Raw genomic sequence first — 224,151 nt, forward strand, 5'->3', positions numbered from 1 at the left:
GTGCTAGATTGGGTTCCCCCCCGCGAGCCCAGCGTGGACGGAGCGTGCGCGGCACCCTCCGTCACTGTCGCGCGCCCGCGCCTCCGCCCCGCCCCTGCCGGTGAAACCATGCGCTCCGCCGATCCCACAGCCCTCTGGGACACCATCCGACTGGGCCTGTCCAAGCAGCTGCCCGAGGCCAGCTTCAAGGAGTGGATCGCGCCCTGCGAGCCCCTGAAGGTCGCGGATGGCGCGCTGTGGATCCAGGTCCCCAGCGCGGCCGCCAAGCTCTGGATCGAGCAGCAGCTGCCCGAGGAGTTCAACGACGCCTTGGCCCAGGGGGGCCTGGCGGATCTGCGCCTGGAATTCCACATCAATGGCGCCCCGGCGCTGGAGCCGAAGGCGCCCCCGAAGAAGGCCGCCACCACGGCTTCCGCGGGTCCGGTCGAGACGTCGGTCTCCTTCCCCCACCTCTTCAACCGCTACACGCTGGACCGCTTCGTGGTGGGGCCCGGCAGCCAGCTGGCTTTTGCCGCGGCCAGGGCGGTGGTGGACAGCTTCGGCAAGGCCGCCACGCCCCTCAGCATGAACCCGCTGTTCATCTACGGGGGCGCCGGGCTCGGCAAGACGCACCTGATGGTCGGCATCGGCAAGGGCCTGCTGGAGCGCGATCCCAAGCTGCGCGTGGTCTACCTCAAGGTGGACAACTTCTTCAACGAGCTCACCGTGGCCATCCGGGCCAAGAACACCGAGCCCATGCGGAAGAAATACCAGCAGAACGACGTGCTGCTGCTGGACGACGTGCAGACTCTGGGGAAGATGGAGCGCACCCAGGAGGAGATCTTCCACATCCTCGAACACCTGCTGCAGCACGGGAAGCAGATCGTCATCACCTCGGACAAGCCCCCCCAGCGGCTGGAGGGCTGCCACGAGCGCCTGATCACGCGCTTCAAGTGGGGCCTGACGGCGGACATCCAGCCCCCGGACTTCGAAACCAGGATCGCGATCCTGAAGAAGAAGCTGGAGGACGTGGATTTCCGGCACGTCCCCACCATCCCCGAGGACGTCCTCACCTTCATCGCCCACAAGGCGAAGGGCAGCGTGCGCGACCTGGAGGGCTTCCTCACCCGGGTCATCTTCCAGGCCAGCCTCATCGGGGTGCCCCCCTCGCTGGAGGTGGCCCACGCCGCGTTCCAGGGCCAGAGCGGCGAGGAGCCGACCGCGCCCGTCCATCCGGATCGCATCTACCGCATGACGGCCGAGACCTTCAATGTGTCCTTCGTGGACCTCATGAAGAAGCGGTCCCGCCAGCAGGCCATCCTCCTCCCGCGCCAGGTGGCCATGTATCTCGCACGGGAGATCGCCTCCCTGCCCTTCGCGGACATCGGACGGGCCTTCAACATGCACCACTCCACCGTGATGAACGCCATTGATTCCGTCCGGGACCGCATGAAGCGCGATCCCGAATTCCACAAGATGGTCCAGGCACTCCTCAACAGCATCCACTGATTTGATTGGTATTGCGTCCTTATGCACAGACTCGGTCCCGATGGGATCCACAATGCCACCGCCAAGCGGGTTCCGGGGCTCGCCAGACCCGCTGTTCCGCGGGGTTCCAGGGGCTTTCCACAGCCTGTCCCGGGCAGTGAAACTCCGGTAGGATAGGACTTTGACTCGCCTTTCCACAGGTTGCCCAGGTCCTCAGCATCATCAAGGGTGATTCATGAATCTTCAGTTACAGGTTTCCAAGGATCGTCTGGACCGGACACTGGGTCTGCTGAAGCATGCCCTCGACCGCCGGGTAACCCTTCCGATCCTTCAGCACATCCTCGTGGACGTCCGCCCCAAGGAAGTGGTCCTGAAGGCCACGGACATGGAACTGGCCTTCGAGGCCACCGTGCCCGGTGAGGGGCAGGGCGAATGGACCATGGCCGTTCCGGGCAAGAAGTTCATCGAGACCGTGCGGGTCTTCCCCGAAGGCATCCTGAGCCTCGAGTGCCCCGACGCCGGTGGCCGCCTCTGGCTGCGGGCCAAGGGCATGAACTCCGAGCACAACATCCAGCCTGGCGAGGGCTTCCCCGAGCTTCCTGCACCGAGCAAGGAACTTCCGGTGGTGAAGATCCCCGTGCTCCGCTTCAAGCGGGCCATCCAGCTGGGTTCCATCGCGGTCAGCAAGGATGCCACCAAGCCCACCCTGTCGGCCGTGCTGGTACACCTGTCCAAGCACCACGTCCGCGTGGTCTCCACCGATGGCTTCCGCCTCGCGGTGGCCGAGGTGCCCTGCGACACGAAGCTCAAGGATGAGGTCCGCCTCATCGTGCCCAAGAGGGCCCTGGACCTGATCCCCACGCTGCTGGGCGATGAGGGCGAGGTGGAGCTCTGCTGGGACGGCACGACGCTGTTTCTGGATCAGCCCGGCCTGAAGTTCAGCACCCGCCTGGTGACCGGCAACTACCCCGCCTACGAGAAGGTGCTACCCGCCGAGTTGCCCAAGCGCGTGATCATGGACCGCGAGGTCTTCCTGCGAACCCTGCGTTTCGTGGGCCTGAAGAAGGACGACTACAACAAGAACGTGCGGCTGTTCTACGAATTCCCCAACCTCCGCACCGTATTCCAGCACCCCGACGAGGGCGTGAACCAGGCCACGCTGCCGTTCACGGGCGAGGAGCACCCCTTCGAGCTGGCCTTCAACATCGACTACCTCACGGAGCTGCTGGAGCGGCTGCCCGGCGAAGAGGTGGTCTACCAGTTCAAGGACGAGGTGGGGCAGGGCGTCTTCATGTCCCCCAGCCTCGAGGACTTCAGCTTCCGCTACGTCCTCATGCCCGTCCGCTTCGCCAACAGCGCCACCGCCTGAGCCGCGCTGGAACACCGCACTTCACCGTACCCAACCAAGTGAGTCTTGATGTCTGAAGAAGTCCTTAGCGCACGCGTGCACACCCCCCTGGAAACCGACAGCTACACCGCCGACAACATCACGGTTCTGAGAGACCTCGAGGCCGTCCGCAAGCGGCCCGGCATGTACATCGGCGATACCGACGATGGCAGCGGCCTCCACCACATGGTCTACGAGGTCGTGGACAACTCCGTGGACGAGGCCCTGGCGGGCTTCTGCAAGCGCGTGGACGTGATCCTGCACGGCGACGGCAGCTGCACGGTGGAGGACGACGGCCGCGGCATCCCCGTGGACATCCACAAGGAGGAGGGCCGCAGCGCCGCCGAAGTGATCATGACCGTGCTCCACGCCGGCGGGAAGTTCGACAATACGAACACCGACGGGAAGAACGCCTACAAGGTGTCCGGCGGCCTCCACGGCGTGGGCGTGTCCTGTGTGAATGCGCTGTCCTCCAAGCTCTGGCTGACGGTCTGGAAGGACGGCCAGGAATACGCCATGACCTTCTCCCAGGGCAAGGCGGACGCCCCCCTGCGGAAGGTCGGCCCCACGGCCCGGCGCGGCACCCGCGTGAAGTTCCAGCCTGATCCGGAAGTGTTCAACAATGTCCTCGAGTTCAGCTTCGAGACCCTGAGCCAGCGCCTCCGCGAGCTGAGCTACCTGAACCAGGGCGTCCACATCCGCATCACGGACGAGCGCACCGGCGACACCCACGACTTCGTCAATGCCGGCGGCATCGGCGCCTTCGTGGAACACCTGAACCGCAACAAGGTGGTCCTCCACAAGCCCCCGATCTTCATCAAGGACGAGAAGCAGGACACCACCGTCGAGGTGGCGCTCCAGTGGAACGACTCCTACCAGGAGACGCTGTACTGCTTCACGAACAACATCCGCAACCGCGACGGTGGTGCCCACCTGGAGGGCTTCCGGGCCGCCATGACGCGCGTCATCAACGCCTATGCGGAAAAGAACAACCTGCTGAAGAGCGCCAAGGTGAGCCTTTCCGGCGAGGACGTCCGCGAGGGCCTGACGGCAGTCGTCAGCGCCAAGGTCCCTGACCCCAAATTTTCCAGCCAGACCAAGGACCGCCTCGTCTCCAGCGAGGTGAAGGGCATCGTCCAGACCATCGTCTACGAGAAGCTCTCGAGCTTCTTCGAGGAGAACCCCCGGGAGGCCAAGGCCATCCTGGAGAAGGCCATCGAGGCCGCCCGGGCCCGCGAGGCGGCCCGCAAGGCCCGCGAGTTGACCCGCCGCAAGGGGGCCCTGGACGGCGGTGGCCTGCCTGGCAAGCTGGCGGACTGCCAGGAGAAGGATCCCGCCCTCAGCGAGATCTTCCTGGTGGAGGGCGACTCCGCCGGCGGCAGCGCCAAGCAGGGCCGGCATCGCGCCACCCAGGCCATCCTGCCCCTCAAGGGCAAGGTCCTGAACGTGGAGAAGGCCCGGTTCGACAAGATCCTCAGCCACAACGAACTCCGGGTGCTCATCCAGGCCCTGGGCACGGGCATCGGCAAGGAGGAGTTCAAGGTCGAGAACCTCCGCTACCACAAGATCGTGCTCATGACCGACGCCGACGTGGACGGCTCCCACATCCGCACCCTGCTGCTGACCTTCTTCTACCGGCAGATGCCCGAGCTCGTGGAGCGCGGCCACCTCTACATCGCCCAGCCCCCCCTCTACAAGGTGAAGAAGGGCAAGACGGAGAAGTACCTCAAGGACGAGCGGGCCCTGGAGGAGTTCCTGTTCCAGAAGGCCCTGGACGGCTGGAGCCTCACCCTGCCGGACGGCAGCGAGCACAAGGGCGCCACCCTGGTTCGCGAGATGAAGAAGTGGGGTGAGGTCCAGCAGCTCTACGGCAAGCTCAACCGCCGCGGCTATGCCCGTCCCATCGTGGACGCCCTCCTGGCCGAGGGCCTGCTGGATGCGGATCGGTTCGCCAACCGGGAAGCCCTCGAGCAGCTCTCCGCCGCCATCACCCGGCAGAAGCTCGGCACCTGCGAGATCGAGACCACGGAGGCCGTCGAACTGCCGGCCGAGGGCGAGGATCCGGCCATCACCATCCCCGCCAGCTACCGTCTGCGGGTGGTGCGCATGCACCTGAGCCGTCCCATCACGCTCTGGATCGACGACCAGGTGGCCCACTGGGGCGAGTTCCGCCGCCTGGCCGCCCTCCAGGTCGAGCTGGCCGCCTTCCACGGGGGCGAGCTGCGGCTGCGCCGCCTGAAGGACATCAAGGAGCCCGCCAAGGACAAGGAAGAGGAGGCCGAGGAGGGCCCCACCAAGCTCGGCAAGGAGCAGGTCTTCTCGGACCCGGAAGCCATGCTGGCCATGGTTCTGGACGAAGGCAAGCGGGGCCTGGGCATCCAGCGCTACAAGGGCCTGGGCGAGATGAACCCCGAGCAGCTCTGGGAGACCACCATGGATCCCGAGCGCCGCACCCTGCTGCAGGTCCGGGTGGACGACGCCGTGGAAGCGGACGAGATCTTCACCATCCTCATGGGCGATGCCGTGGAACCCCGGCGCCGCTTCATCGAGACCAACGCCCTCCTGGCGGAGAACATCGACATCTAAGCCGTTGTTTTTCAGGCCTGTCGAGCAGCGTTCCACGTAGAACACCGAAGGACACATGAACCAGAACCGAATCGAGCCGCTGGAAATCGAAAAGGAAATGCGGAAGTCCTACCTGGACTACGCCATGAGCGTCATCGTGGGCCGGGCCCTGCCCGACGTCCGCGACGGCCTGAAGCCCGTCCACCGGCGCGTGCTCTTCGCCATGAAGGAGGCCGGGAACGACTGGAACCGGGCCTACAAGAAGTCCGCCCGCACCGTCGGCGACGTGATGGGTAAGTACCATCCGCACGGCGACTCGGCCATCTACGACACCCTGGTGCGCATGGCCCAGCCCTTCTCCATGCGCCACGTGCTGGTGGATGGCCAGGGCAACTTCGGCTCCATCGACGGCGACTCCGCGGCGGCCATGCGCTACACCGAGGCCCGCCTCTCCCGGCTCGCGGCGGAATTGATGGGCGACATCGACCAGGACACGGTGGATTTCGGGCCCAACTACGACGGCAGCATGGAGGAGCCCCTCGTCCTGCCCTCCCGGTTCCCCAACCTGCTGGTGAACGGCTCCCAGGGCATTGCCGTGGGCATGGCCACCAGCATCCCTCCCCACAACCTGCGGGAGTGCTGTGGCGCCCTGGTGGACCTCATCGACAATCCGGCCCTGGGCATGGATGGGTTGATGGCCCACATCAAGGGCCCCGACTTCCCGGGCGGCGGCATGATGCTGGGGACGGAGGGCGTGCTGGATGCCTACCGCACCGGCCGCGGGCGCTGTGTGGTCCGTGCCAAGTCCCACGTGGAGCAGATCCGGCGGGCAGGGGACCGGGAGCAGATCGTCTTCACCGAGCTGCCCTACCAGGTGAACAAGTCCACCCTGATCGAGAAGATCGCCGAGCTGGTCCGCGACAAGAAGATCGACGGCATCAGCGACCTGCGGGACGAGTCCGACCGCGAGGGCATCCGCCTGGTGGTGGAGCTCAAGAAGAACGAGCCCAGCGACATCGTCCTGAACCAGCTCTACCAGCAGACCCAGCTCCAGAACAGCTTCCCCATCACCATGCTGGCCATCGTGAACGGCCAGCCCCGCGTCTGCACGCTTCGCGAGATCCTGCAGGAGTTCATCGGCTTCCGCCGCGAGGTGGTCACCCGCCGCACCCTGTTCCAGCTGCGGAAGGCCGAGGAGCGCCACCACGTCCTCATGGGCCTCAAGATCGCCCTGGATCACCTGGACGCGGTCATCAAGCTCATCCGCGCCGCCAAGAGCCCCGAAGAAGCCAAGGCCGGCCTCATGGCGGGCGCCTTCGCCACCGCCGCGGCGCTCAAGAAGGATCCCAGCCTCTGCCTGTCGGCCGTGCAGGCCCAGGCCATCCTGGACATGCGGCTCCAACGCCTCACCGGTCTGGAGCGGGAGAAGATCCTCGACGAACTGGCCGAGCTCGAAAAGACCATCGCCAAGCTCAAGGCCATCCTGGCCGACGAGAGCCTGCTTCTGAAGGTGATCAAGGAAGAGCTGCAGCAGGTGGCCGACCAGTTCGGCAACGACCGCCGCACGGAAATCACCGGGTATTCCGGGGAGATCCGGATGGAGGACGTGGTTCCGGACGACCCCATGGTCGTCACCATGTCCAAGGCCGGCTACATCAAGCGCACGGACCTCAACGCCTACCGCCGTCAGCGCCGGGGCGGGAAGGGCAAGGTGGGCATGAAGACCAAGGACGAGGATTTCGTCGAGCAGCTCTTCATGACCAAGGCCCACGACACCCTCATGGCCTTCACCGACAAGGGCATTGTCTATGCCCTCAAGGTTTACGACCTGCCCGAGGCGGCCGCCTCCACGCGCGGCAAGCACATCCGCAACCTCATCTCCCTGAAGGACGGGGAGAACGTGGTGACCCTCATGGCCCTGCGGGACTTCCCCGAGGGCGAATACCTGGTCTTCGCCACCAGCGACGGCACGGTGAAGAAGTCCAGCCTGGCGGCCTACGCCAACATCCGGGCCAACGGCCTCATCGCCCTCAACATCGATGACGACAACCGCCTGGTGACGGTGCGGCGGTCCACGGGCACCCAGCAGATCGTCCTGGCCACGGCCCAGGGCAAGGCCATCCGCTTCCCCGAGGAGGACGTTCGGGCCACCGGCCGCGCCACCACCGGCGTCCGGGGCATGAAGCTGGCGTCCAAGGACCACATCGTGGATATGGAAGTTGCCGACCCCCTGCCGGACCTGCCGGAGGGCGTGGAGCCCGACGAGAGCACCGAGGACCACGGCATGCTGCTGACGGTTTGCGAAAAGGGCTACGGCAAGCGCAGCCTCCTCCAGGACTACCGGCTCCAGGGCCGGGGCGGCACGGGCGTCATCAACATCCGGGCCGGGGTCCGCAACGGCCAGGTGGTGGGCTTCAAGCTGGTCAAGCCCGGGGAAGGGTGCCTCCTCATCAGCCAGGAGGGCATGGTCATCCGCTTCCTCATCGACGAGGTCCGCAAGACGGGTCGCAACGCCCAGGGCGTCGGCCTCCTCAAGCTGGCCAGCGCCGAGGACCGCGTGGTGGGTCTGGCCAAGATCGATGCCAGCGCCATGGCCCTGGACGAGGAGGACGAGCTGACCGAGGCCGAGCTGGCCCACCCGGGTCCCGACGAGGGTGGCGAGCAGCCCAAGCTGTTGTAGCCGACGGTCCTTTCGTCTAACGCAAAGCGGTGCGGACCTGTCCGCGCCGCTTTGCGTTAGAGGTAGGGCGCCCAGTCCCCATCCCGGATCTCCACCGCTTCCCGCTCCAGCCGGGGGAGGCGTTCCACATGGAACACATAGGCCCAGGCGTGGTACCTTTGGCCCCCCTCCAGGACCACGGGCAGGATCTCCCGGGTGAAGAGCCCCTCCTCCACGCCCTCCAGGGGGTCGAGGTCCGCCAGGGCGGAATCGAGGTCGGCGAGGTCCTCGTAGCCCACGAAATCGCCCCGCACCCAGCCGGGACCGGAGGGCGGGGCGCCGGGTTCCGTCCCGGGCACCAGGGCAGGGTAGCCCGCCGGGAGGTGGAACAACCGCCCCGCCACCCAGGCCCGGGTGAGGCCTTCCGGGTGCGTGCGCTGCAGCCAGGCGTGGTTCGACCCACCCTCCCGCAGCGTTCCATAGACGAACAGCCCATCGGCCTCGGCCATCATGCCCCCCTAAAAACATACCGCCAAAACGCGAGGCGTCTTGGCGGCGGGAGGAGGTCGAAACGGGTTATTCGGGGATCGGGAACTGGTCGGTCAGGTGGAAGACCTCCTGGCGGACCCGGGCGAAGGTGCTCTCGTCGGCCCGGTGGCGCAGCGTCACGTCGAAGAAGCGGGCGATCTGATCCATCTCCTCCTCCTTCATGCCCCGGGTGGTGAGGGCGGGGCTGCCCAGACGGATGCCGGAAGGCTTGAGGGGAGGGTTGGGGTCGAAGGGGATGCCGTTTTTGTTGGTGGTCATGCCGGCGCGGTGGAGGCAGTCCTCGGCCTCGTGGCCCAGCAGGCCGTGGTCGCGCAGGTCCACCAGGAAGAGGTGGTTGTCCGTGCCGCCGCTGACGATGCGCCAGCCGCGCTCCTGGAGGCCCTTGGCCAGGGCGTGGGCATTGCGGATCACCTGCCCACTGTAGGCCTTGAAATCAGGCTGTTGGATCTCGTGGAGGGCCACTGCCTTGGCGGCGATGACGTGCATGAGGGGGCCGCCCTGGACGCCGGGGAAGACGGCGCGGTCGAGATCCTTGGCGTATTGGGACTTGCAGAGGATCATGCCGCCGCGGGGGCCGCGCAGGGTCTTGTGGGTGGTGGTGGTGACATAATCCGCGTGGGGCACGGGGTTCGGGTGGTGTCCGGTGGCGACCAGGCCGGCGATGTGGGCCATGTCCACCATCAGCAGGGCGCCCACCTCGTCGCAGATCTCGCGGAAGCGCTTGAAGTCCCAGGTGCGGCTGTAGGCGGAGGCGCCCACCACGATCATCTTGGGGCGGTGCTGCAGGGCCAGGGCGCGGACTTCGTCCATGTCCACCCGCTCGTCCTCCTGGCGCACGTGGTAGGGCACGAACTTGTAGAGGATGCCGGAGCTGTTCAGGGGGTGGCCGTGGGTGAGGTGGCCGCCGTGGGCGAGGTCGAGGCCCATGACCGTGTCGCCGGGCTTCAGGGCCGCGAGGTAGACGGCCATGTTGGCCTGGGCGCCACTGTGGGGCTGCACGTTGGCATGCTCGGCGCCGAAGATCTGCTTGGCGCGGTCGCGGGCCAGGTTCTCGATGATGTCCACCTGGCTGCAGCCGCCGTAGTAGCGCTTGCCCGGGTAGCCTTCTGCGTACTTGTTGGTGAAGTGGGAGCCCATGGTTTGCATGACGGCGCGGGAGGCGTAGTTCTCCGAGGCGATGAGTTCCAGGTGGTGCCGCTGGCGCTGGACCTCCAGCTCCAGGGCCTGGAACACAGCGGGGTCGGAGGTTCGGATCACTTCATACATGGCGGGGGCTCCCGGGTGATGCCCCTATCCTAGCGGCTGGGGGCCTTTGCGGGGCGCGCTGTTCGTGAGCGGGATCACAGGTCGGCGGCGTGTGAGACACTGGAGGGCCGGAGTTCTCATGCCCTTCCTGCCGCCCCACGATGGTCCCGAACTGGAGCGATTCGAGCATCCCCTGGCCAGCCGCTATGCCAGCAAGGCCATGGTGCGCCTGCTCTCGCCCCTCTACCGCCAGCGCGTGTGGCGGCGCCTCTGGATCGCCCTGGCCGAATCCGAGTCCGAGCTGGGTCTGCCCGTGACGGCCGCGCAGATCGCCGAGCTGAAGGCCAGCCAGGACGACGTGGATTTCGACGCCATCGCGCGCCACGAAGCCGCCCTGCGCCACGACGTGATGGCCGCCATCCACGCCTGGGGCGAGCAGGCGCCGGGCGCGCGGCCCATCATCCACCTGGGGGCCACCAGCTGCTTCGTCACGGACAACGGCGACCTGCTCATCACCCAGGAGGCGCTGCAGCTGCTGCGCCGCCGCCTGCAGGACGTGCTCGCCGCCCTGGCGGCCTTTGCGGCCCAGTGGCAGGATCAGCCCACCCTGGGCTTCACCCACTTCCAGCCCGCCCAGCCCACCACCGTGGGCAAGCGGGCCTGCCTGTGGCTGCAGGATCTCCTCCTCGATCTGGAGGACCTGGACCACGTCATCGCCACCACCCCGGTCCGCGGCGTGAAGGGCGTGACCGGCACCCAGGCCACCTTCCTGGAATTGTTCGAAGGGGATGGCGCCAAGGTCGAGGAGCTGGAGCGGCGCTTCTGCGCCAAGGTGGGCTTCCCCGCGATCCCCGTCTGTGGCCAGACGGCCACGCGCAAACTGGAAGACCGCGTCGGCCAGGTGCTCTGCGGCATCGCCGCCAGCGCCTCCAAGTTCGCCTGCGACCTGCGCCTGCTCCAGCATTTGAAAGAGGTGGAGGAACCCTTCGAGACCAAGCAGATCGGCTCGTCGGCCATGCCCTACAAGCGCAACCCCATGCGCAGCGAGCGCATCAACAGCCTGGCGCGCTTCGTCCTGGGGCTCATGCCCAGCAGCTACCAGACCACGGCCACCCAGTGGATGGAGCGCACCCTGGATGACTCGGCCCATCGCCGCCTCACCATCAGCCAGGGCCTGCTGGCGGTGGACGCCATCCTGGTGCTGCTCAAGAACGTGGCCTCGGGGCTGGTGGTGAACCCCCGGATGATCGAGGCCCGCCTCATGAGCGAGCTGCCCTTCATGGCCGCCGAGGTGATGCTCATGGAGGGCGTGAAGCGCGGTGGGGATCGGCAGGACCTGCACGAGGCCTTCCGCGTGGCCTCCCTGGAGGCCGGCCGGCGCATCAAGCAGGAGGGGCGTCCCAACGAGCTGCTCTCTCTGCTGGCGGCGGATCCCGCCTGGGCCATGGACGAGGCCGAGCTGACCACCCTCCTGGATGCCGCCCGGTTCACGGGCCGGGCCGGCGAGCAGGTGCGCCAGTTCCTGGCCGGCCCCGTGGCCGGGGCCCTGAAGGGCCATGTCCCGGCGGACGAAGCCGCCGTCCGCGTCTGAGATCGAAAGGTATTCCATGCTGAAACTTGCCGTCATCGGCGCCCAGACGCTCCTGGGGCGCGAACTCGTCAACGCCCTCGAGGCCCGCGAGGCCTCTGTGGTGCCCCTCTCCATCGGCGCCCTCACGGTGGAGGAGGAGGTCGGCGACCTGGTGGTCTTTGCGCCCAGCAGGCTGCTCCTGGAGGGGCTCGATGCCGTCCTCCTGGCGGACACGCCCGACCTCGATCTGCTCGAGGGCTTCCCGGGCCGCATCCTGGACCTGCGGGCCGAGCCCGAGGCGCGCATCGATCCCATGCCCCTGGCCGGGCCCTGGCCCCAGGGCGCCAAGTCCCTGCGGGGGCGCCCCGCCCTGGAACAGGTGCTGGCCCTGCTGCCCAGCCTGCTGGAGGGCCTGGGCGACGTGGGCGGCACCCACCTGCGCTCCGTGGCCTGGATGGGGGACCGGGGCCTGGAGGGCCTGGTCGAGCAGACCCTGGCCGTGCTCAACGGCGAGGACCCCGATCTGAAGAAGCTGGGCTACCGCCAGGCCTTCGAGGTGGTACCCGTGACGCCCACCGTGGGGAAGGGGCGGCTCATGGAGATCCGCGTGCCCTCCTTCCATGGCGACCTGATGATCCTGCAGGTGCGCGCCCTGGACGGGCAATCGCTGGCGACGAAGGAGGCCCCCGCCGGCGTGAAGTGGGTGGACGCCGCGCCCAGCTCCCGCGACGTGGCCGTCAGCCCCGAGCTGCTGGCCCACCTGGACCTCACCAGCGACGGGAAGGCCGCCGTCCTCACCCTGGGCTTCGACCCCGTGCTCTGGGGCGTGCTGCGGCCCACCATGCGGGTCTTGGGTTTGATGTAGGGAGCCCCATGGCCAAGAAGCTCGACGAACCCCAGGAACGCGGCGACTTCTTCAAGTCCCTGGGGACCCTGTTCGCCGGTTTCGTGGCCAACCGGGTCGAGGATGCGGTGACGGGCCTGGGGCCCAAGCTGCTGCGGCCGCCCGGGGCCCTGGACGAGTTCGAGTTCCTGACCAAGTGCACCCGCTGCGACCGCTGCATGCGGGCCTGCCCCGAGAACGCCATCCTGGTGGCGGCGCCCTCGGCGGGACTGGCGCTGAAGACACCCTACATCGATCCCCGCAGCGTCCCCTGCTTCCTCTGCACCACGCTGCCCTGCATCGCCGAGTGCGACGACGGCGCCCTGGTCTGGCCGACCTTCAAGAAGGCCGACGGCACGGTGATCGAGGGCCCGAAGGCCGTCCGCATGGGCACCGCCCGCGTGAAGCCAAGCCAGTGTGTCACCTGGGACACCCTGGAGCGGGAGGCCCGCGCCTGCCGCATCTGCGTGGACCGCTGCCCCTACCCCGAGGAGGCCATCCGCATCGCGCCCTCCGCCGAAGGCGAGACCATCGGCCACCCCATGGTGGAGGCCGATGTCTGCACGGGCTGCGGTCTCTGCGTCTTCGCGTGCCCGGCGGAACCGACCGCCATCGTGGTGGAGCCACGGCGGGACTGATCAGGCGATGCTGATGCCCTCGAATCCCGCCACCTCGTGGGCGTTGAAGCTGGAGCGCACCAGGGGAGCTGGTGGCGGGTGGGGCGCAGGTACCGGCCCCGGGTGAGGATGTCCACCTTGGCTTTAGCCGGGCTTCGAAGGTCTGCATCAGCTTGGCCTCGGCCCCACCAAGTCCGAGCATGAGATCGCTCTTGGTGTCGTAGGCCGGGCGCTTTGACAACCTGATCCCAAGCCCCCGATCTGTGCCACCGGCATTCGTTCAGTGATCGTCTTCGGTCAGAATCTCAACCCGCTTCTGGGGACCCGCCCCGGTCAAGAATCGAAAGGGGGCGCTCGAATCTCTATCCATTGAAAACGGTTGATTTGGGCGCTCGAAACCATCCGCCTGTAACCAAGTCTTCCCGGTGGGAGTCTAATTGACTGGAGGTTCGGCCATGAAAACCCTGTTTGGCACTCTGGCGATAGCAGCAAGCCTGGCGATCCTTCCTCTCAAGTCGGCTTCCCGCGATCAGGACAAGGCTCCGGCAAGGCCCAGCCCCGAAGCGAGTGAGCCATCCACCCAGGCCCCGGCTGAGCCGCCGCCGCCCCCCCCGGCCGTGCTTCCCGCGCCTCCGCCAGGCGCCACGCCAGCTCCGCGGCAGGAAAAGCCCGCGGACGCCGGTCAGTGGGTCCACACCGAGCAGTACGGCTGGGTGTGGATGCCCTACGGGGACCGGTACACCAACCTGCCGCCAGACGGGGGTACCCCGCACATGTACGTGTACTACCCGGAGGCCGGCTGGTGTTGGGTCGTGGCGCCTTGGCTATGGGGCTGGGGGCCCATGCCCTACTTCGGGGTGTGGGGCCCGCGGTACTACGGCTGGTATGGGGTCGGGTTGGGCCACTGGTATGGCTACTCCGGAAGGTACGCCTACTGGGGTGACCGCGCCTATTGGCATGGCGGGCGTTGGAATGGGGTCGACAGGTCCTATGACCACGGGGCCCGGGGGAGCTACGGTCGAGGAGGCGGATTCTGGGGTGGTGGCGGTCATTCGCGGGGATTGACGCCCGGTTGGCGTCGCTGAACCGTGCAGCCAGCACTACCGAGTTCTCGACGCCCTACGCGATGCTGATGCCCTCGAATTCCGCCACCTCGTGGGCGTTGAAGCTGGAGCGCACCAAGGGGCCGGCGTAGACGGTGGTGAAGCCGAAGGCCTTGGCCTTCTGGCCCAGGGCGGCGAATTCGTCCGGGTGCACGTAGCGCTTCACGGGGAGCTGGTGGCGCGTGGGGCGCAGGTACTGGCCCAGGGTGAGGATGTCCACCTGGGCCTTGGCCAGGGCTTCGAAGGTGGAGAGCAGCTCGGACTCGGTCTCGCCAAGCCCGAGCATGAGACCGCTCTTCGTGCGGAAGGAGGTGCCGTACAAGGCCTTCCCCATCTCCTTCGCGTGCGACAGCACGCGAAGCGACCGCTCGAACCTCCCCGCGGGCCGCACCTCAGCGTAGAGGCTCGGCACGGTCTCGGTGTTGTGGTTGAACACGGTGGGCCCGGCGGCCACCACCCGGGCCACGGCCTCCAGGTCGCCCAGGAAGTCGGGCACCAGCACCTCTACGCCCACGCCGGGATTGCGGCGCTTGATGGCCAGCACCGTCTCGGCGAAGTGGGCGGCCCCGCCGTCCGGCAGGTCGTCGCGGTTCACGCTGGTGAGCACCGCGAAGCGCAGCTGCATGGCCGCCACCCGCTCCGCTGTTTCGGAGGGCTCCTGCGGATCCAGTAGCCGCGGCTTGCCGCTCTGGATGCTGCAGAAGCCGCAGGCCCGGGTGCAGACATCGCCCATGAGGAGGAAGGTGGCGGTGCCGTTCGTGAAGCAGTGGGTGCGGTTGGGACAGCGAGCCTCTTCGCAGACCGTGTGCAGGTGGGAGTCCCGCAGGTCGCGCTTCATGCCGTGCAGGTCGGCGAGGTTCACCCGCTCCTTGGTGATCCACTCGGGGAGGCGGGGGTGGCCTGCCAGCACTTCGCGACCGACGCGCTTTGAGAAACGGGCCATTCGGACTCCTGATCTTCCAGTTTCCCGTAGCATTCAGGAATGTCCAAGCCGCTTTCCAGGTTGCTGCGCCGGGAGCAGTGGGCCTTCCTGGCCCGGGACCGCTCCGCCTGGGGCGAGCACCTGGCGCGGGTGCGCGCCTTCCTGGGCGAGGGCCTCCAGGCGGCGGATCCCTCCCGGCCCGTGCTCATCCTGGGGGCCGGCCCGGGGCTGGAGGTGCCCTGGGCCCTGGCGCCACCGGGCACCACGGGCTGGGATGCGGATCCCTGGAGCCGGGTCTGGACGGCCCTGCGCCACCGCCGCTGGGCGCCCTGGGTCTTCGCGGACCTGACGGGCGGTCTGGCGGAGCTGGAGACCACGGCCCGCCGGGCGGCCCGGGAATCCTGGACGGGCCGGCGCCGGGATCCCGAGGTCGCGGCCCTGCGCCTGGCGGGGCTCCTGCCCTCCCTGCAGCCGGACCCAGTGCCCCTGCGGGCCTGGATCGACGCGCACCGCCCGGGCACCATCCTGGTGGCCAATGTCATGGGCCAGTTCGGCGTGGTGGCGGAACGCCTGGTGGAAGCCGCCTTCCCCCAGCCGCCCTGGGAGGCGGATCCAGAGCGTCCCGATCCCCTGGCCACGGCCCTGGAAGCCTGGACGGGCCGGGCCATCCGGGCCTTCCTGGGGACGCTGGCGGCCAGCGGCGCGGACCTGTGGCTGGTGCATGACCGGGCCGTGGTCTTCAGCGGCGGGGACCTGGATCTGGGGCCCTGGGACGGCGATTGGTGCCGCCAGCTGCGCTCGCCGGGAACGCCCATCGAGGCCAGTGACGCGCTGGCGGGCCTCGAGGTGCCCCCGCTGCTGACCGGAAGCAGACTCTGCCTGGCCCACCGGGAGCGGTGGCTCTGGCCCGTGGGCCGGGGGCAGCGGCACCTCGTTGAGGCGCTGGCCTTCCGCCGCCCGGCATGAGCCGCCTGTGGCGTCAGTCAACCCTTGTCCCCACAGGCGGCCGCAACAGCCATAATGGTTTCCCTTGGAGCGTATCGAGTATGGCGTGGTTGGGTTGGGCGTTGGCGGCGATGGGATTCATGGGCCTCGCCAATCTGGGGATGAAGGCGGCGGGCCTGCGCGGGCTGGAACCGGCGTCGGTGCTCCTCTGGGTGGTGCTGGGCGAGATCCCGGTGGCCCTGGCCTACTGGTTCTGGCGCGGCCGGCCCGTGGGTACCGCGGGCGGCGTGGCCTGGGGCCTCGGGGCCGGCCTCCTCACGGCCCTGGCCCTGATCCTCCTGAACGAGAGCTTCTCCCGCGGCGCCAAGGCCGCCCTGGCGGTGGGCATCATGAACGCCAACTTCGTGCTGGTGGCCCTCCTGGCTTTCATCCTCTTCCGCGAGCAGCTCCAGCCCTCCAAGCTGGTGGGTCTCGCGGCCACCCTTTCCGGCCTGTGGCTGATGGCCCGATGAACCAGGAACGCTGAACCATGGCCACCTTCCGAAGATTCCTCCTGGGACAGCGCCTCGCCAGCGGGGATTCGTCCCACACCAAGGTCAGCAACGTCATCGGCCTGTCCGTGTTCAGCTCGGACGCCCTCTCCTCGGTGGCGTATGCCACCCAGGAGATCATGGCCAGCCTGTCCAGCAACCTGCACACGGCGGCGGCGGCCGTGACCGTGGCCGCGGTCCATCCGCTCTTCGGCCTGTCGGTGCCCGTGGCCCTCGGCATCGTGGGCCTCCTCGCCATCCTCGGCGTCAGCTACCGGCAGACCATCCTCGCCTATCCCACCGGCGGCGGTGCCTACATCGTGGCCAAGTCCAACCTGGGCGAGCTGGCGGCCCTGGTGGCCGGCTCCAGCCTGCTGCTGGACTACATCCTGACCGTCTCGGTGTCCGTCTCCTCCGGCGTGGCGGCCATCACGGCGGCCTTTCCCCTGCTGGACGGCCACAACGTCTCGCTGACCCTCTTCGCCATCGTGTTCATCGCCCTCGCCAACCTCCGCGGGGTGAAAGAGAGCGGAGCCCTCTTCGCCATCCCCACCTACGGCTTCGTGGCCCTCATGCTGATCCTGCTGGGGGTGGGGACGGTCCGCACCATGGTCGGCGGCGGTCCCACGCCCGTCCAGGCGCAGCAGGCCCTGGAGCACACCCAGCACTTCGGGGGCCTGGCCCTGGTCTGGATCTTCATGCGGGCCTATTCCGCCGGCTGCACCGCGCTGACCGGAGTGGAAGCCGTCTCCAACGGCGTGCAGGCCTTCAAGGACCCCGCCGAGCACAACGCCTCGAAGACCCTGGTCTACATGGTGCTCCTGCTGGGCGTGATGTTCCTGGGCATCACCCTGCTGTCCCAGCGCTTCGGCATCGCCTACCAGCACAGCACCGACCCCAGCGTCGTGGCGGAAACCCTGCTGTCCAAGCTGGCCAAGGCCATCTACGGCGACGTCAGCCACGGCCTGCCCAAACTGATGTACTACCTGACCCAGACCTTCACCTTTGCCATCCTGGTGGTCGCGGCCAACACCGCCTATGCGGACTTCCCGCGCCTGGCGGCGCTCATGGGCCGGGACAACTACCTGCCCCGCCAGTTCGCCAGCCAGGGCGACCGCCTGGTCTTCTCCAACGGCATCCTGATCCTCACCGCCGTCAGCTGCTTCCTGGTGTGGATCCTCCACGCCAACACGGACCTGCTGCTGCCCCTCTACGCCCTGGGCGTGTTCACGGGATTCACCATCTCCCAGGCGGGCATGGTCGTCCACTGGCTCAGGCTCAAGACCAGCGAGCCCCGCTGGCTGAGCAAGGCCCTCATCAACGGCGTGGGCATGGCCGCCTCGGGCATCGTCATGGTGGACATCGCCATCACCAAGTTCGCCCACGGGGCCTGGCTGGTGGTGGTGCTGATCCCGATGATGGTGTGGCTGTTCCTGCAGATCCACCGGCACTACATCCGGGTGAAGTCCATCCTCGCGGCCAGCCGGGCGGAATTCCTCCCCCACCGCCGGAACCGCGTGGTGGTGCTGGTCTCCGGCATCCACTCGGGGGTCGTCCAGGCCCTGAACTACGCCAAGGTGATCGCCGACCACGGCGAGGTGGAGGCCATCACCGTGGACTTCCCCGACGAGCACGGCCGCGAGAGCGCCGCCCTGGAGCGGCTGCGGTCGGACTGGCCCCGGTACTGCGAGGGCATCCCCCTCCGCGCCATCCGCAGCCCCTACCGCAAGATCGTGGAGCCCATCGTGGATGAGCTCGACCGCATGCGCCGGGTGGAGCCGGAGTACACCATCACCGTGATCCTGCCGGAGTTCGTCACGGGGCACTGGTGGGCCAACCTGCTCCACAACCAGACCGCCTGGCGCATCAAGGGCACCCTGCTGATGAAGCCCAAGACCGTGGTGATCTCCATCCCGTACCACCTGGAGCCCATCATCGAGTGATCAGCGCATCCGTGCGGTGGGCCGGGAGAGCAGCTCCTGGCCGCTGAGCAGTTCGGCCAGGGTCTGGTGGCGGGGGCTCAGGATCATGCAGAGGAAGCTCAACGGGAAGCAGGCCACGGACAGCAGGTGGACCAGGGAGAAGGTCATGCGCCGTTCGGCGGAGTTCTCGGGCAGGGTGACGCCAAAGAGTCCCATCATCGGGGACTGCCCGGCGAGCACCAGCGGGGCCATGAAGAAGACCCACGAGATCGCCAGCAGGTAGGGGAGGACCAGGGGCCAGGCGCCCAGCAGCAGGCGGGCCGGGGGGACGCCCAGGGCCCAGGCGGGCAGGGCCAGGGCCAGGGCCTGCACCAGGAGCAGGAGCAGGGCCTCGGCGGCCTCGACCTTGACCAGGGGCCAGAAGCTGGCGGCGGGTTCCTGATGGCCCAGGGCGGGCTGCGTCGGGGCCGGTGCCTGCGGTGCGAGTTCCCCAGGGCGCTGGAGCTCGTCCAGGCTCACCTCCACAGCCACCGGGGCCACCCGTCCCAGCGCGGGGGCGGTCAGCGAGCGGGGCGGGGGCTCGTACGAGGCCTGGGCCAGGGCGGAGGCCTGGAAGAGCAGGGGGCGGCCCTGGCGGGGCGGAGCCAGGGCCAGGCCGCACTCCGGGCACTCCGCCGCGAGGGGCGACAGGCGGGTCTGGCAGCTGGGACAGAGGCGACGGGTCGGGTTGGCCATCAGAGACCACTATCCGACAAAGCGAGTGGATGGTGAACCGCCGGGGTAAAAGACCCTGTCGTACCTTGCGGCGGCTGTGGGACCATCGGGGGTTCGGGCCAGCTGGCCCACCCCCGATAGCGGCAATGCCCCGGCCCACCAAAGGACCCGCAATGACGACCGGCACTCTGGGTGTCTTTCATCCAAGCACCCGCCTCTACCGTTTCACCATCCTGATCTTCATCAGCCTCCTGGTGCTCGGCAGCTACTTCGCCTACGACAGCATCGGGGCCCTTGAGAATACGCTGATGGCGGAGCTGCACCTGGACCGGAGCACCATCGGGTCGCTTTACACGGCCTATTCCGTGGCCGCCATCGCCATCGTGTTCTTCGGCGGCATGCTCTACGACAAGCTGGGACCCCGCAAGGCCAGCCTGCTTTTCAGCGTGCTGGTGTTCGTGGGGGCGGTCATCGTGGCCGTGGCCAAGGGCAAGTGGATGCTCATTTTTGGGCGCCTGATCTTCGGCGCGGGCTCCGAGTCGCTCATCGTGGTCCAGAGCGCCATCATCAGCCGCTGGTTCAAGGGCAAGGAGATGGCCATGGCCTTCGGCATCGCCCTCACCCTTAGTCGGGTGGGCACGGTGTTCGCCTTCAACACTGAAGAACTCATCGCCGACCATTTCCACAGCTTCCGCGTCGCCCTTTGGGCTGCGGCCCTGCTCTGTCTGTTTTCGGTGCTCTGCAACCTGGTCTTCATTGTCATGGACCGGCACGGGGAGAAGGTGCTCTCCCTCCAGAAGGCCGAGGCCGGCGACAAGATCGTCTTCGCCGACCTCAAGAAATTCACCTCGTCCTACTGGTTCGTGGTGCTGCTCTGCGTGACCTTCTACAGCGCCATCTTCCCCTTCACGGCCCTGTCCTCGGACATGTTCCACGACAAGTGGGGCATTCCCAACGTGACCGTGATGACGGGCAGTTTCCTGTCCAAGGTGTTCTACAACTTCACCCACATGTTCAACACGGCGGGTGGCATCACCAGCATCACCATCGCTGCCTCGATGGTGTTCGCACCCTTTGCCGGTGGCCTTGTGGACCGCATCGGGCGACGGGCCTCCCTGATGGTGGTGGGGGCCCTGATCATGATTCCTGCCCACCTGCTATTGGGGATCACACACTGGAACCCCATTCCCATGATGGCGCTGCTGGGCGTGGCCTTCGTGCTGGTGCCCGCCGCCATGTGGCCCTCGGTGCCCCTGGTGGTGGAGGAGAAGCGCGTCGGCACGGCCTTCGGCCTGATGACCGCCATCCAGAATGGCGGCCTGGCGCTCTTCCCGCTGCTCAATGGTTGGCTGCGGGACAAGACGGGCACCTACACCTCCACCCAGGTCATGTTCGCGGGCCTGGGTGCGGTGGGACTCCTCTTCGCCTTCCTGCTGCTGCGCTCGGATCGGCGCCTGGGGGGCGTTCTCGAGGCGGGCGCCTCAACCAAGGCCTGATGTCGGCCGCAGGGCGCGGCTAGACTGAAACCCGTCCCCTGGAGCAGCCATGACCCGCTGGAGAAGCACCCTCGCATGCCTGGCCGCGGGCCTGGTGTGTCTGGCCGCTCTCCTCCTGCCCGCCGGCTGCGGCCCCCAGGCCTCGGCGCCGCCGCCCGTCCTGGTTCAGGCCGCCGTGCAGGATCCCATCCCGGTCCACGCCCGGGAGACGCTCGCGTACGTCCGGCAGCACGGCTATGCCCCGCCGGGCTATGTGGGCGGGCGGGTCTTCGGGAACTACGAGGGGCAGCTGCCCCGCTACAACGCGAAGCGGAAGCGCATTGAGTACCGCGAGTGGGACGTCCGGCCCCGGGCCGAGGGCAGGAACCGGGGCGCCGAGCGCCTGGTGACGGGGAACGACGGCCGGGCCTGGTACACCGCCGACCACTACCGCAGCTTCCTCGAAGTGAAGTGATGGGCCTGTCCTTTCAGGGGCCGGCCCTGTTCCAACCCTGGCGGGGCACCGCCGGGGACCTGGTGGACGCAGCAGCGGGGCACCCGGCCCTCTGGTGGCTGCGGGGCTCCCGCATGCGCACGCGCCGGGGGCTGATGGACGAGTGGGCCGCGGCCGCGCAGTTTCCGCCCCACTTCGGTGGCACCTGGGACGCCCTGCGGGATGCCCTGGCCGACCTGCCCGAAGGCGGCACCTTCCTGGTCCTGGAGGCGGAACAGCTGCTGCAGGAGGCGCCCCCCGGCGACTTCACGACCCTGGTGGCGGTGCTGGGCGCCGTCCAGGAGGACCTGGCACCCAAGGCCTTCCGGATGGTCCTCCAGGCCGAGGAAGCGGATTTCGACACCCTGGTCTCGGGCCTGCGGGCCATGGGGATCGGCTAGGTCCCGGCGGTCTTCGCCCGGAAGCCGGCCAGGCCACGGAGGGCCTCGGCCCGCACCTTGGTCTGGAACCAGGGCGTCCAGCCCAGCAGGAGTCCCGCGGGGCCGAAGGCCTGGCGGGCCCAGGCCCAGAAGCTGAAGTGGTCCCGGTGGGTACGGATGAGGCCGTCCTCGAGGATGACGGTGGCCTCGATGCGGTTGAGCACGGGCCGCCCGGTACGGGTGAAGGTGTAGCGGGCCTCCCAGCGGGCCCGGACCTCGGAACCGGCTTCTCCTAGCACCTGATGGGTGATCACGAGGTCGGTGGCGCGGGCCAGGAGCATGGCCCACATGGCGCCGGCGGCCTCCCGATCCAGGGGGCCGAAGGCCGGATCCTCGAAGGTGGCGTCGGGGTGGTAGCAGGCGGCCATGGCCGCGGCATCCCGCCGGGCGAAGGCCTCGTAGAAGCGGTCCACCACCAGGGGCTGGGGCATCAGAACTGGGCCTTGAAGGCTTCGAATTCCCTCCGCAGCTCCGCGAGTTCCTCGCGGAGAGAGGAGAGATCGGCCTCCAACTGTTCGATGCGCCCTGCACGGGCGGGCGCGGCATTCGGGGCGGGAGGAACGGCACCACCCGCCTCCACGGGGCCGGACAGCAGGTGTGCCACCCGCGCCTCCCGCGCGCCGGGAACCCGGGCCAGGCGGACCACCAGGGGCGGTTCGGCCTCCATCAGGACCGCCAGGCAGCCCTCCACCTCGTCGAGGTCGGGAAAGGCGTACATGCGGCGGGTGTTGGTGCGCAGCTCGCCCGGGGTCTGGGGGCCGCGCAGGAGCAGCTCCCCGAGGAGGGCCCCCTCCTGCACCGACAGGTTCCAGGTGGGCTTGGCGGTGTGGGCCACCTTCAGCACCCGGCCAGGCCAGTGCTCGGCGAGGCCCCGGGCGATGAGGGCGTCCACGGCTTCCCGGACGTCGGACTCCACCAGGGAAAGCACGGGCTCCCTGTTGCTGGACTGGTTGCAGGCGTTCAGCAAGCCGTTCATGGACAGGGGGTACACATCCGGCGTGCTCAGCTGCTTCTCCAGAAGGCAGCCGAGCACGCGGGATTCCAGGGGGCTCAGGTCGAAGTCGGGCATGGGGCATTATCCACCACCCCAAGCTGTGACTTCGAACCCCTGGTTTTTTATTCGGACCGCCGTATCCTTAACCCATCTCTCGAAAGAGGACACACGCCTCTTAAACGCGGCGGGCCTCTTCTGATGTCGCCCTTCCTTCCCGCCTCCACCTTCGCGGCAGCCACCGCGCCCCACAGGAGCCTTCGATGTCCACCCCATCCGCCCCGCGTCGAGCCCTCTGGGGCGCGGCCGGTTCTCTTAGCCTGCTGCTGGCCCTCGGATTCCAGCCCGCCAAGCCCAAGGCCAGCCCGGTCAAGGCCGCCGGCCTCGGCAAGGAGACCTGCTACCAGTGCCACGACCAGATCCAGACCATGAAGGAGGGCTCGAAGCACGCCAAGCTGGCCTGCACCGTCTGCCATGACGAGCTCGGCAAGCACGTGGACAGCTCGGGCGACGTGAAGCCCGTGACCAAGCTGGATCCCGCCATCTGCGGCAGCTGCCACAAGGACCAGTACCAGAGCTTCTTCAAGGTGAACCTGGAGGGGGGAGCCCGCAAAGAGAAGGGCAATCCCACCGGCCGTTCCCCCATGCAGGACAAGCTGCTGGCGGGCCACGGCTTCACCTTCGAGCACAACGAGCCCCGAGGCCACGCCTTCATGGTGATCGACCAGTTCGTGGTGGACCGCTTCCAGGGCGGGCGCTTCCAGTTCAAGAACGGCTGGAAGGGCATCACCGAAGTCGGCAGGACCTGGGACGTGCTGGTGGACAAGGGACCCCAGTTCAAGCTGCCCGAGACGGCCATGGCCGCCAATCCGACCTGCATGCAGTGCAAGACCTCGGACCACATCCTGGCCTGGAGGTTCATGGGCGACAAGGATGCCAAGGCCCGCTGGGACCGCACCTCCAGCCCCGTGGACGTGGCGAAGGCCACGCACAATCCCGTGGGCTGCATCCAGTGCCACGACCCGCATGGCACCAGGCCCCGCATCGTGCGCGACGCCCTCATCCAGGCCATCGGCCGCGAGGGCGACAAGAACATCTTCGCCAGGAACGGCAAGACCGACCTGAAGGTCGTGGACTTCCGCGACGGCTTCCGCAAGATCGGCCTCATGGAGAAGACCGATTCGCGCATGATGTGCGCCCAGTGCCACGTGGAGTACGCCTGCAACGCGGGCTTCCAGTGGTCCGACAACAAGAAGGTGGGCTACGACGACCAGCGCACCAACCACTTCCCCCTCAAGAACGCCAAGCAGTTGCTGGAGCACTACAAGAAGGTCGACTTCTACGACTTCAGGCACGCCATCACCGGCGCGCGCCTCATCAAGATGCAGCATCCCGAGGCCGAGGCCTTCGCGGGCAGCGTCCATGACAAGGCCGGCATCCAGTGCCACCAGTGCCATATGCCCAAGCAGAAGGGGAAGGACGGGAAGATCTTCTCCACCCATGGTGTGATCCGACCCCTGGCGGATGTGAAGGCCTCCTGCCTGGGCTGCCACCCGAAGGACGGGGTGGACGCGAAGAAGTACGAGATCGAGACCATCCGCAACTACGTGAAGGGCAAGATGCGGAAGTCCGAGTTCTGGATCGGCCGCCTCATCGACACCTATGTCGTCGCCAGACGCGCCGGCGTGGCTGAGGACGTGCTGGCCAAGGCCCGTGAGAAGCACGAGGAGGCCCACGTGCTGTGGGAGTTCTGGACTGCCGAGAACAGCGACGGCTTCCACAACCCCGAGCTGGCCCGCGAGACCCTGACCGGCGCCATCAAGGCCGCGAAGGATGGCGTGGACCTGCTGAACCAGGCCATCGACGCCAAGGGCGCCGCCCCGGCCGTGGCCGCGAAGTAGCACCGCTCCACCCCAGGAAAAGCGGGCCAGCCGGCCCGCTTTTTCGTGCCGGTCGGGAGGCGGGTCCGGCAGGGGCCCGGCCCGGGGGCAGCTCTGCGATCAGGCCCCTCCCGGCGCGCCGGGAATGCGGATCGAGGCCAGAAAAAAACGGCAATAAAATTGCGGTCCAGAGGTTAGACCGGTTGGGATAACCACCATTGAAACCAATGAAAAATTGACGATGGTCACATCAACTATTGAGGCATCGGCCCATAGTGGCTTCCATCCACATGATGCCAACCGCCGATCGTCCCAGCCTGCCGTCCTCTGCCGCAAGGTGAGCTTCACCTTGTGAGATCCGTTTGCCAACTCGCTTTGTGGAAAGGATCAACCGCATGCCCTGGAATCAGAACTACGCCGCGCTGAACGGAAGCCTGCTCTTGACGGCCCTGGTGGTGGCCATCCCCATCTTCTTCCTCTTCTGGGCCCTGGCCGTGAAGCGCATGAAGGGCCACGTGGCCGGGCTCATCACGCTGCTCCTCACCATCATCATCAGCGTCGCCGTGTATCGCATGCCGATCAGCGCCGCGCTCTCGGCGTCGGCCCTGGGCATGGTGACCGGCCTGTTCCCCATCGGCTGGATCATCCTGACGGCGGTCTTCCTCTTCAACCTCACGGTTGAGTCCGGCCAGTTCGAGATCATCAAGAGCTCCATCTCGTCTCTGTCTCCGGATCGCCGCATCCAGGCCCTGCTCATCGCCTTCTCCTTCTCCGCCTTCATGGAAGGCGTGGCGGGGCAGGGCGCGCCCGTGGCGGTGGCCGCAGCCATGCTCATCGGCCTGGGCTTCCCGCCGCTGCCGGCGGCCGTCATCTGCCTGGTGGCCAACACGCCGCCTGTGCCCTTCGGCCCCGTGGGCGTCCCCACGATGATGATGTCCACCGTGACGGGCATCCCCGCCACGACCATGGCCCGCGCCGTGGGCATCGACATGGCCTTCATGGCCCTGATCATCCCCTTCTTCATGCTCGTGGTCATGGTGGGCTTCAAGCGGGCCAAGGAAGTGATTCCGGCGGCGCTGGTGGCGGGCACCAGCTACGGCGCCACCTCGCTCGTGATCTCCACCTACTTCGGGCCCGAGCTGCCCGCCATCACGGCCTCCGTGGTGTCGCTGCTCTGCCTGGTGATCTTCATCCGCTTCTGGCAGCCCAAGACCACCTGGACCTTCGAGGAGGACAAGGCCGCCAGCCAGACCGCCAGCACCACCAGCTACTCCGCGGGGCAGATCTTCAAGGCCTGGTCGCCCTTCCTCATCCTCATGGTGGTCATGGGCATCTGGGGCACCCCCGCCTTCAAGAACTACGCGGAGAAGACCCACCACTGGTTCCTGGCCGTTCCCAAGTGGCCCGGGCTGGATGGCGTCGTCTTCAAGGCCGCGCCCATCGTCGCCAAGCCCGCCGCCTATGCCGCCAGCTACAAGTGGCAGTGGCTCACGGCCCCCGGCACGGCGATGTTCCTGTCGTCCCTGATCTCCATGGTCGTGCTGGGCATCGGCCCCGCCACCGGCGGCCGGGTCTTCCTGAAGACCTTCAAGCAGCTCCGCTTCGCCCTCGTCACGCTGTCCGCGGTGATCGGACTGGGCTTCCTGGCCAACTATTCCGGCATGTCCTTCACCCTGGGCCTGACCTTCGCCGCCCTGACGGGCATGGCCTTCCCCATCTTCTCCCCGGTCATCGGCCTCATCGGCGTCTTCCTCACCGGCTCGGTGACCTCGTCCGCGGCCCTGTTCGGCAAGCTCCAGCAGGTCACCGCCATCCAGCTGGGGATGAACCCCGTGCTCACCACCTCGGCGAACCTCTTCGGCGGCGTCATGGGCAAGCTGATCTCGCCCCAGTCCATCGCCGTGGCCTGCGCCGCCGTGGGCCTGGTGGGCAAGGAGACGGACATCTTCCGGAAGACCCTCAAGTATTCCCTGATCCTCCTGGGGATCGTGATCGTCGTGGTGCTTCTGCAGGCCTTCGTCATTCCCTGGATCCTGCCCGTCGCGCCCGTCGCCAGCTGAACCGGCAACCGCAACCCCGAATCACTTAGGAGAACCCGACATGACCACCTGCGCACCCGAGACCCTGAAGGGCCTCATCGACTCGACTCCGAACGTGGCCGTACTCATCAACCTGATCGACTACTACACCCAGCGGGCGCTGCCCGAGAAGGGCGTGGACAGCGAGGTGGTCTACGAATGCCCACGCACCCAGCTGATGATCCGCACGGCCGTGAAGGGCACCACCATCGGCACCCACTTCCATACCGTCTGCGACGAGTACGTGATCGTGGTGGGTGGCAAGGGTGAGATCCTGGTGAACGGCGAGTGGAAGCCCGTGAAGACGGGCGACGTGCACGTCTGCCCCCGGGGCATCGCGCACGACACCCGGGCCCTGGAGGAGAACCTCCAGTACCTCTCGATCTTCACGCCGCACCTGCCCGCCGGCACCGACATCAATTGGCTCTAAGCACCACTCTGAGGAGGACACCCATGACCGCACTGCTTCCCAACGTCGACCCCGACGGCCTGCTCGAATTCTCCGTGGTCTACACCGACCGCGCCCTGAACCACATGTCCAAGCGCTTCCAGAACGTGATGCGCGAAATGAACCGCATCCTCAAGGATGTCTACCATGCCCAGGAGGCCGTGCTGGTGCCCGGTGGCGGCACCTTCGGCATGGAGGCCGTGGCCCGGCAGTTCGCCACGGGCAAGAAGGCCATGGTGATCCGCGATGGCTTCTTCAGCTACCGCTGGACGCAGATCTTCGACATGGGAGGGATCCCCGCCTCCCACACCGTGCTCAAGGCCCGCCGCACCGGCACGGACCGCCAGTCCCCCTGGATTCCGACGCCCATCGCCGAAGTGGTCGCCGCCATCGCCGCCGAAAAGCCCGACCTGGTGATCGCCCCCCACGTGGAAACCGCGTCCGGCATCATCCTCCCTGACGACTATATGATGGCGGTGGCGCAGGCCACCCACGCGGTAGGCGGTCTCTTCGTCCTGGACTGTGTCGCCTCCGGCTGCATGTGGGTCGACATGAAGGCCATCGGCGTGGATGTGCTCGTGACGGCCCCACAGAAGGGCTGGAGCGGCAGCCCCTGCGCCGCCATGGTCATGCTCTCCGAGCAGGCCAAGGGCGTGATGGAGGGCACCACCAGCAGCAGCTTCGCCTGTGACCTCAAGAAGTGGTCCGCGATCATGGACGCCTTCCTCAAGGGCGGCCACGCCTACCACGCCACCATGCCCACCGATGCCCTGGCCAAGGTCTGCGCGGTGATGCAGGAGATGGAGGCCTACGGCTTCGAGAAGCTGCGGACCGAGCAGGCGGAGCTGGGCGCCAAGGCCCGCCTCCTGCTGGAGAGCTGCGGCCTGCCCAGCGTGGCCGCGGAAGGCTTCAAGGCCCCGGGCGTGGTGGTGAGCTACACCACGGATCCCGAGATCCAGTCCGGGAAGAAGTTCCTGGCCGCGGGCCTGCAGGTGGCCTCCGGCGTGCCGCTGCAGTGTGACGAACCGGCGGATTTCATGACCTTCCGCATCGGCCTCTTCGGGCTCGAGAAGCTGCACAACGTGGACCGCACCGTGGCGCACCTGGCCACCGCCCTGGCCGAGATCGGCCTGCACGAAGCCGTCCAGACCCGCTAACGAAAAGCACCCGAACGGAGAAGCGCCCGGCAACCGCCGGGCGCTTTCTTTTAGCTCTTCCGGGTCCTCAGGGAAAGAGGTTTCACCGCAGATTTCTTCGCACTAGGGCGGGGCACTACATGGGCTAAAAAAATGGAACCGCGAATGGCGCGAATGCAGCGGTGATGGGCCGCCTGGGCCAACGGCCCCCAGCCGCGCCTCGCGTGGCTGGCCGAGCACGGGGCGGCGCTGCCGGCCCTCTGGAGCCGGCGAATCCGCCCCGTGCTCGGAGGCGGGGGACTGCCCGTTCGCCCTTCGCGCGCCCGAAGGGCGATTCGCGTCATTCGCGGTTGGCTTTTCTTGGCCCTGGATTCCCGGATGAACCTTCTTTGGGCCCGGGAGGGATTGCCCTACCTGCCGATGACGCCCGCCAGGGGGCTGCTGGCGCTGGCATAGAGGCGCTTGGGCATGCGCCCGCTCTCGAAGGCGAGGCGGCCCGCCTGCACGGCGAAGTCCATGGCCTGGGCCATCCTGGTGGGCTCGCCGGCTTCGGCCACGGCGGTGTTCAGCAGCACGCCATCGGCGCCCAGCTCCATGGCCAGGGCCGCGTCGGAGGCCGTGCCCACGCCCGCGTCGACGATCATGGGCAGCTTGTAGCCTTCGACCACCTCCTTGATCAGGAGCAGGGTCATGGGGTTCTGCACGCCCAGGCCCGAGCCGATGGCGCTGCCCAGGGGCATGACCGCGGCACAGCCCGCATCGCAGAGCTTCTTGGCGAGGATGGGATCGGCGTTCACGTAGGGCAGCACGACGAAGCCCTCCTTCACGAGGATCTTCGCGGCCTCCAGGGTCTCCTCGTTGTCGGGATAGAGGGACTTCGCGTCGCCGATGACCTCCAGCTTCACCCAGTCCGTGCCCAGGGCCTCCCGGGCCAGCCGCGCCACGCGCAGGGCATCCTCGCGGGTGTAGCAGCCGGCGGTGTTGGGCAGGAGGGCGATGTCCTTGGGGATCCAGTTCAGGATGTTGTCCTCGCCCTTGGCCGCCAGGTCGAAGCGGCGCACGGCCAGGGTGACCATCTGCACCCGGGCGGCCCGGTAGCAGGCCTGCATGGTGGCGAAGTCTTTGTATTTCCCGGTGCCGAGGACCAGGCGGTTGTCGAAGGTCTTGCCGGCGATGACGAGGGACATGGGGCGCTCCGGAGCACCAGTGTACCCCGCTGGGGGCCTCAGATCCGGCGCGCGGCGTCCGGACGCTGGACCGGAAAGCCGGGCACGGTGAGGCACAGGCCGAGCAGGGCCCCCCAGGCGTGGGCCGGAGGGAGCGTCTGCCAGCTGGGATGGTCGGCGAGGAAGCAGACCCCGAGGGCGCTCTCCAGGGACAGCTTCAGGGCCAGTCCACCCAGCATGAGCAGGCCCGGGGCGACGGACTCGCGGCGCATCGCCAGCCGCAGGCCCACCCAGGCCCAGAGGGCGCAGGCCAGGCCCGAGGCGCCACGGTACTGAGCGTCCCCGAGGCCGGGGAGGAGCGCCAGGCTCAGGAGGGGCGCGATCACGAGGGTGGCGAGCAGGAACCGCCCGCGGTCCTGGCGCCGAACGAGGATCGCGGGCACCGCCAGGGCCAGGGTGTTGGCCAGGGCGTGCTCCCAGCCGAAGTGGACCAGGTGTCCAGTCCACAGGCGCCAGGGCTCGCGGAGGGCCTCGGCGGTGAGGGCCAGGGGATCCATCAGGCCCGCCGCAACCGCAGGGCAACCCCGAGGATCAGCAGGGCGCCGAGTACCTCGATCCAGGAGAGGCTGCCGCCGAAGTTGCGGCCGCCGCTCTGGCGCAGGGACACGCCCTGGCGGTCCACCACATCGACATCCTTGCGGTCGCCGCTGGCGATCTCGGCCTTGAAGGAGGCCACCTCGGCGTCCAGGTTCTTGGCCAGGTCCGTCATGGCGGCCTGGAGGCCCTTGGCGGAGTGCTCGCGGAGCTGGACCTCACGGTACGCCCAGGTGGAACTGCCCTTCATCTGGCTCTGGCCGGGGGCCCGGAGCAGGAAGGTGTGGCTGGCGACATCGTAGACCGCCGCGTCGATGAGGGTGCGGGTGTCGTTGGCGTCACCCGGCAGCACGTAGGCGCCCACGACGGAGAGGTAGGTGAAGCTGTACCAGCGAGGATCCGTGTACTGGATCTGGTCCACGCTGACCAGGGCCATCACGTCCACGCCGTACATGCGGGCCACCTGGTCCATGTTCTCGAAGCCGCCGCCCGGGCGCAGGTAGGTGCTAGGGACCAGCTTGATCTCGGAGACCCAGGGCTTGTCCTTGAAGCTCTGCCTCACCACGTCCAGGAGGGGTTTCTCCTGCCCGGGAGCCAGCAGGCTCTGCACGCGCCAGGAGGCGGAACCGCCGGGCACGAAGGCGATGCCGAGCTTCAGGGGCAGCTTGAGCCGCGCCCCGGCCGGGTTTGGCGCGGGAGCGGACTTCTCCTTGGGGTAGAGGTAGTCCATGAGGCTGCTGCGGCGGACGGTGGTCTGCGGGGTGTTGCAGCCAAGGGCAGCCACGAGGGCCAAGATCGCTCCGGCGGATCGGAGCAGGTGGAAGGCGGGGGATCGCATGGGGGGCTCCTGGTTCAATACGGCAGCGTATGGTTTTTCCATACGGTATGGTATGGTAAGCTGATGGAGTCACCTGTCAAGGCCGCCATGTCCGCACCCAAGAAGAAGGCCCGATCCACCGTCCCCCTCTCCCGGGAGGCCTGGGTGAAGGCAGCCACGAACCTCATCGCCCAGGAGGGCGTGCAGGCCGTGGCGGTGGAGCCCCTGGCGCTGGCCCTGGGGGTCACCAAGGGCAGCTTCTATTGGCATTTCCAGAACCGGGACGAGCTCATCCACGCAGCGCTGGAGCTCTGGGAGCAGGATCAGAGCGCCGACGTGGTGACCCGCTATGGCGGCATCGAGGATCCCCGGCGGCGCCTGCGGGTGCTGCTCTTCGCGGCCTTCGAGGACGTGGAGAACGGGCGCTTCTTCGCCGCCCTGGCGGTGTCCAGCGAGGACCCGCGCGTGCAGCCCTACCTGCGCCGGGCCTCCGAGCGGCGGCTCGCCTTCGGGGTGGAGGCCTTCAGGGCCCTGGGGCTGACGGAGGAGGAGGCCAAGGAGCGGGCCCTGCTGGCCTATGCCGCCTACGCGGGTTACTTCCAGCTGCTCCGCACCACGCCCGAGGCCGTGGCGGCCGTGACCGACCTGAGCGGCTACGTGCGGCGGCTGGCGGATGCCCTCGTGCCGGCGAAGGCGGCCCGCAGGTCCTGAGACCCGGGCAGTTGCCACGGGGCCCCCGGCCATGGGAAGGTGGAGCTTCCGATGGAGGAGCGGTTCCCATCAGTACCGGCGGCGAGGGCGATGAACCCGATGACCCGACGGGAAAGGGGCGGATCGCCGAAGGGAACGCGGCTCATCGACGCGCCCCCTGGACGACGAGGGGAAACCCCGCCGGCTGTCGTGCCGGTCACCCGGCGCGGAGGGCCTGAGGCGCAGCGGCGGGACTCCTCCCATCGCGTTCCTGAGGGCACCGTCGGCACGCCGAGGTAGACCATGAACGCAGCCCCCGCAGACCTCCGCAGCTGGCTCAGCGCCAGGCTGATGACCCTCTGCGCCGCGGAGACCACCTCCGGCCGCGAGGATGCGGGCCTGCCCGGCCTGCGGGCCCTCCTGGGGGAGCTGGGCGCCACCGTGGTGGAGCAGCCGGTGGCCGCGGGCCGCACCAACGTGCTGGCCCTGTGGGGTCGGCCGAAGGTGCTCTTCTCCACGCACCTGGACACCGTGCCGCCCTATCTGCCCCCGCGTCTGGAGGGGGACGTGCTATTCGGCCGCGGCACCTGCGACGCCAAGGGCCAGATCGTGGCCCAGCTGGCGGCGGTGAGGACCCTGCTGGCCGCAGGCCGCGAGGGCCTCGCCTGGCTGGGCGTGGTGGGCGAGGAGACCGACAGCGCGGGCGCCGCGGCGGCCCTGGGTCTGGCGGATCGGCTTGGGGATCTGCGCGTGCTCATCAACGGCGAGCCCACGGAGCTGAAGCTGGCCACGGGGCAGCGGGGCGTGCAGCACGTATGCCTCCACTGCCGCGGCAGGGCCGCCCACAGCGGCAGCCCCCAGCTGGGCCACAACGCCACCTGGCCCCTGCTGGACTGGCTGCAGCGCCTGCGGGAGCAGGAGCGGCCCGTGGACGCGCAGCTGGGTCCCGAGCTCTGGAACCTGGGCCTGCTCCAGGCGGGCGAGGCGCTCAACTCGGTGCCCGCCAAGGCCGAGGCGCACCTCATGGCCCGCGTGGTGCCAGGCAGCACCTTCCTCGCCGAGGTGCGGCGTCTGGCCCCCCCCGAGGGTTCCGTGGACCTGCGCCTGGACGAACCCGCCGACCTCTATCCGAGCGTGCCGGGCTTCGACCAGGCGCCCATGCCCTTCGGCTCGGATGCGCCCGCGCTGCGCGCCCTGGTGCCGGATCGCACGGTGGTGCTGGCGGGGCCCGGCAGCATCACGGTGGCGCACACCCTCGACGAGCACCTGACCCTGGCCGACCTTGAGGCCGGGATGGACCTGAACCGGCGCCTGGCCCTGCATTTCCTGGGAGACTGAACCATGACCACGAAAATCCCCGTCACCGTTCTCGGCGCCACCGGTGTCGTCGGCCAGCGCTTCGTGCGCCGCCTGGCCAACCACCCGCTCTTCCGCGTGGAGCACCTCGCCGCCAGCGAGCGCAGCTCCGGCAAGCGCTACCGCGATGCCTGCGCCTGGCGCCTGGATGGCGAGGCCTATGGCGGCCTGGGCGACCAGATGATGGTGGACGGCACACCGGAGTTCGCGCTGTCGCCCGTGGTATTCAGCGCCCTGGACACGGGCCCCGCCAAGGAGCTGGAACCCCAGTTTGCCAAGGCCGGAGCCATGGTCTTCTCCAACGCCGCGGCTTTCCGCATGTCGCCCGACGTGCCCTTGCTGGTGCCTGAGGTGAACGCGCCCCACCTGGGCCTGCTGGACCTCCAGCGCCACCACCACGGCTGGAGCGGTGGCATCGTCACCAACGCCAACTGCACGGCCACCGTGCTGGTCATGGCCCTGGCCCCCCTGCACGAGGCCTTCGGCGTCGAGGCCGTGATGATGACCTCCATGCAGGCGATCAGCGGTGCCGGCTACCCCGGCGTGGCCAGCCTGGACATCCTGGGCAACGTCATCCCCTTCATCCGCAACGAGGAGCCCAAGGTCGAGGAGGAGACCCCCAAGATGCTGGGCCGCTTCACGGGCCAGGGCGTGGAACTGGCGTCCATGACCGTGAGTGCCCTCTGCCACCGCGTCCCTGTCATCGAAGGCCACACCGAGGCCGTGAGCGTGCGGCTGAAGGGCGACCCATCCATCGAAGCCGTGCGCGCGGCCTTCCTGGCCTGGAAACCCGAGCCGCAGCAGCTGGGGCTCTTCTCGGCACCCGCGGTGCCCATCCACGTCCACGACCTGGAGGACCGCCCCCAGGTTCGCCGCGACGTGGAGAAGGACGAGGGGATGAGCGTCCACGTGGGCCGCATCCGCGCCTGCCCCATCCTGGGCATCAAGTTCGCGCTGCTGGGCCACAACACGGAAAGGGGCGCCGCCGGTGGCAGCATCCTCAACGCCGAGTTGGCCCATGCGAAGGGGTACCTCCGATGATCGTCCTCAAGTTCGGTGGCAGCAGCGTGGCGGATGCCGCCTGCATGCGGCAGGTGGCGGGGCTGGTGGCGGCGGCGCTGCCCAAGGCGCCCCTGGTGGTGCTCTCGGCCATGGGCAAGACCACGAACGGCCTCTTTGATGCGGCGAAGGCCGCCGAGGCCGGCGACCTGGCCGGGGCCATGGAGCGCCAGCGGGCCCTCATGGCCGCCCACCGCAAGGCCGCTTCGGAGCTCTTCGGGGGCGCCGTGCCCGAGGCCTTGGATGTGGCCCTGACGGACTTCTTCGGGGAGCTGGAGCTGCTGCTGCGCGGCGTGGCCCTGCTCCGCGAGCTGAGCCCCCGCAGCATGGATGCCATCGCCTCGCTGGGCGAGCGGCTCTCCACGCGGATCTTCGCGGCCTTCGTGGGGGGTGCCTGGGTGGATGCCCGCACCGTGCTGCGCACGGACGAGGTGTTCGGCGAGGCCGTGCCCCAGCAGGACGCCATCCGCGCCCTGGCGGCGGAGCACATGAAGCCCCTGCTGGGCCCGGGCCGGGCCGTGGTCACCCAGGGCTACATCGGCGCCACGGAGGATGGCCTCACCACCACCCTGGGCCGCGGCGGCAGCGACTATTCCGCAGCCCTCTTCGGCGCGGCCCTGGCCGCGGAGGAAGTGCAGATCTGGACCGACGTGGAGGGCGTGCTCACCTGCGATCCCCGCATCGTGCCCGAGGCCCTGCCCATCCCCGACCTCAGCTTCGCCGAGGCCGCCGAGCTGGCGGCCTTCGGCGCCAAGGTGCTGCACCCCGCCACCATCCAGCCCGCCGTGGAAGCCCGCATCCCCGTCACGGTGCGGCACACCCAGAAGCCCGAGGGCCGCTTCACCACCATCTCGGCCGAGGTGCGCACGGGCCGCCCCATCACCGCGTTGGCGAGCCGGGGCCCCGTGACGGTGCTCACGGTGAGCAGCACGCGGATGCTGGCCCAGAGCGGCTTCCTGGCGCGGCTCTTCGAGGTGTTCGGCCGCCGCGGCGTGAGCGTGGACCTGGTGGCCACCGCCGAAGTGAGCGTCTCCCTCACGGTCGAGGCGGACGAGCCCCTCAAGGCCCTGCTGGAGGATCTGGCGGCCTTCGCCACGGTGGAGATCCACGAGCACCGTGCCATCATCGCGGCCGTGGGCGAGCGGCTGAAATCCACGCCGGGCCTGGGTGCGAAGCTGCTCACGGCCCTGGGCGACATCAACGTCGAGATGATCAGCATGGGCGCCAACGAGATCAACCTCAGCCTCGTGGTGAAGCAGGAGAGCACCGCCGAGGCCCTGCGGCGCCTGCACCGCGTGCTGGTGGGGGCGCCATGAGCCTGCGCATCGGCCTCTTCGGACGGGGGCGCCTGGGCTCGGCCATCGCGGCCGAGGTCGGGGACCTCGCCTGGCAGGTGGACCAGGGCGAGTCGCCCACGGGGCCTGTGGACGTGGCCATCGACGCCAGCGTGGCCGAGGCCGTGGAAGCGCACCTGGCCTGGGCCCAGGAAACTGGCACGGACCTGGTGATCGGGGCCACGGGCTGGACGATGCCGGATCTGGAGGCTCGCGTGGCGGGCCGCATCGGCGTGCTCACCTCCTCGAACTTCTCGCTGACGGTGGCCCTCATGACCCGCCTCGCCACGGTCATGGGCCGCTTCGCTGCCCTGGATGCGACCCGGGATCCCTACCTGGTGGAGCACCACCACCGCTTGAAGGCCGACGCGCCCTCGGGCACCGCCAAAACCCTGGCCGCGGCCGTCCTGGCCGGTTGTCCGCGCAAGACCGAGTGGACCCTGGGCACGCCTGCCGCGCACCAGCTGAACATCGGCGTCGTGCGCGCCGGAGCGGAGTTCGGCACCCATACCGTGGGCCTGGATGCCCCGGCCGAGGTACTCGAACTCACCCACACGGCGCGGTCCCGGGCCCCCTTCGCGCAGGGCGCCCTGGCGGCGGCCCACTGGCTGCACGGGCGGAAGGGGCTGTTCACCATGGCTGATCTGGCGGCGGACCTGCTCGATCCCCTATTCGTTTTCGGAGGCAAGCCATGACCCTGGATCTGTCCGGTCTCGCCGTCGCCCTGGCCACGCCCTTCACGCCCGCAGGGACGGTGGACCTGCCCGCCTTCCGGAAGCTGGTGCGTCACGTGGTGGCCGGCTGCGTGGACACGCTGGTGCCCCTGGGCACCACGGGCGAGGCCTCCACCCTGCTCGATGCGGAGCGGGATGCGGTCATCGCCGCCTGCCTGGAGGAGAGCAGCGGCCGCCCTGTGATCGTGGGCACGGGCCACAACGCCACGCAGCAGGCCGCAGCCATGACGAAGCGGGCCCAGGCGCTGGGCGCCGCGGGGGCCCTGGTGGTCACGCCCTACTACAACAAGCCGAACCCCGACGGGCTGGTGGCCCACTACGCCGTCGTCGCCGAGGCCGCACCGGGCTTCCCCCTCATCGCCTACAACGTGCCGGGCCGCACGGGCCTGAACGTGACGCCGACCGTGCTGATGCGGCTGTGGCAGAACCCCCAGGTGGTGGCCGTGAAGGAGAGCAGCGGCAGCCTCGCGCAGATCGCCGAGGTGGCCCGCACCCTGCCCCATGGCAAGACCCTGCTCTCCGGCGATGACAACCTGGCCCTGGCCTCCATGGCCGTGGGGGCCTCGGGGCTGGTCTCGGTGCTGGGCAACGTCCTGCCCGCCGAGACCGCCGCCATGATCGCCGCGGCCCGGCGGGGCAACACCCTCGAGGCTCTGCGCCTGCACCAGCAGCTGTTGCCCCTCATGGATGCGCTGTTCGTGGAAAGCAACCCGGTGCCGCTGAAGGCGGCCCTCAAGCTGCTGGGGATCGGCGAGGACATCGTGCGCCTGCCCCTCATGCCCGCCTCCGCGGCCACCCGCACCCTTCTCGCCGAGGCCCTCTGCCTCGCCACCGACGGCACCCTGCCAGGAGTGAAGTGATGGTCGTCGACCTCGATTCCATCCACGCCTTCTTCAGCCGCCCTCCCGAAGTGCTGGCGGCCGATCCCGAGGCCCCGGCCTGGCATCAGATCCTGCTGGTGGCCCTGGAGACCGGCGCCATCCGCGCCGCCGAGCGGCAGGAGGACGGCACCTGGCAGGCCAACACCTGGGTGAAGCAGGCCATCCTCTGCGGCTTCCGCCGGACGAATCTCGTGGAGATGCCGGGCCCCGGCTTCCCCATGTTCGACAAGACCGCCTACCCGGTGCGCCACTTCGGCCTGGAGGATGGCGTGCGGCTCGTCCCGGGTGGCTCCGCCGTGCGGCGCGGGGCCCACATCGCCCGCAGCGTGGTGCTCATGCCCCCGGCCTACGTGAACGTGGGCGCCTTCGTCGATGAGGGCACCATGGTGGACAGCCACGCCCTGGTGGGCAGCTGCGCCCAGATCGGCAAGCGCGTGCACCTGTCCGCCGCGGCCCAGATCGGCGGCGTGCTGGAGCCCGCGGGCGCACGCCCCGTGATCGTGGAGGACGACGCCTTCGTGGGCGGTCTCGTGGGCCTCTTCGAGGGCATCGTGGTGCGCAAGCGCGCCGTGCTGGCCTCGGGCGTGGTCATCACGGGGAGCAGCATCATCTACGATCTGGTGAACGGGCGCGAGCTGCGCCAGGAGGTGCCGGAAGGCGCCGTGGTGGTGCCGGGTTCCCGCCCCGCCTCGGGCGACTATGCCAAGGCTCACGGACTGCAGCTGGCTGCGCCTTGTATCGTGAAGTACCGCGATGACAAGACCGACGCGGCCACCGCCCTGGAACAGGCCCTGCGCTAGTCCACGCCAGAGGGAAGACAAATGATTACCGCCAAGACACCAAGGCGCCAAGAACTGCAAATGCCCTTTCTGTTTCTTTCCTTGGCGTCTTGGCGTCTTGGCGGTGAGTCTTTTTCAAGCGCTTGTCTCGTATGGAACCTTCCATGATCCCCGCCGACCGCCTATCCCTTCTGAAGCCCTCGCCCATCCGCGCCATCACGGATGGCACGCCGCCCGGGGCCATCCCCCTGGGCCTGGGCGAGCCCACTTGGGACCTGCCGGAGGTGGCCCGCAAGGCCCTGCTCCGCGAGCCCGGCCCCTGCGCCTACGTGCCCCACGTGGGCCTGCTGGAATTGCGCCGTGCCGTGGCCGCCTTCCACGGCGCCCAGGTGGACGAGGTGCTCATCACCACGGGTTCGCAGGGGGCGCTGTTCTCCCTGTTCCAGGCCTGGGTGGAGCCCGGCACCCAGGTGCTGATGCCCGATCCCGGCTTCGTGGCCTACCCGGCCCTGGCCCGCATGGCCGGCGCCGAGCCCGTGACCTACCGGCTCTCCGCCGACCGCTTCCGCCTGGACGCCGACGAGCTCATCCGCGTGCTGGACGCCACGCCCGGCGCCTCCGCCGTGATCCTCAACCTGCCCTCCAATCCCACGGGCGGCGGCGGTGACCTCACGGCCCTGAAGCGCGTGGCCGATGCCTGCACGGCCCGGGGCGTGCTGCTCATCTCCGACGAGGTATACCGCGACCTGCACTTCGGCGTGCGTGCGCCCAGCCTGCGGGACGTCACCGACCGCGGCGTGGTGACCAGCTCCGTGAGCAAGGGCTGGGGCGCGCCGGGCCTGCGGGTGGGCTGGGCCGTGGGCGATCCCGCCTGGCTGCTGCCCGCCCGCGTGGTGCATGGCTACGCGGTCACCGGCACCGCCACCCCGGCCCAGTGGGCCGCGCTGGCCCTCCTCGAACACTCCGACACCGTGCTGGCCGAGGCCCGAGCCGCCGTGCAGCTGCGCTGGCAGGCCCTCGCCGAGGCCCTCCGCGAGGAGCTGGGCCACGCCGTGACCCCGCCCGACGGCACCTTCTACCACTTCATGCCCCTGCCCCCCACGGCCCACGCCGATCCCCTGGCCTTCTGCCTGCGCCTGCGCGACGAGGCCAAGGTGGTGCTCATCCCCGGCCTCGCCTTCGGCGAAGGCGGCCGCGGCCACGCTAGGCTCAGCTTCGCCGCCACGCCGGAGCAGCTGAAGGAGGGTGTGCGGCGCTTGGCGCCGTACTGGACGTCATAACGAGGGTTGCCTGCTGTCTAGGCCCATTCCAAGAACGGAGTCAGAATCTCCTACATGGCCAATCTTCCACCCAAACCATCCGAACAGACCTTTCCTGGCGGATCTAAGTCCCGTGTCAATCGCGCCGGAGAAAAGGTTCGGGTGAATCTCGCAACGAGTGATGACCTTCACGTCATCGACGAGTGGCGGGCGGCGCATCGTGCGGTTCTAAATACATTTAAGGCCATCCTCATCCAACGTGGCCGAGGAAAGGGGATCATCTTTGCTCAAAGACACAAGCGTAAGCGCACGATCTTCGACAAATTAAAACGATTTCCCGGCATGAATCTATCTCGAATGGACGACGTGGCGGGCTGCCGCCTCATATTCAAAAGCATTAAGGAGCTTTATTCGTTCAGGGAGAAATTTCATCAAGCTCGATTCAACCATAAGAGAAGAAATTCGGATGAAAAGGACAAATACGACTACATCAAAAAGCCCAAAGAAACGGGCTATCGCGGTGTCCACGATGTATACGAATACGACGTCAACTCTGTTGTAGGTCGGCCTCTCGCGGGGCTCTATGTTGAAATCCAGTACCGCACCCTTGTACAACACGCATGGGCAACCACGGTCGAGGTGATCGGGTTCATTACTGAAAGCCAACCAAAATTTCAACAAGGCGACACGAGATTTGAGCATGCCATGCAAATGGCAAGTGAGCTTCTGGCTCGTGCTCATGAGCGAATGAAGGGCCCACTGCCTGAAATATCAGATCGTGACCTTGTTGCTCAGTTTCTAGCTGCAGATCAAGAGTTAGGCTTGTTGCAAATGCTGCGTGGGTTGAATGCCGCAGACAAGGTCGTATCGTCAAAGAGAAATGCAATTTTGATTTTTTCAGAAGGGAAACCCCTTGAGGTAAAACAGTACCGCGATGCAACTGATGCGCTTCGTGCGCTGTTTGACCTTGAAAAGCAGATGCCTGATCGAGACATCGTACTTGTTCGCGCAGACACCGGCGAGGAGGTTCGATTGGCATTCAAGAACTACTTCTCAGATGCTCGAGACTTCATTCGTTTAATTGAGGATGCGTGCACTAAGCTCACCAAGGCAAAGAACCTCCTCGACGTATCGTCCTTCAAGGCAGGACAGTCTTAATCACGAGCGTGACTAGGCGAAACACAAGCAATCAACTCTGCACGCCCACCAGGTTGAACTTGAAATGAAACCTCTTTTTCCCCTCGAGGACGCCACCTGCCGCCACCTCGCGGAAGCCCACGGCACGCCCTGCTTCGCCTACTCCGCCGCGGCAGCGGCGGAGCAATTCTCCTCACTACGCAAAGTAATGCCCCCCCGGATGCGTCTGGCCTACGCGGTGAAGGCCAACCCGCACCGGGACCTGCTGGCCTGCTTCGCGGCCCTGGGCGCCAGCTTCGACTGTGCGTCGATCGGTGAATTGGAGCGGGTGGAGGCGCTGGGGCTGCCGCCCGGCCGCACCTTCTTCGCGGGGCCGGGCAAGCGGGAGGCGGAGTTGAAGAAGGCCCTGGCCATGGGCGTGCGGGTCCAGGCCGAGGGCTTCGAGGACCTGGCGCGCCTCGACGTGCTGGTGGACCGCGAGACCGCCGTGAACCTGCGGGTGCACCCCGCCTTCGACATCGACGAGGGCAACCGCATCATCGGCGGCAGCGGGCCCTCGGCCTTCGGCGTGGACGAGGAGGCTGTGCCCGCCCTGCTCCAGAAGGCCGCGAACCTGCGCCACGTGCGCATCCGCGGTCTGCACGTGTTCGCCGCCAGCAACCAGCGCGACGCGGCCAAGCTGCTGGCCATCCACGGCGCGGTGCTGTCCCTGGCGCAGCGCCTGCACGAGGCCCACGGATTGGCCTTCGAGCAGATCGATCTGGGCGGTGGCCTGGGCATCCCCTACGCGTCGGAGCAGGCCCCGCTGGACCTCGCGACCCTGGGGCGCGGCCACGCCGAGCTGCTGGCGCGGCATCCCTGGTTCACGGGTGAGCTGATCCTGGAGCCCGGCCGCTTCCTGGCGGGGCCCTGCGGCATGTACCTGGCCCGGGTGGTGCGGATCAAGGAGAGCCGCGGCACGCGCTTCGCCATCCTGGAGGGCGGCATCAACCACCTGATCCGCCCCCTGCTCACGGGCGAGCCCTTCCCCGTGAAGGCCGTGGGCAAGGGCGAAGGCTCCGTGCAGTACACGCTGGCCGGGCCCCTCTGCACCAGCCTGGATCGCCTGGGGGAGGCGCGCCTGCCGGAGCTGGCCGCGGGCGATCTGCTGGCCTTCGGCAGCACCGGCGCCTATGGCCTGAACGAAGGCATGACCCACTTCCTGAGCCATCCGGTACCGCCAGAAGTATGGGTAGGTTGAGCTAGCTGAGCAGCGGGATCCAGGCGGGCTGCTGGTTCTTGGGCAGGGCCTTCACCTTTTCCAGGAGCTTCAGGCGCACCTGCCAGATCTTGTCGCCGGGGAAGAGGGCGCGGCCCCGCAGCAGGTCCTCCTCGGCCTCGTCCCACTTGGCCTGGCTGGCGTGGGCGAAGCAGAGGGTGAGGTGCAACCGCCCCGCCCGGCTGCGCAGATCCGCGCTGTCGGGCTGGGCGCGCAGCAGCGCGTCCACCACCTTGCGGGCAGCCTCGAGGTCGCCGTTCTGCAGGTGCTTCTGGAACTCGGGCAGGCTGGCGCCGCTGACCCCGCCCGCGAGGCCGGCCCGCGCCTTCTCCAGCAGCTGGGCGCCGGCGGCATCGTTGGGGCTGGCTTTCACCAGGGCCTCGGCCCGCAGGTAGGCGCGCAGGGGATCGGCGCCCATGGCGCTCTCGGCCTCCTGCCGCAGGGCGCCGGGGGATTCGGTCAGGTCGGGGGCCTGGGCCTGCTGGGCCACGGGGGCCACGGCGGCAGCCCGGGCGGCGCGGACCTCCTCCTTCAGGGCCTGGTCCTTGCGGTAGCCGTGGACGAGGGCCAGCACCACGATCACGGCCAGCAGGCCGCCGCCGATGGCCGCGAGGAACTTGGGCTCCCTCAGCCAGGGCATCTGCTCGGTGGCCTCCCGCAGGCGGTCCGGTAGGGAGGGGCCCTCCCGGGGGGCGGTGGAGGTCTGCTGCAGGGCGGCCGGGGGCTCGACGCCCTGGGGCTCGCCGGGAGCCGGGTAGTCGTCCACGGCCATGGCGATGCGGCCCTGGGCATCCAGGGTCATCACGGGGGCCGCGGGGCGGGTTTCGGGCGCGGGGCGGCCGGCGGGCTTCCGGCAGCGCTCCAGGCCGTTCAGGGCCCGGGCGTTGCCCGGATCCAGGCGCAGGGCCTGCTGGAAGGTGAAGGCGGCCTCCTCGTGGCGCTGGAGGCTGAGCAGGTGTTCGGCCTGCCGGAGCTTCAGGTCGAGGCTGTCGGGTTCCACGGGGGCGGTGGGAGCGGACGCCGGAGCCGTCAACGCCGAGGTGGCCTGGCCCACCTCCTTGCGGGCCTCCCGCAGGTAGCCCGCGATCTCGTGCCGCTCAGGTTCCAGGGCGAGGATCCGCTCCCACTTGGTGATGGCCTCTTCGGTCAGGCCCATGTCGTAGAGCTGGACGGCCTCCCGCAGCAGCTTGTCGATGTCCTCATCGGCATGATGGGCCGCCACGGACACGGGGGCCGGAGCGGGCTCGGCGTGGATGGGCCCCAGGCCCAGCTCGCGGCGGGCCCCGTTGGCGTAGCCCCGGGCGAGGGCGTGGGCCGGATCCAGCGTCAGGACCTGGTCCCATTTCTTCAGGGCGTCCTGGAGCTGGCCCATGTCGTAGAGGGTGCAGCCCTCGGCCAGCAGGCGCTCGGGATCCAGCTGGCCCGTGATCACCTTCGGCGGCTCCGCCACGGCGGCCAGGGCCGCCTCCGGCGACGTGGAGCGAGGATCCGCCTGGACTGGGGCCGGAACCGGCGCGGGGACGGGCTCGGGTGCGGGCGGGGGCTCGGGTGCGGCCACAACCGCCGGCTCGGGCTCGGGCTCGGGCTCGGGGGGAGCGGGCGGCGCGGCCTGGGCGGCGGCCTCCCGGAGGGCCAGGAGGTGCTGCTTCACGGCAAGCAGGCGCTCCCTGGCTTCGCCGTGGGTGGGGTTCTGCTTGAGGATGGCCTGCCAGATCTGTCCAGCCTTGACGACCTCCCCCTGGGCGAAGAGATCATCCGCCTGGCGGAGGTAGGGCGCGTAGGGATCGGTGGTCATGGTGTCTTTCGCGGTCAGTGCAGCGGGAACTCTTCCGTGTTGCGCACCAGGAGCATGAAGGTGCTGTTCCCGCAGGTGAATTCCTGCTGGCTGATGAGCTGGACCGGGCCCGTGATGCGCTCGCCGTTCACCAGGGTGCCGTTGGTGGACTGCTGGTCGCTGATCCACACCGTGCCGTCCTTGTGGATCTCCAGCAGGGCGTGCCGGCGCGAGGTCTCCGGATCGCGCGTGACCACGTCGCCCTCCTCCCGGCCGATGACGATCTGGGGCTGCTCGAGGACCTGCACGGTGGAGGCCTGGGGCCCGGTCAGGAAGGCCAGGGTGAACTTCAGGCCCGGGGGCATGCCCGGCACCTGGAGGCCGGCGGCCACCAGCATGGCTTCCCGGTCCCGCTTGGCGGTGGTGCGGGCCGCGGGGATGGGTGTGGGGGGCGTGGGCTCGGCTTCGGGCATGAAGGCCGGCATGGGATGGGCGAGGGTGCCGTCCAGGGGTGCCTGGGCCAGGGCCGGATTGGCCACTTCGAAGACATGGCTGCACTTGGGGCACTTGAACCGCTTGCTCCGGGCGGCACCGAAACGGCCGTCATCGTACTGGAAGCGGGCCTGGCAGGCCGGGCACACCACAATCATCGAGCCCCCGTGAAGCTTTTGAAGTGTACCTACTTCTTGCGCGTGGCGAAGAAGCTGAATTCACTGCGCAGGGGGATGCCCTCCGGCAGCTTGAAGCCGATGACCCCGGAGGGCAGGGCCTGGTTGATCCTCAGGGCGCCCAGCTCCAGGAACCAGGAATCCCCGCTGCGCTCGATCCACTGGATCTGGCGCGGCAGCCAGGTCTCCTTATCCACCCAGAGGTTGAGGGCCTGCATCCGCTTGCGCAGGGACAGGGTGCGGGGGGCGAGGGCCAGGAACCAGGTGTTGGAGCCGTCCTTCGCCTCGCTCAGCGAGATCTGGAAGTAGTCGGAGAGGTAGCTGAGTTTCTGGCCGAGGCCGAGGAACTTGCGGTCGGAGTTCTTGATGAGGCCGATCTTCATGAGCTCGCCTTCGCGGGCCTCGGGGCTGTACGAGATGAGGGCCTTGGGGGTGAGGTGCAGGACCAGGTCTTCCGGGGGCTGGAAGGCGAAGTGGGCGAAGTCGGAGCCCTGGAGGTACATGGTGCCCTTGGTGACCGAGGGCGTCTTCAGCAGGGCCCGGCGCAGGGTGAGGGTGAAGGGGCACTGGAGGGTCTGGACCTGGGCCTGGGCAGCATCGAAGCGCTCCACCACCTCCTTCAGGGGGGGCGGGGCCTGGCCGGCCAGGGGCAAGGCGAGGAGGAGCAGGGCGAGGGTGGATCGGAACATGGAGGCTCTCAGGCGGGTGCGGCGGACAGGCTCAGGGGTTCCCGCTGGTGGGCCACGTGCAGGGCCACGGCGCTGCCCCGCAGAACCTCCTCCGCGGCGAAGCGGGCCAGGTCGGGATGGTTGTTGGACTCGCTGAGGTGGGCGAGGACGAGGGCCTTCAGCCGGGGCGAGCAGACCCGGGCCAGCAGCTCGGCCATGGACGCGTTGCTGAGGTGACCCACCCGGCTGAGGATGCGGGCCTTGAGCTGGGGCGGATAGTCGCCCTCGCGCAGCATGTCCACATCGTGGTTGGCCTCCAGCACCAGGAGGTCCAGGTCCTGCAGGTGGTCAGCCACCAGGGCCGTGGGGTGCCCCAGGTCCGTGACCACGGCGCAGGCGACCCCGCCGGCCTCGACCCGGAAGGCCACGGGATCGGCGGCGTCATGGGGCAGGGCGAAGGGCAGCACGCGCCAGCCCTCCCAGTCCAGGGCCCGGCCCGCTTCCAGCGCGATCCAGCGCTCGGCGGGGATCTGGACGCCCTGGGCCCACTCCGCCGCCCGCCGCGTCTCCGGCGTGGCGAGGATGGCCCAGTCCGTGCGGCGGAGGATGACGCCCAGGGCCCCCACGTGGTCGGAGTGCTCGTGGGTCAGGGCCAGGGCCCGGACCTCGCCGCCCTGCAGGCCCAGTCCGTCGAGGCGCTGGCGGATCTGGCGCAGCGAGATGCCGGCGTCGATGAGCAGCGTCCGTCCGCCCTCGGACAGGGCGTGGCAGTTCCCCTTGGAACCGGAGGCGAGCGCCGCATAGTGCATGGCTCAGCATAACGCTTACACTGTCGGCATGAGCCCGACGCCGACCCCCACCCTGCGCCCCTCCAAGCCCGCCGACCTCGAGACCCACGTGGCCCATCGCGTCGCCATGTTCCGCGACATGGAGATGGGTTCGGAGGAGGGCCTCAAACGCATGGCGGAGGCCTTCCGGAACCAGCTGCGCGGCTGGCTGGTGACGGGCCAGTGCCGGGGCCTGGTGCTGGAGGAGCAGGGCCGCATCGTGGCCAGCGTGCTGATGCTCATGAAGGACACGCTGCCCACGCCGGTGACGCCGCTGTCCGTGCGGGGCTACCTGTTCAACGTCTACACCGAGCCCTCCCACCGGCGCAAAGGCTTGGCCGCCCGCCTCACGGACGCGGCCCTGGACCTGGCCCGGGACCTGGGCATCGAGATCGTGGAGCTGCACGCCAGCCTGGAAGCCGAGGGCATGTATCAGCGCATGGGCTTCGTCCCCACCAGCGAGATGCGCCTGGTGATGGGCGCGGGCATCAAGACGCCGAAGCAGTGGAAGCATCGCCGCTAGGAATCGTTCCCTTCCAGCGCCACAGCAGCAGGATGAAGGCCCCGCACACCAGGGCGCAGGGCAGGCTGGCCTCCAGGCCGAAGGCGCCGCCGGTGAGCCACTCGGGCTTCCCGTGGAAGATGGGCGTCCACAGCCCCGGGGTGTCGGTGGTGCCGCTGACGCCGAAGCCGAGCAGGCTGCCCTGGGCCCAGTTCCAGCCCAGGTGCACGCCGATGGGCAGGGCCAGGCTCCGGGTCCGCAGGTAGCAGAAGCCCAGCAGGATGGCCGCCAGCCCGATGTTCAGGGTGGCCCAGACCCGCGTGGCCCCGTGCATGCCCGGGTTGCCCCAGTGGCCCAGCGCGAAGAGCGCCGCGAAGACCAGCTGGCCCACCCAGGTGCCCGCGCCCTCCACCAGCCGCTGGAAGGGGAAGCCGCGGGACATGATCTCCTCGAAGAAGGCCACGCCGAGGAAGGCCCAGGCCGCCGCGAGCAGCTGCCGGGGGCCGATGCCCGCCGCCCGCTCCCAGTGGAAGCCATCCAGGCCCTTCACGATGAGGGCCGTCACCAGGATGAGGAGGATGCCACCCAGGGTGCCCGCCACCAGCTCGCCGAGCCAGCGGGGCCCCAGGCGAAAGCCCAGGTCGCGAAAGGAGCGCTTCTCGAGCCGCACGCAGACGAAGCTGGCCAGGGCCACGATCGCGGCGTTGATCCAGACGACGACGCCCATGCCCATGCGGGGCACGTGGAGGGCCTTGGCGATCAGGCTGAAGGCCAGGCCCAGGGCGGGGAACAGCACCATGAACCCCAGCGCCTTCCAGCCGCTGCGGACGGAGCCCTGCTCGTTGATGAAGCACGTGGCGAGCCATGCGGGCATGAATTCTCCTGGAGAGCGGGGCTACGGCCTGGGCCCCCGTGGCGTTGAGTCCTACATCACGCTCTGGGTCTCGGCGAAGGTGCGGGAGATCTCGAGGAAGATCTTCTCCTCGTTGGGCTTCAGGGCCACCGCGCGGGCGAACCAGGGGGCCGCCTTCTTGCGCTGGCCGGCCACCAGCAGGGCCCGGCCGAACTGAAGGAAGCGCTGCCAGTCGCCCTTCTCCAGGGCGGCCAGCACGCCCATGTAGCGCTCGGCCTCGTTCACCAGGCCCACTTCCGCGAGATCCACGCCGGCTTGGGTGATGGCGTCCTTGTTCTTGGGATCCCGCTGGACGATCTTCTCGTAGCTCTCCAGGGCCTCGGTCTTGTAGCCGTGCTTCAGCCAGGCCACCGCGATGAGGCGCAGCACCTCGCCGTCCTTGGATTCGCGGGTCTCGGCGTCCTTGAAGGCCGCCTCGGCCCTGGGCTTGTCCAGGGCCGCCAGGTAGGCCCGCCCGCACTCGGCGAGGTACTTCGCGTCCTTGGGCTTGAGGGCCCGGGCCTTGTCGGCGCAGCCCGCGAGGACAGCCCGCCGGTCGCCCGCGAAGAAGGCTTCGTCGAATGTGGGGGGCGCCTGGGCTTGGGCGCAGAGACCAAGGGCCGTGAAGAGCAGAGCAGTGAGGCGCATGGGAACTCCTTATGATCCGGGAGGTGCGACGGGGGGGTGCGTCTCGGGAAAGCTCTCCACGAGCTGCATGTCCCACTCTGTATCAAAGGTGACGATGAAGGCCGGGGGCTTGTTGTCGGGGGCGCTTGCAAGTCGAGCGATGAGGGTGTTCAAACCCTTCCACCGGTGGGGCTGCGTGGGGTCGGGTCGCATGTCCCAGACCTGCATCTGGGTCCCCGCATCTTGGCCACCCTTGGTCTCGCGATATCCCACCATGTAGAGGCGATCGGGGGAAAGGAACCCACTGACCGGCGGCTGAGCGGCACCCTCGATCCAGTGGGCGGCGGCGCCCACCTGGAGCAGCTGGGTCATGGCGTCCGGCTTGTCTGTCCAGGTCCGGGGCCACCCGCTGGCCATGCGGACCAGGTCGCGATGGGAGCCGCCCACCTCCTTCACCCGCACGCGCCACTTGGTGATTCCCCAGCTTGCGACGGCCAGCGGTTTAGCGGGGATCGGGGGCATCTGGCCCCTGATGGCGCTGAGGAGGGACTCGTAGTCGAAGGTGGTGAGGTTGTGCTCGGCGGCCTGATGGAAGCCGGCGAGGTTCGCGCCACGGGACTCCAGTTCCTGGCCGAAGGCTTTGGCGGCGCCCCAGTCCCCCAGGTGCATGGACACCATGAAGCAGTGGGTCAACTCGCGAATATCCATGTGGGAGCGGGTGGAAATGCGCTCATAGGCGAGCCGCATGCGATCCAGATCCAGGAGTCGCCAACCCAGTTCGAGGAGCAGGGCGTCCCGTTCCCGGGCCTTTGCCGCACCCAGCGTTTCGAGCAGGCTCCATGCCTTCAGCAGGTCTGGCTGTTGGCGACTAGCTTGCAGGTATGAACGGTCTGAGCCATAGGAGAATCCACCCAGGAGGTTGGCCTGCCACAGCCAGGAGGCCGCCTCGAACCGCGTCGCCTCGTCGGCAGCCGACCCGGTGGCCATTGCGGCTGCACGGACCGGGCTGCCAGCATGCAGGTCCTTCCGGGCCGAGGCATCGCCGGCCTGGAGCTTGCGCAGCGAAGCCAGGATGGGGGATGTCTCCTGGGCGGATACGCCGAGCGCCGCGGTGACGCAGAGGAAGGCGACAAGGCGCATGAGGGCTCCGGCAGGGATCGGCCCATGATAGGGCATTCCCGAGACCGAACGGATCTGTGGCCTCAGGGCAGCAGCGTTACGGCAGTTGTGCTGGCACGGCGGAGGATGGCATCCGCATGGGCCTGGGCGACGAGGAGCCAGACCTCCCAGTCCTTGGGATCGGCCTGGATGGCCTTCTGGAAGAAGCGGGCGGCATCTTCCCGACGGCCGGCCTCGAGGGCCATGCGGCCGAACTTCGCCAGCTCGTTCTGGTCCTTGGCGTCCGAGAGGAACACCTCTTCCATCAGGGGCATGGCCTTGTCGAAGTGGCCTGCGGCAGCAAGGTCCACCGCGGCGTCGGAAAGGGCCCGCTTCTTGTTGATGCGGGAGAGGTCGACGCTCACCAGGGGCCCCCAGCTGCGGCCGGAGACATCCGTCCCCCGGGAGCCGAAGCCGACCACGCCGCCCTCGCCCCGGGCCGAGGGCAGCACCTCGTAGGCCCGGAAGGCCTCGGCCTGGAAGCCGGCCCGCAGCCAGGCCTGGCCGATGAGCTGGAAGGACTCCGCGTGGACCTCCTTGGATTTCATGATCGCCAGGAAGAGGGCCTCGGCCTCGGCGCGCTGACCGGCCGCCAGGTTTATGCGGGCACGGGCGGCCATGGCCTCGTTGTCCTTGTCGGTGCCATAGAAGCCGATCTCCGTGGCCGCGAGCATCCGGGCCTTCAGCTCGGGGAGGTCGGCCTTGCGGGCGTGGTCCGCGCAGGCCAGGGCGATGTCCCGGTAGGTGCCCACCTTCGCCGGGTTGGCCGCCGTGGCGCGATCGAACCAGATGGCCGCTTCCTTGGGCTGCCCGGCCCGGAGCAGGGCGGCCCCGAAGTCGACGAAGTTCCCGGTTCGCCGCGGGCTCACCTTGAAGGCCTGGTCCATCATGGCCCGCGCCTCGTCGGGAAAGCCCGAATCGAGCAGCACGGTGGCGAAGTCGGCCAGGTCGCCCGCATCCCGGGAGGTCCGGGTCATGGCCTTGTCCACGATGCCCCTGACCTGGTCCCGCCTTCCGGCCCGGATCCAGGCCTGCGCGATGAGGCGGTAGGTCTCGGCGTCCCCGCCCTTCAGCCGTTCGGTCCGCGTGAAGCAGTCCTCGGCCTTCTTGAGTTCGCCCTTGGCCGCCTGGATCTGCCCGAGGCAGGTGAGGACCTCCACGGACTTGGGTTTCAGGGCGAGGGCCTTTTCGGCGCAAGCCTGGGCGACCTGTTCCGGGGTCTCCAGGAAGAAGGAGGGGGCCGGGACCTGGGCCTGGAGGCAGACCAGGGCGGTGAGGGGCAGCAGCTGGAGGCGCATGGGGTCCTTTTAGGGGGCGAGGAGGCCGTCTTGGCGCATGGCTTCGAGGATGGCCTGGGCGAGTTTCTCGGGATCGCCGCCTCCCCAGCTGCCGCTCAGGGAGGTCCGGGCCCTCCAGACGGGCTCCTCCACCCCGGGCTCGGTCAGCAGGAGGTCGAAGGTGGCCGCGGTCTGGGAGCCGTTGGTGTAGGTGGCGGCGACCTGGGAGATCCGGAGGAGGTAGTGGGGCTGGAAGGCGACCAGCTCGGCCTTCAGCTTGTCGGCATCGGCCAGGTCCAGGATGTTGCTCATCCAGGTGCGCGTGGCCACCTGGCGGGCGGCCAGCGTCCGGGCCAGCCGTTCCTGCAGGTCGTTGGCCCGGAAGGCCGAACCCGAGGGGCCGGCCGTGCAGAGCAGGAAGACCCGATCGAGGGGCTTCGACCAGCCCCTGCGGGGCAGGGAGTTCACCTGGACGGTTCCCCCGCAGTGGAACAGAAGCAGGGGGATCACCAGCAGGAGGGGGCGGGTCATTCGCGGCATGGGTACTCCGGACAGGCCAACGGAAGGGCCTCCATGGCGAGCCCTGGAGGAGGCCTCGGCTGGTTGGAATGCTACAAGGGGATGTTCCCGTGCTTCTTGGGCGGCATGGTGTCGCGCTTGGTGTCGAGGAAGGCCAGGGCCTTGATGAGTTTCAGGCGCGTTTCACGGGGCAGGATCACCTCGTCGATAAATCCGAACTCGGCGGCGATGTAGGGATTGGCGAACTTCTCGTTGTACTCGGCCACCAGCTCGGCCTTCTTGGCAACGGGATCGGGCGCGATGGCGATGGACTTGCCGTGCAGCACGTTCATGGCGCCTTCCGCGCCCATGACGGCGATCTCCGCCGTGGGGTAGGCGAAGTTGAAGTCCGTGCGGATGTGCTTGCTGGCCATGACGCAGTAGGCGCCGCCGTAGGCCTTGCGGGTGATGACGGTGATCTTGGGCACCGTGGCCTCGCAGAAGGCGAAGAGCAACTTGGCGCCGTGGCGGATGATGCCGCCGTGCTCCTGGGTCACGCCCGGCAGGAAGCCCGGCACATCCTCGAAGGTGATGAGCGGGATGTTGAAGGCGTCACAGAAGCGCACGAACCGGGCGCCCTTCTCGCTGGAGGCGATGTCCAGCACGCCGGCATAGAAGGCGGGCTGGTTGGCCACGATGCCGATGCTGCGGCCGTCGATGCGGGCGAAGCCCACCACCAGGTTGGGAGCGAAGGCCTCGTGCACCTCGAAGAAGTGCGCGTCGTCCACCACGCCCCGGATGATGTCGCGGATGTCGTAGGGCTTGCTGGCGTCATCGGGCACGACCTTGTCGAGGTCGGGGTTCTCCAGGGGCATCTCACGCTTGGGGGCGCGACGGGGCGCCTCGCCGAGGTTGTTGCTGGGCAGGAAGGAGAGCAGCTCGCGGGTGTGGGCCAGGGCCGCCAGGTCGCTCTGGCACACGAAGTGGGCCACGCCGCTCTTGGCGCTGTGCGTGGAGGCACCGCCCAGCTCCTCCTTGGTGACTTCTTCGTGGGTGACAGCCTTGATGACATCCGGGCCGGTCACGAACATGTAGCTGGTGCCCTTCACCATGGTGATGAAGTCCGTGATGGCGGGGCTGTAGACCGCGCCGCCGGCACAGGGGCCCATGATAAGGCTGATCTGGGGGATGACGCCGCTGGCCAGGGTGTTGCGCAGGAAGATGTCGGCGTAGCCGCCGAGCGAAACGACCCCCTCCTGGATGCGGGCACCGCCGCTGTCGTTGAGGCCAATGACGGGGCAGCCCACCTTCATGGCCAGGTCCATGACCTTGCAGATCTTCTTGGCGTAGGCCTCGGACAGCGAACCCCCGAACACCGTGAAGTCCTGGGCGAAGATGGCCACCGGCCGGCCATCCACCCGCCCGAAGCCGGTGACCACGCCGTCGCCGGGGATCTTCTCCACGCCCCAGTTGCGGTGGACCATGAGGGCATCCATCTCCTCGAAGGAGCCCTCGTCCAGGAAGGCCGCCACCCGCTCTCGGGCCGTGAGCTTGCCGCCCTCGTGCTGTTTCTGCACCCGGGCGTCGCCGCCACCGGCCAGGGCCTGGGCATGCTTGGCTTTCAGCAGCTCGATCTTCTTTTCGAGGGACATGGCATCTCCCGGGCGGGGCGGGGTTGGCTGATCGTGGGGAATCAGCCTCCATGTTAGCGCGGGCCGGGCTCCGGCGCGCTGGGCTCTAGCGGATGGGCCGGGGCTGGGTCATGGCCTCCAGGCTGAAGGCCTCGTCCAGCTCGGCCTGGCTCAGCCAGCCCTTGCGGAGGATGAGTTCTCGCACGGGGACGCCGGTCTCCAGGGCCTCCTTGGCCACCTCGGTGGCGCGCTTGTAGCCGATGGCGGGCATGACGGCGGTGACGATGCCGATGCTGTGCTCCACCAGGTCCAGGCAGCGCTCGCGGTTGGCGGTGATCCCCACGATGCACTTGCTGGTGAGCACGTTCACGGCGGCGGTCAGGGTGCGCATGCTGGTGGCCAGGGCGTAGGCCAGCACGGGCTCCATGACGTTCAGCTGGAGCTGGCCGGCCTCGGCGGCGAGCGTGATGGTGAGGTCGTTGCCGATGACCGAGAAGGCCACCTGGTTCACCACCTCGGGGATCACGGGGTTCACCTTGCCGGGCATGATGCTGCTGCCGGGCTGCATGGCGGGCAGGTTGATCTCGCCGAAGCCGCAGCGGGGGCCGCTGCTGAGCAGGCGCAGGTCGTTGCAGAGCTTGCTCAGCTTCACGGCGGCGCGCTTGACCACGCCGGAGAACATGACGAAGGCGCCGGTATCGGGGGTGGCCTCCACCAGGTTTTCCGCCAGGACGATGTCCAGGCCGGTCACCTTGCGCAGTTCCTCGACCACGATCTCGGGGTACCGGGGATCGGCGCAGATGCCCGTGCCGATGGCCGTGCCACCCATGTTCACTTCCAGGAACAGCCGGGCGGTCTCCCGCAGGCGCTGGATGTCCTCGCCGGTGGTGACGGCGTAGGCCTCGAACTCCTGGCCCAGCGTCATGGGCACGGCGTCCTGCAGCTGAGTGCGGCCCATCTTGATGACATCGGAGAACTCCTTCCCCTTGGCGTGGAGGGCCGCCTTCAGGCGGTCCATGGCCTCCAGCAGGCTCTTCAGCATGAAGATCGTGGTGAGGCGCAGGGCCGTGGGGTAGACGTCGTTGGTGCTCTGGCCCAGGTTCACGTGGTCATTGGGATGGCAGAAGGCGTACTCGCCCCGCTTGTGGCCCAGCAGCTCCAGGGCCCGGTTGGCGATGACCTCGTTGGCGTTCATGTTGGTGGAGGTGCCCGCGCCGCCTTGCACCATGTCCGTGGGGAAGTGGCCGTGCCAGTGGCCATCGATGATCTCCTGGGAGGCCCGGTCGATGGCGTCGGCGATGGCGGGTTCCAGCAGGCCCAGCTTGGCGTTGGCCCGGGCGGCGCCCTGCTTGACCATGGCCAGGGCCCGGATCATGGCGGGGAAGTGGCTGGTGGGCGTGCCCGTGATGGGGAAGTTGTGCACGGCGCGCAGGGTCTGCACGCCGAAGAGGGCGTCCTCGGGCACGTCCATGGGGCCGATGAGGTCCGACTCTTTGCGGATGCGGCCGCTGGCGTAGGCCTGCTCCCGGCCCGTGCGGGGCGTGGCCGAGTAGAGCAGCCGCTGGTGCAGGACGCTGGCGACCTTGCTGAGCACGGCGATGGCGGCGGTGCCGTCCTGGCTCAGGTTGGCGAGGACCATCTCGCGGTCGAGGTCGAGGAGCACCACCGGCGTGAGGGCCACGCCACTGGCGGTGTGGGTGCTGACGGCCAGGAAGGACTGCTCGCCCGCCACGTCCCCGGGGCCCAGGATCACGACGGGTTCCGGGCCATCCCCGTTGTCGCGGAGGATCTCCACGCGGCCCTCGGCGATGACCGTGGCCCCGCGACGGGGTTCGCCCTGGGTGAAGAGGGCCGTTCCGGCCGGCACCTCCCGGCGCCGGGCGGCCCGGGCGATGAGGCTGAGGTCCGCGTCGGAGAGACCGGAGAAGATTTCGCAGCGGCGCAGGACAGACGTGATCGCATCCATGGAAGACACCTCCGGCCCCAGTGCAGGCCATCAGCCATGGTAGTGAGCCTGCCGACGATTCGGTCACGAATGCGCCGCGGGCCCCGCATTTCCGTCAGTTCGTCAAGATTCTCAGGCGGGGCAGCGGAAGACCAGGGCCGTGTTGATGCCCCCGAAGGCGAAGTTGTTGCTCACGAAGCAGGTGGCATCCAGGTGGCGGGGGGTGGTCTGGATGTAGTCCAGCTCGGCGCAGCGGGGATCGGGGTTCACCAGGTTGAGGGTGGGGGCGACGCGCTTGGCCAGGGTCATGTGGATGCCCACCCAGGCCTCGATGGAGCCGCAGGCGCCCAGGGGATGGCCGAAGTAGCTCTTGAACGACACGATGGGGATGGGGCGCTGGAAGACCTCGAAGGTCGCGTGGCTCTCGGCGATGTCGCCATGCTCAGTGGCGGTGCCGTGGGCATTGACCCAGTCCACCTCTTCGGGCCGGAGGTCCGCATCCCGAAGGGCCAGGCGGATGGTCTCGGCCATGGTCTCCTTCTGGGGCTGGGTGATGTGGGCGCCGTCGGAATTGGTGCCGAAGCCCAGCACCTCGGCGTAGATCCGGGCACCGCGGGCCAGGGCGTGGTCGCGGTCCTCGAGGATGAGGGTGCAGCCCCCCTCGCCCACCACGAGGCCGTCGCGGTCCGTGTCGAAGGGGCGCGGAGTGGCTTCGGGGGTGTCGTTCTTCAGGCTGGTGGCATACAGCGTGTCGAAGACGGCGGCCGTGTAGATGGTGAGCTCGTCGCAGCCCCCGGCGATCATCACGGTCTGCCGGCCCTGCTGGATGGTCTCGTAGGCGTAGCCGATGGCCTGGCTGCTGGAGGTGCAGGCGGTGCTGGTGGGGATCACGCGGCCCGTGAGGCCGAAGAAGACGCCGATGTTCACGGCCGCCGTGTGGCTCATGGCCTGGATGTAGCCCGTGGCGCCGATGCCGCTGATGCGGCCCACGGCGAGGCTCTTCCCCAAGGCCACCATGGGCTCCACGCTGCCGAAGGAGGAGCCGTAGGCCACGCCGGTGTGGCCGCTGCGCAGGATGGGATCGCCCAGGAGGCCCGCGTCGGCCAGGGCCAGCTCGGTGGCGCGCACGCCCAGCAGGGCCACGCGGCCCATGGAGCGCACCATCTTGCGGGGGTAGTGCTCCGGCACGTCGAAGTGCTCGATGGGGACGCCGAGGCGGGTCTGGATCTCGGGGTACTGGTCCCAGGCGGTCATGGTCTTCACGCCGCTGCGGCCCGCCTCCATGGCGGGGCCGATGGCCTCCCAGCTGTCTCCGAGGGGCGTGACGCCGCCCATGCCGGTCACGACCACGCGATGCATCAGACCAGTCCTCCGTTGACGCCGAGCACCTGGCGCGTGATGTAGTTCGCCCCGTCCGAACACAGGAAGGCCACGGCGGCGGCCACATCCTCGGGCTGGCCCACCCGGTCCATGGGGATGGCCTGCAGGGCCCGCTCCAGCACGGTCTCGTCCACCATCTCCGACTCGATGAGCCCGGGGGCGACGCAGTTGACGGTGATGCCGCGGCTGGCGACCTCCACCGCCAGGGCCTTGGCGGCCCCGATGAGGCCGGCCTTGGCGGCGCTGTAGTTCACCTGGCCCCGGTTCCCCACCACGCCCGAGACGCTGGAGATGCAGACGATGCGGCCGCCCTTGCGGGTCTTGATCATGGGGAGGATCAGGGGATGCACCACGTTGAAGAAGCCATCCAGCCCGACGCTGAGGACCTGGTCCCAGTCCTCGCCGCTGAGGGCGGGGAAGGCGCCATCCCGGGTGATGCCCGCGTTGCAGACGATGCCGTAGAAGGGGCCCTGGGCGGCCACCCGGGCCTCGAGCTGGCGCTGGGCCGCCTCGCGGTCCGCCACGTCGAAGGCGATCCAGTCCGCGCTGCCGCCCGCGGCCGAGATGGCCGCGCAGACCGCTCGGGCCTCGTCCACCTTGCGGTGGCAGTGGGCCGTGACGTGGAAGCCATCCTGGGCCAGACGGAGGGCGATGGCCCGCCCCAGGCGGCCGCTGGCGCCGGTGACGAGGACCTGTCTGGAGGGGATGGAGGGGGTGGCGGTCATGGGGTTTCGATCGCCTTCAACCTAGCACGGGCAAGGGTTTCGCCTTTGTGGCGAACCTCACATGTGAACGCGCCGGGGCCGGAATCATCCAAGAAGAGGACTTCCGCTTCCACCTCCAGCTCGAGTCCCACCGGAAAGCTTGGGACCAGGGCCTCGTAGGTGCGGGTGCCCAGCAGGAAGCCGATGCGGGGCTCCCGGCCCGCCTCGCGGTGGCGGTGGCCACTGAAGGCCGCGGCGGCCTGGGCCATCCACTCCAGGCCCACCCAGGCGGGGGCGCTGCCGTCCGCCTGCAGGTACCAGGCCCCGGGTTCGAGGCGCACCGAGGCGCGGCAGCGGGTGGCGGACACCTCCAGGATGCGCGCCAAAAGCACCGAGGGGCCCCGGTGGAGGATCAGGTCCGTGACCTGCGGCAGGGAGCTCATGGCGTCGCCCCGATGATCAGGCTGAGGTTGTTGCCGCCGAAGGCGAAGGCGTTGGACATGCAGACCCGGGGGCCGTCCAGGCGGCTGGCCTCGGTGGTGAGCCGCAGCGCCGGCAGGGCCGGATCCGCCTCGCCATCCCAGCGGTGGGGCGGGAGGCGCCGTTCGGGATTCCAGCGCGGGTGGAGCGCGAGCCAGCCGAAGGCCAGCTCCGCCGCCGCCGAAGCGCCCAGGGCATGGCCCGTGAGGGGCTTCGTCCCGCTGCAGGGCACGCCGTCCGGGAAGACCCGGGCCGTGGCGAGGCTCTCCATCTCGTCGTTCTTCAGCGTGGCGGTGGCGTGGAGGTTGAGGTAGCCGATCCCCCCGGGGCGCAGCCCGGCCTCGGCGAGGGCGGCGCGCATGGCGGCCTCCGCGCCGCGACCCGAGGGCTCGGGCGAGGAGATGTGGTGGGCGTCGCTGGAGGCCCCGGCCCCGAGCAGGGCCACCTCGGCGGGCTCCCGGCGGAGGAGGAACAGCACGGCGGCCTCGCCCACGTTGATGCCGCAGCGGTTCCGGCTCAGGGGGTTGCAGAGGGTGGCCGTGGCGGATTCCAGGGAGGCGAAGCCGTTGAGGGTCAGCTTGCAGAGGGAATCGGAACCCCCGGTGATCACGGCGTCGCAGAGGCCGAGCCGCAGCAGGTTGCGGGCGGTGACGAGGGCCTTGCCGCTGGAGGTGCAGGCCGTGGACACGGTCAGGGCGGGGCCCGTGAGGCCCAGATACTCAGCGAGGAAGGGGGCCAGGCGGCCGATCTCCTGCTGCCGGTAGTGGAACTCCGGGGGCAGGGAGCCCTCCGTCAGGGCATGGGCCAGGGCCCGCTCGGAGGCCTCGATGCCCGAGGTGCTGGTGCCCAGCACCACGCCGATCCGATGGCGCCCGTGGCGGCTGATCTCGCGGTCCACCTCGTCCTGGATCTCTCCCAGCGCCGCCAGCAGCAGCCGGGTGTTGCGGGAGTCGTCGTCGGCGAAACGGGCAGGAAGGGCCTCCAGCTGCCCAGGCACCCGGCCCACGCGGGCCGGACCTTCCGGCAGCCAGCCCTCCTCCAGCACCAGTCCCGTCGTGGTGCCGCGGAACAGGCCCGTCGCCACGGCCTCCTTGCCACGGCCCAGCGCGGTCACCAGCCCCAGGGCCGAGAGGTGGCAGCGCTCGGGTCCGGTCATGCCCTGGCCCGCTCGATGGCCTCGACCAGGCCTGCCGGCGTCTCGTAGCGGGTCTCGCCAGTGGTGGCGTCCACGGGGAACTGCACCGTGGTGGCGCGGGTCAGCCGCTCGCCGCTGGCGGGGTCGGAGATGGCGTAGGCGATCTTGAGCCGGCAGTCGTAGTCCTGAAGGGTGGCCTCCACGCGGAAGACCTGGCCATAGCGCAGGGGCCGGAGGTACTTCACGTCGCAGGTGACCACGGGCCAGACGCAGCCCGAGGCGTTCATCTCCGCCAGGTCCATGCCGACGCGCCGCAGGAGGGCCGTCCGGGCGATCTCGAAGTACTTGAGGTAGTGCCCGTGCCAGACGATGCCCATGGAGTCCACGTCATGGAACGGGACTTCCAGGGTCACGACGGCGGTGAGGGGAGGCGTCATGGGGCGGCCGGGGATGCGGGTGGAGGAACGGATGGCGAGGCGGAAAGGGCAGACACCGGGCCCCAGAAATCATAGAAATTAAACCACTGGAAGGGGGCCCGCCGGCAGTGCGCCTCCACCGCCGCCGCATACCGCGTCACCCAGTCCTTCAGCGCCGCCTCCCGGCCGCGGCGGGGCAGGTCGATGCGGTCGGCGAAGGTCTCCATGTGGACCCGGTAGGCGGTTCCCTCCTTGATGCAGAAGAACAGGTACACCGGGCACTGGAGCAGGTGGGCCAGGAAGATGGGGCCCATGGGGAAGGGTGCCTCGCGGCCCAGGAAGGGCACGGGGACCGTGCGACCGTTCTCGGAGGCGGGGGGCCGGTCCCCCACCAGGAACAGGCTCTCGCCCTTGGCGACCTTGTCCTCCAGGGCCATGGCGGTGCCCACGGTCACCTCTGGCAGGTGGATGAGGTTCGATTCGTAGCCGGGGTTGATCTCCTTGAGGAGGTCCTGGAAGCGCACCACGTGCTCGGAATACACCACCGCGTTCAGGCCCTGGATGCCGCGGAGCGCGCCCAGGCCCCGCAGCATGTCCAGGTTGCCCAGGTGGGCGCTGAGAAACAGGGCGCCCCGGCCCGAGGCCAGCTGGGCGTGGAAGGCGGCCTCTTCCGGGAAGTCGACGGTGGCGTCCCCCGCATCCATCCAGGCCAGGAAGCGGTCCACGTAGGACAGGGCGAAGGTGCGCACGTGGCGGTACTGGTCCCGGAGCCGGGGTGGCCGGGGCAGCTCCGGCAGGGGCCCCGAGCTGTCGTGGAGACGCTGCAGGTAGTCCCGAGAGGCCCGCCTCGCCTCGCGCCCCGTGACGAAGAAGTAGGCCGCCACGAACTCGGTGATGAAGCGCAGCCCCCGGCGCCCCAGGAGGCGGTAGGTCCACAGGGCGATGCGCAGGCCCAGGGCGGTGCCCCGCTCCTGGATCCGGGACCAGTGGGCGGGGTTCGAGCCACGGGGGCGGATCTTGCGCGCAAGGAGGCGCGGCAGGCGGAGCAGCATTCCGCAGACCAGGCGGGTGTGCATCCGCGTAATCCGGAGGTTGTCCCGGAGGACATCGAAGTGGGACACGCCGTCGGCCGGGTAGGTGACCCGCACCGGGGCGTTCAGGATGGGCAGACTCGCCCAGTGGAGGCGGACGATGATGGCGGTGTCGAAGTCCATGCGCAGGGGCAGGGCCACGCGCCCGGCGAGCCTCACGGCGGCTTCGAGCGGGTAGAGGCGGAACCCGCAGAGCGAGTCTCCGATGGCGAAGGAGAGGGTCTCCAGCCAGACCCAGGCATGGGTGAACCAGCGCCCGTAGCGGCGGGCCGTGGGCACGGGACCCTCATAGCGGGGCACGCCGGCGATGATGGCGTCCGGGTGGGCCTCGCCCAGGACCAGGAAGGGGCCCACGGCTTCGGGGTCGTGCTGGCCATCGGCGTCCACCTGGAGGCCGTGGGTGAAGCCTGCCGCATGGGCCCGGCGCAGGGCCTCGACCACCGCGGCGCCCTTGCCCTGGTTCCGGTCCCAGCGGCCGAGGCGGATCAGGGGCTGGCTGGCGGCCAGGGCCTCCAGCTCCAGCCGGGTGGCCTCGGTGCTGCCGTCGTCCTGCACGAAGATGGGCAGGCGGTGCAGGAGCAGGGCCCCGAGGGTGCGGCCCAGCGCGGGGCCGGGATTGAACACCGGCACGATGAGGCAGGGCCTGAAGTCGGTCATGGGGTCGGGCGGAAGACCGCGATGCCCTGGGATTTCCGGCCCTCCCGGCCCGAATAGCAGAATTCCAGATGGCCCGCGGCAGCGTCCCAGGTGAGGTCCAGCTCCAGGGGCTCCTCGGGGCGGATGGGAGCCTGGAACTTGAGGTGCTCCAGGCCCTGGAAGGTGCCCGGGCAGGCGAAGACCTCCCGTCCCAGGCGGATGGCCCAGTCCACCTGGATGAGGCCGGACAGGATCGGTTCGTGGGGGAAGTGCCCCTCGAAGGCGGGATGGTTCTCTTCCACCTGGAGGGCGAAGGTCCCCGGGTCTCCGGCCTTGGCCCGCAGCTCCCCGGGGAAGGGCATCACGACTGGAGCATCCTGTGGATGGTGGTCACCACGTCACCCACGGTGCGCACGTCCTTGAACTCCTGGGCCTTCACGCGGCGGCCCGTGAAGTCCTGGAGCTGGATGGCCAGCTCGACGGCGTCGATGCTGTCCAGGTCGAGGTCCTTGAAGAGGTGGGAATCCAGCGTGATCTTCTCCGGATCCAGGCGGAACGAATCCGCGAGGACTTCCTTCAGTTTGTTGAAGATGTCCTGCTCGGTCATGGTCATGGAGGCGGCTCCGGAATCGCTCATGGGGACACCTGGCGGTGGGTTGCGACGAAGGCGGCCAGGGTGGCCGGGGTGCGGAAATGGTGGGCGAAGCCCGAGGTCTTCTCGCCATCCAGCTGGAGGCCATAGGCCTTCTTCAGGGCGATGCCCAGCTCGAAGGCGTCGATGGAATCCAGGCCCAGGCCCCCCGCGAACAGGGGCTGGTCATCGCCGATGTCCTCGGGCGTGGTGTCCTCGAGGTCAAGGGTCCTGACGATGAACCGCTTCATGTCGAGCGGCGTGATGTCCTGCAACATGGATCTCCTGGTTGAACCGGTCCTCGAGCCAAGCCGTCACCTTGCGGGCGGCCTGGGACGGTGGGAGGTCGGTGAGGCCAGGCCAGGGCAGGTCAAGGGGCGCGATGGCGCGGAAGCTATAATCGCATGGATCGTGGGGCATCTCGTACCATCGGTGACCTTTGGCCAGGAGGGGCGGTTCGCAGGCGACCAGGATGGGCAAAATCGGCGCGCGGGACTGCAGGGCCAGGTGGGCGGCCCCCCGGTGGAAGGCGTAGGGCTCTCCAGGCAGGGTGCGGGTTCCCTCCGGGAAGAGGAGGATGGTCTCGCCCCGGGCCAGGGCCCTGGCACCCTCCTCGATGACCATGGTGGGGTCCAGGGCCGGGATGTAGCCCGCGGCCTTGACCACCCAGCCGAAGAGGAGGTTGTTCCAGATGCCGGCCTTCACCACGCAGGTGAGCTGGTCGATGAGCGACAGGAGGATCACCACGTCCAGGTAGCCCGGGTGCGTGGCGAGGATGAGCACGCCGTCAAGGTCCTTCCGGGGTGGCATGGATTCGGTGCGCAGGTCGAAGATCCCGGCCCACTCCAGGAAGGCGGCCAGGGCGCGGAAGTACCGGAACACGAACCAGCGGGTCCGCCGGTGCAACGTCTCCAGGCCCCCCGGGAGGAGGTGCAGGACGGGCAGTCCCAGCAGGGAGAACAGCACGCCGAACACACCCAGGGAGGAGAAGCCGATGCCGCTGGCGATGACCTTGAGGAAGCGCTTCATGCCGGTCTATTCCACGGTCCAGCGCCAGGTCCCGCCCGCCTCGGCCCAGGGTCCCTGGGGGAGGCCCGAATGGAGGGTCTGGAGGGCCTGCAGGGACTGGGGAACTGGGGCCGGGTCCCCAGCGCCGCCGGGCTTCCGCTCAAGCACCAGCTGCCTGGTGGCGGGAAGGCCGATGAGCAGGGCCACCGCGTGCAGGGGCGCCTCGCGGTCGGCGAAGGTCGCGAAGGGGGCGGGCAGGGGCTCATCGGCGTAGACGAACAGCACGGGCTGGGATGGGTCGGCATCGTGGAGGCTGAGGGCCTCCAGCAGGCCCAGGCCGAAGGTTTCGGGCCCGGCCGCCACCGAGATGGAAGGGCTGGGGTCCTGCCGCGCGATGGACCAGACGCCCGCCACGGCATTGTGGACGTTCATGGAGAACTGCGTGGGGGAGGAGGGAAGTCCCCGGGCCAGGTCCTCCAGGATGGGGAGGGAGCGGGCCACCTCGCCATGGCGGGAGGCGAAGACGGAGGGCAGGGGCCCCAGGCCCTCCGCCACACGGCCCGCGCAGTGCAGCATGGCGCGGCCCAGGGGGCTGAGGCGGCGGCGCAGCAGCGGCTCCACGAAACCCAGGCTGGGCACGCCCGTGGCCAGCTCCAGCAGGCCGCCACCCTCCGGCGGGAGCAGGGGCTCCACAGACCATACCGCTGCGCGAAGGAGGGGAACCGAGAAGCGGTGGGGCTGCATGCGATCCGGAATGGGGTGGCGGGAGCCGGGCGGGCCTCCCGGCGTTCAGCGGGCGGCGGGTGCAGCCTGGGCGGGGGCCTGTCCGGCCAGGGCCTCCAGGAAGGTCTTGTCGGAGAGCAGGTGGGACACGGCCTCGACGAGGCTGTCGCTCAGCACCTCGTGGTAGTTCTCAGCCTTGTAGGAGCGGCCGAAGCGCGTGGCCTGGCCCACCGCCAGCCCCTTCCAGAGGACCTTGCCCGCCGATTCGACCTGGAGCAGGGCCCGGAAGTCACCCACGTAGGTGTCCTTCTCGATGACGTAGAACCGCTGGAGCTCACCGCTCAGGGTGATGGCGGCGCCTTCGGTCTTGTCGGTCAGGGGGAGGCCGGGCTGCTGCAGCAGGGCGAGCAGGTGTTTCGTGACGTAGGGGGCCACGTCCTCGGCGGTGCCGATGTAGCGGGTCACCGGCTTCTCCACGTTCTCGCCCAGGCGGGCCTTCTCGGGCCGGTTGTCCGCCAGCGGCCGGATCGCGATCTTGAGCGTGGCGAAGGGCGTGAGGTTCACCGTGCCCGAGGACAGGAGGGCGGAGGTCGGCTTCCAGACGAGCGGGGTCATGACGGTGGGCCCGTCGGCAGCGGTCAGGGCCAGGGTGCCGAGGGCGGCCAGGCCGAGCAGGAAGGGGCGGAGGTGGAGACGTCGCATGGGAAAGCTCCAAAAAAAATCGATCCAGGCCCGGGGGTTCCGGGCTGGACGGTTCAAGGGCCCTTGGGCAGATCCTTCGTGATGGCGTCCTCTCGCAGCTTCTCGCCGCCCACCACATGGAAGTGGAGGTGGAAGACGCTCTGGCTGGCGTCCTTGCCGGCATTGGAGATCACCCGGAAACCATCGTCCAGGATCCCCTGCTCCCGCGCCACGCGGACGCAGGCGCTGAGCAGGGCGGCCCGGGTCTCCACCGGCAGGTCATCCAGCTCCTTGAGGCTGGCCACGTGCTGCTTGGGGATGACCAGCAGGTGCACCTTGGCCCGGGGACGGATGTCCCAGAAGGCCAACACGAACCGGTCCTCGTAGACCTTCCGGGAGGGGGCCTTGCCCGCCACGATCTGGCAGAAGATGCAGTCGGCGGGGACAGCCTTGGAGGAGGGTGTCGTTGGGGCAGCGGATGGCGCCTGGGCCGCCAGGGCCGTGGCCAGGAGGAAGGGGAGCAGGCGGCGCATCAGCGGCCGCTCTTTTTCCAATCCGCCAGGAACCCCTCCACGCCCTTGTCGGTCAAGGGGTGCTTCAGCATCTGATCGAAGACCTTGGTGGGGATGGTGGCCACGTGGGCGCCAGCCAGGGCGGAATCGGTGACGTGGCGGGGGCTGCGGATGCTGGCGGAGAGCACCTGGGTGTCGAAGGCGTAGTTCTCGAAGATGGCGCAGATCTCGCGGATGAGGTCCATGCCCTCGAGGTTGATGTCGTCCAGGCGGCCCACGAAGGGACTCACGTAGGTGGCGCCGGCCTTGGCCGCCATGAGGGCCTGGGTGGAACTGAAGCAAAGCGTCACGTTGGTGTGGATGCCTTCGCCGGACAGCACCTTGCAGGCCTTCAGGCCCTCGGCGATGAGGGGCAGCTTCACCACCACGTTCTTGTGGATCTTCGAGAGGCGGCGCCCCTCCTCGATCATGCCCGGGGCCTCCAGGCCGATGACTTCGGCGCTGATGGGGCCGTCCACGATGCCGCAGATCTCCTCGATGATCGCCTCGAAAGGCTTGCCCGTCTCCTTGGCGATGAGGCTGGGGTTGGTGGTCACCCCGTCCAGCACGCCCAGGGCGTTGATGCGCTTGATCTCGTCGATGTTGGCGGTGTCGATGAAGAATTTCATGATCGTCTCCAGGAACCCTCCAGGATACCAGGGGGTCCGGGCGGCTCGCGAACCCGGATCCAGCCTGGAAACCAGGTACCGAAGAACCCTGATTGGAACCAAGGCTTTATCCGTGTTCATCCGGGTCTATCTGTGGCAAACCAGGCTTTTCCATCGGAGGTATTCCTGCGCGATACGCTAGGAGCCAGGAGTCGTCCCCATGGCCCATCCCGAGATCAAGGTTCTAGACAAAGGCTTTGTCCGCCTCGTCGACCACATGGGCTCGGACCTGTCCGTGGTGAACGCGGCGCGGGTGTCCTTCGGGAAGATGAAGGCGACCTTCGAGGACGGCGACGCCAAGCTGGTGGACTACCTGGCCGAGCACGAGCACACCTCGCCCTTCCGCCACACGGCGCTCACGCTCCACGTGAAGGCGCCCATCTTCGTGTTCCGGCAGTGGATGAAGCACCGCATCGGCTCGGAGTTCAACGAGATTTCAGGCCGCTACGTGGAGTTCCCCGAGGACGAGTTCTTCGTTCCCGCCACCTTCCGCCAGCAGGCCAAGGTGAACAAGCAGGGCAGCGAGGGGGAGATCGCCGAGGCCCATCGTGCCCGCGCCCTGGAGAGCTACCTCGAGAGCTGTCGCGGGGCCGTCACCCACTACAAGGAACTCATCGCCCTGGGCGTCTGCCGCGAGCAGGCCCGTTGCGTGCTGCCGGTGGCCCTCTACTCGGAGGTCTACTGGACCGTCAGCCTCCAGGCCGTGGCGCACTTCATCCGGCTGCGGGCCGATGGCCACGCCCAGTGGGAGATCCAGCAGTACGCCGCCGCGGTGCGCAACCTGGTGGAACCCCTGTTTCCCGTGGGCCTCAAGGCCCTCCTGGCCTCTGGCAAGGGATGAACGCCCCGCCCCTCAACCCCGCCCTCTTCCACCTGGACAAGGACCACCTCTGGGTCATGCACTGTGCCGAAGGGCCGGTGCCCCGGGCGGGGATGCGCGCGGTGCGCGCCTTCATGCAGAAGGAACTCCAGCCCTGGGAGATGGGCTGGGAGGAGGACTTCCAGGGCCTGCCCGCCGCCCTGCGCCGTGAGGCGGCCGCCCTCATCGGCGGCGAGGCCAGGGACGTGTCTCTTACACCCACCACCTCCTCGGGGCTGGTGACTGTGGCCCAGGGCTTTCCCTGGGCTCCGGGCGATGAAGTGCTCGCGCCGCTGGGCGAGTTCCCCTCCAACGCCTGGCCCTGGCTGGCGCTGCGGTCCCGGGGCGTCGGGTTTCGCGAGGTGCCGCTCTGGGCGGGCCACCAGGCTGGAACGGACGCCTGGGCGAGTCTGCCGCCCACCGCCGAATCCGATCCCGAAGCCCGGCTGGTCGGGGCGATCGGGCCGAGGACCCGCATCCTGGCCGTCTCCTGGGTGCGCTTCCAGGATGGGCTCAAGCTCGACCTGCCGCGCCTCGGTGCCGCCTGCCGCGAACGGGGCGTGCACCTGGTGGTGGATGGCATCCAGGGCGTGGGAACCACCCCTCTGGATCTCGAGGGTCTTTCCGCCTTTGCCACCGGCGGCTACAAGGGCCTCCTGGCGCCCGAAGGGCTGGGCTTCCTCTGGACCGAGGCGGGCTTCCGGCAATCCCTGGCGCCCACCGGCACCTGGCTGTCGGTGGTGGATGCCACGGAGTTCGCCCGGCCTTCGACTGACCTCGCCCGCGATTGGCTTCCCGATGGCCGGGCCCTGGAGCCGGGCGGGCCCAGCCTGCTGCTGGGTTCGGCCCTGCTGGAGTCCCTCCGCCTCCTCAACCAGACCGGCGTGGCGGCCATCGAGGCCCACGTGACCCGACTGCAGGAGCGCCTCCTCGATGCCCTGGGTGATTCATCCTGGGCCGGTGAGGCCGGCCGCCTGGGCACCCTGTTGGAGGGCGGCCGCCTGGGGCCTTTCCTGGCCTTTCATCACGCTGGCTCGGGGCCGGATCGGATGGACCGCCTGCTGAAGGCCGGGTACCGCCAGGGAGTCTTCGCCTCGGTGCGGGAGGGCTACCTGCGCGTGGCCTTCCACGGCTTCCACACCGAGGCCGATGTGGACCGGGTGGCCCAGTGGCTCAAGGGTTCTAGCGGAACAGCCAGCTGACCTTGGCCTGGATCACGTCGTCCGAGGGCAGCTTCCGCAGGATGGCCAGGTCGGGCCGGGGGGCGAGGCTGGCCCGGTCGTTGATCAGGGCATCCGTGCTGGTGCCGTGGGTGTAGACGAGGAAGAAGGTGGAGCCGGGCCGGAACTCCCAGCGGGTGATGAGGTTCAGGTTCCACGTGCGGTAGCTGAAGGCGGTCTCGGGCGTGGTGCCGGGGGGCTGGTCCTGGGGCAGACCCGGGGCCAGGGTCTGATCGTTGACGTAGTGCTTCAGGTCGCGGAAGTTCCAGTTCGCCGCGAGCCACTGGCTGAAGAGCTGGATGGTGAAGGCGGGGTTGAAGGCGTAGGCCACCCGCAGGGACTGGTCGAACTGGCTGAGGCGGCGCAGGCCCACGATGGGCGTGGTGGTGGGCGTCTCCAGCCACTTCAATTCGCCCTCGTCGCGAGTCAGGGAAGTGGTCAGCTGAACCTCCACGGCGGAGGTGGGCTTGATGATCTGGAAGAGGGTCGTGTCCGTGGAGGGACCTCCCTCCTGCCAGGAGCGGCTGGCGTTCACCTTCACGTACCAGGGCCGGTTGCCCGGCGTGTCGAAGCCCAGGTTGGCGTAGGGCAGGGAGGGCCGCGCCAGGTACTTCTTGATGGGGTCGGCGTAGGTGCGCAGCTCCCGGTCATCCTCGGCGGCCACGTCCACCCCCCCGCCGCCCCACAGGGAGACGAAGTTGCTGAAGTCGGTCTTGGCCCAGCCGTTGAAGTTCCGGAGGAAGGTATGCCCGGCCTGGTCCCGGGCCGCGGTGTGGTTGAAGCCCACCTCGCGGTGCCGCAGGACGCCCCAGGGGTCCTCCCAGTGCCGGACCAGTTCCGCGTAGACCCTCTGCTCATCGGCCCGGTTCAGATAGCCGGTGTCGTTGGGGTTGTAGGCCCAGCCGGCGTTGATGGCCTGGACCTCGAGGACCCACCCGTCGCGCCAGTCCTGGTGGACGCGCAGGCGCCCGCGCCAGCCCTGGTCCTGGGCCTCCTTCGGGCCCGCCTGGGTGCGGCTGAGCGTGGCCTCGACGAGCCCGCTCCGATCGAAGGATTTGTAGACGCCGTCGATGGCCTCGACCTGGGCGACCCGGCCCGCGGGCCCCGCCTGGTGCATCCCCGAGGCGAAGGCGCCCAGGTAGCTCCCGCGGTCATCCATGAGCTGCTGGACCCGCAGGACCCCGAAGTTGGTGAGCGGGGCGAGCTCGCGGCGGAAGCGGCCACCCGCCGCGTCCTGGATCACCGCGCTGGCCGGCTCCACGCTGGCACCCAGGAGCCCCACGTTCGTGCCGCTCGGGAACTTGGCGGTGTACTTGGCGGCGGCCGTGATGTCGGTGGCACCGGGGCGGTCCTGGAGGGTTTCTCCGGCATTGAGGGTTGGATCCGACAGTCCCTGTCCAATACGACGGCTGTAGAAGAGGTCGGGGCCGGCCACCCGGAAGACGTCCATGCCCTCGAGGAAGAAGGGCCGCTTCTCCGGGAAGAAGGTCTCCACGGTGCCCAGGTTCAGCACGGCCTGGTCGACCTCGACCTGTCCGAAGTCCGGCCGGAGGCTCAGGTCCACCTGGGCGTGGGAGTTGAGGCCCCAGCGGGCATCGAGGCCCGCCCGCTGCTCCCAGCGGCGGTCATCGAAGGGGCGCATCGTCTCGAACTTCCGCATGGAGCTGAGGTACGGCAGGTACTCCTGCCTGGTCTGGGGGCGGAGTCCCTCCAGCCCCACCAGTTCAGGGAAACGGCTCACGAATCCGGTGTCGCCGCGGGGGACCACGCGCCAGCGGCTGGACTCGCGGACGACGCCCTGGTCGGCGCGGCTGAAGTTGATGCCCCAGGTCTGGGGCCCCTCCCCGGGCTTGAAGCGGAGCAGGGACAGGGGGATCTTCAGCTCCGCCGTCCATCCGCCCTCGTCGATGGTCACGGCGCTCTCCCAGACGCCATCCCAGCTGGGATCGTAGGTGCTGTCGTTGTAGATCACCTGATCCTTCTGGACGCCTGCGGCATTCACCTCGAAGACCAGCGCCGTCCGATGGTCGTGGTTGGAGTCGATCGCCACGCCGAACCAATCGCCCTGGCTCTCCTGGTCCCGCCGGTGGAGGCGGCGGACCACTTTCGCGGGACCGCCGTCCAGGGCCGGATCGTGGTGCATGCGCGCGCCGACGTAGAGGAAGTGGTCGTCGAAGAGGACCCGGACCTCGGTCCGCTGCCGGGCCGGCACGCCGCGCACGGGCCACTCCTGCGTGAAGCCGGAGGCCGGGATGGCCAACGCCCACGCGGCCTCGTCGAGGCGTCCATCGATCTGGATGCCAGCGGTGGTACGCACGGCCCGGAGGCCCGAATCCGGGCCCTGCGCGGCCAGAGCCACGGCGGCAAGCAGAGGAAACACGGGCAGGGAGGTGGCGCGCATGACTCTCCTGGCGACGCAACGGCCACCTGCGATCATGGTGCCACAGCTTGCGAGGTATCATCGAGCGGGGATCCTTCACGGTCCCGTGGGCACTTCATCTGATAATGAGGTCCAAGGAGTCGCCATGCGCATGCTGTTCACGGCCCTGCTGTCCCTGCCGCTGCTGGCGGGGGGGGGCGGTACCGTCCACTTCCGGAACCAGGCTTTCATGGCCGAGGTCGCCTCAGAGCCGCGGGAGCAGGAGCTGGGCCTCATGCGCCGCAGCCACCTGGCCAAGGATCGCTGCATGATCTTCCTGTACGGGCGGGACGGCTACCACACGATCTGGATGAGGAACTGCCTGATCAGCCTGGATGTGGCCTGGGTCGATGCCCAGGGCGTGGTGGTGGAGGTCGCCGAGAACGTGCCCCCCTGCTCGAAGGCCCAGTCCAAGCTCGAACCCAGCCCCTGCCCCACCTATGGCGGGACCGTGCCGGCCCGGAACTTCATCGAGTTCCCCGCGGGCACCTTCAAGCGCGTGAAGCTGAAGAAGGGCGATGCCCTGCGCTGGGACCTCACCCTGGATGACGGCACCCGGCTGAAGGGCGGCGCTTGGGCCATGCTGGTCCAGCGCTAGGCGCCTAGTCCTCCGTCTTGCCCGCGTCTTTGCCCTTCCGGGGTGGCCGCGTGAGCGTGCGCAGGTGCTCGGGCGTGGGTGGGAGTTCGCCCAGGCCCAGGGGGCTGAGGCGGTCCGCCAGCAGCTTCCAGGCCCTCGCCTGACGGGGCAGGCGTTCGGGCTGGATGACCTCGAATCCCTGGGCGTAGCTCACGAAGGGCGGCATCACCAGGGCGAAGCCCGTGTAGAGGAAGGCTGGCAAGCGCAGCCAGTCCGGCTCGGCCGCAGGGCCCGGGGCGGGGACGGCGAAGAGGGGGTGGACGCCGCCGTTGATCCAGAAACCATGCGAGGGGTCATGGCGGGGATAGACGAAGATGCGTCGCCGGTGCATCAGGGTGAAGGGGCCCACCCGATGCTGCTCGACGGGTTCGATGCCGGTACCCTCCAGGGCGGGGCCGGAGCTGCGCTCGGGGTGGCCCACCACCTGGACGACCTTCCGACCCCCGGCCTTCAGCTTGCGGAAAATGGTGCGCAGCTCCTCGGCCTCGTCCCCCTCCACGGTGCCCTGGCTGGGCTTCAGATCCCCCAGGAGGGCAATCTGCTCCGGGGCGAAGTCGTCGATGAGGCTGAAGACCCGCTCCCAGATCTCCATCTGCGGGGTGGCCGGCATGGGATCGGGCCGACGCCGGCGGGCGGCGCCCAGGCCGAAAAAGAGGTCCGACAGCACCAGCGTCTTGTGCCGGGGCAGCCACACCGCCCTCCGGCTGTCGAGCACCACGTCCTCGCTGAGCTGCACCTGCACCGGAACCTCCAACCTTCCATTGGACCACACGCGGTCCCAGAATCCTCGGAGGGAGGCCACCAGGCATGACTGCGGACGGAAGCCACCTGCTGGCCGGCATGGGGACGGGCCTCTGCGGGGGCCTGCTCTCGGGCCTCTTCGGCATCGGTGGGGGCATCGTCATGGTCCCCCTGCTGGGCCTGATCCTGGGCCTCGACCAGCACCGGGCCCAGGGAGCCACCCTGGCGGCCATGCTCCTGCCCACGGGCCTCCCGGCGGTGCTGGAATATCGGCGACGGGGGATCACCACCAGCCTTCCCCTGGTGGCCGTGCTGGTCCTGGCCTTCCTCTTCGGGGTCACCGGCGGCTCCTTCCTGGCCAACCTCATTCCTCCGGGACCCCTGCGCTGGGGGTATGCGTCCTTCCTGGTGCTGCTCGCCATCCGCACCTTTCTGCGGCAGGACCCTCCCGTCGTGGACCGGGGCACCTCCCCGGTCGAGCTGGCCGGGCTCTGGAACTGGGGCCTGCCCATCGGCTTCCTGGCGGGGCTTCTGTCCGGGCTTACCGGGCTGGGAGGTGCCGTGGTGGTGATCCCCCTCCTGGCCTCACGGTTCCGGATGACGCAGCACGAGGCCCAGCTCACCAGCCTGATGATGATGCTGCCGCCCATCGGGCTGCCGGGCGTCTACGTCTACGCGCGGGCCCAGGGTGGGCTGCCCTGGCTGGTGATCGGAGGCGTGGCGGTGGGGTTCGCCGTCGGGGCTCTGGGCGGCGCCCGGATGGCGACCCGCCTGCGGGGTCCGCGGCTGAAGCAGGTCTACGCGGCCTTCGTGCTCTTGATGGCGCTGCTGGTGGTGTGCCGGCACCCCTGATGGGATCAGAGAAAGGCCAGCCTGGCGTAGTTGGATCCCAGCAGGGTGTTGGTGGTGGCCGTGGGCTGCCCCAGCCAGCGGTCCAGCACGGTGGCGTAGAAGCTTCTGAAGTCGGTGGTGAACTTCATGTTGCCGTTGCCGTCCAGATTGGAGAGATCGGGGTACCCACCGTACATGCCGCCCTTCACCGCCTTGCCCACACAGAACGAGAGGCCTGCGGTGCCGTGGTCCGTGCCCCCGTTGTTCTCCTGCACCCGCCGGCCGAACTCGCTGTAGGCGAGGATCATCACGCGGTCCTGGGCCACGCCCGTGGCGGTGGTGATGGTGGCCAGATCGTCATAGAAGGCCTTGATGGAGCCACCCAGGGCCCGCTGCAGGTTTGGATGGTCCACGGCCTGGTTGCTGTGGGTATCCCAGCCGCCCAGGCGGGAGAAGTAGATCTGGGCGGGCAGGCCCGCGGCGATCATCTGCGCGATGAGCTTGAACTGGCGGCTGAGGCTGCCGGTCAAGTTGCCGCCGTTGTCGGCACGCTTGATCGGGTAGGCCGCATCGCCGGGATAGGGTACGGTGGGGGTGCGGGCGGCGATGGAACCACCGGCGCCAAACGCCGCGTTGTTCTGTGCGTCGAAGAAGAGCTTGCCGGCCTGGGCGGCCGCCTGATAGCCCGCATCCGGGCTGGCGGCGCCGAGGGCACTGCCCCAGCCGGTTTCCAGGAGGGCCGCATCCGGCAGGGCCGTGCCGCTGAACAGGTAGGCCGGGAACACGTAGCCTCCGGCACTGGGAATGGAGACGAAACTCCGGCTGGCGCCCTTGAGCATCAGGATCAGATCCGAGGTGACCGTGAGCCCCCGGAGCACATCTCCGGCGGGACTGAAGGCCGCATCGGCGAAGCGTCCCAGCCAGCCGGTGCCGGCAGGTGTGGCGGCACCCTGGCCCCAGAGGTCCTGCGCCGTGAAGTGGGACAGGTTCGGATTGGGCATGCCGATGCCGGGGATCCAGGCCACCCGGCCCTGGGCGTTCAGGATGTCCATGCCGGTGAAGTCGTTGTTGAGCGCTGCACCGTTGCCCAAGTCCGTGAGCAGGCTGGTGTCCGTGATGCCGAGGGTGGCGCGTTTCGTCTGGTAGACGCTGAGGTTGGTGCCGGCATTGGGAGGCATCACGTTCAGCCAGTCGTACCCGCCGTCGATGTTCACGATGACCAGAATGGGGGCGCTGGGGATGGGGATGGGGGGCTGGGTGGTGCCGCCACCGCCACTGGATCCCTTGCCGCCCCCCCCACAGGCGCTGAGCCCGGCCAGGGCCGCGCCGGTGGCGCCCACGGTTTGGATGAACTCGCGTCGCGTCGTCATGGTCGCCTCCCTAGTAGAGCTGGCCCGCAGGTGAGCAGAGGATGAGGAAGGCCAGCTCCCGGGCCTTGGCCTGCGAGGCCGCGTCCCAGGTGAACGTGGCGGGCCACAGGGCCGCGAGCCATCCGGCAGGGACCCCCGCGGGCATGGGGCCCGGCTGGAGCAGGGCCGCCAGCCGGTCGTAGACGGCCTGGGCCGTGGCCGGGGCGGCGGGGAACCAGTCCGTCGTGACGAAGGTCGGGAACAGGGGATAGGTGGTGCCGTTGTAGCCGCGCGTTTCGTTCATGGCGAGGGCCGCGGCCACCTTGGTGCGGTAGCGCATGGTGTTGCTGTTGAGCCAGGCCGCATGCTCCTTCCAGCCGTTGGGCCCGCTGGGATCCAGCAGGCTCATGCCCATTTGATCGAAGGTGGTCGCATTGCTGGTGACCAGGCGCCAGGCGGGGTAGCCCTTTGGTGTCTGGGCCGCGCCGGCCGTGAGCGCGGGGCAGAGCATGCGCGCCGCGCGGACCAGCCAGGACACGGGCCCTTCCGCCAGGGCGAAGTGGTTGGCAACGTCGAAGAAATACTGCGATTTGAGCAGGGTCTTCATCACCGCCCGCAGATCGAAGGCCGAGGCCTGGATCATGGCGGCCACGTCGCTCAGGTCCTGGGTGCTGTAGCCAGTGGTGACGAAATGGGTGAGCAGTCGCTTGGCGAGGAACTGGGCGCACTGGGCCCCGCGCACCGAGACGATGGCGCGCAGGGCGTTTTCGCCCTTGGCCCAGCCGTTGGCGGTGGAGGTGATGTCGAAGGTCTGGCCGAAGAGGGCGATGCTGCCCGTGCCGTGCATGGTGTAGCTGGTGGTGCCCGTGCCGCCCCACCACAGGCGGGTATCCGGGCTGATGCTCGACCCGTCGTAGACCTTGAAGTGCGCGTTGGCGACCCTCTTCTGGCTGGGGCTGGCGGGATTGGCGATGTAGTCGGCCTCGGCAAAGGTGAAGCTCCAGCCGCTGAGGGCCCGGGCCAACTGGGTGATGTCGGTCTGGTTGTAGCCGTTGTCCGCGCCCAGGCTGTAGAGCTCCATGGCCTCGCGGGCGTAGTTCTCATTGGGGATGTTCGTGCCGGAGGCGTTGTTGAGCACGGAATCCAGCCAGATGCACATGGCCGGGTCCTTGCTCACCGCCGCGAGCAGGTCGTCGAAGCGGGCCAGCCCCTGGGCGCGGAAGAGCTGGTACTGCTTGAGCATCAAGGCGGCGTTGTCCACCTTGTGCCAGCCGGTGGCGAAGAGGTTGTGCCAGAACAGCGCCATGCGCTCCTGGAACGGGTAGGGGTTGTGCTGCATGCGCCAGGCGCAAAGGGCCTGGGCGGTGTTCAGGCTGTTGCGCCAGGCATCCGTGCCCTCCACCAGAAAGGCGTGGGGTGCCGCCACGGCGGGCACGTCGACGCTGCCGGCATCGCTGGCATTGGCGGTGACCAGGGGTTCGGTGACCACGTCCGCCGTGGCCAGGGCTGCCGTGAAGGCGGTGGCGTCATAGGCGGCGCCAGTGCCATCGATCCAGGCGTCGATGGCGGCGGCAGGGGCCAGGGTCTGAAGCCCCGCGGCGGCCTCGGGCGTCAGGCCGAAACCCGCGCGGCGGGCGAAGTGCTGGACATCCGCAAGGGTCCAGCTGGAGATGGCGGTGAGAACGGCCATGGCGGGCTCCTAGTTGTCGAGCGCCCCGGCGCTGATCCAGGCCGAGAGGGTGGTCACGGTGGGTTGGCAGAGGTTGGGCGCCCCCTGGGGCATGCGGGTGCCGTAGCCGGACCCGCCCGGCTGATCCTGGGTGACTTTTTCCAAGATCCAGGAGTGGGCGGGGTCGCCGGGCTTCACCAGGAACCAGCCGCCTCCAGGGGGGGCACTGGCGGGCACGACGTTGACCAGCCGGGCATGCACCTCGCTGGGTGTGCCGGAGTAGCTCACATGGCCCGTGGGAGCGGCACCACCGTGGCACGAGGTGGCTGCCGAGCCGCAGCTGCTCTGCAGGGCGGGCAGGAGGTCGGCGGCGAAGGTGGGGTTGGCCTTGGCGATCGGAATGGGACAGGTGGTGGGGGCCGGTGGTGGCGTGGCCGTTCCGCCGCCCCCACAGCCGCAGAGCACGGAGAGCAAGGCCAGTGGGACGGTCAGGCGCATGGGGCTCCAGGAGGGGAAACGACCAGCATGGGTGACCCCGCATTCTAGTCAAGGTCATGACAGCTAATACCTTTGGCGTAGTCCCTGGGACACAAACAGGCACCACTGGGTTTACGCTCCGTTGCGTTATTCTTCGGGGTGGAGGTTGCCGTGCCCCTGGATGTCCCGACCCCGCTCTTCGTGGGAGAGCGCCTGCGAGACCTGATCCTGTGCTATGCGGGGCCCTGGGCCTTCCTGCCGTACATGCGGAACCGGGAGGATTCGGAGTTGCTGTGGCACGCCCGGCAGGGGGTGATCCTGGCCTTCGCGGAGTGCGTGATGACCCTGGCCATGGTGATCATCGGGCTCTTCCCCATCTTCGGATCGGTGTCCGTGCGCTTCTTCCTGCCCCTCTGGCTGCTGTGGTGCCTCGGCATGTCCGTGACGAGCATCCTGCAGGCCACCAAGGGCAAGAAGCACCGCATTCCGGTGATCCACCAGTTCGTGGAATATTTGTAGCTTTCAGCGGCGGCCGTTCAAGATGAGCATCGCGTCCCCGTAGCTGAAGAACCGGTACCCCTCCCGCACGGCCTCGGCGTAGGCCGCCTGTGCGACCTCCAGGCCCAGCAGGGCCGAGACCAGCACGAACAGGGTGCTCTCGGGCAGGTGGAAGTTGGTGAGCAGGTGGTCGGCGGTGCGCAGCCGGTAGCCGGGCGTGATGAAGAGGCGCGTGGCGCCTTCGCGGGCCAGGCGATGCCCGTCCCAGGCGCCCTCGAGGGTGCGCAGGGAGGTGGTGCCCACGCAGACGATGGCACGCGATCGATCCTTCAGGACGGGCTCGAGGAGGCCCGCGGTGTCCTCGGGGATCTCGAAGCGCTCTTCATGCATGGCGTGGTCTTCCAGCCGCTCGGCGGTCATGGGCCGGAAGGTGCCCAGCCCCACGTGGAGCCGCACGGGATGCCAGCCGCAGCCCCGGGCTGCCAGGGCCACGATGAGCTCCGGCGTGAAGTGCAGGCCCGCCGTGGGGGCCGCCACGGCCTCGCCCTCCCGCGCCGCGAACACCGTCTGGTAGCGGGTCTCGTCCTCGCCGCCGGCCAGGTGGTCGATGTAGGGGGGCAGGGGCAGCCGGCCGATGCGGTCGATCGCGTCCCAGTCCAGGTCGTGCTCGGCGTGGACCCGTACGGCGCGCAGGCCCTCGGGCAGGGTGTCGAGAATGTCGAGCCTGGCAAGGGGCGCGTCCGAGACGGGATCCACCACGGTGGCGGAGGCCCCGGGTTTCAGGCGCGCGCCGGGTTTCACCATGGCCTCGAAAGTGCCCTGTCCAAGGCTCCTCAGGAGCAGGGCCTCGCCGGCCCCGCCGCCGCTGCGCCGCAGGAAGAGGCGAGCGTGGCGGACCCGCACGTCGTTGGGCACGCAGAGGCTTCCCGGGGGCAGCAGCTCCGGCAGGTCCCGGATGGCGCGGTGGGACCAGATCCCCGTTCGTGCATCCACCACCAGCAGACGGGCGCCATCGCGTTCGGTCGCCGGGTGCTGGGCGATGAGCTCTTGCGGCAGGTCGAAGTGGAAGTCGGAACGCTTCATCGGGACGACGTCACGCCTCGGCGAACTGCAGCTTGTGGAGGCGGGCGTATTCGCCATCCAGGGCCAGCAGCTCGTCGTGGCTGCCCACCTCCACGATGCGGCCCTGCTTCATGGCGCAGATGCGGGTGGCGCGCTGGATGGTGCTGAGGCGGTGGGCGATCACCAGGGTCGTGCGGTTCTGCATGAGGGTCTCGAGGGCCGCCTGCACGGCGCGCTCGCTCTCGGTGTCCAGGGCGCTGGTGGCCTCGTCCAGGATGAGGATGGGCGGGTCCTGCAGCAGGGCGCGGGCGATGGCGAGGCGCTGACGCTGGCCGCCGCTGAGGCTGGAGCCCGTCTCCGCCAGCGGGGTGTCATAGCCCTTGGGCAGGCCCTGGATGAAGTCGTGGGCATGGGCCTTCCGCGCCGCCTCGATGACGGACTCGCGGCTGGCCTGCATGCCGTAGGCGATGTTGTCGTGCACCGTGTCCATGAAGAGCAGCGTCTCCTGGGTGACGATGCCGATGGTCTTGCGGAGCTCCCGCGGATCGAAGTCCCGGAGGTCGATGCCGTCCAGGGTGATCCGGCCGCCCGTGGGATCGAAGAAGCGGGGCACCAGGTTCACCAGGGTCGTCTTGCCGCCGCCGCTGCCCCCCACCAGGGCCACGGTCTCGCCGGCCTTCACCTCGAGGTCCACGCCGCGGAGCACCGGGTGCTTGCCGTCATAGGTGAATTCCACCCCCTCGAAGCGCAGCAGGCTCGGGCGGGCCGGCACGGGCTCGGGGTTCGGATGGATGGGCAGTTCCGGCTGGCGGTCGAGCATGGCGTAGACGCGGTCGAGGCTGGCGGAGGCCACCTGGATCTCGTTGTTGAGCTTGGTCAGGCGGCGCAGGGGATCGTAGAGGGCGTAGATGGCCAGGATGTAGGTGAGGAAGTTCTCCGAGGTCAGGGTCCCGTTCTTGAAGCGGCCCGAGGCGTAGGCCGCGAGGCTCGCCAGCAGGAGCCCTCCCACCAGCTCCATGATCGGGGTGGAGAGCGCCGAGGCCCGGGCGCTCTTCATGCCCAGGCGGTAGAGCTCCTGGTTCTGGAACTGGAAGCGCTGGACCTCGTAGGCCTCGCGGGAGAAGGCCTGCACCACGCGGATGTTGCTGAACACTTCCTTGAGGCGCTGGAGCAGGTGGCTGGAGGCCTCCTGGTTCCGGTGGTTCACCTTGCGGATGCGCTGGCTCAGCTTCTTCACCGGGAGGACGACGAGGGGGCCGGCCAGGAAGAGCGTGAGGCTCAGCTTCCAGTCCATGTAGAGGACCGTGGCCAGCATGGTGAGGGCCACGCAGATCTCGCGGACCATCTCAGCCAGCTGGTTGCTGGCGATGCCCTGGACCGCGCCCACGTCGTTGATGCTGCGGGTGAGCAGCTCGCCCACGGGGTGCTTCTGGAAGAAGGCCGGCTCCTGGAGCAGGAAGTGGGCGAAGAGCCGCTCCCGCAGGGCCTGGGTGGCCCGGATGCCGCTGCGCACCATCAGGAGGGTGCCGGTGTAGGTGAACAGGCCCTTCAGCGCGAAGAGCGAGACCAGCACCAGGGGCACCAGGAGGCCGCCGCTGCGCAGGACGGAGGCCTCGGGCAGGTGCGCCAGCACCCAGGCCCGCAGGTGCTCGAGCTGCCCGAAGAGGCCCGGCTGGCTGGCCTGGAGCGCATGCACCTTGCCGTCGTCGAAGACGAACTTGATGGAGGCGATGAGGGCGCCCTGGCACAGCCCCGCCAGGAGCAGGAAGAGCGAGCCCCCTGCGATGAGGGGGGCGTGGGGACGGAGGTGGTCCTTGAAGAAGCGCAGCAGTCGCGACATGGTCAGGCACCAGCTTAGCCGGTCCGCCCGGATCCGCCGTCACCGCGGATTACTCGACGGTCACCGTGACGTTGCTCTTGCTGTCGTCCAGGCTGAACAGCTCGGTGCCCTTGGGGGCGTTGAGGGCCTGGTCCATGATCCGCTCCATGTCCACGCCCTTGGTCTTGGCCTGGCGCAGCTGCTCGTCGGACAGGTAGCCGCCCACGGCCCGGGCCAGTCCCAGTGCCAGCCGCACCGTGAGGACCTCGGCCTTGCCCCGCTCCTTCACCCGGATCACGAGGAAGCGCCCCTGAGCCGGTCCTGCGGCCTGGGGCTGGATGCCCATGCCCTGCAGGGCCAGGCGGCAGGCCTCGGAGGATGCATCCACCCGGAGACCGGCCTGGAGCACGGGCGCGGCCCGGGCGTCCCGGCGCTTGGCCAGCTGGAGGGCGGCGGCAATGCGGACCTCCTCCCGTTCATCCGACAGGGACTGGGCCAATCCCGCGACGGCCGTGGGGCTGTCCCACTGGCGGATGCCCCAGCAGCGCACCCGGTTGAGTCGGGCCTCCTTGCCGAGCATGCGCTGATCGGGGTGCTTCATCAGAAATTCGGTGTAGGCCTCGGCGGCGTCGTCCCAGCGCTGGTCCTGTTCCAGGCTGGCGGCCAGCCAGTAGCGGGCGTCCGCAGCGCGGGAGGAGGTGGGGAATTCGCGGAGCAGGGTCCGGTAGGCCTGGGAGGCCTCGTACCAGCGCTGGGCGTAGCGGAGGTCGCGGCCCTGCCGGAACAGGCTTTCCACGGGCTGCTCGCCGAGGAGGACCGCGGGCTCCGGAGCCGCGGGTGACGCCAGCGCGGGGATCACCATCAGGAGGCCGAGCTTCATGCACCCTCTCCACGCAGGCGCCGTTCCATCTGCTCCGACTGGGTTTCGAGGTTGTGGGCCGCGGCCCACTGCCGCAGCTCCCTGGCCCGCTCCACGGTCAGGCAGTTCTCCTCGAAGGCGACCTCAGACAGCCAGGAGTGCAGGCTGGCCCGGATGATCTCGGCCTCCTTGAGCGGCGCGCCCTGGGCGGCGAGCTGGTGGCTGGCCTCGAGAAGGGCCATGGCCATCTCTCGTTCCTGCCGGCGATCCTCTTCGCCCTTCTTGCAGAGGGCGGGGTTCTGTTCGAAATCCTGGAGCAGGGCGGTGCTCTGCTGGAAGAACGCGATCCAGGCGCGATCCTGGGTCCGCTTCTGAGCCAGTAGCTCGAGGCGGGCCGTGTCCTGGGCCTGGGCCTTGAGGCTCTGGGTCCGCTGGAGGATGGTGAAGGTGGGAATCAGGGCCACGAGCAGGATGGCGGCCGCGGCCAGGGACCAGCGGGTGGTCCAGCGGGTCCGGGGAGCGGGGGCCAGGCCCTCGGCCAGGGCGGGGCCGTGGCTCCCGAGGGCCAGGTGCAGCTCCAGCAGGGTGGCCAGCTCGGCCTGCGCGGTGGGGTCCTCGGGCCAGAGCTCGGGCTGCTCGAGCAGGTCGAACAGCCGGGCCTCATCGAGCCCGGGCTGGGGGCTCTGGGGATCGAGGCGCTGGGGGTCGAAGGAGGTCATGGCTGGGGTCCGAGGGTCTTGCGGAGTTTCTGGAGGCTCTGGAAGAGGGTGGCTTTCACGGTGCCTTCGGCGCAGCCCAGGTCCTGGGCGATCCGTTTCACCGGATGTTCGTGGACGTAGTAGGCCAGGACCATGGCCCGCTGGCGGGGGGTCAGCCCCTCCAGGGCCCCTTTGAGGGCCTGGATCCGCCGGCTTTGGTCCACGGACTCCCAGGGAGATGGTTGGTGGGGGTCCGGTGCGTCAAAGGTCTCGGGAGGGGGTACCTCCCGCCCTCTTCTACGCAGATGGTCGGTCGCCGCATTAGCCGCCAGCGTAAAAAGCCAGGCGGCCACCGGCCGGCCCTCCTCGAAACGTTGACAATGCTGGAGACACTTGAGGAAAACCTCCTGAGCCAGCTCCTGGACGACCCCGGCCTCCCCCTGGAGGCGGCGGTGGAGGAAGGCGAAGAGGGGTCGTTCGAAGCGGGCCATCAGGTGGGCCAGAGCCTCCTCCCTGCCAGCCTTCAGCTGGGCCATCCAGTATTCGGGGGACGGCTCGTCCGGCGATGGGAAACCGCCATCTGCAGTGAGGGCGACGGCCGGGCTCATGCCTTGCGGTCCCCGCCGGGCAGCTTGAAGGAGAAGCCGGGCAGGCCGAGTTTCTCCATCACCAGCTTGAGCTGTTCCGTGGTCAGGGTGCAACGCAGCCCCACCCGCCGCTTCTCCTGCATGAGCTCCGGGGCCGAGCCCGGCGTGGACTGGATGGCGTTGGCGGCGGCCACCAGGCGCTGGAGCCAGGGCGTGACCTGGTTGATGCCCTCCGGGGTTCCCGCCAGGGCCAGTTCGAATTTGGCGGGCTGGTCCTTCTCCTCCGAGGGCGTGACGCTCCAGAACAGGGCATTCACGCCCTTCGGCAGATCCTTGATGATGCTGCCGTCCAGGGAGTTCCGCAGGCTGCCCAGGAGCGCTTCCGGCTGGAGGAAGCCCTGGAAGGGAGCCTTGGGGCTGATCCATTCGGCCGCCAGCGCCACGTCGGGCTGGGAGCCAAGGCTCGCCACGGAGGCCAGCCGGTTCAGGGCCTCCAGGGAGCCGATCCAGATCTGGCCCTTTTCGTCGCTGGCGGCGCGGATGTGGGCCTTGACCCCCCCGGTCTCGATGTCGAGGATCACGTGGAGGGGCCAGTCGCGGCCCTGGATGCGGAGCATGCCCTCCTGGGGGAAGGACTCGGCCAGGGCCCCGATCAGGGCGGTGGGATCCTTGAACTGGTTGAGCTGGATGAGGACGTACTCGAGGCCCTTCTGCACGGTGTCCTCACCCTTTCCGGGCATGCCGACGACATGGAAGGTCAGGCGGCCGGTCTCGGTGCGGGGATTGATGTGGGCCTTCTGGATGAAGAGGTCGAGGGCCCGCTCCACCATGGGATCCCGGGAGATGAGGGACTGGACTTCCTTGTGGGTGAGCACCCAGCCGGCCTCGCCCGAGAAGGCGGCCAGGCTGTCCCCCGGCGCGACCTGGACCCAGGCGGGAACGCGGGCCTTGGACCGGCAGGATGAGGTGAAGGGGAGGCAGGCCAGGGCCACCGCGGCGGGGATCAGAATGGCGGCGGGGCGTCGCATGGTGGCTCCTGAAAGGGCTACGCGAGGGTGCGGTCCGCGTTTACGCTGAAGGCCACGCCCCGCATCAGCCCAGGCTGCGCAGGGCCGCGGGGAGGTGGGGGCTGCGCAGCAGCTGATGCTGCTCCGCCTCGGACAGCAGGCCCCAGATCCGCATGGAGGCTTCCCGCGGGGTCTTCGGGTTGAGCAGCAGTTCGGACATGATCGCCGCATGGGCCATGAGTACCGGGTGGCCGGCGATCTGCTCGAGCACGGCCCGGGGCGTCAGCTTGTTCCGGGCCAGCCGCAGGAGGATGCCCGGGTCCAGCTGGCGGTCCGCCACCATCCGGCGCAGGGTCTCCTCGTCCTGGAGCACCTCCTGTGGGAGGTGGCGCATGAGCTCCCCGCCAGATGTGCGCAGCGCGGTGATGCGGTTGGGTACATCCATGTCCTGGTAGAGGGCCCGGAGGTGTTCCAGGGCGCGGCGCTTGAGCTCCAGGTGCAGGACCCGCGGATCGCGGAGGATCTCGATGGCCGGCTTCATCCCCTGGAGCCGCGTGAACAGGTGCAGGGCGGAGGCTTCGGACAGGTGGGGGTGGTGGACCAGGGCCTCGGCCACCATGGGGTCCTCGGACCAGCTGGCGTGCGAGGCGATGATCTCCACGCGTTCGTGGTCCAGGGCGGCGATGGAGGAGGCCAGCAGTCGGGGGCTGAGGGCGGGGTTCTCCAGGGCCAGGCGGAAGACCTGGGGATCCGGATCCTTCAGGATCTGGCTGATCTGCTCTTCCTGGGTGGCCTGGGTGGCGAGGAAGACCCGCTCCTCCATGGTCGCCCAGCGGCCCTCCTCGCCTCGCTCGGGCAGGGCCGAGGCCAGTCCGGAGCGTTCGCGCTGCAGGCGGTCGTAGAAGTACTTCACGACCCGGAGGAGCTGGGGCGACTGCCGCTTGGCCCAGAAGGTGATGAACTGGTACTCGCTCTCGTCCAGCTGGGTGAAGAGGCTGACGATGCGCCGCAGGGAGGCGCGATCGGGGCCGCCGTGGGCCAGGGCCGCCACCAGGTGCCGGGACAACCCGACCCGCTTGGAGAGGTCGGAGGGGCAGCCGGGGGAACCCTGCAGGCTGTCCCGCACCGGTTCCCGGAAGTACCACCGGGCCTCTGCGTAGACCTCCTCGAAGAAGGAGGCCACGCCGCACTGAGCCAGGGCCTGGCAGACCAGCTCCTCCGTCACCAGGGGATTCTGCAGGGCCGTCTGCCGCAGGTCCTGGTCGGGGTCCACCAGGAAGGAGAGGAGTTCTTCCGGCTGGGCGGTCTGACGGGCCCTGGCGAGTCTCCCGACCCGGTCCAGGTTCTCGGTCGGAGGCTGGGGCGGCGCCGCCTCCGGGAGGGCGGTGAGGGCCTCCCAGTCGGGATGTTCCGCCGGCAGGGGCGGCAGCTCCTGGGTGGTGCCGGTGGCGGTGACGGTCTTCGCCAGCTGCTTCGCCAGGAGCTTGGCCACGGGCTTCAGGCCGGCGTTCAGCTGCGAATAGAGGGCCTTCACGGATTCCGAGCGCTCTTCCTTCTCCGCGGCAGGGGCCTTGTCCATCTCCCGCATCTGATCGAAGAGCGAAACCACCATCTCGAGGTCGCGGCGGATGGATTCGGGCGTGGCCTCGTTTTCCGCGAGACCCAGCAGGATGGGCCAGTGCGCCAGCCAATGGGGCGTCCTGGCCATGAGGGCGAGCAGGCGGGGGGAGGCGAGGGAGCGGGCCAGCCCCTCGAGCATGTGGATCTGGCCCTCGGAGGGCAGCTGGGGCCGCACCATCGCCAGGTGGCGGAAATGGAGGCGCTCGGGTTCCGTGAGGGTTTCCAGGAACGCGGATTCCCCTAATGTCACGGTCCCTCCCGGATCAGGCGCAGGTGGCCTGGAGGAAGGCCAGAAGGCTGGGGTCCTGCTGGAACAGCAGGGCATCCACCAGAGCGCCCTTGAGCCCATGGTGGGCATGCACGGCTTCCAGGTGGCGCGGCGTGGTCAGGCTGCCGCCCATGACCAGGGGCAGGCCGGTCGCTGCGGCGAGGTCCTGGGCCGTCTGGAAATCGGGGTCCGTTTCCGTGTCCTCGGGGATGTCCACGAAGAGCAGGCGCCGGAAGCCGTAGGCCTTGGCGCGCTGGGCGAGCTCCAGGGCGGTCAGGGTGGTGGTGTCCACCCAGCCGGACCGGTGCACCTTCCCGCCGCGGGCATCGATGGCGGCGGTGAGGTAGGACTGGAACCGGGCCATCAGCTGCTCGGAGACCATGGGGGACTTGTGGAGGATGGTTCCGACCACCAGCCAGGTCGCCCCCAGGTCGATGAAGAACTGGGCCTGGTCGGAGCTGCGGACCCCGCCGGCGACCTGCACGCAGACCTTCCGTTCGCGCGCGTGGCAGCGCTGGAGGATCTGGCCGATCAGCTCGCGGTTGTTCCCCCGTCCCATGGCGGCGTCCACATCCACCAGGGCCAGCCGGGTCGCCCCTTCGTCGATGAGCCGCTCTGCGACCTCCAAGGGGGTCTGCGGGCAGACGCCCCCGAGCCCCGCGGTCGAGACCACAGCGCCGTGCTGGAGGTTCAAGGTGGGGTAGATCTTCAAGCACGCACTCCGGGCGAGACGCAGAAGGGAGTGTAACGCAAGGGTCACGCCTGTGTAGGGTTTCCGAGCCGGGTCAGCAGTTGGCGGGCCGCGTCGCCCTCGGCACCCTTGCGGGTGGGACCCTCCGCCTCTGCCGACACGGTGCCCACCGAGACCCGCATGGTGAACCGGGGGGCGTGCCCGGGACCCGCCAGACCGATCTGGTCATACACCGGGGCCGGCAGGCCGAGTCGGGCCGCGGTCTCCTGGAGGTGGGTCTTGGGGTCGGTCCGGGTCCAGCTTTCGGGCTGGGCCTGGCGGATGCTCTCCATGAACCGGGCCTCCACCAGGGTCCTCACCGGCAAGGTCCCGTCCTCGCCGCCAGCCAGCGCGTCCAGGTAGACCGCCGCGAGCAGGGCCTCGAGGGCATCGGCCAGGGGCTTGGGACCCATGGGCGGGGCCTTGCGGGGATGGGCCGCCCTCAGGGCGGCGTCCAAACCGAGGTCCAGGGCCCAGGCATGCAGGGCGTCCGTGCGCACCAGCACGCCCCGCAGCTTGCTCATGGCGCCCTCCTGCCAGTCGGGGCGCTCGCGGTGGAGCAGGAAGGCGACGGTGAAGTTCAGGAGGGCGTCGCCCAGGAATTCCAGGCGCTGGTTGTCGCGGCGGGACCCGGCTGACGAGTGGGTGAGGGCCTCGCCCAGCAGGTCCGCGTCCCGGAACCGGTAGCCCAGCCGGGCCTGCAGCTCGCCCAGGTCGTTCCTGCCACGCGTCATGATCAGTCCGCCAGATCGGCCGGCAGCTTCCGGCTGAACCGGGCCTGGTTGAGCACGGACTTGAAGCGCAGGTTCCGGGCCGCCATCTGCCCCAGGATGCCCTGGCGTCGGGCCTCGCGGAGCTCCTGGACGAACTCGCTGGTGCGGCCCTGATCGTAGAGCACCACGGCCAGCCAGGCGTGGGCGTTGACATTGGTGGGGTCGGCCTTGATGGCCTGCCGGAAGCCCTGGATGGCCTTCTCGGGTTGGCTGTCTGCCATCTGGATGGCTTCGCTCAGGGAGACATTGCCGAGGTTCATCCGCTCGTGGACCTGCAGCTTGTCCAGCTTTTCGGGCTGGTAGAGCTCGGGCTGGTCGATGGCCCTGGCCTCCCTGGGCTTCGTCTCGGCGGTCTTGGGTGGCGTGGGTCTGGCTGGTTCGGGGCGGATCTCGGCCGGGGTATCCGGCCGAGTCGAGGGCAGCGGAGCGGCGGGTTTCCGGGTGCCCTGGGGCTCGGATATGCCTGGGGACGGGATGGCCGCTTGTGTGGGGGATATCACCCCCGCGGCGGTCTTCACTTCGCCGGGAGCGGGGGCGGATTCCACTTTGGGATCCGTGGTGGTGGCCGCGGGCAGGGAGGCACGGTCCTTCAGGGTCCACCAGGTGGCTCCCGTCACCGCGAGCAGGCCCAGGGCGGCGATTCCGATCCACAGCCCCTTGCCGCTGCCAGCGGGCCGGGGGGCCGGGCGTGGTTCCGCGGTGACCACCGGGGGGGCGGCGGGGACCTGCAGGGTGGTGTTCGCGGGTACGGCCCTGGCAGCGGCCGTGGGGGCGGAGACCTGCATCAGGGTGGTGGCCTCGTCGACCTGACCCATCCAGGAGGGGTCCTTCGCGGCCCGCAGGGCCTTGGCTAGGTCCTCCGCGGTCTGGTACCGCTCCTCGGGATTCTTGCAGAGCGCGCGGTCCAGCACGGTCCTGATGGCGGGGCTGATGCCCTGCAGCTTCTCGGTCTCGATGGGGTCGGGCGGCTCATTCACGATCTTGTAGAGCACCGTCGGCGTGGTATCGCCGGCGAAGGGCTTCCGACCGCTGAGGCTCTCGTAGAGCATCACGCCCACGGCGAACAGGTCGCTGCGGGGATCGGGTTTGCCGAAGCGGATGTACTCGGGCGCCATGTAGCTGACCGTGCCCATGACCATGCCCGTGGCCGTCATGTCCGAATTGCTGATCTTGGCCACGCCGAAATCCATCACCTTGGCGTGGAGCCGCCGCCCGTCCCGCTGGACGCGGACGTTGGTGGGCTTGATGTCGCGGTGGACGATCTGCTGCCGGTGGGCGAAACCCAGCCCGTCGCAGACCTGGGCCAGGATCTCCAGCGACTCGGAGCGGGTCAGTGAATGATCCTGCAGGAGCTCCTCCAGGTCATGCCCCTTCACGTACTCCATGGCAATGTAGAGGACGCCCTGGTCCTCGCCGAATTCGTAGATGGTCACAAGGTTCGGGTGGTTCAGGACGCCGGCGGCCCGGGCTTCGCGGGCGAACCGCTCCTTGGCCTCTCCGCCCTGGGCCGCGGCGGGAAGGATGGTCTTGATGGCCACCTCCCGACCGATGGAGGGATCCACGCCCAGATAGACCTCGCCCATGGCGCCGTTTCCGAGGACGCGCTTGATCTCGAATTTCCCGAGCTTCTCGAACATGGGGGAACCCTTCCGGGCGCGTGGGTGGACGGAAGAACAGCATAGGTCCAGACGGTGCCAGGGCCAAGGGCTAGGAGCCTGTCCAAGTATTCGAGCGCCCCGCGATGACCCCAGGTGGGATGCACCGCCAGGAAGGGCCCGCAGGGCGATGTGGGTGCATCGTTCCAGGGCCCTGACGCCGCGGGGCGCTCGCCTGGGGTCATCCCGGAGGGCGTGTGGCGGCGTGCGTCGCGATGCGGCGTCAGGCTAGGATCGCGTAGTGCCCGCTACGCTCACCTCGCCTTCCTGGCCTCGCTCGCGCGGCGCCACACGCGCGGGGCATTCCAATGACTTGGGCAGGCTCCTGGGGATATTTCGGCATCAATGTGGCGCTTTCGGGGCTGGCGTCTCGGCCTGGAACATGCAAACTAGAATTCACCCCCGGAGCCTTAGTGCCCGAAGTTCGCATCCGCCATTTCCTGCCGGCCCTCATGGGATCCCTCCACCAGCAGAGGGCCGAGGGTGAGCTTGTGCTGGAACAGAACGACGGGACGCGCCGCCTCTACTGGGCCGACGGCGACCTGAAGTACCTGCGCAGCGACGCGGTCGGCGAGCAGTTCGGCAACTTCCTCATCCGCCGGGGCGTGCTGGACATGGCGTCGCTCAAGGAACTGCTCTCCGACGGCGAGGGATCGCGCGTGGGGGACCGCGTCGTGCAGTGGGGCCTGATGACCGTGGAGGAGCGCGACGAGCGCCTGCACGAGCTGCTGGGTTCGGTGCTGCTGCATGCCATGGAGCACCAGATCCTGAAGATGACCTGGATTCCCGGAGGCCTCGACGAGAACCTCAGCGGGGATCTGCAGTTCCGCCTGGATCACCGGTGGCTGGTCTGGGACACCTTCCAGAGCGCCAAGATCGACCGGGAGCTGGTGGAGATGTTCCGCAGTGAACCCGACTGGCGCTGGCGGGCCCTGCCGAACCTGCTCGAGGCCCTCAGCAGCCTTCCCCTGACGCCCACGCTCGCCTATGCGCTCTCCCTGCTGGGCACGGAGCCCCTGGGCTGCGACACCATCGCCTCCCTGACGGGGCTTCCCCAGGAGCAGGCCGCCAAGCTGGTCGCGACGCTCTGGGCCCTGGGCGGGCTGGACCTGGTGCGCGGCGAGCTGCCCCTCCTGCCGAAGGAGGAACCACCCCCGCCGCCGCCCGTCCCGGAGCCCGTGATCGAGCTCGAGCCCGACCCCGAGCCGATCCTGGTGATCCAGGATGACCTGGTGCCGCCACCCGCCCACTTCCTGTCGGACCCTCTGGAACTGGATCTGCCGGAGCCGACGCCGGTGATGCTGCCGCCCATTCCGGTGGAGGAGGCGGAACCCTCGCCCAGCGAGCGGGCCCGGCGTCTGCTCGTCAAGGCCAAGTCCTACATGATGCAGGACCGCACCAGCGAGGCCATCCGATCCCTCGAGCAGGCCATCAAGCTGGACGGGGATTCCCCGGCCGCCTTCGAGTCCTGGATGCTCCTCGGGCGGCTCAGGCTGAGCAACCCGGCCTGGTCCACCCGCGCCATCGAGGCTCTGCAGGTGGCCTCCCGCCTGAACCCCCGTGCCGCTGAGCCCTGGGCCCTCATGGGTGAGCTCTACCACCGCAAGGGCTTCCGGGCGAACGCCCAGGGCTGTTTCCGTCGGGCCCTGGAGCTGGACCCCTCGGTGGCCGTTCCCGCCGGGTGGTCCGCGGAGGACCCGGCCCTGCCCACCAAGGAGGCCCAGGCGAGCCTCATGGGCAAGCTGAGGGGGATGTTCGGCCGGGAGAAGGGCTGACCCGACCCGCACGCGGGCATTGAAGGGCCGACCCGAGGCATTCATAAACGTCCGAATTTGCGGGTTAATTCCGAATGGGCTTGAGTGGCCATGTCGGCCCCGTCCCGGCTGTAGAAATCTCCTCGTGGGATCTGGCCCAGGCTTTGCTAACACGGAAGAGAATGCCTGTGGCACCCTGATGGGCAGCGAGGAAAGGAGGTTTTTTCTGAGTGAAGGAGAAGCTCCGCTTGATCGCTTGAACCAGCTCGCAGCCCTGTTGCAGGCGGGACAGTACGAGGCGGTCGAAGGCCAGGCCCTCGCCCTGGTGAGTGAATACCCCCTTGCAGGTGGAGCCTGGCTGGTGCTTGGCGTTTCTCTGGAATCCCAGGGCAAGCCCTCGCTGGCGGCGCTGAATCGGGCCGCCCGCCTGGAACCGGACAATGCGGTGGCCCTCTGCAACCTCGGAGCGGCCGAGCAGCGGCAGGGGCAGACCGCGAAGGCCCTTGAGAGGTACAGGCGGGCCCTAAAATTTGATCCGAATCTAGCAATAGCCCATTACAACATGGGCCTTGGCCTGCGGATTGTTGGATCCAAAGAGGAGGCCATGGAGGCCTTTCGCTGTGCCATTGCGGTTCAGCCGGATTATTTTGATGCCTATTTCCAGCTGGGGTTGCTGGAACAGGAACTGGGTCACCTCCAGGCGGCGGTCGATACGTACCAGAAGGCCATAGCGTTCAGGGCCGATTCCCACATGATCTTCTACAACCTGGGGCTGGGGTTGCGGTCCCTGGGCCGCCCCGAAGCGGCGATCGAACAGTACGAAAAGGCCCTCAGGCTCAGGCCCGACCTTCCGGATGTCCTGAACAACATGGCCATGGCCTACAGGGACATGGGCCAGGTCGAAGCGGCGATTGGCTGCTGTCGGCGAGCGCTCGAGATCGATCCGATCCACTATCATGCCAATTTGCATCTCAATCTGATCTACATGGATCAAAAACGATTGGTTGAATCGGAACAATTGTGTCGCAAGGTTTTGGAAGCAAAGCCAGACTTCGCTGAAATGCGTCAGAACCTGGCCCGGGCCCTGGCTTATATGTCGGACTTCGGGGATGTGGTTTCCGAAAGCGACCGGGCCTTCCTGGACAAGCCGGACCAGGTCGTCATCTGGGAACAGCGCCTGTACTGCTATTCCTACCACCCCGACCTGAGCGCCGAGACCATCTTCCAGGAGTTCGTGCGCTGGGGGGACCGGTTCCCGGACCCGACGACGGACTTCAGCGCCCATGACCGCAATCCGAACCGCCGTCTCCGCATCGGATACGTATCCCCCGATTTCCGGGCCCACAGTTCCCGCTTCTATTTCTGGCCCCTGTTCTGCCACCACGACAAAGCGGCCTTCGAGTTGTTCGCCTACTCCAACGTCGAGAAGGAGGTGGCCTGGACCCGGCTCTTCCGGGGCCAGTTCGAGCACTGGCGGGACATCCGCGGTGTGGACGATGAGGCCGTCGTAAACCTGGTCCGGGAGGACGGCATCGACATCCTTGTGGATCTCTGCGGGCACATGCAGGACGAGCGGCTGGGGGTGTTCGCCCGGAAGCCGGCGCCCATCCAGGCGACCTGGCTGGGGTCTGCCTGGACCACCGGGCTGAAGACCATCGACTACGCCCTGTTCGATCCCTTCGTCGCCCCCGAGGGCACCCTGACCCGCGAGGCCATCCACCGGCTTCCCCATTCCTTCATGGTGTTCCAGCCCCCGCTGGAAACGGCTGACATTGTCCCGCCGCCCTGTCTGAAGAACGGCCACATCACCTTCGGGTACACCGGGCGCTCGGAGCGCCTGAACCACCGGACCTTCCGGGTGTGGGGGGAGATCCTGAAGCGGCTTCCCGATGCGAGGTTGATCCTCGACTACGCCTCCTTCGCCGACCCGATGACCCAGGGCCGTTTCCGCGACCTCCTGGTGAAGCACGGGGTGGACACAGATCGCGTGACCATGCGCAGGAGCCCCAAGGTGTTCCCCGGCCTGAACGACATCGACATCCTGCTGGACAGCTTCCCGCACGGCGGGGGCACCATGCTGATGGACGCGCTGTGGATGGGCGTGCCCTTCGTGACCCTCGCCAGCCGTCCGCCCGTGGGGCGGCTGGGGCTGGGCATGCTGATGAACCTGGGGCTGCCCGAGTGGGTGGCTGCCACCGAAGCGGAGTACATCGACAAGGCCTGCCATTTCGCGGGCGAGGCCCTGACCCTGAAGGATCTCCGGCTTGGCATGAGGGAGAGGATGAGGAACTCCCCCCTGATGGACGGACCGGGTTTTGCGCGGGCCTTCGAGGCCGCCTACCGGACCATGTTCGAGCGCTGGACGAAGGAGGTCCCCCCTGGACAGCGGACACACCCTGATTGAGGAACTGAACGGGCTGATTGCGCTGTTCAACGAGGGCCGCTTCGAAGAGGTCGAGGCCCCGGCACGCGCCCTGCTCGGGCAGTTTCCGCTCTCGGGGAGCACCTGGCTGATCCTCGGGGCTTCACAACTCGCCCAGGGCAAGCAGGCCCTGGGCGCCCTGAAGCGGGCGGTGAACCTCTTGCCAGAGGATGCAGAAGCCCACTGCAACCTGGGTGTGGCCCTGGAGCAGGGTGGCCGCCTGGCGGAGGCTGAGGCTTCCTACCGGAAGGCCCTGTCGCTGAATGCCCAGTCCGCCAATGCCCACTGCTTTCTCGGCCACACCTTGAGAAGCCAGGGCCGACTCGAGGAAGCCGTGGCCTGCTACCAGGCGGCCCTGGCGATCGATCCTGTCCACTACAAGGCGAACCATGGCCTGAAATCCGCCCTGACCCGGGTGGGCCGGTTGGCGGAAACCGAGGCCCTGTGCCGCAGGACCCTGCTGGCGAAGCCCGACTTCGATGAGATGCGACAGGCCCTTTGCAACACCCTTGCCTACATGTCGACGTATGAAGAGGTGGTGAAGGAGAGCGACCGGGTCCTCGAGAGGCAGCCCGATCAACCGGGGATCTGGGAGCAGCGTCTCTACTGTTTCTCCTACCACCCCGACCTCAGCGCCGAGGAGATCTTCCGGGAATTCAGCCGATGGGGAGCTCGCCACCCCGTCCCGCAGGTCGACTTCAGCGCCCACGATCGCAATCCGAACCGCCGCCTCCGCATCGGCTATGTCTCCCCGGATTTCCGGAAGCACACGTCGCGGTTCTTCTTCTGGCCCCTGTTCCTGAACCACGACCGGGAGGCCTTCGAGCTGTTCGCCTATTCGAATGTCCAGGGCGAAGTGGCCTGGACGAGGCTCTTCAGGGAACAGTTCGAGCACTGGCGGGATATTGGGGGAGTGGACGACGGGACCGTCGCCTCGATGGTCAAGGAGGATCGGATCGACATCCTCGTGGACCTCTGCGGTCACATGGCGGGCGAGCGGCTCGGCGTGTTCGCCCTGAAGCCGGCTCCGATCCAGGCGACCTGGCTGGGGTCCGCGTGGACGACCGGACTGAAGGCCATCGACTACGCGTTGTTCGACCCTTTCGTTGCTCCGGAAGGCACCCTGACCAGCGAGACCATTCACCGGCTTCCCCATTCCTTCATGGTGTTCCAGCCACCGGTGGAGACGGCCGACCTCGTCCCTCCACCCTGCTTCAAGAACGGGTTCATCACCTTCGGGTACTCCGGCCGCACCGAGCGGCTCAACCACCGGACCTTCCGCGTCTGGGGCGAGATCCTGAGGCGCCTTCCGGATGCAAGGCTGATCCTGGACTTCGGTCCCTTCGCCGATCCCGCAACCCAGGCCCATTACCGGGCGTTTCTCGCCAGTCACGGAGTGGATATCCAGCGGGTGGTCATGCGGAAGAGCCCCAGGATCTTCGAGGGCCTGAACGACATCGACATCCTCCTGGACAGCTTTCCCCACAGCGGGGGAACCATGCTGATGGACGCGCTTTGGATGGGAGTGCCCTTCGTGACCCTCGCCAGCCGCCCGCCCGTGGGGCGGCTGGGGCTGGGCATGCTGATGAACCTGGGGCTGCCCGAGTGGGTGGCCGCCACCGAAGCGGAGTACATCGACAAGGCCTGCCATTTCGCGGGCGAGGCCTTGACCCTGAAGGAGCTCAGGCTTGGCATGAGGGAGAGGATGAGAAATTCCCCCCTGATGGACGGGCCGGGTTTCGCCCGGGCCTTCGAGGCCGCCTACCGGAGCATGTTCGAGCGCTGGTCGAAGGGGGCTTCCCGTGGATAGCCAGAGCGCGCCAACCGGGCGGTTGAACGATCTGCGGGCCCTGTTCAATGGCCAGGCATTCGAGGAGGCCGAGCTGCAGGCCAGGAGCCTGATGGCCGACTTCCCGCTCTCCGGCGAGGCGTGGCTGATCCTGGGGGCGGCCCTGCAATCCCAGGGGAAGGCCGCCCTTCCCGCCCTGAAGCGGGCCGTAAGCCTGATGCCAGGGCATGCCGAGGCCCACTTCCGCCTCGGGATCGCCCAGGAGCAGATGGGCCGGCTCGAAGCAGCGGAGGACAGCTACCGCCAGGCCCTGATCCTCAACACCCGGTTTGCCGATGTTCACTGCTTTCTTGGTGAGACCCTGAGGAAGCTGGGATCTCCCGAGGAGGCCATCGAGAGCTTTTCCAGGGCGCTCGCCATCAATCCCGTTCATGAAAAAGCGAACCACTGCCTGAGGTTTCTGTATTCGAGACTGGGCCGGCTCGTGGAGGCGGAGGCGCTCTGCCGGAGGACCCTCGCGCTCAAGCCTGACTTCGACGAGCTGCGGCAGTGCCTTTCCACCGCGCTGGCCCACCTCTCCAATTACGAGGACGTCGCGAGGGAGAGCGACCGGGCCATGGAGCGGTGGCCCGACCACAAGGTGATGTGGGAACAGCGCCTCTACTGCTTCTCCTATCATCCCGACCTGAGCGGGGAGGACATCTTCAAGGAGTTCGTGCGCTGGGGGGACCGCTTCCCGGACGCCAGCCCGGACTTCAGCGACCATGATCGGAACCCGGAGCGCCGCCTCCGCATCGGGTATGTCTCTCCCGACTTCCGTTCCCACAGCTCCCGATTCTATTTCTGGCCCCTGTTCAGCAACCATGATCGGGCCTCCTTCGAGTTGTTCGCGTACTCCAACGTCGAGCATGAAGCCCGCTGGACCCGCTGCTTCCGGGAGCAGTTCGAGCACTGGCGGGACATCCGGGGCGTCGATGATGAGGAGGTCGCCAGGCTGGTCCGGGAGGATCGGATCGACATCCTCGTGGACCTTTGCGGCCACATGGAGGACGAGCGGCTCGGCGTGTTCACCCTCAAGCCGGCCCCCGTCCAGGCGACCTGGCTGGGATCCGCCTGGACCACCGGACTGAAGGCGATCGACTACGCGATGTTCGACCCCTTCGTCGCCCCCGAAGGGACGCTGGCCCGGGAGACCATCTACCGCCTTCCCCATTCGTTCCTGGTGTTCCAGCCGGACCCGAAGACGGCGGACCTGGCGCACGCCCCCTGCACCAAGAACGGCCACGTCACGTTCGGCTATTCGGGACGGACGGAACGCCTGAACCACCGGATCTTCAAGGCCTGGGGAGACATCCTGAAGCGCCTCCCGGATGCCAAGCTGATCCTCGACTACCCCCCCTTTGCCGACCCCGCCACCCAGGCCTACTACCGCGACTTCCTCTCCCGGCAGGGTGTGGACACGGATCGCGTGATCATGCGGAGGAGCCCCGATATATTCGAAGGGCTGAACGACATCGACATTCTCTTGGATAGTTTTCCTCATGGCGGGGGAACCATGCTGATGGACGCGCTTTGGATGGGAGTGCCGTTTGTAACCCTGGCCAGCCGCCCGCCCGTGGGCCGGCTGGGGACGGGCATGCTGATGAACCTGGGGCTGCCCGAGTGGGTGGCCACCAGCGAGGCGGAATACGTCGAGAAGGCCTGTCGTTTCGCGGGAGATCCGCAGGGGCTGGATGAGCTCAGGCTCGGGATGCGGAAGCGCATGCAGGCCTCCCCGCTGATGGACGGACCCAGCTTCGCCCGGGGCGTCGAGGACGCCTACCGGTACATGTTCGATACCTGGCTTCAAAAACACCCCTTGTCCAACCCCTCGAACGCCATGCGGGGCGATTGCCCAGGCGGAGGTACCGCATGAAAGTCGTCATCCTCGCCGGTGGTCTGGGCACACGACTCAGCGAAGAAACCCACTTGAAGCCCAAGCCCATGATCGAGATCGGAGGCCGTCCCATCCTCTGGCACATCATGAAGATGTATTCGCGGTACGGCCTGAACGAGTTCGTCGTCTGCCTCGGGTTCAAGGGGTACATGATCAAGGAGTACTTCTCCAACTACTTCCTGCACATGAGTGACGTCACCTTCGACATCCAGAACAACCGCATGGAGGTCCACGAAGAGCACGCCGAACCCTGGCGGGTCACCCTCGTGGACACGGGTGCGGACACGCTGACCGGTGGGCGCCTGAAGCGGATCGCCTCCTACGTCGAACGGGAGAAGGACTTCTGCCTGACCTACGGGGATGGCGTGTCGGACATCAACATCCGGGACCTGGTGGATTTCCACCGCTCCCACGGCAGGAAGGCCACCGTCACCGCCGTCCAGCCCCCCGGCCGGTACGGCTCATTGGTATTGGAAGACCGGGCGGTTCAAGGGTTCATCGAGAAACCCCTCGGCGATGGAGGATGGATCAACGGCGGCTTCTTTGTCCTCTCCCCGGAATGCCTGGATTTCATCGAGGACGACGCCACCGCCTGGGAGGGGACTCCCCTCACCCAGCTGGCCGCCGAAGGCGAGCTCATGGCCTTCAAGCACCACGGGTTCTGGCAGCCCATGGACACCCTCCGGGACAAGACCCAACTGGAAACCCTTTGGCAGCAGGGAGTGGCCCCGTGGAAAACCTGGGACTGACTGGCGCCTTCTGGCGGGACCGCCGGGTCTTCCTGACCGGCCACACGGGCTTCAAGGGAGGCTGGCTGACTCTCTGGCTCGAGGCGCTCGGCGCCAAGGTCCACGGGTTCGCGCTGCCTCCCCCAACCCGGCCGAACCTGTTCGACGCCGCCGGAATCGAGGCGCATGTCAGCGGCAGCACCCTCGGCGACCTGGCCGACCGGGCCCTGCTGGCCAACGCCCTGCAGCAGGCCCAGCCCGAGGTGGTCTTCCACCTGGCGGCCCAGCCGCTCGTGCGCCACTCCTATGCCTTTCCGGTGGAGACCTTCGCGACCAATGTGCTGGGGACGGTCCACCTCCTCGAGGCCGTGCGCGGGTGCCCTTCGGTGCGGGCGGTGGTCAATGTCACCACCGACAAGTGCTACGAGAACCAGGAATGGCCATGGGGGTACCGGGAGAACGATCCCCTGGGAGGGGCCGATCCCTATGCCAGCAGCAAGGCCTGCTCCGAACTCGTCACCGCGGCCTATCGCCGCTCCTTCCTCGGGACCGCCGGCGTGGGCGTCGCCACGGCTCGGGCCGGCAACGTCATCGGGGGCGGCGACTGGGCGGCGGATCGCCTGCTTCCCGATGCCTTCCGGGCCCTGGACGGGGGGAAACCCCTGATCATCCGCGCCCCCGGGGCGATCCGCCCCTGGCAGCATGTACTGGAGTCCCTGTCCGGCTATCTGGCGCTGGCGGAGCGGCTGCACGAGGATGGGCAGGCCTTTGCGGGCGCCTGGAACTTCGGCCCATCTGAGCAGGGGGCCAGGTCGGTGGCGGACCTGCTGGGACGGCTGGCGGAGCTGGAGCCGACCTTCCGGTGGGAGCACGACGCTTCGCCCCAGCCCCATGAGACGTCGGTCCTCATGCTCGACAGCACGCGCACTCGGCTGAAGCTGGGCTGGCAGCCCCGCTGGCAGGTCGAGACCGCCCTGGCCCGGTCGTTGGCCTGGCATCAGGCCTGGCGGCAGGGGCGCGACATGGCCGAGTTCACCCTGGAGCAGATCCGGGACTACTCACAGTCGGTAGGGGAGAGGACCTCTCCGTCATGAGTGGCGCCCGCTTCGAGTTCCAGGAGGGGGACCTGCCGGGCCTCAAGCTCGTCCGGCGCAAGCCCATCGAGGACGCCCGCGGTTCCCTCGTCCGCATGTTCTGCGCCGATGCCTTCCGCACCAGCGGCTTCGCCCCCGCCATCAGCCAGATCAACCACACGCTCACGAAGCGGAGCGGCACCGTGCGGGGGTTCCATTTCCAGCGGCCGCCCCATGCCGAGGTCAAGCTGGTCAGCTGCCTCAGGGGGAGCATCTTCGACGTGGCCGTGGATCTCCGGGAGGGTTCGCCCACCTTTCTCCGCTGGCAGGGCGTCGTGTTGTCCGAAGCCAACCAGACCGGCCTCCTGATTCCCGAAGGGTTCGCCCACGGCTTCCAGGCCCTGGAAGCGGACTGCGAGCTGCTGTACCTGCACTCTGCGCCCCACCATCCCGAAGCCGAGGGCGGCCTGCATCCCCTGGATCCAGCCCTGGCCATCGCCTGGCCCCTGGAGATCGCGGACCTCTCGGACCGGGACCGCTCCCATCCGATGCTGCTTCCCGCCTTCAAGGGGCTCTCGCTATGAAATGCCGTCATTGCCATGCCGAGCTGGAGCTCCCCTTCATGGACCTGGGTTCGGCCCCGCACTCCAACGCCTATCTGACCGAACAGGCCCTGCATGCCCCCGAGCCCTGGTTCCCCTTGAAGGTGCTGGTCTGCCGCGCCTGCTGGCTCGTCCAGACCGAGGACGTGGTCGCGGCCGATGCCCTGTTCAACGAGGATTACGCCTACTTCAGCTCCTACTCCGAAACCTGGCTCAGGCATGCGGAAGCCTACGTGGCGAAGATGGTGGATCGCCTGGGCCTCGACCGGCATTCGCTGGTGGTGGAGCTCGCGGCGAATGATGGCTACCTGCTGCAGTACGTGCAGGCCCGGGGGATCCCCTGCCTGGGCATCGAGCCCACGGCGGGCACCGCCCGGGTGGCCCGGCAGAAGGGCCTCGAGATCATCGAAGCCTTTTTCGGAGCAGGCCTCGGTTCGGAGCTCGCCGCCTCGGGCCGGCAGGCGGATCTGGTCACGGCGAACAACGTGCTGGCCCACGTTCCCGACATCAACGACTTCCTGTCGGGCATCGCCAGGCTGCTGAAACCCGGCGGCACGGCGACCTTCGAGTTCCCCCACCTCCTCAGCCTGGTGACGCAGGCCCAGTTCGACACCATCTACCACGAGCATTTCTCCTACCTGTCCATGACGGCGCTGGACGGCATCCTGGGAATGAACCAGCTGAGGGCCTTTGATCTCGAAAGCCTGAGCACCCATGGCGGCAGCCTCCGCGTGTTCGCGCAGAGGGCGGATGCCCCCCCGCGGGAACCGAGTCCGGCCCTGCTCGGTTGCCTCGAGGCCGAGGCCGCAGCGGGCATCCGGTCGGATGCCTTCTACGCCGCCTTCCAGTCCCGAGCGGATGACATCAAGAACCACTTCCTGGAATTCCTGCTGCAGGCGAAGCGGGACCACAAGACGGTGGTGGGCTATGGCGCCGCGGCCAAGGGCAACACGCTCCTGAACCATGCCGGCGTCGGGCCCGACCTCATCTCCCATGTCATCGACCGCAATCCGGCGAAGCAGGGCAAGTACCTTCCGGGCAGCCGCATTCCCATCTGCGAGGAGGCCCTGCTCAAGCAGCTCCGGCCCGACTTTGTCATCATCCTCCCCTGGAACCTGCGCGAGGAGGTCGTGCAGCAGCTGGCCTACATCCGCGAGTGGGGAGGGCGCTTCGTCACGGCGGTGCCCGCCCTCCGGGTCAGCTAGGAGGGCGCATGAAGGTCCTCCTCACCGGCGCAAGCGGATTCCTGGGACGCCATGTCCTGGAAGCCCTGCGTTGCCGGGGCATCGAGACCGTTCTCGTCGGCCGGCATCGTCCCGCCGACTGTCCCTTGGAGGAGTACATCGAGACCGACCTGCTGGCCGAGCCTGATGGCGGAACCCTGTTCAGGGCGTCCGGGGCGACCCACCTGCTGCACCTGGCCTGGTATGTCAAGCATGGCCAATACTGGACCTCGGAGCTCAACCCGCGCTGGGCCGAGGCGACGGTCCGGCTGGTGGATGGCTGCTGCCGGGCGGGCTGCCAGGGCATGGTGCTGGCAGGCACCTGCGCCGAGTACGACTGGTCGGGCGGCATCTGCCTCGAGGACAGCACGCCGCTCCGGCCAGCCACCCCGTACGGCGCCTCCAAGGACGCCGCCCGAAGGCAGGCGATGGCCCTGGGCGTCCAGCATCAGGTCCCCTGCGCCTGGGGCCGGGTGTTCCTTCCCTACGGTTCTGGAGAGGACCCCCGGCGCCTGGTCCCCTCCCTGATCGAGGTCTGCAGGGGGCGCCGCGCTCCCTTCGCGGTGGACGCCGCCGCCCATCGCGACTTCCTCCACGCTTCCGATGTGGCGGAGGGCTTCGTGACGCTGCTGAATCGGCAGGCCAGCGGGGAGTTCAACATCAGTTCGGGGCAGCCAGTGGAGATCGGAACGCTCGTGCGGGAACTGGCCAGGATCATGGGTGCCGATCTGCAGGCCGTGCTCGATCTGTCGGTTAGGCGCCCTGGGGAACCGCCCCTGTTGGCGGGCGATAACCGGAAACTCCGTGCCCTGGGTTGGCACCCGCAGCTCTCTCTCACCCAGGGGTTGGAGCGGACGATCCGTGAGGCGCTGGCATGACCGCGCATCCCTGCCCCATCTGTGCCGGAGACCGGACCACGGTCTTCCTCCGGCGCGATGGCGTGCCTGTGCACCAGAACCTGGTGATGGCCACTCCGGAGGCCGCGCGTTCACTGGCCCGGGGTGACCTGACTTTTGCGGTGTGCCCGGACTGCGGCTTCGTGTTCAACCAGGCCTTCGACCTCGCCCGGCTGGCCTATGGCGAAGACTACGATAACACCCAGTCCTGCTCCGCGACCTTCAACACCTACCTGGATGGGCTGGTGGAGGACCTCGTCGACCGCCACGGGGTGCGGAACTGCGCCATCGTGGAAGTGGGCTGCGGCAAGGGTGGGTTCCTCCGCAAGCTGGTGGAATTCGCAGACGCCAACAACACGGGGACTGGTTTCGATCCAAGCTACGTGGGGGAGGCCACGAGCTCGGATGGGCGGCTGACCTTCCGCCAGTGCTACTACGATGACGCCTGCACGGAGATCCCCGCCGACGTGGTGGTCTGCCGTCACGTCATCGAGCATGTGCCGGACCCGATGAGCCTGCTGCGGTCGGTCCGGGCGGCGCTGTCCCGGTCGCCGAGGGCGCGGGTGTTCTTCGAGACGCCCTGCGTGGACTGGATCCTGCGCAACCAGGTGGTCTGGGATTTCTTCTACGAGCACTGCTCCCTGTTCACGGCCAGTTCCCTCGGAGTGGCCTTCGAGCGAGCCGGCTTTGCGGTGGACCGGGTCAAGCACATCTTCGGGGGGCAGTACCTCTGGCTGGAGGCGCGAGTGGCCGGGGCCACCCGGCCGACCCTCGAACCCGGCGAGACCGTGCAGCTTGCCCAGGCCTATGGGGCCAGGGAGGGCCAGCTGCGGCAGCGCTGGCAGGCGAGGCTGCTCGAGCTGGGAGCCCTGGGCCCCGTGGCGTTGTGGGGCGCGGGCGCCAAGGGAGCCACCCTCGCGAACCTCGCGGATCCGGACGGCACGCACATCGACTGCGTGGTGGACCTGAATCCGAACAAGCAGGGCGGCTTCATTCCGGGCACGGGACACCCCATCGTGGCACCGGCCGACCTCCCCGGTCGCGGCGTGAAGCGGGCCATCCTCATGAACCCGAACTACCGCCAGGAGAACCTGCGTCTCCTGGCGGAACATGGAATCAACCTTGATCTGCTGGACTGGAGCGAGCCATGAGACTGTCCCTGGACACCGACGCCAAGACACTCACCCTGGATGAAGGTGGAATCGGCAAGGTCGTGGACCTGTACTCCAAGGAGGCCTTCGAGGCCCTGTCCCGCCAGTGGGTGCGGCTGGGCTGGAACCAGAAATACCAGTACACCTTCAGCTGGATGGGCCGCCCGGTCATCCAGCTGCCGGAGGACATGATCCGCATGCAGGAGGTCATCTTCCAGGTGCAGCCGGACGTGATCATCGAGACCGGCGTGGCGCATGGCGGCTCCCTGATCTTCTATAGCAGTCTCTGCCGGGCCATGGGGAAGGGACGGGTCATCGGCATCGACATCGAGATCCGGCCCCACAACCGCAGGGCCATCGAGGCGCACCCGCTGAATGACCGCATCGAGCTGGTCGAAGGCAGCTCGACGGACCCCGGCATCGTGGCGCAGGTGAAATCGCTCGTGAAGCCCGGCGAGGCCGTGCTGGTCATCCTCGATTCGAATCACACCTACGCGCACGTGCACGACGAGCTGGAAGCCTACGCGGACCTGGTGACGGCGGGCTCCTACATCGTCGCCACCGACGGCATCATGCTCGACCTGGCGGACGTGCCGCGCGGCGTGCCTGCTTGGGCCACGGACAATCCCACCTTCGCGGCCCGGGATTTCGCGGCGGAACATCCTGAGTTCGTGATCGAACAACCCACCTGGCCCTTCAACGAGAGCGGGCTGGACCAGAACATCACGCACTGGCCCGGAGCTTGGCTGAGGCGCCGCTAGGGGCCCGATTGACAGGTCGTCACCGCTGTTGTCCAGATTGTATTGATGGGCAGAATCCGGCATTAATGCGCGTAAACCCATCTATCAAGAAAAAATAAATTCCAGTTTTGCCGCCGGCTGTCCGAAGAGACTTCGGTTGGGGGATCCCCCCGGCACAACCCGGCAGCACGGATGCTGCCTCCTAACATCATGGAGGATGTTATGGTTACCATTCTGAGTAACGTGAATGCCCTGGCCGCAAGCCGCCAGCTCGGCGTCACCAAGATCGACCTGAACCGGACGATCACCCGTCTCACCACCGGCCGACGCGTCAACACCGCCTCGGACGACGCGGCCAGCCTCGACGCCGGCAACACGGCCATGGCCACTTCCCGTTCCGCGGCCGCCTCGGTTTACAAGAGCCAGGCCGCCTACTTCGTCGCCCTCAACACCGATGGCGCCAACCAGCAGTTGACTGAACTGGCTTACAAGCAGGCCGAACTGGAAGGCGGCGGCAACAGCGGCCTCCAGGAATACACTGACCTCGCCGCCGTCGCCGGCATGGGCAGCAACTCGTCCGCTTCACTGGCCGCCATTGCCGCCAGCCAGAAGACCAACGCCGCCGCCATGTCCAAGGCGCTGAGCGATGCCCAGCTCTCCGGCATCTCCGCGGAAACGCAGCTCGGCATCGCCGACTCCTATCTGGGTGCCGACATGGGCGCCGAGATGGCGAACCTCACCAAGTACCAGATCATGATGCAGGCTGGCACCAGTGCCCTGAGCAATGCCAACCAGTCCGCACAGACGATCCTGGGCCTCTTCCGGTAGTAGGCATTCTCTGACTTCTGGAGGGGGCGGAATCCTTCTGTCCCCTCCAGGCGTTTGAAGTCCGGAGAGGAGGTTTGTCATGGCCAATGCAATCAGTCCGTTGGGAAGTCTCCCCGTCGTGGCGACTGGTGCCGCCTCGCCCAAGCCCGTCAGCGCACGGCCAGCCCCGGCTGCGGCCAGGGGTTCCGTGGGCAGTCCCGCGGCGGCTGCGGCCCAGATCAACCAGCACCTCCAGCAGGCCGAGCCGGAGCTCAAGCTCCAGGTGGACGCGGGCTCAGGCCGTACCGTCTACCAGGTCATCCAGCAGGGTACCGGCGAGGTGGTGCTGCAGATTCCTTCCGAGGAAGTGCTGGGGATGTCCCGGCGCCTGCGGGAAATGGAGGGCCAGGGTCAGCCATCCGGTGCCCTGGTGGACAAGGAGGGCTAGGCTTTCCTGCTCTTGTGCCAATCGAAGTGCGTGTAAGTGAATGCATCCAGCAGTCTCACCGTCGGGGCCCTTCTCCTGGAGGGCCCATCCTGTTTTATGACGAGAATCCCGCCAACCCGAATTGAGGCGCCGTCATCACACGAGAGAAAAAAGATTAAAGTTTGCACCCACCCCGTCCGAAGAGACTCGGGTCGGGGGATTCCCCCACACAACCTGGCGGCACGGATGCTGCCTTAAAACATCACGGAGGATGTCATGGTCACCATTCTGAGCAACGTCAATGCTCTCGCCGCCAGCCGCCAGCTCGGCGTCACCAAGATCGACCTGAACCGGACGATCACCCGCCTCACCACCGGCCGACGCGTCAACACCGCCTCGGACGACGCGGCCAGCCTCGACGCCGGCAACACGGCCATGGCCGCCTCCCGCTCCGCGGCCGCCTCGGTTTACAAGAGCCAGGCTGGCTACTTCGTCGCCCTCAACACCGATGGCGCCAACCAGCAGCTGACCGAACTGGCCTACAAGCAGGCCGAACTGGAAGGCGGAGGCAACAGCGGCCTCCAGGAATACACCGACCTCGCCGCCGTCGCCGGCATGGGCAGCAACTCGTCCGCCTCGCTGGCCCTCATTGCCACCAGCCAGAAGACCAACGCCGCCGCCATGTCCAAGGCGTTGAGCGATGCCCAGCTCTCCGGCATCTCCGCGGAAACGCAGCTCGGCATCGCCGACTCCTATCTGGGTGCCGACATGGGCGCCGAGATGGCGAACCTCACCAAGTACCAGATCATGATGCAGGCTGGCACCAGTGCCCTGAGCAATGCCAACCAGTCCGCACAGACGATCCTGGGCCTCTTCCGGTAGTAGGCATTCTCTGACTTCTGGGGGGGGCGGATCCAATCTGCCCCCTCCAGGCATTTGAAGTCCGGAGAGGAGGTTTGTCATGGCCAATCCAATCAGCCCGCTGGGAAATCTCCCCGTCGTGGTGACTGGTGCCGCCTCGCCCAAGCCCGTCAGCGCACGGCCAGCCCCGGCTGCGGCCAGGGGTTCCGTGGGCAGTCCCGCGGCGGCTGCAGCCCAGATCAACCAGCACCTCCAGCAGGCCGAGCCGGAGCTCAAGCTCCAGGTGGACGCGGGCTCAGGCCGTACCGTCTACCAGGTCATCCAGCAGGGTACCGGCGAGGTGGTGCTGCAGATTCCTTCCGAGGAAGTGCTGGGGATGTCCCGGCGCCTGCGGGAAATGGAAGGCCAGGGCCACTCTTCCGGTGCCCTGGTGGACAGGGAGGGCTAGACTTTCCTGCTCGCATGACTATCGAGGTGTGTGATGGCGACTTCATCCTTGACTTCAATCAGCGGCATCACCACTGGCATCGACACCAAGGCCCTCGTCGATGCCATCGTGGCCCAGAAGGCCACTGGCATGAACCGGCTGCAGGCCAAGAAGGATCTCAACGACAAGAAGACGGCGGCGCTCACCGCCATGCGGACCGCCCTGACCACCCTGTCCCTCAGCATGGCCAGCCTTCAGGACAAGCTGAACAGCCGCACGGTGACGAGCACCGACACCAACAACACCAATGTGACGGCGACCGCGACAGGCATCGCCTCCGGCAATTACGACATCAGCGTCAAAACGGTCGCCACCAAGGGTCGCCTGTCGGCGGCCCTCGACCCCGTGACGGGCTACACCCTGTCGGTGGCCAACCCCGGCGATTCCACGCTCTCCCCGATCTTCACGTCTGGAACCTCGGCCACCTTCGCCGTCCAGGGCACCGATGGCGTCGTCAAGGAGATCACCCTCGATGCCTCGTCCAATTCCCTGAATGGCCTGCGGGACAAGATCAATGCCTCGGGGGCCGGCGTCACCGCCACGGTGGTGAACGTGGGCAAGGGCAGCAGTCCCTATCAGCTCGTGCTGACCGCCAAGGACACGGGTACCGGGAAGACTGGCGGCGTCGTGACCCTCGCCACCCTGTCGGGCACAGTGGCCGCCTCCCTGGGGATCGCGAGCGGAAGCTACGGCGCGCCCCTGGCGGATGGCACGCAGACCATCGTGGGCGGCGTGACCTCCGCCACGTCTGGCGCGAATGCCACGGATGCGGACTTCACCCTCAACGGCATCGAGCTCACGCGCACGACCAACGTGGTGAAGGATGCGGTCGATGGCATGACCTTCACCCTGAAGCAGGGGAACCAGGCCGGAACGACCACCCTGTCGGTGGCTCCCGACAAGGCCGGGGCCACGGCCGCAGTGCAGGACTTCATCACGAAATACAACCAGCTGATGAAGGACTACCACGACGCCTCGACCTCCACCAAGAACGCGGACGGCAGCATCAACCAGGCGCCGCTGGCGTCGGATTCGGCCACCCGCGCCATGATGGGCAACCTCAAGGCCACCCTGTTCGGCCAAACGGCCGGGCTGCCCGGCGGAGCCACCTACAAGACGCTTCCCAACATCGGGATCAGCACCCAGGCAGACGGCACCGTCTACCTGAACACCATCACCTTCCAGACGGCCATGACCAACGACTTGGCCTCCGTCCAGCGTCTGTTCACCTTTGCCGGGGATTCCACCAGCCCGGCCGTGACCGTCAGGGCGGGTGGCAGCAAGACTGTGACGGGTCCTATTGATTTTGCCATCACGAAGGATGCGGGAACGGGCGTGCTCTGGGGGACGCTGACCCGCAATGGCGTGACCAGCGACCCGATCCAGGTGACGGATGGCGTCCTGTCTGGGACGGGCGATTTTGCCGGTCTGAGCCTCGCCGTCGGTGGCGCGGGCAGTGGAACCATCACCCTGAGCCGGGGCGTGGGCCAGGCGGCGAAGGACCTCATCACCAATTTCACCACCCCCGGCAGCGCGGGCGGGATCTCGTCCATCCTGGATTCCATCCAGGCCCAGAACAAGAGCTTGGGCTCCCAGATTCAAGATGCCCAGACGCGGTTGAACCATGAAAGGGACAACCTGACCAAGAAGTTCGCCCAGATGGAATCTGTGGTGGCCCAGATGAGGGCCGGTGCCAGCTCCCTTGGTTCGGCCTGAGACTTGCCTCGACTCATGATTCGGCAGAAATCGCCGAAACACAGCTGGGGGACCCATCGTGAACGCCTATGCCAAATCCGCAGATGCCTACCTGACCCAGCGCATCATGAGTGCCAGTCCCGAACAGCAGGCGGCCCTGATCATGGAGGCCGGCCAGCGGCACCTGGGCAGGTCCATCCAGGCCTTGAACCGCAATGACATTTCGGGGGCGGCCACCAGTCTCACCCGGGTCCTGGATGCCATCACCGAGGCGACCCTCCGCCTCAACTACGAAGACGGCGGAGAGCTGGTCGAGAACCTTGAGAAACTCTACGACTGGTGGACGCGAGAGCTCGTGGCCGCCGGTCACCTCAAGGATGCGAAGCGCCTGGCGGTGGTGGCCGAGCAGATGGGTGACATCCGGCAGGCCTGGGAGCAGTTCCACGAGAAGAAGACCGGCGCCGTCCAGGGGGCCGAGCCTTCCTTCGGGAACCAGGTCATATGAGCGATGCCAGGGTCCGCGCGGCCATCGAGGAGATGGAGGCGTGGCTGGCCGACCCCGCCTGGGAGCCGGAGGCCGAGGCCCTTGCCCGCTGGGATGCGGAGTTCAGGGCGGCGATGGCGCAGGCGGAGCGGGCGGAAGGGTGGCCAGCCCTGGCCGGCCGGGCCCACGCGGCCGGGAAGCTGCTGGAAGCCCGCATCCCGGTGGCTGTCGAGGCGCTGAACCGGGTCCGGGCGGAACTGGAAACCCAGGCCCAGGGGAACCGGGCGCTGAAGGGTTACGGCGCTGGGGTCCGCTGAGACGGTTCCAGGCCCATGAGGCCTGCCGCAGGGAATTCATCCTCTGAGGTTCGCTACAGCCAGGCGTCACTGGCGGTCGTGATCGGCTTGAGCCCCGTGATTGGCCTCATGTCGCGGTGGATGGCCAGCATGCTGATCGAGCAGGCCCTGGGGGAAGGGGATCCGACAGCCGACTGTGGGGGGGCGTGCCACCAGAGTCGATAGTCCATCTCGAAAAGCCGCTGGATCAAATCAGCGGATTTCTCCGCATGGTCGTTCTTGATGTACATGATCGGCCGACAGCGCTTGATGGTCTCGGCGGCTCCTTCCAGGACGGCGGCTTCGTCCCCCCCCACGTCGAGCCTGATGAAATCCACCCGGTCCAGCTGGAAATCGTCCAGTCTGCCCAGGGGGACCACCTCGCCCTCCTCGGCGTCATCCCCGGTTCTCCCGTCCAGATCGCCGGATTGGGAGTCACCCAAGGCGCGGAGCTGGCATTCGCCAGTGCAGGGACCCAGAGCCATGGCATAGGTGACGGCGTTGGGAATGCTGTTGAGCACGAGGTTCGCACAGAGGTTTTTGTACAGAACCGGCTGAGGCTCGAACGCGACCACGACCCCGCCGGAACCCGCGAGCTGGGCCAGGGGCACCGTGCGGGTACCGACACTTGCCCCCACATCGAGGACGATGCTCCCGATGCCGACGAATTGGCTGAACAGCTGAAATTCCTCCTGGCTCAATTCCCCCGTTCCGGCCATGGAAGGCGCCCCGGGTTGGCCCCCCACCGGAACGAGCATCCGGCCGTATCGGGTCTCCCGAAGGTCGACGGAGGGCGGGAATGGCCGGATGGGGGAGGTTTTCGCAGGGGGTTCGGATGGGCTCCCCGGCAGGCCGAAACGCTGCTGGACGAGCGACAATCTCCGCCCCATCTCGGCACTTCCAAAGCCCAAAGCCCGGATCTTCTCCAGGCGCGGCAGAGCCGTGGTTCCGGTGTAGTAGGACGAATAGGACCCGAGGCGTTCGATTTCCTCCAGAATGGCCGCCAGCATCCAATTGTCGACGGAGGGCCCGGTGGCGAGGAGGTCAAACCGTCCTCCTGGAGCCAGGAAGGGTTCGTCCAGTTCCAGGCGATTGCGATGGACGATGCGGTCGAGCAGCTGCTGGAGTGCCTGCACGGCACAGGCCCTGTACCCGAAATCCCGGGCGACGCGCGCGAGGCTGGCGAGCCGCATGTTGGAGGGGTCGCGCTCGCACAGGGCGCGCAACGCGCGAAAGCTCTTTTCCAGCGACGACACGCGCTCGGTCAAAGGAAGAGACGGATCTTGGCACACAGCATACTGAGCGAGGGCCGCCTCCACCTCGACGCTATTTCCAGCTGCCGCCGTCGCTTTCCAAGATTCAAGCAGTTGGGCTCCATAGGGGAGGACAGCAAGGCTGGACCGCCAATCATGGGTCCTCCCGGAGGCCGTCCTTCCGACAGCTTCTTCTGAACCAGCGCCGGAGGGGGCCGGGCCTCCAAAGGCGGCTGCGGGTACGAGGAACCCCTGCCCAGCGAGGGATCGCGCACGATCCTGCTTGCAGCAGTACAGATTCAAAAGGTACCCATCCTCCATGGATTCGGCATCGATGGGGACAAGCACATTGAGCCCGGGGACCAGGCGATATGAGTCATATCCGAGCGCGGTGAAGTGATGGATCAACTCCATGTGTACTGTGTCACCAGCTCGTATTTCATACTGAATCAAGGGTGAGAGCCGATCGAAGAAATGCTTGCCACCCTCCAAAATATTGGACTCTTCACCCTCTGCATCAATCTTAATGAACTCAATGTTTAACCAATCATTTTCGTTCATGCAATCATCAAGCGTGACAAGCTTCACGACCTCAGTGGCCCCGGCATGTTGGGGATCCTGCGTAAGGGCATTGAGCTCCGAATTGGCATTCAGGCTTAAGCAGGCGGTCCCACGAGCTTTGGAGAGAGCGCTGCGCTCGAGGACGACATTTGAAACGTGGTTGACGGCCATCGATTCGGCAAGAAACCCCGCGGTGGTCGAGGCGGGTTCGAAGGCCCATACGCAACCGGTTGGACCGACGGTCTTGGCCATGGACAGGGTGTAGGTCCCGTAGTTTGCGCCAATGTCAATCACCCTCTGGCCTGGTTGCAGCAACCTGCGGAGGAATTTGATGTCGTCCTCGAACCAGTCCTGCTGCTCTGAGAGCACATAGGTCGTGATTAAATCCAGCGAATCTGGCACCACGATTTTCACGCCATCAACCATGGTGTGGATGACCTTGGGCGGCCCTTGCACGGCTTCCCCATGCAGTGCCGGCCGAGTCAGCGCCTGGAGGTAAGGCTCACCGAGTTTGGTACCGGTGCGCCTGTCGTGCTCATTCAAGAGGAAGAGCGCCACATCGGGGCTTCCGTACAGGGCGAGGAAGATTGCCATTTTCTGCAACTGATCGGAAGTTAGGGCGTCGAGATGGAAAAGATCGCGGATGAAAATGGCGTCCGCCCACATCTGCTGGTTCAAATGGTTGGTGTCGTTATTGAACACCAATGGCTTGACCGTGCGCCCGGCCCCGCCGATGAACTTGTGGAAGGTGAAGCCCCGGCTGCGGAGGAATGCATCTACGTCGCCGAAGAGGGGCTGTCCCAGGTACAGCGGAACAAATTCGACTTCGCAAACAATGAACAGGACATCCTGCAGAACCGCGGCCGCGCCCTGCAGGGCCTCCAACTCGGCTCCTTGGATGTCCATCTTGATGAAGTCCACGCAGCCGATGGCCTGCTCTTCCACAAATTCATCGAGCGGCACCGTATCGATCGAGCTGGTCTTCTTCAGCCGCATGACGTCAAGGTTATGAAACAGATCGGCATATCGCTCATCGGGGGGGAACAACGAGCCGCACATCGAGTGGACGGTTTCGTAGAAAGGGCGCGTTTCCCTGCGTTTTGCCACGGCGGTGGGATAGTAGCGGACGCCTCGAGGCGCCTTGCGGTTCAGTTCGCTGCAGAGTTCAGCATCGGGTTCAAAGGCGACCACCTTCGACTTCGCCCACTGATCGAGCAGAGCGTGAAACGGCTCGCTCTTGGAGTCGATCGGTAAAGCCCCAAGTTCCAGCATGGTGAGCTCAAGGTCCCCTCCTGCCTTCTTGAGTAGATCGGAGAGCATGGTCATTCCTTTCCCTGGGCGTTGCGGCTTTGGTCACCGTGTATAGCACAACCAAAACAAGACTGGTCCCAACCCGCGGTCCTCAAGAATCCACCATCTTCCGATAGGCGTCCTCCAACCCCTTCGTGAACCGAGCTCGATCGCACAGAGGCGAGTTTGCGACAACCATCCTGAGATGTCCGCGCAGCTCGGCGAGTTGCCCCCGGTCCTCTGAAAAGGCCGCCGCGAGCGAGACGAATTCGTCGGCGGAGGTGGTTGCCAGACCCGCAAGCCCCACGGCCGTCAAGATGGTGTATCCGACCCGGGCGGCGTGAAGGCCCCCGACCAGGGAAATGACCGGAACCCCCATCCACAGGGCCTCGCACGTGGTCGTGGTGCCGTTGTAGGGGAAGGTGTCGAGGGCGATGTCGACCTTGCCGTAGGCGGCAAGGTGCTCCCGGGGGTTTGCCAGAAGACCCGAAAACGAGATGCGCGAGGCATCGATGCCCCGCTCGGCAAATCGCCCGCGGAAGCGGTCACAGACTTGTGTGTCGGAAAACGCGCGGGCCTTGATGAACATCCGGGAATCAGGCACAGCGGCGAGGACGCCGGACCAGAGGTCAAGGGTTTCATCCGAGATCTTTGCAGACTGGTTGAACGAGCCAAATGTGATGAACCCGTTTGCCAAAGCCGGCAACGGAGCGATGTCGGGAGAGGCGGCGTTGGGTGTGTAGCAGAGGAAGGGGGCGGGAAGCCGGATGAGCTCCTCGGTTGCGAAAGCTTCGCTGCCTTCCGGGTCGGTGTGGGCATCGACCATTCGAAAATCGATGAAGGGACAACCCGTGGTGGCCGGATATCCCAGATAAGTGGCTTGGATGGGGGCCGGACGGAAGGCGAAGATGCCGATGCGACTTCCGGAGGTATGTCCTCCGAGGTCGACCAGGATGTCGATCTGGTCCGCCTCGATGCGCCCGGCGGCCTCGGCATCAGAGCAGGTCGAGAGATCCACGAAGTGCTCCGCCAATCGGACGAAGTTCTCGGTCATCCGATCAGGGGCATGTGTCAAGGAATAGCAGAACACTTCGAATGCCCCGCGGTCGTGCGTGCCAAGGATCCCCAGCAGGAAGAAGGCCACCGAATGCCCTCTGAAATCGTTCGAAACGTAGCCGATGCAGATCCGCCGCCCGGCAGTGTCCTGCAGGGGCTTCCGGGCAGCCGAGGCGATGGGGGCGCACAGCATTTGATGGACTTCGGCAAGGCCCAGGCCATCGGTGCAGGCGTAGTTCAGGTGGAGCAGCAGGTTGTTCCTGGCTGCCGAGTCATCGGGCGCGAGGTCGAAACCTCGTTGCAAGGCCTCGATCCCCTCGCTGATCAGTCCTTGATCCGCAAGGGCCACGCCAAGATTGACCCATGCCGTGTGGAAATCAGGCTGCCTGGTGACGATGCGGCGGAAGGTATCCGCCGCGGCGCAGGTATTGCCCAGATTGACCTGCGCCCCTGCGAGGTTGGTGAGGGCCGCGATGGAATCCGGACGGTATCGCAGGGCCGATGAGAACTGGTCTCGCCCCTTTTCAAACCGGGAACAGTGCATGAGGGCCGTCCCGAAATTGAAGTGGATCTGGAAATCTGACTCCCCGGCAGCCACCACCTCCGCATAGGCTTCGACCGCCTCGCTCCATCGCCCGGATTCCACCAGTGACTCCGCCTTCGCGGCTCGTCCATTGTGCTGATCCATCGGGTCCTCTTCGGCAGTTTAGCCAAACCAAGAATGGGTGGGGGAAAGGGCCATGTCCTGGTGGCGGTCGGGACTGGGGATGGATGGGACGTCCCTGCGAAGGCCGATCGATCATGGCCCTCGGGGATCGCATTCAAGAAGCAGGCCACTGCATGGCCGCGGAATTTGGGTGAAACTTGACCAGCGATGGTCACGAGGATGGGGTTGCGGGCCCCCGCGATTGCCCGGCCCGGGCCAGTTTGGCCACTCTGCGGGCTCAGATCATCAGCCGGTGGGACTGGTTTTGGGAAGGGGGTCCGAGTCCGCGTTTGGGTAGCATTTGCCGCCCAGGTGGATTCCAGATACTCCCAAACCGACCCGAGCCCAGAGGGCCGTCCTGAAGTCAGGGACGGACGGCTGGCGGCCGATAGGAACAGTGGATGTCCATGCCATGACCCTCATTCCCAATTCCCCAGGCGCCCCAGTTCAGTGCGAGCCGCCGGCCGTCCCAGAGCACATGGTGGTGTTGCTCCTGGAGGGAGGACAGCGCGTCCTGGTGAAACTCGAGGAGGCCATCGCTTCCGACGATCCGAGGCTGAAGGCCCACTTCACCAAGAAGATGCTCGCGATCCTCGACGAACTCCGCCGGCGGCTGAATCATGACCAGGGCGGGGACCTGGTGGACAACCTCGACCGCCTCTACGACTGGTGGCACCGGGAGATCCTCTTGGCCCGGAGCAATGGGGATGTCGAACGGCTGAAGCGCGTCCATGCCCAGATGGGTGACATGCGCCAAGCCTGGGAATACGTGCTGTTCCAAGGTGAGGGGATGTCCGAGAGCCCCGAGCTCTAGCCCCCCGGAACGGCCCACTCCCTGGGCCCGCCGACCCCCAGAAGAAATGTCTCCCGGCTCGGTCAAGTGCTGACTCCGGGTAGCCGATAGGAGGGGATCTGCGCGCAGAGCTCGTCGGGCTGTAAAGCGGATCGCTCACTACCCCCATCAGCACTTCCCGGAGGCCGTCATGACCGGTCCATGCGCCCGCACTGTCGCATCCTGCCTTGGCCTGTTTGCGGCTTCCCTGGTCGCCTCCCCCTCGGGCACCCGCGTCGAGGAGGCCGCCTCCAATGCCCGCCGGATGGCCGAGGTGCGGGCCCACCAGGAATTCGGTCAAGGCCTGGATGACCGGCACACCCTGAAGGCGTACCGAACGGAGGCCCTGGCTGACGGGGCTGGCTCCATCCGGTTCCAGCAGTACTATCAGGGGGTCCGCGTGCTGGGGGGGGAGCTGATCCTCCATCAGGTTCCCGGGCGGAGCCATGAGGCGGCGGCCGATGCCCTTGTCCGTGACCTTCAGATCGCCTCGGACCCGAGCCTCGAAGTGCACGAGGCCCTGGCCATCGCCCATGCTGCGGTAGCCCCCAGGAGCACCTACCGGGTCGCGCCTACGGCGGAGCTTGTGGTCTTCCCTGTCACGCGGCTGGTGCCGAGGCCCGGGATCAAGGATCCGAAGAACGCCGAGGATTTCAAGGAAGTCGTCCTCCGGCACGAGCTGGCGTATCTCATCCACGTGGAGCTTGAGCAGGGGGAGGACACCCGCCACGAGGATCTGCTCGTCCAGGCCCACTCAGGGGGCATCCTCCGGCACTGGTCCACCCTGCACACCGCGGCCCACGAAGGCGTGGGGAAGTCCGAATACAGCGGCAGCGTGAAGCTGAACACGAACACGGTCGACGGGGGGTTCGAACTGCGGGACCTGGGCCGCGCCGGCAACTACACCACCAATATGAATGGTGGCACCTCGGGTAACGGGTCGGTCTACACCGCGTCGGTGGACGCGTGGGGCGATGGCCTCAACTACAGCGCCGGCAACGGCAGCACCTCCGCCAACGGGCAGACCGCCGCCGTGGATGCCCACTATGGGATGCAGGTCACCTGGGACTTCCTGACCAAGGTGATGGGGCGGAATGGCATCGACGGGACCGGCCGCACCGTGTTCAGCCGCGTCCACTACAGCGCGAGCTATGACAACGCCTTCTGGTCGGACGCCTGTTTCTGCATGACCTTCGGGGATGGCAGCATGTTCAAGACCCTGACGGCCATGGACGTGGCCGCCCACGAGATGGGCCATGGGGTCTGCGCCACCACCGCCAACCTGGCCTATGTCGGCGAGAGCGGCGGACTCAACGAGGCCAACTCCGACATCATCGGGACCATGGTCGAGTTCTACGCACTGGGTGCGCAGGGCCAGGGAACGGTCATTCCCGACACGGGCGGGAACTGGACCATCGGCGAACTGCTGGAGACTGCGAGCTTCCCGACCCCGCTGCGCTACATGCAGAAACCGAGCCTCGATGGCCGCAGCCCCGATGCCTGGAGCTCGAACCTGGCCAGCCTGGACGTCCACTTCAGCTCCGGCCCCATGAACCGCGCTTTCTATTTCCTGAGCCAGGGCAGTTCCTCCAGCGCTTCAAGCTCCGCCTACAGCAGCTACCTGCCGGCCGGCATGAGTGGCCTCGGCAACGACCGGGCCATGCGCATCTGGTGGCGCACGCTGACCACCCGTCTCACGTCCTCCAGCAACTACCTGGCCGCCCGCAACGGCGCCATCGCCGCCGCCAAAGAGCTTTACGGGGCTGGCAGCACCGAGGAAAAGGCCGTCTGGAACGCGTTTGCGGGCATCAATGTCGGCTCGGCCTGGAAGGATACCGATGCATCGGCGCCGAGCGTGACCCCCAAGGTCAGCGGTACCTCGGGCGTCCTGACCTTCAGCGCGACGGCCACGGACAACGTGGGCGTGACCAAGGTGGAGTACTACGTCAACAACGCCCTCAAGGGCAGCGCGACGGCCGCCCCCTACAGCTTCGGCTTCGTATCGACGGCCCTGGCCAATGGCAGCTACAGCCTGGTGGCCAAGGCCTACGACGCCGCCGGCAACGTCGGCACCTCCGCCGCGGTCCCCTTCACGATCAGCAATGCCGATACGACGGCCCCGACGGTCACGGCCACCGTCACGGGGACGGGCACCTCCAGGACCTTCACGGCGACGGCCACGGACAACGTCGGGGTCAGCCGGGTGGAGTACTACGTGGATGGCGCCCTCAAAGGCAGCGCTACGGCTTCCCCCTACACGGTCTCCTTCGACGGCACGACCGTGGCCAATGGCAGCCACAGCCTGGTGGCCAAGGCCTATGACGCCGCCGGCAACGTCGGCACCTCGGCGGTCGTCGCCTTCGTGGTGGACACCGTGGCGCCGAGCGTGACCCCCAAGGTCAGCGGCACCTCGGGCACCCTGGCCTTCAGCGCGACGGCCACGGACAACGTGGGCGTGACCAAGGTGGAGTACTACGTCAACAACGCCCTCAAGGGCAGCGCGACGGCCGCCCCCTACAGCTTCGGCTTCGCGTCGACGGCCCTGGCCAATGGCAGCTACAGCCTGGTGGCCAAGGCCTACGACGCCGCCGGCAACGTCGGCACCTCAGCCACCGTCACCTTCACCATCGACAATGACAAGACGGCGCCGAGCGTGACCCCCAAGGTCAGCGGTACCTCGGGCGTCCTGACCTTCAGCGCGACGGCCACGGACAACGTGGGCGTGACCAAGGTGGAGTACTACGTCAACAACGCCCTCAAGGGCAGCGCGACGGCCGCCCCCTACAGCTTCGGCTTCGTATCGACGGCCCTGGCCAATGGCAGCTACAGCCTGGTGGCCAAGGCCTACGACGCCGCCGGCAACGTCGGCACCTCCGCCGCGGTCCCCTTCACGATCAGCAATGCCGATACGACGGCCCCGACGGTCACGGCCACCGTCACGGGGACGGGCACCTCCAGGACCTTCACGGCGACGGCCACGGATAACGTGGGCGTGACCAAGGTGGAGTACTACGTGGATGGCGCCCTCAAGGGCAGCGCCACGGCTTCCCCCTACACGGTCTCCTTCGACGGCACGACCGTGGCCAATGGCAGCCACAGCCTGGTGGCCAAGGCCTATGACGCCGCCGGCAACGTCGGCACCTCGGCGGTCGTCGCCTTCGTGGTGGACACCGTGGCCCCGAGCGTGACCCCGAAGGTCAGCGGCACCTCGGGCACCCTGGCCTTCAGCGCGACGGCCACGGACAACGTGGGCGTGACCAAGGTGGAGTACTACGTCAACGGCACCCTCAAGGGCAGCGCGACGGCCGCCCCCTACAGCTTCGGCTTCGCGTCGACGGCCCTGGCCAATGGCAGCTACAGCCTGGTGGCCAAGGCCTACGACGCCGCCGGCAACGTCGGCACCTCAGCCACCGTCACCTTCACCATCGACAATGACAAGACGGCGCCGAGCGTGACCCCCAAGGTCAGCGGTACCTCGGGCGTCCTGACCTTCAGCGCGACGGCCACGGACAACGTGGGCGTGACCAAGGTGGAGTACTACGTCAACAACGCCCTCAAGGGCAGCGCGACGGCCGCCCCCTACAGCTTCGGCTTCGTATCGACGGCCCTGGCCAATGGCAGCTACAGCCTGGTGGCCAAGGCCTACGACGCCGCCGGCAACGTCGGCACCTCCGCCGCGGTCCCCTTCACGATCAGCAATGCCGATACGACGGCCCCGACGGTCACGGCCACCGTCACGGGGACGGGCACCTCCAGGACCTTCACGGCGACGGCCACGGACAACGTCGGGGTCAGCCGGGTGGAGTACTACGTGGATGGCGCCCTCAAAGGCAGCGCCACGGCTTCCCCCTACACGGTCTCCTTCGACGGCACGACCGTGGCCAATGGCAGCCACAGCCTGGTGGCCAAGGCCTATGACGCCGCCGGCAACGTCGGCACCTCGGCTGCCGTCGCCTTCACCGTGTCGAACCCTGCGGCCACCACGTTCCAGGAGACCGAGTCGAACGACACCACGGCCACGGCCAATGTGGTCGCTTCCACGGTCACCAAGGTCACCGGGGCCATCTCCACGAGCCAGGATGTGGACACCTTCGCGATCACGCTGGTGGCGGGTCAGAGCGTCCTGCTGACCCTGACCCCGCCCCCGGGCCTGATCTACGGCATGAACGTCTTCCAGGGGGTTGCGGCCCAGGGGATCCAGGCCGGGAAGCAGCTGACCTCCTCGGGCTCGACGGTCGTCCGCATTCCGCCGCCGCCGCCATCCGCGACCGAGGTCAAGGTCTACATCCAGATCTACAGCCCCAACGGTCAGTGGAGCGCTTCGCCCTACAGCCTCACCATCCAGCGATGAGGCCCGGACCTCGCCGGGTCCAGGCCTAGGCGGTCCCGAAAAGCCTGTCCCCGGCATCGCCCAGCCCGGGGAGGATGTAGCCCTTCTCGTTGAGCTGGCGGTCCACTGCCCCGACCACGATGGTGAGGTCGGGGTGGTCGCCCTGGAGCCGCTCCAGGCCTTCGGGCGCAGCCAGGACGGATACGAGCGCGAGATTGACGGCACCGGCGGCCTTCAGCTGCCGCACGGCTTCGGAGGCGCTGCCCCCGGTGGCGAGCATGGGGTCCAGCACGAAGACAGGGCGCGCTTCCAGGAGTGGCGGGAAGTTGCGGTAGTAGGGGACGGGCACGAGGGAGTCGTGGTCGCGATAGAGGCCGAGGTGTCCGACCTTGGCGGTGGGCAGCAGCCTGAGGAAGGACGGGAGCAGCCCCAGACCGGCCCGGAGGACCGGCACCAGCACTGGATCGAGAGCCCTGAGGCGGAGCGTGCCGGTGCGCTCGAGCGGCGTCTCCACGACGACGGACTCGGTGGGAAGGGCCCGAGTGGATTCGATGGCCAGGATGAGGCCGACCTCTTCGATGAGCGCCCGGAAGAGGCTTCCGGGGGTCTTGCGGTCCCGGATGAGGGAGAGCTTGTGGTGGACGAGTGGATGATCGACGACATGGATGGTCATGGTCTTGGCCTCCCGGTGCTTCCGGCTGGATCCCGGGCGGCCCAACGCCGCGCCAGGACTGGAATGCGCGAGTAGAAGGTTAACAGGCTGGAGACCTGCCGAAGGGCACGAAGCGAGCCGGCCGGAAGCCGGACTTCGCCGGGTCGATTGGACCCTCCCATCTCTACGACCGGAGCTCGACCAGATTCCGCGAAGGTCGCTGAAAACGGCTGCTGGTGCGGGTTTCGGCGGATGTCACGCATGGAAACCCTGCGACTTTTCCCCCGCGGCCGCGTCAACCTTTGGGTGCTGGCGGTGCAGAATTCAGGTTCGGGCACTCGGGGACGAAGGGGATCTGGATGGGGAGGTAGCGACAAAAAAAATGAAGATTTTTCATTTTTCTCTGTTGACCTCATCCAGATCGCTGGTTTCATGTTGAATCAGAGGAAAAACAGACCATCATCTTCCCCATAGGGCCAGCAGCGAGGTATCTGAGATTTGGAGAGTGGGAAATGCTAAAGAAAGTCGCCATCTTCAAGGCCCTGGATGTGGAAATCAAGAAGCAGAGGGGCCCCGTGGCGGTTAAGGATGCTTACAAGGGGCACCACTCCCTGAAAGAAGAGCTCAGCCAGCCTGGAATCACCATCTTGGGTGAAGTGGCCGGGGGCGATCCGGGCCGTGGCCAGGTGCGGGAATCCTACAAGGCCTCCACCCACGCCAAGAGCTTGGCCGAAAACGGCGCCCGGGCCCTCTCGGTCGCCACGGACAAGTTCCTCTATTTCGGCGAGGACAAGCACCTCTCCGAAGTGCGCAGTCAGGTGAAGCTGCCCCTGATCCGGCGGGAGTTCATCTTCGAGGAGTACCAGGTCGAGGAGAGCAAGATCCTGGGGGCGGATGCGATCTTCCTGATGCCCGCGCTGCTGGGCCAGGAGCGCCTGCAGACCCTTCTCAAGTTCGCCACCAGCAAGGGTCTGGACGTGGTGGTCGAAGTGACCTCCGAGGCGGAATTGCGGCGGGCGGTCGATGCCGGCGCCGACATCATCTGCGCCGTGGGCCGGAACCTGGATACCTGGGAAGCCTCCTGGGACCAGGCCGTCGCACTGGTCAAGAAGGTCCCCAAAAGCTGTCTCAAACTCGTCGAGGGCGGCGTGCACCGTCTGGAGCAGATCAAGCAGGTGGAGGCCCTGGGCGTCCACGGCCTGCTGATCGGCGATGCCCTCCTTGATGACTACTATCCCGGCAAGCGCCTGGCCCAGATCCTGGCCGGCGTGGAGCCCCCGAAAAAAGCCGCGAAGCCCAAGGGCAAGACCGGCTCTGCCGCTGACGCGGCGCTAGCCCCCACGGCCGCACCGGCGGCCAAGGAACGCGTGTCCACCCCGCGGAAAGACACGGCCCAACCAGGCACGAAAGATGCTAAGGGCAAGCCATCTTCCCGCACGACCCCTTCCAACCCCGCCCAAAAGGGCGTAAAGGAGCCACCCATGGCCGAAATGACCAACCCGGTCGCCACCACCGAACCCGTCGCCGCCAAGAAGCCGGCGAAGAAGGCCGCCCCCAAGAAGAAGGCTGCCGCCAAGAAGCCCGCCGCCAAGAAGGCCGCGCCGAAGAAGGCCGCCGCCAAGAAGCCGGCCGCCAAGAAGGTCGTGAAGAAGGCCGCGCCGAAGAAGGCCGCCGCCAAGAAGCCGGCCGCCAAGAAGGTCGTGAAGAAGGCCGCGCCGAAGAAGGCCGCCGCCAAGAAGCCGGCCGCCAAGAAGGCCGTGAAGAAGGTCGTGAAGAAGGCCGCGCCGAAGAAGGCCGCTGCCAAGAAGCCGGCCGCCAAGAAGGTCGTGAAGAAGGTCGTGAAGAAGGCCGCGCCGAAGAAGGCCGCCGCCAAGAAGCCGGCCGCCAAGAAGGTCGTGAAGAAGGCCGCGCCGAAGAAGGCCGCCAAGAAGTAGGCCCAAACGGCACACATAACCTGGCTAAGATCAGAGGGGCGCGATGGCGCGCCTCTCTGAGCCGGGTGCCCACATGCTTACCATCGACCGTGTTTCAGCCCTCGAAGTGCTCGACAGCCGTGGGAATCCCACCGTGCTGGCCAGGGTGCAACTTTCCGATGGGACCACCGGTCAGGCCATCGTCCCCTCCGGGGCTTCGACGGGAAGCCGCGAGGCGCTTGAGCGTCGCGACGGGGACAAGAAGCGTTACCTCGGCAAGGGTGTCCTCGGGGCCGTCGACGCCATCAATGTAGAACTGGCCCAGGCGCTGCAGGGGATGGATCCCTTCCAGCAGGCCGAGCTCGACGACTTGATGTGCGATCTGGATGGGACCGAGAACAAGGGCCGTCTGGGCGCCAATGCCATCCTGGGGGCCTCCATGGCCCTGGCGGATGCCGCGGCCAGGGCCTCCCGCCTGCCGCTCTACCGCTACCTGGGGGGGGCCACCGCCCGCCTGCTCCCCGTGCCCATGATGAACATCATGAACGGCGGGGCCCACGCGGATAACAACGTGGACATCCAGGAGTTCATGGTGCTGCCCGTGGGGGCGCCGGACTTCCGGGAGGCCCTCCGATGGGGTGCCGAGGTCTACCATGCCCTGAAGGGCGTCCTGAAGGCCCGGAAGCTGGCAACGGGCGTGGGGGACGAAGGCGGATTCGCCCCGAACCTGGGTTCCAACGAGGAGGCCCTCGAGTTGATCGGCGAGGCCGTCAAGAAGGCCGGGTTCAAGCTGGGCAAGGACGTCTTCCTGGGCCTGGACTGCGCCGCCAGCGAATTCCACACGGGCAAGACCTACGCCCTGGACGGGGCCCACAAGACCCCGGCCCAGCTCGTGGAGTACTACCAGGGCCTGGTGTCCCGGCACCCCATCATCTCCATCGAGGATGGGTTCGCCGAGGGCGACTGGAAGGGCTGGAAGGCCCAGACGGACGCCATGGGGGCCAAGACCCAGCTGGTGGGCGACGATCTCTTCGTGACCAACCCCGCCATCCTGGCCCGGGGCATCAAGGAGGGCGTCTCCAACGCCATCCTGATCAAGCTCAATCAGATCGGAACCGTCACCGAGACCCTGCGGGCCGTGGACATGGCCCACAAGGCGGGCTACCGGGCCATCATCAGCCACCGCAGCGGCGAGACGGAAGACACCTTCATCGCCGACCTGGCCGTGGCCACCGGGGCCGGCCAGATCAAGACCGGCGCCCCCTGCCGCACGGACCGGGTGGCCAAGTACAACCGCCTGCTCCAGATCGAATGGGAACTGGGCGCTTCGGCCCGCTACGCCGGCCGGGAGGCCTTCGGATCCCGCCTGAACTAGGAGGTCCTCTGGCATGAACGCCAACTGGCTCTTGAAGTCCTCCACCCTGTGGAGCGTGCTGGGGGCCTCGGGGTTCCTGTCCCTGATGGCCATGCTCTTCTCCCAGGGGGGGCTTCCCGAGTTGCGCCGCCGCGAGGCCGAGCTGCAGGCCGCCCGGGCCCGGCTGGTGGAGCTGAACCACCGCAACCGCGAGTTGATGGAGGAGGTCCAGCGGCTCGCGGCGAAGGACCCTGAGCTCATGGAGGCCCTGGCCCGTCGCCAGGGCTATGCGCGCAAGGGTGAGACCGTCTACACCTTCCGGAACCGGGAACGGTAGCTTGGAACTCCGTCTCGCCTCCGCCTCGGGCAATGTCTTCGGCTACCTCTGGGCTGACGAGGCTAAAGACTGTTCAGGCGAGGATTATGCAAAAATCCTCTGCCCCAGGGGTCATGGCTTCGGTTTAGATGGCCTTTTTTTGATGCAAAGGCCGGGAGCGGGGCCTTGGGTGCTGGAGCACTGGGATCCGGATGGATCCAAGTCCTTTTGTTCCAATGGAAGCAGGGCGTCGCTGGCCATTCTGGGAGCCCCCTCCGAAGCCCGGGTCGAGGTGATCTCCAGCGGCGAGTGGATCCTGCTCCGCCGCGCAGGTGAAGAGGTCGGCATCCGCATGCCGCAGGGGGACGGCTTCGGCATGCGTGCGCTTCCACTGCCGACGGAACTGCCTGCGGGCTTCGGATGGATCGGCAATCCGCAGCTCGTGCTGCGCGTGCCGTCGGTCGCGTCGGTGGACCTGAAGGCCTTCGCGCCGCCGCTTCGCCACCACGCGGCGATCCCCGGCGGCACCAACGTGAACGTGGTCGAGGTCATCGCTCCCGGCGAGGCCAGGATCCGCTCCTGGGAACGGGGCGTGGAAGGAGAGACCCTCTGCTGCGGAACCGGCAGTGCCGTCGCCGCCGCCTGGCTCGCGAGCACCGAGGGCATTTCCTCCTGGCGTCTCCACACCGCCAGCGGCGAGGTGGTGAACGTCGAGCTCGATCTGGCCGCAGAAGGATCGTGGCGGGAATTGTGGCTTTCAGGTCCGGTGCGCAGGTTGGGCACTGTGCATCCAGATCCCTCGCTCTTGCTGCGCTTGGGACGCTGATCACACCAGCGCTTCGCCGTGGAACCCGACCTGCTAGACTGGCGTGTTCCACACCCGAGGGGATGCCGAGATGCGTGGTTTGGCCAGCGCCTGGATGACGATGGGGATCGCCTGATGCGCGCCCGGGTGGTGGCCTTGGCGAACCAGAAGGGCGGCGTGGGGAAGACCACCACGGCCATCAACCTCGCGGCGTCCCTCGCGATGATGGAGAAGATGGTGCTCCTGGTGGACTTCGACCCCCAGGGCCACAGCACGACTGGGCTCGGCTTCCCGAAGCCCGACCACCGCGCGGGTTCGTACGCCCTGATGAAGGGCGCCCCGGCCGAGGCCCTGCTGCTCAGTACCGAAGTGCCCATGATGCAGGTGATTCCCGCGGGCAAGGACCTCGCCCAGCTGGAATTCGAACTCTTCGAGCTGCCTCAGCTCCAGGTGCTCAAGCAGGGGCTCGCGCCTTTGATGGACAAGTTCGACTACATCCTCATCGATCCTCCGCCCAGCCTCGGCATGATCACCTTGAACGCCCTCACCGCTGCGGACGAGGTCATCGTGCCCATGCCCTGCGAGTTCTTCGCGCTGGATGGCCTGGCGGAACTGACCGAGACCCTCCGGCGCATCCAGTCCGGTCCGAATCCGCGGCTCCAGCTCGGCGGCATCCTGCTCACCATGGCCGAGGAGCGCACCAACCTCGGCGCGGCCGTCGCCAACGAAGTGCGCCACGCCTTCCCCGGGAAGGTCTTCCAGACCATGATCCCCCGGAACATCCGGCTCGCCGAGGCGCCCAGCCACGGCAAGCCCGTGGCCTTCTACGATCTGCGCTCCAAGGGCGCCCAAGCCTACCTCAGCCTGGCGAAGGAATGGCTGGGCCTGGAGATCCTCGCGAGGAGGGAAGCCTGATGACCCTGTTGAAGCGACCGGCCCTCGGCCGTGGACTCACCTCGCTCATGAGCCAGATGGCTCCCGAGGACGGCGGCCAGCGGGAGCTGCCCCTGGGCAGCATGGTGCCCAACCGGGCCCAGCCCCGCACGCACTTCGACGAGGCTGCCCTGGTCGAACTGGCCGAGAGCCTGAAGCAGCACGGGATGGTCCAGCCCATCGTGGTGCGCAAGGTGGGCGACCAGTACGAGATCATCGCCGGCGAGCGCCGCTGGCGCGCCGCCCGGAAGGCCGGCCTCGCCATGGTCCCCGTGGTGATCAAGGAGGTTCCCGACGACCGCCTGCTGGAGATCGCCCTGGTCGAGAACATCCAGCGGCAGGAGCTGAACCCCATCGAGGAGGCCACGGCCTACTGGCAGCTGGGTGAGCACCTGAGGCTGACGCAGGAGCAGGTGGCGGACCGGGTCGGCAAGTCCCGGCCCCAGGTCGCCAACACCCTTCGATTGCTTCGGCTGCCCGCCGAACTCAAGGCCGAAGTGGCCGAAGGACGCCTGAGCACGGGGCACGCCAAGGTGCTGCTCGGCGTGCCGGACCCCCGCCTGCAGGAACAGCTGGCCCACGAGGTGGTGCAGTCGCAGCTCAGCGTGCGCGCCCTGGAGGCGCGGATCCAGCAGCTTCAGAAACAGACCAAGGCCAAGGGCCGGAAGAAGCACCCCCAGGAGCTCTTCATCAAGGCCGCCGCCGAGGAGCTGACCCAGTCCTGGGGCACCCGCATCGAGATCAAGGCCAAGGGCAAGACCGGCACCCTGGTCATGCACTACGGCAGCGAGGGCGAGCTGGACCGTCTGTTCGAGGCCCTCAAGCATGGCCCGGCGAAGCGCCGCTAGACAAGTTAGGAGTCCCCATGTCGTCCTGGTTCGTCAAGAAGCGTCAGCAGAAGACCGCCGTCGAAGAGAAGACCGTCCGGGTCCCCGAGGGTCTCTGGATCAAGTGCGAAGCCTGCAAGGAGTTGATCTACCGCAAGGAGCTGGTCAACACCCACAACGTCTGTCCCAAGTGCGGCTACCACTTCCGCATCGGCGTGGACGAGCGGCTCGAGAACCTCATGGATGATGGCTGGACCCCCCTGTTCGGCAACCTCCGCAGCGCCGACCCCCTGGGTTTCGTGGCCATGAAGAGCTACAAGGACCAGCTGAAGAAACTCGATGAGGCCGGCCAGACCGAGGATGCGGTCGTGGTGGTGGAGGGCACCCTCTCGGGGCACCCGGTGGTGAGCGCCATCATGAACTTCGACTTCCTCGCCGCCAGCATGGGCAGCGTGGTGGGCGAGAAGCTCCGTCTGGGCGCCGAGCGGGCCCTGGAGAAGCAGTGCGCCTACCTCATCGTCAGCTGCAGCGGCGGCGCCCGCATGCAGGAGGGCACCCTGTCGCTCATGCAGATGGCCAAGGTGAGCGCGGCCCTCGCCAAGCTCGACAAGGCGGGCCTGCCCTACCTCAGCATCCTGACCGATCCCACCACCGGCGGCGTGAGCGCCAGCTACGCCATGCTGGGCGACCTGAACATCGCCGAGCCCAAGGCCCTCATCGGCTTCGCCGGGCCCCGGGTCATCGAGCAGACCATCAAGCAGAGTCTGCCCGAGGGCTTCCAGCGTTCGGAATTCCTGCAGGCCCACGGCATGGTGGACAAGGTCGTCAACCGCGACCACCTCAAGGACTTCATCGCCGCCTGCCTGGCGTGGATGATGCCTACGCCCAGGGACTGATGAGCGGGGCTTTCGAACCCGTCCACATCCCGCGCCTCCAGGAGCGGGGTCATCTCGGCATCAAGTGCGGCCTCGAGAACATCCAGGCCCTGCTCAATGGACTGGGCCGACCCGACGCGGGCTTTCCCGTGGTGCTCATCGCGGGCACCAACGGCAAGGGCAGCACGGGGGCCTTCCTGGCCCACATGCTCAGGGCCGCCGGCTTCGTGGTGGGCTGGACCACCTCACCCCACCTGATGGACGTCACCGAGCGCATCTGGGTGGATGGCGAGCCCATCGGGGAAGGGGCCCTGGACCTGCTCCTGGGCGAGGCCTTCGAGGCCGAGGTCCAGGCGGGCCTTCAGGCCACCTACTTCGAGTTGATGATCACGGCCGCCCTCTCGGCGTTCCGCATGACCGGCGTGGAGGTGGCCCTGGTGGAGGTGGGCATGGGCGGCCGCTGGGACGCCACCAATGCTACGGAGCCCATCCTGACCGTGCTGACCACCGTGGGGCTGGACCATCAGCAGTACCTCGGCGACACCCGCGAGGCCATCGCTCGGGAGAAGCTCTGCACCGCCCGCGACGGCCGACCCCTCGTGCTGGGACCGGGCCTGGACCCCGAGTGGATCCGCCCGCTGCTGCCCTGCGCCCCGACCCTGCATCCGGCTCCCCGCCTGGGACCCGTGGACATCCGCTGGGACCACTCACGGGTAGAGGGGAGGCGGGTGGGGCTGGCCGGCCTGCACCAGCTGGACAACCTGGCCACGGCCTTCGAGGCGATCCGCCAGCTCCAGGCCCTGGGGTTTCCCGTCCCGGACGAGCGGCTCTGGACGGGCGTGGCCGAGACCCGGTGGCCCGGTCGGCTCTGGAAGGTTCCGGAGCTGGAGGCCGTCTGGATGGACGGCGCCCACAACCCCGATGGCGCCCGCGCCCTGGCGGATCACGCCCTGGCCTGCGGGGTGCGCCCCCACCTCTACGTGGGCTCCATGGGCGACAAGGACCTCGCCGGAGTGGCCCGCGAACTGAAGCGGATGCGACCCCTCTCCGTGACCTTCGTGCAGGGGGACGCCCCGCGTTACGCCACCCATGCCGAACTCGGGGAGGCCTGGGGCCTCGAGGCCCCTCTGCTGACGGTGCGGGAGGCCGCGGTCCACCTGCGGGCCATGGCCGAGGCGCCCCGCCTGGTGACGGGCTCGCTCTACCTCCTGGGGGACCTGCTCCGGGAGCTGGACATCCGGCCCTTCTGAGAGTGCCTAACTAAGGGTCCACCCCGCCTCCTGCCGATGAGCACCCCATGCGGCGTCTGCTCCTCAGCCTCGGATTCGCCGGTGCCCTCGGCGCCCAGGTCCCCCTCCACATCGTGGCCGTGGAGCGGAGGGGGCTCCCGCCCTTTGAAGCAGCGGACCGGATCTACCGGCTGGATGGCGGGCAGAACCAGGGCCTCCGCGTGGGTGACCGTCTGCTCGTGAAGCGGAGCGGCGAGCCCCAGGCCATCGGCCACCTCCGGGTGGTCGAGGTGCGCGGAGACCAATGCGAATCGCACTTCGAGCCGAAGGGATCCACCTACCCCATGAAGGGGGATCTCGCACTCCGCGAAGAGCTGAAGTGGTTGCCTGTGCCAGGGCCATTGAATGTCGACCCGCTGCCCAGGGCCCTCCATCCCGCCGTCTCGCACGAGGCGCCGCCAAGGGAGGGGCTGCTCTTCTTCCTGCCCCAGCAGGCAGAGCTGAGCCCGGCGGGACTGAAGAAGCTGGAGGCATGGGTCAGTGACTGGGGCGCCGAGGGGCGATGGGCCGTGCAGGTGCCTTCGGCCAAGGCTCTGCCCGCGGCCCTCCAGAAGCGGAGGGCGGAGGCCCTCCTGGCAGCCCTCCGTTCGCTGGGCGTGGCCGAGGCCAAGCTCGAGACCCTGCCGAGAACGGCCGAAGGCAGGTACGACCCGGCCTGGATCCGCCACTGGGACTAGGCGCTAACCTGAATCCATGTCCACTGGTTCAGCCCGCGCCGTCGCCCTCGCCTTGGCCGCCAACGGCGGCATCGCCCTGTCCAAGTTCGCGGTGTTCCTCCTCACGGGCAGCTCCAGCCTGCTGACCGAGGCCATCCACTCCACCGCGGATTGCGCCAACCAGGTGCTGCTCTTCATCGGCATGAAGCAGGGCGCCAGGCCCCCGAGTCCCAGGCACCCCCTGGGCCATGGCCAGGCGGCCTTCGTGGCCAGCTTCCTGGTGGCGCTGCTCCTCTTCACCGTGGGCGGCCTCTACTCCCTGGTGGAAGGCGTGCACAAGATCCGCCACCCCGAGCAGCCGCATCACCTGGGCTGGGCCATCGGGCTCCTGCTCCTGGCCATCGGACTGGAGGGCTGGTCACTGCGGGGCGCCCTGCGGGCGGCGGAGCCTGAACGCCGGGGCCGCTCCCTCCTGCGCTACTTGCAGCGCTCCAGCAGCACGGAGCTGGTGGTGGTGCTGGCCGAGGACATCGCCGCACTGCTGGGCCTCGTGTTCGCCCTGGCCGCCGTGCTGCTCACGCTGCTGACGGGCAACCCGGTGTGGGATGGCGTCGGCAGCGTGGCCATCGGCCTCCTGCTCATTGGCGTGGCGGCCTTCGTGGGGGTGGAGGTGACGAGCCTGCTGATGAACGAGGCACCGCCCCTCGCCCTGCGGGCGGCCATCCGGACCGCGGTGGACGAGGACCCCGCCGTGGAGCACGTGCTGAACCTGGTGGCCGTGATCGTGGGCAGCGAACGCCTGATGGTGGCCCTTCAGGTGAAGTTCCGGGAGCAACCCAGCGGCACGGCCCTGGTGGAGGCCATCAACGCCCTGGAGCGCCGGCTCCACGAGTGCTTTCCGCAGATCCAGCATCTCTTCGTCGAACCCGATCTGGACTGATCAGGGCAGCTCGGAGGCCCCCAGGCGGAAGGTCTGTCCGAGCGCGCCGTAGTTGGGCCCGGCCACCGAGGCCAGTCGCGAGATCGGCGTCCAGCAACTGGCGTCGGCGCAGTCATGCTCGGTGCTCCAGATGCGCTCGGCGGCATGGGTGACCAGGACATCCAGGAGGACGAGGGTGCTGGCGGGGCCCAGTTCCAGCTCGCGGTTGAGGCGGCACTCCAGGGCCACGGGGGCGTCCTTGAGGCGGGGAGGCACCACCAGGTCCGCTGCCTCGGTGGTGAGCCCGAGGCGCTCCACTTCGCTGATGTCCGGGTCCACCTCGGCGGCGCTGGCGTGGAGGGCCTCCAGCAGGGGCAGGTCCGCCAGATGCACCACGGCCTCTCCGGAGGTCCGCAGGTTGTGGTGGGTGTCCTTCAGGGAGCCGTCCTTCCGGCGGCCCAAAGTGATGGCCAGCATGGGTGGCCCGAAGATGCCCATGAAGCTGCTGAAGGGGGCGAGGTTCACCCGGCCCGATCCGTCCATGGTCGTGATCCAGGCGATGGGCCGCGGGATCACCAGGCTGGAGAGGATGCGGTAGACGTCACGCTTGGGAAGGGCGGACAGGTCGCGACTGATCATGGTCATTCCCCGATCACCTTAATAAGGATGCGCTTGTCCCGGCGGCCGTCGAACTCGCCATAGAAGATCTGCTCCCAGGTCCCGAAATCCAGGCGTCCCGCAGTAATGGCCACGACCACCTCTCTGCCCATGAGTTGGCGCTTGTGGTGGGCATCGCCGTTGTCCTCTCCAGTCCGGTTGTGCAGATAGCCGCCCTGGATTGGATCGGTCCCTGCATTGAAAGGGGCCAACTTCTCCAGCCAGCGCAGGTAGTCCTGCTTGAGGCCCGATTCCTCGTCGTTGATGAAGACGCTGGAGGTGATGTGCATGGAGTTCACCAGGCAGAGCCCCTCCTGAATGCCGCTCTCCCGGACAGCAGCAACCACCTCCTCCGTGATGTTCACGAAGCCCGAGCGGCTGGGGAGGTGGACGGTGAGGACTTTCCGGTGGCTCTTCATGGGCGAAGCATAACCAAAAACCCGGGCCGGAGCCCGGGTTCGCAGCATGGGTGGCGTGGGCTCAGTAGCCGGCGATCTTGAAGTCGTCGAAGTTGACCCGGTTGGCGCTGCCGTCGGTCTTGCGCAGCTCGAAGCGGATGGCTCCGGGGACATTCACGGTGAAGGTGGCCGTGGCCAGGGTGGTGGACGAGGTGGTCACGGACGTTCCGGCCTGGGTCCAGGTGGTGCCGCCGTTCACGGAGTACCAGAGGCCCCAGGTGGCGTTGCCATCGGTTCCGTACTTCCCATGCTTGACGGTCACGGTCTTGGCCCCAGTGGCGAAGCTGAAGCCCATGGTGACCTTGCCGCTGTTGCGCACCCGGACGCTCTGGGTGCCGACCTTGGGGTCTGCGGTGGTGTTGCCCAGCAGGGCGTCGTCCAGGGTCCAGGAGCCGGTGGCGAGGGAGACGGCGCCCGTGGCATAGGCGCTCTTGGTGCCGGTGTCGAAGGTCTCCGAGAGGCTGGAGCCGGCGCTGGCCGTGAAGCTGGCGGCAATGGTGTGGTTCGCCGTGACGGCGGTGAACGTGTAGGTCCCGATGGCACCCTGGCTCACGCCGTCCACGGTGACGGCGCCGATCACGTAGCCTGCGGACGGGGCGATGGAGAAGGTCTGGCTGCCACCGTTCGCCACGCTCACGGCTCCGGCCGGGGTGATGGTGCCACCCGTCCCCGCGCTGGCGGTGACGGTGAAGGCCGCGGCGTTCACGGTGATGGTGCGGGTGGCCGAAGCCGACTTGCCCTGGTTGCTGGTGGCGGTGAAGGTGGCGACGTAGGTGCCGGCGGTGGCATAGGTGTGGGCGACGGGGCCCAGGACCGCGGCGCTGGTGCCATCCCCGAAGGACCAGCTGTAGGTCATGGTGCTGCCGTCGGCGATGCTGGCGCTGCCCTGGAAGCTGATGGAGCCCCCCGCGGTGATGGTGGTGTTCGAGGCCGGGGAGGCGATGCCCACCACGGGCGTCGGGGCCACGGGCCCCGCATCGCCCGCGAGGTAGGCCACGGCGTTCATGAAGAAGGCCCGGTTGCTGTTGATGGTGTAGCTGTTGTGGAGGGACTTGCCGGAAGTGGTGGTGGTGCCGTCGTCACTGGGAGAGCTGTCGCTGAGGGCGACCACGCGACCCGCTCCGACCGTCGACGTGACGATGAAGCTGCCGGTGTCGCCCGCGATCCCCGTGTGGAGGATCTCCCGGACATTGGGGTTCTGGGCGGTGTTGGGGGACAGGTAGGCGAAGCTGTGGAAGTCCATCAGGCTGAGCGTGCCGTAGGCGCCGTGGATGATGGCCTGCTCGGCGGGGCTGGTGCCCGTGGCGAAGGCCGTACTGGTGGTGTTGGCGAGGGCGTCGCCGGGCCCGTGCCCGACGATGAAGGTGAAGCCGTAGGGGTTGCCGCCGTTGACGCTGACGAGGTCGTTGAAGACGGTGAAGGCGTCGGTGCTGCCGGGCACGGAGCTGGTCACGCGGCTGGCGCCCTGGTGGTTGCCGATGATGAAGAGGCCGCCGCCGCTCTGGACATAAGAATAGATGGCCTGCTTCTCGGCGGCCGTGAAGTAGACGTAGCACTCGGGGAGCACGTGGGCGGCGTACTTCGAGAGGTCCTGGGCGTTGGTGGTATCGCCATAGGTGATGCGCCCCCCCGGCGGGAGGGTCTCCACGGCGTAGCCGGCCTTGTTGAGGTCGAAGCCGAAGGCGCTGAGGCCGCCGTTCCAGGCGGTCTCGGTGGTGGGGTTGGCGGGGGAGGGGATGGGCTCGCTGGCGGAGCAGATCACCCACTCGGCGCTGGTGCCGCCATCCTCGTGCTTGGTGTGGTTGAAGAGGATCTTCTTCCCTGCGGCCTGGGCGAGCACGGAAGCGGCCGCCAGGAGGGCGCAGAGCGCGAATCTGAGGAAGGACATGGTCACCTCGTGAAGGGGATTGGGGGAACCCCATTCCACCCCAGGCACGGATGAATGCGAGGTGAATTCTCCGTTCTTCACATCAATTAACAAGGAGGCTGGGCGGCCTTCTCGCGGCACACTGGTATCCCACCAGGACTTCCCATGTTCTTGCTTCCCGCCCTCCTGTTCCTGCAGGCCCAGGCCCCGGCGACCGGGCCCCAGCCGACGCCTCCGGATCCGGTTCCGCCGGCCCGCATCGAGATGACCACGCCCTTCCCGGTGCACCTGGGCAGCGTGGGTCCCCGGGAGCTCCGGGAGGCGGTCTATGGCATCAAGAGCACGCACGACCGTCCCTTCCGCTTCCGTCTGCTGGACCTGTCCCTGGGGTTGACCCTCGACGAGGGCCAGTTCACCGGGCCCCTGCAACCCGGCGAGGTCCGCATGGTCAAGGTGCGGGTGGACCCGACGGGCATGGAGGGCTTCGTCCGGGGCGCGGTGCGGCTGGGGACGGATGATCCGACGCAGCCCAACTACATCCTCCGCTACGACATGACCGTGCGGCCCGAAGTGGCCGTGGACGCCGAACGCAAGAGCCTGGGGGAGGTGGCCCCCCACGAGAGCCCCGAGCTCCGGTTCCGGTTCACGCGGGAAGGCGGCGATCCGCTCAAGCTCGTCCTGGCCGGCGAACTGCCCGCGCACCTGGAGGCTGAGCTGATCCACGAAGGCCCCGTGGCGGACCTGCGGGTCACCCTGCGCCCGGCGCGTCTCAAGCCCGGCGCCATGGCCGGCCTGGACGTGCTCAAGGTGGCGACCAACGGGCCCCGGCAGCCGCTCTTCACCCTGTACCTCGACTGGCGTCTCGCGGTCCCCGTGATCGCCCAGCCCTCCCGGCTCGTGTTCAGCGACCTGAAGACTACCCTGCTGGGGTTGGAGCTCACGGCCCGGGACGGCCGGCCCTTCCGCATCCGCAAGGCGGAGATCCAGGGCCGGGGCTTCGAGCTCCTCGACCGGCCCACGGCGGAATCCAGCCGGCACACGATCCGGGTCCGCCGGACGGGCTCGACGCCGGAGGCGATGCTGGTGCTCGAGTGTTCCAACCAGGAGGATCCCCTCAAGGTGCCCCTGCGCTTCCTCGATCCGAAGGCGCGACCTCCCAGGAACGGCCGCCCCGCGCCGCCCCCCGCGGACGAAGGGCACCACCATCACTAGTGCACCTCGCCTGAAACACCTGGATCAATGGGCTGGTGGCGAGGTGCACTTCCCCCGGCCAACGCGTGCGTTGGCCGGGATCTAGGGTCATCGGGGCATGGCCCCACTGGCGCCCTTGCGCGCAGACGCGCCAGGGCTGTCACCCCGCTGGGGGCACTGGCGTGCCCCCAGACCCCCGCCACGTGGTGCCCACCTGCGCGGCGTCGGGTCCACCCATTTCGCGCGGGCACCTCCAGCTGCTCCGCGAGGCCGTCACAGCCCGGCCTCGCCGGCCTGCTAAGCTGACTCGCCCCTGGAGGTGATTGATGGTCCTCGTTGCCGTTCTGCTCATCGTGATTGGCGTGCTGGCGTGGAGGTGGAAGACGAAGGTCGGCTTCCCCCTGTCCTCGCGCCTGGTCATCGTGCAGTGGCTGGGGCTGGGGCTGGGTGTGGTGGTCCTCCTGGCCTCCATGGCCGTGGTGGTGCCTCCGGGCCAGGCGGGCATCCAGATCCTGTTCGGCAAGGTGAACGACGCGCCCCTGCCTTCGGGGCTGCACTTCATCAACCCCTTCGCCCAGGTGGTGGAGATGGAGGTGCGCACCAAGAACTACACCATGTCGAACGTGGCCGACGAGGGGCAGCGCAAGGGCGACGATTCCATCGCCGTGATCAGCAGCGACGGCCTCACGGTCAAGCTGGATGCCACCGTCTTCTACTCTCTCCAGCAGGCCCGCCTGCCGGAGATCTATCGCACCATCGGGCCCGACGTGGAGGAGCGCATCGTGCGCAGCGAGATCCGCGCGAGCCTGCGTGATGCGGCTGCCGCCCTGACCGCGACCGAGCTCTACACGTCCAAGCGGCAGGCCTTCATCGAGCAGGTGAGCAAGGCCCTCAAGGCGGCCTTCGAGAAGCGGGGCATCACGCTGGAGCAGATGCTGCTTCGCAACGTCATCCTGCCGGACCAGATCACCAAGGCCATCAACGACAAGATCGCCGCGGACCAGGATGCCCAGAAGATGGCCTTCGTGCTGCAGAAGGAGAAGCAGGAGGCGGAGCGCAAGCGCATCGAGGCCGAGGGCCAGGCCCGCGCCCAGCAGATCGTGAGCCAGAGCCTGACGCCCCAGATCATCGAGAACAACCGCATCCAGGCCCTGCGCGAGATCGGCGCCAAGGGCAACCTGATCATCACCCCCATGGGCGGTGCGACGCCCATGATCCAGGTGCCCGCCAGAAAGTAGCGACCCCCGCCCGCGTTGACGACTCAGAGGCTGTCGGGCGGCGGCTTCACGGGGCGGCCAGCGACCGGTTTCCGCAGGTCCAGCACCACCTTGATGACCTGCCCCTCACGCAGGACGTCAAAGACGACCTCCTCCGGGGGCGGCTCAGCCTCGACCATGGCCAGGTATTCCAGGAAGGCCTTGAACTGGCCCGCGCTGGTGAGGGGCTCACCCTGGAATGCCAGCAGGATGTCCCCCATGGCGATGAGCTGGCCGTCCTTGTCGAGCTTGAGGGGCCTGAGACCCGCCCTGGCTGCGGAGGTGTCCGCGTCCACCCCCGATACCACCAGACCCCGCTTGATGCCAAAGACCTGATCGGCATCGAAGGGCGTCAAGGTGGTGAAGCCCATGTGAACGGTCTCAATCTGCCCCTTGGCGATGAGCCTTGGAACGATGTTGTTCAGGGTGTCGACGGGGAGGGCGAAGCCGACACCCACGGAGCCCTCGGACCGGGTGGCGACGATGGCGGTGTTCATGCCGATGAGCCGCCCACTTGTGTCCAGGAGGGGGCCGCCGGAATTGCCCGGATTGATGGCGGCGTCGGTCTGGATGGAGTTGGTGGTCCGGGTGTTGTAGCCCGTCGAGATCTCCCGGCCCAGGGCGGAGATGACCCCCTTGGTCAGGGAGTGGTCGAGGCCGAAGGGATTGCCGATGGCCAGGACGGTCTGGCCCACCTGCAGGTTGGACCGCTGGCCGAGGGGGATGGGGCGCATGGCTTCAAGGGGCGCGAAGGCCTGGATGACCGCGATGTCATAGGCAAAGCTCTTGCCGATGACCCGCCCCTTGTAGGCCTTGCCATTGGCCAAGGTGATCTCGACTTCCGTCACGTCCGCGAAGAGCTTCCCGTCGACTTCGGCGCTGATCACGTGGCGGTTGGTGACAATGTGTCCCCATTCATCCCAGATGAAGCCCGTGCCGCTGCCCGTGGGGATCTTGGGTGGTCCTTTGGGATCGGGGTTGGGGAGAAAGGCCGAGATGTAGACCACGCTCGGTTTGGCCTCCTTGAATCGCCGGATGGTGTTCCTTTCCTCTGAGTTCAAGGGCGCGCGGGGAGCGACCGGGCGGGGCTTGGCGTGGGCCCGGAACCGCTGGATGGTGGTGTCCTCCGTCGGGGGCGCGACCCTGGGCCGGGTCTGGGCGGTCAGGATCGGGACCAGCAGGGTGAGCAGAGCGACGCGGATCATGGGGGCTCCCGGGACGATTATGGGGTCTCGGGACGGCGGCGCCTCCTCCACGCTCCCCCGGATCTGAGGTACCTTGGAGAATCCCCTTTCCGGAACCCTCCATGGCCGGCCCTCCCGATCCGTCCCCGCCGCGCCGACCCTCCCTGGCCGTCCTCCTTCCGTTGGCGGTCCTGCTGCTGTCGGGGATCGGTACCGCCTGGATGCTGCATCGCAGGGGCTTCGGCCGGTCGGTGCAGGTCCTGCTCATCCGCTCTGAAGGCGCCGACCAGGACGGCCTCGACCCCGACTTCCGCTCCGCCTTCCGGGATCTGGTGGAATACGACCTGGAGACGCTGGCGCCAGTGTCCCTCACGCATCTGTCCTACGCGCCCGGGCCGGAGCACCTGAAGCGTCTTCCGGATGCGGCCCTGGTGCTGGAATTGAGGCCGCGACGCGAAGGCCTCCAACTGGCCCTGACCCTCCGGGCGGCCCGGGTGGATGCCCTGCGGTCCCGCGGCGGCTCAGCCTGGCGGGTCCTGGAGATCTCCGCCCGGTCGCCCCGTGAGGCCTTCGCGGCGCTGCGGGAGGAACTCCCCTTCCGCTTGGCACGGGAAGCCGGCGGGGGGGGCCTGATCCCCGGTGAGCCGGAGACCTTCTGGTCCCTTCTGCAGGCCATGGCCTGGCACCGGCAGAACGCCCGCCTGGGGGCGGCCATGGAACTGGCGAAGCGGGTCACGGATTCGGAGCCCCACTGCGCCACGGCCTGGATGACCCGGGGGGACCTGCTCTACCGCCAGCTTCTGATCGATCCCCAGGGCCACCCGCAGGGGCAGGCCGAGGCTGAGCGCTACTTCCGCACGGCCCTCGACCTGTCCCCCAGCCATCCCCACTGCGGGTACCTGCTTGCCCAGCTGAAGATCGACGCGGGGGACCAGCGCGAGGCCCTCTACGTGCTCCAGCAGAGCCTCCGGTCCCATCCCCTGGATCCCACCCTCTACACGGGGCTGGCCTATGCGGCGCGCTGCGCGGGCCTGCTGGGCCTGGCCGAGAAGGCCCTGGCCCGGCGGGACCAGCTGGTCTTCGCGGATCTCGAACCAAACGCCACCGAGAACGCCTACCTCTACAGCGGTGACCTGGAGCGCTTCGAGGGTGGACTCAACGAACACCCGGGGGATCCGCGCAACGCCGTGGTCCGCTTCTACCGGGGCTACGTGGCTCTGATGCGGGGCGACCGGACGCTGGCCCGGTACTGGTTCGCCCAGGCCCAGGCCCTGCCGGAAGGGTTCGCCCAGTTCCACCAGCTGGCCAGCATCTATGAAGCCGTGGCCGAAGGGCGGGCGAGCCTGGCCGCCGAGCGGCTGCGCCGCCTCGAGGAGGCCCGGGTGGGGCTCCGGGTGCCGGATGGGGAATTCACCTTCAAGATGGCCGAGGCCTGTGCCCTGACGGGGGACCTGCACGGAGCCATGGTGCATGCCGACCGGGCCTTCAGCCAGGGCTTCGGCTGCACCCGTTGGTACCAGGAGAGTCCCTTCCTGGCCCCCATCCGGGGCACGGCCCGGTGGAACGCGCTGATCCAGCACCTGGAGGAACGGCAGCGGCTCCTGCAAGCGCACTTCTCTCCGGCCCAGTTTGGGATCTAAGCTGGGGATGATGGCAAAGCTGACCTCCCGATCCCCTCGCTCCAACCTCCTGCTGGGCATCGCCTTCGCGCTGCTTCTGGTGGCTGGGAGCGGGCTGGCCTGGCTGTTGGCCCTGCAGGGGGTCCGCTCCCCCCTGAGGGTCGTGCTCATCACCCCCGCAGCCTCGGAGAGCTCCGGCCTGGAGGCCGCGCAGAGCCGGGCCGTGGCGGCGCTGATCCAGGATCACCTGGAGCACCATGGCCGCTTTGCGATCACCAGCGTGACGGAGCTCCCGGCGGACCTCGGTCCCTTCTGCGGACAATCCCAGACCCTGCTGATCCAGTCAGAGACCCGCCGCGTGGGGGAGGACCTGGACCTCTCCTACCGCTATGTCTGGGGCAGGCAGCTGGTCCGGGGCCAGGCGGTGGCCTGGGCGTCCCGCAAGGCGGAGCCCAGGCCGCCGGCCCAGGCCTTCGAGGCCTTCCTCAAGACCTTTCCGCGGAAGGTTCACCCCGCCGCCGTGGATCTCATCCCCAAGAAGGTCCCGGTGTTCTGGGATCTGGTGAAGTCCGGAGCCTGGCGCCTGCAGAACCAGCACCTGGAGGAGGCGATGAAGCTCGCGGAGCGGGCCACCCGCCAGGAGCCCACCTGCGCCAGCGCATGGATCCTACTCGGAAACCTGCGCTACCGCGCGCTGCTCAACAGCCCCGCGGCCTTCCGGCAGGAGCAGGCCGATACGGAAGCTTATCTCCAGCGGGGACTGGCCCTGGCACCGGACCATCCCCGTGGGACCTTCCTGCTCTCCCTGCTGAAGGCGGACAGCGGCAACCAGCAGGAGGCCCTGGACCTGCTGCTGCGGGCCCGGCGGAAGCAGCCGCACAATCCGACCCTCCTGACCGGAATCACCTATGCAGCGCGCGGGGCGGGACTGCTGCCCCTGGCGCGGAGGGCCATGGATCTGCGCGACAGCCTGGCCTTCGCCCAGCTGCAGCCACAGGCCGTGGACATCACCTGCCTCTACACGGGAGAGATCCCGCGCTTCGAGGCCAGCCTCCAGGAGCAGCCGGGGCACCTTCGGAGCACCTCGGGCGTACTGCCCTTCTACCGGGGCTACCTGGCCCTGACCCGGGGGGACCACGCCCTGGCCCAGCGTGAGTTCCGCTCCGCCGCCGAGCTGGCCAACGGGTATCCGAACATCATGCGCCTAAGCGAGATCTACGGGCTGATCCTCGAGGGGCGGAAGGACGAGGCGTGGAAGAAGCTCCGCGAGTACGACCAGGAGCGCATCGGCATGCGGGAGCCGGACGGGGAGTTCACCATCCGGTTGGCCGAGGCCTATGCCCTCATGGGCGACCGCGCCAGCGCCATGGAGATGGCTGGCCGGGCCTTCGCCCGCGGGTTCGGGTGCACCACCTGGTACGAGCGGAGCCCGATGCTGGAACCCCTCCGTGGCCTGCCGAAATGGAAGGCCCTCATGCAGCACCTTCAGGAGCGGCAGGCGCTCATGGACGAGCGGTTCCCCATCGGCCTACTGGAGGAGAACTGACCCCGGGTAAACCACCCCTTCGGATGCATGGGAAGCCCCGGTAGACTGGCCCTTCATGGGGGTTCCATGTCCACGCTCACCGCCACCGAGACCGCCACCCACGCGCCCGAGGGGTACAGCCCCGTGCACAAGGTGCGGTTCATCACCGCCGCCAGCCTCTTCGATGGCCACGATGCCAGCATCAACATCATGCGGCGGATCCTCCAGGCCACGGGCTGCGAGGTCATCCACCTGGGCCACAACCGCTCCGTCCAGGACATCGTGGATACCGCCATCCAGGAGGACGCCCAGGGCATCGCCGTCTCCAGCTACCAGGGGGGGCACGTCGAGTTCTTCAAGTACATGGTGGAGCTGCTGCGGGAGCGCGGGGCCGGCCACATCCAGGTCTTCGGCGGCGGGGGCGGGGTCATCGTCCCCGACGAGATCCGCGAGCTGGAGGCCTACGGCGTCGCCCGGATCTACAGCCCCGAGGACGGCCGCCAGATGGGCCTGCAGGGCATGATCGACGACATGGTCGAACGCTGCGATTTCGATCCTCGCGAAAAGCCCGCGGCGCTGCCCTTGGCCCGGAAGATCACCGAGATTGAGCTCGGCGCCGTTGGCACGGCCGAAAAGCAGGCCAGGAAGATCCCCGTCCTCGGCATCACCGGTACGGGAGGTGCCGGGAAATCATCCCTGGTCGACGAGCTGCTGCGCCGCTTCCTGGTCGATTTCCCCGAAAACCGCGTCGCGGTTCTGAGCGTCGATCCCACCAAGCGAAAAACGGGCGGCGCCTTGCTGGGCGACCGCATTCGCATGAATGCGCTCTACCATCCGGAACTCCGCGACCGCGTCTTCATGCGTAGCCTGGCCACCCGCAGCGCCGCCCACCGGGCCACCAGCGAGGCCCTGCTGGCCAGCATCGCCGCCGCCAAGGCCGAGGGCTTCGACCTGGTGATCGTGGAGACCGCGGGCATCGGCCAGAGCGACAGCGAGATCGCGGACATGGCAGACCTGGCCATGTACGTGATGACGCCGGAATACGGCGCCGCCAGTCAGCTCGAGAAGATCGACATGCTGGATTTCGCCGACATCGTCGTGCTGAACAAGGCCGACAAGCGGGGCGCCGAGGATGCCCTGCGGGACGTGCGCAAGCAGTACCAGCGGGCCCACAAGCGCTTCAGCCAGGCGCCCGAGGAGATGCCGGTCTATGCCACCTGCGCCTCCCAGTTCAACGACCCCGCCACCAACTGGCTCTACGTGAACCTGGTCCGGGCCCTGGCCCTCAAGACCGGTGTCGGCTGGGAACCCCGGCTGCAGGCCGAGGCCGGCAGCCCCCGGCGGGCCGCCATCATCCCGCCCGAGCGGGTGCGCTACCTGGCGGAGATCGCCGATGCCGTGCAGGCCTACAAGGCCTGGGCCCGGCGCCAGGCGGAGACCGCCGAAGTGGCCCACTCCCTGTGGGTGAGCCTGCGGACCCTGGGGGATCGGGTGCCCCCCGCCGCCGCCTTCTACGACGCCGCCCACCTCGTGGAGGCCGTCGAAGGCGAGCAGGGCGCCGCCGTCCTCCTGCTCCGCCAGCGCTACCAGGAGCACCTGGGCGAGTTGCACGGCGAGAGCCGCCGCCTGCTGCACGACTGGGCCGGCCTGCGGAAGAACTACACCGATCCCGAGAACGTCTATGTCGTGCGGGGGCGCGAGATCCGCACCGCCAACTACACGCAGTCCCTCAGCGGCACGCTGGTGCCCAAGGTGGCGCTGCCCGCCTACTCGGGCTGGGGCGACATCCTCCGCTGGCAGCTGCTGGAGAACCTGCCGGGCCGCTTCCCCTTCACAGCCGGCTCCTTCGAGTACAAGCGGGCCGGCGAGGACCCCACCCGCATGTTCGCGGGTGAGGGCACGCCGGAGCGGACCAACAAGCGCTTCCACTATGTGAGCAAGGGCCAGCCCGCCGTGCGCCTGAGCACGGCCTTCGACAGCGTGACCCTCTATGGCGAGGACCCCCACGTGCGCCCCGACATCTACGGCAAGGTGGGCAACAGCGGCGTCTCGATCTGCACCGTGGACGACGCGAAGAAGCTCTACTCCGGCTTCGACCTGCTCTGCCCCACCACCAGCGTGAGCATGACCATCAACGGCCCCGCGCCCACGATGCTGGCCTTCTTCCTCAATGCTGCCATCGACCAGCGGGCCGAGCAGTGGCTGAAGGAGCATGGCCAGATGGAAGCCGCCCAGGCGAAGGTCGATACCCTGTACGCGTCGAAGGGCATGGCCCGCCCCCGGTACGAGGGCGGGCTCCCCGAGGGCAACGATGGGCTAGGGCTCGCCCTGCTGGGCGTGACTTCGGACGAGCTCCTGCCGCCAGAGGTCTACGCCAGGCTGCGGGCCGAGGCCCTGCAGTCCGTGCGGGGCACGGTGCAGGCCGACATCCTCAAGGAGGACCAGGCCCAGAACACCTGCATCTTCAGCGCGGAGTTCAGCCTCAAGGTGATGGGCGACATCCAGGAGCGTTTCATCGAGGAGAAGGTGCGCAACTTCTACTCCGTGAGCATCAGCGGGTACCACATCGCCGAGGCCGGCGCGAACCCCATCTCCCAGCTGGCCTTCACCCTGGCCAACGGCTTCACCTTCGTGGAGTACTACCTCTCGCGGGGCATGGACATCGACGACTTCGCGCCGAACCTGTCCTTCTTCTTCAGCAACGGCCTGGACGCCGAGTACAGCGTCATCGGCCGCGTGGCCCGGCGCATCTGGTCCCTGGCCATGCGGGAGAAGTACGGGGCCAATGACCGCAGCCAGAAGCTGAAGTACCACATCCAGACTTCGGGCCGGTCGCTGCACGCCCAGGAGATCGATTTCAATGACATACGTACGACGCTGCAAGCGTTGTACGCCATCTACGACAACTGCAATAGCCTCCACACGAATGCCTATGACGAGGCCATCACCACGCCCACGGAGGAGAGCGTCCGCCGGGCCATCGCCATCCAGCTCATCATCAACCGCGAGCTGGGCGGCGCGAAGAACGAGAACCCCCTGCAGGGCGCCTTCATCATCGAGCAGCTCACGGAGCTGGTGGAGGAGGCGGTCCTCGCCGAGTTCCGGCGCATCGCCGACCGCGGGGGCGTGCTGGGCGCCATGGAGACCATGTACCAGCGGGGCAAGATCCAGGAAGAGTCCATGCAGTACGAGCACCTCAAGCACAGCGGGGAGCTGCCCATCGTGGGCGTGAACACCTTCCTGAATCCGGCGCCGGCCGAGATGGGCGCCATCGAGCTCATCCGCAGCAGCGAGGATGAGAAGGCCCAGCAGATCCGCAACCTGGAGGCCTTCCACCGCCGCAACGCTGGGCGGGCCCCGGCGGCCCTGGCCGCCCTCAAAGAGGTCGCCCGCAGCGGCGGCAACCTCTTCGAGGCCCTGCTGGACACCGCCAAGATCTGCAGCCTCGGCCAGATCAGCCAGGCCCTCTACGAAGTGGGCGGGCAGTACCGACGGAACATGTAAGGTGGCCCTTGCCTGATCAGCTCCCATCCCTCGAAGGCACCACCCTCTCGGGCCGCGCCCTCTGCTTTCCGAGGGATCTGCCGGCGGCGGGCGTCGTCCTGGTGATCGGCTTCACTCATGGCGCTCGGCATGATGTGGGCGCCTGGAAGGCTGCGCTTGCGGGGCGCGGCATCGCCTTCCTCAGCCTTCCGACCGCTGAGAGGGACACGGCACCCGAATCGATGGCTGGTGTGGCAGAGGCCATGCGGGCGCATGTCCCGAGCGGTGCCTGGGATCAGGTGGTGCAGGTCCATCGGGGCGGGGAGGCCTTAAAGAAGGTATTCGGTTGGCAGGTCGATGTTTTTGCCAAGCTGCTTCGAGTGACACGCGAGGGCGACGTGCTGGCGCGTCACGACGAAGGCTCCTTCAGCGAGGATGCCCTGGCGGCCTTCCTGGGGTGATCGGTCCTCAGGCCTTATCATGGAAGCTCCATGCTTCGCTCCGTCCTGGTCCTTCCCCTCTTCGCCCTGACCCTCGCTGCCGGGACGCCACGGGTGCCGGTGAAGCCTGGCGTCACCTACCTCTACACCTACTACGACCCGCAGGGCCGCCTGGTGATCAACAACCTGCCACCCGCCTACATGAAGGGACAGGGGCTGGTGCTGAAGCACGTGGGCGTGGGCAAGGTGCGCCTCGCGGTGACGCCCGCGGAGATGGCCAGGGCCCTCAAGAGCCCCGAGCTCATCGCCCTGGTGGACGAGATCGCCCAGCGCGAGGGCGTGGACACGCACCTGGCCCGGGCCATCATCCAGGCGGAGAGCGCCTTCAACTACAAGGCCCGCTCCCGGGTCGGGGCCCTGGGCCTCATGCAGCTGATGCCCTCCACGGCCGAGCGCTTCGGGGTGCTGGATCCCTTCGATCCCCGCCAGAACATCCAGGGCGGCGTGAAATACCTGAAGTGGCTCCACGACTACTATTCCGGCGACCTCATCCGGGTGGTGGCTGCCTACAACGCCGGCGAGGGTGCCGTGAACAAGCACAAGGGCATCCCCCCCTTCCGCGAGACCCGGGCCTACGTGCCCAAGGTGCTGGACCTCTACCACCGCAAGGCCGTACAGCCGGATCCCAAGCTGGCGGGGAGCATGACCCTGCTGCAGAAGGGCCGGGGCGGCTTCAAGGTGGAGGAGGAGAAGACCGTCCCCGAGCCCACGGCGCAGCAGCGCGCCGCCACCCGCATCTACCAGTGGACGGACGCCAACGGCCGCATCCAGATCAGCGACCAGCCGCCGCCCAAGGGCACGGCGGGCGTGAAGCCCTTCGGCGCGCCCTGACGCTACTTCTTCTTCAGGCCCTCGACAATGGCCTCCAGGGCCGCAAGGGAAGCCAGGAAAGTGCCCTCCAGCCGTCCAGGCAGGTCCGGGCCCGCGCTGCTGGAGCCCTCCCGGCCCAGGGCCTCCAGCTCGGCCGCCAGGGTGCGCAGGGCGTTGGCGCCCAGGGCGCCGGAGCCGCCCTTCAGGGCATGGCCCGCACGGGACAGTTCCTCGGCATTCCCCTCGGCGATGGCCGTGAGGATGTCCTGGATGCGGCGGGGCGTGTCCTCCCGGAAGATGGCGACCATTTCGGAGAGCAGGCCATGGCCGCCGTCGTCCAGTTCCACCAGGTTCTGGATGGTGGTCATGTCCAGCAGGTCCGACGCGCTCATGGAGAACTCCCAGGTCCCATGCTGAGGCAGGTGGCCCCGTTCGTCCAAGGGGGATGGCGGTAGGCTGGAGGGATGGATGACCTGACTGCCATGACCCCGGCCGAAACGGCCCTCTCCCTGCTGTTCCGCAAGCTGCACCCCCACCTGGAGGACGCGGCCCATGCCCTGGCCCGGGGAGCCGCCCGCCGGGAGCTGGAGCGCCTGCACCTCAAGCTGATCACGGCCCGGCTGAAGACCGTCGAGCTGCTGGAGGCCGAGGCTGAGGCCCTGCCGGAAGACTCGCCCTTGGCCGAGCTCCTGGAGACCCTGTCCGCCAACCTGACACCCGTGGGGGAGAGCTACCGCCAGGCCTTGACCCTCACGCAGCTCTGTCTGGAGGAGGCCCCGGCGGACCTGCTGCCCCACGCCCCAGAGGGCTGCGTGGCGACCTCCTCCTGGGGCCCGCGCATGACGGACTTCCTCGCACACCTGAAGGATCCCGCCTTCCAGGCTCATCACCGCTGGGAAGCCGTCGAGGAAGACATCGGCGAAACCGAGGAAGGTTAATTTTCGATATTGAAATTGAATCCGCCTGGTAAATAAAATTCAAAATATGCCGATACCCATTAAACTGGGAGGCGTTCGTCATTGGCCTGGCCCCAGGGACCTGCCCGGCCCCGGAGTGTGTCTCGCGAATCATCAGGAGATCCCATGCGCTCTTTCCTTTTCGCCTTGGTGGCCGGTTCCCTGCTGTTCAGCCAGGGGGTACCCCAATCCGCGCCGAAGGTGGATCCGGGCCTGGCACCCTATGTGCCCACCCAGGCCATCACGACCACGGTGGAGAGCATCGGTGCCGATTCCCTTACGGATGTCTGGGAAGAGTGGAGGGCCGGGTTCAAGGCCCTGCAGCCCGGGGCCCAGTTCAAGGTCAACCACGGCCTCTCCACGGCGGCCGTAAAGGCCTTCATGGAGAATGCCTCTCCCATGATCCACATGGCCCGGGAACTCACCCTGGACGAGCACAAGGCCTTCGAGAAGAAGTTCGGCTACGCCCCCACCAAGGTGGTGGCCTGCTACGACGCGTTCATCGTCTTCGTCAACGCGGGCAATCCCATAAAGGACATCGGCATGGACCAGCTGGATGCGGCCTATTCCACCACCCGCAACGGCGGCTACAAGTCCGATTCCACCGTGGAAACCTGGGGCGACCTGGGCGTCCGGGGATCGGACTACGCCAGGCGGCCCATCCACGCCTACATGCGCGCCGAGGGCACGGCCTCGCGGACGACCATCCAGGATCTCGTGCTCTTGAAGGGCAAGTACAAGCCCACGGTCAAGGACGCGGTGGACTGGCCCAGCATCGCGGAAGCGGTGATGACGGACGCCTCGGGCCTCGGCATCGGCACCCTGTCCAACTGGCTGTCCCGCAACAAGACCCTGGCGGTGGCGCCCCTCCAGGTCAAGGAACCCGTGCCGCCCACCCAGGAGAATGTGGTGTCCGGCAAGTACCCCCTGTCCCGCACGTACTACTTCTACGTGAACCGCGCCCCGGGCGCCCAGCTCTCCCCGGCCGTGGCGGAGTTCCTGTCCTTCGTACTCTCGCGGCAGGGGCAGAACGCCGTGGCCCTGGCCTCCCTCTTCCCCTTGCCACCCGACATCGCGCAGTTGAACCGGAAGCGCCTGCGCGCCAACTGAGGTCCCAGGCCGTCGAACGGAAAGGGCGCGGGTTTCCCGCACCCTTTTTGGGCCTGTCCCGGAAAAGATCCGGCCCCGTTCGACCCCCGATCCCTGTCATTCGAGCCCCCGGAACTGCCACCGGGGGAAGGGGCCCCACCAGGGAGGCCTGGATCGCATCTCCTGGTGTGGACGGATGATCCGCCCCAGCCACCAGGAGATCCCCATGACCATCCACCCCCTCCGATTCGCCGCCCTCGCCTTGGCCCTGCTCGCCATCGGCACGGCGCTCTCCGCCCAGGGCTTCGGCCCCGGCCATGGCCGTGGACTGCGGGGCCTGAACCTCAGCGAAACCCAGCAGACCCAGGTGAAGGCCATCCACGACAAGCACCAGGCCGCCTTCAAGGCCAAGGGAGAGACGGCCCGGGCCGCCCACAAGGCTCTGTTCGAGGCCATGCAGAACGCGGCCATGGACGCGGCGGCGCTGAAGACCCTCCATGACAAGGCCTCCGCCGCCCAGTTCGACCTGCTGCTGGAGCATCGGGCCGCGCGGCAGGAGATCCTGCCCCTGCTCACGGCCGAGCAGAAGGCCAAGTTCGAGAAGACCCCCATGGGCATGGGCCCCCGGGGCGGACGCGGGCGTGGCCCAGGGTTCAGCGGCCCGAGGCATGGGGGACCGGCTCCCGAAGGCCCCGATGCGCCTCCCGTGAAGCCGTCCTGATGTCGCTATCCTGAGGCAGCATGCGCGCTTCTGCGGTATTCCAGGCCACCTGGCAGCGGACGCGGCGCCCCCGGACCTGGGGCGCCGCGCTCCTGTTCGGGCTGGTGTGGAATGGGACTCGGCTCCTGATGGGCCTGCCCGAACCCGGGCTCATCGAGGCGCTCACGCCCCCGCTCTGGGTGGCGCTCTTTCTCGTGCTGGCGCCACTGCCCTGGCAGTGGACCGGCGACGAGGCCCCCATGGCCAGCGCCCCGCGTGGCGCGGCCCAGGCCCTGCCCTGGATGGCGGCCCTCACCCTGGGCGTCCTGCTGCTCCTGGGCGCCGCGGGGAGCCCGCCGCCGGGCCGTGGCCCGGGTCCCGGTGCCATGGAGCGGGGCGCCTCCCGCCGAAACCTGGACCGCCCGGAAGCCCCGAGGCGGATGCACCTCCATCCGCGCCTCTGGATCCTGGGCGTGGCGCACCTCTCCTTCGGTCTGCTGCTGGGTTGGATCCTGGCGGATCGCGAGCGGGCCGAACACCAGGAGGCCGCGGCGCGCCGGGCCGCCGACGAGGCCCAGGCCCGCGTGCTCCAGGGCCAGATGAACCCGCACGTGCTGTTCAACGCCATCAGTGGATTGACCGAGCTGGTGCGGGAGGATCCCGTCGCGGCGGAGGCCGCCCTGGTGAACCTCTCCGACCTGCTGCGGGCCCTGCTGGAGCACGGATCCCGCCTGCGGGCGCCCTTGCGCGACGAGCGCCGGCTGGTCGAGCTGCACCTGTCCCTGGAGCGCCTCCGTCTGGGCCACCGCCTGCGCGAAAGCTGGGACTGGCCCGAGGCCCTGGATTCGCTCGAGATCCCGCCCCTCATGATCCAGCCCCTGGTGGAGAACGCCCTGAAGCATGGCGTGGCCCTGGCCGTGGGCGGCGGCGAGCTGAAGGTGCAGGTGCGCCGCGAGGAGGATCAGCTCTTCATCTGCGTGGCGAACACGGGGCCGGCCCCGGCAGAGATGGAAGGGCGGGGCCTGGGACTGCGCAACCTGCGGGAACGCCTGGACCTGCTGGGGGCCCCCGCCGATGCGCTCCAGCTCCGGCGCGACGGCGACTGGACCGTGGCCGAGCTGCGCCTGGTGGTGAAGGCATGAGCCTGCGCGTGCTCGTGGCGGAGGACGAGCCCTTCAACCGGAAGCGCCTCACGCGATTGCTGCGCGAAGCGGGCTGCGAGGTGGTGGCCGAGCTGGAGGACGGCCCCGCCGTGCTGGACTGGCTGGCCCGCGGCGAGGCCGTGGACGCCCTCTTCCTGGACATCCAGATGCCCGGGCTCACCGGCCTCGACGTGGTCGCGGACCTGCCGCGCCCCTTCCCGGTGGTCTTCGTCACGGCCTATGCCGAACATGCCGTGCGGGCCTTCGAGCAGGCCGTCACGGACTACCTGCTGAAGCCGGTGACGGCGGAGCGCCTGGCCACCACCCTGCAGCGCCTGCGCGCGCGCCTCGAGGCGGCCACCGGGCGCGAAGCCGCCGCACGACCAGCCGGGCCCTTCCGTTTCCCCGTGAAGGCGGGCGAGGGTGTGGTGCTGGTGGACCTGGCCAGGACCACCCACTTCGTCTTCGAGGACGAGGCCGTGTGGGCCTTCGCCGGTGAGCGCCTGCGCACCACCTGGAAGACCCTGGCGGAAGCGGAAGCTGCCCTGGGCACCCGCGTGGTCCGCGGCCACCGGCACCTGCTTCTCCGCCCCGAGGCCATCGTGGGCGTGCGCGCGGGGGATTCAGGCCGCCTGCGCGTCAGGCTGGCGGGCGGGGCTGAGCTGGAAGTGAGCCGCGGAGCGGCACCAGGACTCAAGGCCAGGCTGGGGCTGGGCTGATCGGGATGGGAGGCCGAGTCAATCGGGCAGGCGGGAACGGGTGGCCAGGAATTCCCCTTTTCCGACGGGGACCAGGCACGTGGTGTAGGCCGGGTCGGCCTGGACGGCGGTGATGAAGGGCACCAGCTCCTCGGAATGGGAAGTGGCGTTGTCCACGACCAGCAGCCCGCCCGGGCGGAGCGCCCGGTTGAGATCCGGCCACCACCCCGGGTATTCGGTCCGTTCGGAATCGAGGAAGATGAGATCGAAGGACGCCTCGCCCATGCCGGCAAGCATCACCCCGGCATCCTGCCGGACCTGCGTGATGTGAGGACCAAGACCTGCCCGGAGGAAGTTGCGGGCCGCCAGATCCGCCTTCGCATCGGAATGCTCAACGGTCCAGACATGGCCCCCGGTTGCCAGAGCCGCCTCGGCGAGCCAGAGCGTCGAATAGCCATTGGAGGTCCCGATTTCCAGGATCCGTCGGGCCTGGGTGGATCGGACGAGGATGGAGAGAAAGGCGCCCGTGTCCGGAGTGATGTTCAGCATGCGATCGGCGCGCGCGATCGCCGAGCGGTCGTTCTCCTCGCCGAACTGCGCCAGCTCTGCCAGCAGGGCCTGCAAGGGCGAAGTCATCCCTACCCCCTGGCGCGCGACTACACTTCCGCGATCAGCTCGATCTCGACCTTGGCGCCCTTGGGCAACGCGGCCACCTGGACGGTGCTGCGGGCGGGCTTGGCGGCGCCCAGGGCCTTTTCGTAGACGGCGTTGAAGGCGGCGAAGTCGGCCATGTCCGTGAGGAAGACGGTGGTCTTCACCACGCGGTCCCAGCCGGTGCCGGCGGCGGCCAGCACGGCGGCGAGGTTCTTCAGCACCTGCTCGGCCTGGGCCTCGATGGGGCCGGTGACCATCTCCATGGTCCCGGGCACCAAGGGGATCTGGCCCGAGGTGAAGAGGTGGTTGCCCGAGATCTGGGCCTGGCTGTAGGGGCCGATGGCGGCGGGGGCGTTCGGGGTGGCGATGGTGCGCATGGGGAACTCCAGAGACTCGATTGTGTCAGCCCTTCTTGCCCCAGCGTCGCTTCTTGTGGCGCCAGTTGCGGCTGGTCTTGGGGGGGGGCTGCGGGGGGGCGTCGAAGGGCGAGGCCGGCTGTTCCAGGTCGCCTTCTCCTTCGCCATCCTCCAGGCGGTGCGGGCCGTCCTCGATCTGCTGCTGCACCCACTGGGCGGTGCGGTGCATGAGGGCCGCCAGGCAGAGGCTGGTCTCGATGCGGGCATGGGGCAGAGGGCCCAGCTGGGTGAACACCGAGGGATCCGGCGGGATCACGCGGGGGATGGCGATCTCCGGCAGGGGCATGGGGATGGCGTCGTAGGCCTCCTCCGGGAGGCGTCGCCAGGGCTCGGGCTCGGGCTGCTCGCGGCGCAGGAGGTCCGCCACGGTCTGCTTCTTCTTGGGGGGGCGGCCCCGCTTCTTGGGCGCAGCCACGGCGGCGGCATCCAGGGCCGACTGCAGGGCCTGCAGCACCTCGTCGCGGCTCTTGCCGCGCAGGTCGAAGAGCAGCCAGGGGTCGCGGTCCAGGGCCTCGGCCATGACATAGCAGACGGCCGCCACGTGCTTGCAGGGGTTGGCCCAGTCCGGGCAGTCGCAGTGGGTCTGCAGCTCCTTGGGCACGCGCGGATAGAGGCTGGCGCCCGCCTCGCGGAAGGTCTCGTCCAGGCCCTGGGGCATCTCGCCCGCCAGCAGCGAGGCCACGAAGCGGCTCTCCAGGGCGATGCGGTCGAGGGCCTTCTCCCACTGGGCCGCGGTGAGGGCCGGCAGGCCCAGGGTCACGTTGTAGGTCTTGCGGCCGTGGACCCGGGCCTGGATCTCGCCGGGCTGCACGCCGAAGTGCGACACGTGGCCGTCCTCCGCGTACTTCTTGCCGCGGGGCAGGCGGTTCTCGTAGTCGTCCCCCAGCTTCTCGAGGCCGTTGATCCAGAGGCGGCCCCACCAGGTGGCGCCGAAGCGGTCGGCGTGGCTGATCATTCGGCCACCTCCTTCACTTTGCGGCGGCCCAGCTTGGCGCCGGGCTTCGGCGCGGCGGGCTCATCCCCATTGCCCTCGTCCGGATCCAGCAGCTCGGCATCAGGATCCAGGGCCACCAGGCGGCGCAGGGCGTCGTCGTCGAGTTCCGTGAGCCAGCCTTCGCCGCTGCCCACCACGCGATCCGCCAGATCCCGCTTGGATTCCAGCAGGGCGTCGATCTTCTCCTCCAGCGTGCCGATGGTGACCAGCTTGTGCACCTGCACGTTCTTGGTCTGGCCGATGCGATAGGTGCGGTCCGTGGCCTGGTCCTCCACGGCGGGGTTCCACCAGCGGTCGAAGTGGAAGACATGGGTGGCGGCCGTGAGGTTGAGGCCCACGCCACCGGCCTTGAGGCTCAGCAGCAGCACCGGCGGAGAGTCCGGATCCTCCTGGAAGCTGCGCACCAGCTCGTCGCGGCCTTCGCGGCTGGTGCCGCCATGGAGGAAGGGCGGCTCAAAGCCGAGGGCGTCGTTCAGGTGGATCTGCAGGCGGTCGCCCATCTCCTTGAACTGCGTGAAGACCAGGGCGCGTTCGCCGGCCTCGACCACTTCCTCCAGCATCTCCGTGAGGCGGTCCAGCTTGCCGCTCCGGCCCCGATAAGGTCCTTGCGCCTTGAGGAACTGGCTGGGGTGGTTGCAGATCTGCTTGAGGTGCGTGAGCAGGGCCAGGATGCGGCCCCGGCGCTCGATGCCCGAAGACGCGGCATCCAGTTCCTCGTCCATCTTCTCCACGCGGTACTGGTAGAGCTCGGCCTGTTCGCGGCTCAGGGTGGTGAAGACCTTCATCTCGTGCTTCTCGGGCAGGTCCTGGATGATGGCCTTGTCGCTCTTGAGGCGGCGCAGGATGAAGGGCCCGATGCGCTGGCGCAGCTCGTTGGCGGCGTCGGGATCGCGGTACTTCTCGATGGGCGTGGCGAAGCGCTCCTTGAAGTGGGACTCGCTGCCCAGGTAGCCCGGCAGCCCCGCGCTCATGATGGCCCACAGCTCCGTGAGGCGGTTCTCGATGGGCGTGCCCGTCAGCGCCAGGCGGAAGGCGCCGTGCAGCTTGCGGATGGCCTTGGCCTGGGCCGAGCCCGCGTTCTTGATGGCCTGGGCCTCGTCCACCACCACCATGCCCCAGGGGCGGCTGGCGAAAGTGTCCTCCTCGCGGCGCACCACGCCGTAGGTGGTGAGCACGAGGGTATGGGCCTTGAAGGTGTTGGGCAGGCGGTCGCGGTTGTTGCCGTGGTGCACGAAGACCGGCAGGCTGGGCGCGAACTTGGCCAGCTCCCGCTCCCAGTTGCCCAGCAGTGAGGTGGGGCAGACCAGCAGGGTGGCCGGTCCGAACTCCGGGCTGTGGGTCTGGCGGTGCAGCAGCAGGGCCAGCACCTGGATGGTCTTGCCCAGGCCCATGTCGTCGGCGAGGATGCCGCCCAGGCCCAGGCGCGACAGGCCCTCCAGCCAGGCGAGGCCGCGCAGCTGGTAGGGGCGCAGCTGGCCCTGGAAGCTGGCGGGCTGGACGATGGGCTTGTCGGGCAGGACCTTCAGGTCCTCCAGGGCCGCACCGAAGTCGCCGGCCACCTCCACCTCGATGGCCTCGCTGACGCCGGGGATGCGCGCCGTACCGGTGAGGGCCGCGGCCAGGGCCTCGCCCTTGGTCATGCTTTCGAAGCCGGCGCCGCGGCTGGCCTGGATGACCGTGGAGATCTGCTTGAGGGTCTCGGGATCCAGGGCCACCCACTTGCCCTTCCAGGCCACCAGGGGGTGCTTGAGGCTCGCCATCTGGGCGAAGTCCTCCACGCTCAGGGCGTCGTCGCCCAGCATGAGGGACCAGTCGGCGCTGACGCTGCCCTCCAGCCCCGCCTGAGCCAGGGGCGCGGAGTCCAGCACGTTGCGGGCGCCCAGACGCACCTTGGCGCGCAGGCGCTTGGCACCGCCGAAATCGGCGAGGCCCTCGGGGATGTGGACGAGGAAACCGGCTTCTTTGAGCTGGGCGGCGCCGCGGGTGAGGAAGCCCCAGGCTTCTGTGGGCCGCAGTACCAGGTCCTCGGGCTTCTGGCCCGAGAGAGCCCGCTCCAGGGCCGGGAAGAACGGCACGGCGCGGGCCAGGCCGCGCAGCAGTACCTGGCGGGCCTGCAGCACCTCGGGCTCCGTGGAGGGTTCCCAGAGCTTGGCCACGCCGATGTCGGCGCCGGCCTCGGTCTCCAGGCCCACCTTGAGGATCCAGCCCTCCTCGGCCATCCGGTCCGCGTCCTGCACGGCCTGGAGGGCCGTGGGCACCTCCGGGGTCTCCAGGCGGAGGCTGGGCCGCAGCCACTGGGGCCGGGCGCCCTCGCTCCACTGGGCCAGCTGCTCGCCCAGGGTGCGTTCCGTGATGCCCGTGGTGGGGAACTCCGGCAGCTGGTGGGAGAGGGCCACCATGATGCGCTCGTCCCAGGGCAGGCGGTCCCGCTTGTGGCCCCGCAGCCGGTGGATGAGGCCCAGGCGCGGGTCATCCCCGGCCCGCAGGCCGCCGGACACGAAGCGCATGATGAAGTCGGCGCCATCCTCCAGGAAGGCCGTCAGCACGGCGTCCGCGGCGGGGGGCATGGCCAGGTCGTCCTCGATGTCGAAGGCGTCCAGCTCGCCCAGGGCCACGGTCTTGGTGAAGGCCCAGGTGTCGTTCTCGGGGAAGGCCACGGCCGCCGGGGGCATGGCCTCGGCCAGCTGGCGCAGGGCGGCGCGGTCCGAGGGGCTGGTGAGGCTGATGCCCCAGCGGGCCTTCCAGGGGTTCCCGCGGGTGTCGAGCTGGGGCAGCATGGCGCCGCGCACCACCAGCGACTGCAGCAGGCGCAGGGCCATGGCCCAGTAGCGCAGGGTAGGCCCGGCATTCCCCGGACGCAGGGCCAGGGAGGAGAGCCAGGGGTAGGCCCGCTGCCAGCGCAGGGGCACGGCATGCATCTCCACCAGGGAGCCGTCCGGCAGGAAGATCTGCGCCTTGGCGGGGGTCAGGCGTTCCCGGCCCTGCAGCTCGCCCGGCAGGGTGCGGAGCGCACGCACCCACTCCGCCGCGTCCACGGCCTCGGGCATGCAGAGCAGGAAGCCCCGGTCCTGGGGACGGTACTGGAGGAAGGGATTCAGCATGGGAAGCCGGCCGCCGCTTGGCGGTAGGATGCAAGGCGGGGGGATGGACGATGAAGCTCGGATTCGCAAGCGATCATGCGGGGTTCGACCTGAAGGAGCGGCTCAAGGCCTGGGCCATTGGGCAGGGGCACGACGTGGTGGATTTCGGCACGGATGGGATGGCCTCGGTGGATTACCCGGATTTCGCGCACCGGGCGGCGGAAGGTAGGGATCAGTGGGAGCGCCTGGTGCTGGTCTGCGGATCCGGCATCGGCATCAGCATCGCGGCCAACCGCCATGCCGGCATCCGCTGCGCGCTGGTGACCTCCCCCGAGCACGCAGCACTGGCTCGACAGCACAATGACGCAAACGCCATCGCTTTCGGCCAGCGGCTGACGGATCCGCTCAAGGCAGAATCCTACCTCAAAACCTTCCTGGAAACACCTTTTGAGGGGGGCCGCCACCAGGGACGGGTGGACAAGATCGAGTGGAAGGGCACCTGCTGATGCGTCAAACCGAGGAACTGCGAGCCCTTGGCCTGGAGAAAGGCGTGCAGCTGCACGCCTCCGGCTCCTGCCTGGTGAAGCTCGGCCGCACCCACGTGCTCTGCGCCGCCAGCCTGGAGGAGCGGGTGCCGGGCTGGATGAAGGGCAGGGGCTCGGGCTGGCTCACGGCCGAATACGGCATGCTCCCGGCAGCGACCAACACGCGGTCTGATCGCGAGGCCGCCCGCGGCAAGCAGCAGGGCCGCACCGTGGAGATCCAGCGGCTCATCGGCCGCAGCCTCCGCCAGGCCGTGGATCTCGCCGCCCTGGGCGAGCGCACCCTCACCGTGGACTGCGACGTGCTCAACGCCGACGGGGGCACCCGCTGCGCGGCCATCACGGGCGCCTGGGTGGCCGTGGCGCTGGCGCTGCGCGCCCAGGGGCTGGACTCAGCCCTGGTCCGCCAGGTGGCTGCCGTGAGCGTGGGCATCGTGGAATCGGGGGAAGGGCGCCGAGGTCTGGTGCTCGACCTGGAATACGAGGAGGATCACCTGGCCGCCGTGGACTGCAACCTGGTGGCGGCCCGCCCCACCCTGGGCGGGGAGCTGGAATTGGTGGAGTTCCAGGGCACTGGCGAGGGCCGTGCCTTCAGCCGGGCCGAAGCGGCCGGGCTGCTGGACCTGGGCTTGGCGGGCTGTGCGGCGCTCATGGACGCCCAGGGGGCGGCCCTCAGATGAAACCCGTGCTGCTGGCGCTCGGGCTTTCCGTCCTGCTGGCGGGCCAGACCCCGCCGCCCGGTGTCCCCCCGCCGGGGGCGCCCCGCCGCATCGACGTGGAGGTGCAGCCCGCGGACATGGTGTTCCGCTTCACCCCCCGGGTGACCATCCCCGGCATGCCCCGCGTGGCGGTGGCCCTCAGCGGCGGCGGGGCCCGCGGCCTGGCGCACATCGGCGTCCTCCAGCGCTTCGAGGAGGTGGGCTTCCCCCTGGACAGCGTCACCGGCACCAGCGCCGGCGCCCTGGTGGGCGCGCTCTACGCCAGCGGGTTCTCGGCCAAGGAGATCGAGGACCTGTTCAACCGGCTGGACCTGACCCGCGCCTTCCTGGAGCCGCTGTGGCGCAACCCGGGGGAGACCCTGGGCGAGCAGGAGGAGCGGAGCGACACCTTCCTCTCCATCGAGCGGCACCAGGGTCGCCTTTCGCTGGCCCAGGGTCTCCGCAGCGGGGTCGAGGTCCAGCACACGCTCCAGGGCCTGCTGGCCCGGGGCGCGTATTTCTCGGGAGGCGACTTCGACCGGCTCCAGCGCCCGCTCCGCATCCTGGCCACCAACCTGGAGACGGGGCAGGGGCGGGTCTTTGGGCGGGGCGACCTGGTGGAGGCCGTGCGGGCCTCCATGTCCATCCCCGGCGGCTTCCGCCCCGTCATCATCGAGGGCCAGCAGTACGTGGACGGGGCCCTGGTGGAGAACATCCCCGTCAGCACGGCCAAGGAGGCCTTCCATCCCGACCTGGTCATCGCCGTGGACACCAGCTCGCCCCTGGAGCAGCGGCCGGCCCTGAGCATCCTGTCCGTGGCGGCCCGCAGCCTGGATCTGGTGGTGGAACGGCGCCAGTGGGAAAGCCGCGCCGCCGCGGATTTCGTGATCCGTCCGGACATCCGGGGCGTGAACTTCCTGGAGTACGGCACCGACGGGGCCAAGCTGGTGCGCCAGGGCCGCGAAGGGTTTGACGCCCGCCGGGAGGCCCTGCGGGAGCTGATGCGCAGCCGCCTGAGCCAGGAGCGCCTGGACGCGAGCCAAGTCGCCTTCGAATGCCCCGGCGGGCTGAGCCCGGCCATGGCCGGACTGTTGGCGGAGGGTGTGAAGCCCGGGCCGGATGGCATCCTGCTCCAGGACGCCCAGATCCTGCTCCAGCAGGTGCTCGTCCACGGGCTGGCCCAGGAGGCCTGGGCCACGGTGGATCCGGGGCGCGTCCTCACCATCCACCTGCGGCCCTTCCCGGCGATCCGATCCGTGGAGGTGCAGGCGCCCGATGGCTGGCGGGCCGCCATCCAGAGCGCCGTGGCCGATGCGGTGAAGGTGGGCGAGCCCTTCAATCCCCAGCTGTTCGGCCGGATGATGGGGCACCTGGTCTACCGCTTCCTCATGGAGGGCGGGCCCCTGGTGGATGTGCGGGGTTCGATGTTCGAACCCCAGACCGGGCACCTCCTCATCAGCGTCGACGAGCCCTTCATCACCAAGGTCGAGGCCCGCTCGGCCGCCGGCGCGCCGGTGGCGGAACCCCACCTCCTGCGCCTGCTCGGAGAGTTGAAGGGACGCCCCTTCCGCCCAGCGGACCTGCAGAATCGCGTGGCCTTGGCGGAGCATCGGCTCCACCTGGCAGAACTGCGCTACCAGCTGCGGCCGGATGGCGAGGGGGGCACGGCCATCACCCTCGTCCCCGTCCCGCTGCAGCGCGAGCGGCTCGATCTTTCGCTGGGTTACGAGACCACCCTGGGCAGCCAGGTGGGTCTGGCCTACCGGGCGGTGGACCTGGGCTTCAGGGGCACGGAGCTGCAGCTGAGCGCGGCCCGAAACCGGCTGCAGGAGCGGGCCACGCTCTCCGTCGGGAGCCCCTTCGGCTTCTCGCCCGGCACGGGGGTCGAGCTGGTGGCGGATTACTGGCAGCAGCGGCTGGAGCTGCCCCTGCTGTGGGTGGCGCCCGAGCTGCCGGGCGATGGCCTGGGTGCGCGGATCAGCGCCTCCGACCTGATGCTGCGGACCTTCTTCCGCTTCAGCAACCTGGGCACGGGGAAGGTGAGCCTCGACCTCGGGCGCCGGAACGCCGCCTTCCGGGAGGATGGCCAGCGGCGGACCCAGAACCAGGATGCGGCCTTCCTCTCCGGGGAGTGGGACAACTTCGACCGGCACACCATGCCGCGGGATGGCCTCCTGCTGCGGGCGCGGTTCGGCGCGGGGCATGCCCTCGCGGGTGAGCTGCCCGGAGCCACCTTCCAGCAGAGCTACTTCCGGGCCCGGGGACTGACTTCCATCGGGGAGCACCTGGGCTTCGACCTCGACACGGAGTGGGGCCAGGGGCGGCGCCTGCCCCTGGATCGCTGGTGGGTGCTGGGGGGCCCCTCCTTCGTCATCGGCTCCCGATCCCTGGGCTTCATGGCGCCCAACTTCGCGGCGGTGCGCTTCGGCGTCCCCCTGCGCCTCTACATGGGCCTGGGCCTCACGGTGGAGCTGACCCCCCGCTTCGACCTGGCCTGGGTGGCCCAGGACCCCGCTGACCTGCTCAAGCCCGAGGTGGATTTCCGGGCCCAGGGCACGGGGCTGATGCTGCGCACGACCCTGTCCAATTTCTACGTGGAGCTGGCCTACGGCTTCCTGAAGGTCCGCACCCCCCAGGATGGCGGCCGGGCCGTGGGCAGCTTCAATGTCCTCATCGGCACCCAGCCCTTCGACCTCTGGAAGCGGCATTAGCATCATCCGGGGGTTCCTCGCTCCGCTGCGCTGCGCGAACACCCCCGGGCCCCCACGCTCTGCCCGGCGGAGCCGGGCTTCGCTTTGATGCTCTCCGGGAAGGCCCGCGCTTGGCCAGGCGCCTCCGCCTTCAGGTGGTGAGCGGTCTGTGGTGGTAGGGTCTGTGACCCGATCCACAAGGGTTCCTTCCGGGGCCGCCTGATACCCTGGAGCGTTGGTTTTCAACGCTCTTTGCCGAGGCCGCCATGCGCTACCTGCCCTCTTCCCCTGTCGAGGATCGTGCCCTCCTGGACACCATCGGCGTCCCGGACGCCGAGGCGCTGCTGGTGGGCATCCCGGAGCCGCTGCGCCTGGGGCGGGAGCTGGACCTCCCCACCCAGGGTTCCGAGCAGGAAGTGGCCTGGCAGATGATGGGCCTGGCCAACAAGAACATGCGCTTCTGCGCGCAGTTCCTGGGCGCCGGGGCCTACGACCACTTCGTGCCCTCGGCCATCGACGCCATGATCAGCCGCCAGGAGTGGTTCACGGCCTACACGCCCTACCAGCCCGAGATCAGTCAGGGCACCCTGCAGCACATCTTCGAGTACCAGACCCTCATCTGCGACCTGACGGGCCTGGAAGTGACCAACGCCAGCCTCTACGACGGCGGCACGGCCTGTGTCGAGGCCGCACTGATGGCCGTGCGCGTGGCGAAGAAGCGCAACACGGTGCTCATCAGCCGTGGCCTGCACCCCATGTACCGCGATGTGCTCAAGACCAACTTCGATCCGCACGAGGACCTGCACCTGGTGGAGGTCGGCCTGAAGGATGGCGTCACGGACCTGGCCGACCTGCAGGCCAAGCTCAACGGCGACGTGGCCGCGGTGATGGTGGGCTATCCCAACTTCCTGGGCGTGGTGGAGGACCTCACGGCCCTGGCCGGCCCCGTCCACGCGGCCGGTGCCCTGTTGATCAGCGTCACGCAGGAGGCCTTCGCCTTCGGCTGGTTCGAGGCCCCCGGCAAGGTCGGCGCGGACATGGCCTGCGGGGAGGCGATGTCGCTGGGCAACAAGCCCAACTTCGGCGGCCCCTTCCTGGGCTTCCTGGCCGTGAAGGATGCCCACAAGCGCGAGATCCCCGGCCGCGTGGTGGGCCAGACCAAGGATCTGGAGGGCCGCACGGGCTACGTGCTGACCCTCACCGCCCGCGAGCAGCACATCCGCCGCGACAAGGCCACTTCCAACATCTGCTCGAATCAAGGTCTCGTGGCGTTGCGCGCCAACATCTTCATGCAGCTGGCCGGCCCCGAGGGGCTCAAGGGCCTCGCCGAGCAGAACGCCGCCAAGGCCCAGTACCTGCGCCAGCGCCTGCTGGAGCTGCCGGACATGGAGCCGGTGGGTGACCAGCCCTTCTTCAACGAGTTCGTGCTGCGCTACACCGGCGACTACGCCGCGCTGCAGGAGGCCTGCCTGAAGGAGAGCCTGCTGCCGGGCCTGGACCTGGGCCGCTTCTATCCCGAGTACGCGGGCTGCATCCTCTGGTGCGCCACGGAACTCCACACCCGCCAGATGATCGAGAGCCTCGTCGAGATCCTGGCCCGCGTCCCCGCCACGGTTTGAGGAGAGAGCCATGTTCCTTCGTCAGCGCGAACCCCTCTCCTTTGAACGCTCCGTCCCCGGCAAGCGGGGCATGGACCTGCCGAAACTCGACGTGCCCGCCGCCCAGGACACCCGTCCCGCCCACCTGAAGCGCCGCGGTTTCGACGCCTTGCCCGAGCTGAGCGAAGTGGAGGTCATCCGCCACTTCACCCGCCTCTCCAAGTGGAACTACGGCGTGGACGACGGCATGTATCCGCTGGGCAGCTGCACCATGAAGCACAACCCGCGGCTGAATGAAAAGGTTGCCGGCATGCCGGGCTTCACGGACAGCCACCCCATGGCGCCGGACGCCCTCGTCCAGGGCAACCTGGAGATGCTCTACACCCTACAGGAGTGGCTGAAGGAGATCACGGGCCTGCCCGGTGTCACCCTGCAGCCCAGCGCCGGCGCCGCCGGCGAGCTCACCGGCGTCATGCTCATCCGCGCCTACCACCTGAGCCACGGCCGCAAGCGTCGCGTCATCCTCATCCCGGACAGTGGCCATGGCACCAACCCCGCCACCGCCGCCATGGCGGGCTACGAGGTGGTGGAGCTGCCCTCCGGCCCCGATGGCACCATCAGCTTCGACGACGTCACCGATCCCGTGAACGGCAAGGTGCGCAAGGGCCTCAAGACGCTGGTGAGCGAGCTGGGCAGCGAGATCGCCGGCGCCATGATCACCAACCCCAACACCATCGGCGTCTTCGAGTACCGCTTCAAGGAGATCAGCGACCTGCTGCACAGCGTGGACGCCCTGGTCTACATGGACGGCGCCAACATGAACGCGCTCGTCGGCGTGGCGCGGCCCGGTGACTTCGGCGTGGACGTCATGCACCTGAACCTGCACAAGACCATGTCCACGCCCCACGGCGGCGGCGGTCCCGGCGCCGGTCCCGTGTGCTGCGGCGCAAACCTCATGCCCTTCCTGCCCGTGCCCGTGGTCGTGCGCGACACCGTGAAGGTAGGCGAAGGGGAAGTGCCGAAGCACAGCTACCGCATGGACTGGGACCAGCCCCAGAGCATCGGCAAGGTGCACACCTTCTACGGCAACTTCGGGATCCTGGTGCGGGCCCTCACCTACTGCCTGAGCCACGGCTCCGACGGCCTGAAGGAGGCGACCCTGCGCGCCATCGTCAACGCCAACTACATCCGCACCCGCCTGAAGGGCGCCTACGCCCTGCACATCGACTCGCCCACCCTGCACGAGGTGGTCTTCAGCGACACCCACCAGGCCAAGCACGACGTGCACACCCTGGACATCGCCAAGCGCCTCATCGACCACGGCTACCACCCGCCCACGATCTACTTCCCCCTGATCGTGCCCGGCGCGCTGATGATCGAGCCCACGGAGAGCGAGGGCAAGGATGAGTTGGACGCCTTCTGCGACACCATGCTCGCCATCGCCAGGGAAGCCGAGGAGAACCCCGACGCCCTGCACCAGGCCCCGACCCTCGCGCCCCTGCGGCGCATGGACGAGACCACGGCCGCCCGCAAGCCCGTGCTGCGGTGGACGAAGGGTTGATCCTTCCCCATGCGAAAAACGCGGGCCATCCGGCCCGCGTTTTTCGTTGGCCTCCGCCTGCGGCGGAGTCGGAATCAATCGTGCGGGATGAGGTGCACGGCCGCGGCCTTGAGGATGGCGCAGACGCCGTCCCCTTCTGAAAGCCCGAGGTCGGTGCAGGCCTGGCGCGTGACGAGGCTCTCCAGGGGGAAGCCGCAGTCGAGGCTGATGCGGACCAGGGACCCTTCCGGGTTCAGGGCGGTGATGCGGGCGGGGAGTCGGTTGCGGGCCGTGGATCCGGAGCCGGCTCCGCTGCCGCGCTCCACGGCCACGTCCTCGCCGCGGATGCAGATGAAGACCTCCCAGCCCAGTCCACCCGGGTCGGCGGCGAAGATGCGGGCCGAGCCCACGGCGATGGTGGCCATGCCCCCCACGATGGATTCGATCTGGCCGCGCACTACGGTCTCCACGCCCAGGATCCGCGCCACGGCGGGATCCGTGGGGCGGTCGAAGACCTGCTGGATGTCGCCGCACTGGCAGACGCGGCCCTGGTCCATCACCACCAGGCGGTCCCCGAGCTGGAGGGCCTCGGCACGGTCATGGGTCACCAGCACGGTGGGGATGTCGAGGGTGCGGAGCAGGTCGCGCAGCTCCTTGCGCAGCCGCACCTGGGAGGGCCGGTCCAGGGCCGTCAGAGGCTCGTCCAGGAGGAGCAGGGCCGGCTTCCGGGCCAGGGCCCGGCCCAGGGCCACCCGCTGCTGCTGGCCACCGGAGAGCTCGCCGGGGTGGCGGCCCTCCAGGTCCCGGAGATCCAGCAGGGTGAGGAGCTCGTCCACCCGGGCGCGCCGCTCGCGGGTGCCGAGCGAGGCCAGCCCGTAGCCGAGGTTCGCGGCCACGCTGAGGTGCGGGAAGAGGGCGTAGGCCTGGGGCAGGAAGCCCAGGTCGCGGGCCTGGGGCGGACGGTGGATGCCCCCGGCGGCATCGGACCAGGTGGCGGCGCCGAAGCGGATGCTGCCGCGATCCGCCCGCTCCAGCCCGGCCAGGAGGCGCAGGGCCGTGGTCTTGCCCGAGCCCGAGGGCCCGAACAGCACGGTCACGGAAAAGCCCGGCTGCGGGATCTCGAAGCGGGCCTCCACGGCGGGGCCGCCCCGGTAGTGGCGCTCGGCGTCCGCCAGCAGATGGGGGCCGCGGTTCAGATGAGCGTCCACGGCTTCCTCTGGTGGCGCCGCAGGGCGTAGGTGAAGGTGAGCACCAGGAAGGACACGCCCAGCAGCAGCGCGGCGGTGCGGGCCGCGGGGGCGTAGTCCATGGCCTGCACCTGGTCGTAGATGGCGATGCTCACGGTGCGGGTGCGGCCCGGCAGGTTGCCGCCCACCATGAGCACCACGCCGAACTCGCCCAGGGTGTGGGCGAAGCTGAGCACCACGCCCGTGAGGATGCCCGCCCAGCTGAGCGGTGCGATGACGCGCAGGAAGGTGCGGACCCGCGATTCGCCGAGACACCAGGAGGCCTCGATGAGCCCGCGGTCCACGGCGGCGAAGGCGGCGGCCAGGGGCTGGATCATGAAGGGCAGGCTGTAGAGCACGGAGGCCAGGAGCAGGCCCTCGAAGGAGAAGGGCAGGGTGCGGCCGAAGAGGTTCTCCCAGGCGCGGCCGAAGGGGCTGCGGGGCCCCATGGCCATGAGCAGGTAGAAGCCCAGCACCGTGGGGGGCAGCACCAGGGGCATGGCCACCACGGCCTCCACCAGGAACTTCCAGCGCCGCCGGGAGTAGGCCAGCCAGTAGGCCAGGGGGAGGCCCAGGATGAGCAACGAGGCCGTGGTCAGGGCGGCGAGCCCGAGGCTCAGGCGGATGGCCTGCCAGTCCATCAGCGGGCCGCCACCACGAAGCCGTACCGGCGGAGGATCTCCACCGCGGGCGGGGACTGCATGAAGGCGCGGAAGGCCAGGGCGTCGGCGCGGTTCCGGGCGTGGTTCAGGATCACGCCGCCCTGGTCCAGGGGCGGATGGGCGTCCTCGGGCAGCTCCCAGAAGCGGCCGGAGGCGGCCATGACGGGGGCCTTGGCCAGGGACAGGGCCAGGATGCCGATGTCGGCGGCGCCGGTCTGCACGAACTGGGCAGTCTGGCCGATGTTCTCGCCGAAGACCAGGCGCGGCTGCACGGCCGCCAGCATTCCGAACTTGGCGAGGGCCGCCTCGGCCGCCCGGCCATAGGGCGCCACCCGCGGGTTGGCGATGGCCACCCGCTTCGCCGCGGGGTGCAGCAGGGCCTTCATGCCCAGCTGCTCCACGGGGATGGGGGAGGCCTTCGGCACCCACAGCACCAGGTGGCCCCGGCTGTAGAGGAACTCCGTGGTGCCGTCGGCCACGCCCGCTTCCACCAGCTTCTTCGGATAGCTGAGGTCCGCTGAAAGGAAGAGGTCGAAAGGGGCCTTGTTCATCAGCTGGGCATGGAAGTTTCCGGAGGAGCCGTAGGTGATGGCCACCTCCACGCCGGGATGGGCCTTCATGAAGGCCGCCTTCACCTCCACCAGGGCGAACTGCAGGTCGGCGGCCGCGGCGATGGCCAGCTGCGGCGATTCCGAACGGCCGACCAGGGCCATCAGGCAGAGCAGCAGGATCCTGAGCTGGAACATGCGGTGGTCCTTGAACGCCCTGTTCGGGGTCCCTCCCATCATGCCCCTTGGGGCGGGTCCGCTCCAGCCTGCGCTTGCGGCGGGAAGCGGCCCCGCCCGGATTGCAGGTGCGCCCGGGGGTGGGCTCGGTTCTAATCGAGGGCAGGTCCCAAGAAGGAGCTCGCGTGTCCTTCATCCACCAGCGGTCCATCGCGGCCCAGGTCCGGGTGGCACTGGGCCTGCTCGCGCTCCTGATGATGATGGGTTCCCTGGGGATGCTGGTGCTGGCCCGCCGGGCGGCCCGCCAGGCGAGCGACGTGTACCGGGACCACCTGCAGCCGATGCTGTGGCTCATGGAGGTGTCGGAGGCCTACTCCGTGGACATCACCATCTCGTTCCGGATGGTGCGCGCCGGGCGGATGTCCTCCGAGGAGGGGCTGCGCCGGCTCCGGGAGGGGGAAGCCAAGGCCCGGCGGAACTGGGCGGCGTTCCGGGCGAAGCGGACGACGACGCCGGCGATCCAGGAGACGGAGGCGGAGCTGGCGCGGCTGGAGACGGTGGGCAATCAACTGGCCGCCATGCTCCCGGACGGCATGAGCAAGGAACTGGGGGTCTTTGGAGACCACCAGTGGCTGCCGGAGGTGCTGAACTGCTCGCGGATCCTCGAGCAGCTGCGGAACGAGGAGGATCGCCGGGCCGAGACCACCATCCAGGCCCTGGAGCTCAGCTCCCAGCGGACCACCCTGGGGGGCCTGTCCCTGATGCTGGTGTCGCTGGTGCTCGCCCTCGGGCTGGGGCAGGCCTTCGCCTCGCACCTGCGGAAGGGCGTGAACTCCCTGGTGGCGCGGCTACAGAGCGTGGCCGACGGGAACCTCGAGCCACCTCCGGTGGCCCCCGGGGGCAGCGAACTGGCCAGCGCGGAGCGGCAGCTCAACCGCACCGTCGCCCACCTGCGGCAGCTGATCACGGAGAACCAGGCCCAGAAGGCCCTGGAACAGGCGATCCTGGACGGGGCCCACGCCATGATCATCGGCCTCGACCTCGAAGGGCGGGTCAGCCGCTGGAACCACTCGGCGGAGCTGCTCCTGGGCCATCGCGCCGAGGAGGTCATCGGCCGGGCCACGCCCGCGCTCTGGCGGCTTCCCGAGGAGATGGCCGCCCTGGCCGTGGAGATCGGCGAGCGGGTGGGGCGGACCCTGGCCCCGGGCCTCGAAACCCTGCAGGTGGCCGCGACCATTCCGGGCTTCGCCACCGAGTGCCACTTCCGCGCCAAGGACGGGTCCCTCATTCCCGTGCTGCTGACCATCTCCCAGGTGCGCGGCCCCGAGGGGGCCCTGCTCGGCACCATGGGCGTGGCCCTGGACCTGAGGGACCTGGATCGCCTTCGGAAGGAGCTGCGTGCCAGTGAGGACCGCTACCGCCTGCTGGCGGAACGGCTGCCGGACGTGGTCTACCAGTCGCAGATCTGGCCCGACGGGCGACGGACCTGGCCCTTCATCAGTCCGCAGTTCCAGACCTTCTATGGCGTGGAACCCGGCGCGCTGGAGCGCGATCCGGGCTATTCCTTCAACAAGCTCCATCCCGAGGACCAGGCCGGATTCCTCGCCTGCCTGGAGGAGGCCACCTCCCGCATGGGGCCCATGACCTGGGAGGGGAGGTCCTTCACGGAGCGGCCGGGTGAGCTGAAGTGGATCCGGGTCCGGAGGAGCCCCACCCCGCAGCCCGATGGCAGCATCCTCTGGGATGGCGTGCTGGAGGACATCACGCGGCTCAAGCAGTCCGAGGAGGCCCTGCGCCTCAGCGAGACCCGGGCCCAGGATGCCTCCCGGGCCAAGAGCGCCTTCCTGGCCAGCATGAGCCACGAGCTGCGGACCCCCCTCTCGGCCATCCTCGGCTACTCCCGACTCATGGCCCGGGACCTGGGCCGCAGCGAGGAGGACCGCATCCAGCTCGAGCAGGTGCTCCGGGCGGGGGAGCACCTGCTCGCCCTCATCAACGACGTGCTCTCCCTCTCGAAGATCGAGGCGGGGAGGATGGAGTTGCGCTCCGCCGCCTTCTCCCCGGCGGAGCTGGTGCGGGAGCTGGAGGCCCTCTTCCGCCTCTCGGCCCTGAGCAAGGGGCTGGCCTTCGAGATCGAGGCCCGCGGCCTGCCCACCCTGGTCGAGGGGGACCAGCCGAAGCTGCGCCAGGTGCTGGTGAACCTGCTGGGCAATGCGCTGAAGTTCACCGCCCACGGCACGGTGAGGCTGTCCGTGGCCTGGCGCGGCGGCATCGGCGCCTTCCGCGTGGAGGACACGGGCCCGGGCATCCCGGCCGAGGAGCAGGTCCAGATCTTCGCCGCCTTCCACCAGACGGCCCTGGGGCACACCAGCGGCGGCACGGGTCTCGGGCTCCACATCAGCCAGGCCCTGGTCTCCCTCCTGGGCGGCCAGGTCCGCATCGACAGCCGCCCCGGCGAGGGCTCGCGCTTCGACTTCGAGATCCCGCTGCCTGAGCCGGAGGGCCCCGTCGTCCTGCCTTCGCGGGGGCGGGTGGTGCGCCTGGCCGGAGGGGAGGCGCCCCGGAAGCTGCTGATCGTGGACGACCGCGTCGAGAACCGGGACATGCTGGACCGGCTGCTCAGGCTGGTGGGCTTCCACTGCAGCCTGGCCGAACACGGGGCGGCGGGCTTGGAGCAGTGGCGCGAGGGGCACCCGGACCTGATCCTCATGGACCTCCGGATGCCGGTCCTGGATGGCTTCGGGGCCGTGGAGCAGCTGCGGCGCCTGGAAGTGGAGCTGGGGCGCGCCCGGACGCCGGTGCTGGCCATCAGCGCCAGCGTCTACGACGTCAGCACGGAGGACCTGATCCGCCGGGGCTTCGATGCCTTCCTCACCAAGCCCATCGACGAGGACCAGCTGTTCGCCAGCCTGGAGGACCTTCTCGGCGTCCGCTTCGAGCGGCGGTCCCTGCCCGGGGAGCCCGGACCCGTTCCGCTGGATGGCCTGGCCCATCAGCACTCGGACTGGCGTGCCCGCTTCCTCGACCAGGTGGCCAGCGGCGACCTGGAGGCCGCCGAGGCCCTGCTGAGGGAACTTACGGATTCCGGCCTCGCCGAAGCCACCCGGGCTGCCCTCCGCGCCTATAATTTCGAAGACATCCTGAAACAACTCCGCTGAGGTCGACATGCTCGTCCCGCCCGCCGATGTCCTCCTGGTGGATGACAACCCCACCAACCTCGATGTGCTCGCGCGGGTGCTGCGGTCCCAGAACCACCGGGTCAGGACCGTCACCAGCGGAGCCCTGGCCCTGGAGGCCATGCGGCGCCAGCCGCCGGAGGTGGTCCTGCTGGACGTGGCCATGCCGGACATGGACGGCTACCAGACCTGCGCCCTGATCCGGGACGATCCCAAGCTGGCCAGCATCCCCGTGCTGTTCATCAGCGCCATGGACGGCCCCCTGGACAAGGTGAAGGCCTTCGAGAGCGGCGGCCGGGACTACGTCACCAAGCCCTTCGCCGCCGAGGAGGTCCTGGCCCGCGTCGAGCACCACGTGAACCTGGGCCGCCTGCAGAAGAACCTCGAACAGCAGAACCAGTCGCTGCAGGACGCGAACCTCAAGCTGAAGGAGATCCACGTCCTCAAGGCGAACTTCACCGCCATGCTCGTCCACGACCTCCGCTCGCCCCTCACCAGCGTGGGCCTCACCCTGGAGCTGCTGCGCTCCGGGCAGACCCCGAGGCCGGGCATGATCGACCAGGCCGTGGACAGCTTCCAGCGGGTGCAGGGCCTCCTGGACGAGATGCTGGACCTGCATCGCAGCGAGCACGGCCAGATGCCGCTTCGCAGCGACACCATCGACCCGGTGGCCTGGCTGCAGGGCTTCGCCGACCAGTTCTCCGTGCGGGCCCAGGCGGAGGAGGTCCTGTTCCAGACCTACTGGCCGGAGACCCTGGCCCCCATCAAGGGCGACCGGAGCAAGCTGGATCGCGTGCTCCACAACCTGCTCAGCAACGCCATCAAGTTCACGCCGCGGGGTGGAGCCGTGAAGCTGGAGGCCTCCGTGGAGTTCGGGGCGGGGGTGGAGGCGGGGCTGCGCTTCCTCCGGATCGCCGTGATCGACACGGGCCGGGGCATTCCCGCCGAGCAGCTGCCCTTCATCTTCGATCCCTTCCGCCAGTCGGAGCCGGGCGACGCCCACAGGGGCTTCGGCCTGGGGCTGGCCATCGTCCAGCGCCTCGTGGCCGCCCACCATGGCCAGATCCGGGCCCAGAGCCAGCTGGGCTTCGGCAGCAACTTCACGGTCCTGCTGCCCTGCTGAGGCTGCCCCGGATGGGAATTCCCCTCCACGGATCGGCCCGCCGGCTCCAGAATGAAGGGTTCCTAGGAGCCTCCATGCGCCTGCTTCCAGCCCTGATCCTCGGTGTGCCCCTGATGGCCCAGATGGCCGCCCCCCTGCAGGACCGGGCCGACCGCTTCCTGAAGCTGGTGAACGCGGGCTACCAGTCGCTCACCTACGTGGCCGCGCAGGCCAGCTGGAACGCGGCCTCCGACGTGAAGCCCGAGAACGATGCCGCGGCGGAGTGGGCGGGGAAGGCCTATGCCGCCTTCAACGGCAACCCGGCCCTCATCACCGAGGCCCGGGAGCTGCTCCAGCACCGCAAGGAGCTGAAGGGGATCACCGTCCGCCAGCTGGAGCGCGTCCTGCTCAACGCCGCCGAAGGACCCATGACGAACCCCAAGCTGGTCTCGGACCGCATCGTGGCGGAGACGGCCCAGACCAGTACCATGAACGGGTTCACCTGGACCCTGGACGGCCAGCCCATCAGCGCCAACCGCATTGACGAGATCCTGGGCAAGAGCGCCGACCTGGCGGAGCGCCGCAAGGTATGGGAACTGTCCAAGGAGAATGGGCCGGCCCTGCGGGCGGGGCTGGTGAAGCTGCGCGACCTGCGCAACGGCTGCGCCCAGGCTCTGGGCTACCCCGACTACTTCGCCCTGCAGGTGGCCAAGTACGACCTGAGCACGGACGAGATGATGGCCTTCAACCGGAAGTTCCTCGCAGAGCTGAAGCCCCTCTACCTGCAGCTGCACACCTGGGTGAAGTACGAGATGGCCAAGAAGTACGGCCAGCCCGTGCCCAGGGCCATCCCCGCGCACTGGATCAACAACCGCTGGAGCCAGAACTGGACCGGCTTCGTGACGGCCGTGGACTTCGACCCCTACTTCAAGGGCTGGCAGCCCGAGCGCATCGTGAAGACCGCCGAGGCCTTCTACACGGGGCTGGGCTTCGATCCGCTGCCCGCCTCGTTCTGGGTGAAGTCCGACCTCTACCCGGTGAAGCCCGGCGAGACGCGGAAGAAGAACAGCCACGCCTTCTGCAACCACCTGGACCTGGAGAACGACATCCGCAGCCTCATGAGCGTGGAGGCCAACAGCCAGTGGTTCGAGACGGCCCACCATGAGCTGGGGCACGGCTACTACTTCATGAGCTACACCAACCCCAACGTGCCGCCGCTCCTGCGGGACGGGGCGAACCCCAGCTTCCACGAGGGCATCGGCGAGCTCGTCGGCCTGGCCACCCGCCAGATCCCCTACCTGAAGGCCACGGGCGTCCTGCCCGCCGACTACAAGGTGGACGAGATGCAGGTGCTGCTGAACGACGCGCTGGAGACGGCCATCCCCTTCATGTTTTGGGCCTGCGGCACCATGCCCGAATGGGAGGCCGACTTCTACGCCAAGGGCATGCCCGCCGGCGAGATGAACGCACGCTGGTGGAAGCGGGTCCGCGAGCTGCAGGGCGTGGAGCCCCCCAGCCCGCGCGGCGAGCAGTTCTGCGATGCCGCCACCAAGACCCACATCAACGACAATCCCGCCTACTACTACAGCTACGGCTGGGCCACGGTCTTCAAGTTCCAGGTGCACGACCACATCGCGCGCAAGATCCTCCACCAGGACCCCCGCGCCACCAACTACGCCGGCCACAAGGAGGTGGGCGCCTTCCTCAAGACCATCCTCTCCAAGGGGGCCACCGAGGACTGGCGCAAGGTGCTGAAGGACGCCACGGGCGAGGACCTCTCCACGCGGGCCATGATGGACTACTTCAAACCCCTGATGGCCTGGCTGGAGCAGCAGAACAAGGGCCGCCAGATCGGCTGGGACTGAGGATGACGGAACCACAGCACCGGGCCCGGGTCATCAAGGCCGTCACGAAGGACCGGCACATCCGCCTGTCCTCGCTGGATGCCAGCCCGCTCTGGGATGGCGTCCGCCGGGGGCATCCGCACCTGGACCCGGAGGCCTGTGCCTGCCTCACCGAGCTGCTGTCGGCCACGGCCCTGCTCCAGGGCCGCACGGTCTTCGAGGAGCGCCTCCAGCTGCTGGTCAAGGGCTCCGGCCGCGCCAAGGCCGTGGTGGCGGACTGCTGGCCCGATGGCACCATCCGCGGCGTGCTGGACCTGGGCGAGGCCAAGGCCGAGCGCTGGATCCAGGCCCCGGGCGTGCTGCAGGTGATGCGCTCCAATCCCGCGGGCTCCCCCTACATCGGCAACCTCGAGCTGGTGGAGGGCGGCATCCAGGTGCAGGTGGAGCACTACCTCCAGAACTCCGAGCAGATCCAGGCGAGCCTCACGCTCTGGTGCGATCCGGGCACGGGGGAGGCCGGCGGCCTGCTGGTGGAGCTGCTGCCGGACTGCCCCCCGGCCCGCGTCGCCCGGCTGGTGCAGGCCATCGAGGGCCTGGAGGTGGTGCCCCACTGGGAGCGCACGCCGGAGTTCCTGGCCGCCTGGGTCTCCCAGGGCGAGGGCACGGAGGAGCTGGCGGCCATGGACCTCTTCTACCGCTGCCGCTGCACCCGTGAGGCCCTGCTGGAGACGCTGCGGCGCTTTCCGGAGGCGCAGAAGGCCGATCTCTTCAAGGAAGACGAGCCCCTGGAAGTCCGCTGCGACTACTGCGGCACGCTGTACCCCATCACCCGCGGGGACCTGTTGCCGGGGCAGGCCTGATGGCCGCGCGGCTCGTCATCGCGGAGCGCGGGCGGCCCCTGGGCTCGCCCTTCTCGGTGTGGCTGAACTTCCGTGCCGTGCCCTTCCTCGTGGCCGGGCTCACCAAGCTCTGGTCCTACACCCTGCGGGTTCGGCGCGAGGGCTTCGAGGCGGTGGAGGACCTCCTGGCGCGGGACGAGCGCTTCATCCTCAGCTTCTGGCACCGGCGCCTCTTCATGATGCCCCTCGCCTACCCCTTCCAGCGGAAGGGGCGGGGCGTGGCCATCCTGTCCAGCGACAGCAAGGACGGCGAGCGCAGTGCCGCCACCTGGCGCTGGTTCGACATCCATGCCGTGCGCGGCACCGCCAGCGACGACGGGGCCAAGGCCCTGGTGCGCATGATCCAGGCCGTGAAGCAGGGCTGGGATTTCGGCATCACGCCGGACGGCCCCCGCGGACCGCTCATGGAGCTGAAGCCCGGCACCATCGCCCTGGCCCGCAAGACCGGGGCCTGGATCGTCCCCGTGACCCTGGCCTTCGACCAGTGCTTCGAACTGAAGACCTGGGACCGCATGGTGATCCCCCTCCCGTTTGCGAGTTGTGTGATCAGGTACGGCGAGCCGTTCCGGGTTCCGCCCAAGGCGGAGGATGGCGCAGAAGGCCTGCGTCTTCAGCGGGAGATGGATGCGCTGGAAGCGTGGGCGGAAGGACTGCGACATGGCTGAGCTCGCCGTCGTCTCCCTCTCCGGCGGCATGGATTCCTGTGTCACGGCCGCCATCGCCAAGGCCCAGGGCTACGAGCTGGCGCTGCTCCACGCGGACTACGGCCAGCGCACCCAGGCGCGCGAAAGGCAGGCCTTTCGCGATATCGCGGACTTCTACGAAGTCCGCGCCTCCCGCCGCCTCATCATCGCTTTCGACACCCTGAAGGCCATCGGCGGCTCGGCCCTCACGGACGCCAGCATTGCCTTGCCCGAGGGCGATCCCGAGCGGGCCGGCGTGCCCGTGAGCTACGTGCCCTTCCGCAACGCGCACCTGCTGGCCACTTGCGTGAGCTGGGCCGAGGTGCTGGGGGCCCGCGCCATCTTCGTGGGGTTCGTGGAGGAGGACAGCAGCGGCTATCCCGACTGCCGCGAGGCCTTCCTCAGGAGCTTCGAGCAGACCGCGAACCTGGGCACCAGGCCCGAGACGCAGCTGGCCTTCCACGCCCCCCTCCTCCACCTGCGCAAGTCCGAGATCGTGCGGAAGGGCCGCGACCTGGGCGCGCCCCTGCACCTCAGCTGGTCCTGCTACCAGGGCGAGGCCGAGGCCTGCGGCCACTGCGACTCCTGCCACCTGAGGCTCCGTGGCTTCAAGGAGGCGGGCTTCGCCGACCCCATCCCCTACGCCTACCTTCCGCCCGGCCTCGCACCGCGCTAGCGTGGCATGACCCCATGACCGAGCCGCCCATGTCCACCTCCGCCGAATCCTCTCCTGCCAAGCCCCTGGCCTTCGTGCCGGAGACGCGCTTCGGCGTGTGGTTCCTGGCCACGGAGGTGTGGCGGGTCCACGTGCTGGGCGTGGCCCTGGACAGCCTCCAGGCCCTGGCGCCGGACCTGCCCACCGGTGGCACCATCCTGGACATCGGCACGGGCCTCGGCCACTCCCTGGGTGCCCTGGCGGCGCGCTTCCAGCCGGAGCGCATCCACGCCCTGGATCCCGACCCGGCCTTTCCCGCCAAGGCCGGGGCCAGCCTCACGACCTGCCCCGTTCCGGTGACGGTGCACCGCACCCACGCCGAGGCCATGGACCTGCCGGACGCCTCCGTGGACCTGGTCTTCTGCCACCAGTCCCTGCACCACATCGTGGGCCAGGAGCGGGCCCTCGCGGAGATGTTCCGGGTCCTGAAGCCCGGTGGCCACCTGCTGCTGGCGGAATCCACCCGGCGCTACATCCACAGCTGGATCATCCGCCTCTTCTTCCGCCATCCCATGCACGTGCAGCGCACGGCGCCCCAGTATCTGGACATGCTCCGGGCGGCGGGCTTCGAGGTGCGACCCGATCGCGTCCACACGCCGTACCTCTGGTGGAGCCGCTGGGACCTCGGCGCCCTCGAGTGGTTCGGCATGAAGGTGCCCACGGAGCGGGAGGAGACCCTGCTCAACACGGTGGTGCGCAAGCCCTGAGGAGGTACCCTGGATGAGGACCACCTCATTCCGGCCCCTTTCCAGGATCCACCATGCCCACCAAGAAGACCCCGAAGGCCTCCCTGCCCAGCCCCCTGCCGCAGTTCGTTGTGACGCGGCCCACGGGCCAGCTCGACACCTTCGTGAGCCCCCGCCCGGGCCGCCCCTTCACCATCACCTTCGAGACCGAGGAGTTCACCTGCCTCTGCCCCCTCACGGGCCAGCCGGACTTCGCCAAGCTGCGCATCGTGTACCAGCCCGACCAGCTCTGCGTGGAGTCGAAGTCGCTCAAGCTCTACCTCTGGAGCTTCCGGGACCAGGGCGCCTTCCACGAGGCCGTCACCAACCAGATCCTCGACGACCTGGTGAAGGCCACGAAGCCCCAGTGGATGCGCATCGAGGGCGACTTCCTCATCCGCGGCGGCATCCGGACCCTGGTGGTGGCGGAACACGGGAAGAAGCATTGAAACAATGAAAGCCGCCCTTGCCACAGGTTCGAGCCCTCGGCGCCAGCTCCGCAATGCCTGGCTGGGCCTGGCCGTGCTGTCGGCCATGGTGCTCCACACCTACCTGAAGTGGCGTTGGGGAACGCTTCCTGAACTGCTCTGGGGCTGCAACGTGGCCAGCTTCGTCATCGTCATGGGCCTGTTCCTCGATCATCCGGCGATGGTGGGCACGGGGTTCCTCTGGCATGTCGGTGTCGGTGAACCTGGATACGTCTTCGGCGTGATCCAGACCGGGCACACCACCTGGGTTTCGGTCCTGGTGCATAGCTTGCCAACCGTGGCCGCCTTCCTCTCGCTGCGTCGCACGGGCCTGCCCAGGCCTTCACCCTGGCTGGCCTTCCTCCTCTTTGTGGCGCTGGTGCCCATCAGCCACTACCTCACGCCTGCGCGGTTCAACGTGAACCTGGCCCATGAGCGGCTGTGGGTGCTCCAACGCCACTTCCCCGGCAACTGGGATTACCGGTTTGCCTTCAGCGCGATCATGCTGGCCATCCTCCTGCTGGCCGACTGGGGGTTCGGGGCCTGGTTTGGCCGGCCCGGCGGGAAGCCTGATTCCCTGAAACCGGTAGGTTCAGCATGAAGGCCGTCGTCGCCCTGGGCTCGAACCTCGGCGATCGCCGGGCGCACCTGGAGGCGGGGCTGGCCGCCTTGCGCACGTTGGGCGCGGTGCTGCCTTCGCCCCTGGTGATGGAGACGCCGGACGAGTCGGGTCGCGGTCCCGCCTACCTCAACACGGTGGCGATGCTCGTGGCTGATGAAACGGATCCGCGCCGGCTGCTGGAAGCCCTGTTGCGCCTCGAACTGACGGCGGGCCGGGATCGGAACGCCGGGAGGAACGCGCCCCGCACCCTGGACCTGGACCTGATCACCACGGACGGCCCGCCGGGGATCTGGACCTGGGACACGCCGGAGGACCTGCGCGCCCTGGGCCCCACGCTGAGCCTGGAACTCCCCCATCCCCGCGCCTTCAGCCGGCCCTTCGTGCTGGAGCCCTGGCGGGCCCTGTCCGATCCGGGAGAGTGTGGGGGCATCATCCCAAAAGAGAAAGAGCATTAACCGCAGATGTCGCAGATTCACGCAGATGAAAAGCACTCTTTATCTGCGGCCATCTGCGACATCTGCGGTTAGAAAATCAGTCCTGCTTTTGCTTCGTCCAGCGCTCGCACCAGCCCAGCACGGTCTCATACCAGAGCTTGCTGTTCTGGGGCTTGGCGACGAAGTGGGCCTCGTCGGGGAAGTAGAGCAGCTGGCTGGGGATGCCGCGCACCTGCAAGGTGTTGTAGAGCTGGAAGGCCTCGGTGACGGGCACGCGGTAGTCCAGCTCGCCGTGGATGACCAGCATGGGCTTGGTCATGTGGGCGATGGCGCCGCTGGGGCTCTGGGCCTGCCAGCGGGCCTTGGTCTCGGCGCTCTCCCAGGGCCAGCCCTTGAACTCCCAGTGGGGGAACCACAGCTCCTCGGTGCCCAGCTGCATGGACTCGGTGTTGAAGATGCTGGCGTGGGTCACGAAGGCGGCGAAGCGCTCCGGGTAGTGCCCAGCGATCCAGTTCACGGCATAGCCGCCATAGCTGCCACCGGCGGCGACGACACGCTTGGGATCGGCGTTGGGGTACTGCTTGAGCACCGCGTCCAGGGTCTTCATGAGGTCGGTCATGACGGCGCCGTTCCAGTCGCCGCTGATGGCATCGCAGTAGGCCTGCCCGAAGCCCGTGGAGCCGCGGGGGTTGGGCAGCACCGTGATGAAGCCGCGGCTGGCCCAGGCCTGGGCGTTCCACCGGGGGTGCCAAGCATCGGCCCAGGCGCCCTGGGGGCCGCCGTGGATGACGAAGGCCACGGGGTAGGTCTTCTTGGGGTCGTAGCCCGGAGGCTCCACGATGAAGGCGTGGGTCATGGTCCGCTTGCCTTCGACGGGCAGGGTGTCCAGCCAGAGGTCGCTGGTCTGGGCGAGGCCCAGCTCCGCCGCCAGGGCCTCGTTGTGCCGGGAGGCGCGGACCGCCTTGTGGTCGTTCATGGTCACCGTGTAGAGATCCGGCGGGGTCGTGAGGCTGGAGGACACGACGATGGCGTGATCCTTGGCCAGGGCGAAGCCTTCGACGTGCAGGCGATCACTGAGCGGCTGGATGGAGGCGCCGTCCCAGCGGTACAGGTCCGTGTGGCCGTGCCGCTCGCTGGTGCCCACCAGGTCCGCGCCCTGCCACTGGTAGTCGCCGAAGCTCTGGTCGAAGGCCTGCGTGGTGCGAACGACCTTGCCCGTGGCGCGGTCCATGACCCACAGCTCCCACTTGTCGGCCTCGAAGCCCTCGCGCCGCTGGGCGCGCCAGGCCAGGTGCTTGCCATCCGGCGAGTAGCGCGGGGAGTTGTCCATGGCCTTGTTGTCGGAGAGCAGCTTCGCGGGGCCACCAGCCAAGGCCACCTCGTAGATTTCGCCGTTGGTGGTGGTGGCCTTGGCCTGGTCAGGGTGGGATTCGAAGGCCAGAGCCCGGCTGTCCGGTGCCCAGGCGTAGCCGTCGCCGGCGGACACGCCGGCATAGTTGGGCACGTCCGTGGTGAAGCCCGCCGTGAGGTCGCGGGGCGCGGCGCTGCCATCGGCGGGCACCACGAAGAGGTGGCTCAGCTGCTTGGCGTCCTTCCACTCGTTCCAGTGGCGGTAGGTCAGCGCGGTGTAGAGGCGGCCCGAGACCTTGGAGGCCTCCTTGGCCTTCAGGTAGGCGGCGTTCTCGGCCTCGTTGCCACTGGGCACCGTGGTGCTGAGGAAGGCGATCCACTTGCCGTCGGGGCTCCAGGTCTGGCCCTCGGCGCCGCCGCTCAGCTTGGTGAGCTGATGCTTCTCCTTCGTGCCCAGGTCCACGATCCACACCTGGCCACCGGACTGGTAGGCGAGCTTCTTCCCGTCGGGGCTGAAGCGGGGCCGGGTCTGGCTGCCGCCGCCGAGGTCCAGCTCCTTCGCCTCTGCGCCTCCAGACTTGAACCAGATCCGGTTCACGGTCTTGTTGGCGGCGAAGTCCACGGTGCCCACCTGGTAGGCCAGGGCGCCGGCGGTGCTGAGCTGCGGATCGGCGACCTTCTTGACCTTGAAGAGGTCGTCCACCTGCAGCGGACGCGAGGCGAGCAGGGCCATGGAGGCCGTGAGGAGGAGGGCGGTGCGCATGGAATCTCCCATCAGTATTCCGACTGCAGGTACCGCGCGATCACGGTGCGCTGGATCTCGCTGGTGCCTTCGCCGATGGTGCAGAGCTTCACGTCCCGGTAGTACTTCTCCACCGGGTAGTCCTTGATGTAGCCGTAGCCCCCGAGGATCTGCACGGCCTGGTCCGCCACGCGGCAGGCCACCTCAGAGCTGTAGAGCTTGGCCATGCTGGCGGCCTTGGCGTAGGGCAGGCCCGCGTCCTTCAGGCCCGCAGCGCGGTAGATGAGCAGGCGGGCCGCCTCGATCTCGGTGCCCATGTCCGCCAGCTTGAACTGGATGCCCTGGTGGTCGGCCAGGGGCCTGCCGAAGGTGTGGCGGATCTTGCTGTAGCGCACGGCCTCTTCGAAGGCGCCCTGGGCCATGCCGAGGCCCAGGGCGCCGATGCTGATGCGGCCACCGTCGAGGGTACGCATGGCCTGCTTGAAGCCCACGCCGTCCTCGCCCAGCAGGTTGGCCTCGGGCACCTTCACGTCCTCCATGATCAGCTCAGAGGTGTCGCTGGCGCGCAGCCCCAGCTTGTTCTCCTGCTTGCCGGCCCGGAAGCCGTTCATGCCCTTTTCCAGCACGAAGGCGCTGATGCCGTCAGCGCTGCTGTGGCCAGGCTGGGGTGGCCGCGTGCGGGCCATCACCACGAAGATGTCGCCGTAGGTGCCGTGGGTGATGAAGGTCTTCGTGCCGTTGAGAATATAGTGCGAGCCTTCCTTCTTGGCCGAGGTGCGCAGCGATCCCGCGTCACTGCCAGAACCCGGCTCCGTGAGCCCCCAGGCGCCCAGGGCCTTGCCGCTGGCCAGGGGCTTGAGGTAGGCCTGCTTCTGCCGCTCGTCGCCCATGCTGTAGATGTGGTTGCTGCAGAGGCTGTTGTGGGCGGCCACGGTGATGCCCACGGAGCCGTCCACGCGGGAGAGCTCCTCGACCACCACGGCGTATTCCAGGTAGCCCATGCCCGCGCCGCCGTATTCCTCGGGGAAGATGACGCCCATCATCCCCATCTCGCCCAGCTGCTTCACCACGCCGAAGGGAAAGGTCTTGGCCTCGTCCCAGGTCATGACGTGGGGGCGGATCTCCTTCTCGGCGAACTTCCGCACCTCCTGGCGCAGGGCTTCGACGTGCTCAGGCAGCGTGACGTCCATGGGGACCTCGGATCAGCGGAGGGTGGCGACCGTGGCGGGGGCGCTGCGCTGGAGGAGCTGCTTCTTCTGCAGCAGGGCGTCCGCCTCGGGCAGGATCTCCAGGGCCTTGAGGATGACGGGATCCTTCTCGCACTGGATCTTGAAGCCGGCCTCGATGCCGTAGGCCACGTTCTGCATCTCGATGGAGATCTGTTCCTGCATGGAGGCCAGGTTGGCGTCCCAGTCCTTGTCGCCGACGGTCAGCTTCTGCTCCAGGGCCCAGGCACGGAACCGCGCCATGATCACCTCGTCGGCATGCTGGCCGGGCTTGATGCCGAAGTGCTCCTTCTCGTGGACCGCGAAGCGGAAGAAGGCCTGGTGTCGGAACCGCAGATCCACCATGAACTCGTTGAAGCGGAGGGTGGGCATGGGGTAGTCGGGGTTGATGCCGCCGCCGCCGTAGACCGTGCGGCCCAGGTCGGTCTTGAAGGCCGGGCCCTGGGGCTTGGCGTCCTTCTCGTCCTCGGGGTTGTAGTAGTCGTCCAGGCCGTGGGTGTAGTCCCGCTGGATGCTTCGCCCCGAGGGCGTGTAGTAGCGGGCGGTGGTGAGGGCCAGGCCGCGGGAGCGGCTGATGGTGAGCACGCTCTGGACCAGCCCCTTGCCCCAGCTGGTCTGGCCCACGACCAGCCCCCGGTCGTGGTCCTGCACGGCGCCGGTGACGATCTCGCTGGCACTGGCAGAGCCCCGGTTGATGAGGATGGCGAGGGGGAAGGGATCCAGCTGGGCGCCCTTGCTGGTGCGGGTCTGGTTCTCCTCGCGGCCGTCCCGGCCCTTCTGGCTGACGATGAGCTGGTCGGGGCCCAGCAGCTGTCGGCAGATGCCGATGGCCGCGTCCAGCACGCCGCCGCCGTTGCTGCGCAGGTCCAGGATGAGCTGCTTCATGCCCTGCTTCTTCAGGGTGGCCACGGCCCGCTCGAATTCGTCGGCGGTGGTCTCGCCGAAGTCCTTGATGAGGATGAAGCCCGTGGTGGGGTTCAGCATGAAGCTGTAGTAGACGCTGTTGGTGGGCACCTCGGCCCGGGGGATGGAGAAGCGCAGGAATTCGGCGATGCCCGCCCGCTGGACGGCGATCTCCACCAGGGTGCCCTTCTCGCCCCGGAGCTTCTGGAGCGCGGCGTTGGAGGTCATGCCCTCGGTGCTGGTGCCGTCGATCTCCTTGATGATGTCGCCGGAGCGCACGCCCAGGCGCTCGGCCGGCCCGCCCTTCATGGGGCTGATGATGGCGATGCCCTGGTCGTGCTGCTGGATGATGGCGCCGATGCCGAAGAAAGAGCCCTTCTGCTCCTCGCGAAGCAGCCGGAACTCACTCTCGTCCATGTAGTTGGAGTGGGGGTCCAGGGTGTGGAGCATGCCCTGGATGGTGGCGTGGGTCAGCTGCCGGGGGGGCGGGGGTTCGGGGCTCTGCTTCTGGACCAGGTCCATGATCTCGGTCAGGGTGTCCAGGCTGCGCTGGCGGGCGGTCTCGCCGCTGGAGCGGGCCAGCAGGGGTCCTGCCACGGCGATGGTGGCGGTCAGGACCAGCCACATCCAATTGCGCTTGATGAAACGGGCCATGAGGCTCCCGGGGAATCGACCTCCAGGATACGCCCGGGCCGGGCCAGGGGCGAATGGTGGTTCCAGACGGGCAGTGAGGTACCACCAAGAAAAGGACTTGAAACCGCGAATGGCGCGAATGAACGCGAATAGGGCAAGCAGGGCAGATGCGTTTCGCTTGGGTCTCTGCCTTATATCTTTCATTTGCGCGCCCGGAGGGCGATTCGCGTCATTCGCGGTTCCTAGAAGCCTTCCAGGATGCGCTGAGCGGCCGGGGCCATGCGTTCCCGGCCGGCCCGGGTGGCCAGGATGATGCTCTCGAAGTGGCGGTAGCCGAGCTCAAGGTCGTCATTCAACACCAGGTAGTCGTAGGCCGGGTACTGCTCCAGTTCGTGGCGGGCGTGCTTGAGCCGGATGGCGATCTGCTCGTCCGAGTCCTTGCCGCGGCTGCGCAGGCGCTGCTCCAGGCTGGCGGCCGAGGGGGGCAGGATGAAGATCATCCGAGCATCAGGAATGGCTTCGCGCAGGTTCCTGGCGCCGGTGGTCTCGATGTCCAGCAGCACGTCCCGGCCCGTGGCCAGCGTCTGCTGGAGCCAGTCCCGGCCCGTGCCGTAGCGGTGGCCGTAGACCTGCACCCACTCCACGAAGCCGCCCTCGCGGACCATGGCGTCGAAGCGGGCCTCGTCGATGAAGAAGTAGTCGCGGCCGTCCACCTCGCCGGGGCGGGGCTTCCGCGTCGTGAAGGAGATGGAGAAGACGAGGTCCGGCACGGTCGCCACTAGGCGCTGGGCGAGGGTGGACTTGCCCGCGCCCGAGGGCGCGGAGACCACGAACACGTTTCCCGGATGCTGGATCAAGGGCCCCTCCTGGTTCCACTTTAACGGAACGGGCCCAGGAAGCCGCCCCCGGTGCGCTTACAGGAACGCCTCCGCCTCCGGTTCCGGCGCCGGGGGTGTCCGCTTGAAGATCGCCGAGGCGCTGCGCCGCCCGTCCATGACGATGTGGACGGGTTCGTCGAGCCGCGTGTGGACCAGGCAGCCCGAGCGCCAGGTCTCCGGCTGCTGGCGCAGCCAGTCCCAGTCGAGGACGCTGGAGCCCCGGGGGTAGGGCACGGTGAAGTAGCCGATGTTCAGGGAAGTCACGTTGTGGAAGAAGTGGGAGCCCAGGGAGGCATCCGCCTGGAAGTTCTCCATGGCGTACTCCACGATCACCTGGGCGCAGGAGATCATGGACCACTGGATGGGGATGCCCAGGTGCTGGTCGTTGCTGCCCCAGCGCCCGGGGCCCAGCAGCACGTACTTCCCGCCACCGGCGCGGAAGCGATCGTTGAGGTGCTCGATCTCGGTGGCCAGGGCAGGCGTCTCGAACTTGTCGAAGCCCTCGGGATCCACCCAGACGATGTCGTGCAGGCCCTCGACCACGCCGTTGCCCACGCACTTCTCGGAGAACAGGAACAGCCCTGAGCAGTCCAGCGTCTCGGGATCCAGGTTCACCTCCGCGGAATCCATGAGCTGGTGCTTGATCTGCAAGAGGGTGAAGGTGGGCTTGCCGTTGAGGGGGTCCTTGTCGAGGTTCACGGCGAACTCGAGCTCGACGGGCGTCTCCATGGCGTCGCGGATCAGCTCCAGCAGGTGCTGGAGGATCTTCGGGAGGGGGAACTGGTCGTACTTGAGGATGTTCCGGAAGTTCACGACGCGGGGCCCGGGGTGGTCCAGGCCATCCCGGATGCGGTCGTCGTTCCAGTCCCAGACCGAGGCGCAGTGCTGGAGTGCGCCGTCCTTCTCGGCCTCGGCGATGTCCAGGCTGAGCAGGGTGGCGTCCTCGCCGCCGTACAGATCGATGGCCGTGCGGCTCATGTCCAGGGCGTAGAAGTGCTTCTGGGTGGTGCGGAACTGCTCCTTGGGGGACAGCATGTCCATCTCGGGGTAGGGGGGCGAGAAGCGATAGGCCTTGTCCCCTTCCACCACGTATTTCCCCAGGCCCACGGCCAGGTTGGCGATGCCGTCCTGGGGCTGGGTGTAGGCCACGGGGTAGTAGTTGAAGGACTGGGCCACGCCCGAGATGTGGGGATAGAAGCGGTCGCCGAAGCGGCGTCCGGAGACCTCCTGGACGAGGATGGCCATCTGCTCCTCCTCGATCTTGTAGTCGATGGCCTGGAAGTAGGAGCGCGCGGCCTTGGTGTAGACCGAGGCGTAGACCAGCTTGATGGCCTCCGCGAGCTGGGCCTCGCGCACGCCGGGATCCGGGTCGGTGTTGGGCAGGAAGAAGGTGTTGTAGAGGCCCGCGAAGGGATGGGACAGGCTGTCCTCCAGCAGGCCCGAGGAGCGCACGGCCAGGGGGCCGCGGGCGTGGTTCGCCAGGAAGAGGCGCAGCTTGGCCATCAGCTCCGGCGAGAGGGAGCCCGTGAGGAAGCGCCGCTTGATGAGGTCGTCGTCCACGTCGTTCTGCAGCATCTGGCGCAGCCCGTGCCGGCTGATGAACGAGGTGAACTCCTCGGTGCCGATGATGGCCGAGCGGGGGATGCGGATGTTGGCCTCGGGCACGAGGCTGTCCAGGTCCATGCGGGCCAGCAGGGAGTGGATGAAGGCCACGCCCCGGCCCTTGCCGCCCATGGAGCCCGGGGCCAGGCGCAGGATGTTGGGCTCGTCCTTCGGCGTGGACTCGGTGAGGGGGACCACCTTGCCGAGGGTCTTCATTCGCTGGACGTAGTCGCCCACGTTGATGAGGAAGGTGCGCATCTCCTCCGGGTCGCGGTAGTCGGTGATGCGGAACTTCCCCAGCACCTTGGCCACCTGCACCTCGCCGCGCGCCATGATCCAGGCGGAGAAGTGGTTCCGGGAGGCGTGGTAGACCAGGGACTCCACGGGCACCGTGCGCAGCTTGGCCTGCAGGTCTTCCATGTTCACGGCCCGGGCGATCTCCTGGCCCTGCTCGTTGCGGAAGATGAAGTCGCCAAAGCCCAGGCTCTCGTGGAAGAAGGCCGAGAGCTCGGCGCCCAGGGTGTACGAGTTCTTGTTCAGGAAGCCGCTCTGGATGGCCGTGGCCCAGGACTCCTTGAAGGGGTCCGACGACTGCAGCAGGGTGGGCAGGTAGGGGTTCCGGTGCTTCACGGCCTTGATGAGCTTGATGCCGGCCTCCCGGTCCAGGGCCCCGTCCTTGGGGTACTTCCGGTCCGTGATCACGCAGAGCAGGAAGTCCTGGTAGCGGTCGGCGAAGGCGATGGCCTCCTCGTATGTGGTGGCCAGGAGCACCTTGGGGCGGACCCGCATGGCGAGGGTGCGGCTCATGCCGTCGGCGCTGTGGTCCTTGGCCAGGCGGGTGGTCTGCTTGAGCAGTTCGCTGTACAGGATGGGCAGGTACCGCGAGTAGTAGCGGATGCTGTCCTCCACCAGGAGGATCACGCGGGTGAGGCCCACGGAGGTGTCGTTCTCGACGTTGGACCGGTCCTCCATGAACTTCACCATGGCCATGAAGACCTCGGGATTGCCGTTCCACACGAAGACCTGGTCGTAGTTCCGCTGCAGCTCCTGGCGGCGCCGGTCGAGGGCCCCCACCTCCACGTTGTCGTTGAGCAGCAGGTAGATGGGGGTGCGGGGCGCGGCCTTCTTCAGGGCCTTGGACAGCTCCACGTGGCCGCCCTGGCCCAGGCGGCTCATGACGATGATCATGTCGAAGTGGCGGCTGGCGCACTTCTCCAGGGCCTCCTCGGCGGTGGAGACGTTGGTCACCCGGGGCGGGTTGCTCATGTTGAGCTGGTAGTAGCCCTCGAAGAGGATTTCCGTGAGCAGGCCGTCCTGCTCCAGCGTGAAGGCGTCGAAGGCCGGGGCCACCAGCAGGATCTCCCGGGCCCGGAGCGGCATCAGGTCGTGGAAGATCTCCTTGTCCGAGGCGTACTTGCGGAAGATCTCATTGAACTCGCTGCTGATCATCGGTGCCCCAGGTTCCAGGAAGTGTACCGGTCTGCACAGAAAAGGGGGCCGCATGCGGCCCCCTTTTCTGTGACTGCGAAAGGCTGGTGGTTACACGAGCCCCTGGTCGATCATCGAATCGGCCACCTTGAGGAAGCCGGCGATGTTCGCGCCGTTCACGTAGTTGCCGGGGGTGCCGAAGCGGGCGGCGGCGTCCACGCAGGACTTGTGGATGTTGATCATGATCTGGTGCAGGCGGGCGTCCACTTCCTCGGCGGTCCAGCCCAGGCGCATGGAGTTCTGGGACATCTCGAGGCCCGAGGTGGCCACGCCGCCGGCGTTGGAGGCCTTGCCGGGGGAGAAGATGATCTTGTCGGTGTTGGCCTGGAAGAACTCCACGGCATCCAGGGTGCTGGGCATGTTGGCGCCCTCCACCACGGCGAGGCAGCCGTTGGCCAGCAGGCCCTTGGCCTCGTCCAGGTTCAGCTCGTTCTGGATGGCGCAGGGCAGGGCCACGTCCACCTTCTGCTCCCAGGGGCGCTTGCCGGCGTGGAACTGGGCGGTCTTGAACTTGGCCGCGTAGGGGGCCACGGACATGCGGTCGATGCGGAGCATCTCCTCCATGTACGCGATCTTCTCGCCGCTGATGCCGTCGGCGTCATGGATGTAGCCGTCGGGGCCGGAGATGGTGACCACCTTGGCGCCCAGCTGGGTGGCCTTGGTGACGGCGCCCCAGGCGACGTTGCCGAAGCCGGACACGGCGACCTTCTTGCCGGCGATGGTGTTGCCCTTGGTCTTCAGCGCCTCTTCGGCGAAGTAGACCACGCCGTAGCCCGTGGCCTCGGGACGGATGAGGCTGCCGCCCCAGTACTGGCCCTTGCCGGTGAGCACGCCCGTGAATTCGTTGGCGAGCTTCTTGTACATCCCGAACATGTAGCCGACCTCGCGGCCGCCCACGCCGATGTCACCGGCCGGCACGTCGGTGTCGGGGCCGATGTGGCGGAACAGCTCCATCATGAAGGACTGGCAGAAGCGCATGATCTCGGCGTCGCTCTTGCCGTTGGGATCGAAGTTGGAGCCGCCCTTGCCGCCGCCCATGGGCAGGCCGGTGAGGCTGTTCTTGAAGATCTGCTCGAAGCCCAGGAACTTCAGGGTGTCGAGGGTGACGTTGGGGTGGAAGCGGATGCCGCCCTTGTAGGGCCCGATGGCGCTGCTGAACTGCACGCGCCAGCCCGGATTGATGCGGATGATGCCCTTGTCGTCCACCCAGGGCACGCGGAAGCCGATGGCGCGCTCGGGCTCGACGATCCGCTCGAGGATGGCGTTCTTCTTGTACTTCGGTTCCTTCTCGAGGACCGGATCCAGGGAGTGCAGGATTTCCGTGGCGGCCTGGATGAACAGGCTCTCCCAGGGAGCCTTCTTCTTGAGGCCCTCAAGGACTTCGGTGACGTACTGGCTCATGGTTCCTCCAGGAAGGAAGGTGTTGAGAAAGAGGGGCACATGCCCGGGGTGTTGATCAGAAGGGGTTCACCAAGGGGCCCGTCCCGGGGCTGCGATGGCGCGTTTCAAGGTCGGAAACGGGACGACATGACTCTAGCCGGAGGAACCAGATGTCGGGAGGGCCGAGGGATGAAGAGGTGATGAGAAGCACTAAATGGGGCATGTTTTTAAGGGTTACCTCTCGGGTGGTTGACGAACCGTCAAATCAAGGCGAACCCGGAAGTCTGGCACTCCCTTCCCCCTGTCGGTCGCCTCCGGGGAGGGAATGCTGCGTCCATGGGCCCCCGATCAAGGTGTCCGGAATTTCGGGTTCGGCGCCGGGGGCTGCATGGGCGGAGCCTGGATCACCCTGCCTCAGGGTGCCTCGGCGCGCCCGACTCGCCCGCTCGGCGGGATGCGTTCCAGGCGCTTCATGAGCTCCCGGATCTTGACCGGCTTGGGGAGGTAGTCGTCCATTCCAGCCTGAATACAGGCATTCCGGTCCTCGTCCATGACGCAGGCGGTCACGGCCACGATCGGGATGTGGCGGCCACTGCCAACCTCCATCTGGCGGATGCGGCGAGTGGCTTCCAGGCCATCCATGACGGGCATCAGCAGGTCCATGAGGATGACGTCGAAATCGGGGGGCCTCACTTGCAGGTCGCCCAGGACCTCCAGCGCTTCCGCGCCGTTAGAAACCACCAGAACCTGATGCCCCCATTTCTCGAGGGTCTGGCATAGAAGCTGTTGATTGATCGGGTGATCCTCCACGATCAGGATGGCCAGGGGCGCGACCTTGGGCGGGTTGATGGGAGGCGGATCCTCCGGCGCCCTTGCGGCCACCGCCGGGGCTGGAGGTCCATCTTGGGATGCCGTCCGGGCATCGACGAGTTCCACCCAGAAGGTGCTGCCCTGTCCCTGGAGGCTGTCGAAGCCCAGATTGCCCGACATCATCCTGATGAGGCGCGCGCTGATCGAGAGCCCCAGCCCGGTTCCCTCGATCTTCGTTCCCTCGGCGCCCAGTCGGTTGAAGGGCTGGAACATCCCCTCCTGCAAGTGTTCGGGGATCCCCTGCCCCGTATCGCGGATCTCGATGCGAACCATGCCCGGCTGCACCCGACGGGCGTTGATGAAGACCTGGCCCAGGGGCGCGTTGTACTTCACGGCGTTGGACAGGATGTTGATCAGCACCGACCTCAATTGCACTGGGTCGGCCAGAACGCGCAGGTTGGAAAGCTGCTCAAGATCAAAGTGGATCTGGATCTGGCGGAGATTGGCCAGGGGCAGGACCAGGCTGAGGGAGTTGGAGAAGGGTTCAGAGAGCGGGATCTCCTCGATTGAAATGGTCACCTTTCCCGCTTCGATGCTGCTGAGCTGCAGGACCTGGTTGACGAGCCCCAGCAGCAGCTCTCCGCCCTGATGGAGCTGGTCCACCAGGTGGGACTGTCGGGGGCTCAGGGGTGGATTCTGATCCTCCTTGAGCAGGTCTGCGGAGAGCAGCACGGCGTTCAGAGGTGTTCGCAGCTCATGGCTCATGGAGGCGAGAAAGACGGACTTGGCGTGGTTGGCCGCTTCCGCGGCATTCTTGGCTTCATAGAGGAGACGCTTGGACTTCTCGCGCTCCGAGGTCACGGCGACGGCTGCCACCACCACCACCGCCACGCTGGAAAGGATGGAGAGAAAGGTGAATTCCGGGGTCAGGGAGGCCGGGGCCTGATTCACGGGGAGCCTGCCTCGAAGGGTTGCTTCAAAAAGCAGGACGAGCACCGCCAGGAGGACGCCAGCCGTCGAGATCAGCATCCGTTTGCTGCCGAAGGTGCTCAGCAGGAACAGATTCGGAAGAAACCAGGGCAGAGCCACCGAGGTGATGCCCCCGGTGATGGCGCACCAGAACGCGACGATGCCGATGCCAGCCATGTTGGTGAGGAACAACCCCAGCTCCAGGCGGCCCGTGACGCGTACGAACAGGGCGCCCAGGATCGGGGAGAGGATGGCCGTGGCGAAGAGCAGGCCCTCCTGTCGGGTGAGATCCGACCGCACCAGGATGTAGGCCAGAAAAAGGATGGCGACCACGCCGGAAATGGAAAGGAGGGACTTGGCGATCCCGCGGTGGCGAAGCCGGCGCCGCTGATCCTCGCGGGCCTTTGGCGGGACCAGAAGGTCGAGAACGTCGCCCTTAGTCCTCATGAGGCCTGGCCATTGATCACCAAAAGTCACTTATACGCCTCTGGCGATCGGGGCCACAGGGCATTGTTGGCCCATCAGGGGCGAATTTTCGAATCTTCCTGGTCCGCCCCACCCACGAGCTGCCGCCGCCAGACCGTGGGCGAGAACCCCGTCTCCTTGCGGAAGCGGCGGGCGAAATAGGCCTGGGAGCTGAAGCCCAGCCGCTCGGCGATGGCGCCCACGGACAGGCTGGTGTCGCCCAGCAGCTGGCAGGCCCGCTCCACCTGCTGAAGCAGGCGGTAGCGCTGCGGCGTGAGGCCCGTGTGGGTGCGGAAGCTCCGCCGGAACCAGGAGTAGCTCACGCCCAGATCCTCGGAGACGGTCTCCAGGCCCAGGCGGCTGCGCTCGGGATCTCCCAGCAGGCGGCAGGCGTCCTGGACGAGTCCGCGCTGCCGACCCACGCCGCTGCCCGCACGGGTGGTGCATTCGAGCCGCGCGAGCAGGTGGCCCAGGGCTCCGGCCATGAGGCGGCCGGAATCCGGCACCGGGTCCTTGGCCAGCTCCACCAGCTTCACCATGAGTCCCAGCAGGGCCTCGTCGAAGCCCGCCCGGATCACCCGTGGCAGGGGGCCGAAGAAGCCCGCCTCCTCCCAGCGCTCCATCCAGGCCCCGCCGAAATCCACCTGGTGGCTGCGGCAGGGCCGACCCGGATCGGGCAGCAGGGCGCCGCCGCTGGCGGCGGAGGACAGCACCACGTCCCCGGCCTCCACCCGCTGGCGGCGGCGGCCGGGGGCCGTCAGGGTGCCGGCGCCCCGCACCACGCAGGCCAGGCGCCAGCGCCCGGGGGGAAGGCCCACCTGTTCCTCCCCCGAGGCGATGGTGCTCACGTACAGCCCCCAGGCCTCGTCCAGGGGGGTCGAGGGGATTCGCCAGACGGTGGCATGGGATTCGGACATGGGGCGTCTCCAGCTTCTTGATGATGGTGCCAAAAAGTGCAAATGAAGGGACAGAACTCCCCCTTTTGGTGGACCCATCCCGGCGACTACGCTGTCAGCGAGTCCTCAGGAGCCGACATGCACGCGAGCCTTCAGCGTCTGAAGACCTACCTCCTCTGCGGCGTCTCCCACGTGATCCCCTTCGTGGCCTGTGGCGGCATCCTCATCGCCGTGGCCATCGCCTTCGCCCCCATGCGGCCCGGCACCGGCCCGGACTTCAGCCAGGCCCCGGTGCTGAAGCTGATCATGGACATCGGCGTGGCCGCGTTCTCCCTCGTGGTGCCCGTGCTCGCGGGCTACATCGCCTTCGGCATGGCCGACCGCCCGGGCCTGGTGCCCGGCTTCGTGGGGGGCTTCATCTCCAACGCCGTGGGGGCGGGCTTCCTGGGTGGGCTGGCGGCGGGCCTCCTGGCGGGTGGCGTGGTCGTGCTGCTGAAGAAGCTCCCGGTGCACCGGCTGCTGCGGCCCATCATGCCCATCCTGGTGATTCCCGTGCTGTCCTCCCTGGTGGTGGGTCTGGCCATGTACGGCCTCCTGGGCGCACCCATCAAGGGGCTCATGGCCTGGCTGGCCCTGGCGCTGCAGAACCTGGGCAGCGGCAACCAGATCCTGCTCGGGCTCGTGCTGGGCGCCATGATCGCCTTCGACATGGGGGGGCCCGTGAACAAGGCGGCCTTCTTCTTCGGCGTGGCCATGATCAAGGAGGGCCACGTGGGCGTGATGGGCGCCTGCGCCGCCGCCATCTGCATCCCGCCCCTGGGCTTGGGCCTGGCGACGCTCCTGGCCCCCAAGCGCTGGTCGGACAGCGAGCGCGAATCGGGCCTGGCGGCCCTGGCCATGGGCACCATCGGCATCACGGAAGGGGCCATCCCCTTCGCCGCCGCCGATCCCCTCCGCGTGATCCCCACCATCATGGGCGGCTCGGCCCTGGGCGCGGTCATTGCGATGCTGGGCAGCGTGGGCGACCACGCGCCCCACGGCGGGCTGATCGTGCTGCCCGTGGTGGACCACCGCGGGTGGTACCTCGCCGCCATCGCCATCGGCACCCTCGCGGTGGCCGTGACCATCAACCTCCTGCGCGCCCACGCCCGGCCCGCCCAGCCCTCTGCAGAGGCCCCATGAAGATCCTCGCCATCACGGCCTGCCCCACCGGCATCGCCCACACCTACATGGCTGCCGAGCAGCTGGAGCGCACGGGCAAGCAGCTGGGCCACAGCATCAAGGTGGAGACCCAGGGCGCCATGGGCATCGAGAACCGGCTGACGGAGGCCGACGTGGCGGGCGCCGATGCCGTGATCTTCGCGTCGGATCTGCCCGTGCAGGGGCGGGAGCGCTTTGCCGGCGTCCCCCGGATCCTGGAAGTGCCCGTGCAGCTGGCCATCAAGAACCCGGCCGAGATCTTCGCGCGCCTCTGAATGGACTACGCCTTCGACTTCCCCCTGGCGGGCGGCCTCCACGCCTGGCCCGCCGCCGCCCTCCGCGAGCGGAGCGCGGCCCACTCCGCCCGCTTCGAATTCCTGAACGAGCGCACGGGCCGGACCGCATCCCTGGACAGCGTGCTGGGCCTGCTGGCCACGGACACCCGGAAGGGCGACCCTTGCCGGATCCGTGTGGAAGCCGGCGACGAGGCCGAGGCCCACCGCGACCTGGTCACCTTCCTGCAGGGCCCCTTCCTGGACTGCGACCGCAGCGTGGCGTCCGGGACGCGGGCCTCCACCGTGGTCCCGCGCCTGGTGGAGCGCTCCGGCGGACGCTGGTGGGCGGGCGAGGGTGTCTCTGAAGGCGTGGGTACCGGCCTGGCCGTGGGGCTGAGCGCCACTGCGCCGCGGTCCCGGGAGCCGCAGGGCGAACCGCAGGCCGAGGCCGAGCTGCAGGCGCTCCAGGGGGCCATCGCGGCCCTGGGGGCGCGGCTGCAGGCTGAGATTCGCCAGGCCACCCATGCCGCCCCGCGCAGCGTGCTGGAGGTGCACCGCGCCCTGCTGGAGGATCCGGGCTGGCGCCGCGGCATCGAGGCCGCCATCCGGGAGGATCACCTGGGCGCCGCGGCCGCCGTCGAGGCCGCCACGCGGTCGGCGGAAGCTTTGCTGGGCCGCTCGGAGCATGCGGCCATCCGCGAGCGGGCCCTGGACCTGCAGGACGTGGCCGACCGGCTGCTCCGCGAGCTCGGCGGTGAGGCGCCCGAGGCCTCCCGCCTGTGCCTGGTCCAGCCCTCGGTGCTGGTGGCCGAGCGGCTGGCGCCCTCGACCCTCCTCGCCCTGGATCACGGACTCCTGCGGGGCCTCGTGCTGGCCGAAGGCGGCGGCACCTCCCACACGGCCATCCTGGCCCGCTCCTTCGGGATCCCCTGTGTGACCGGACTGGTGCCCGAGGCTGTCGAAGGGAAGCGCCTGCTCGTGGATGGGCTCAGGGGCCTCGTCATTGCGGAACCCACCCCTGAAGTCGAGGCCTACTACCGCCTGGAGAGCGAGGGACTGCGGCGGTGGACGGCCCGCCTGGCCACACTGCCCGAGGCCCGAACGCAGGATGGGCATCCCGTGCAGGTGCTCGCCAACATCTCCGCCGCCGAAGAGACCGCCCGTGCCCTGGAGGCCGGGGCCGAGGGCATCGGGCTGTTCCGCACCGAGATGCTCTTCCTCCACCGGCCGACTCCGCCCGGCGAGGAGGAGCAGGTCCAGGCCTATGCCCGGGTGCTCCGGGAAGCGGCGGGGCGGCCCGTCACCCTGCGGCTGCTGGACGTGGGCGGCGACAAGCCCCTGGCCTACCTGCCCCTGCTGCCGGAGGCAAATCCCTTCCTCGGCCGTCGCGGCGTCCGCTGGTACGCCGATCAGGTGGACCTGGTGCGCACCCAGGTCCGGGCGGCCCTGCGCGCGGCGGCCCACGGCCACCTGCGCCTGATGATCCCCATGGTCGCCGAGGTGGAGGAGCTGCGCTGGGTGCGCGCCCTCGTGCGGGAGGTGCGGGAGGACCTCGCCGCCGAAGGCGCCACGGCGCCGGAGGTGCCCCTCGGCATCATGGTGGAGGTCCCCGCGGCCGCGCTGAACCTCGAGGCGCTGGCCCGCGAGGCGGACTTCCTCTGCGTGGGCACCAACGACCTGGTGCAGTACCTGTTCGCCGCGGACCGCGGCGACGCCGGCCTGGCGAAGGCCAGCCACGAGTGGCATCCGGCCACCCTGCGCCTCCTGGCGCACATCGCCCAGGGCGCGAAGGCCGCCGGGAAGCCCCTGAGCCTCTGCGGGGAGATGGCCAGCCGGACGAGGCTGCTGCCACTCCTGCTGGGCCTCGGTTTCGACGAGCTCAGCGTGGCGCCCTCCGCCGTGAGGGGCATCCGGGCCGCCCTCGCCTCCCTGGATTTGCCAGCCTGCCTGGACCTCACCCGGAAGGCGCTGCGGGCCGCCACCGCCCTCGAGGTCGAAGGGCTCCTGGATGGGGCCCTGGGCTCCGGCGCCGCGCCGCCCCTGCTGGATCCAGACCTGGTGGTGCTCGGGGCCGATTGCGCCACCAAGGAGGAGGCCCTCAAGCTCCTGGTGGAGCGGCTCGTCAGCGCCGGACGCACCCGGGATCCCCTGGGCCTGGAGGAAGCCATCTGGGCCCGGGAGGCCGCCTACGCCACGGGAATCGGCTTCGGCTTCGCGGTGCCCCACTGCAAGAGCCCCGCCGTGGCCGCCAACGCCATCGCCGTCCTGCGGCTGGCCGCGCCGGTGGTCTGGAGCGACGAGGCCGAGGCCAGGCTGGTCCTCCTCTTCATCACGCGGCCCGATGGCGCCGACGAGCACCTCCGGGTCTTCGCCCGGCTGGCCCGCCGCCTCATGGATGCCGACTTCCGCCAGGGGCTCCTCGACGCCCCCGGCGCCGACGCCCTGCTCGACCTGCTCCGCCCGGTCCTCTCCGACTAGGACCCTCCACGCCACGCTGCTTCAGGAGCCTTCATGCGCTTTCTCCGCACCACCGCCCTCTCCGCCCTCGGCCTCGCCCTCGCGGCCGCGCCCCCGACTCCGCCTCAGGACCTGGCGAAGGAGCGGACCCTCTACGTGATGAACTACTCCCACCTGGATACCCAGTGGCGCTGGTCCTATCCCCTGGTGGTCCGGGAGATGCTGCGGAACACGCTGTACGACAACTTCGCGCTGATGGAACAGCACCCGGACTACGTCTTCAACTGGAGCGGCGCGGGCCGCTACCAGATGTTCCAGGAGTACTACCCCGGGGAGTACGCGCGGCTGAAGGGCTACGTGGCCAAGGGCCAGTGGTTCCCCGCCGGCTCTGCCTGGGAGGAATCGGACGTGAACGTGCCGTCCTCGGAATCCCTCCTCCGCCAGCTGCTGCTGGGGCACACCTTCTTCAAGCGGGAGTTCGGCACCGAAAGCTCCGAGTACATGCTGCCGGACTGCTTCGGCTTCCCGGCTTCGCTGCCCTCGATCCTGGCCCACTGCGGGCTGAAGGGCTTCTCCACCCAGAAGCTCACCTGGGGTTCCGCCAACGGCGTGCCCTTCAACGTGGGCCGCTGGGAGGGCCCCGATGGCCGCTCGATCATCGCCGCCCTGAACCCGGGGAGCTACGACGCGCACATCACCACGCCCCTCACGGGGGAGGCCTGGGTGAAGCGCCTGGATGCCAACGGCCTGGCCAGCGGTTTGAAGGTGGACTACCTCTACAACGGCACCGGGGATGAGGGCGGCGCGCCCTGGAACGACTCGCTGCAGACCCTGTGGCAGGGCCTCGCGGCCAAGGGCCCGGTGAAGGTCATCGCCGGGCGGGCCGACCTGATGTTCGAGGCCATCACCGAGGCCCAGAAGGCCAAGCTGCCGGGCTACAAGGGCGACCTGCTGCTCACCCAGCACTCCGCGGGTTCCCTCACCTCGGCCGCCTTCATGAAGCGGATGAACCGGCAGGACGAGCTGCTGGCGGACGCGGCGGAAAAGGCCTCCGTGGCCGCCGACCTGCTGCAGGCCAGCCCCTATCCGGCCGCCACCCTCGAGAAGGCCTGGGGCCTCATGCTGCGCAACCAGTTCCACGACATCCTGCCGGGCACCAGCCTGCCCAAGGCCTACGAGTACGCCTGGAACGACGGCCTCCTCGCCGCCAAGGCCTTCGAAGGCACGCTGGAAGATGCCGTGGGCGCCGTGGCCCGGGGCCTGGATACCCGCGTGGACGGTGTGCCCCTGGTGGTCTACAACGCCCTGGGCATCGCCCGGAAGGACCTGGTGGAGGCCCTGCTGCCCGCCGAGCTCGAAGGCGAAGCCCAGGTCACGGCCGTGGATGCCAACGGAGCCGCCCTTCCCACCCAGATGACCGTGGGGGCAGACGGCCGCCGCCGCGTGCTGTTCCAGGCCAACGTGCCCAGCCTGGGCTTCGCGGTGTTCGGGCTGCGGCCCGGCAAGGCGCCTTCGGCCGGCGAGCTGAAAGTGCAGGGCCGCACGGCCGAGAACGCCCGCTACCGCGTGAAGCTCAATGAGGCCGGGGACATCGACAGCGTGTTCGACAAGCAGCTCAAGCGCGAGCTCCTGTCCGCGCCCGCGCGGCTGGCCTTCCAGCATGAGAAGCCCCAGCACTGGCCGGCCTGGAACATGGACTGGAACGACCGCCAGAAGGCGCCCCGCGCCTTCGTCTCGGGCCCCGCCGCCATCCGCGTCAGCGAGGACGGCCCGGTGCGCGTGGCCCTCGAGGTGATCCGCGAAAGCGAAGGCTCGCGCTTCGTCCAGACCATCCGCCTCGCCGCCGGCGCCGCGGGGGATCGCGTGGAGGTCGCCAACCTCGTGGACTGGAAGACCTCCGAGGCCAGCCTGAAGGCCACCTTCCCCCTGGCCGCCGCCCACGCCAAGGCCACCTACAACCTGGACCTGGGCACCATCGAGCGGGGCAACAACGATCCCAAGAAGTACGAAGTGCCCACCCACGGCTGGATGGACCTCACGGACGTCCAGGCCGGGTACGGCGTGACCCTGCTCACCGGCGCCAAGTACGGCACCGACAAGCCCGATGACCACACGCTGCGGCTCACGCTGCTCTACACGCCGGGCGTCGGCAAGGACTACCGCGAGCAGCGCTGGCAGGACTGGGGCCGCCACAGCTTCACCTACGGCCTGGCGGGCCATGCCGCCGGCTGGCAGGGCGCGCCCTGGCTGGCCCTGCGCCAGGACCAGCCCCTCGTTGCCTTCGCCGTGCCCAAGCATGAAGGCCCCCTCGGTCGCAGCTTCAGCCTGCTGCGCACCTCGTCTGCGGACGTGGCCATCCAGGCCGTCAAGCGCTCAGAGGACGGCCGTGCCATCGTGGTGCGCCTTCAGGAGCTGCGCGGCGCCGCCGCCCGCATCGACCTCCAGGCCGCCGGGGCCATCCGCAGTGCCAAGGCGTTGGATGGCTTCGAGCGGCCCCTGGCGGACCTCCAGCCCCAGAAGGGGCGGCTGGCCCTGGACTTCACGCCCTACCAGCTGCGGACCCTCGGGCTCGACCTGGAGGCTCCGGCGCGCGTGTCGGCCCCTGCCGCCCAGCCCGTGGCCATCCCCTTCGACGCGGCGGTCTTCAGCACCAACGCCGACCGCATGGATGGCGGGGCCATGGAGCCCTACGCCAGCTATCCCTCGGAGATGATCGGGGCGACGGTGGAAGCCGGCGGCCTGCGCTTCTCCATGGGGCCCCGTGGCGATGGCCAGAAGAACGCCCTCACCTGCGCCGGGCAGACCCTCGCCCTTCCCGCGGGGACCACCCGCGTCCACCTGCTGGTGGCCGCCACCACCGAGGCCGTGAAGGCCGACTTCCGCGCCGGGGAAAAGGTCACGACGCTGGAGATCCCGCGCTGGACGGGCTTCGTGGGCTCCTGGGACAACCGCGTCTTCAAGGACGAGGTGGACGAGAAGACCTACTCGATCAACAACGACCTGGAGCGCCTCGCGCCCGCCTTCCTGAACGCCGGTCGGCCCGCCTGGTGGGCCTCGCACCGCCATGCCAAGGGCCAGGATGACGTCTACGCCTACAGCTACCTCTTCACGGTGGCCGTGGAGGTCCCCAGCGGCGCGACGAGCCTGAGGCTGCCCAGGGATCCGCGCGTGAAGGTGTTCGCGGTCACCGCCGCCACGCTGGACAACGCCGGCGTCCGGCCGCTGCAGCCCCTGTTCCCCGACCTGGTCCGGGATGCCTCTTTTGGAGCGAGGTTCGGGAAGTTCTAGGAGAACGCTAGGTCTTGGGCAGCCCGGGGACCTTCGCCGTGCCCGCCAGCCGATAGAGGCGGGGCAGGTGGGTGAGGGTCCTGGGCTCCCGGGCCAGCCCCTTCCAGGGCGTGGATCGGGCATCCCGGGCGAGGACCACGGCGATGGTCTTCTTCACCTCGACCACGAGGATCTGGTGCTGCTCGAAGCGGGGATCCCGCATGGCCCAGACCTGGCCCGGCTCGACCTTGCGCGCCTCGGCGGGCAGCCCCTTCCAGGTGAGGAGGTCCCGGGCCTCGCGCTCCCGCGCCAGCTCCGCCTCCCGCGCCTGCTGGGCGGCCCGCTTGGCCTTGCGTCCCTCCAGCGCCTGCTGGGCCTCGTCCTGGAGCTTCTGCCGGGCCTGCCGGTGCTGCTCGCGGAAGGGCTCCTCGGCCCATTTCTGGGCGGCGCCCGGCGTGCGGAAGGGCCCCTTGATGCCCTCCACATCCTGGCGGGAGGCCCACCAGCCCTTCTTGCCCTTCCAGTAGGCGGCCTTGCGCCCCCACTGGAAGATGTCGGCCCCGGCCTGGACCCACTGCGCGACAAAGGGTGCTTTCGCCATGGCCTGCTCCTCCGTGACCGGACCGCAGGCCATTGTCCGTCCTTTCAGGGGGATAGGTCGAGGCCATCCGGTCGATGGGCTGGGAGGGCTCTTCGGGCCCCTGGAGGTTCGGGCTAGAAGTTCGGAGCAATGGGCAAACCCGGAGAACGGCCCGTCCCTAGACTTGCCTCTGTCGCCATGCAGGACATCAAAGGAGCCTGCTAGCGCTTGCTCAAGGGTGACGTGAGGTACCGCTTCGTCATCGACATGGCCTCGCTGAAAACCATTTGAAGCATCCAACCCACCGTCCCACCAACAGGAGAACGTCATGCAGAAGCGCACCCTTGGAACGAACGGCCTCGAAGTCTCCGCCCTCGGCCTGGGCTGCATGGGCCTGAGCTTCGGGCTCGGCCCCGCCGTCGACAAGCAGGAGGGCATCGCCCTGATCCGCGCCGCCGTCGAGCAGGGCATCACCTTCTTCGACACGGCCGAGGTCTACGGGCCCTGGGTCAACGAGGAGCTGGTGGGCGAGGCCCTGGCGCCCTTCAAGGGCCGGGTGGCCATCGCCACGAAGTTCGGCTTCGCCATCGACCAGGTGAGCGGCCAGAATCCGGGCGGGCTGAACAGCCGGCCCGAGCGCATCAAGGCCGTGGCCGAGGCCTCCCTCAAGCGCCTGCGCGTGGAGGCCCTCGACCTCTTCTACCAGCACCGGGTGGATCCGGAGGTGCCCATCGAGGACGTGGCGGGCGCCGTGAAGGACCTCATCCAGCAGGGCAAGGTCAGGCACTTCGGCCTCTCGGAAGCCGGCGTGCAGACCATCCGCCGCGCCCATGCCGTGCAGCCGGTGGCGGCCCTCCAGAGCGAGTACTCCCTGTTCTGGCGCGAACCTGAGCTGGAGACCATCCCTGTCCTCGAAGAGCTCGGCATCGGCTTCGTGCCCTTCAGCCCCCTGGGCAAGGGCTTCCTCACGGGCAAGATCGACGAGACCACGACCTTCGATGCCTCCGACTTCCGCAACGTCGTGCCGCGCTTCACGCCGGAAGCCCGCAAGGCGAACCTGGCCCTGGTCGAGGTGCTCAAGAGCCTCGCGGCAGCCAAGGGCTCGACGCCCGCCCAGCTGGCGCTGGCCTGGCTGCTGGCCCAGAAGCCCTGGATCGTCCCCATCCCGGGCACCACCAAGCTGCACCGGCTCGAGGAGAACCTGGGGGGCGCCGCCCTGGAACTCAGCGCCGGCGATCTGAAGGCCATCGATGCCGCCGCGTCGGGAATCGAGCTGCAGGGTGAGCGGTACCCGGCGCACCTGCAGAAGCTGGTGGGCCGCTGATCGGCATGAAGCCCGGAAACGACGGAGACAGATCCATGAACGTTCTCATCATCAATGCCCACCTTGCCTATCCCGGATGGTCCGAGGGCAAGCTGAACCTCGCCTTCATGGACCACGCGAAGGCCTTCTTCACGGCGCGGGGACATCAGGTCGCCGAGACCTATGTCGAGCGCGGCTATGACCCGGAAGAGGAAGTGAACAAGCATGTCTCGGCCGACCTGGTCATCCTCCAGACGCCGGTGAACTGGTTCTCGGCGCCGTGGATCTACAAGAAGTACGTGGACGAGGTCTTCAACGCAGGGCTGACCACGAAGGCCCTGCTGGAAGGCGATGGCCGCACGCGCCAGGATCCGAGCCGCCAGTACGGGAGCGGCGGTCTCATGCAGGGAAGGAGATTCATGATCTCCGCCACCTGGAATGCCCCAAGAGAGGCCTTCGACAACCCCAACGGCGTGTTGTACGGCGGGAAGGGAACGGGGGACTTATTCCTCCACATCACCTCGAACTACAAGTTCATGGGGTTCGACATCTTCAAGAGCCCCGACATTCCGAGCTCGCTTGAAGACTACAGTCGGCATCTGGAGGAACACTGCCTCGGAGAAGGTGCATGATGGGGCTGCGATCCCTCCCCAAGGCCGTCGACTGGTTGGGAAAGGGCCGCAAAGCGGTCTTCGCGGTGGAAGATGTCAGGCCGACCTAGGGCCCAGGCTCGCTGTGGGTGTGGTAAGGTCTCAGCCCTTCAGCCAGCCCCACCCTCCAGGTGCCACCGCCGTGTTCTCCTCCACCCAGGACCCTGCGGGAACGAAAATCCCATCACCTCCGATGTCGTTCTACGGACCCTTCCCATGACCAGAATGCATGCCCCTTCCCGCACCCCGGATCCGGAAGACGACCTGACGGATCTGGCCAAGCTGACGCGCCTGTTGCTGGCCCATGCCCCCTACGACGGGACCTTCGACCTCCGGTTGCCCGGCGTCCATGTATCCAAGGCTTCCCGCACCGACAAGGAGATGCACCACGCCGTGATGCAGCCGGCCCTGTGCATGGTGGCCCAGGGCGCCAAGCGGGTCATCCTCGGGAAGGAGATCTATGAGTACGACGCCTCGCGCATGCTGGTCTATTCCGTGGATGTCCCCATCACCGCCCAAGTCACCCAGGGCAGCCTGGATGCGCCCTACCTTGGCCTTCGGCTGGACCTCGACCCTGCCCGCATCGCCGACCTGACCGCCAAGGTCTACCCCTTGGGCCTGCCGAAGCGGGAAGACGGCCACGCGATCTGCGTGGATCAGGTGGATGACCACGTGATCAACGCGGTAGTGAGGCTCATGGGGCTGGCGTCCCAGCCTGGGGAAGCCGACCTGCTGGCGCCGCTGGTCATGGACGAGATCCTGATCCGGCTGTTGAAAAGTTCGCTGGGCCTGCGGCTCGCGATGATCGGCCAGGAGGAGAGCCGGATCCAGCAGGTCTCCAAGGCGGTCTCCTGGGTGCGCTCCCACTTCGACCAGCCCCTGGACGTGGAGCGGCTCGCCACCCTGGTCCACATGAGCCCGTCGTCCTTCCACCAGCACTTCAAGGCCATCACCTCCATGAGCCCCCTGCAGTACCAGAAGGCCCTGCGCCTGCAGGAGGCGAGGCGCCTCATGCTGCTGACCATGCTGGATGCGGGCACCGCCAGCCGCCGCGTGGGCTACCAGAGCCCCTCGCAGTTCGCCCGGGAGTACGGGCGGTACTTCGGCGACGCCCCCACCCGGGACATCGCGCGGCTGCGCGAGCAGGGCGGGGTGCCGGGGCCGGTGGCGGTGGACTGAGGGGCGGGTTAGGGCAGCGAGGGCAGCTCGATGCCGGCCATCTTCTGCACCATGCGCACCACCTGGCAGCTGTAGCCGAACTCGTTGTCGTACCAGACGTACAGCACGACGCGGCTGCCCTCGGCGATGGTGGCCAGGGAATCCACCACGCCCGCGTGGCGCGAGCCCACGAAGTCGCTGGAGACCACTTCGGGCGAGTTGGTGTAGTCGATCTGGTTCTGCAGCGGCGATTCCAGGGACATGCCCCGCAGGTAGCCGTTGAGCTCGGCGGCGGTCACGGACCGGCCCAGCTCCAGGTTGAGGATGGCCAGGGACACGTTGGGGGTGGGCACGCGGATGGCGTTGCCGGTGAGCTTGCCGCCCAGCTCGGGGATGACCTTGGCCACAGCCTTGGCGGCGCCGGTCTCGGTGATGACCATGTTCAGCGGCGCGCTGCGGCCCCGGCGCGAGGCCTTGTGGTAGTTGTCGATGAGGTTCTGGTCGTTGGTGTAGGAGTGGCAGGTCTCGATGTGGCCGTGCAGGATGCCGTAGCGGTCCTGCAGGGCCTTCAGCACCGGCACGATGGCGTTGGTGGTGCAGCTGGCCGCCGAGAAGATCTGCTCGTCGGCGGTGATCAGGTCGTGGTTCACCCCGGCCACCACGTTGGGGATGTCCCCCTTGCCCGGCGCGGTCAGGATGACCTTGGCGATGCCCGGGGCCTGCAGGTGGCGGCTCAGGCCGGCGCGGTCCCGCCACTTGCCGGTGTTGTCGATGAGGATGGCGTTGCGGATGCCGTACTGGGTGTAGTCCACGCCCTCGGGGCTGTCCGCGTAGATGATGCGGATCAGGTTGCCGTTGGCGATGATGGCGTTTTCTTCCTCGTCGATGGTGATGATGCCGTTGAAGGGGCCGTGCACCGAGTCGCGGCGCAGCAGGCTGGCCCGCTTGAGCAGGTCGTCGGCGGCGCCCTTGCGCACCACGGCGGCCTTGAGGCGGAACTTCTCGCCGCTGCCGGCCTTCTCGATGAGGATGCGGGCCAGCAGGCGGCCGATGCGGCCGAAGCCGTAGAGCACGATGTCCTGGGGCTCGTCCAGGATGGGGCTGCTGCCCGTGTGGACGCTGGCCAGCTCCCGGCGGACATACTCGTCCGCCGACAGGCCGCCGCCCTCGGTGGTGAAGTGGAAGGTCAGCTTGCCCAGGTCGATGCGCGCCGGCGCCAGGTCCAGCTTGCAGATCGCCTTGAGGAGGGGAAAGGAATCCAGCACGGACAATTCGTCATCCAGGATCTGCCGGGCGAAGCGGTGGGCCTTGAGGATGTCGATGGCCGTGCTGTTGACCAGGGAGCGCCCATAGACGCTCACCACGATGTTCTTGTCCCGGTAGAGGCTGCCGAGGATGGGCAGCATGCGCTCCGCCGTGGCCTCCTGGGCCTGCCAGTCCTTGAGGTAACTATCCTGCTTGGAGGTATTCATGATGGGCGATCTCCGGGTGGCCATTCAGCTGTCTGAACCGCGATTCAAGCCAAACATCCATTTTGCCCTGGCATGGAAAGGGCCACAAGGAATGGTCTCCAAGTGGACCTCCGTCAACACCAGGGGTCCGGGGAGGACCGGCGCAATGGGAACCCTGGTGCCGGTCACAGGGCCACGGCCTCGTCATCTGTTGCCAGAGGCGGTCAGAGCGATGGGGTCAGGCCCGCGGATGAGCGTTGACGTTCGAATCGAAGATGACAAGTCCATGCGGTATGATTTTCGCGGACATTCCATTGAAAAGCAGCCATCCGTCTACCATCTACATTTGTGGAATACGCTCCTCGAATGAGAAATCGTTCGATGGTTGTAGAACGGGTGTTGTCGTTACTCCCTTCCACACAATTTTGCCAACCTCCTTTTTGCAGAAGCTCTAGTTAGGCCTCGAGGAGTCACTCAATGGCTAACCAGTCAATTGCGGCAACCGCAACAGTGATAGCGGCCCTATTTGCAGCGGGCGTTTCATTTCTCCACCTGACGCTAACAAAGGAGCAAAAAATTTCTGATTTCAGACAGGCTTGGATCGACGCACTACGTGAAGATCTTGCCACTTTTTTTTCGGTCTCTCGAGCAATGGCCCGGGCCACAGAAGAGCAACGCCTTCCTGAAGCGCAGAAGGCAGGAATGAAATTCGCCTTCAGCGAGGATCAGGTTCGCGAGTACCGTCTCACTGTCGCCCAGACCTATTACAGAATCAAACTCCGTTTGAATTCTGGTGAGGCGGAACACATCCAACTCCTCTCTCTAATGGACCAAGCGATTGCTGCCCAGATCGCTGCAGCGAAGGGAGAATCAGATGGGAGGAATACCCTTCCTGCTATTGAATCTGCTGTGGCCTACTCAAGACCACTGCTGAAATCTGAATGGGATCGGGTTAAACGCGGTGAACCTAATTTTCGGGTAGCGAGAAACTGGATACCTCCAATTCTAGTAATACTGGCTATCGCATTCTGTTTAATTTTGCAAAATGTTTAACGACTTTCACTCTGATTTGTCGACACCGCTTAGCTCCATGGTGCATGCGGGGTCCGGTTAGATTCACCCGTTAGGTGGCCCGATGCCTCATTCCAAGATTTTAAAAGCAATTCGAACCTACGCTCATGCGTACGCTGAACTTCAACACCTGCAGGACACTCACCCAAGCATTCCTGGTGGAGATCAAAAAACAGGTTGTATCGGCGAATACTACGCCTACCTCTACTTAGCCAAAATTCATGGCGTGGACAAACTGCGCTACGGCAGTCACAGCGAGAAGGGGTGGGACATTGAAATTGCAGTCGATCCCCCGGTTCGAATCCAAGTTAAAACCGTTTCGGGGTTCTCAAAAACGAGAACTATCTCGCCCATCCACAGGGGGTGGGATCAGCTTTTCATCGTGTATCTGAGTAGGGAATTGAACCCTGAAGGGTTCTGGATCATCGAAAACGCCAATATTTTTGGCAAGTCCGACCAGCTTACTGGTTTGAAGTGCTGTCACCCATCGAAGCCCTCAACGGGGTCTGCATCACTTCCATTTGGTGAGAATCGAGTTAACAAACTACAAGAAGCAATTGAACATGCCCTAGGTGCCTGACCTTCGTTTCAACGCAGACCCACCTGCATTGCCTTCCGCTTAAGGTTGATCCCATGATGAGCCCCAAGGACTGTGGAATCATATTGGTAATCCCCTTTGCCGTAGCCCTGCTCTACTTCCTTATCCTTTTGGTGCTCGCTTTGATTAAGCCCGAATGGGCGCAAATGGAATTAGCTCGGCCAAGACCGAAATCGCGTCCGGGGCATGGAGTAACTCGAATGATCGCTTATACGCTTGGGCTATGGGCCATTCATCGATTCGTGTCTTTGGGTAAGAAAAAGTAATTTGACCAACCTTGCAGCACCTAACCCTCCACTCAATTCGGGCCCGGCCTGCATCGTCTTCCACTCTCGATCAGCTTCCGACAACCTCGAGCCCGCTCACCGCCCTGTTGCAGACGTGACCACTTCGCCTTGTTCGCGCGGAATCCAATTTGTTCTGAATCCTCACCGGGCCAAGCCTAGGTGAGATCCATCGGATCGAAGAGCCCTGGGGGTGGAACCTCCACTGGCCTGGTGGCTCCGGAATTCGCGTGGTCGGCCTGGACCAGCGCTCCCGCCCGTACCCCCAGCAGGCGCAGCTTGCGGGTCAGGTCCACGCGCTTGAGGCAGGTGCGGGCGGCCTCGCGCAGGCGCTCGGCGTCGGCGATGGGGGCGGGCAGGGTCTGGTCCCGCGTGACGGTCTGGAAGTCCTCGAAGCGCAGCTTGATCCCGACGCTGCCGGCCAGGACGCCCTTGCGGGCCAGGTCCTGGGCCAGCCGCTCGCAGAGGTCCAGGAGGATGCGGGACAGCGCCTCGCGGTCCTGCTTGGCGTGGAGGTCCCGCTCGAAGGTGGTCTCACGGCTGATGGACTTGGGCTCCCGCGACAGCGTGAGGGGCCGGTCGTCGCGGCCGTGGGCGGCCTCGTGCAGCCAGGCGCCGTAGCTCCGCCCGAAGTGTTCCACCAGCCCGGCGGGATCGGCCCTGGCCAGCTCCCCGATGGTGCGCAGGTGGAGGCCTTCGAGCTTGGCGGCGGCCTTGGGCCCGATGCCGTTGATGGCGCGGCAGGGCAGGGGCCAGATGCGGGCGGGCAGGTCCTCCAGGCCCAGGATCGTGAGGCCGTCGGGCTTCTCCAGCTCCGAGGCCAGCTTGGAGAGCAGCTTGTTGGGCGTGATGCCGATGGAACAGCTCAGCCCCGTGGCCTGGCGGACCGCCGCCTTGAGGCGCAGGCCCAGCTCCCGCGAGGTTCCCGGAACATCTGTCAGGTCGAGGTAGATCTCGTCGATGCCGCGGTCCTCGATGAGCGGCGCCACCTCGGCCACGGCGGCCTTGAAGGCCCGCGACACTCGCGCGTAGGCCTCGAAGTGGGCGGGCAGCAGGATGGCCTCCGGCGCCAGGGCCGCGGCCTTCATGAGGCCCATGCCGCTGTGCACGCCGAAGGCGCGGGCCTCGTAGGTGGCCGTGGTGGCCACGCCCCGGCCCGCGTAGTCCTTCAGCCTCGGGTAGGGCTGCCCCGGCACGGTTGCCACGGGCCGCCGCCCGCCCACCACCACCGGCAGCCCCTTCAGCTCGGGATGCTCCAGCAGCTCCACCGACGCGAAGAAGGCATCCATGTCCAGGTGCGCAATGCGCCGCGGCTCACCGGACACCCGGGCTCCCCGGCATAACGCGAGGCCCCGCCCGTTCAGGGCGGTGGCCGGCGTGGGTGGCGTGGGCGCGGTGCACGGGTTCCCGCCTTCAGGTCGAGGAAGCCGGACCGCGCCCGGTCCCCGCGGTCTTTTCGCAGAGCAGGAGCTGATTCCCGGCCATGGTCCCGGTCGCTCCCGGAGCCGAAAGCAGGCTGAAACCAGCGCCCGCCAGGTCGATCCGGAGGTCGGCCAGGGGCCGCCAATGGACCGAGGGCGCCAGGTTCCACCGGCATCCCACGGCCACCCATTCGGCAAGGCGAGTCAGGATCGCCATCCCCCGGGTCTGGGAGTCCATGGCCCGGAGCAGAAGCCTGCCGCCCTCCGGGAGGTGCGCGCCGATCCTGAACAGCAGGTCGCGCTGGCGCGCCGCGGGCAGGTAGTGGAGCACGTCCAGGACCGCCACCACCGTGCAAGGGGGCCAGGGCACCTGGAACAGGTCCCCGCAGAGGATTCGCGCCCTCACGCTCCCGTTGGCCAGCCGCTGGCCAAACCGGGCCTTGGCCGGATCCCACTCGATGCCGAACGTGTCGTTGTGGAGCCCTCTGGCCTCCAGCAGCAGCCCCAGCAGGCCGATCCCACAGCCCAGGTCCAGCACCGTCTCGCCCGGTGGGATCAGCGGCAGGGCCGCAGGGTAGAGCTGGTCGGTCCGCACCTTGCTCTTCCCGTAGCCCCGGAGCCAGCGGTCCCCCGCCACGGGGATTGCCTCCAGCCTGGCCACGACCTCGTGGATCGGGTCCGGTGCGGGCAGGGCGTGGGGAGGGCCGGGTTCGGCGGCTTGGGGTGGGGGCATCCAGAGTCTCTCCCCATGGTAGACGACCCGGATGCGGGCAGCTCGGCGCCTTCGCCGGGTCTCGCTTCCCTGCTTCATGCTCAGGCCGAAAGGGGGGGTGGGCTTTGGGCCAGGTTTAGGAAAGGACGCCGCACGGAGCCCCCTATAATGAAGGCGATCGAAGGACGGCATGCAGAGGTCTCTGAAACGGATTTGGCTGACCCTGGCCCTTGCGGCCAGTGGGCTCTTGTCCGTTCATGCCCTCCAGGCCGCCACCGCCGGAATGTCCTGCGAGGGCTACGTCTCGCTGGCCGCCTGCGCGCCCCTGCCGCCCCCCGACGCGCGGCTGGCCGACCGGGATCGCTCGGGGCGCGAAGCCTCGCCGGTGCCCCGGCAGGGCGCCGAAGGCACCCAGAACCAGGCCAAGACCCGCCGCGATGGCGATGGCGGCGCGCCACCCCGGGATCGCTTCGGGTACTCCACGGCCTCCCTGCCCCGTACGACCGCCCAGGTCCGGGTCCAGGCTCCGGGGCTCGCCGCGTGGTTCTGCCCGGATGCCTTCGCCCCGCAGGGATTGATGCCTGAGCAGGGGGGCCAGACGGGCCCGCCCGAGGACTGCCTCCACCGCTGAGGAAGTCTTCCGCGCAGGCCAGAGCCTGCGACCCGTCTGTGTTCCATCTGCGGAGTCATCCGTGAGTCGAAGTACGTTCTCCCGCCTGGCGTGGGTGCTGGGCATCTGCCTGGCCTGCGCTGCCTTTTTCATCCCCCTCGACAAGGTCCGCCTCGGGCTGGACCTGAAGGGGGGCATCCACTACGAACTCGAGGTCCAGGGTCAGGAGGCCCTGCAGCGCGACCTCGAGGAAACCCGGGACCGGATCCTGGATCAGCTCAAAGCGAAGGGCCTGCCCCCAGTGCAGGCGGAGCTGAAGGGCCCGGAGCTGATGATCCTGGGCGCCGGCCCGTCGACCCTCGAGCCCATCCTGGCGAAGATCCCCGGCTACCGCTTCGTCCACCGGGACGGCCTGGCCATCGTCTCCCAGAAGCCCGACCACCAGCAGGCCATCAAGGCCAGCGCCAACAAGCGGGCCCTCCAGATCATCGAAACGCGGGTCAACCAGTTCGGCGTCGTGGAACCGGAGATCACCTCGGGCGGCCCCGAGGGCAACCGCATCATCGTCGAGCTGCCCGGCGTCACCGAGTCGGAACGGGACCGCATCAAGAGCCTGCTGTCCACGCCGGGGCGCCTGGAGCTGCGGCTCCTGGCCAAGGTGGACACGCCGTACTTCGACTCCGAAGCCGGCGCTCTGGCCCGGTATGGGGGAACCCTGCCTGCAGGCACGGAGCTGTTCCCGGAGCCGCTGACGACGCGGTCCGCGGCGGGCGGCCCGAAGGAGGCCCTGAAGGATCCGAACCACCTGCCCGTGCGGCGCTGGGTGCTGCTGGAGAGCAAGGTCCAGCTGGACGGCTCCGCCATCACCGACGCCCAGCGGGCCCAGTCGGAGCTGGGGAATCATGAGGTCAACTTCACCCTGAACACCCAGGGCGCCGAGGCCAATGCCCACGTCACGGGCGTGGCCTCGTCCGAAGGGCGCCTCTTCGCCTTCGTGCTGGATCGCAAGGTCATCAGCGTGCTCTCGGCCAAGGAGAAGATCATCGGCGGGGCCGTGCGCATCGCCGGCCAGTTCTCGGCGGAGGAAGCGGATGACCTGGCCCTGAAGCTCCGTTCCGGGGCCCTGAAGGCCAGCATGAAGATCCTGGAGGAGCGGGTCGTGGGGCCGAGCCTGGGCCAGGATTCCATCCGTCAGGGCGTGGGCGCCTCCATGGTGGGCTTCGGCGTCATCGTGGCCTTCATGGTGGTCTGGTACCGCTGGTCCGGCGTGAACGCCGTGGTGGCCCTGGTGGTGAACGTCGTCGTGATGCTGGGCCTCCTGGGCAGCTTCCGGGCCACCATCACGCTGCCGGGCATTGCCGGCTTCGCCCTCACCGTGGGCATGGCCGTGGACGCGAACATCCTCATCTTCGAGCGCATCAAGGAGGAGCTGGCCCTGGGCCAGTCCCCGGCCAGGGCCATCAGCGCGGGCTTCAACCGGGTCTTCTGGACCATCGTGGACAGCCACGTGACCCAGCTCTTCGCGGCGCTCCTGCTCTTCATCTTCGGCACAGGCCCGGTGAAGGGCTTCGCCGTCTCCCTCACCGTCGGCGTGGCGGCCTCCCTCTTCACCAGCATCTACATCAGCCGCTTCATCTACGACTGGGTGCTGGAGCGCCGACCCCGCGCCGCGAGCATCAGCATCGGCACCTTCAACCTGTTCCGGAAGACCGCCTTCGACTTCATGAAGTACAAGAAGCAGGCCCTCGCCCTGTCCTGGGGCCTCATCCTGGTTTGCATGGCGTTCATCCGCCCCTGGAACCTCGAGGGGAATCCACGGATCAAGCTGGGCATGCAGTTCGTGGGCGGCACGGACATGACGGTGCGGTTCCTGCGGGACATCGAGGCGGGCGACATCCGCACGGCGCTTCAGCGGGGCGGCTTCCCCGATGCCTCGGTGGTCTCCTACCAGCACGCCGATCCCGGCATCCGCGAGTTCTCCATCAAGGTCCGGGCGCCCAAGGGCGGCGACCCGCGCGAGACGGTGCAGCAGTCCAGGCAGATCCGCACCCTCCTGGCCGGCCTGGACACGACCGGGGGCCCCCAGAGGTCCCTGAATCTGGAGGGCGCGGAGCCCCTGGCCAACCGCCTCCTGGCGGCGGATCCCTTGGGCCTCGCCGGGGACGAGGCGGCGCGACGGGCCAGCTACGAGGCCTTCGCCACGAAGATCGTCGGCGCCCGGGACCGCCTGCCGGCGGGCCTGTACCGCAGCCTCGCGGAGCTGCCCAATGACCTGCCCACGGCCGTGAAGCGGCAGATCGAGAAGGACTATGTCCCCGGGCAGGTGGGCCTCCTGAAGGACGAGACCTTCTCGCCCTCCATTTCGGGCGAGTGGACCCGGAAGACTCTGGCGGCCGTGGCCTGGGCCATGGGGGCCATCCTCGTCTACGTGATCTTCCGGTTCACGACGGCCTTCGCGGTGGGTGGCATCGTGGCCCTGGTCCACGACATGCTCATGGCCCTGGCCCTCTTCGCGCTCATGGGCTACGAGTTCAACGTCCCCGTGGTCGCCAGCTTCCTGACCCTCATGGGCTATTCCATGGCCGATACCATCGTGGTCTTCGACCGCATCCGGGAGAACAGCCACAAGCCGGAATACAAGCGGGCGAGCCTGGACCGGATCATCAACGATTCGATCAACCAGACCCTCAGCCGGACGATCCTCACCTCCATGTCCGTCCTCTTCGTCAGCGTCTGCCTGTGGATCTGGGGCGGACCGGCGCTGCGGGACCTCGCGTTCCCGCTGGTGGTGGGCGTCCTGACCGGGACCTTCAGCTCCATCTACATCGCCAGTCCCGTCGTCGAGTGGTGGCAGCGCGTCTCCGGCCACCGGGAGGCACTGGCCCGGAGCTGAGCCGTGGCCGGGCGGGGAGGGTTCGCCTCCTCGCCCGGCGCTTTTCCCATTCCGGCGAAGGGAGGGCTTCCATGGGCCTACTGCAAGGTCACCGTCCCCGCCGTGATCGTGATGGGGACCGGATCGGCGCCCAGGGTGGCGGGGAGCATCACGGCGGAGCCGCTGGTGGATCGGAGGGTGGCCGCTCCGGGGGCAGTCTCCGGCACGAGGTCCAGGGCGACCGTGGCCAGCGACACGGTGCGATCAAAGGTCACGCTGGGCGTGAAGGCCCAGGTCAGGAAAGCACCCACCTGGAGGTCGCCCGAGGTTGCCTTGGCCTTGAGGACGGACCCGGCCACGACCCCGAAGGTGGGGCTCTGGGTGAGCTCGGCGTCCTTGCTGTCCACCTTCGCCCAGGTCATCTGGCCCGGTGGCGCCACGAGGTGGAAGGCCACGCCCCGCCCCGCGGTGCCTGTGGGCCCCATGAGGTCGAGCACCAGGTGGGTGGCGGTGGATTTCTCCGTGTTCAGGAGGAGCTGGTAGGTCCCGCTGGTCGGGGGTGTGTAGACGATGCGGGCCGCCCGGGGCGGCGGGGAGGGATGGGAGCCCCCGCCGCAGGCCAGGAGGAGGGCCAGGGGCAGGGCCAGGAGGAGCCGGCCGGGCATGGTGCATCCGTGTCGCAGGGGACGTTCCTTCATCAGAAATCCCTCAGGAAAAGGGCCAGGTCTTCCAGGTCGACCTGGTTGTCGAAGTTGAGATCGGCGGCCTGGTACTTGGTGATCCAATCGGGATCGTCGCTGGTCCGGCCCAGGGCCCGGATCAGCATGGCCAGGTCGAGCACGTCGCCCTGCACCCCGTCCGGCCAGAGGTCGCGGCTGGCGGGACCGACCTTGAGTTCCGCGGGCAGGCTCGTCGTGGTTCCGGAAGGGTCGCTCACCTGGACCCGCACCTGGGCTCGGCGGCTGGCAGCCAGGGAGGAGGGCACCCTGCAGGTCTCTCCGGTGCCGGCCGGGAGGTCCGTCCAGGAGGTGGCGTCGGTGCGGGACTGCCACTGGTACCGCAGGGCCCCCACGCTGCTGGCGGCCTTGACCCTGAAGGTCGCGTCCGTGCCGGTGTTGACCACCAGGGACCGGGGCTCCTCCAGGAGGGTGGGACCGGGCGCGGCCACCACGCCCGTGACGGTCAGGGCGGTGTCATCCACGTAGAACTGGCAGCCCCACTCGGTGGGGCGCTGGGCCTCGAACCCCACCAGGAGGGTCTGGCCGCGGTAGGCCGAGAGGTCGCAGGTGAAGGGCGTCCAGCCCGCGTAGGCGTCTGCCTCCAGATTGGTGATGGTGCGCAGGGTCGCCAGGGTGGTTCCACTCAGATCCCAGAGCTTGACGGACAAGGTCGCCGCCTCCTGGGCGATGGGGCGGTCGTTGACGATCAGCAGCTGGCCCGATACCTGGATGCGATCCCCTTCGGCGGGAAGGGTGACCCGCTGGGAGATGCGCTGGCCGGCGCTGGACGCGCCCCAGCCGAGGAAGCGGGCCAGGCCGACGCCGCCATGGGCCGCGGGGATGCCGTCCGCGCCACCGAAAAGCCCGATCAGGTTGTTGTTCTCGACCCAGATGGCGGCTCCGGCCTCGAAGCCCGGGTTCAGGAGGAGCTGCTGGCTGGCGTTGTCCAGCGTGACATCGACCCGATTGGAGCGGGTCATGTTGCCACTGTCGTCGAAGGCCTCCGCCACGATGCTGTGGGGGCCGTTGGCGTACTGGGTGGAATCGAGCGTGGCCGTGTAGGGAGGCGACTGCAGGCTGGCGAAGCGGGCGCCATCGATGCGGAAGGCGACGGCCGTGATGGCGCCTCCGTCGGAAGCCGTCGCGGCAAAGGTCAGGTCCCCCGCATTCCCGCCACCGGTGAGGGTCACGGCTGGCCCGGTGAGCTCATCGCCGGTGCCCGCGGCATCGCCGACGTTGATGGCGGCGAAGGCATCCCGGATCGCCTGGAGGGTGGCCGGTTCCGAGGGGTAGAGGTCGAGGGCCGCGCGGAGGACGGATCGCCGTGCATTGGCATAGTCGCTGGCCGGGTACAGGTAGGAGGTCAGCGCCTGGTACCAGATCCGGGTGGTCTTGTCGTTGCCGAGGGCGGCGACGGCGGGGGTGCTCGACCAGTCTCCGGAGCCGCTCCCGTTGCAGAGGAGGGCGAAGGCCCGGTTCATGGGGCCGCTGCTGTAGTGGACGTTCAGGCCCGCCAGGGTTGGCGACCAGGCATCCTGGCTCCGGCCGTCCAGGCTGGGCCGGTACATCCAGCGGAGTGGGAACCCGCGGGTATCCACCTGCTCACCCACGGTCCAATTGCCCCCCGTCGAGGGAATGCTGCTCGACTTGGCGGCGTAGCCGCCGCCCCTCGCGTAGAACTTGGTCATGGTGCCGAAAATGTCGGAATTGGATTCGTTCAGGCCCCCGCTCTCGCCCTGGTAGATGAGGCCGGCGGTGGCGGAGCACAGGCCATGGCTGATCTCGTGGCCCGTGATGTCGAGGGCGGTGAAGGCGGTGGAGAAGGAGGTCTTGCCGTCGTTGAACCCATCCATGTAGGTCATGCAGAAGCAGCCATCGTCCCAGAAGGCGTTGGCCAGGTTCGGGCTGGGTCCGGGGACGCCGGATCCGTTGTAGTGCACCAGGGCGTAGATGGACGTGCCGAGGCCGTCGATGCCTTCCCGGCCCAGGACGTGGCGGTACATGTCCCAGGTGACCTGGGACCCGTGGGCCGCATCCACCGCGGCGGTCTGCCCGTTGGGAGACAAGGGGGACCCGGCCCAGACGAAGTTGGCGCCATCGCCCCAATCGTTGTCCGAGTCCTGGTAGATCCAGACCTCCCACGTTCCGGGCAGGCCCTTGCCCTTGTTTCCCGAGTAGACGGCATTGCCCACCTCGCCCGTGAACGGATGCGGCAGGGTTCCCCGGGAAGGATCCCGGAGCTCAAAGGATCCCGTCAGCGCCGTGACGTCCAGCGAAACGGCCCCGCTGTACTGGGAGTGGCCCGCCCCCGAAGGCGCGGTGGCCACCAGGGAATCCCACTCCCGGAGCAGGGCACCATCATGGGCGTCCACGAGGTAGTCCCGCTGGACCAGGCCGTCCTGGGCATTGTCCAGGCGGATTCGCACATGGTAGGCGAGGCGCGTCCGCAGCCATCGCTCCTGGAGGTCGTAGGCATTCAGGGGCTCCCCCGGCTGCGTGATGATGCGGCTCGTCACGGCCTCGTGTTCCGGGTAGACGACCAGTTCCACGCGGGGAGGCCTGGCGAAGGTCCCCTTCGGGCGGAGGCGCTCCTGGACCCGGGCGAGCGCTTCGGCCACGGGCAGCGTGGGCGTGGTGCTCAGGTGCAGGCCCTGGCTCAGGTGGCTGGAAGGCTTCAACCGCTGGCCATCCGGCCCGGTGTGGGTGAGCACCTGGGCACCCCAGACCCGGACGTCCCGGTAGTACTGATCGAAGCGGCCATGGGTCTGGCCCAGGGCATCCACGTGGCTGCCGCTGAGACGGAAATCATGGTCCTCGTCCAATCCCATCTGCGGCCGCTGGTCGCGGAGCTGCACCAAGGCCGTCGCGAGGGTGTCGGACCGGCGCATCTGGATCGCGGCCATGCGGCCTGTGGAGGGAAGGCTGGGCGGCTCCTGCGCCGACAGGGACGCCACCTGGAAGGCCAGGACGGGGAGCAGGAGGGGCAGCCCCAGGGACGGCAGACGCATCGCGCGGCGCTCGTGGTGGAATCGCATGGTCACCCAGCCTTCCTGGTCGGTCACGGATCGATCTGCGGACGATGGTGATTCCGGATGTGACCTTCTTCTAAACCTAGCCCGATCATTCCGCGGAATCCACCTCAATCAGGGAGAAGTGGAACCATGAAGGGAAACCGAACCGTCGAGGAGCAGATCATCCACGCGGGCGCGGCCGACGTGCCGCAACTGGCGATTTCCCTGGTTCTCATTGAAGCCCCCACCAGGGATCGCGACCCACTCGGGCGAGGTGGTGGGAGGCCGCCGGACTGGCTGCGCACGGCGCCGATCCGAATTCGACTCCCGCTGTTTTATCTCCATTCGATAGGCCGCGCATGAGCCCCGTTCTCGGAGTGCTTCTCTGACGCCCTCCCCGAACGCCATACCAGCCGCGATGTCAGCCTCGTAGGCTGGGTCATGTCCTTGCATCAGTTGCTTCGGTTTCAAGAATAGAATGGGACACTCCCGCGCATGCCCTCTCCCCCGGAGGTTCCCGATGAACGCCACGGTCTCGTTCACGCTCAACGGCAAGCCGGTCACTGTCGCGAGTCCCCGTGATCGCATGCTGGTTTGGGTCCTGCGGGACGAATTGGGCCTCACGGGTACTAAGGTGGGCTGCGAGGCCGGACTCTGCGGGGCCTGCACCGTGCTGGTGGACTTCGAGGCTGTGCTCTCCTGCTCCACGCCACTGGGAGACGTGGCCGGGAAGTCGGTGCTCACCATCGAAGGCCTGGCCCTGGACGGGAAGCTGAACGCGGTTCAGGAAGCCTTCCAGGAGCACCACGCCTTCCAGTGCGGCTACTGCACCTCCGGGATGATCATGGCCGCCTGGGCCTTCCTGAAGAAGAAGCCCAAAGCCACCAGGTCCGAGATCGTCGAGGCCATGGAGGGGAACCTCTGCCGCTGCGGGGCCCACGTGAGGATCCTGGACGCGGTCGAATCGGCAGGGAAGGCCATGGGAGGTGCGCGATGAGGCGCCGGGACTTCCTCCAGGGCGTGGCTGCGGGCACGCTCACCTTCTTCTTCGCAACCCCCGCCGGAGCGGCGCCCATCGTGCCGACCCGACCCAGCACCTACCCCGAGGACTTCAACGCCTACCTGAAGATCTCCGCCGACGGCCGTGTGAGCTGCCTGGTGGGGAAGGTGGAACTGGGGCAGGGCGCCATGACCGTACTGGCCATGCTCGTGGCCGAGGAGCTGGAGCTGGACCCGGCCCAGGTGGACATGGTCCTGGGCGATACGGACCTGTGCCCCTGGGACATGCCCACCGGCGGCTCCCTCACCATGTGGCATACGGCCCCGGTCCTGCGGGGCGCTGCGGCGGAGGCGCGGGCCGTGCTCCTGCGCATGGCCTCCAAAGCCCTGGGCGCCCCGGTCTCGGGCCTGACCCTGAAGGACGGCGCCATCTGGGTGAAGGAAGCCCCCGCGCCCCGCATCACCTTTGGCGAGCTGGTGAAGGGCCGGAAGATGGAGCGGCACCTGGGCAAGGTCAAGCCCAAGCCCCTCTCTGACTGCACCCTGATCGGGCGGCGCGTCCCCCGGAAGGATGCCCTCGCCAAGGTCACCGGCGCCGCCAAGTACGCGGGCGACCTGCGCCTGCCCGGAACGCTCCATGCCTGCATTTTGCGTCCCCCCGCCCAGGGCCAAACTCTGGTCGCTGCGGACACGGCGGCGGCTGAGCGGGTGCCTGGCGTCCGCATCGTGCGGGACGGCACGCTCCTGGCCGTGCTCCATCCCGAGCCCGACACCGCCCGCAAGGCCCTCGCCCTCGTGAAGGGCACCTTCGAGGGGACCGAACCCGACGTGGACGATGTGCGCATCTACCAGTACCTCGTGGACAAGGCGGCGCCCGGCCAGCGCGTGGTGATCTCCCGCGGCGACATTGCTGCGGGTGAGAAACGGGCGGCCACCGTGGTGGAGGGGGAATACCGCAACGCCTACGAAAGCCACGCCACCCTCGAACCCCATACCTCCGTCGCCAAATGGGAGGCGGGCCGCATGACGGTTTGGGCCTCCACCCAGTCGCCCTTCGTCTTCCGCGATTCCGTGGCCGAGGCCCTCAAGCTGGCCCCGGACAAGGTCCATGTCATCGCCCAGTTCGTGGGGGGCGGGTTCGGCGGCAAGCTCGTGGGTCCCGATGCCGTCGAGGCCGCGCGTATCGCCCGCCAGGTCCCCGGCGTGCCCATCCAGGTGGCCTGGAACCGGGAGGAGGATCTCTTCCTGGACGGCTACCGGCCGGCCGCCGTGGTGAAGCTCCGCTCCGGCCTGGATGCCGGGCGCGGCGCGATCACCTTCTGGGACAGCACCGTGGCCGGCGTCTCCCAGGGTGAGGCCGAGCTCTCCTACGAGATGCAGACGAACCGGTACCAGGCTCCCACGGTCCCCGGCCTCCATCCCCTCAAGGTCGGCGCCTGGCGCGCCCCCAACGCCCACACCAATGCCTTCGCCCGGGAAAGTCAGCTGGATGCGCTGGCGGCCAAGGCTGGCCTGGATCCCGTGACCCTGCGCCGTCGCCTCATCACCGATGCCCGTCTCCTTCGCCTCCTGGACCTGGCGGTGGAGACCTTCGGCTGGGAACCTGCCCCCGGGCCCACGGGCCGAGGCATCGGACTGGCCTGCGGGGCCTGGCGCCAAGGGCTCGTGGTGGCCATTGCGCAGGTGTCCGTGGACAAGGCCACCGGGAAGGTCATGACGGAGCGGTTCCTCGAGGCCGTGGACGTGGGGCTCGTCGTGAACCCCGACGGGGCGCGCCAGCAGGTGGAGGGCGCCATCACCCAGTGCATCGGACAAGCCCTCAGCGAGGAGATCCGCTTCAAGGGTGGGCGCATCCTCGACAAGAACTTCGACACCTACCTGCTGCCCCGTTTTTCCGCCATCCCCCGCATCGAAGTCGTTTTCGCGGACAACGCCACCACGGTCACTCAGGGCATCGGCGAGCCCCCCGTGGTGCCGGTGGCCGCCGCCTTGGCCAACGCTCTGTTCGACGCCACCGGTGCGCGGGTCACCCACGTGCCGTTCACGCCCGAACGGGTTCTCGCGGCCCTGAAGCTCGTTCCTGCGAGCTAGCTTCATCTGGTCAAGAAACTCCGTCGGCGCTCATGGCGTGTCGCTGCTGGCCACGGCGCTGATCCTCCGGGCAGGACATCAAGTCCTGCCCGGAGGGCGCCTACCTGGCCGCAGCGGCAATTCCACCAAAAAGGCCCCGCGAGGGGCCCTTTTTGGTGGAGGTGGCGGGAGTTGAACCCGCGTCCAAGACATGCCGCATGGCGGTTCATCCACAGGCTTGGTCCGTTCTTGAAACCTCCTGGCGGGGAACGGACGAGCCGCTCAGGACGTTTGCTCCCTGATCTCGGCCGTCGTCAGGGTGCGTCGCGGCGGCCTATCTGGTGCCCTGTCCGGCAGGCCGAAGCCACCCTTTCAGGGGTTTAACGAGCTTGGTACCCAGAGATCCCAAGGACTCGCTCGGAGCCTAGGTTGCCCTAGGCAGCGAGAGCCAGTTCGAAGTTATCGTTGGCAGTTTGATGTGGGCGGATTGATAAGGGGGCCATCCGTCCAACCCCCGCCTGCACCGTGCACCCGGATCACGACCTGTCGAAACCGGTCACCCCCTTGGCTTGGTGTGCTTCCCGAGTCCCCGCGAGGCCCCGCTTGAAGCGGAGGTTGAGTATGCAGGGCCGCAGCCGGATGCACAAGCCGCCGCTACTTTCCCTGCTGCCGCCGCGCCGTGACGGTCTCGCCTCCGATGCCCCAGTTGTCGGTGTCCACTTCGTCGATGACGACGACCGTGGTCTGGGGGTTCTTGTTCAGGATGTCCACCAGCAGCTGGGTGGCGCCCTGGATGAGCTGCGCCTTCTGCTCGGCGGTGGCGCCGTCGCGGGTGATCTTGATGTTCACGAAGGGCATGGGCGCTCCTCTTCAACCCTCCCAGGGTGCCAGCTCCCGCTTCTTCAGGACGGCGGAACTGCCGCCATCGGCGAAGCGCCAGGGGCGGGCCTGATCCTCCGGGGTCGCGAAGCCGATGCCCAGGCGCGGGCCCGCGAGGATCGAGGCGGGGGCAGCTCCGGGACGCAGCTCCAGTCCGCCCAGGGTCCGCAGGTCGTGGCCGTCGAAGGTCTTGTCCAGGCCCAGGGCCTGGGCCACCTTGCCGGGTCCGGCGCAGAGCAGGGGCGTGGCCTTGGCCGCATTCCGGCGAGCCAGCACGGTGTCCATGCCCGTCACCACCTCGGCGCCCCGGATGAGTACGGCGGAGGCGTCCCCCTCGGGTCCCGTCACCACGTTCAGCATCCAGTGCATGCCGTAGCAGAAGTAGAGGTAGGCCCGGCCCGGTGGACCCCACATGGGCGCGTTGCGGGCCGTGCGACCGTGGCGGGCGTGGCTGGCGCTGTCCCCGGACCCGCCGTAGGCCTCGACTTCGGTAATGCGCAGAGTAACTTCGCCCCGCACCAACAGCTGGCCCAGAAGGGCGCGGGCCGCGACGGGAGCGGGGCCCTGGAGCTTCATCCCCGGAACAGCTTCCGCTCACGGAGGAAGGCCGCCAGCTCGGTCACGGCGGCCTCGTCCAGGGCCCGCTCCGGCACGAGCACGGCCTGGGAGCGGCTGATGCGGAAGATCCAGAAGCCGCTGTGGCGCTGGATCTCCGCGAAGGAGGCCCAGGGCAGGCCGCCCTCGCTGGTCTCGGTGCGCAGGGTGAGGCCCTCGTCGTCCAGGGTCACTTGCATGGGGGGATAGGCCTGGGCGCCGCGGCGCAGGCGGGCCCAGCGCAGGACCGCCTCGGGCAGCACGAGGAAGAGCAGGCCGTTGACGAGCATGATCAGGGGCAGGCCGCGGTGGTCCTGCGTGGCCTGGAGGGTGGTGTACCCCATGAGCACCATCAGGGCGCCCGAACCCACGGAGAGGCCGTACCAGAGGCGCTTGAAGGCCCGGGTGCCCCGCAGGGCCTCGTCGGGGGTCAGGGAGTAGTGGGCGGTGATGTGCATGGAGGATCCGGCTGAGCTCGGGCCGCGTGCGCGGCCCGAGTGAAGGAAAAGCATTTCACGAAAAGGGCCCGCGTCGCGGGCCCTTTTCCACTCGGAGCGCGCAGCGGTCCGGGCCGTCTGCGGATCAGTCCTGCTTCAGGCTCTTGGGGTTGATCTCGTAGCGCATGAGGGTGACGCCGAAGGTGCCATCGGGCTTCTTGAGGCAGCTGACCGTCATGACCTTCTTGCCATCGAAGCCCAGCGCCATGTCCTTCACGACGGTCTGGGAGCCGAACTGGCGGGCGGCGGTGTTGTCGGTGATGCCCATGTGGCGCATCTTGCCCCAGGACTTGGCGGTGAGGCCCTTGGTGAGGCGGTAGATGCCGGCGTTGAAAGCCAGGCGGGCGTCCTTCACGGCGTAGTCATCCACCTGGCTGCCCGGCAGCGCGTCGAGCTTGGCGGCGAGGTGCTCGATGCCGAGGCCCTTGAGCTCTTCGGGGGTCAGCGTGAGGCCCAGGGCCTTGGCGTCCACGTGCAGCTGGCGGGCCGAGGGGAACACCACGTCGGGGGTGATGGGGGCGATGAGGGCCACGTGCTTGTAGTCCTTGCGCACGGCCACGTACTGCAGGTGGTAGAGGATGTCCGCGGGTTCCTTGGCGGCCTCGGGCGCCGCAGTGGGGATCTCGTCGCCGCCGCAGCTGATGAAGGCGGGCACGAGGAGCAGGCTGGCGAGGGAGAGCATCAGGGATCGGCGCATGGGGAAACCTCCGGAAGGGGCTGGATGTAAGGATGTTGGAGCCTTCCCGCTGCGCTGCCAAGGGAAATTCATCACAATAGGATCATGTATCCAATTTCAGTCCTCGCCTTCGGCCGTCTCCGCCTCGAACCCTGCCAGAAGCTCCAGGAGCATTACCTCGGCATGCTCAGGACCTATGCCCGGATGGAGGTGGTGGAGCTGCCCGAGGGCAAGGGGGATCCGGTCCGGCAGCTGAAGGAGGAGGCCGAGCGGCTGCGTCCGAAGCTGGCGGCGGTGAAGTGCCCCGTTCTGCTGACGCCGGAGGGGAAGCTGCGGGACAGCGAGGGCCTTGCCCACTGGCTGGTGGAGCGCATGAACCGCGGCGAGAGCCTGGCCTTCGCCCTGGGGAGCAGCCATGGCTTCGACCCGGCCCTGAAAAAGGAGGTCCCGGAGCAGATGAGCCTGTCGCCCATGACCTTCCCCCACGAGCTCAGCCGCGTGATGTTCCTGGAGCAGCTGTACCGGGCCTTCACCATCCTGCGGGGCAAGGAGTACCACAAATAATTCCAACCGCGAATGGCGCGAATCGCCCTTCGGGCGCGCGAAAAATGCCAAGAATACGAAAAGTGGGAGTTTCTATCCGCGCCCATTCGCGCCATTCGCCGTTCCTGTTTTTTGGGAATTCGCCCTTTTTCCGCCTTTGCTCCACACTGGTCGGATGGCGCACCCCATGGATCGCTACTTCGCCCCACCGGAGGGACGGATCTTCGCCTGCTTCCCGGGGGCGGAGGACCGGCCCGGGCAGCGGCGCATGGCGGAGCTGGTGCACAACGCCGTCCTGGAGGGCGCAGCCCAGTTCCAGCACTGGCGGGACCGGGGCAGCGAACCGGAAGCGAAGCCCGAGGCCGTGATCCAGGCCGTGGAGGCGGGTACGGGCACGGGCAAGAGCCTGGGCTACCTGGTGCCGGCCCTGGCGGCGGGGCGGCATCCCATCCTGGTGGCCACCCGCACCAAGCAGCTCCAGCGGCAGCTACTGGAGGAGGACGTGCCCCGGGCCGCGGGCATCCTGGGCCAGCCCATCAAGGCCGTGCTGGCCAAGGGCCGGGCCAACTACCTCTGCCGCACGGCCTGGGAGGCCGTGTCCCAGGATCCGCACCTGGAGTTCACCCGCGCCGACCAACAGCTCTGGCTGGCCCTCCAGCGCTGGACCCTGGAGACCCAGGACGGCGACCGCGAAGGCCTGGGCCGCTTCGGCGAGGGCGAGTCGCCGCTCTGGGACAAGGTCAATGCCCGGGCCGAGCGCTGCACGGGGCGCCAGTGCCCCCGCTTCGAGGACTGCTACCTGACGAAGCTGCGGGCCGAGGTGGCCGAGGCCGACCTCATCATCGTGAACCACGCCCTGCTGCTGGCGGACCGCGTGCTGCGCGAATCCGCCTTCGGTCAGGTGCTGCCGGACGCGCCGGTGCTCATCCTCGACGAGGCCCACGACCTGGAGGAGCAGCTCACCGAGAGCTGTGCCGAAGCCTGGTCCAGCCGCGCCATGAACCTGCTCTTCACCGATCTGCGGGACGCGGCCCGGAACCAGGGCGCCGGTCTGGCCGGCCTGCTGGAGGCCTGGGACCGGGCCTGGACCGACGTGCTGTCCTGGGTGCCCATCGAAGGCGGCGTGCTGCCCCTGCTGTCACCCGGTCCCGAGATGCGGGCCCTGGCCGACGCCGTGGGCGCCTGGGTGGAGGCGGGCCATCCCCTGTGGGTGGAGGCGCGTCGCCTTGGCGCGGCCGATCCCGAGAATCCCCTGTGGATGCGGCTCGCCGAGCGGGTGGGCACGGCCTTCTCGCGCATGGAGCAGATCTTCGCCCAGCCCGACGGCTGGGTCTCCACGGTGAACCGCGAGGGTGCCCACCTCGTCCACTTCAAGTCGAACCCGGTGGACGTGCGGCCCTTCTTCCACCAGCACGTGCGGCGCGGCTTCGAGACCGTGGTGCTCACCAGTGCCACCCTGCGCGATGGTCGTGGCTTCAACGGCCTGGGCCTGCGCCTGGGCTTCACGAAGCCCGAGGTCGAGGCGGCGGAGAACGTGGAGAGTCCCTTCGACTTCGAGGCCCAGGGCCTGCTCTTCGTGCCGCCGGACCTGCCGGAGCGCCGCCCCGGCGCGGGCGGCGGCGTGGGGGATCCGGCCTGGGTGGAAGCCTCGCTCGAGGCCATGGAGCGCATGCTGCGGGCCAGCCGGGGCCGGGCCCTGGTGCTCTTCACCAGCCGCAAGATGCTGGCGGCCTTCCGCCCGCGCCTGGAAGCCGCGCTGCCCGAGCTCACCTTCTTCGTGCAGGGCGATGGCCTCTCGCGCACCCAGCTGCTGGACCGCTTCCGTGCCACGCCCGCCGCGGCCCTGCTGGGCCTGGCCAGCTTCTGGCAGGGCGTGGACCTGCCCGGTGATGCGCTGAGCCTGGTCATCGTCTCCGCGCTGCCCTTCGCGCCGCCGGACGACCCCGTGCTGCAGGCCCGCATCCGCGAGGCGGACGCCCAGCGCGAAGGCCTGGGCTTCATCGGCATCCAGGTGCCGCAGATGACGCTGAAGCTCAAGCAGGGCATCGGCCGCCTCATCCGCACCCGCTCGGATCGCGGCGTGGTGGCCGTGCTGGACCCCCGCCTCATGCTGCCCAGCGAGGACCGCCTGGGGAAGCGCTACGCCGCCCAGGTGCGCGCGGCCCTGCCGCCCTTCCCGGTGACCCGGGACTGGGAGCGGGTGGAGGCCTTCCTGCAGAGCCTCTGACGACACGAAGGGCCCGCATGGCGGGCCCTTCGGTATCACGGAATCAGCGGGCGGGTGGCGCTGGCGGTGCCGGTGGGGCTGGCGCAGGTGGTGCGGGCGGAGCCGGAGGCGCGGCCGGTGGTGGCGGTGGGGCATCCGGAGCCGGCGGCGGCGGGGGTGGCGGTACCGGGGGCAGGGCCGATCGGGGCGTGGCTGAAGGCCGTGGGGTCCTGGGGGGCCTGGGGGCTTTCGGCGTGGCCGTCACCTGCCTCTGCAACTGGTCGAGGCGCGTCTGCAGGGACTTCATGGCCGACTGGAGGGCCTGGATCTCCGCCTGGGCATCCAGCTCGCCCTTCGCGACGCGGGTCTGGAAGCGGAACTCGGGGATGTGGATGGGCGGAATGTGGATGTCCTGCTCGATGAAATCCTCACCCTCCGGTCCGGTGAAGGTCCAGGCCTGGGCCTCCTTGGGACCGCCCTTGCGGAACACCTTCAGGTGCTTCTCGATCTCCTCGCCATCGGGCCCGGCGATCACGATGGTCTCGCCGTCGCCGCCCTTGCGGACGACCTTCCGGCGCGTCTCGACCACGTCCTTGCCATCCACCTTCTTGCGGATCACCACGGTGCCGGGGCCCGCGTCCTCGGTGAGCACCTCGATGCGGGGCTCGTGGTCCCCGCCCTCGCCCTTGCGGCGGCGGACCTCGACCCGGATCTCCTTCTTCATCTCCTCCCTGGCCTTGTCCAGTTCGGCCCGGGCGCGGTCCATCTCGGCCTGGACGCGGGCCCGCTCCTCGGGGCCCATGGTCTTGGCGTGCTCCGCCAGCTCCTTGGCGTGCAGCTCCATGTCCCGCTGGTGCCGCTCCATCTCGTTCTGGTGCTGCTCCAGGTCCTTCATGTGCCTGGTCTGGATCTCGATCACGCGCTCGCGGTGGCCTTCGGCGAGGGCCCGTGCCTTCTCACCCTCGGCGCGGTCCAGCTCGACCTGCACCTTCATGCGCCGGGCCTGGCTGCGGCCGGCCTGGGCCTTCTGGGCCTCCGTGGCGATGCCCCGCAGCCACTCGCGGCCCTCCTTGTCGAGGGCGACCTCCTTGCCGTCCACAGTGTAGGTGGCCTTGTCCTTGGTGGCGGCATAGCTGCGGGTCTTCCCGTCTTTCTTCTCCTCGGCGCGGAAGCTGCCGTCGCCCGCCACGGTGACGGGCTCGGGGGCCTCGCCGTTGAGCTTGACGTCGCCCTTCATGCGCACGTCCAGCTGCCGCTGGTCGTCCACGGTCTTGATGCGCGTGGTCTTGTCAGCCTTGGGGGTGCCTTCCGGGGCCTTGTCCTGGAGGGCGACGCCCGCGGCGCCGAGGAGGGAGGCGGCCAGCACGGCCAGCGCCGTGGCCCGGGCGCCGGTGGTGATGGGCAGGGCGGGGTAGAGCAGGTGGCGGACGCGTTGCATGAGGGAGCCTCCGTTGGCGGCCAGGGCCAGGTGGGTGGGGGAGGGCGGGGCGGTCGCGCGCAGGGCCTCGAGGTCGGTGAGGGCGCGGGCCAGGATCAGGGGATCGCCGCAGAGCTCGGCGGCCACGTCGTCGCAGCAGAGCTCGCGCTCGGCGCGGATGCGGGCGGACAGCCACCAGACGGCGGGATGGTAGAAGAGCAGCACTTCCACCAGGGACTGGAGCAGGTTCACCAGGAAGTCGCCCCGGCGGATGTGGGCCAGCTCATGGGCGAGGATGGCCTCCAGCTGGATCGGCGACAGGCCGGCCAGGGCGCAGGCGGGCAGCAGGATCACGGGGCGCAGCCAGCCCAGGGCCGTGGGCACCTCCACCGCCGCCGACTGCAGGAGGCGCACGGTGCGGGAGAGCTTCAGCTCGCGGCAGAGCCTTGAGAGCACCAGGTGCCACTCGGAGGGCACCGGGCTGGCGCTGCGGCGGCGCAGGCGCTGCACGCGGACCCAGCTGCCGAGGAAGCGGGCGGACAGCAGCAGCACGCCCGCGGCCCAGCCGGCCAGCAGCCAGGGGAGGGCGGGATCCAGCGCGGCCTTCATCCGCTGGGCGAGGGGGACCGCCGCCGGGAGGGAGGACGGCGCGGCGGCTTCCACCGCCACGCTCAGCTGGGCGAGGGGCGCGGCTGACGCCTGGCGCTGGAGCAGCAGGGCCGTGGCCGTGGGAGCGGCCACCATGAGCAGCAGGAAGGCGCAGGCCAGGCCGTAGCGGGCCCTGGCGCTGGCGCCGCGCAGCAGCACGAGACCCAGCCAGGCCGCCAGGCCCAGGGCCGCGCCCTGCCAGAGGAAGTGGATCAGGGTCCAGCCCAGGATCTGGGCCCAGGGCTGGCCCACGAGCGACAGGAGCGTGGTCATCGCTTCCCTCCTTCCGCCAGGTCGAGCATCTTCCGGATCGCGGCGAGTTCCTCGTGGCTGGCCTTCCGGGTGGCCAGGGCCTGCATGACCAGGCTGGTGGAGGAGCCGCCGAAGGCCTTGTCCAGCAGGTCGTCCAGCAGGGTCTGCTGGGTCTGCGTCTGGGTCTGGGTGGTCGAGAAGGTATGCACCCGGTCCGTGATGTCCCGCTGCACCAGGCCTTTCTCGTTCATGATCTGGAGCATCTTCAGGACCGTGGTGTAGCCCAGGTCCTTTTCCGCCGAAAGCACCTCGAAGACCTGCCGCACGGTGCTGGGGCCCCGCTCCCAGAGCACCCGCAGGATGGCGAGCTCGGCGTCGGTGGGACGGGTGGCAGGCTGCATGGGATGGGTCTCCAACAGGGGAATGCCGAAAAGATACGACAGGTTTCGTAGTCGTCAACGAAAATCTTCGTAATCGGTTTAGCCCGGCCGTGACGATTCATCCCAAGTGCTTTTTATTCAATCCAAACAGGTGGGTGCCCGGGGGCAACCGGTCCACCGCCAGGGGGCGGAGGCCCGGGGTGTTCCCACTCAGATGAATGGAGCCGGGCCTCAACCCACCAGCCGCGAGAGCAGCTCGTCCAGGGACACGCTGACGATGGTGGAGGCGTGGTCGCTCATGGCGTAGGGCAGGATCAGCTCGCGGCCATGGATCATGGATCCGCAGGTGTAGACCACGTTGGGAACGTAGCCTTCCCGGCCATCGCCTTCCGGTGCCACCAGGGGCTCGGAGAGCCGCCCCAGCACCTTCGTCGGGTCGTCGAGATCCAGCAGGGCGGCGCCGATGCAGTACTTGCGCATGGGGCCGACGCCGTGGGTGAGCACCAGCCAGCCGGCCTCGGTCTCGATGGGCGAGCCGCAATTGCCGATCTTCACGGACTCCCAGATCTCCGCCGGGTGCAGGATGACCTTCGGGTCGCTCCAGTAGTGGGGATTGTCCGAGAACATCAGGAAGAGGTTCTCGTCGTCCTGGCGGGAGAGCATGGCGTAGTTGCCGTGGATGCGCCGGGGGAAGAAGGCCATGCCCTTGTTCTGGACGGCGGAGCCGTTGAGGGTGAGGACCCGGAAGTGGAGGAAGTCCCGGGTCTCGATGAGCTGCGGCAGGATGGCGTGCCCGTTGTAGGCCGTGTAGGTGGCGTAGTAGGTCACGGTGCCATCGTCATCGGTGAAGCGGACGAAGCGGGCGTCCTCGATGCCGTTGCTCTCGTTGGGCGACACCGGGAAGATGACGCGCTCGCTCATGGCCAGCTCGGGGGGGAAGTGCATCTCGTAGTTGGAGTCGGCGAGCCACTGGATGCAGCTGAGGGTGTTGGTGAGGCCCTGGGTGACCGGCTGGGTCTCCCGCCGGATGCGCAGGACGCTCCGGAACAGCTCGCTGCGCGTGAAGCCGTCGCCCAGCGGCTCCATCACGGCCGCGGAGGCCCCGTTGTCGAAGCCCATCTCGTGCAGCTTCACCACGAAGGGAACCTTCATGTAGCTGGGGTCGGGGTCGAGCACGGGCATGCTGACGAAGCGGGAGATGGGATCCAGGCAGATGTCGCCTTCGGGGCTGATGAGACCCGTGCGGAACTCCACGGAGGAGATGTGCCCCTCCCCGGTGGCGCGGAGGCTCATGATGAACCGCAGGGCACCGTCGGCCACGCCCTCCTGATCCGGGTGCGGGACGATGGAGGGATTGAAGAGGGCCGCGGATTCCAGGGCGTACTCGCCCGAGAAGAGGGCCCCGATGAGGAGCGTGCGTTCCCTCGACAGGGGCCGGTGCGTGAAGAGGTGGGGGACCACCTTGTCGAAGCTGGCCAGCAGGGCGGTCTCGATGTCCAGGTGCCGGGCCTCGAAGTCCTTCAGTACCGCGGCCAGGTCCCGCCGGGTCTCCGCTTCGCTCAGGGCCAGGGCGCGGCCGATGATGGTGGTGATGCGCTGGATGCCGCCGGGGATGAAGGGACGCAGGATGACCCGGGCGCTTTTCGGAACCAGGCTGATGTCATGGTGGCGGAGACGGATGGGGCGCATCAGGAGAACCGCAGAGGGGGTGCGATGGGGTGCTCCGCGAAGGTCATCTCGGCAAGGGAGAGGTGGAAGGCCAGGGTGGATTCCGCGCCCTGGTTCTCGCTGACCCGGTCCTCGTGGAGGCCGTCGCTGCAGCCGCCGCTGCTGGAGTCGTAGAGGGGCACGCCCAGGTCGTTGCGGCCCAGGAACCACTCGAAGGCCCGCTTGGCTTCGTGGGACCAGGCGTCATCCCGGGTCGCCCGGAAGGCCTCGAGGCAGGCGGAGACCATGGCCTGCGCCTCCACCGGCTGCTGGTCGAAGTCGGCCCGGGCGCCGTCCCGCGCGTAGAAACCGTTGCTGCCGATGGGCCGGAAGTGGCCGGCCTGGGTCCGCTGCAGGGAGGCGAGCCAGCGGAGGGACTGCAGGCCGATGTCGAGGGCCTCGGGGTGGGGCATCCGCTGGCCGCCCAGCAGGAGGGCCTGGCAGAGCCGGGCGTTGTCGTACGAGGCGATGGGTTCGAACCAGGGCCAGTCCGGGGTGGCGCAGGCCTTCCAGAGGGTCACGAGCCGCTCGGTCAGGCTGCTGCAGGCCGCCAGCACCTGCGGGTGGCCGGGATGGCGCCCCAGGAACTCGTGGATGCCCAGCAAGGTGAAGGCCCAGGCCCGGGGGGACGAGAATCCTTCCACCGCCGGGAGGCCGCGCTCGAACAGCTGGGCGGCGAGGCGCCGGTGCCCCTCGTTGCGGGAGCGCCCCGCGCAGGTGCCCAGCGCCCAGAGTGCGCGGGCGTGGCTGTCCTCGCTGCCGGCCTCCTCGAGCCACTGCCGCCCGTGGCTCATGAAGTTGCGGAAGCGGTGGCTCTCCTGGTTCAGCGCCGCGGAGAGGAAGGCCAGGTAGCTGGTGGCCTGGCGGTCCAGCAGCTCTTCCGGAGGCCGGCCGCCCAGCTCCTCCAGGAGGATGCAGAGGATCAGGGCGCGGGCGTTGTCGTCAGTGCAGTAGCCTTCGTGGAAGTTCGGGACGTTGAAGATGGCGTGCTGGAAGATGCCGGTGCCGTCGCTCATGCGCACGAGGTGATCCAGCCGGAGGGGCGGCAGGTCGTAGGGGCGGCTGGCCAGGGTCCACTGGGCGAAGGCCTTGCGGGGAGCGGCCTTGCGGTCCGCCCCGGCTCGCTGGAAGGACTCGAGGTAGCGCTGCGCCACCGCCGGCCAGATCATCCCGCGGCCCATCTGGTAGGCCGTTTCGCGTGTGCGTTCCAGGAGCTTCGGGTCGTCGAGGTAGGCGCAGACGCCCTCCGCGATGGCCTGTGGATCCCGGAAGGGCACCAGGATGCCGCGCCCGTCGGCCAGCAATTCCTGCGCGTGCCAGTAGGGCGTGGACACCACGGCCTTGCCGGCGCCGAAGACGTAGGCCAACGTGCCCGAGGTGATCTGGGCCTCGTTGAGGTAGGGCGTGAGGTAGATGTCCGTGGCGCCGATGAATTCCTTGAGATCCTCCAGCGAGACGAAGCGGTTGTAGAAGATCACGTGCTCCTTGACCCCGCGGGCCTCGGCCAGCCGCTCCAGGCCCAGGCGGTAGCTTTCGCCGTCGCGGGCGACGAGGTGGGGGTGCGTGGCGCCCAGGACGAGGTAGACCACGTTCGGGTGGCGCTTGACGATGGCGGGCAGGGCCTCGATGACGGTTTCGATGCCCTTGCCGGGGCCCAGCAGGCCGAAGGTGAGCAGGACCATGCGGCCCTCCACACCCAGCTCGGCCTTGTAGAAGCTGGAGTCGATGAAGGGCAGGTCGGGGATGCCGTGGGGGATGAGATCCACCTTGGCGTCCGGGATCCCGTACGCATCGCGCAGGATCTCCGCGCCCTTCTGGGCCATCACCACCAGGCGGTCGCTGCGGCGCGCCAGCTCCTCCATGACCTTCAGCTGGGCCGGGTTCGGATCCCGCAGCACCGTGTGCAGCGTGGTCACCACCGGCATCCGGACTTCCTTCAGCAGGGCCAGCAGGTGGCTGCCGGCCGGCCCGCCGTAGATGCCGAACTCATGCTGCACGCAGAGAACGTCCACCTTGTTGAAGTTCAGGAAATCCGCAGCCCGGCGATAGGAGTCCACATCCTTCTCGTCCAGTTCGAAGCGCACGCGCTCCGGGTACTCATAGGCATCCAGGCGATCGTTCACGGCCCCGGCGAAGCACTGGGAGGCGGGGGCCGCTTCGGCCACGGCTTCGCACAGATCATGGGTGAAGGTGGCGATGCCGCAGAGGCGGGGAAGGAACCCGCCGAGAAAGGCGATGCGCCCCAGTGCCGTGCTGTCGGACATGTCCACTCCCGGGTGGTTACCAGGCTGGAAGCGCCATGACCTGGACTGGAACGGCTCGCCTGATCGCCCAGGCCACCCACCAGGCTGATCCTGCGCCCGAAGGCGCAGGACGCCAAATGAATTCGGAGGCCAGGAGACAACCGGATCCTCGAGGTCCCCCACGGGATCCTGCCGAGGAAGGAACGATGCGTGTCCATGTGGATTGCGTTCCATGTGCTCACCCCTCTCACGGGCCTGGCACCCACACCGCTCACGGGGTGATCCCGGGGTGCAGGTCCTGGTTCCTCCGATCCACGGAGATCTCGACGGCGATGGCCGCCGCCTGTTCCGCCGCCACCCCCTCGGTCCGGCGCTCGTACTCCTCCTCCTGGAGGTCGTCCCGGGCGCGCAGGAGCGTGTCGGCGGCCTGTTCCTGCTCCCCGGGCAGGTCCACCCGGAGCTCCTCGATGAGCATCATGACCGTCGCGGCCACCGGGAGCGCGAGGAGCGCCCCGAGCAGTCCCATCAGCGTCCCGCCGGCCATGAGGGCGAAGAACACCACCGAGGACGGGAGGCGCAGCGCGTGGCCGTAGATTGTCGGAATGAGGATGCGGCTTTCGAATTCCTGGTAGGCCAGCATCGCCACGAGGACGATGGCTCCGGCGGTGGGGCTGTGGCTGAGGGCGGCCAGGCCCGCGGGTGCGATCGAGAGAACGGCGCCGACGTAGGGCAGGATGTCGGCGGCGGCGGCGAAGACCGCCAGCGCCATGGCGTTCTCGACGCCGCAGGCGGTGAGCAGGATGAAGGTGAAGGCGCCGATGAGAAGGCAGGTGATCAGCTGCCCCCGGATGTAGGCGCCGACGATGGTCTCCAGGTTCAGGATGACCCGCGTGAGCCGGATGTGGTGGCTGCGGGGAACGAGGGCGAAGAGCCCGCCGCGCAGCCGGTCCCGGTCGATCATCATGTAGAGCGCGAGGAAGAGGGCGCTCAGCCCGTAGGCGGCGACCTGGAAGATGCGGAGGGAGTAGGCGAAGGCCGTGGGCCCGACGGTGTTCCCCGGAGCGCCGTAGCTGAGGTTCCGCAGCCATTCGGCGAAGGGCGCGCTCAGGTGGTAGTGGGCCAGGCGGTCGGCCAGGGCCGCCCGGAAGGCGGGTTCCCGTTCGAAGAGGGCGGCCCCCTGCGCCACCATGGACGGGACGGTGAGTGCCACGGCGAGTGTGGCCAGGGTGATGACGCCCGTGAAGACGATCGCGATGCCGAAGCCACGCCGGATCCTCCGTTCCTCCAGCCAGAGGACCGTGGGGCTCAGCGTCCCCAGGATGAACAGGGCCACCACCAGCACGAGGATGACGGGCCAGAGGCGGATCAGCAGCCACAGGGAGAGCAGGATGAGGGCCAGGCTGATGAAGGTGGATGGCGCCACCACGAACCGCACGGTCCTGGGGCCCGGGTCCGCGGGCCGCGGGCCATCCGCAGGGAGACCGGGGGGAGCGGCGGGAGACCCGAAGAGATTCATGGCGGCTCCAGGGAGGACGGCGGATGGTTCAGTGAGTCAGCGGCACGCCTGGCACGGCTTCGCCGCGCCCATCAAGCCAAGAGCAGCATCCGTTCCAGGAACCCGGGTGGTGCTAAGGGCCCACGGGTCACCGCTTCCATGAGGGGGAGCGCCCTCATCCGGGTGGTCGCCCCCCGGGCATCCATCAAAATGGCGTGGGAGTCCCCTCAATTCGAAGGAACTGCCCCACCCAGGCCATGAGCTTCGGGGCCCTCCCCACCACCGGGCCTCGCCCAGCTGGAAAGTTCCCAGGGTCTCCCTCCGTATTGAAGGCATCGACCCATCATCCTGATGGGGGCTCCGCGGAAGGCAGGGCGATTGATTGAATCCAAGATGTTGATTCAAAAGCCATTGGAGATCTGGCGCGGGACATGCTGATGCCAGTCCAAGGTTCACTTCCAAGGTGAGGCGGAGCCCGGGGGAAGCGAGCGCCTTCCCACCTCCGGGCGTGTCCCCCCTCCTGCCTCG

The 224,151-nt window shown here is 68.2% G+C and carries 192 protein-coding genes, 1 other RNA gene and 1 riboswitch; of the genes, 105 read left to right on the forward strand and 88 right to left on the reverse strand.

All coding sequences use genetic code 11. From position 1 onward, the window contains the following. Positions 1–108 precede the first annotated feature (108 nt). From dnaA to gyrA, 4 genes are all read left to right on the forward strand, one after another. Positions 109–1,488 carry a chromosomal replication initiator protein DnaA gene (gene dnaA / locus QOZ81_RS00005; protein WP_291203524.1) on the forward strand — a complete coding sequence of 460 codons (1,380 nt, stop codon included), beginning with the start codon at positions 109–111 and terminating at the stop codon, positions 1,486–1,488. A gap of 214 nt (positions 1,489–1,702) precedes the next feature. Beyond that, positions 1,703–2,836, forward strand: a complete 1,134-nt coding sequence (dnaN, locus tag QOZ81_RS00010) for a DNA polymerase III subunit beta (RefSeq protein WP_291203522.1) — start codon at positions 1,703–1,705, stop codon at positions 2,834–2,836. A 48-nt stretch (positions 2,837–2,884) separates the two neighbouring features. Continuing rightward, positions 2,885–5,440: a DNA topoisomerase (ATP-hydrolyzing) subunit B gene (gene gyrB / locus QOZ81_RS00015; RefSeq protein ID WP_291203519.1), complete on the forward strand. Its 2,556-nt coding sequence runs from the start codon at positions 2,885–2,887 to the stop codon at positions 5,438–5,440. A 55-nt stretch (positions 5,441–5,495) separates the two neighbouring features. Beyond that, on the forward strand, positions 5,496–8,099 hold the full coding sequence (gene gyrA / locus QOZ81_RS00020; RefSeq protein ID WP_291203516.1) for a DNA gyrase subunit A: 2,604 nt from the start codon (positions 5,496–5,498) through the stop codon (positions 8,097–8,099). A 56-nt stretch (positions 8,100–8,155) separates the two neighbouring features. On the opposite strand, the gene QOZ81_RS00025 is transcribed toward gyrA, so the two are convergent. Together QOZ81_RS00025 and glyA are read right to left on the reverse strand one after the other, a co-directional pair. After that, on the reverse strand, positions 8,156–8,587 hold the full coding sequence (locus tag QOZ81_RS00025) for a gamma-glutamylcyclotransferase family protein (protein ID WP_291203513.1): 432 nt from the start codon (positions 8,585–8,587) through the stop codon (positions 8,156–8,158). A 67-nt stretch (positions 8,588–8,654) separates the two neighbouring features. Then, positions 8,655–9,893, reverse strand: a complete 1,239-nt coding sequence (glyA, locus tag QOZ81_RS00030) for a serine hydroxymethyltransferase (protein ID WP_291203511.1) — start codon at positions 9,891–9,893, stop codon at positions 8,655–8,657. A gap of 118 nt (positions 9,894–10,011) precedes the next feature. Between glyA and purB the strand changes: the two genes are divergently transcribed. Genes purB through QOZ81_RS00045 form a run of 3 tightly spaced genes read left to right on the forward strand, consistent with a single transcriptional unit; the run spans position 10,012 to position 12,963 of the window. Beyond that, positions 10,012–11,463, forward strand: a complete 1,452-nt coding sequence (gene purB / locus QOZ81_RS00035) for an adenylosuccinate lyase (protein ID WP_291203508.1) — start codon at positions 10,012–10,014, stop codon at positions 11,461–11,463. A gap of 16 nt (positions 11,464–11,479) precedes the next feature. Beyond that, positions 11,480–12,307, forward strand: a complete 828-nt coding sequence (locus QOZ81_RS00040) for a hypothetical protein (protein WP_291203505.1) — start codon at positions 11,480–11,482, stop codon at positions 12,305–12,307. 8 nt (positions 12,308–12,315) lie between these two features. Next, positions 12,316–12,963: a 4Fe-4S dicluster domain-containing protein gene (locus QOZ81_RS00045; RefSeq protein ID WP_291203502.1), complete on the forward strand. Its 648-nt coding sequence runs from the start codon at positions 12,316–12,318 to the stop codon at positions 12,961–12,963. A gap of 1,098 nt (positions 12,964–14,061) precedes the next feature. Here QOZ81_RS00045 and lipA read toward each other — a convergent pair. Beyond that, positions 14,062–14,988, reverse strand: coding sequence for a lipoyl synthase (lipA, locus tag QOZ81_RS00050; RefSeq protein ID WP_291203500.1), 927 nt, complete (start codon positions 14,986–14,988; stop codon positions 14,062–14,064). Between the two features lie 39 nt (positions 14,989–15,027). Between lipA and QOZ81_RS00055 the strand changes: the two genes are divergently transcribed. The 3 genes from QOZ81_RS00055 (at position 15,028) to QOZ81_RS00065 (ending at position 18,385) form a co-directional block, all read left to right on the forward strand. After that, positions 15,028–15,933, forward strand: coding sequence for a hypothetical protein (locus QOZ81_RS00055; protein ID WP_291203498.1), 906 nt, complete (start codon positions 15,028–15,030; stop codon positions 15,931–15,933). 80 nt (positions 15,934–16,013) lie between these two features. Next, the gene (locus QOZ81_RS00060) at positions 16,014–16,424 is read left to right on the forward strand and encodes an EamA family transporter (RefSeq protein ID WP_291203495.1); all 411 of its coding nucleotides are present in this window, start codon (positions 16,014–16,016) and stop codon (positions 16,422–16,424) included. A 17-nt stretch (positions 16,425–16,441) separates the two neighbouring features. Further along, positions 16,442–18,385 carry an APC family permease gene (locus tag QOZ81_RS00065; protein WP_291203492.1) on the forward strand — a complete coding sequence of 648 codons (1,944 nt, stop codon included), beginning with the start codon at positions 16,442–16,444 and terminating at the stop codon, positions 18,383–18,385. On the opposite strand, the gene QOZ81_RS00070 is transcribed toward QOZ81_RS00065, so the two are convergent. After that, positions 18,386–19,099: a hypothetical protein gene (locus QOZ81_RS00070; protein WP_291203489.1), complete on the reverse strand. Its 714-nt coding sequence runs from the start codon at positions 19,097–19,099 to the stop codon at positions 18,386–18,388. Between the two features lie 152 nt (positions 19,100–19,251). On the opposite strand from QOZ81_RS00070, the gene QOZ81_RS00075 reads away from it, so the two are divergent. Genes QOZ81_RS00075 through QOZ81_RS00085 form a run of 3 tightly spaced genes read left to right on the forward strand, consistent with a single transcriptional unit; the run spans position 19,252 to position 21,447 of the window. Further along, a complete protein-coding gene (locus QOZ81_RS00075) occupies positions 19,252–20,574 on the forward strand; it encodes an MFS transporter (protein ID WP_291203487.1) in 1,323 nt (440 codons plus the stop codon). A 49-nt stretch (positions 20,575–20,623) separates the two neighbouring features. Continuing rightward, positions 20,624–21,028, forward strand: a complete 405-nt coding sequence (locus QOZ81_RS00080; RefSeq protein WP_291203484.1) for a ribonuclease domain-containing protein — start codon at positions 20,624–20,626, stop codon at positions 21,026–21,028. Continuing rightward, positions 21,028–21,447: a barstar family protein gene (locus QOZ81_RS00085; RefSeq protein ID WP_291203482.1), complete on the forward strand. Its 420-nt coding sequence runs from the start codon at positions 21,028–21,030 to the stop codon at positions 21,445–21,447. Before QOZ81_RS00080 ends, QOZ81_RS00085 begins: the two co-directional genes overlap by 1 nt. Here the strand turns inward: QOZ81_RS00085 and QOZ81_RS00090 are convergent. Then, positions 21,444–21,917: a nuclear transport factor 2 family protein gene (locus QOZ81_RS00090; protein ID WP_291203480.1), complete on the reverse strand. Its 474-nt coding sequence runs from the start codon at positions 21,915–21,917 to the stop codon at positions 21,444–21,446. The two genes, QOZ81_RS00085 and QOZ81_RS00090, sit on opposite strands and share 4 nt — an antisense overlap. Then, entirely contained in the window at positions 21,917–22,555 is a 639-nt protein-coding gene (locus QOZ81_RS00095; RefSeq protein ID WP_291203478.1) for a YceH family protein, read from the reverse strand. Before QOZ81_RS00095 ends, QOZ81_RS00090 begins: the two co-directional genes overlap by 1 nt. A gap of 185 nt (positions 22,556–22,740) precedes the next feature. Between QOZ81_RS00095 and QOZ81_RS00100 the strand changes: the two genes are divergently transcribed. The 4 genes from QOZ81_RS00100 (at position 22,741) to QOZ81_RS00115 (ending at position 28,040) form a co-directional block, all read left to right on the forward strand. After that, positions 22,741–24,378, forward strand: a complete 1,638-nt coding sequence (locus tag QOZ81_RS00100) for an ammonia-forming cytochrome c nitrite reductase subunit c552 (RefSeq protein ID WP_291203476.1) — start codon at positions 22,741–22,743, stop codon at positions 24,376–24,378. A 374-nt stretch (positions 24,379–24,752) separates the two neighbouring features. Then, positions 24,753–26,417, forward strand: coding sequence for an L-lactate permease (locus tag QOZ81_RS00105; protein WP_291203473.1), 1,665 nt, complete (start codon positions 24,753–24,755; stop codon positions 26,415–26,417). 40 nt (positions 26,418–26,457) lie between these two features. Further along, positions 26,458–26,865, forward strand: a complete 408-nt coding sequence (locus QOZ81_RS00110; protein WP_291203471.1) for a cupin domain-containing protein — start codon at positions 26,458–26,460, stop codon at positions 26,863–26,865. Between the two features lie 23 nt (positions 26,866–26,888). After that, on the forward strand, positions 26,889–28,040 hold the full coding sequence (locus tag QOZ81_RS00115; protein WP_291203468.1) for an aminotransferase class V-fold PLP-dependent enzyme: 1,152 nt from the start codon (positions 26,889–26,891) through the stop codon (positions 28,038–28,040). A 389-nt stretch (positions 28,041–28,429) separates the two neighbouring features. Here the strand turns inward: QOZ81_RS00115 and QOZ81_RS00120 are convergent, their stop codons facing one another. The 3 genes from QOZ81_RS00120 to rhlP are packed head-to-tail and all read right to left on the reverse strand — an operon-like array spanning position 28,430 to position 30,617. Further along, positions 28,430–29,206: a thiazole synthase gene (locus tag QOZ81_RS00120; protein WP_291203465.1), complete on the reverse strand. Its 777-nt coding sequence runs from the start codon at positions 29,204–29,206 to the stop codon at positions 28,430–28,432. Positions 29,207–29,244: 38 nt separating this feature from the next. After that, positions 29,245–29,742: a rhomboid family intramembrane serine protease gene (locus QOZ81_RS00125; protein WP_291203462.1), complete on the reverse strand. Its 498-nt coding sequence runs from the start codon at positions 29,740–29,742 to the stop codon at positions 29,245–29,247. Beyond that, the gene (rhlP, locus tag QOZ81_RS00130; RefSeq protein WP_291203459.1) at positions 29,742–30,617 is read right to left on the reverse strand and encodes a rhombotarget lipoprotein; all 876 of its coding nucleotides are present in this window, start codon (positions 30,615–30,617) and stop codon (positions 29,742–29,744) included. Before rhlP ends, QOZ81_RS00125 begins: the two co-directional genes overlap by 1 nt. Positions 30,618–30,704: 87 nt before the next feature. Here rhlP and QOZ81_RS00135 point away from each other — a divergent pair, with 87 nt between their 5' ends. The 10 genes from QOZ81_RS00135 (at position 30,705) to QOZ81_RS00180 (ending at position 41,065) form a co-directional block, all read left to right on the forward strand. Next, on the forward strand, positions 30,705–31,307 hold the full coding sequence (locus QOZ81_RS00135; protein WP_291203457.1) for a TetR/AcrR family transcriptional regulator: 603 nt from the start codon (positions 30,705–30,707) through the stop codon (positions 31,305–31,307). Between the two features lie 44 nt (positions 31,308–31,351). Next, a riboswitch (Lysine riboswitch) is annotated at positions 31,352–31,531 on the forward strand. 58 nt (positions 31,532–31,589) lie between these two features. Further along, entirely contained in the window at positions 31,590–32,624 is a 1,035-nt protein-coding gene (locus QOZ81_RS00140; protein WP_291203454.1) for a M20/M25/M40 family metallo-hydrolase, read from the forward strand. Positions 32,625–32,627: 3 nt separating this feature from the next. Further along, the gene (gene asd, locus QOZ81_RS00145; protein ID WP_291203452.1) at positions 32,628–33,683 is read left to right on the forward strand and encodes an aspartate-semialdehyde dehydrogenase; all 1,056 of its coding nucleotides are present in this window, start codon (positions 32,628–32,630) and stop codon (positions 33,681–33,683) included. Next, positions 33,680–35,017, forward strand: coding sequence for a lysine-sensitive aspartokinase 3 (gene lysC, locus QOZ81_RS00150; RefSeq protein ID WP_291203450.1), 1,338 nt, complete (start codon positions 33,680–33,682; stop codon positions 35,015–35,017). Before asd ends, lysC begins: the two co-directional genes overlap by 4 nt. Further along, positions 35,014–35,730 (forward strand): 4-hydroxy-tetrahydrodipicolinate reductase, encoded by a 717-nt coding sequence (locus QOZ81_RS00155; RefSeq protein ID WP_291203447.1) that lies wholly within the window; start codon positions 35,014–35,016, stop codon positions 35,728–35,730. The genes lysC and QOZ81_RS00155 overlap by 4 nt, the downstream gene beginning before the upstream one ends. Next, positions 35,727–36,629: a 4-hydroxy-tetrahydrodipicolinate synthase gene (gene dapA, locus QOZ81_RS00160; protein WP_291203444.1), complete on the forward strand. Its 903-nt coding sequence runs from the start codon at positions 35,727–35,729 to the stop codon at positions 36,627–36,629. Before QOZ81_RS00155 ends, dapA begins: the two co-directional genes overlap by 4 nt. After that, the gene (locus QOZ81_RS00165; protein ID WP_291203440.1) at positions 36,629–37,450 is read left to right on the forward strand and encodes a 2,3,4,5-tetrahydropyridine-2,6-dicarboxylate N-succinyltransferase; all 822 of its coding nucleotides are present in this window, start codon (positions 36,629–36,631) and stop codon (positions 37,448–37,450) included. Before dapA ends, QOZ81_RS00165 begins: the two co-directional genes overlap by 1 nt. A 143-nt stretch (positions 37,451–37,593) precedes the next feature. Next, positions 37,594–38,709, forward strand: a complete 1,116-nt coding sequence (locus QOZ81_RS00170) for a pyridoxal phosphate-dependent aminotransferase (protein WP_291203437.1) — start codon at positions 37,594–37,596, stop codon at positions 38,707–38,709. Between the two features lie 54 nt (positions 38,710–38,763). After that, a complete protein-coding gene (locus tag QOZ81_RS00175) occupies positions 38,764–39,846 on the forward strand; it encodes a RelA/SpoT domain-containing protein (RefSeq protein WP_291203433.1) in 1,083 nt (360 codons plus the stop codon). Positions 39,847–39,910: 64 nt separating this feature from the next. Continuing rightward, on the forward strand, positions 39,911–41,065 hold the full coding sequence (locus QOZ81_RS00180; RefSeq protein WP_291203430.1) for an alanine racemase: 1,155 nt from the start codon (positions 39,911–39,913) through the stop codon (positions 41,063–41,065). Position 41,066: 1 nt separating this feature from the next. Here the strand turns inward: QOZ81_RS00180 and QOZ81_RS00185 are convergent, their stop codons facing one another. From QOZ81_RS00185 to QOZ81_RS00200, 4 genes are read right to left on the reverse strand one after another with little or no spacing between them, the layout of a single operon-like run. After that, complete coding sequence (locus tag QOZ81_RS00185) at positions 41,067–42,878, reverse strand: tetratricopeptide repeat protein (protein WP_291203427.1); 1,812 nt, start codon at positions 42,876–42,878, stop codon at positions 41,067–41,069. Between the two features lie 14 nt (positions 42,879–42,892). Then, positions 42,893–43,507 (reverse strand): FHA domain-containing protein, encoded by a 615-nt coding sequence (locus QOZ81_RS00190; protein WP_291203424.1) that lies wholly within the window; start codon positions 43,505–43,507, stop codon positions 42,893–42,895. A 29-nt stretch (positions 43,508–43,536) separates the two neighbouring features. After that, positions 43,537–44,214: a LolA family protein gene (locus tag QOZ81_RS00195; RefSeq protein WP_291203420.1), complete on the reverse strand. Its 678-nt coding sequence runs from the start codon at positions 44,212–44,214 to the stop codon at positions 43,537–43,539. Positions 44,215–44,222: 8 nt separating this feature from the next. Beyond that, positions 44,223–45,002: an MBL fold metallo-hydrolase gene (locus tag QOZ81_RS00200; RefSeq protein ID WP_291203417.1), complete on the reverse strand. Its 780-nt coding sequence runs from the start codon at positions 45,000–45,002 to the stop codon at positions 44,223–44,225. On the opposite strand from QOZ81_RS00200, the gene QOZ81_RS00205 reads away from it, so the two are divergent. After that, positions 45,001–45,543, forward strand: a complete 543-nt coding sequence (locus tag QOZ81_RS00205) for a GNAT family N-acetyltransferase (protein WP_291203414.1) — start codon at positions 45,001–45,003, stop codon at positions 45,541–45,543. The two genes, QOZ81_RS00200 and QOZ81_RS00205, sit on opposite strands and share 2 nt — an antisense overlap. Here QOZ81_RS00205 and QOZ81_RS00210 read toward each other — a convergent pair. The 21 genes from QOZ81_RS00210 to fsa form a co-directional block, all read right to left on the reverse strand. Then, complete coding sequence (locus tag QOZ81_RS00210) at positions 45,509–46,396, reverse strand: CPBP family intramembrane glutamic endopeptidase (RefSeq protein ID WP_291203411.1); 888 nt, start codon at positions 46,394–46,396, stop codon at positions 45,509–45,511. The genes QOZ81_RS00205 and QOZ81_RS00210 overlap by 35 nt on opposite strands. A 51-nt stretch (positions 46,397–46,447) precedes the next feature. Beyond that, on the reverse strand, positions 46,448–47,062 hold the full coding sequence (locus QOZ81_RS00215; RefSeq protein ID WP_291203408.1) for a tetratricopeptide repeat protein: 615 nt from the start codon (positions 47,060–47,062) through the stop codon (positions 46,448–46,450). Between the two features lie 9 nt (positions 47,063–47,071). Beyond that, positions 47,072–48,181 (reverse strand): hypothetical protein, encoded by a 1,110-nt coding sequence (locus QOZ81_RS00220; RefSeq protein ID WP_291203405.1) that lies wholly within the window; start codon positions 48,179–48,181, stop codon positions 47,072–47,074. A gap of 62 nt (positions 48,182–48,243) precedes the next feature. Further along, complete coding sequence (locus QOZ81_RS00225; RefSeq protein WP_291203402.1) at positions 48,244–49,497, reverse strand: tetratricopeptide repeat protein; 1,254 nt, start codon at positions 49,495–49,497, stop codon at positions 48,244–48,246. A gap of 9 nt (positions 49,498–49,506) precedes the next feature. Further along, positions 49,507–50,016: a hypothetical protein gene (locus tag QOZ81_RS00230; RefSeq protein ID WP_291203398.1), complete on the reverse strand. Its 510-nt coding sequence runs from the start codon at positions 50,014–50,016 to the stop codon at positions 49,507–49,509. 71 nt (positions 50,017–50,087) lie between these two features. Beyond that, on the reverse strand, positions 50,088–51,626 hold the full coding sequence (locus QOZ81_RS00235) for an acyl-CoA carboxylase subunit beta (RefSeq protein ID WP_291203395.1): 1,539 nt from the start codon (positions 51,624–51,626) through the stop codon (positions 50,088–50,090). Between the two features lie 85 nt (positions 51,627–51,711). Beyond that, positions 51,712–53,571 (reverse strand): aspartate ammonia-lyase, encoded by a 1,860-nt coding sequence (locus QOZ81_RS00240; protein ID WP_291203392.1) that lies wholly within the window; start codon positions 53,569–53,571, stop codon positions 51,712–51,714. Between the two features lie 111 nt (positions 53,572–53,682). Then, entirely contained in the window at positions 53,683–54,909 is a 1,227-nt protein-coding gene (locus tag QOZ81_RS00245) for a beta-ketoacyl-ACP synthase (RefSeq protein ID WP_291203390.1), read from the reverse strand. Then, a complete protein-coding gene (fabG, locus tag QOZ81_RS00250) occupies positions 54,909–55,655 on the reverse strand; it encodes a 3-oxoacyl-ACP reductase FabG (protein WP_291203387.1) in 747 nt (248 codons plus the stop codon). The genes QOZ81_RS00245 and fabG overlap by 1 nt, the downstream gene beginning before the upstream one ends. Continuing rightward, positions 55,652–56,077: an ApeP family dehydratase gene (locus QOZ81_RS00255; RefSeq protein WP_291203384.1), complete on the reverse strand. Its 426-nt coding sequence runs from the start codon at positions 56,075–56,077 to the stop codon at positions 55,652–55,654. The genes fabG and QOZ81_RS00255 overlap by 4 nt, the downstream gene beginning before the upstream one ends. Next, positions 56,074–57,270, reverse strand: coding sequence for a beta-ketoacyl-[acyl-carrier-protein] synthase family protein (locus tag QOZ81_RS00260; RefSeq protein WP_291203381.1), 1,197 nt, complete (start codon positions 57,268–57,270; stop codon positions 56,074–56,076). Before QOZ81_RS00260 ends, QOZ81_RS00255 begins: the two co-directional genes overlap by 4 nt. Next, on the reverse strand, positions 57,267–57,686 hold the full coding sequence (locus QOZ81_RS00265; RefSeq protein WP_291203377.1) for an acyl-CoA thioesterase: 420 nt from the start codon (positions 57,684–57,686) through the stop codon (positions 57,267–57,269). Before QOZ81_RS00265 ends, QOZ81_RS00260 begins: the two co-directional genes overlap by 4 nt. Continuing rightward, positions 57,683–59,413, reverse strand: coding sequence for a glycosyltransferase family 2 protein (locus QOZ81_RS00270; RefSeq protein WP_291203374.1), 1,731 nt, complete (start codon positions 59,411–59,413; stop codon positions 57,683–57,685). The genes QOZ81_RS00265 and QOZ81_RS00270 overlap by 4 nt, the downstream gene beginning before the upstream one ends. Further along, positions 59,410–59,754, reverse strand: a complete 345-nt coding sequence (locus tag QOZ81_RS00275; RefSeq protein ID WP_291203371.1) for an ApeI family dehydratase — start codon at positions 59,752–59,754, stop codon at positions 59,410–59,412. The genes QOZ81_RS00270 and QOZ81_RS00275 overlap by 4 nt, the downstream gene beginning before the upstream one ends. Further along, a complete protein-coding gene (locus QOZ81_RS00280) occupies positions 59,754–59,999 on the reverse strand; it encodes an acyl carrier protein (RefSeq protein ID WP_441316717.1) in 246 nt (81 codons plus the stop codon). The genes QOZ81_RS00275 and QOZ81_RS00280 overlap by 1 nt, the downstream gene beginning before the upstream one ends. 26 nt (positions 60,000–60,025) lie before the next feature. After that, positions 60,026–60,301 (reverse strand): phosphopantetheine-binding protein, encoded by a 276-nt coding sequence (locus QOZ81_RS00285; protein WP_291203365.1) that lies wholly within the window; start codon positions 60,299–60,301, stop codon positions 60,026–60,028. Then, complete coding sequence (locus QOZ81_RS00290) at positions 60,246–61,052, reverse strand: lysophospholipid acyltransferase family protein (RefSeq protein ID WP_291203362.1); 807 nt, start codon at positions 61,050–61,052, stop codon at positions 60,246–60,248. The genes QOZ81_RS00285 and QOZ81_RS00290 overlap by 56 nt, the downstream gene beginning before the upstream one ends. A gap of 6 nt (positions 61,053–61,058) precedes the next feature. Beyond that, positions 61,059–61,724, reverse strand: coding sequence for a beta-ketoacyl synthase chain length factor (locus QOZ81_RS00295; protein WP_291203359.1), 666 nt, complete (start codon positions 61,722–61,724; stop codon positions 61,059–61,061). A 96-nt stretch (positions 61,725–61,820) separates the two neighbouring features. Then, positions 61,821–62,456: a hypothetical protein gene (locus QOZ81_RS00300; RefSeq protein WP_291203356.1), complete on the reverse strand. Its 636-nt coding sequence runs from the start codon at positions 62,454–62,456 to the stop codon at positions 61,821–61,823. Between the two features lie 53 nt (positions 62,457–62,509). Continuing rightward, positions 62,510–62,932, reverse strand: a complete 423-nt coding sequence (locus QOZ81_RS00305; RefSeq protein WP_366083012.1) for a histidine triad nucleotide-binding protein — start codon at positions 62,930–62,932, stop codon at positions 62,510–62,512. Between the two features lie 35 nt (positions 62,933–62,967). Further along, complete coding sequence (gene fsa / locus QOZ81_RS00310; RefSeq protein ID WP_291203350.1) at positions 62,968–63,615, reverse strand: fructose-6-phosphate aldolase; 648 nt, start codon at positions 63,613–63,615, stop codon at positions 62,968–62,970. Positions 63,616–63,814: 199 nt separating this feature from the next. On the opposite strand from fsa, the gene thyX reads away from it, so the two are divergent. Both thyX and QOZ81_RS00320 read left to right on the forward strand, forming a co-directional pair. Continuing rightward, positions 63,815–64,495 carry an FAD-dependent thymidylate synthase gene (gene thyX, locus QOZ81_RS00315; protein ID WP_291203347.1) on the forward strand — a complete coding sequence of 227 codons (681 nt, stop codon included), beginning with the start codon at positions 63,815–63,817 and terminating at the stop codon, positions 64,493–64,495. Then, positions 64,492–65,715, forward strand: a complete 1,224-nt coding sequence (locus QOZ81_RS00320) for an aminotransferase class V-fold PLP-dependent enzyme (RefSeq protein WP_291203344.1) — start codon at positions 64,492–64,494, stop codon at positions 65,713–65,715. Before thyX ends, QOZ81_RS00320 begins: the two co-directional genes overlap by 4 nt. Here QOZ81_RS00320 and QOZ81_RS00325 read toward each other — a convergent pair. Next, a complete protein-coding gene (locus QOZ81_RS00325) occupies positions 65,696–68,134 on the reverse strand; it encodes a DUF5916 domain-containing protein (protein WP_291203341.1) in 2,439 nt (812 codons plus the stop codon). The two genes, QOZ81_RS00320 and QOZ81_RS00325, sit on opposite strands and share 20 nt — an antisense overlap. Before the next feature lie 124 nt (positions 68,135–68,258). Between QOZ81_RS00325 and QOZ81_RS00330 the strand changes: the two genes are divergently transcribed. Continuing rightward, on the forward strand, positions 68,259–68,750 hold the full coding sequence (locus QOZ81_RS00330) for a DUF192 domain-containing protein (RefSeq protein ID WP_291203338.1): 492 nt from the start codon (positions 68,259–68,261) through the stop codon (positions 68,748–68,750). Between the two features lie 4 nt (positions 68,751–68,754). On the opposite strand, the gene QOZ81_RS00335 is transcribed toward QOZ81_RS00330, so the two are convergent. Further along, entirely contained in the window at positions 68,755–69,531 is a 777-nt protein-coding gene (locus tag QOZ81_RS00335) for a hypothetical protein (protein WP_291203335.1), read from the reverse strand. Between the two features lie 65 nt (positions 69,532–69,596). Between QOZ81_RS00335 and QOZ81_RS00340 the strand changes: the two genes are divergently transcribed. After that, the gene (locus tag QOZ81_RS00340) at positions 69,597–70,382 is read left to right on the forward strand and encodes a sulfite exporter TauE/SafE family protein (protein WP_291203332.1); all 786 of its coding nucleotides are present in this window, start codon (positions 69,597–69,599) and stop codon (positions 70,380–70,382) included. 5 nt (positions 70,383–70,387) lie between these two features. Here QOZ81_RS00340 and QOZ81_RS00345 read toward each other — a convergent pair whose 3' ends face one another. From QOZ81_RS00345 to QOZ81_RS00355, 3 genes are read right to left on the reverse strand one after another with little or no spacing between them, the layout of a single operon-like run. Beyond that, positions 70,388–71,731 carry a DUF1501 domain-containing protein gene (locus QOZ81_RS00345; protein ID WP_291203329.1) on the reverse strand — a complete coding sequence of 448 codons (1,344 nt, stop codon included), beginning with the start codon at positions 71,729–71,731 and terminating at the stop codon, positions 70,388–70,390. Positions 71,732–71,741: 10 nt separating this feature from the next. Continuing rightward, positions 71,742–73,400 carry a DUF1800 family protein gene (locus QOZ81_RS00350; RefSeq protein ID WP_291203326.1) on the reverse strand — a complete coding sequence of 553 codons (1,659 nt, stop codon included), beginning with the start codon at positions 73,398–73,400 and terminating at the stop codon, positions 71,742–71,744. A gap of 9 nt (positions 73,401–73,409) precedes the next feature. Beyond that, complete coding sequence (locus QOZ81_RS00355; protein ID WP_291203323.1) at positions 73,410–73,877, reverse strand: hypothetical protein; 468 nt, start codon at positions 73,875–73,877, stop codon at positions 73,410–73,412. Between the two features lie 150 nt (positions 73,878–74,027). Here QOZ81_RS00355 and QOZ81_RS00360 point away from each other — a divergent pair, with 150 nt between their 5' ends. Beyond that, a complete protein-coding gene (locus QOZ81_RS00360) occupies positions 74,028–74,375 on the forward strand; it encodes a hypothetical protein (RefSeq protein WP_291203320.1) in 348 nt (115 codons plus the stop codon). A 3-nt stretch (positions 74,376–74,378) separates the two neighbouring features. Here the strand turns inward: QOZ81_RS00360 and queA are convergent, their stop codons facing one another. The 10 genes from queA to QOZ81_RS00410 all read right to left on the reverse strand — a co-directional run bounded on the left by queA (position 74,379) and on the right by QOZ81_RS00410 (position 85,414). After that, on the reverse strand, positions 74,379–75,437 hold the full coding sequence (gene queA, locus QOZ81_RS00365; protein WP_291203317.1) for a tRNA preQ1(34) S-adenosylmethionine ribosyltransferase-isomerase QueA: 1,059 nt from the start codon (positions 75,435–75,437) through the stop codon (positions 74,379–74,381). Between the two features lie 10 nt (positions 75,438–75,447). Continuing rightward, a complete protein-coding gene (locus tag QOZ81_RS00370) occupies positions 75,448–77,256 on the reverse strand; it encodes an ABC transporter ATP-binding protein (protein ID WP_291203314.1) in 1,809 nt (602 codons plus the stop codon). Positions 77,257–77,305: 49 nt separating this feature from the next. Further along, complete coding sequence (locus QOZ81_RS00375; protein ID WP_291203311.1) at positions 77,306–78,115, reverse strand: tetratricopeptide repeat protein; 810 nt, start codon at positions 78,113–78,115, stop codon at positions 77,306–77,308. After that, complete coding sequence (locus QOZ81_RS00380; RefSeq protein WP_291203309.1) at positions 78,112–78,813, reverse strand: hypothetical protein; 702 nt, start codon at positions 78,811–78,813, stop codon at positions 78,112–78,114. Before QOZ81_RS00380 ends, QOZ81_RS00375 begins: the two co-directional genes overlap by 4 nt. Next, a complete protein-coding gene (locus QOZ81_RS00385) occupies positions 78,810–79,400 on the reverse strand; it encodes an RNA polymerase sigma factor (protein ID WP_341849990.1) in 591 nt (196 codons plus the stop codon). The genes QOZ81_RS00380 and QOZ81_RS00385 overlap by 4 nt, the downstream gene beginning before the upstream one ends. Then, entirely contained in the window at positions 79,397–80,407 is a 1,011-nt protein-coding gene (locus QOZ81_RS00390; protein ID WP_291203303.1) for a hypothetical protein, read from the reverse strand. Before QOZ81_RS00390 ends, QOZ81_RS00385 begins: the two co-directional genes overlap by 4 nt. Positions 80,408–80,471: 64 nt before the next feature. Then, positions 80,472–82,256: a hypothetical protein gene (locus QOZ81_RS00395; RefSeq protein ID WP_291203301.1), complete on the reverse strand. Its 1,785-nt coding sequence runs from the start codon at positions 82,254–82,256 to the stop codon at positions 80,472–80,474. Positions 82,257–82,269: 13 nt separating this feature from the next. Then, positions 82,270–82,986, reverse strand: coding sequence for a HisA/HisF-related TIM barrel protein (locus QOZ81_RS00400; RefSeq protein WP_291203297.1), 717 nt, complete (start codon positions 82,984–82,986; stop codon positions 82,270–82,272). 44 nt (positions 82,987–83,030) lie between these two features. Continuing rightward, the gene (locus tag QOZ81_RS00405) at positions 83,031–83,738 is read right to left on the reverse strand and encodes a ribonuclease III family protein (RefSeq protein ID WP_291203294.1); all 708 of its coding nucleotides are present in this window, start codon (positions 83,736–83,738) and stop codon (positions 83,031–83,033) included. Positions 83,739–83,740: 2 nt separating this feature from the next. Then, a complete protein-coding gene (locus tag QOZ81_RS00410; RefSeq protein ID WP_291203291.1) occupies positions 83,741–85,414 on the reverse strand; it encodes a serine/threonine protein kinase in 1,674 nt (557 codons plus the stop codon). A 431-nt stretch (positions 85,415–85,845) separates the two neighbouring features. On the opposite strand from QOZ81_RS00410, the gene QOZ81_RS00415 reads away from it, so the two are divergent. The 18 genes from QOZ81_RS00415 to QOZ81_RS00500 all read left to right on the forward strand — a co-directional run bounded on the left by QOZ81_RS00415 (position 85,846) and on the right by QOZ81_RS00500 (position 104,824). Then, positions 85,846–87,207, forward strand: a complete 1,362-nt coding sequence (locus QOZ81_RS00415) for a tetratricopeptide repeat protein (RefSeq protein WP_291203287.1) — start codon at positions 85,846–85,848, stop codon at positions 87,205–87,207. 178 nt (positions 87,208–87,385) lie between these two features. Beyond that, a complete protein-coding gene (locus QOZ81_RS00420) occupies positions 87,386–89,590 on the forward strand; it encodes an O-linked N-acetylglucosamine transferase, SPINDLY family protein (RefSeq protein WP_300715200.1) in 2,205 nt (734 codons plus the stop codon). Next, complete coding sequence (locus QOZ81_RS00425) at positions 89,502–91,418, forward strand: O-linked N-acetylglucosamine transferase, SPINDLY family protein (protein ID WP_291203278.1); 1,917 nt, start codon at positions 89,502–89,504, stop codon at positions 91,416–91,418. Before QOZ81_RS00420 ends, QOZ81_RS00425 begins: the two co-directional genes overlap by 89 nt. Continuing rightward, positions 91,411–93,312 (forward strand): O-linked N-acetylglucosamine transferase, SPINDLY family protein, encoded by a 1,902-nt coding sequence (locus QOZ81_RS00430; RefSeq protein ID WP_291203273.1) that lies wholly within the window; start codon positions 91,411–91,413, stop codon positions 93,310–93,312. Before QOZ81_RS00425 ends, QOZ81_RS00430 begins: the two co-directional genes overlap by 8 nt. Then, positions 93,309–94,082, forward strand: coding sequence for a glucose-1-phosphate cytidylyltransferase (gene rfbF / locus QOZ81_RS00435; RefSeq protein WP_291203270.1), 774 nt, complete (start codon positions 93,309–93,311; stop codon positions 94,080–94,082). The genes QOZ81_RS00430 and rfbF overlap by 4 nt, the downstream gene beginning before the upstream one ends. Further along, complete coding sequence (gene rfbG, locus QOZ81_RS00440) at positions 94,064–95,155, forward strand: CDP-glucose 4,6-dehydratase (protein ID WP_291203267.1); 1,092 nt, start codon at positions 94,064–94,066, stop codon at positions 95,153–95,155. The genes rfbF and rfbG overlap by 19 nt, the downstream gene beginning before the upstream one ends. After that, a complete protein-coding gene (locus QOZ81_RS00445; protein ID WP_291203264.1) occupies positions 95,152–95,718 on the forward strand; it encodes a dTDP-4-dehydrorhamnose 3,5-epimerase family protein in 567 nt (188 codons plus the stop codon). The genes rfbG and QOZ81_RS00445 overlap by 4 nt, the downstream gene beginning before the upstream one ends. Then, positions 95,715–96,941 carry a class I SAM-dependent methyltransferase gene (locus QOZ81_RS00450; protein ID WP_291203261.1) on the forward strand — a complete coding sequence of 409 codons (1,227 nt, stop codon included), beginning with the start codon at positions 95,715–95,717 and terminating at the stop codon, positions 96,939–96,941. Before QOZ81_RS00445 ends, QOZ81_RS00450 begins: the two co-directional genes overlap by 4 nt. Before the next feature lie 8 nt (positions 96,942–96,949). Continuing rightward, on the forward strand, positions 96,950–97,837 hold the full coding sequence (locus QOZ81_RS00455) for an NAD-dependent epimerase/dehydratase family protein (protein WP_291203258.1): 888 nt from the start codon (positions 96,950–96,952) through the stop codon (positions 97,835–97,837). Further along, positions 97,834–99,006 carry a class I SAM-dependent methyltransferase gene (locus QOZ81_RS00460; RefSeq protein WP_291203256.1) on the forward strand — a complete coding sequence of 391 codons (1,173 nt, stop codon included), beginning with the start codon at positions 97,834–97,836 and terminating at the stop codon, positions 99,004–99,006. Before QOZ81_RS00455 ends, QOZ81_RS00460 begins: the two co-directional genes overlap by 4 nt. Continuing rightward, entirely contained in the window at positions 99,003–99,767 is a 765-nt protein-coding gene (locus tag QOZ81_RS00465) for a cephalosporin hydroxylase family protein (RefSeq protein ID WP_291203254.1), read from the forward strand. The genes QOZ81_RS00460 and QOZ81_RS00465 overlap by 4 nt, the downstream gene beginning before the upstream one ends. A gap of 201 nt (positions 99,768–99,968) precedes the next feature. Then, positions 99,969–100,574, forward strand: coding sequence for a flagellin (locus QOZ81_RS00470; protein ID WP_291203251.1), 606 nt, complete (start codon positions 99,969–99,971; stop codon positions 100,572–100,574). A gap of 79 nt (positions 100,575–100,653) precedes the next feature. Next, positions 100,654–101,001 (forward strand): flagellar protein FlaG, encoded by a 348-nt coding sequence (locus QOZ81_RS00475; RefSeq protein WP_300715206.1) that lies wholly within the window; start codon positions 100,654–100,656, stop codon positions 100,999–101,001. Between the two features lie 255 nt (positions 101,002–101,256). Further along, positions 101,257–101,862 carry a flagellin gene (locus QOZ81_RS00480; RefSeq protein ID WP_300715207.1) on the forward strand — a complete coding sequence of 202 codons (606 nt, stop codon included), beginning with the start codon at positions 101,257–101,259 and terminating at the stop codon, positions 101,860–101,862. 79 nt (positions 101,863–101,941) lie between these two features. Next, positions 101,942–102,289 carry a flagellar protein FlaG gene (locus QOZ81_RS00485; RefSeq protein WP_291203248.1) on the forward strand — a complete coding sequence of 116 codons (348 nt, stop codon included), beginning with the start codon at positions 101,942–101,944 and terminating at the stop codon, positions 102,287–102,289. Between the two features lie 33 nt (positions 102,290–102,322). After that, positions 102,323–104,044 (forward strand): flagellar filament capping protein FliD, encoded by a 1,722-nt coding sequence (gene fliD / locus QOZ81_RS00490; RefSeq protein WP_291203244.1) that lies wholly within the window; start codon positions 102,323–102,325, stop codon positions 104,042–104,044. A gap of 58 nt (positions 104,045–104,102) precedes the next feature. Beyond that, the gene (gene fliS, locus QOZ81_RS00495) at positions 104,103–104,528 is read left to right on the forward strand and encodes a flagellar export chaperone FliS (RefSeq protein ID WP_291203242.1); all 426 of its coding nucleotides are present in this window, start codon (positions 104,103–104,105) and stop codon (positions 104,526–104,528) included. After that, positions 104,525–104,824: a hypothetical protein gene (locus QOZ81_RS00500; RefSeq protein WP_291203239.1), complete on the forward strand. Its 300-nt coding sequence runs from the start codon at positions 104,525–104,527 to the stop codon at positions 104,822–104,824. The genes fliS and QOZ81_RS00500 overlap by 4 nt, the downstream gene beginning before the upstream one ends. 53 nt (positions 104,825–104,877) lie before the next feature. Here QOZ81_RS00500 and QOZ81_RS00505 read toward each other — a convergent pair whose 3' ends face one another. Both QOZ81_RS00505 and QOZ81_RS00510 read right to left on the reverse strand, forming a co-directional pair. Then, positions 104,878–107,976, reverse strand: coding sequence for an FkbM family methyltransferase (locus QOZ81_RS00505; protein ID WP_291203236.1), 3,099 nt, complete (start codon positions 107,974–107,976; stop codon positions 104,878–104,880). 82 nt (positions 107,977–108,058) lie between these two features. Further along, positions 108,059–109,690 (reverse strand): O-linked N-acetylglucosamine transferase, SPINDLY family protein, encoded by a 1,632-nt coding sequence (locus QOZ81_RS00510; protein WP_291203233.1) that lies wholly within the window; start codon positions 109,688–109,690, stop codon positions 108,059–108,061. A 430-nt stretch (positions 109,691–110,120) separates the two neighbouring features. On the opposite strand from QOZ81_RS00510, the gene QOZ81_RS00515 reads away from it, so the two are divergent. Together QOZ81_RS00515 and QOZ81_RS00520 are read left to right on the forward strand one after the other, a co-directional pair. Further along, positions 110,121–110,522 (forward strand): flagellar export chaperone FliS, encoded by a 402-nt coding sequence (locus QOZ81_RS00515; protein WP_300715210.1) that lies wholly within the window; start codon positions 110,121–110,123, stop codon positions 110,520–110,522. A gap of 169 nt (positions 110,523–110,691) precedes the next feature. Beyond that, a complete protein-coding gene (locus tag QOZ81_RS00520; RefSeq protein WP_300715212.1) occupies positions 110,692–114,891 on the forward strand; it encodes an Ig-like domain-containing protein in 4,200 nt (1,399 codons plus the stop codon). 25 nt (positions 114,892–114,916) lie between these two features. Here the strand turns inward: QOZ81_RS00520 and upp are convergent, their stop codons facing one another. Beyond that, positions 114,917–115,543: a uracil phosphoribosyltransferase gene (gene upp / locus QOZ81_RS00525; protein WP_291203225.1), complete on the reverse strand. Its 627-nt coding sequence runs from the start codon at positions 115,541–115,543 to the stop codon at positions 114,917–114,919. A gap of 491 nt (positions 115,544–116,034) precedes the next feature. On the opposite strand from upp, the gene QOZ81_RS00530 reads away from it, so the two are divergent. From QOZ81_RS00530 to QOZ81_RS00575, 10 genes are all read left to right on the forward strand, one after another. Then, positions 116,035–117,456, forward strand: coding sequence for an indole-3-glycerol phosphate synthase TrpC (locus tag QOZ81_RS00530; RefSeq protein ID WP_300715215.1), 1,422 nt, complete (start codon positions 116,035–116,037; stop codon positions 117,454–117,456). A 73-nt stretch (positions 117,457–117,529) separates the two neighbouring features. Next, positions 117,530–118,810, forward strand: coding sequence for a phosphopyruvate hydratase (eno, locus tag QOZ81_RS00535; RefSeq protein ID WP_291203219.1), 1,281 nt, complete (start codon positions 117,530–117,532; stop codon positions 118,808–118,810). Between the two features lie 13 nt (positions 118,811–118,823). After that, the gene (locus QOZ81_RS00540) at positions 118,824–119,126 is read left to right on the forward strand and encodes an FtsB family cell division protein (RefSeq protein WP_291203215.1); all 303 of its coding nucleotides are present in this window, start codon (positions 118,824–118,826) and stop codon (positions 119,124–119,126) included. Position 119,127: 1 nt separating this feature from the next. Next, positions 119,128–119,931 (forward strand): hypothetical protein, encoded by an 804-nt coding sequence (locus QOZ81_RS00545; RefSeq protein ID WP_291203212.1) that lies wholly within the window; start codon positions 119,128–119,130, stop codon positions 119,929–119,931. Between the two features lie 114 nt (positions 119,932–120,045). Next, the gene (locus QOZ81_RS00550) at positions 120,046–120,825 is read left to right on the forward strand and encodes a ParA family protein (protein ID WP_291203209.1); all 780 of its coding nucleotides are present in this window, start codon (positions 120,046–120,048) and stop codon (positions 120,823–120,825) included. Next, positions 120,825–121,691, forward strand: a complete 867-nt coding sequence (locus QOZ81_RS00555) for a ParB/RepB/Spo0J family partition protein (protein WP_291203206.1) — start codon at positions 120,825–120,827, stop codon at positions 121,689–121,691. The genes QOZ81_RS00550 and QOZ81_RS00555 overlap by 1 nt, the downstream gene beginning before the upstream one ends. 17 nt (positions 121,692–121,708) lie before the next feature. Next, complete coding sequence (gene accD, locus QOZ81_RS00560) at positions 121,709–122,566, forward strand: acetyl-CoA carboxylase, carboxyltransferase subunit beta (RefSeq protein ID WP_291203204.1); 858 nt, start codon at positions 121,709–121,711, stop codon at positions 122,564–122,566. Next, entirely contained in the window at positions 122,566–123,795 is a 1,230-nt protein-coding gene (locus QOZ81_RS00565; protein ID WP_291203201.1) for a bifunctional folylpolyglutamate synthase/dihydrofolate synthase, read from the forward strand. Before accD ends, QOZ81_RS00565 begins: the two co-directional genes overlap by 1 nt. Before the next feature lie 47 nt (positions 123,796–123,842). Continuing rightward, the gene (locus QOZ81_RS00570) at positions 123,843–124,511 is read left to right on the forward strand and encodes a hypothetical protein (protein WP_291203198.1); all 669 of its coding nucleotides are present in this window, start codon (positions 123,843–123,845) and stop codon (positions 124,509–124,511) included. Positions 124,512–124,527: 16 nt separating this feature from the next. Further along, complete coding sequence (locus QOZ81_RS00575) at positions 124,528–125,430, forward strand: cation diffusion facilitator family transporter (RefSeq protein ID WP_291203195.1); 903 nt, start codon at positions 124,528–124,530, stop codon at positions 125,428–125,430. Here QOZ81_RS00575 and QOZ81_RS00580 read toward each other — a convergent pair whose 3' ends face one another. The 3 genes from QOZ81_RS00580 to QOZ81_RS00590 all read right to left on the reverse strand — a co-directional run bounded on the left by QOZ81_RS00580 (position 125,431) and on the right by QOZ81_RS00590 (position 128,412). Then, positions 125,431–126,048, reverse strand: a complete 618-nt coding sequence (locus tag QOZ81_RS00580; RefSeq protein WP_291203192.1) for a flavin reductase family protein — start codon at positions 126,046–126,048, stop codon at positions 125,431–125,433. It abuts the gene before it with no gap. A gap of 2 nt (positions 126,049–126,050) precedes the next feature. Next, positions 126,051–126,485, reverse strand: coding sequence for a secondary thiamine-phosphate synthase enzyme YjbQ (locus tag QOZ81_RS00585; protein ID WP_366083010.1), 435 nt, complete (start codon positions 126,483–126,485; stop codon positions 126,051–126,053). Positions 126,486–126,546: 61 nt separating this feature from the next. Next, complete coding sequence (locus QOZ81_RS00590) at positions 126,547–128,412, reverse strand: PKD domain-containing protein (RefSeq protein WP_291203186.1); 1,866 nt, start codon at positions 128,410–128,412, stop codon at positions 126,547–126,549. A 144-nt stretch (positions 128,413–128,556) separates the two neighbouring features. On the opposite strand from QOZ81_RS00590, the gene QOZ81_RS00595 reads away from it, so the two are divergent. Together QOZ81_RS00595 and QOZ81_RS00600 are read left to right on the forward strand one after the other, a co-directional pair. Beyond that, complete coding sequence (locus tag QOZ81_RS00595; protein WP_291203184.1) at positions 128,557–129,603, forward strand: hypothetical protein; 1,047 nt, start codon at positions 128,557–128,559, stop codon at positions 129,601–129,603. A 305-nt stretch (positions 129,604–129,908) separates the two neighbouring features. Beyond that, on the forward strand, positions 129,909–130,820 hold the full coding sequence (locus tag QOZ81_RS00600; protein ID WP_291203181.1) for a prohibitin family protein: 912 nt from the start codon (positions 129,909–129,911) through the stop codon (positions 130,818–130,820). Between the two features lie 23 nt (positions 130,821–130,843). Here QOZ81_RS00600 and QOZ81_RS00605 read toward each other — a convergent pair whose 3' ends face one another. Next, positions 130,844–132,043, reverse strand: a complete 1,200-nt coding sequence (locus QOZ81_RS00605) for a S1C family serine protease (protein ID WP_291203178.1) — start codon at positions 132,041–132,043, stop codon at positions 130,844–130,846. A 101-nt stretch (positions 132,044–132,144) separates the two neighbouring features. Here QOZ81_RS00605 and QOZ81_RS00610 point away from each other — a divergent pair, with 101 nt between their 5' ends. The 5 genes from QOZ81_RS00610 (at position 132,145) to QOZ81_RS00630 (ending at position 139,980) form a co-directional block, all read left to right on the forward strand. Further along, a complete protein-coding gene (locus QOZ81_RS00610) occupies positions 132,145–133,662 on the forward strand; it encodes a tetratricopeptide repeat protein (RefSeq protein WP_291203175.1) in 1,518 nt (505 codons plus the stop codon). Between the two features lie 10 nt (positions 133,663–133,672). Further along, the gene (locus QOZ81_RS00615) at positions 133,673–135,187 is read left to right on the forward strand and encodes a hypothetical protein (RefSeq protein WP_291203172.1); all 1,515 of its coding nucleotides are present in this window, start codon (positions 133,673–133,675) and stop codon (positions 135,185–135,187) included. A 66-nt stretch (positions 135,188–135,253) separates the two neighbouring features. After that, positions 135,254–138,670, forward strand: a complete 3,417-nt coding sequence (locus QOZ81_RS00620; protein WP_291203169.1) for a methylmalonyl-CoA mutase family protein — start codon at positions 135,254–135,256, stop codon at positions 138,668–138,670. Positions 138,671–138,678: 8 nt separating this feature from the next. After that, the gene (locus QOZ81_RS00625) at positions 138,679–139,110 is read left to right on the forward strand and encodes a hypothetical protein (protein WP_291203166.1); all 432 of its coding nucleotides are present in this window, start codon (positions 138,679–138,681) and stop codon (positions 139,108–139,110) included. Between the two features lie 30 nt (positions 139,111–139,140). Then, on the forward strand, positions 139,141–139,980 hold the full coding sequence (locus tag QOZ81_RS00630) for a transglycosylase SLT domain-containing protein (RefSeq protein ID WP_291203162.1): 840 nt from the start codon (positions 139,141–139,143) through the stop codon (positions 139,978–139,980). A 2-nt stretch (positions 139,981–139,982) separates the two neighbouring features. Here QOZ81_RS00630 and QOZ81_RS00635 read toward each other — a convergent pair whose 3' ends face one another. Then, positions 139,983–140,351, reverse strand: a complete 369-nt coding sequence (locus QOZ81_RS00635; RefSeq protein WP_291203159.1) for an Hpt domain-containing protein — start codon at positions 140,349–140,351, stop codon at positions 139,983–139,985. Positions 140,352–140,423: 72 nt separating this feature from the next. Between QOZ81_RS00635 and QOZ81_RS00640 the strand changes: the two genes are divergently transcribed. The 5 genes from QOZ81_RS00640 to QOZ81_RS00660 all read left to right on the forward strand — a co-directional run bounded on the left by QOZ81_RS00640 (position 140,424) and on the right by QOZ81_RS00660 (position 144,565). Next, positions 140,424–140,897, forward strand: a complete 474-nt coding sequence (locus tag QOZ81_RS00640) for a hypothetical protein (RefSeq protein ID WP_291203156.1) — start codon at positions 140,424–140,426, stop codon at positions 140,895–140,897. A 144-nt stretch (positions 140,898–141,041) separates the two neighbouring features. Then, entirely contained in the window at positions 141,042–142,025 is a 984-nt protein-coding gene (locus QOZ81_RS00645) for a PstS family phosphate ABC transporter substrate-binding protein (RefSeq protein WP_291203153.1), read from the forward strand. Between the two features lie 205 nt (positions 142,026–142,230). Beyond that, on the forward strand, positions 142,231–142,725 hold the full coding sequence (locus QOZ81_RS00650; RefSeq protein ID WP_291203151.1) for a Spy/CpxP family protein refolding chaperone: 495 nt from the start codon (positions 142,231–142,233) through the stop codon (positions 142,723–142,725). Positions 142,726–142,745: 20 nt separating this feature from the next. Beyond that, positions 142,746–143,846 carry a sensor histidine kinase gene (locus tag QOZ81_RS00655; protein ID WP_291203148.1) on the forward strand — a complete coding sequence of 367 codons (1,101 nt, stop codon included), beginning with the start codon at positions 142,746–142,748 and terminating at the stop codon, positions 143,844–143,846. Then, the gene (locus QOZ81_RS00660) at positions 143,843–144,565 is read left to right on the forward strand and encodes a LytR/AlgR family response regulator transcription factor (protein ID WP_291203145.1); all 723 of its coding nucleotides are present in this window, start codon (positions 143,843–143,845) and stop codon (positions 144,563–144,565) included. The genes QOZ81_RS00655 and QOZ81_RS00660 overlap by 4 nt, the downstream gene beginning before the upstream one ends. A gap of 18 nt (positions 144,566–144,583) precedes the next feature. On the opposite strand, the gene QOZ81_RS00665 is transcribed toward QOZ81_RS00660, so the two are convergent. From QOZ81_RS00665 to QOZ81_RS00680, 4 genes are read right to left on the reverse strand one after another with little or no spacing between them, the layout of a single operon-like run. Continuing rightward, the gene (locus QOZ81_RS00665; protein ID WP_366082460.1) at positions 144,584–145,180 is read right to left on the reverse strand and encodes an O-methyltransferase; all 597 of its coding nucleotides are present in this window, start codon (positions 145,178–145,180) and stop codon (positions 144,584–144,586) included. Between the two features lie 20 nt (positions 145,181–145,200). Then, positions 145,201–145,575, reverse strand: coding sequence for a RidA family protein (locus QOZ81_RS00670; RefSeq protein WP_291203139.1), 375 nt, complete (start codon positions 145,573–145,575; stop codon positions 145,201–145,203). Between the two features lie 25 nt (positions 145,576–145,600). Continuing rightward, positions 145,601–146,569: an SWIM zinc finger family protein gene (locus QOZ81_RS00675; protein ID WP_291203136.1), complete on the reverse strand. Its 969-nt coding sequence runs from the start codon at positions 146,567–146,569 to the stop codon at positions 145,601–145,603. Continuing rightward, positions 146,566–149,709: a DEAD/DEAH box helicase gene (locus QOZ81_RS00680; protein ID WP_291203133.1), complete on the reverse strand. Its 3,144-nt coding sequence runs from the start codon at positions 149,707–149,709 to the stop codon at positions 146,566–146,568. The genes QOZ81_RS00675 and QOZ81_RS00680 overlap by 4 nt, the downstream gene beginning before the upstream one ends. A 50-nt stretch (positions 149,710–149,759) precedes the next feature. Here QOZ81_RS00680 and QOZ81_RS00685 point away from each other — a divergent pair, with 50 nt between their 5' ends. The 5 genes from QOZ81_RS00685 to gcvPB all read left to right on the forward strand — a co-directional run bounded on the left by QOZ81_RS00685 (position 149,760) and on the right by gcvPB (position 156,777). Then, positions 149,760–150,194, forward strand: coding sequence for an RpiB/LacA/LacB family sugar-phosphate isomerase (locus tag QOZ81_RS00685; RefSeq protein WP_291203130.1), 435 nt, complete (start codon positions 149,760–149,762; stop codon positions 150,192–150,194). After that, complete coding sequence (gene rph / locus QOZ81_RS00690; RefSeq protein ID WP_291203127.1) at positions 150,194–150,910, forward strand: ribonuclease PH; 717 nt, start codon at positions 150,194–150,196, stop codon at positions 150,908–150,910. Before QOZ81_RS00685 ends, rph begins: the two co-directional genes overlap by 1 nt. Further along, positions 150,907–153,639, forward strand: a complete 2,733-nt coding sequence (locus QOZ81_RS00695; protein WP_291203124.1) for a patatin-like phospholipase family protein — start codon at positions 150,907–150,909, stop codon at positions 153,637–153,639. Before rph ends, QOZ81_RS00695 begins: the two co-directional genes overlap by 4 nt. A 245-nt stretch (positions 153,640–153,884) precedes the next feature. After that, positions 153,885–155,237 carry an aminomethyl-transferring glycine dehydrogenase subunit GcvPA gene (gene gcvPA / locus QOZ81_RS00700; protein WP_291203121.1) on the forward strand — a complete coding sequence of 451 codons (1,353 nt, stop codon included), beginning with the start codon at positions 153,885–153,887 and terminating at the stop codon, positions 155,235–155,237. 10 nt (positions 155,238–155,247) lie between these two features. Then, on the forward strand, positions 155,248–156,777 hold the full coding sequence (gene gcvPB / locus QOZ81_RS00705) for an aminomethyl-transferring glycine dehydrogenase subunit GcvPB (RefSeq protein ID WP_291203118.1): 1,530 nt from the start codon (positions 155,248–155,250) through the stop codon (positions 156,775–156,777). A gap of 74 nt (positions 156,778–156,851) precedes the next feature. On the opposite strand, the gene QOZ81_RS00710 is transcribed toward gcvPB, so the two are convergent. The 3 genes from QOZ81_RS00710 to modA are packed head-to-tail and all read right to left on the reverse strand — an operon-like array spanning position 156,852 to position 159,390. After that, entirely contained in the window at positions 156,852–157,964 is a 1,113-nt protein-coding gene (locus QOZ81_RS00710; RefSeq protein WP_291203114.1) for an ABC transporter ATP-binding protein, read from the reverse strand. Beyond that, positions 157,949–158,623 (reverse strand): molybdate ABC transporter permease subunit, encoded by a 675-nt coding sequence (gene modB / locus QOZ81_RS00715; protein ID WP_291203111.1) that lies wholly within the window; start codon positions 158,621–158,623, stop codon positions 157,949–157,951. The genes QOZ81_RS00710 and modB overlap by 16 nt, the downstream gene beginning before the upstream one ends. Continuing rightward, entirely contained in the window at positions 158,623–159,390 is a 768-nt protein-coding gene (gene modA / locus QOZ81_RS00720; protein WP_291203108.1) for a molybdate ABC transporter substrate-binding protein, read from the reverse strand. Before modA ends, modB begins: the two co-directional genes overlap by 1 nt. 164 nt (positions 159,391–159,554) lie before the next feature. On the opposite strand from modA, the gene QOZ81_RS00725 reads away from it, so the two are divergent. The 10 genes from QOZ81_RS00725 to folK all read left to right on the forward strand — a co-directional run bounded on the left by QOZ81_RS00725 (position 159,555) and on the right by folK (position 170,057). Further along, complete coding sequence (locus QOZ81_RS00725; RefSeq protein ID WP_291203105.1) at positions 159,555–162,527, forward strand: ATP-binding protein; 2,973 nt, start codon at positions 159,555–159,557, stop codon at positions 162,525–162,527. A gap of 7 nt (positions 162,528–162,534) precedes the next feature. Then, complete coding sequence (locus tag QOZ81_RS00730) at positions 162,535–163,668, forward strand: hybrid sensor histidine kinase/response regulator (protein WP_291203102.1); 1,134 nt, start codon at positions 162,535–162,537, stop codon at positions 163,666–163,668. Positions 163,669–163,742: 74 nt separating this feature from the next. After that, the gene (locus QOZ81_RS00735) at positions 163,743–165,512 is read left to right on the forward strand and encodes a M2 family metallopeptidase (RefSeq protein ID WP_291203099.1); all 1,770 of its coding nucleotides are present in this window, start codon (positions 163,743–163,745) and stop codon (positions 165,510–165,512) included. A gap of 2 nt (positions 165,513–165,514) precedes the next feature. After that, complete coding sequence (locus tag QOZ81_RS00740; protein ID WP_291203096.1) at positions 165,515–166,351, forward strand: Hsp33 family molecular chaperone HslO; 837 nt, start codon at positions 165,515–165,517, stop codon at positions 166,349–166,351. Then, positions 166,351–167,055 carry a lysophospholipid acyltransferase family protein gene (locus tag QOZ81_RS00745; RefSeq protein WP_291203094.1) on the forward strand — a complete coding sequence of 235 codons (705 nt, stop codon included), beginning with the start codon at positions 166,351–166,353 and terminating at the stop codon, positions 167,053–167,055. The genes QOZ81_RS00740 and QOZ81_RS00745 overlap by 1 nt, the downstream gene beginning before the upstream one ends. Next, positions 167,048–167,749 (forward strand): 7-cyano-7-deazaguanine synthase QueC, encoded by a 702-nt coding sequence (gene queC / locus QOZ81_RS00750; RefSeq protein ID WP_291203091.1) that lies wholly within the window; start codon positions 167,048–167,050, stop codon positions 167,747–167,749. Before QOZ81_RS00745 ends, queC begins: the two co-directional genes overlap by 8 nt. Positions 167,750–167,778: 29 nt before the next feature. Next, positions 167,779–168,495, forward strand: coding sequence for a class I SAM-dependent methyltransferase (locus QOZ81_RS00755; protein WP_291203088.1), 717 nt, complete (start codon positions 167,779–167,781; stop codon positions 168,493–168,495). Positions 168,496–168,548: 53 nt separating this feature from the next. Further along, positions 168,549–168,962 (forward strand): preQ(1) synthase, encoded by a 414-nt coding sequence (gene queF / locus QOZ81_RS00760; protein ID WP_291203085.1) that lies wholly within the window; start codon positions 168,549–168,551, stop codon positions 168,960–168,962. Between the two features lie 4 nt (positions 168,963–168,966). Beyond that, positions 168,967–169,581 carry a hypothetical protein gene (locus tag QOZ81_RS00765; RefSeq protein ID WP_291203082.1) on the forward strand — a complete coding sequence of 205 codons (615 nt, stop codon included), beginning with the start codon at positions 168,967–168,969 and terminating at the stop codon, positions 169,579–169,581. Next, complete coding sequence (gene folK, locus QOZ81_RS00770) at positions 169,578–170,057, forward strand: 2-amino-4-hydroxy-6-hydroxymethyldihydropteridine diphosphokinase (protein ID WP_291203079.1); 480 nt, start codon at positions 169,578–169,580, stop codon at positions 170,055–170,057. Before QOZ81_RS00765 ends, folK begins: the two co-directional genes overlap by 4 nt. Before the next feature lie 76 nt (positions 170,058–170,133). Here the strand turns inward: folK and QOZ81_RS00775 are convergent, their stop codons facing one another. From QOZ81_RS00775 to QOZ81_RS00810, 8 genes are all read right to left on the reverse strand, one after another. Continuing rightward, positions 170,134–172,149, reverse strand: coding sequence for a dipeptidyl-peptidase 5 (locus QOZ81_RS00775; RefSeq protein WP_291203076.1), 2,016 nt, complete (start codon positions 172,147–172,149; stop codon positions 170,134–170,136). Positions 172,150–172,160: 11 nt separating this feature from the next. Beyond that, the gene (locus QOZ81_RS00780) at positions 172,161–173,318 is read right to left on the reverse strand and encodes an acyl-CoA dehydrogenase family protein (RefSeq protein WP_291203073.1); all 1,158 of its coding nucleotides are present in this window, start codon (positions 173,316–173,318) and stop codon (positions 172,161–172,163) included. Positions 173,319–173,330: 12 nt separating this feature from the next. Continuing rightward, positions 173,331–174,911 (reverse strand): S41 family peptidase, encoded by a 1,581-nt coding sequence (locus tag QOZ81_RS00785; protein WP_291203071.1) that lies wholly within the window; start codon positions 174,909–174,911, stop codon positions 173,331–173,333. A 221-nt stretch (positions 174,912–175,132) separates the two neighbouring features. Beyond that, positions 175,133–175,747 (reverse strand): guanylate kinase, encoded by a 615-nt coding sequence (gmk, locus tag QOZ81_RS00790; RefSeq protein ID WP_300715233.1) that lies wholly within the window; start codon positions 175,745–175,747, stop codon positions 175,133–175,135. 57 nt (positions 175,748–175,804) lie between these two features. Further along, complete coding sequence (locus tag QOZ81_RS00795) at positions 175,805–178,819, reverse strand: PEP/pyruvate-binding domain-containing protein (protein ID WP_291203066.1); 3,015 nt, start codon at positions 178,817–178,819, stop codon at positions 175,805–175,807. A gap of 90 nt (positions 178,820–178,909) precedes the next feature. Then, the gene (gene gdhA / locus QOZ81_RS00800; protein ID WP_291203063.1) at positions 178,910–180,259 is read right to left on the reverse strand and encodes an NADP-specific glutamate dehydrogenase; all 1,350 of its coding nucleotides are present in this window, start codon (positions 180,257–180,259) and stop codon (positions 178,910–178,912) included. Positions 180,260–180,652: 393 nt separating this feature from the next. Further along, a complete protein-coding gene (locus QOZ81_RS00805) occupies positions 180,653–182,464 on the reverse strand; it encodes a response regulator (protein WP_291203060.1) in 1,812 nt (603 codons plus the stop codon). A gap of 74 nt (positions 182,465–182,538) precedes the next feature. Then, a complete protein-coding gene (locus QOZ81_RS00810) occupies positions 182,539–183,399 on the reverse strand; it encodes a helix-turn-helix domain-containing protein (protein ID WP_291203057.1) in 861 nt (286 codons plus the stop codon). A gap of 117 nt (positions 183,400–183,516) precedes the next feature. Here QOZ81_RS00810 and QOZ81_RS00815 point away from each other — a divergent pair, with 117 nt between their 5' ends. The 4 genes from QOZ81_RS00815 to QOZ81_RS00830 are packed head-to-tail and all read left to right on the forward strand — an operon-like array spanning position 183,517 to position 190,598. Then, the gene (locus QOZ81_RS00815) at positions 183,517–184,560 is read left to right on the forward strand and encodes a PTS fructose transporter subunit IIC (RefSeq protein WP_291203054.1); all 1,044 of its coding nucleotides are present in this window, start codon (positions 183,517–183,519) and stop codon (positions 184,558–184,560) included. Further along, the gene (locus QOZ81_RS00820) at positions 184,557–184,853 is read left to right on the forward strand and encodes a PTS fructose transporter subunit IIB (protein ID WP_291203051.1); all 297 of its coding nucleotides are present in this window, start codon (positions 184,557–184,559) and stop codon (positions 184,851–184,853) included. The genes QOZ81_RS00815 and QOZ81_RS00820 overlap by 4 nt, the downstream gene beginning before the upstream one ends. Further along, on the forward strand, positions 184,854–187,331 hold the full coding sequence (ptsP, locus tag QOZ81_RS00825; protein WP_291203048.1) for a phosphoenolpyruvate--protein phosphotransferase: 2,478 nt from the start codon (positions 184,854–184,856) through the stop codon (positions 187,329–187,331). A gap of 33 nt (positions 187,332–187,364) precedes the next feature. Continuing rightward, entirely contained in the window at positions 187,365–190,598 is a 3,234-nt protein-coding gene (locus QOZ81_RS00830; RefSeq protein WP_291203045.1) for an alpha-mannosidase, read from the forward strand. Between the two features lie 7 nt (positions 190,599–190,605). On the opposite strand, the gene QOZ81_RS00835 is transcribed toward QOZ81_RS00830, so the two are convergent. Next, positions 190,606–191,178 (reverse strand): hypothetical protein, encoded by a 573-nt coding sequence (locus QOZ81_RS00835; protein WP_291203042.1) that lies wholly within the window; start codon positions 191,176–191,178, stop codon positions 190,606–190,608. Between the two features lie 307 nt (positions 191,179–191,485). Here QOZ81_RS00835 and QOZ81_RS00840 point away from each other — a divergent pair, with 307 nt between their 5' ends. From QOZ81_RS00840 to QOZ81_RS00850, 3 genes are all read left to right on the forward strand, one after another. Continuing rightward, positions 191,486–192,481, forward strand: a complete 996-nt coding sequence (locus QOZ81_RS00840) for an aldo/keto reductase (protein ID WP_291203039.1) — start codon at positions 191,486–191,488, stop codon at positions 192,479–192,481. A gap of 35 nt (positions 192,482–192,516) precedes the next feature. Continuing rightward, the gene (locus QOZ81_RS00845) at positions 192,517–193,092 is read left to right on the forward strand and encodes an NAD(P)H-dependent oxidoreductase (protein WP_291203036.1); all 576 of its coding nucleotides are present in this window, start codon (positions 192,517–192,519) and stop codon (positions 193,090–193,092) included. A gap of 234 nt (positions 193,093–193,326) precedes the next feature. Beyond that, positions 193,327–194,289, forward strand: coding sequence for an AraC family transcriptional regulator (locus QOZ81_RS00850; protein WP_291203033.1), 963 nt, complete (start codon positions 193,327–193,329; stop codon positions 194,287–194,289). Positions 194,290–194,297: 8 nt separating this feature from the next. Here QOZ81_RS00850 and QOZ81_RS00855 read toward each other — a convergent pair whose 3' ends face one another. After that, complete coding sequence (locus QOZ81_RS00855) at positions 194,298–195,740, reverse strand: glyceraldehyde-3-phosphate dehydrogenase (RefSeq protein WP_291203030.1); 1,443 nt, start codon at positions 195,738–195,740, stop codon at positions 194,298–194,300. Positions 195,741–196,196: 456 nt separating this feature from the next. Here QOZ81_RS00855 and QOZ81_RS00860 point away from each other — a divergent pair, with 456 nt between their 5' ends. Both QOZ81_RS00860 and QOZ81_RS00865 read left to right on the forward strand, forming a co-directional pair. Further along, a complete protein-coding gene (locus QOZ81_RS00860; RefSeq protein WP_291203028.1) occupies positions 196,197–196,772 on the forward strand; it encodes a hypothetical protein in 576 nt (191 codons plus the stop codon). 82 nt (positions 196,773–196,854) lie between these two features. Further along, complete coding sequence (locus QOZ81_RS00865; protein WP_291203025.1) at positions 196,855–197,370, forward strand: hypothetical protein; 516 nt, start codon at positions 196,855–196,857, stop codon at positions 197,368–197,370. Positions 197,371–197,830: 460 nt separating this feature from the next. Here the strand turns inward: QOZ81_RS00865 and dinB are convergent, their stop codons facing one another. Together dinB and QOZ81_RS00875 are read right to left on the reverse strand one after the other, a co-directional pair. Beyond that, positions 197,831–198,997, reverse strand: coding sequence for a DNA polymerase IV (dinB, locus tag QOZ81_RS00870; protein ID WP_291203022.1), 1,167 nt, complete (start codon positions 198,995–198,997; stop codon positions 197,831–197,833). A gap of 88 nt (positions 198,998–199,085) precedes the next feature. After that, positions 199,086–199,826: a methyltransferase domain-containing protein gene (locus tag QOZ81_RS00875; RefSeq protein WP_291203019.1), complete on the reverse strand. Its 741-nt coding sequence runs from the start codon at positions 199,824–199,826 to the stop codon at positions 199,086–199,088. A 169-nt stretch (positions 199,827–199,995) separates the two neighbouring features. On the opposite strand from QOZ81_RS00875, the gene QOZ81_RS00880 reads away from it, so the two are divergent. Together QOZ81_RS00880 and secD are read left to right on the forward strand one after the other, a co-directional pair. Further along, positions 199,996–200,436, forward strand: a complete 441-nt coding sequence (locus QOZ81_RS00880; RefSeq protein ID WP_291203016.1) for a hypothetical protein — start codon at positions 199,996–199,998, stop codon at positions 200,434–200,436. 61 nt (positions 200,437–200,497) lie between these two features. Beyond that, complete coding sequence (gene secD / locus QOZ81_RS00885; protein WP_291203013.1) at positions 200,498–203,308, forward strand: protein translocase subunit SecD; 2,811 nt, start codon at positions 200,498–200,500, stop codon at positions 203,306–203,308. A gap of 77 nt (positions 203,309–203,385) precedes the next feature. On the opposite strand, the gene QOZ81_RS00890 is transcribed toward secD, so the two are convergent. Together QOZ81_RS00890 and QOZ81_RS00895 are read right to left on the reverse strand one after the other, a co-directional pair. After that, complete coding sequence (locus QOZ81_RS00890) at positions 203,386–203,952, reverse strand: hypothetical protein (RefSeq protein ID WP_291203010.1); 567 nt, start codon at positions 203,950–203,952, stop codon at positions 203,386–203,388. Between the two features lie 32 nt (positions 203,953–203,984). Continuing rightward, a complete protein-coding gene (locus QOZ81_RS00895; protein WP_291207566.1) occupies positions 203,985–207,041 on the reverse strand; it encodes a M4 family metallopeptidase in 3,057 nt (1,018 codons plus the stop codon). Between the two features lie 496 nt (positions 207,042–207,537). Here QOZ81_RS00895 and QOZ81_RS00900 point away from each other — a divergent pair, with 496 nt between their 5' ends. Then, positions 207,538–208,014, forward strand: a complete 477-nt coding sequence (locus QOZ81_RS00900; RefSeq protein WP_291203007.1) for a (2Fe-2S)-binding protein — start codon at positions 207,538–207,540, stop codon at positions 208,012–208,014. After that, a complete protein-coding gene (locus QOZ81_RS00905; RefSeq protein ID WP_291203004.1) occupies positions 208,011–210,107 on the forward strand; it encodes a xanthine dehydrogenase family protein molybdopterin-binding subunit in 2,097 nt (698 codons plus the stop codon). The genes QOZ81_RS00900 and QOZ81_RS00905 overlap by 4 nt, the downstream gene beginning before the upstream one ends. 153 nt (positions 210,108–210,260) lie before the next feature. Here the strand turns inward: QOZ81_RS00905 and ssrA are convergent. The 5 genes from ssrA to QOZ81_RS00930 form a co-directional block, all read right to left on the reverse strand. Continuing rightward, positions 210,261–210,650: a transfer-messenger RNA gene (ssrA, locus tag QOZ81_RS00910) on the reverse strand. A 90-nt stretch (positions 210,651–210,740) separates the two neighbouring features. Further along, a complete protein-coding gene (locus tag QOZ81_RS00915; protein WP_291203001.1) occupies positions 210,741–210,944 on the reverse strand; it encodes a 4-oxalocrotonate tautomerase family protein in 204 nt (67 codons plus the stop codon). A 12-nt stretch (positions 210,945–210,956) separates the two neighbouring features. Beyond that, complete coding sequence (locus QOZ81_RS00920; RefSeq protein WP_291202997.1) at positions 210,957–211,541, reverse strand: DNA-3-methyladenine glycosylase; 585 nt, start codon at positions 211,539–211,541, stop codon at positions 210,957–210,959. Then, positions 211,538–212,017, reverse strand: a complete 480-nt coding sequence (locus tag QOZ81_RS00925) for a YcxB family protein (protein ID WP_291202994.1) — start codon at positions 212,015–212,017, stop codon at positions 211,538–211,540. Before QOZ81_RS00925 ends, QOZ81_RS00920 begins: the two co-directional genes overlap by 4 nt. Before the next feature lie 124 nt (positions 212,018–212,141). Next, positions 212,142–212,753 (reverse strand): hypothetical protein, encoded by a 612-nt coding sequence (locus QOZ81_RS00930; protein ID WP_291202991.1) that lies wholly within the window; start codon positions 212,751–212,753, stop codon positions 212,142–212,144. 84 nt (positions 212,754–212,837) lie between these two features. Here QOZ81_RS00930 and QOZ81_RS00935 point away from each other — a divergent pair, with 84 nt between their 5' ends. Together QOZ81_RS00935 and QOZ81_RS00940 are read left to right on the forward strand one after the other, a co-directional pair. Then, a complete protein-coding gene (locus tag QOZ81_RS00935) occupies positions 212,838–213,296 on the forward strand; it encodes a 23S rRNA (pseudouridine(1915)-N(3))-methyltransferase RlmH (protein WP_291202988.1) in 459 nt (152 codons plus the stop codon). A 166-nt stretch (positions 213,297–213,462) separates the two neighbouring features. Further along, a complete protein-coding gene (locus QOZ81_RS00940; protein WP_291202985.1) occupies positions 213,463–215,502 on the forward strand; it encodes an ATP-dependent DNA helicase in 2,040 nt (679 codons plus the stop codon). A 43-nt stretch (positions 215,503–215,545) separates the two neighbouring features. Here QOZ81_RS00940 and QOZ81_RS00945 read toward each other — a convergent pair whose 3' ends face one another. The 5 genes from QOZ81_RS00945 to QOZ81_RS00965 all read right to left on the reverse strand — a co-directional run bounded on the left by QOZ81_RS00945 (position 215,546) and on the right by QOZ81_RS00965 (position 223,644). Beyond that, positions 215,546–217,819: a M56 family metallopeptidase gene (locus QOZ81_RS00945; protein ID WP_300715241.1), complete on the reverse strand. Its 2,274-nt coding sequence runs from the start codon at positions 217,817–217,819 to the stop codon at positions 215,546–215,548. Next, complete coding sequence (locus QOZ81_RS00950) at positions 217,816–218,199, reverse strand: BlaI/MecI/CopY family transcriptional regulator (RefSeq protein WP_291202976.1); 384 nt, start codon at positions 218,197–218,199, stop codon at positions 217,816–217,818. The genes QOZ81_RS00945 and QOZ81_RS00950 overlap by 4 nt, the downstream gene beginning before the upstream one ends. Positions 218,200–218,409: 210 nt before the next feature. Then, on the reverse strand, positions 218,410–219,867 hold the full coding sequence (locus QOZ81_RS00955) for a glycoside hydrolase family 130 protein (protein WP_291202973.1): 1,458 nt from the start codon (positions 219,865–219,867) through the stop codon (positions 218,410–218,412). Continuing rightward, entirely contained in the window at positions 219,867–222,149 is a 2,283-nt protein-coding gene (locus QOZ81_RS00960; protein ID WP_291202970.1) for a glycosyltransferase family 4 protein, read from the reverse strand. The genes QOZ81_RS00955 and QOZ81_RS00960 overlap by 1 nt, the downstream gene beginning before the upstream one ends. 250 nt (positions 222,150–222,399) lie before the next feature. After that, on the reverse strand, positions 222,400–223,644 hold the full coding sequence (locus QOZ81_RS00965) for an AI-2E family transporter (RefSeq protein WP_291202967.1): 1,245 nt from the start codon (positions 223,642–223,644) through the stop codon (positions 222,400–222,402). Positions 223,645–224,151: the final 507 nt, after the last annotated feature.

Source organism: Geothrix sp. (genome assembly GCF_030219325.1).
In the GTDB taxonomy this organism is placed as follows: Bacteria; Acidobacteriota; Holophagae; order Holophagales; family Holophagaceae; genus Geothrix.

What these genes read in the sequence shown, in the direction of transcription:
- QOZ81_RS00650 (WP_291203151.1), top strand. Translation starts at nt 142,231, where the DNA reads ATGACCATCCACCCCCTCCGATTCGCCGCCCTCGCCTTGGCCCTGCTC.
- QOZ81_RS00930 (WP_291202991.1), bottom strand. Translation starts at nt 212,753, where the DNA reads ATGCGCCGATCCCTGATGCTCTCCCTCGCCAGCCTGCTCCTCGTGCCC.
- QOZ81_RS00210 (WP_291203411.1), bottom strand. Translation starts at nt 46,396, where the DNA reads ATGCCCGCATGGCTCGCCACGTGCTTCATCAACGAGCAGGGCTCCGTC.
- gyrA (WP_291203516.1), top strand. Translation starts at nt 5,496, where the DNA reads ATGAACCAGAACCGAATCGAGCCGCTGGAAATCGAAAAGGAAATGCGG.
- QOZ81_RS00090 (WP_291203480.1), bottom strand. Translation starts at nt 21,917, where the DNA reads ATGCCCCAGCCCCTGGTGGTGGACCGCTTCTACGAGGCCTTCGCCCGG.
- QOZ81_RS00215 (WP_291203408.1), bottom strand. Translation starts at nt 47,062, where the DNA reads ATGCGCCTCACTGCTCTGCTCTTCACGGCCCTTGGTCTCTGCGCCCAA.
- QOZ81_RS00655 (WP_291203148.1), top strand. Translation starts at nt 142,746, where the DNA reads ATGCGCGCTTCTGCGGTATTCCAGGCCACCTGGCAGCGGACGCGGCGC.
- QOZ81_RS00115 (WP_291203468.1), top strand. Translation starts at nt 26,889, where the DNA reads ATGACCGCACTGCTTCCCAACGTCGACCCCGACGGCCTGCTCGAATTC.
- upp (WP_291203225.1), bottom strand. Translation starts at nt 115,543, where the DNA reads ATGACCATCCATGTCGTCGATCATCCACTCGTCCACCACAAGCTCTCC.
- QOZ81_RS00445 (WP_291203264.1), top strand. Translation starts at nt 95,152, where the DNA reads ATGAGTGGCGCCCGCTTCGAGTTCCAGGAGGGGGACCTGCCGGGCCTC.
- QOZ81_RS00840 (WP_291203039.1), top strand. Translation starts at nt 191,486, where the DNA reads ATGCAGAAGCGCACCCTTGGAACGAACGGCCTCGAAGTCTCCGCCCTC.
- QOZ81_RS00275 (WP_291203371.1), bottom strand. Translation starts at nt 59,754, where the DNA reads ATGCCCTTCCCCGGGGAGCTGCGGGCCAAGGCCGGAGACCCGGGGACC.
- QOZ81_RS00955 (WP_291202973.1), bottom strand. Translation starts at nt 219,867, where the DNA reads ATGCGCCCCATCCGTCTCCGCCACCATGACATCAGCCTGGTTCCGAAA.
- QOZ81_RS00075 (WP_291203487.1), top strand. Translation starts at nt 19,252, where the DNA reads ATGACGACCGGCACTCTGGGTGTCTTTCATCCAAGCACCCGCCTCTAC.
- QOZ81_RS00325 (WP_291203341.1), bottom strand. Translation starts at nt 68,134, where the DNA reads ATGCGCGCCACCTCCCTGCCCGTGTTTCCTCTGCTTGCCGCCGTGGCT.
- QOZ81_RS00245 (WP_291203390.1), bottom strand. Translation starts at nt 54,909, where the DNA reads ATGCATCGCGTGGTCGTGACCGGCATGGGCGGCGTCACGCCCCTCGGA.
- QOZ81_RS00330 (WP_291203338.1), top strand. Translation starts at nt 68,259, where the DNA reads ATGCGCATGCTGTTCACGGCCCTGCTGTCCCTGCCGCTGCTGGCGGGG.
- QOZ81_RS00065 (WP_291203492.1), top strand. Translation starts at nt 16,442, where the DNA reads ATGGCCACCTTCCGAAGATTCCTCCTGGGACAGCGCCTCGCCAGCGGG.
- QOZ81_RS00645 (WP_291203153.1), top strand. Translation starts at nt 141,042, where the DNA reads ATGCGCTCTTTCCTTTTCGCCTTGGTGGCCGGTTCCCTGCTGTTCAGC.
- QOZ81_RS00600 (WP_291203181.1), top strand. Translation starts at nt 129,909, where the DNA reads ATGGTCCTCGTTGCCGTTCTGCTCATCGTGATTGGCGTGCTGGCGTGG.
- gdhA (WP_291203063.1), bottom strand. Translation starts at nt 180,259, where the DNA reads ATGAGCCAGTACGTCACCGAAGTCCTTGAGGGCCTCAAGAAGAAGGCT.
- QOZ81_RS00635 (WP_291203159.1), bottom strand. Translation starts at nt 140,351, where the DNA reads ATGAGCGCGTCGGACCTGCTGGACATGACCACCATCCAGAACCTGGTG.
- QOZ81_RS00950 (WP_291202976.1), bottom strand. Translation starts at nt 218,199, where the DNA reads ATGCAGCCTGCCACCCGTCCCACCGACGCCGAGCTCGCCATCCTGCGG.
- rph (WP_291203127.1), top strand. Translation starts at nt 150,194, where the DNA reads ATGCGTCAAACCGAGGAACTGCGAGCCCTTGGCCTGGAGAAAGGCGTG.
- lysC (WP_291203450.1), top strand. Translation starts at nt 33,680, where the DNA reads ATGATCGTCCTCAAGTTCGGTGGCAGCAGCGTGGCGGATGCCGCCTGC.
- QOZ81_RS00855 (WP_291203030.1), bottom strand. Translation starts at nt 195,740, where the DNA reads ATGAATACCTCCAAGCAGGATAGTTACCTCAAGGACTGGCAGGCCCAG.
- eno (WP_291203219.1), top strand. Translation starts at nt 117,530, where the DNA reads ATGCTTACCATCGACCGTGTTTCAGCCCTCGAAGTGCTCGACAGCCGT.
- QOZ81_RS00520 (WP_300715212.1), top strand. Translation starts at nt 110,692, where the DNA reads ATGACCGGTCCATGCGCCCGCACTGTCGCATCCTGCCTTGGCCTGTTT.
- QOZ81_RS00405 (WP_291203294.1), bottom strand. Translation starts at nt 83,738, where the DNA reads ATGACGCGTGGCAGGAACGACCTGGGCGAGCTGCAGGCCCGGCTGGGC.
- QOZ81_RS00530 (WP_300715215.1), top strand. Translation starts at nt 116,035, where the DNA reads ATGCTAAAGAAAGTCGCCATCTTCAAGGCCCTGGATGTGGAAATCAAG.
- QOZ81_RS00835 (WP_291203042.1), bottom strand. Translation starts at nt 191,178, where the DNA reads ATGGCGAAAGCACCCTTTGTCGCGCAGTGGGTCCAGGCCGGGGCCGAC.
- QOZ81_RS00670 (WP_291203139.1), bottom strand. Translation starts at nt 145,575, where the DNA reads ATGCGCACCATCGCCACCCCGAACGCCCCCGCCGCCATCGGCCCCTAC.
- QOZ81_RS00730 (WP_291203102.1), top strand. Translation starts at nt 162,535, where the DNA reads ATGCTCGTCCCGCCCGCCGATGTCCTCCTGGTGGATGACAACCCCACC.
- QOZ81_RS00140 (WP_291203454.1), top strand. Translation starts at nt 31,590, where the DNA reads ATGAACGCAGCCCCCGCAGACCTCCGCAGCTGGCTCAGCGCCAGGCTG.
- QOZ81_RS00255 (WP_291203384.1), bottom strand. Translation starts at nt 56,077, where the DNA reads ATGAGCTCCCTGCCGCAGGTCACGGACCTGATCCTCCACCGGGGCCCC.
- QOZ81_RS00960 (WP_291202970.1), bottom strand. Translation starts at nt 222,149, where the DNA reads ATGTCCGACAGCACGGCACTGGGGCGCATCGCCTTTCTCGGCGGGTTC.
- QOZ81_RS00055 (WP_291203498.1), top strand. Translation starts at nt 15,028, where the DNA reads ATGTCCAAGCCGCTTTCCAGGTTGCTGCGCCGGGAGCAGTGGGCCTTC.
- queF (WP_291203085.1), top strand. Translation starts at nt 168,549, where the DNA reads ATGCCCACCAAGAAGACCCCGAAGGCCTCCCTGCCCAGCCCCCTGCCG.
- QOZ81_RS00185 (WP_291203427.1), bottom strand. Translation starts at nt 42,878, where the DNA reads ATGACCACCGATCCCTACGCGCCCTACCTCCGCCAGGCGGATGATCTC.
- QOZ81_RS00550 (WP_291203209.1), top strand. Translation starts at nt 120,046, where the DNA reads ATGCGCGCCCGGGTGGTGGCCTTGGCGAACCAGAAGGGCGGCGTGGGG.
- QOZ81_RS00235 (WP_291203395.1), bottom strand. Translation starts at nt 51,626, where the DNA reads ATGTCCCTCGAAAAGAAGATCGAGCTGCTGAAAGCCAAGCATGCCCAG.
- QOZ81_RS00685 (WP_291203130.1), top strand. Translation starts at nt 149,760, where the DNA reads ATGAAGCTCGGATTCGCAAGCGATCATGCGGGGTTCGACCTGAAGGAG.
- QOZ81_RS00375 (WP_291203311.1), bottom strand. Translation starts at nt 78,115, where the DNA reads ATGAAGCTCGGCCTCCTGATGGTGATCCCCGCGCTGGCGTCACCCGCG.
- QOZ81_RS00410 (WP_291203291.1), bottom strand. Translation starts at nt 85,414, where the DNA reads ATGTTCGAGAAGCTCGGGAAATTCGAGATCAAGCGCGTCCTCGGAAAC.
- QOZ81_RS00455 (WP_291203258.1), top strand. Translation starts at nt 96,950, where the DNA reads ATGAAGGTCCTCCTCACCGGCGCAAGCGGATTCCTGGGACGCCATGTC.
- QOZ81_RS00385 (WP_341849990.1), bottom strand. Translation starts at nt 79,400, where the DNA reads ATGAGCCCGGCCGTCGCCCTCACTGCAGATGGCGGTTTCCCATCGCCG.
- QOZ81_RS00785 (WP_291203071.1), bottom strand. Translation starts at nt 174,911, where the DNA reads ATGGCCCGTTTCATCAAGCGCAATTGGATGTGGCTGGTCCTGACCGCC.
- QOZ81_RS00765 (WP_291203082.1), top strand. Translation starts at nt 168,967, where the DNA reads ATGAAAGCCGCCCTTGCCACAGGTTCGAGCCCTCGGCGCCAGCTCCGC.
- QOZ81_RS00070 (WP_291203489.1), bottom strand. Translation starts at nt 19,099, where the DNA reads ATGGCCAACCCGACCCGTCGCCTCTGTCCCAGCTGCCAGACCCGCCTG.
- thyX (WP_291203347.1), top strand. Translation starts at nt 63,815, where the DNA reads ATGGCCCATCCCGAGATCAAGGTTCTAGACAAAGGCTTTGTCCGCCTC.
- QOZ81_RS00515 (WP_300715210.1), top strand. Translation starts at nt 110,121, where the DNA reads ATGACCCTCATTCCCAATTCCCCAGGCGCCCCAGTTCAGTGCGAGCCG.
- QOZ81_RS00230 (WP_291203398.1), bottom strand. Translation starts at nt 50,016, where the DNA reads ATGCCGCGAATGACCCGCCCCCTCCTGCTGGTGATCCCCCTGCTTCTG.
- QOZ81_RS00585 (WP_366083010.1), bottom strand. Translation starts at nt 126,485, where the DNA reads ATGAAGAGCCACCGGAAAGTCCTCACCGTCCACCTCCCCAGCCGCTCG.
- QOZ81_RS00470 (WP_291203251.1), top strand. Translation starts at nt 99,969, where the DNA reads ATGGTTACCATTCTGAGTAACGTGAATGCCCTGGCCGCAAGCCGCCAG.
- QOZ81_RS00935 (WP_291202988.1), top strand. Translation starts at nt 212,838, where the DNA reads ATGTATCCAATTTCAGTCCTCGCCTTCGGCCGTCTCCGCCTCGAACCC.
- QOZ81_RS00500 (WP_291203239.1), top strand. Translation starts at nt 104,525, where the DNA reads ATGAGCGATGCCAGGGTCCGCGCGGCCATCGAGGAGATGGAGGCGTGG.
- QOZ81_RS00205 (WP_291203414.1), top strand. Translation starts at nt 45,001, where the DNA reads ATGGCTCAGCATAACGCTTACACTGTCGGCATGAGCCCGACGCCGACC.
- QOZ81_RS00595 (WP_291203184.1), top strand. Translation starts at nt 128,557, where the DNA reads ATGTTCTTGCTTCCCGCCCTCCTGTTCCTGCAGGCCCAGGCCCCGGCG.
- QOZ81_RS00795 (WP_291203066.1), bottom strand. Translation starts at nt 178,819, where the DNA reads ATGATCAGCAGCGAGTTCAATGAGATCTTCCGCAAGTACGCCTCGGAC.
- QOZ81_RS00805 (WP_291203060.1), bottom strand. Translation starts at nt 182,464, where the DNA reads ATGAGGACTAAGGGCGACGTTCTCGACCTTCTGGTCCCGCCAAAGGCC.
- QOZ81_RS00485 (WP_291203248.1), top strand. Translation starts at nt 101,942, where the DNA reads ATGGCCAATCCAATCAGCCCGCTGGGAAATCTCCCCGTCGTGGTGACT.
- QOZ81_RS00675 (WP_291203136.1), bottom strand. Translation starts at nt 146,569, where the DNA reads ATGATCAGCCACGCCGACCGCTTCGGCGCCACCTGGTGGGGCCGCCTC.
- QOZ81_RS00180 (WP_291203430.1), top strand. Translation starts at nt 39,911, where the DNA reads ATGAAACCTCTTTTTCCCCTCGAGGACGCCACCTGCCGCCACCTCGCG.
- QOZ81_RS00390 (WP_291203303.1), bottom strand. Translation starts at nt 80,407, where the DNA reads ATGCGACGCCCCGCCGCCATTCTGATCCCCGCCGCGGTGGCCCTGGCC.
- lipA (WP_291203500.1), bottom strand. Translation starts at nt 14,988, where the DNA reads ATGGCCCGTTTCTCAAAGCGCGTCGGTCGCGAAGTGCTGGCAGGCCAC.
- QOZ81_RS00575 (WP_291203195.1), top strand. Translation starts at nt 124,528, where the DNA reads ATGTCCACTGGTTCAGCCCGCGCCGTCGCCCTCGCCTTGGCCGCCAAC.
- QOZ81_RS00025 (WP_291203513.1), bottom strand. Translation starts at nt 8,587, where the DNA reads ATGGCCGAGGCCGATGGGCTGTTCGTCTATGGAACGCTGCGGGAGGGT.
- QOZ81_RS00915 (WP_291203001.1), bottom strand. Translation starts at nt 210,944, where the DNA reads ATGCCCTTCGTGAACATCAAGATCACCCGCGACGGCGCCACCGCCGAG.
- rfbF (WP_291203270.1), top strand. Translation starts at nt 93,309, where the DNA reads ATGAAAGTCGTCATCCTCGCCGGTGGTCTGGGCACACGACTCAGCGAA.
- queC (WP_291203091.1), top strand. Translation starts at nt 167,048, where the DNA reads ATGGCTGAGCTCGCCGTCGTCTCCCTCTCCGGCGGCATGGATTCCTGT.
- QOZ81_RS00350 (WP_291203326.1), bottom strand. Translation starts at nt 73,400, where the DNA reads ATGGCCGTTCTCACCGCCATCTCCAGCTGGACCCTTGCGGATGTCCAG.
- QOZ81_RS00920 (WP_291202997.1), bottom strand. Translation starts at nt 211,541, where the DNA reads ATGAAGCTCCAGGGCCCCGCTCCCGTCGCGGCCCGCGCCCTTCTGGGC.
- QOZ81_RS00810 (WP_291203057.1), bottom strand. Translation starts at nt 183,399, where the DNA reads ATGTCCGAATCCCATGCCACCGTCTGGCGAATCCCCTCGACCCCCCTG.
- QOZ81_RS00355 (WP_291203323.1), bottom strand. Translation starts at nt 73,877, where the DNA reads ATGCGCCTGACCGTCCCACTGGCCTTGCTCTCCGTGCTCTGCGGCTGT.
- QOZ81_RS00775 (WP_291203076.1), bottom strand. Translation starts at nt 172,149, where the DNA reads ATGCGCACCGCCCTCCTCCTCACGGCCTCCATGGCCCTGCTCGCCTCG.
- QOZ81_RS00830 (WP_291203045.1), top strand. Translation starts at nt 187,365, where the DNA reads ATGCGCTTTCTCCGCACCACCGCCCTCTCCGCCCTCGGCCTCGCCCTC.
- QOZ81_RS00340 (WP_291203332.1), top strand. Translation starts at nt 69,597, where the DNA reads ATGACTGCGGACGGAAGCCACCTGCTGGCCGGCATGGGGACGGGCCTC.
- QOZ81_RS00745 (WP_291203094.1), top strand. Translation starts at nt 166,351, where the DNA reads ATGGCCGCGCGGCTCGTCATCGCGGAGCGCGGGCGGCCCCTGGGCTCG.
- QOZ81_RS00565 (WP_291203201.1), top strand. Translation starts at nt 122,566, where the DNA reads ATGAGCGGGGCTTTCGAACCCGTCCACATCCCGCGCCTCCAGGAGCGG.
- QOZ81_RS00220 (WP_291203405.1), bottom strand. Translation starts at nt 48,181, where the DNA reads ATGCGCCTTGTCGCCTTCCTCTGCGTCACCGCGGCGCTCGGCGTATCC.
- QOZ81_RS00095 (WP_291203478.1), bottom strand. Translation starts at nt 22,555, where the DNA reads ATGCCCGACTTCGACCTGAGCCCCCTGGAATCCCGCGTGCTCGGCTGC.
- QOZ81_RS00450 (WP_291203261.1), top strand. Translation starts at nt 95,715, where the DNA reads ATGAAATGCCGTCATTGCCATGCCGAGCTGGAGCTCCCCTTCATGGAC.
- folK (WP_291203079.1), top strand. Translation starts at nt 169,578, where the DNA reads ATGAAGGCCGTCGTCGCCCTGGGCTCGAACCTCGGCGATCGCCGGGCG.
- QOZ81_RS00155 (WP_291203447.1), top strand. Translation starts at nt 35,014, where the DNA reads ATGAGCCTGCGCATCGGCCTCTTCGGACGGGGGCGCCTGGGCTCGGCC.
- QOZ81_RS00420 (WP_300715200.1), top strand. Translation starts at nt 87,386, where the DNA reads ATGGGCAGCGAGGAAAGGAGGTTTTTTCTGAGTGAAGGAGAAGCTCCG.
- QOZ81_RS00815 (WP_291203054.1), top strand. Translation starts at nt 183,517, where the DNA reads ATGCACGCGAGCCTTCAGCGTCTGAAGACCTACCTCCTCTGCGGCGTC.
- QOZ81_RS00225 (WP_291203402.1), bottom strand. Translation starts at nt 49,497, where the DNA reads ATGCGCCTCCAGCTGCTGCCCCTCACCGCCCTGGTCTGCCTCCAGGCC.
- QOZ81_RS00170 (WP_291203437.1), top strand. Translation starts at nt 37,594, where the DNA reads ATGATCCCCGCCGACCGCCTATCCCTTCTGAAGCCCTCGCCCATCCGC.
- QOZ81_RS00320 (WP_291203344.1), top strand. Translation starts at nt 64,492, where the DNA reads ATGAACGCCCCGCCCCTCAACCCCGCCCTCTTCCACCTGGACAAGGAC.
- QOZ81_RS00505 (WP_291203236.1), bottom strand. Translation starts at nt 107,976, where the DNA reads ATGCTCTCCGATCTACTCAAGAAGGCAGGAGGGGACCTTGAGCTCACC.
- dnaN (WP_291203522.1), top strand. Translation starts at nt 1,703, where the DNA reads ATGAATCTTCAGTTACAGGTTTCCAAGGATCGTCTGGACCGGACACTG.
- gcvPB (WP_291203118.1), top strand. Translation starts at nt 155,248, where the DNA reads ATGTTCCTTCGTCAGCGCGAACCCCTCTCCTTTGAACGCTCCGTCCCC.
- QOZ81_RS00850 (WP_291203033.1), top strand. Translation starts at nt 193,327, where the DNA reads ATGACCAGAATGCATGCCCCTTCCCGCACCCCGGATCCGGAAGACGAC.
- QOZ81_RS00605 (WP_291203178.1), bottom strand. Translation starts at nt 132,043, where the DNA reads ATGATCCGCGTCGCTCTGCTCACCCTGCTGGTCCCGATCCTGACCGCC.
- QOZ81_RS00300 (WP_291203356.1), bottom strand. Translation starts at nt 62,456, where the DNA reads ATGCGACGTCTCCACCTCCGCCCCTTCCTGCTCGGCCTGGCCGCCCTC.
- QOZ81_RS00940 (WP_291202985.1), top strand. Translation starts at nt 213,463, where the DNA reads ATGGATCGCTACTTCGCCCCACCGGAGGGACGGATCTTCGCCTGCTTC.
- ptsP (WP_291203048.1), top strand. Translation starts at nt 184,854, where the DNA reads ATGGACTACGCCTTCGACTTCCCCCTGGCGGGCGGCCTCCACGCCTGG.
- QOZ81_RS00270 (WP_291203374.1), bottom strand. Translation starts at nt 59,413, where the DNA reads ATGACCGACTTCAGGCCCTGCCTCATCGTGCCGGTGTTCAATCCCGGC.
- QOZ81_RS00510 (WP_291203233.1), bottom strand. Translation starts at nt 109,690, where the DNA reads ATGGATCAGCACAATGGACGAGCCGCGAAGGCGGAGTCACTGGTGGAA.
- QOZ81_RS00540 (WP_291203215.1), top strand. Translation starts at nt 118,824, where the DNA reads ATGAACGCCAACTGGCTCTTGAAGTCCTCCACCCTGTGGAGCGTGCTG.
- QOZ81_RS00820 (WP_291203051.1), top strand. Translation starts at nt 184,557, where the DNA reads ATGAAGATCCTCGCCATCACGGCCTGCCCCACCGGCATCGCCCACACC.
- QOZ81_RS00045 (WP_291203502.1), top strand. Translation starts at nt 12,316, where the DNA reads ATGGCCAAGAAGCTCGACGAACCCCAGGAACGCGGCGACTTCTTCAAG.
- QOZ81_RS00120 (WP_291203465.1), bottom strand. Translation starts at nt 29,206, where the DNA reads ATGTCCCTCGTCATCGCCGGCAAGACCTTCGACAACCGCCTGGTCCTC.
- QOZ81_RS00680 (WP_291203133.1), bottom strand. Translation starts at nt 149,709, where the DNA reads ATGCTGAATCCCTTCCTCCAGTACCGTCCCCAGGACCGGGGCTTCCTG.
- QOZ81_RS00875 (WP_291203019.1), bottom strand. Translation starts at nt 199,826, where the DNA reads ATGCCCCCACCCCAAGCCGCCGAACCCGGCCCTCCCCACGCCCTGCCC.
- glyA (WP_291203511.1), bottom strand. Translation starts at nt 9,893, where the DNA reads ATGTATGAAGTGATCCGAACCTCCGACCCCGCTGTGTTCCAGGCCCTG.
- QOZ81_RS00570 (WP_291203198.1), top strand. Translation starts at nt 123,843, where the DNA reads ATGCGGCGTCTGCTCCTCAGCCTCGGATTCGCCGGTGCCCTCGGCGCC.
- purB (WP_291203508.1), top strand. Translation starts at nt 10,012, where the DNA reads ATGCCCTTCCTGCCGCCCCACGATGGTCCCGAACTGGAGCGATTCGAG.
- QOZ81_RS00080 (WP_291203484.1), top strand. Translation starts at nt 20,624, where the DNA reads ATGACCCGCTGGAGAAGCACCCTCGCATGCCTGGCCGCGGGCCTGGTG.
- accD (WP_291203204.1), top strand. Translation starts at nt 121,709, where the DNA reads ATGTCGTCCTGGTTCGTCAAGAAGCGTCAGCAGAAGACCGCCGTCGAA.
- asd (WP_291203452.1), top strand. Translation starts at nt 32,628, where the DNA reads ATGACCACGAAAATCCCCGTCACCGTTCTCGGCGCCACCGGTGTCGTC.
- modA (WP_291203108.1), bottom strand. Translation starts at nt 159,390, where the DNA reads ATGTTCCAGCTCAGGATCCTGCTGCTCTGCCTGATGGCCCTGGTCGGC.
- QOZ81_RS00345 (WP_291203329.1), bottom strand. Translation starts at nt 71,731, where the DNA reads ATGACGACGCGACGCGAGTTCATCCAAACCGTGGGCGCCACCGGCGCG.
- QOZ81_RS00200 (WP_291203417.1), bottom strand. Translation starts at nt 45,002, where the DNA reads ATGCACTATGCGGCGCTCGCCTCCGGTTCCAAGGGGAACTGCCACGCC.
- dapA (WP_291203444.1), top strand. Translation starts at nt 35,727, where the DNA reads ATGACCCTGGATCTGTCCGGTCTCGCCGTCGCCCTGGCCACGCCCTTC.
- gyrB (WP_291203519.1), top strand. Translation starts at nt 2,885, where the DNA reads ATGTCTGAAGAAGTCCTTAGCGCACGCGTGCACACCCCCCTGGAAACC.
- QOZ81_RS00615 (WP_291203172.1), top strand. Translation starts at nt 133,673, where the DNA reads ATGGCAAAGCTGACCTCCCGATCCCCTCGCTCCAACCTCCTGCTGGGC.
- dnaA (WP_291203524.1), top strand. Translation starts at nt 109, where the DNA reads ATGCGCTCCGCCGATCCCACAGCCCTCTGGGACACCATCCGACTGGGC.
- QOZ81_RS00860 (WP_291203028.1), top strand. Translation starts at nt 196,197, where the DNA reads ATGGCTAACCAGTCAATTGCGGCAACCGCAACAGTGATAGCGGCCCTA.
- QOZ81_RS00460 (WP_291203256.1), top strand. Translation starts at nt 97,834, where the DNA reads ATGACCGCGCATCCCTGCCCCATCTGTGCCGGAGACCGGACCACGGTC.
- gcvPA (WP_291203121.1), top strand. Translation starts at nt 153,885, where the DNA reads ATGCGCTACCTGCCCTCTTCCCCTGTCGAGGATCGTGCCCTCCTGGAC.
- QOZ81_RS00105 (WP_291203473.1), top strand. Translation starts at nt 24,753, where the DNA reads ATGCCCTGGAATCAGAACTACGCCGCGCTGAACGGAAGCCTGCTCTTG.
- QOZ81_RS00040 (WP_291203505.1), top strand. Translation starts at nt 11,480, where the DNA reads ATGCTGAAACTTGCCGTCATCGGCGCCCAGACGCTCCTGGGGCGCGAA.
- QOZ81_RS00260 (WP_291203381.1), bottom strand. Translation starts at nt 57,270, where the DNA reads ATGACCGGACCCGAGCGCTGCCACCTCTCGGCCCTGGGGCTGGTGACC.
- fsa (WP_291203350.1), bottom strand. Translation starts at nt 63,615, where the DNA reads ATGAAATTCTTCATCGACACCGCCAACATCGACGAGATCAAGCGCATC.
- QOZ81_RS00580 (WP_291203192.1), bottom strand. Translation starts at nt 126,048, where the DNA reads ATGATCAGTCGCGACCTGTCCGCCCTTCCCAAGCGTGACGTCTACCGC.
- QOZ81_RS00735 (WP_291203099.1), top strand. Translation starts at nt 163,743, where the DNA reads ATGCGCCTGCTTCCAGCCCTGATCCTCGGTGTGCCCCTGATGGCCCAG.
- QOZ81_RS00085 (WP_291203482.1), top strand. Translation starts at nt 21,028, where the DNA reads ATGGGCCTGTCCTTTCAGGGGCCGGCCCTGTTCCAACCCTGGCGGGGC.
- QOZ81_RS00905 (WP_291203004.1), top strand. Translation starts at nt 208,011, where the DNA reads ATGAGGCGCCGGGACTTCCTCCAGGGCGTGGCTGCGGGCACGCTCACC.
- QOZ81_RS00190 (WP_291203424.1), bottom strand. Translation starts at nt 43,507, where the DNA reads ATGATTGTGGTGTGCCCGGCCTGCCAGGCCCGCTTCCAGTACGATGAC.
- QOZ81_RS00165 (WP_291203440.1), top strand. Translation starts at nt 36,629, where the DNA reads ATGGTCGTCGACCTCGATTCCATCCACGCCTTCTTCAGCCGCCCTCCC.
- QOZ81_RS00195 (WP_291203420.1), bottom strand. Translation starts at nt 44,214, where the DNA reads ATGTTCCGATCCACCCTCGCCCTGCTCCTCCTCGCCTTGCCCCTGGCC.
- QOZ81_RS00060 (WP_291203495.1), top strand. Translation starts at nt 16,014, where the DNA reads ATGGCGTGGTTGGGTTGGGCGTTGGCGGCGATGGGATTCATGGGCCTC.
- QOZ81_RS00125 (WP_291203462.1), bottom strand. Translation starts at nt 29,742, where the DNA reads ATGGATCCCCTGGCCCTCACCGCCGAGGCCCTCCGCGAGCCCTGGCGC.
- QOZ81_RS00590 (WP_291203186.1), bottom strand. Translation starts at nt 128,412, where the DNA reads ATGTCCTTCCTCAGATTCGCGCTCTGCGCCCTCCTGGCGGCCGCTTCC.
- QOZ81_RS00610 (WP_291203175.1), top strand. Translation starts at nt 132,145, where the DNA reads ATGGCCGGCCCTCCCGATCCGTCCCCGCCGCGCCGACCCTCCCTGGCC.
- QOZ81_RS00290 (WP_291203362.1), bottom strand. Translation starts at nt 61,052, where the DNA reads ATGAAGCGCTTCCTCAAGGTCATCGCCAGCGGCATCGGCTTCTCCTCC.
- QOZ81_RS00665 (WP_366082460.1), bottom strand. Translation starts at nt 145,180, where the DNA reads ATGACTTCGCCCTTGCAGGCCCTGCTGGCAGAGCTGGCGCAGTTCGGC.
- QOZ81_RS00370 (WP_291203314.1), bottom strand. Translation starts at nt 77,256, where the DNA reads ATGTCGCGACTGCTGCGCTTCTTCAAGGACCACCTCCGTCCCCACGCC.
- QOZ81_RS00880 (WP_291203016.1), top strand. Translation starts at nt 199,996, where the DNA reads ATGCAGAGGTCTCTGAAACGGATTTGGCTGACCCTGGCCCTTGCGGCC.
- QOZ81_RS00895 (WP_291207566.1), bottom strand. Translation starts at nt 207,041, where the DNA reads ATGCGATTCCACCACGAGCGCCGCGCGATGCGTCTGCCGTCCCTGGGG.
- QOZ81_RS00780 (WP_291203073.1), bottom strand. Translation starts at nt 173,318, where the DNA reads ATGGACGTCACGCTGCCTGAGCACGTCGAAGCCCTGCGCCAGGAGGTG.
- QOZ81_RS00965 (WP_291202967.1), bottom strand. Translation starts at nt 223,644, where the DNA reads ATGAATCTCTTCGGGTCTCCCGCCGCTCCCCCCGGTCTCCCTGCGGAT.
- QOZ81_RS00480 (WP_300715207.1), top strand. Translation starts at nt 101,257, where the DNA reads ATGGTCACCATTCTGAGCAACGTCAATGCTCTCGCCGCCAGCCGCCAG.
- QOZ81_RS00620 (WP_291203169.1), top strand. Translation starts at nt 135,254, where the DNA reads ATGTCCACGCTCACCGCCACCGAGACCGCCACCCACGCGCCCGAGGGG.
- QOZ81_RS00475 (WP_300715206.1), top strand. Translation starts at nt 100,654, where the DNA reads ATGGCCAATGCAATCAGTCCGTTGGGAAGTCTCCCCGTCGTGGCGACT.
- QOZ81_RS00755 (WP_291203088.1), top strand. Translation starts at nt 167,779, where the DNA reads ATGTCCACCTCCGCCGAATCCTCTCCTGCCAAGCCCCTGGCCTTCGTG.
- queA (WP_291203317.1), bottom strand. Translation starts at nt 75,437, where the DNA reads ATGAAGCGTTCCGACTTCCACTTCGACCTGCCGCAAGAGCTCATCGCC.
- fabG (WP_291203387.1), bottom strand. Translation starts at nt 55,655, where the DNA reads ATGACCGCCACCCCCTCCATCCCCTCCAGACAGGTCCTCGTCACCGGC.
- QOZ81_RS00660 (WP_291203145.1), top strand. Translation starts at nt 143,843, where the DNA reads ATGAGCCTGCGCGTGCTCGTGGCGGAGGACGAGCCCTTCAACCGGAAG.
- QOZ81_RS00175 (WP_291203433.1), top strand. Translation starts at nt 38,764, where the DNA reads ATGGCCAATCTTCCACCCAAACCATCCGAACAGACCTTTCCTGGCGGA.
- QOZ81_RS00900 (WP_291203007.1), top strand. Translation starts at nt 207,538, where the DNA reads ATGAACGCCACGGTCTCGTTCACGCTCAACGGCAAGCCGGTCACTGTC.
- QOZ81_RS00380 (WP_291203309.1), bottom strand. Translation starts at nt 78,813, where the DNA reads ATGACCTCCTTCGACCCCCAGCGCCTCGATCCCCAGAGCCCCCAGCCC.
- QOZ81_RS00100 (WP_291203476.1), top strand. Translation starts at nt 22,741, where the DNA reads ATGTCCACCCCATCCGCCCCGCGTCGAGCCCTCTGGGGCGCGGCCGGT.
- QOZ81_RS00465 (WP_291203254.1), top strand. Translation starts at nt 99,003, where the DNA reads ATGAGACTGTCCCTGGACACCGACGCCAAGACACTCACCCTGGATGAA.
- QOZ81_RS00240 (WP_291203392.1), bottom strand. Translation starts at nt 53,571, where the DNA reads ATGGATGCGATCACGTCTGTCCTGCGCCGCTGCGAAATCTTCTCCGGT.
- rhlP (WP_291203459.1), bottom strand. Translation starts at nt 30,617, where the DNA reads ATGCGATCCCCCGCCTTCCACCTGCTCCGATCCGCCGGAGCGATCTTG.
- QOZ81_RS00265 (WP_291203377.1), bottom strand. Translation starts at nt 57,686, where the DNA reads ATGACGCCTCCCCTCACCGCCGTCGTGACCCTGGAAGTCCCGTTCCAT.
- QOZ81_RS00135 (WP_291203457.1), top strand. Translation starts at nt 30,705, where the DNA reads ATGTCCGCACCCAAGAAGAAGGCCCGATCCACCGTCCCCCTCTCCCGG.
- QOZ81_RS00555 (WP_291203206.1), top strand. Translation starts at nt 120,825, where the DNA reads ATGACCCTGTTGAAGCGACCGGCCCTCGGCCGTGGACTCACCTCGCTC.
- QOZ81_RS00845 (WP_291203036.1), top strand. Translation starts at nt 192,517, where the DNA reads ATGAACGTTCTCATCATCAATGCCCACCTTGCCTATCCCGGATGGTCC.
- QOZ81_RS00640 (WP_291203156.1), top strand. Translation starts at nt 140,424, where the DNA reads ATGGATGACCTGACTGCCATGACCCCGGCCGAAACGGCCCTCTCCCTG.
- QOZ81_RS00110 (WP_291203471.1), top strand. Translation starts at nt 26,458, where the DNA reads ATGACCACCTGCGCACCCGAGACCCTGAAGGGCCTCATCGACTCGACT.
- modB (WP_291203111.1), bottom strand. Translation starts at nt 158,623, where the DNA reads ATGGACTGGCAGGCCATCCGCCTGAGCCTCGGGCTCGCCGCCCTGACC.
- QOZ81_RS00865 (WP_291203025.1), top strand. Translation starts at nt 196,855, where the DNA reads ATGCCTCATTCCAAGATTTTAAAAGCAATTCGAACCTACGCTCATGCG.
- QOZ81_RS00285 (WP_291203365.1), bottom strand. Translation starts at nt 60,301, where the DNA reads ATGTTGCAGGACATCACGCCGCTCGACATGAAGCGGTTCATCGTCAGG.
- QOZ81_RS00925 (WP_291202994.1), bottom strand. Translation starts at nt 212,017, where the DNA reads ATGCACATCACCGCCCACTACTCCCTGACCCCCGACGAGGCCCTGCGG.
- QOZ81_RS00740 (WP_291203096.1), top strand. Translation starts at nt 165,515, where the DNA reads ATGACGGAACCACAGCACCGGGCCCGGGTCATCAAGGCCGTCACGAAG.
- fliD (WP_291203244.1), top strand. Translation starts at nt 102,323, where the DNA reads ATGGCGACTTCATCCTTGACTTCAATCAGCGGCATCACCACTGGCATC.
- QOZ81_RS00890 (WP_291203010.1), bottom strand. Translation starts at nt 203,952, where the DNA reads ATGCCCGGCCGGCTCCTCCTGGCCCTGCCCCTGGCCCTCCTCCTGGCC.
- QOZ81_RS00280 (WP_441316717.1), bottom strand. Translation starts at nt 59,999, where the DNA reads ATGACCGAGCAGGACATCTTCAACAAACTGAAGGAAGTCCTCGCGGAT.
- QOZ81_RS00695 (WP_291203124.1), top strand. Translation starts at nt 150,907, where the DNA reads ATGAAACCCGTGCTGCTGGCGCTCGGGCTTTCCGTCCTGCTGGCGGGC.
- QOZ81_RS00630 (WP_291203162.1), top strand. Translation starts at nt 139,141, where the DNA reads ATGCTTCGCTCCGTCCTGGTCCTTCCCCTCTTCGCCCTGACCCTCGCT.
- QOZ81_RS00945 (WP_300715241.1), bottom strand. Translation starts at nt 217,819, where the DNA reads ATGACCACGCTCCTGTCGCTCGTGGGCCAGCCCTGGGCCCAGATCCTG.